At 58.2% G+C, this 230,686-nt stretch carries 194 protein-coding genes, 11 tRNA genes and 3 rRNA genes (2 of these 208 only partly in view); 127 read left to right on the forward strand and 81 right to left on the reverse strand.

Features of this window, described 5'->3' with window-relative positions; all coding sequences use genetic code 11:
- Positions 1-146, forward strand: the 3' end of a protein-coding gene (locus AR456_RS05230; protein ID WP_021820308.1) for an ATP phosphoribosyltransferase regulatory subunit. It extends 1,057 nt beyond the left edge of the window; only the last 146 of its 1,203 coding nucleotides appear in the window; its start codon lies off the left edge, out of view; the stop codon is at positions 144-146.
- A gap of 98 nt (positions 147-244) precedes the next feature.
- Positions 245-1,540 (forward strand): adenylosuccinate synthase, encoded by a 1,296-nt coding sequence (locus AR456_RS05235; RefSeq protein WP_021820309.1) that lies wholly within the window; start codon positions 245-247, stop codon positions 1,538-1,540.
- Between the two features lie 53 nt (positions 1,541-1,593).
- Here AR456_RS05235 and AR456_RS05240 read toward each other — a convergent pair whose 3' ends face one another.
- Positions 1,594-2,490, reverse strand: coding sequence for a LysR substrate-binding domain-containing protein (locus AR456_RS05240; RefSeq protein WP_021820310.1), 897 nt, complete (start codon positions 2,488-2,490; stop codon positions 1,594-1,596).
- Positions 2,491-3,102: 612 nt separating this feature from the next.
- Here AR456_RS05240 and AR456_RS05245 point away from each other — a divergent pair.
- From AR456_RS05245 to sixA, 4 genes are all read left to right on the forward strand, one after another.
- Complete coding sequence (locus tag AR456_RS05245) at positions 3,103-4,674, forward strand: Re/Si-specific NAD(P)(+) transhydrogenase subunit alpha (protein WP_021820311.1); 1,572 nt, start codon at positions 3,103-3,105, stop codon at positions 4,672-4,674.
- A gap of 16 nt (positions 4,675-4,690) precedes the next feature.
- Complete coding sequence (locus AR456_RS05250) at positions 4,691-6,133, forward strand: NAD(P)(+) transhydrogenase (Re/Si-specific) subunit beta (RefSeq protein WP_021820312.1); 1,443 nt, start codon at positions 4,691-4,693, stop codon at positions 6,131-6,133.
- A 137-nt stretch (positions 6,134-6,270) separates the two neighbouring features.
- Positions 6,271-7,329, forward strand: a complete 1,059-nt coding sequence (locus tag AR456_RS05255) for an NAD(P)H-dependent glycerol-3-phosphate dehydrogenase (RefSeq protein WP_021820313.1) — start codon at positions 6,271-6,273, stop codon at positions 7,327-7,329.
- Positions 7,330-7,363: 34 nt separating this feature from the next.
- Entirely contained in the window at positions 7,364-7,852 is a 489-nt protein-coding gene (gene sixA, locus AR456_RS05260) for a phosphohistidine phosphatase SixA (protein WP_021820314.1), read from the forward strand.
- Positions 7,853-8,116: 264 nt separating this feature from the next.
- Here sixA and AR456_RS05265 read toward each other — a convergent pair whose 3' ends face one another.
- Positions 8,117-9,073: an AEC family transporter gene (locus tag AR456_RS05265; protein WP_021820315.1), complete on the reverse strand. Its 957-nt coding sequence runs from the start codon at positions 9,071-9,073 to the stop codon at positions 8,117-8,119.
- Between the two features lie 234 nt (positions 9,074-9,307).
- Here AR456_RS05265 and kdgD point away from each other — a divergent pair, with 234 nt between their 5' ends.
- The 9 genes from kdgD to AR456_RS05310 all read left to right on the forward strand — a co-directional run bounded on the left by kdgD (position 9,308) and on the right by AR456_RS05310 (position 20,576).
- Positions 9,308-10,225: a 5-dehydro-4-deoxyglucarate dehydratase gene (gene kdgD, locus AR456_RS05270; protein WP_021820316.1), complete on the forward strand. Its 918-nt coding sequence runs from the start codon at positions 9,308-9,310 to the stop codon at positions 10,223-10,225.
- 130 nt (positions 10,226-10,355) lie between these two features.
- The gene (locus tag AR456_RS05275) at positions 10,356-11,408 is read left to right on the forward strand and encodes an ABC transporter substrate-binding protein (protein WP_021820317.1); all 1,053 of its coding nucleotides are present in this window, start codon (positions 10,356-10,358) and stop codon (positions 11,406-11,408) included.
- A gap of 132 nt (positions 11,409-11,540) precedes the next feature.
- Positions 11,541-11,984, forward strand: coding sequence for a tripartite tricarboxylate transporter TctB family protein (locus tag AR456_RS05280; protein WP_021820318.1), 444 nt, complete (start codon positions 11,541-11,543; stop codon positions 11,982-11,984).
- Positions 11,985-11,997: 13 nt separating this feature from the next.
- Positions 11,998-13,512 (forward strand): tripartite tricarboxylate transporter permease, encoded by a 1,515-nt coding sequence (locus AR456_RS05285; protein WP_021820319.1) that lies wholly within the window; start codon positions 11,998-12,000, stop codon positions 13,510-13,512.
- A 41-nt stretch (positions 13,513-13,553) separates the two neighbouring features.
- The gene (gene garD, locus AR456_RS05290) at positions 13,554-15,122 is read left to right on the forward strand and encodes a galactarate dehydratase (RefSeq protein ID WP_021820320.1); all 1,569 of its coding nucleotides are present in this window, start codon (positions 13,554-13,556) and stop codon (positions 15,120-15,122) included.
- 94 nt (positions 15,123-15,216) lie between these two features.
- Complete coding sequence (locus AR456_RS05295) at positions 15,217-16,542, forward strand: enolase C-terminal domain-like protein (RefSeq protein ID WP_031208551.1); 1,326 nt, start codon at positions 15,217-15,219, stop codon at positions 16,540-16,542.
- A gap of 104 nt (positions 16,543-16,646) precedes the next feature.
- Positions 16,647-18,224: an aldehyde dehydrogenase (NADP(+)) gene (locus AR456_RS05300; RefSeq protein ID WP_056933023.1), complete on the forward strand. Its 1,578-nt coding sequence runs from the start codon at positions 16,647-16,649 to the stop codon at positions 18,222-18,224.
- A gap of 123 nt (positions 18,225-18,347) precedes the next feature.
- Positions 18,348-19,376 (forward strand): SMP-30/gluconolactonase/LRE family protein, encoded by a 1,029-nt coding sequence (locus tag AR456_RS05305; RefSeq protein ID WP_021820323.1) that lies wholly within the window; start codon positions 18,348-18,350, stop codon positions 19,374-19,376.
- A 144-nt stretch (positions 19,377-19,520) separates the two neighbouring features.
- Positions 19,521-20,576 (forward strand): alpha/beta fold hydrolase, encoded by a 1,056-nt coding sequence (locus tag AR456_RS05310; RefSeq protein WP_021820324.1) that lies wholly within the window; start codon positions 19,521-19,523, stop codon positions 20,574-20,576.
- A 175-nt stretch (positions 20,577-20,751) separates the two neighbouring features.
- Here AR456_RS05310 and AR456_RS05315 read toward each other — a convergent pair whose 3' ends face one another.
- The gene (locus AR456_RS05315; protein WP_335337929.1) at positions 20,752-21,735 is read right to left on the reverse strand and encodes an AEC family transporter; all 984 of its coding nucleotides are present in this window, start codon (positions 21,733-21,735) and stop codon (positions 20,752-20,754) included.
- 702 nt (positions 21,736-22,437) lie between these two features.
- Here AR456_RS05315 and AR456_RS05320 point away from each other — a divergent pair.
- Genes AR456_RS05320 through AR456_RS05330 form a run of 3 tightly spaced genes read left to right on the forward strand, consistent with a single transcriptional unit; the run spans position 22,438 to position 25,233 of the window.
- Positions 22,438-23,247 carry an alpha/beta fold hydrolase gene (locus AR456_RS05320; RefSeq protein ID WP_021820327.1) on the forward strand — a complete coding sequence of 270 codons (810 nt, stop codon included), beginning with the start codon at positions 22,438-22,440 and terminating at the stop codon, positions 23,245-23,247.
- On the forward strand, positions 23,247-24,119 hold the full coding sequence (locus tag AR456_RS05325) for an alpha/beta fold hydrolase (protein ID WP_021820328.1): 873 nt from the start codon (positions 23,247-23,249) through the stop codon (positions 24,117-24,119). Before AR456_RS05320 ends, AR456_RS05325 begins: the two co-directional genes overlap by 1 nt.
- A 58-nt stretch (positions 24,120-24,177) precedes the next feature.
- The gene (locus AR456_RS05330; RefSeq protein WP_021820329.1) at positions 24,178-25,233 is read left to right on the forward strand and encodes a patatin-like phospholipase family protein; all 1,056 of its coding nucleotides are present in this window, start codon (positions 24,178-24,180) and stop codon (positions 25,231-25,233) included.
- A 19-nt stretch (positions 25,234-25,252) separates the two neighbouring features.
- Here AR456_RS05330 and AR456_RS05335 read toward each other — a convergent pair whose 3' ends face one another.
- On the reverse strand, positions 25,253-25,834 hold the full coding sequence (locus AR456_RS05335; protein WP_021820330.1) for a Smr/MutS family protein: 582 nt from the start codon (positions 25,832-25,834) through the stop codon (positions 25,253-25,255).
- A gap of 152 nt (positions 25,835-25,986) precedes the next feature.
- Between AR456_RS05335 and prmB the strand changes: the two genes are divergently transcribed.
- From prmB to phaC, 5 genes are all read left to right on the forward strand, one after another.
- On the forward strand, positions 25,987-26,943 hold the full coding sequence (gene prmB / locus AR456_RS05340; RefSeq protein ID WP_021820331.1) for a 50S ribosomal protein L3 N(5)-glutamine methyltransferase: 957 nt from the start codon (positions 25,987-25,989) through the stop codon (positions 26,941-26,943).
- Positions 26,944-26,976: 33 nt separating this feature from the next.
- Entirely contained in the window at positions 26,977-28,062 is a 1,086-nt protein-coding gene (aroC, locus tag AR456_RS05345; protein ID WP_021820332.1) for a chorismate synthase, read from the forward strand.
- 168 nt (positions 28,063-28,230) lie between these two features.
- Complete coding sequence (locus AR456_RS05350) at positions 28,231-28,668, forward strand: hypothetical protein (protein WP_021820333.1); 438 nt, start codon at positions 28,231-28,233, stop codon at positions 28,666-28,668.
- 303 nt (positions 28,669-28,971) lie between these two features.
- Positions 28,972-29,433, forward strand: a complete 462-nt coding sequence (locus tag AR456_RS05355) for a phasin family protein (RefSeq protein ID WP_021820334.1) — start codon at positions 28,972-28,974, stop codon at positions 29,431-29,433.
- A 181-nt stretch (positions 29,434-29,614) separates the two neighbouring features.
- Positions 29,615-31,435, forward strand: coding sequence for a class I poly(R)-hydroxyalkanoic acid synthase (phaC, locus tag AR456_RS05360; RefSeq protein WP_021820335.1), 1,821 nt, complete (start codon positions 29,615-29,617; stop codon positions 31,433-31,435).
- A gap of 137 nt (positions 31,436-31,572) precedes the next feature.
- Here the strand turns inward: phaC and lnt are convergent, their stop codons facing one another.
- The 5 genes from lnt to miaB form a co-directional block, all read right to left on the reverse strand.
- Positions 31,573-33,057, reverse strand: coding sequence for an apolipoprotein N-acyltransferase (lnt, locus tag AR456_RS05365; RefSeq protein WP_021820336.1), 1,485 nt, complete (start codon positions 33,055-33,057; stop codon positions 31,573-31,575).
- 120 nt (positions 33,058-33,177) lie between these two features.
- Complete coding sequence (locus AR456_RS05370; RefSeq protein ID WP_021820337.1) at positions 33,178-34,044, reverse strand: HlyC/CorC family transporter; 867 nt, start codon at positions 34,042-34,044, stop codon at positions 33,178-33,180.
- Positions 34,041-34,541 carry an rRNA maturation RNase YbeY gene (gene ybeY, locus AR456_RS05375; RefSeq protein ID WP_021820338.1) on the reverse strand — a complete coding sequence of 167 codons (501 nt, stop codon included), beginning with the start codon at positions 34,539-34,541 and terminating at the stop codon, positions 34,041-34,043. The genes AR456_RS05370 and ybeY overlap by 4 nt, the downstream gene beginning before the upstream one ends.
- Complete coding sequence (locus tag AR456_RS05380) at positions 34,538-35,623, reverse strand: PhoH family protein (RefSeq protein WP_021820339.1); 1,086 nt, start codon at positions 35,621-35,623, stop codon at positions 34,538-34,540. The genes ybeY and AR456_RS05380 overlap by 4 nt, the downstream gene beginning before the upstream one ends.
- An 86-nt stretch (positions 35,624-35,709) precedes the next feature.
- Positions 35,710-37,053 (reverse strand): tRNA (N6-isopentenyl adenosine(37)-C2)-methylthiotransferase MiaB, encoded by a 1,344-nt coding sequence (gene miaB, locus AR456_RS05385; RefSeq protein ID WP_021820340.1) that lies wholly within the window; start codon positions 37,051-37,053, stop codon positions 35,710-35,712.
- Positions 37,054-37,480: 427 nt separating this feature from the next.
- Here miaB and AR456_RS05390 point away from each other — a divergent pair, with 427 nt between their 5' ends.
- Positions 37,481-38,110: a TIGR04211 family SH3 domain-containing protein gene (locus AR456_RS05390; protein WP_021820341.1), complete on the forward strand. Its 630-nt coding sequence runs from the start codon at positions 37,481-37,483 to the stop codon at positions 38,108-38,110.
- 45 nt (positions 38,111-38,155) lie between these two features.
- On the forward strand, positions 38,156-38,797 hold the full coding sequence (gene tmpT / locus AR456_RS05395) for a thiopurine S-methyltransferase (protein WP_021820342.1): 642 nt from the start codon (positions 38,156-38,158) through the stop codon (positions 38,795-38,797).
- 120 nt (positions 38,798-38,917) lie between these two features.
- Here the strand turns inward: tmpT and AR456_RS05400 are convergent, their stop codons facing one another.
- The 5 genes from AR456_RS05400 to cysP form a co-directional block, all read right to left on the reverse strand.
- Positions 38,918-39,505 (reverse strand): YajG family lipoprotein, encoded by a 588-nt coding sequence (locus AR456_RS05400; protein WP_021820343.1) that lies wholly within the window; start codon positions 39,503-39,505, stop codon positions 38,918-38,920.
- Positions 39,506-39,727: 222 nt separating this feature from the next.
- The gene (locus tag AR456_RS05405; RefSeq protein ID WP_021820344.1) at positions 39,728-40,822 is read right to left on the reverse strand and encodes a sulfate/molybdate ABC transporter ATP-binding protein; all 1,095 of its coding nucleotides are present in this window, start codon (positions 40,820-40,822) and stop codon (positions 39,728-39,730) included.
- Positions 40,822-41,646: a sulfate ABC transporter permease subunit CysW gene (gene cysW / locus AR456_RS05410; RefSeq protein ID WP_021820345.1), complete on the reverse strand. Its 825-nt coding sequence runs from the start codon at positions 41,644-41,646 to the stop codon at positions 40,822-40,824. Before cysW ends, AR456_RS05405 begins: the two co-directional genes overlap by 1 nt.
- Positions 41,646-42,506, reverse strand: a complete 861-nt coding sequence (cysT, locus tag AR456_RS05415) for a sulfate ABC transporter permease subunit CysT (RefSeq protein WP_031208558.1) — start codon at positions 42,504-42,506, stop codon at positions 41,646-41,648. Before cysT ends, cysW begins: the two co-directional genes overlap by 1 nt.
- A 6-nt stretch (positions 42,507-42,512) precedes the next feature.
- On the reverse strand, positions 42,513-43,544 hold the full coding sequence (gene cysP / locus AR456_RS05420) for a thiosulfate ABC transporter substrate-binding protein CysP (protein ID WP_021820347.1): 1,032 nt from the start codon (positions 43,542-43,544) through the stop codon (positions 42,513-42,515).
- Positions 43,545-43,761: 217 nt separating this feature from the next.
- Here cysP and rpe point away from each other — a divergent pair, with 217 nt between their 5' ends.
- The 3 genes from rpe (at position 43,762) to AR456_RS05435 (ending at position 45,756) form a co-directional block, all read left to right on the forward strand.
- Positions 43,762-44,460 (forward strand): ribulose-phosphate 3-epimerase, encoded by a 699-nt coding sequence (gene rpe, locus AR456_RS05425; RefSeq protein ID WP_021820348.1) that lies wholly within the window; start codon positions 43,762-43,764, stop codon positions 44,458-44,460.
- A gap of 62 nt (positions 44,461-44,522) precedes the next feature.
- The gene (locus AR456_RS05430) at positions 44,523-44,834 is read left to right on the forward strand and encodes a GIY-YIG nuclease family protein (RefSeq protein ID WP_155829329.1); all 312 of its coding nucleotides are present in this window, start codon (positions 44,523-44,525) and stop codon (positions 44,832-44,834) included.
- 61 nt (positions 44,835-44,895) lie between these two features.
- Positions 44,896-45,756, forward strand: coding sequence for a mechanosensitive ion channel family protein (locus tag AR456_RS05435; RefSeq protein WP_021820350.1), 861 nt, complete (start codon positions 44,896-44,898; stop codon positions 45,754-45,756).
- A 98-nt stretch (positions 45,757-45,854) separates the two neighbouring features.
- Here the strand turns inward: AR456_RS05435 and AR456_RS05440 are convergent, their stop codons facing one another.
- Positions 45,855-47,153, reverse strand: a complete 1,299-nt coding sequence (locus tag AR456_RS05440) for an NAD(P)/FAD-dependent oxidoreductase (protein WP_021820351.1) — start codon at positions 47,151-47,153, stop codon at positions 45,855-45,857.
- 231 nt (positions 47,154-47,384) lie between these two features.
- On the opposite strand from AR456_RS05440, the gene AR456_RS05445 reads away from it, so the two are divergent.
- Positions 47,385-48,050, forward strand: a complete 666-nt coding sequence (locus tag AR456_RS05445; RefSeq protein WP_021820352.1) for a phosphoglycolate phosphatase — start codon at positions 47,385-47,387, stop codon at positions 48,048-48,050.
- A 255-nt stretch (positions 48,051-48,305) separates the two neighbouring features.
- Positions 48,306-49,796, forward strand: coding sequence for an anthranilate synthase component I (gene trpE, locus AR456_RS05450; protein ID WP_031208564.1), 1,491 nt, complete (start codon positions 48,306-48,308; stop codon positions 49,794-49,796).
- Between the two features lie 129 nt (positions 49,797-49,925).
- Here the strand turns inward: trpE and AR456_RS05455 are convergent, their stop codons facing one another.
- Positions 49,926-51,167 carry a glutamate carboxypeptidase gene (locus AR456_RS05455; protein WP_021820355.1) on the reverse strand — a complete coding sequence of 414 codons (1,242 nt, stop codon included), beginning with the start codon at positions 51,165-51,167 and terminating at the stop codon, positions 49,926-49,928.
- A 485-nt stretch (positions 51,168-51,652) separates the two neighbouring features.
- On the opposite strand from AR456_RS05455, the gene AR456_RS05460 reads away from it, so the two are divergent.
- The 3 genes from AR456_RS05460 (at position 51,653) to trpC (ending at position 54,604) form a co-directional block, all read left to right on the forward strand.
- Entirely contained in the window at positions 51,653-52,237 is a 585-nt protein-coding gene (locus AR456_RS05460; protein ID WP_031208566.1) for an anthranilate synthase component II, read from the forward strand.
- A gap of 27 nt (positions 52,238-52,264) precedes the next feature.
- The gene (gene trpD, locus AR456_RS05465) at positions 52,265-53,284 is read left to right on the forward strand and encodes an anthranilate phosphoribosyltransferase (protein WP_021820357.1); all 1,020 of its coding nucleotides are present in this window, start codon (positions 52,265-52,267) and stop codon (positions 53,282-53,284) included.
- Between the two features lie 522 nt (positions 53,285-53,806).
- On the forward strand, positions 53,807-54,604 hold the full coding sequence (gene trpC / locus AR456_RS05470) for an indole-3-glycerol phosphate synthase TrpC (protein ID WP_021820362.1): 798 nt from the start codon (positions 53,807-53,809) through the stop codon (positions 54,602-54,604).
- Positions 54,605-54,918: 314 nt separating this feature from the next.
- On the opposite strand, the gene AR456_RS05475 is transcribed toward trpC, so the two are convergent.
- Entirely contained in the window at positions 54,919-55,185 is a 267-nt protein-coding gene (locus tag AR456_RS05475) for a hypothetical protein (protein WP_021820363.1), read from the reverse strand.
- Between the two features lie 137 nt (positions 55,186-55,322).
- Here AR456_RS05475 and AR456_RS05480 point away from each other — a divergent pair, with 137 nt between their 5' ends.
- Positions 55,323-55,520 (forward strand): hypothetical protein, encoded by a 198-nt coding sequence (locus tag AR456_RS05480; RefSeq protein ID WP_155829331.1) that lies wholly within the window; start codon positions 55,323-55,325, stop codon positions 55,518-55,520.
- Complete coding sequence (locus AR456_RS05485) at positions 55,517-55,960, forward strand: DUF411 domain-containing protein (protein WP_021820365.1); 444 nt, start codon at positions 55,517-55,519, stop codon at positions 55,958-55,960. The genes AR456_RS05480 and AR456_RS05485 overlap by 4 nt, the downstream gene beginning before the upstream one ends.
- Positions 55,961-56,052: 92 nt before the next feature.
- Here the strand turns inward: AR456_RS05485 and ydiJ are convergent, their stop codons facing one another.
- Positions 56,053-59,196, reverse strand: a complete 3,144-nt coding sequence (ydiJ, locus tag AR456_RS05490; protein WP_021820366.1) for a D-2-hydroxyglutarate dehydrogenase YdiJ — start codon at positions 59,194-59,196, stop codon at positions 56,053-56,055.
- A gap of 268 nt (positions 59,197-59,464) precedes the next feature.
- Here ydiJ and serS point away from each other — a divergent pair, with 268 nt between their 5' ends.
- Positions 59,465-60,739, forward strand: a complete 1,275-nt coding sequence (gene serS / locus AR456_RS05495; RefSeq protein WP_021820367.1) for a serine--tRNA ligase — start codon at positions 59,465-59,467, stop codon at positions 60,737-60,739.
- A 152-nt stretch (positions 60,740-60,891) separates the two neighbouring features.
- Here serS and AR456_RS05500 read toward each other — a convergent pair whose 3' ends face one another.
- Entirely contained in the window at positions 60,892-61,704 is an 813-nt protein-coding gene (locus AR456_RS05500) for an SIMPL domain-containing protein (protein ID WP_021820368.1), read from the reverse strand.
- Between the two features lie 251 nt (positions 61,705-61,955).
- On the opposite strand from AR456_RS05500, the gene AR456_RS05505 reads away from it, so the two are divergent.
- Positions 61,956-63,068 (forward strand): AI-2E family transporter, encoded by a 1,113-nt coding sequence (locus tag AR456_RS05505; RefSeq protein ID WP_021820369.1) that lies wholly within the window; start codon positions 61,956-61,958, stop codon positions 63,066-63,068.
- Between the two features lie 131 nt (positions 63,069-63,199).
- Here AR456_RS05505 and trxA read toward each other — a convergent pair whose 3' ends face one another.
- Positions 63,200-63,523, reverse strand: a complete 324-nt coding sequence (trxA, locus tag AR456_RS05510) for a thioredoxin (protein ID WP_021820370.1) — start codon at positions 63,521-63,523, stop codon at positions 63,200-63,202.
- A 302-nt stretch (positions 63,524-63,825) separates the two neighbouring features.
- On the opposite strand from trxA, the gene cysB reads away from it, so the two are divergent.
- Complete coding sequence (gene cysB / locus AR456_RS05515; RefSeq protein WP_021820371.1) at positions 63,826-64,797, forward strand: HTH-type transcriptional regulator CysB; 972 nt, start codon at positions 63,826-63,828, stop codon at positions 64,795-64,797.
- 137 nt (positions 64,798-64,934) lie between these two features.
- Here the strand turns inward: cysB and AR456_RS05520 are convergent, their stop codons facing one another.
- Positions 64,935-65,555, reverse strand: a complete 621-nt coding sequence (locus tag AR456_RS05520; protein WP_021820372.1) for a phosphoadenosine phosphosulfate reductase domain-containing protein — start codon at positions 65,553-65,555, stop codon at positions 64,935-64,937.
- Positions 65,556-65,673: 118 nt separating this feature from the next.
- Complete coding sequence (gene pabB / locus AR456_RS05525; RefSeq protein ID WP_021820373.1) at positions 65,674-67,053, reverse strand: aminodeoxychorismate synthase component I; 1,380 nt, start codon at positions 67,051-67,053, stop codon at positions 65,674-65,676.
- A gap of 296 nt (positions 67,054-67,349) precedes the next feature.
- On the opposite strand from pabB, the gene AR456_RS05530 reads away from it, so the two are divergent.
- From AR456_RS05530 to rlmM, 15 genes are all read left to right on the forward strand, one after another.
- Entirely contained in the window at positions 67,350-68,093 is a 744-nt protein-coding gene (locus tag AR456_RS05530; RefSeq protein ID WP_021820374.1) for a GntR family transcriptional regulator, read from the forward strand.
- 45 nt (positions 68,094-68,138) lie between these two features.
- Positions 68,139-69,032: a methylisocitrate lyase gene (prpB, locus tag AR456_RS05535; RefSeq protein WP_021820375.1), complete on the forward strand. Its 894-nt coding sequence runs from the start codon at positions 68,139-68,141 to the stop codon at positions 69,030-69,032.
- Between the two features lie 61 nt (positions 69,033-69,093).
- Positions 69,094-70,221, forward strand: coding sequence for a bifunctional 2-methylcitrate synthase/citrate synthase (gene prpC / locus AR456_RS05540; protein WP_021820376.1), 1,128 nt, complete (start codon positions 69,094-69,096; stop codon positions 70,219-70,221).
- A 146-nt stretch (positions 70,222-70,367) separates the two neighbouring features.
- Positions 70,368-72,989, forward strand: a complete 2,622-nt coding sequence (gene acnD, locus AR456_RS05545; protein ID WP_021820377.1) for a Fe/S-dependent 2-methylisocitrate dehydratase AcnD — start codon at positions 70,368-70,370, stop codon at positions 72,987-72,989.
- A 1-nt stretch (position 72,990) separates the two neighbouring features.
- The gene (gene prpF / locus AR456_RS05550; RefSeq protein ID WP_021820378.1) at positions 72,991-74,190 is read left to right on the forward strand and encodes a 2-methylaconitate cis-trans isomerase PrpF; all 1,200 of its coding nucleotides are present in this window, start codon (positions 72,991-72,993) and stop codon (positions 74,188-74,190) included.
- Between the two features lie 60 nt (positions 74,191-74,250).
- On the forward strand, positions 74,251-75,732 hold the full coding sequence (locus AR456_RS05555) for a bifunctional 2-methylcitrate dehydratase/aconitate hydratase (RefSeq protein WP_021820379.1): 1,482 nt from the start codon (positions 74,251-74,253) through the stop codon (positions 75,730-75,732).
- 669 nt (positions 75,733-76,401) lie between these two features.
- A 16S ribosomal RNA gene (locus AR456_RS05560) occupies positions 76,402-77,941 on the forward strand.
- A 177-nt stretch (positions 77,942-78,118) separates the two neighbouring features.
- A tRNA-Ile gene (locus AR456_RS05565) sits at positions 78,119-78,195 on the forward strand.
- A gap of 89 nt (positions 78,196-78,284) precedes the next feature.
- A tRNA-Ala gene (locus AR456_RS05570) sits at positions 78,285-78,360 on the forward strand.
- 333 nt (positions 78,361-78,693) lie between these two features.
- Positions 78,694-81,594 (forward strand): 23S ribosomal RNA (locus AR456_RS05575).
- A gap of 93 nt (positions 81,595-81,687) precedes the next feature.
- Positions 81,688-81,803 (forward strand): 5S ribosomal RNA (gene rrf, locus AR456_RS05580).
- The 16S, 23S and 5S rRNA genes sit together here with 2 tRNA genes alongside, the layout of an rRNA operon.
- A 619-nt stretch (positions 81,804-82,422) precedes the next feature.
- Positions 82,423-83,988, forward strand: a complete 1,566-nt coding sequence (locus tag AR456_RS05585; RefSeq protein WP_031208571.1) for a BCCT family transporter — start codon at positions 82,423-82,425, stop codon at positions 83,986-83,988.
- Between the two features lie 118 nt (positions 83,989-84,106).
- Positions 84,107-84,646 (forward strand): YaeQ family protein, encoded by a 540-nt coding sequence (locus AR456_RS05590; protein ID WP_021820381.1) that lies wholly within the window; start codon positions 84,107-84,109, stop codon positions 84,644-84,646.
- Between the two features lie 32 nt (positions 84,647-84,678).
- On the forward strand, positions 84,679-85,125 hold the full coding sequence (locus tag AR456_RS05595) for a DUF2721 domain-containing protein (protein ID WP_021820382.1): 447 nt from the start codon (positions 84,679-84,681) through the stop codon (positions 85,123-85,125).
- Positions 85,112-86,173: a 23S rRNA (cytidine(2498)-2'-O)-methyltransferase RlmM gene (gene rlmM / locus AR456_RS05600; RefSeq protein ID WP_021820383.1), complete on the forward strand. Its 1,062-nt coding sequence runs from the start codon at positions 85,112-85,114 to the stop codon at positions 86,171-86,173. The genes AR456_RS05595 and rlmM overlap by 14 nt, the downstream gene beginning before the upstream one ends.
- A 78-nt stretch (positions 86,174-86,251) precedes the next feature.
- Here rlmM and AR456_RS05605 read toward each other — a convergent pair whose 3' ends face one another.
- Positions 86,252-86,539: an antibiotic biosynthesis monooxygenase family protein gene (locus AR456_RS05605; protein ID WP_031208574.1), complete on the reverse strand. Its 288-nt coding sequence runs from the start codon at positions 86,537-86,539 to the stop codon at positions 86,252-86,254.
- Between the two features lie 21 nt (positions 86,540-86,560).
- Between AR456_RS05605 and tusA the strand changes: the two genes are divergently transcribed.
- Positions 86,561-86,815, forward strand: coding sequence for a sulfurtransferase TusA (tusA, locus tag AR456_RS05610; RefSeq protein WP_031208575.1), 255 nt, complete (start codon positions 86,561-86,563; stop codon positions 86,813-86,815).
- 131 nt (positions 86,816-86,946) lie between these two features.
- On the opposite strand, the gene AR456_RS05615 is transcribed toward tusA, so the two are convergent.
- The 3 genes from AR456_RS05615 to AR456_RS05625 form a co-directional block, all read right to left on the reverse strand.
- A complete protein-coding gene (locus AR456_RS05615) occupies positions 86,947-87,657 on the reverse strand; it encodes a hypothetical protein (protein ID WP_021820386.1) in 711 nt (236 codons plus the stop codon).
- A 120-nt stretch (positions 87,658-87,777) separates the two neighbouring features.
- Entirely contained in the window at positions 87,778-88,776 is a 999-nt protein-coding gene (locus tag AR456_RS05620) for a DUF3080 family protein (RefSeq protein WP_031208577.1), read from the reverse strand.
- Entirely contained in the window at positions 88,773-90,218 is a 1,446-nt protein-coding gene (locus AR456_RS05625; protein WP_021820388.1) for an MATE family efflux transporter, read from the reverse strand. The genes AR456_RS05620 and AR456_RS05625 overlap by 4 nt, the downstream gene beginning before the upstream one ends.
- 279 nt (positions 90,219-90,497) lie before the next feature.
- On the opposite strand from AR456_RS05625, the gene AR456_RS05630 reads away from it, so the two are divergent.
- Positions 90,498-91,124: an elongation factor P hydroxylase gene (locus AR456_RS05630; RefSeq protein ID WP_236995544.1), complete on the forward strand. Its 627-nt coding sequence runs from the start codon at positions 90,498-90,500 to the stop codon at positions 91,122-91,124.
- A 73-nt stretch (positions 91,125-91,197) separates the two neighbouring features.
- Here the strand turns inward: AR456_RS05630 and AR456_RS05635 are convergent, their stop codons facing one another.
- Both AR456_RS05635 and AR456_RS05640 read right to left on the reverse strand, forming a co-directional pair.
- Positions 91,198-91,677, reverse strand: a complete 480-nt coding sequence (locus AR456_RS05635) for a hypothetical protein (protein ID WP_021820390.1) — start codon at positions 91,675-91,677, stop codon at positions 91,198-91,200.
- Between the two features lie 54 nt (positions 91,678-91,731).
- On the reverse strand, positions 91,732-92,613 hold the full coding sequence (locus AR456_RS05640; RefSeq protein WP_021820391.1) for a TatD family hydrolase: 882 nt from the start codon (positions 92,611-92,613) through the stop codon (positions 91,732-91,734).
- 215 nt (positions 92,614-92,828) lie between these two features.
- On the opposite strand from AR456_RS05640, the gene AR456_RS05645 reads away from it, so the two are divergent.
- The gene (locus AR456_RS05645; protein ID WP_021820392.1) at positions 92,829-94,766 is read left to right on the forward strand and encodes an ATP-binding cassette domain-containing protein; all 1,938 of its coding nucleotides are present in this window, start codon (positions 92,829-92,831) and stop codon (positions 94,764-94,766) included.
- A gap of 62 nt (positions 94,767-94,828) precedes the next feature.
- Here AR456_RS05645 and AR456_RS05650 read toward each other — a convergent pair whose 3' ends face one another.
- Complete coding sequence (locus AR456_RS05650) at positions 94,829-95,275, reverse strand: universal stress protein (protein ID WP_021820393.1); 447 nt, start codon at positions 95,273-95,275, stop codon at positions 94,829-94,831.
- A 109-nt stretch (positions 95,276-95,384) separates the two neighbouring features.
- Here AR456_RS05650 and AR456_RS05655 point away from each other — a divergent pair, with 109 nt between their 5' ends.
- Positions 95,385-95,909, forward strand: a complete 525-nt coding sequence (locus AR456_RS05655) for a hypothetical protein (protein WP_021820394.1) — start codon at positions 95,385-95,387, stop codon at positions 95,907-95,909.
- 57 nt (positions 95,910-95,966) lie between these two features.
- On the opposite strand, the gene slyA is transcribed toward AR456_RS05655, so the two are convergent.
- Together slyA and AR456_RS05665 are read right to left on the reverse strand one after the other, a co-directional pair.
- Positions 95,967-96,419 carry a transcriptional regulator SlyA gene (slyA, locus tag AR456_RS05660; protein ID WP_021820395.1) on the reverse strand — a complete coding sequence of 151 codons (453 nt, stop codon included), beginning with the start codon at positions 96,417-96,419 and terminating at the stop codon, positions 95,967-95,969.
- 189 nt (positions 96,420-96,608) lie between these two features.
- Positions 96,609-98,066 carry a DUF5924 family protein gene (locus AR456_RS05665; RefSeq protein WP_335337927.1) on the reverse strand — a complete coding sequence of 486 codons (1,458 nt, stop codon included), beginning with the start codon at positions 98,064-98,066 and terminating at the stop codon, positions 96,609-96,611.
- Positions 98,067-98,353: 287 nt separating this feature from the next.
- Here AR456_RS05665 and fadB point away from each other — a divergent pair, with 287 nt between their 5' ends.
- Together fadB and fadA are read left to right on the forward strand one after the other, a co-directional pair.
- Positions 98,354-100,507 carry a fatty acid oxidation complex subunit alpha FadB gene (gene fadB / locus AR456_RS05670; RefSeq protein ID WP_031208584.1) on the forward strand — a complete coding sequence of 718 codons (2,154 nt, stop codon included), beginning with the start codon at positions 98,354-98,356 and terminating at the stop codon, positions 100,505-100,507.
- Positions 100,508-100,530: 23 nt separating this feature from the next.
- The gene (gene fadA / locus AR456_RS05675; RefSeq protein WP_021820398.1) at positions 100,531-101,709 is read left to right on the forward strand and encodes an acetyl-CoA C-acyltransferase FadA; all 1,179 of its coding nucleotides are present in this window, start codon (positions 100,531-100,533) and stop codon (positions 101,707-101,709) included.
- Between the two features lie 127 nt (positions 101,710-101,836).
- Here fadA and AR456_RS05680 read toward each other — a convergent pair whose 3' ends face one another.
- A complete protein-coding gene (locus AR456_RS05680; protein WP_021820399.1) occupies positions 101,837-102,298 on the reverse strand; it encodes a flavodoxin family protein in 462 nt (153 codons plus the stop codon).
- 256 nt (positions 102,299-102,554) lie between these two features.
- On the opposite strand from AR456_RS05680, the gene AR456_RS05685 reads away from it, so the two are divergent.
- Positions 102,555-103,031 (forward strand): YbhB/YbcL family Raf kinase inhibitor-like protein, encoded by a 477-nt coding sequence (locus tag AR456_RS05685; RefSeq protein WP_021820400.1) that lies wholly within the window; start codon positions 102,555-102,557, stop codon positions 103,029-103,031.
- A gap of 122 nt (positions 103,032-103,153) precedes the next feature.
- Positions 103,154-103,492, forward strand: a complete 339-nt coding sequence (locus AR456_RS05690; protein WP_021820401.1) for a zinc ribbon domain-containing protein YjdM — start codon at positions 103,154-103,156, stop codon at positions 103,490-103,492.
- 71 nt (positions 103,493-103,563) lie between these two features.
- On the opposite strand, the gene AR456_RS05695 is transcribed toward AR456_RS05690, so the two are convergent.
- Complete coding sequence (locus AR456_RS05695) at positions 103,564-104,241, reverse strand: type 1 glutamine amidotransferase domain-containing protein (protein ID WP_021820402.1); 678 nt, start codon at positions 104,239-104,241, stop codon at positions 103,564-103,566.
- 99 nt (positions 104,242-104,340) lie between these two features.
- Here AR456_RS05695 and AR456_RS05700 point away from each other — a divergent pair, with 99 nt between their 5' ends.
- Both AR456_RS05700 and AR456_RS05705 read left to right on the forward strand, forming a co-directional pair.
- The gene (locus AR456_RS05700; RefSeq protein ID WP_021820403.1) at positions 104,341-105,261 is read left to right on the forward strand and encodes a LysR family transcriptional regulator; all 921 of its coding nucleotides are present in this window, start codon (positions 104,341-104,343) and stop codon (positions 105,259-105,261) included.
- Positions 105,262-105,457: 196 nt separating this feature from the next.
- Positions 105,458-106,066: a hypothetical protein gene (locus AR456_RS05705; RefSeq protein WP_021820404.1), complete on the forward strand. Its 609-nt coding sequence runs from the start codon at positions 105,458-105,460 to the stop codon at positions 106,064-106,066.
- 66 nt (positions 106,067-106,132) lie between these two features.
- Here AR456_RS05705 and AR456_RS05710 read toward each other — a convergent pair whose 3' ends face one another.
- Positions 106,133-106,744 (reverse strand): helix-turn-helix domain-containing protein, encoded by a 612-nt coding sequence (locus AR456_RS05710; protein ID WP_021820405.1) that lies wholly within the window; start codon positions 106,742-106,744, stop codon positions 106,133-106,135.
- A gap of 329 nt (positions 106,745-107,073) precedes the next feature.
- On the opposite strand from AR456_RS05710, the gene gltX reads away from it, so the two are divergent.
- The 3 genes from gltX to AR456_RS05725 all read left to right on the forward strand — a co-directional run bounded on the left by gltX (position 107,074) and on the right by AR456_RS05725 (position 108,934).
- Positions 107,074-108,555, forward strand: a complete 1,482-nt coding sequence (gene gltX / locus AR456_RS05715) for a glutamate--tRNA ligase (protein ID WP_021820406.1) — start codon at positions 107,074-107,076, stop codon at positions 108,553-108,555.
- Positions 108,556-108,763: 208 nt separating this feature from the next.
- Positions 108,764-108,839 (forward strand) — tRNA-Ala (locus AR456_RS05720).
- A gap of 19 nt (positions 108,840-108,858) precedes the next feature.
- A tRNA-Glu gene (locus tag AR456_RS05725) sits at positions 108,859-108,934 on the forward strand.
- A gap of 474 nt (positions 108,935-109,408) precedes the next feature.
- Here the strand turns inward: AR456_RS05725 and AR456_RS05730 are convergent.
- Positions 109,409-110,299: an NAD(P)-dependent oxidoreductase gene (locus AR456_RS05730; RefSeq protein ID WP_021820407.1), complete on the reverse strand. Its 891-nt coding sequence runs from the start codon at positions 110,297-110,299 to the stop codon at positions 109,409-109,411.
- A 170-nt stretch (positions 110,300-110,469) separates the two neighbouring features.
- Complete coding sequence (gene gltA / locus AR456_RS05735; RefSeq protein WP_021820408.1) at positions 110,470-111,756, reverse strand: citrate synthase; 1,287 nt, start codon at positions 111,754-111,756, stop codon at positions 110,470-110,472.
- 474 nt (positions 111,757-112,230) lie between these two features.
- Between gltA and sdhC the strand changes: the two genes are divergently transcribed.
- The 9 genes from sdhC (at position 112,231) to sucD (ending at position 123,973) form a co-directional block, all read left to right on the forward strand.
- Entirely contained in the window at positions 112,231-112,608 is a 378-nt protein-coding gene (sdhC, locus tag AR456_RS05740; RefSeq protein ID WP_031208588.1) for a succinate dehydrogenase, cytochrome b556 subunit, read from the forward strand.
- A complete protein-coding gene (gene sdhD / locus AR456_RS05745) occupies positions 112,602-112,949 on the forward strand; it encodes a succinate dehydrogenase, hydrophobic membrane anchor protein (RefSeq protein ID WP_021820410.1) in 348 nt (115 codons plus the stop codon). The genes sdhC and sdhD overlap by 7 nt, the downstream gene beginning before the upstream one ends.
- A 3-nt stretch (positions 112,950-112,952) precedes the next feature.
- On the forward strand, positions 112,953-114,725 hold the full coding sequence (gene sdhA, locus AR456_RS05750) for a succinate dehydrogenase flavoprotein subunit (protein WP_021820411.1): 1,773 nt from the start codon (positions 112,953-112,955) through the stop codon (positions 114,723-114,725).
- Positions 114,726-114,736: 11 nt separating this feature from the next.
- A complete protein-coding gene (locus tag AR456_RS05755) occupies positions 114,737-115,447 on the forward strand; it encodes a succinate dehydrogenase iron-sulfur subunit (protein ID WP_021820412.1) in 711 nt (236 codons plus the stop codon).
- 302 nt (positions 115,448-115,749) lie between these two features.
- Positions 115,750-118,584: a 2-oxoglutarate dehydrogenase E1 component gene (locus tag AR456_RS05760; protein WP_031208590.1), complete on the forward strand. Its 2,835-nt coding sequence runs from the start codon at positions 115,750-115,752 to the stop codon at positions 118,582-118,584.
- Positions 118,585-118,622: 38 nt separating this feature from the next.
- Positions 118,623-120,182 carry a 2-oxoglutarate dehydrogenase complex dihydrolipoyllysine-residue succinyltransferase gene (odhB, locus tag AR456_RS05765; RefSeq protein WP_021820414.1) on the forward strand — a complete coding sequence of 520 codons (1,560 nt, stop codon included), beginning with the start codon at positions 118,623-118,625 and terminating at the stop codon, positions 120,180-120,182.
- A 132-nt stretch (positions 120,183-120,314) separates the two neighbouring features.
- Positions 120,315-121,751 (forward strand): dihydrolipoyl dehydrogenase, encoded by a 1,437-nt coding sequence (gene lpdA / locus AR456_RS05770; protein ID WP_021820415.1) that lies wholly within the window; start codon positions 120,315-120,317, stop codon positions 121,749-121,751.
- A 183-nt stretch (positions 121,752-121,934) separates the two neighbouring features.
- Complete coding sequence (sucC, locus tag AR456_RS05775; protein WP_021820416.1) at positions 121,935-123,101, forward strand: ADP-forming succinate--CoA ligase subunit beta; 1,167 nt, start codon at positions 121,935-121,937, stop codon at positions 123,099-123,101.
- The gene (gene sucD, locus AR456_RS05780) at positions 123,101-123,973 is read left to right on the forward strand and encodes a succinate--CoA ligase subunit alpha (protein ID WP_021820417.1); all 873 of its coding nucleotides are present in this window, start codon (positions 123,101-123,103) and stop codon (positions 123,971-123,973) included. Before sucC ends, sucD begins: the two co-directional genes overlap by 1 nt.
- A gap of 196 nt (positions 123,974-124,169) precedes the next feature.
- Here sucD and AR456_RS05785 read toward each other — a convergent pair whose 3' ends face one another.
- The 3 genes from AR456_RS05785 to AR456_RS05795 all read right to left on the reverse strand — a co-directional run bounded on the left by AR456_RS05785 (position 124,170) and on the right by AR456_RS05795 (position 128,422).
- Complete coding sequence (locus AR456_RS05785) at positions 124,170-125,201, reverse strand: lysylphosphatidylglycerol synthase transmembrane domain-containing protein (RefSeq protein WP_021820418.1); 1,032 nt, start codon at positions 125,199-125,201, stop codon at positions 124,170-124,172.
- Between the two features lie 2 nt (positions 125,202-125,203).
- Positions 125,204-126,319, reverse strand: coding sequence for a glycosyltransferase family 4 protein (locus AR456_RS05790; RefSeq protein ID WP_031208592.1), 1,116 nt, complete (start codon positions 126,317-126,319; stop codon positions 125,204-125,206).
- 162 nt (positions 126,320-126,481) lie between these two features.
- Positions 126,482-128,422 carry an exoribonuclease II gene (locus AR456_RS05795; protein WP_021820420.1) on the reverse strand — a complete coding sequence of 647 codons (1,941 nt, stop codon included), beginning with the start codon at positions 128,420-128,422 and terminating at the stop codon, positions 126,482-126,484.
- Between the two features lie 237 nt (positions 128,423-128,659).
- Between AR456_RS05795 and AR456_RS05800 the strand changes: the two genes are divergently transcribed.
- From AR456_RS05800 to AR456_RS05860, 13 genes are all read left to right on the forward strand, one after another.
- Positions 128,660-129,394 carry a GntR family transcriptional regulator gene (locus AR456_RS05800; RefSeq protein ID WP_021820421.1) on the forward strand — a complete coding sequence of 245 codons (735 nt, stop codon included), beginning with the start codon at positions 128,660-128,662 and terminating at the stop codon, positions 129,392-129,394.
- 9 nt (positions 129,395-129,403) lie between these two features.
- Positions 129,404-130,555, forward strand: coding sequence for an N-acetylglucosamine-6-phosphate deacetylase (nagA, locus tag AR456_RS05805; RefSeq protein WP_021820422.1), 1,152 nt, complete (start codon positions 129,404-129,406; stop codon positions 130,553-130,555).
- Positions 130,539-131,558, forward strand: a complete 1,020-nt coding sequence (locus AR456_RS05810) for an SIS domain-containing protein (RefSeq protein ID WP_021820423.1) — start codon at positions 130,539-130,541, stop codon at positions 131,556-131,558. The genes nagA and AR456_RS05810 overlap by 17 nt, the downstream gene beginning before the upstream one ends.
- 63 nt (positions 131,559-131,621) lie before the next feature.
- Positions 131,622-134,174 carry a phosphoenolpyruvate--protein phosphotransferase gene (ptsP, locus tag AR456_RS05815; RefSeq protein WP_021820424.1) on the forward strand — a complete coding sequence of 851 codons (2,553 nt, stop codon included), beginning with the start codon at positions 131,622-131,624 and terminating at the stop codon, positions 134,172-134,174.
- Positions 134,171-135,910 carry an N-acetylglucosamine-specific PTS transporter subunit IIBC gene (nagE, locus tag AR456_RS05820; RefSeq protein ID WP_021820425.1) on the forward strand — a complete coding sequence of 580 codons (1,740 nt, stop codon included), beginning with the start codon at positions 134,171-134,173 and terminating at the stop codon, positions 135,908-135,910. The genes ptsP and nagE overlap by 4 nt, the downstream gene beginning before the upstream one ends.
- Before the next feature lie 108 nt (positions 135,911-136,018).
- A complete protein-coding gene (locus tag AR456_RS05825; RefSeq protein WP_021820426.1) occupies positions 136,019-136,822 on the forward strand; it encodes a Cof-type HAD-IIB family hydrolase in 804 nt (267 codons plus the stop codon).
- A 130-nt stretch (positions 136,823-136,952) separates the two neighbouring features.
- Complete coding sequence (locus tag AR456_RS05830; protein ID WP_031208597.1) at positions 136,953-137,681, forward strand: response regulator; 729 nt, start codon at positions 136,953-136,955, stop codon at positions 137,679-137,681.
- The gene (locus tag AR456_RS05835; protein ID WP_051995773.1) at positions 137,681-139,207 is read left to right on the forward strand and encodes an ATP-binding protein; all 1,527 of its coding nucleotides are present in this window, start codon (positions 137,681-137,683) and stop codon (positions 139,205-139,207) included. The genes AR456_RS05830 and AR456_RS05835 overlap by 1 nt, the downstream gene beginning before the upstream one ends.
- A gap of 136 nt (positions 139,208-139,343) precedes the next feature.
- A complete protein-coding gene (locus AR456_RS05840; RefSeq protein WP_021820429.1) occupies positions 139,344-140,534 on the forward strand; it encodes an AGE family epimerase/isomerase in 1,191 nt (396 codons plus the stop codon).
- 246 nt (positions 140,535-140,780) lie between these two features.
- Entirely contained in the window at positions 140,781-141,989 is a 1,209-nt protein-coding gene (locus tag AR456_RS05845) for an ABC transporter substrate-binding protein (RefSeq protein WP_236995568.1), read from the forward strand.
- Positions 141,990-142,145: 156 nt separating this feature from the next.
- Entirely contained in the window at positions 142,146-143,084 is a 939-nt protein-coding gene (locus AR456_RS05850) for a carbohydrate ABC transporter permease (protein ID WP_021820431.1), read from the forward strand.
- Positions 143,077-143,970 carry a carbohydrate ABC transporter permease gene (locus tag AR456_RS05855; protein WP_021820432.1) on the forward strand — a complete coding sequence of 298 codons (894 nt, stop codon included), beginning with the start codon at positions 143,077-143,079 and terminating at the stop codon, positions 143,968-143,970. The genes AR456_RS05850 and AR456_RS05855 overlap by 8 nt, the downstream gene beginning before the upstream one ends.
- Positions 143,971-144,047: 77 nt before the next feature.
- Positions 144,048-145,169 carry an ABC transporter ATP-binding protein gene (locus AR456_RS05860; protein ID WP_021820433.1) on the forward strand — a complete coding sequence of 374 codons (1,122 nt, stop codon included), beginning with the start codon at positions 144,048-144,050 and terminating at the stop codon, positions 145,167-145,169.
- A 76-nt stretch (positions 145,170-145,245) separates the two neighbouring features.
- Here AR456_RS05860 and AR456_RS05865 read toward each other — a convergent pair whose 3' ends face one another.
- The 5 genes from AR456_RS05865 to AR456_RS05885 all read right to left on the reverse strand — a co-directional run bounded on the left by AR456_RS05865 (position 145,246) and on the right by AR456_RS05885 (position 151,689).
- A complete protein-coding gene (locus AR456_RS05865) occupies positions 145,246-146,301 on the reverse strand; it encodes a YcjF family protein (RefSeq protein ID WP_031208600.1) in 1,056 nt (351 codons plus the stop codon).
- Positions 146,298-147,689, reverse strand: coding sequence for a YcjX family GTP-binding protein (locus AR456_RS05870; RefSeq protein WP_021820435.1), 1,392 nt, complete (start codon positions 147,687-147,689; stop codon positions 146,298-146,300). Before AR456_RS05870 ends, AR456_RS05865 begins: the two co-directional genes overlap by 4 nt.
- 20 nt (positions 147,690-147,709) lie before the next feature.
- Entirely contained in the window at positions 147,710-148,900 is a 1,191-nt protein-coding gene (locus tag AR456_RS05875) for an MFS transporter (protein ID WP_021820436.1), read from the reverse strand.
- Positions 148,901-148,921: 21 nt separating this feature from the next.
- Positions 148,922-149,932 (reverse strand): GlxA family transcriptional regulator, encoded by a 1,011-nt coding sequence (locus AR456_RS05880; RefSeq protein ID WP_031208601.1) that lies wholly within the window; start codon positions 149,930-149,932, stop codon positions 148,922-148,924.
- 158 nt (positions 149,933-150,090) lie between these two features.
- Entirely contained in the window at positions 150,091-151,689 is a 1,599-nt protein-coding gene (locus tag AR456_RS05885; RefSeq protein WP_021820438.1) for a solute:sodium symporter family transporter, read from the reverse strand.
- Between the two features lie 778 nt (positions 151,690-152,467).
- On the opposite strand from AR456_RS05885, the gene AR456_RS05890 reads away from it, so the two are divergent.
- On the forward strand, positions 152,468-153,022 hold the full coding sequence (locus AR456_RS05890; protein WP_021820440.1) for a DUF924 family protein: 555 nt from the start codon (positions 152,468-152,470) through the stop codon (positions 153,020-153,022).
- 86 nt (positions 153,023-153,108) lie between these two features.
- Complete coding sequence (locus tag AR456_RS05895) at positions 153,109-153,351, forward strand: GlsB/YeaQ/YmgE family stress response membrane protein (protein WP_021820441.1); 243 nt, start codon at positions 153,109-153,111, stop codon at positions 153,349-153,351.
- 128 nt (positions 153,352-153,479) lie between these two features.
- On the opposite strand, the gene gabT is transcribed toward AR456_RS05895, so the two are convergent.
- Together gabT and AR456_RS05905 are read right to left on the reverse strand one after the other, a co-directional pair.
- Positions 153,480-154,772, reverse strand: coding sequence for a 4-aminobutyrate--2-oxoglutarate transaminase (gene gabT, locus AR456_RS05900; protein WP_021820442.1), 1,293 nt, complete (start codon positions 154,770-154,772; stop codon positions 153,480-153,482).
- A gap of 72 nt (positions 154,773-154,844) precedes the next feature.
- Positions 154,845-156,290 carry an NAD-dependent succinate-semialdehyde dehydrogenase gene (locus tag AR456_RS05905; protein WP_021820443.1) on the reverse strand — a complete coding sequence of 482 codons (1,446 nt, stop codon included), beginning with the start codon at positions 156,288-156,290 and terminating at the stop codon, positions 154,845-154,847.
- 241 nt (positions 156,291-156,531) lie between these two features.
- Between AR456_RS05905 and AR456_RS05910 the strand changes: the two genes are divergently transcribed.
- Positions 156,532-158,988 (forward strand): DUF1266 domain-containing protein, encoded by a 2,457-nt coding sequence (locus tag AR456_RS05910; protein ID WP_021820444.1) that lies wholly within the window; start codon positions 156,532-156,534, stop codon positions 158,986-158,988.
- A gap of 257 nt (positions 158,989-159,245) precedes the next feature.
- Positions 159,246-159,860, forward strand: coding sequence for a C40 family peptidase (locus tag AR456_RS05915; RefSeq protein ID WP_021820445.1), 615 nt, complete (start codon positions 159,246-159,248; stop codon positions 159,858-159,860).
- Between the two features lie 103 nt (positions 159,861-159,963).
- Here AR456_RS05915 and AR456_RS05920 read toward each other — a convergent pair whose 3' ends face one another.
- Positions 159,964-160,851: a LysR family transcriptional regulator gene (locus tag AR456_RS05920; RefSeq protein WP_021820446.1), complete on the reverse strand. Its 888-nt coding sequence runs from the start codon at positions 160,849-160,851 to the stop codon at positions 159,964-159,966.
- A gap of 88 nt (positions 160,852-160,939) precedes the next feature.
- Here AR456_RS05920 and AR456_RS05925 point away from each other — a divergent pair, with 88 nt between their 5' ends.
- Positions 160,940-162,148, forward strand: coding sequence for an MFS transporter (locus AR456_RS05925; RefSeq protein ID WP_031208602.1), 1,209 nt, complete (start codon positions 160,940-160,942; stop codon positions 162,146-162,148).
- A 40-nt stretch (positions 162,149-162,188) separates the two neighbouring features.
- Here the strand turns inward: AR456_RS05925 and msrA are convergent, their stop codons facing one another.
- Positions 162,189-162,827 (reverse strand): peptide-methionine (S)-S-oxide reductase MsrA, encoded by a 639-nt coding sequence (gene msrA / locus AR456_RS05930; RefSeq protein WP_021820448.1) that lies wholly within the window; start codon positions 162,825-162,827, stop codon positions 162,189-162,191.
- Between the two features lie 251 nt (positions 162,828-163,078).
- Here msrA and AR456_RS05935 point away from each other — a divergent pair, with 251 nt between their 5' ends.
- Both AR456_RS05935 and AR456_RS05940 read left to right on the forward strand, forming a co-directional pair.
- Positions 163,079-165,241 (forward strand): FAD-dependent oxidoreductase, encoded by a 2,163-nt coding sequence (locus tag AR456_RS05935; RefSeq protein ID WP_031208603.1) that lies wholly within the window; start codon positions 163,079-163,081, stop codon positions 165,239-165,241.
- Positions 165,242-165,353: 112 nt separating this feature from the next.
- Positions 165,354-165,980 (forward strand): CDP-alcohol phosphatidyltransferase family protein, encoded by a 627-nt coding sequence (locus AR456_RS05940; protein WP_021820450.1) that lies wholly within the window; start codon positions 165,354-165,356, stop codon positions 165,978-165,980.
- A 244-nt stretch (positions 165,981-166,224) separates the two neighbouring features.
- Here the strand turns inward: AR456_RS05940 and slyD are convergent, their stop codons facing one another.
- Positions 166,225-166,707, reverse strand: a complete 483-nt coding sequence (gene slyD / locus AR456_RS05945; protein WP_021820451.1) for a peptidylprolyl isomerase — start codon at positions 166,705-166,707, stop codon at positions 166,225-166,227.
- A gap of 209 nt (positions 166,708-166,916) precedes the next feature.
- On the opposite strand from slyD, the gene AR456_RS05950 reads away from it, so the two are divergent.
- A complete protein-coding gene (locus tag AR456_RS05950; protein WP_236995545.1) occupies positions 166,917-167,201 on the forward strand; it encodes a hypothetical protein in 285 nt (94 codons plus the stop codon).
- Positions 167,202-167,350: 149 nt separating this feature from the next.
- On the opposite strand, the gene AR456_RS05955 is transcribed toward AR456_RS05950, so the two are convergent.
- From AR456_RS05955 to AR456_RS05995, 9 genes are all read right to left on the reverse strand, one after another.
- Positions 167,351-167,815 (reverse strand): outer membrane lipoprotein, encoded by a 465-nt coding sequence (locus AR456_RS05955; RefSeq protein ID WP_021820453.1) that lies wholly within the window; start codon positions 167,813-167,815, stop codon positions 167,351-167,353.
- Between the two features lie 238 nt (positions 167,816-168,053).
- Positions 168,054-169,649: an isocitrate lyase gene (locus AR456_RS05960; protein WP_021820454.1), complete on the reverse strand. Its 1,596-nt coding sequence runs from the start codon at positions 169,647-169,649 to the stop codon at positions 168,054-168,056.
- A gap of 385 nt (positions 169,650-170,034) precedes the next feature.
- Entirely contained in the window at positions 170,035-170,469 is a 435-nt protein-coding gene (locus AR456_RS05965; protein ID WP_021820455.1) for a GNAT family N-acetyltransferase, read from the reverse strand.
- Positions 170,462-171,694 (reverse strand): ribosomal protein uL16 3-hydroxylase, encoded by a 1,233-nt coding sequence (locus tag AR456_RS05970; protein ID WP_021820456.1) that lies wholly within the window; start codon positions 171,692-171,694, stop codon positions 170,462-170,464. The genes AR456_RS05965 and AR456_RS05970 overlap by 8 nt, the downstream gene beginning before the upstream one ends.
- 160 nt (positions 171,695-171,854) lie before the next feature.
- Positions 171,855-173,219, reverse strand: coding sequence for an adenylosuccinate lyase (purB, locus tag AR456_RS05975; protein WP_021820457.1), 1,365 nt, complete (start codon positions 173,217-173,219; stop codon positions 171,855-171,857).
- A 66-nt stretch (positions 173,220-173,285) separates the two neighbouring features.
- Positions 173,286-173,924 (reverse strand): high frequency lysogenization protein HflD, encoded by a 639-nt coding sequence (gene hflD, locus AR456_RS05980; RefSeq protein ID WP_021820458.1) that lies wholly within the window; start codon positions 173,922-173,924, stop codon positions 173,286-173,288.
- Positions 173,921-175,063 carry a tRNA 2-thiouridine(34) synthase MnmA gene (gene mnmA, locus AR456_RS05985; protein ID WP_257721119.1) on the reverse strand — a complete coding sequence of 381 codons (1,143 nt, stop codon included), beginning with the start codon at positions 175,061-175,063 and terminating at the stop codon, positions 173,921-173,923. Before mnmA ends, hflD begins: the two co-directional genes overlap by 4 nt.
- 97 nt (positions 175,064-175,160) lie before the next feature.
- The gene (locus AR456_RS05990) at positions 175,161-175,610 is read right to left on the reverse strand and encodes an NUDIX domain-containing protein (RefSeq protein ID WP_021820460.1); all 450 of its coding nucleotides are present in this window, start codon (positions 175,608-175,610) and stop codon (positions 175,161-175,163) included.
- The gene (locus tag AR456_RS05995; RefSeq protein ID WP_031208605.1) at positions 175,607-176,212 is read right to left on the reverse strand and encodes a pseudouridine synthase; all 606 of its coding nucleotides are present in this window, start codon (positions 176,210-176,212) and stop codon (positions 175,607-175,609) included. Before AR456_RS05995 ends, AR456_RS05990 begins: the two co-directional genes overlap by 4 nt.
- A gap of 241 nt (positions 176,213-176,453) precedes the next feature.
- Here AR456_RS05995 and icd point away from each other — a divergent pair, with 241 nt between their 5' ends.
- From icd to clpA, 3 genes are all read left to right on the forward strand, one after another.
- Complete coding sequence (icd, locus tag AR456_RS06000) at positions 176,454-177,710, forward strand: NADP-dependent isocitrate dehydrogenase (RefSeq protein WP_021820462.1); 1,257 nt, start codon at positions 176,454-176,456, stop codon at positions 177,708-177,710.
- Positions 177,711-177,949: 239 nt separating this feature from the next.
- A complete protein-coding gene (clpS, locus tag AR456_RS06005; protein ID WP_031208607.1) occupies positions 177,950-178,309 on the forward strand; it encodes an ATP-dependent Clp protease adapter ClpS in 360 nt (119 codons plus the stop codon).
- Positions 178,310-178,451: 142 nt separating this feature from the next.
- Positions 178,452-180,728, forward strand: a complete 2,277-nt coding sequence (gene clpA / locus AR456_RS06010) for an ATP-dependent Clp protease ATP-binding subunit ClpA (RefSeq protein WP_021820464.1) — start codon at positions 178,452-178,454, stop codon at positions 180,726-180,728.
- Positions 180,729-181,094: 366 nt separating this feature from the next.
- Here clpA and infA read toward each other — a convergent pair whose 3' ends face one another.
- The 3 genes from infA to aat form a co-directional block, all read right to left on the reverse strand.
- A complete protein-coding gene (infA, locus tag AR456_RS06015; RefSeq protein WP_013332816.1) occupies positions 181,095-181,313 on the reverse strand; it encodes a translation initiation factor IF-1 in 219 nt (72 codons plus the stop codon).
- A 279-nt stretch (positions 181,314-181,592) separates the two neighbouring features.
- Positions 181,593-182,333: an arginyltransferase gene (locus tag AR456_RS06020; RefSeq protein WP_021820466.1), complete on the reverse strand. Its 741-nt coding sequence runs from the start codon at positions 182,331-182,333 to the stop codon at positions 181,593-181,595.
- Between the two features lie 65 nt (positions 182,334-182,398).
- Entirely contained in the window at positions 182,399-183,124 is a 726-nt protein-coding gene (aat, locus tag AR456_RS06025) for a leucyl/phenylalanyl-tRNA--protein transferase (RefSeq protein ID WP_021820467.1), read from the reverse strand.
- A gap of 133 nt (positions 183,125-183,257) precedes the next feature.
- On the opposite strand from aat, the gene AR456_RS06030 reads away from it, so the two are divergent.
- Both AR456_RS06030 and lolA read left to right on the forward strand, forming a co-directional pair.
- The gene (locus tag AR456_RS06030) at positions 183,258-186,764 is read left to right on the forward strand and encodes a DNA translocase FtsK (RefSeq protein ID WP_021820468.1); all 3,507 of its coding nucleotides are present in this window, start codon (positions 183,258-183,260) and stop codon (positions 186,762-186,764) included.
- Between the two features lie 173 nt (positions 186,765-186,937).
- Entirely contained in the window at positions 186,938-187,588 is a 651-nt protein-coding gene (gene lolA / locus AR456_RS06035) for an outer membrane lipoprotein periplasmic chaperone LolA (RefSeq protein WP_021820469.1), read from the forward strand.
- 122 nt (positions 187,589-187,710) lie between these two features.
- Here the strand turns inward: lolA and AR456_RS06040 are convergent, their stop codons facing one another.
- The gene (locus AR456_RS06040) at positions 187,711-189,057 is read right to left on the reverse strand and encodes a replication-associated recombination protein A (protein WP_021820470.1); all 1,347 of its coding nucleotides are present in this window, start codon (positions 189,055-189,057) and stop codon (positions 187,711-187,713) included.
- Positions 189,058-189,277: 220 nt separating this feature from the next.
- Between AR456_RS06040 and AR456_RS06045 the strand changes: the two genes are divergently transcribed.
- The 4 genes from AR456_RS06045 (at position 189,278) to AR456_RS06060 (ending at position 197,199) form a co-directional block, all read left to right on the forward strand.
- Positions 189,278-189,832, forward strand: a complete 555-nt coding sequence (locus tag AR456_RS06045; RefSeq protein ID WP_031208613.1) for a hemerythrin domain-containing protein — start codon at positions 189,278-189,280, stop codon at positions 189,830-189,832.
- A gap of 386 nt (positions 189,833-190,218) precedes the next feature.
- The gene (gene murI, locus AR456_RS06050) at positions 190,219-191,001 is read left to right on the forward strand and encodes a glutamate racemase (RefSeq protein WP_021820472.1); all 783 of its coding nucleotides are present in this window, start codon (positions 190,219-190,221) and stop codon (positions 190,999-191,001) included.
- A 47-nt stretch (positions 191,002-191,048) separates the two neighbouring features.
- Complete coding sequence (gene trmA, locus AR456_RS06055; RefSeq protein WP_021820473.1) at positions 191,049-192,152, forward strand: tRNA (uridine(54)-C5)-methyltransferase TrmA; 1,104 nt, start codon at positions 191,049-191,051, stop codon at positions 192,150-192,152.
- A gap of 196 nt (positions 192,153-192,348) precedes the next feature.
- Positions 192,349-197,199: an NAD-glutamate dehydrogenase gene (locus AR456_RS06060; RefSeq protein ID WP_021820474.1), complete on the forward strand. Its 4,851-nt coding sequence runs from the start codon at positions 192,349-192,351 to the stop codon at positions 197,197-197,199.
- Positions 197,200-197,367: 168 nt separating this feature from the next.
- Here AR456_RS06060 and AR456_RS06065 read toward each other — a convergent pair whose 3' ends face one another.
- Entirely contained in the window at positions 197,368-197,739 is a 372-nt protein-coding gene (locus AR456_RS06065) for a hypothetical protein (RefSeq protein WP_021820475.1), read from the reverse strand.
- A 234-nt stretch (positions 197,740-197,973) separates the two neighbouring features.
- On the reverse strand, positions 197,974-199,326 hold the full coding sequence (gene mgtE / locus AR456_RS06070; RefSeq protein ID WP_021820476.1) for a magnesium transporter: 1,353 nt from the start codon (positions 199,324-199,326) through the stop codon (positions 197,974-197,976).
- A gap of 281 nt (positions 199,327-199,607) precedes the next feature.
- Here mgtE and AR456_RS06075 point away from each other — a divergent pair, with 281 nt between their 5' ends.
- A complete protein-coding gene (locus AR456_RS06075; protein WP_021820477.1) occupies positions 199,608-200,627 on the forward strand; it encodes a quinone-dependent dihydroorotate dehydrogenase in 1,020 nt (339 codons plus the stop codon).
- Between the two features lie 142 nt (positions 200,628-200,769).
- On the opposite strand, the gene rmf is transcribed toward AR456_RS06075, so the two are convergent.
- A complete protein-coding gene (rmf, locus tag AR456_RS06080) occupies positions 200,770-200,976 on the reverse strand; it encodes a ribosome modulation factor (RefSeq protein ID WP_021820478.1) in 207 nt (68 codons plus the stop codon).
- A gap of 349 nt (positions 200,977-201,325) precedes the next feature.
- On the opposite strand from rmf, the gene rlmKL reads away from it, so the two are divergent.
- Both rlmKL and AR456_RS06090 read left to right on the forward strand, forming a co-directional pair.
- Positions 201,326-203,617, forward strand: coding sequence for a bifunctional 23S rRNA (guanine(2069)-N(7))-methyltransferase RlmK/23S rRNA (guanine(2445)-N(2))-methyltransferase RlmL (rlmKL, locus tag AR456_RS06085; RefSeq protein WP_021820479.1), 2,292 nt, complete (start codon positions 201,326-201,328; stop codon positions 203,615-203,617).
- Positions 203,614-203,979: a glutaredoxin family protein gene (locus tag AR456_RS06090; protein ID WP_021820480.1), complete on the forward strand. Its 366-nt coding sequence runs from the start codon at positions 203,614-203,616 to the stop codon at positions 203,977-203,979. Before rlmKL ends, AR456_RS06090 begins: the two co-directional genes overlap by 4 nt.
- Positions 203,980-204,000: 21 nt before the next feature.
- Here the strand turns inward: AR456_RS06090 and ypfJ are convergent, their stop codons facing one another.
- Positions 204,001-204,894 (reverse strand): KPN_02809 family neutral zinc metallopeptidase, encoded by an 894-nt coding sequence (ypfJ, locus tag AR456_RS06095; RefSeq protein WP_021820481.1) that lies wholly within the window; start codon positions 204,892-204,894, stop codon positions 204,001-204,003.
- An 82-nt stretch (positions 204,895-204,976) separates the two neighbouring features.
- Positions 204,977-205,258: a hypothetical protein gene (locus AR456_RS06100; protein ID WP_021820482.1), complete on the reverse strand. Its 282-nt coding sequence runs from the start codon at positions 205,256-205,258 to the stop codon at positions 204,977-204,979.
- A 216-nt stretch (positions 205,259-205,474) separates the two neighbouring features.
- Between AR456_RS06100 and pdxB the strand changes: the two genes are divergently transcribed.
- Together pdxB and AR456_RS06110 are read left to right on the forward strand one after the other, a co-directional pair.
- Positions 205,475-206,638, forward strand: a complete 1,164-nt coding sequence (pdxB, locus tag AR456_RS06105) for a 4-phosphoerythronate dehydrogenase PdxB (RefSeq protein WP_021820483.1) — start codon at positions 205,475-205,477, stop codon at positions 206,636-206,638.
- Between the two features lie 33 nt (positions 206,639-206,671).
- Entirely contained in the window at positions 206,672-207,319 is a 648-nt protein-coding gene (locus AR456_RS06110; RefSeq protein ID WP_021820484.1) for a Vat family streptogramin A O-acetyltransferase, read from the forward strand.
- A gap of 51 nt (positions 207,320-207,370) precedes the next feature.
- Here AR456_RS06110 and AR456_RS06115 read toward each other — a convergent pair whose 3' ends face one another.
- The 5 genes from AR456_RS06115 to msrB form a co-directional block, all read right to left on the reverse strand.
- Positions 207,371-207,736, reverse strand: coding sequence for a RidA family protein (locus AR456_RS06115; RefSeq protein ID WP_021820485.1), 366 nt, complete (start codon positions 207,734-207,736; stop codon positions 207,371-207,373).
- A 210-nt stretch (positions 207,737-207,946) separates the two neighbouring features.
- Positions 207,947-208,846, reverse strand: coding sequence for a protease HtpX (gene htpX, locus AR456_RS06120; RefSeq protein WP_021820486.1), 900 nt, complete (start codon positions 208,844-208,846; stop codon positions 207,947-207,949).
- Between the two features lie 213 nt (positions 208,847-209,059).
- A complete protein-coding gene (locus AR456_RS06125; protein ID WP_021820487.1) occupies positions 209,060-210,289 on the reverse strand; it encodes a pyridoxal phosphate-dependent aminotransferase in 1,230 nt (409 codons plus the stop codon).
- Positions 210,290-210,422: 133 nt separating this feature from the next.
- Positions 210,423-211,442: a ribosome biogenesis GTPase YlqF gene (ylqF, locus tag AR456_RS06130; RefSeq protein ID WP_021820488.1), complete on the reverse strand. Its 1,020-nt coding sequence runs from the start codon at positions 211,440-211,442 to the stop codon at positions 210,423-210,425.
- 94 nt (positions 211,443-211,536) lie between these two features.
- Complete coding sequence (gene msrB / locus AR456_RS06135; RefSeq protein WP_021820489.1) at positions 211,537-211,935, reverse strand: peptide-methionine (R)-S-oxide reductase MsrB; 399 nt, start codon at positions 211,933-211,935, stop codon at positions 211,537-211,539.
- 314 nt (positions 211,936-212,249) lie between these two features.
- Here msrB and AR456_RS06140 point away from each other — a divergent pair.
- The 11 genes from AR456_RS06140 to AR456_RS06190 all read left to right on the forward strand — a co-directional run bounded on the left by AR456_RS06140 (position 212,250) and on the right by AR456_RS06190 (position 217,223).
- Positions 212,250-212,325, forward strand: a tRNA-Glu gene (locus tag AR456_RS06140).
- Positions 212,326-212,364: 39 nt separating this feature from the next.
- Positions 212,365-212,439, forward strand: a tRNA-Gly gene (locus AR456_RS06145).
- A 22-nt stretch (positions 212,440-212,461) separates the two neighbouring features.
- A tRNA-Glu gene (locus AR456_RS06150) sits at positions 212,462-212,537 on the forward strand.
- Between the two features lie 35 nt (positions 212,538-212,572).
- Positions 212,573-212,647 (forward strand) — tRNA-Gly (locus AR456_RS06155).
- 123 nt (positions 212,648-212,770) lie between these two features.
- Positions 212,771-212,846: transfer RNA gene (locus AR456_RS06160), tRNA-Glu, on the forward strand.
- Positions 212,847-212,913: 67 nt separating this feature from the next.
- Positions 212,914-212,988, forward strand: a tRNA-Gly gene (locus tag AR456_RS06165).
- 341 nt (positions 212,989-213,329) lie between these two features.
- Positions 213,330-214,292, forward strand: coding sequence for an ABC transporter ATP-binding protein (locus tag AR456_RS06170; protein ID WP_021820490.1), 963 nt, complete (start codon positions 213,330-213,332; stop codon positions 214,290-214,292).
- A complete protein-coding gene (locus AR456_RS06175) occupies positions 214,289-215,062 on the forward strand; it encodes an ABC transporter permease (protein WP_021820491.1) in 774 nt (257 codons plus the stop codon). The genes AR456_RS06170 and AR456_RS06175 overlap by 4 nt, the downstream gene beginning before the upstream one ends.
- 138 nt (positions 215,063-215,200) lie before the next feature.
- Positions 215,201-216,052: an NADPH-dependent 7-cyano-7-deazaguanine reductase QueF gene (gene queF, locus AR456_RS06180; protein ID WP_021820492.1), complete on the forward strand. Its 852-nt coding sequence runs from the start codon at positions 215,201-215,203 to the stop codon at positions 216,050-216,052.
- 87 nt (positions 216,053-216,139) lie between these two features.
- Positions 216,140-216,700, forward strand: a complete 561-nt coding sequence (locus tag AR456_RS06185; protein ID WP_021820493.1) for a nitroreductase family protein — start codon at positions 216,140-216,142, stop codon at positions 216,698-216,700.
- A 10-nt stretch (positions 216,701-216,710) separates the two neighbouring features.
- A complete protein-coding gene (locus AR456_RS06190) occupies positions 216,711-217,223 on the forward strand; it encodes a YiiD C-terminal domain-containing protein (RefSeq protein ID WP_021820494.1) in 513 nt (170 codons plus the stop codon).
- A 28-nt stretch (positions 217,224-217,251) separates the two neighbouring features.
- Here the strand turns inward: AR456_RS06190 and AR456_RS06195 are convergent, their stop codons facing one another.
- Positions 217,252-218,202, reverse strand: coding sequence for an AEC family transporter (locus AR456_RS06195; protein ID WP_031208619.1), 951 nt, complete (start codon positions 218,200-218,202; stop codon positions 217,252-217,254).
- Positions 218,203-218,328: 126 nt separating this feature from the next.
- Entirely contained in the window at positions 218,329-219,339 is a 1,011-nt protein-coding gene (locus tag AR456_RS06200; RefSeq protein WP_021820496.1) for an Ldh family oxidoreductase, read from the reverse strand.
- A 258-nt stretch (positions 219,340-219,597) separates the two neighbouring features.
- Between AR456_RS06200 and AR456_RS06205 the strand changes: the two genes are divergently transcribed.
- The 3 genes from AR456_RS06205 (at position 219,598) to AR456_RS21450 (ending at position 222,249) form a co-directional block, all read left to right on the forward strand.
- Positions 219,598-219,685: transfer RNA gene (locus tag AR456_RS06205), tRNA-Ser, on the forward strand.
- A 706-nt stretch (positions 219,686-220,391) separates the two neighbouring features.
- Complete coding sequence (locus AR456_RS06210; RefSeq protein WP_021820497.1) at positions 220,392-222,092, forward strand: sodium:solute symporter family protein; 1,701 nt, start codon at positions 220,392-220,394, stop codon at positions 222,090-222,092.
- Positions 222,093-222,120: 28 nt separating this feature from the next.
- Positions 222,121-222,249, forward strand: a complete 129-nt coding sequence (locus tag AR456_RS21450; protein WP_021820498.1) for a putative transporter small subunit — start codon at positions 222,121-222,123, stop codon at positions 222,247-222,249.
- 132 nt (positions 222,250-222,381) lie between these two features.
- Here the strand turns inward: AR456_RS21450 and AR456_RS06215 are convergent, their stop codons facing one another.
- On the reverse strand, positions 222,382-222,606 hold the full coding sequence (locus tag AR456_RS06215) for a DUF2200 family protein (protein WP_031208621.1): 225 nt from the start codon (positions 222,604-222,606) through the stop codon (positions 222,382-222,384).
- A gap of 194 nt (positions 222,607-222,800) precedes the next feature.
- Positions 222,801-224,390, reverse strand: a complete 1,590-nt coding sequence (locus AR456_RS06220; protein ID WP_021820500.1) for an ABC-F family ATPase — start codon at positions 224,388-224,390, stop codon at positions 222,801-222,803.
- A 224-nt stretch (positions 224,391-224,614) separates the two neighbouring features.
- On the opposite strand from AR456_RS06220, the gene AR456_RS06225 reads away from it, so the two are divergent.
- From AR456_RS06225 to AR456_RS06235, 3 genes are read left to right on the forward strand one after another with little or no spacing between them, the layout of a single operon-like run.
- A complete protein-coding gene (locus AR456_RS06225; protein WP_021820501.1) occupies positions 224,615-225,088 on the forward strand; it encodes a carboxymuconolactone decarboxylase family protein in 474 nt (157 codons plus the stop codon).
- The gene (locus tag AR456_RS06230) at positions 225,088-225,945 is read left to right on the forward strand and encodes a sigma-70 family RNA polymerase sigma factor (protein WP_021820502.1); all 858 of its coding nucleotides are present in this window, start codon (positions 225,088-225,090) and stop codon (positions 225,943-225,945) included. Before AR456_RS06225 ends, AR456_RS06230 begins: the two co-directional genes overlap by 1 nt.
- Positions 225,946-225,999: 54 nt before the next feature.
- Positions 226,000-226,479 carry a GNAT family N-acetyltransferase gene (locus AR456_RS06235; protein WP_021820503.1) on the forward strand — a complete coding sequence of 160 codons (480 nt, stop codon included), beginning with the start codon at positions 226,000-226,002 and terminating at the stop codon, positions 226,477-226,479.
- A gap of 93 nt (positions 226,480-226,572) precedes the next feature.
- Here AR456_RS06235 and AR456_RS06240 read toward each other — a convergent pair whose 3' ends face one another.
- The 5 genes in view from AR456_RS06240 to AR456_RS06260 are tightly spaced (at most 52 nt apart) and all read right to left on the reverse strand, a layout consistent with a single transcriptional unit that may run on beyond the window.
- Complete coding sequence (locus AR456_RS06240) at positions 226,573-227,301, reverse strand: FadR/GntR family transcriptional regulator (protein ID WP_021820504.1); 729 nt, start codon at positions 227,299-227,301, stop codon at positions 226,573-226,575.
- Positions 227,298-228,842, reverse strand: coding sequence for a tripartite tricarboxylate transporter permease (locus tag AR456_RS06245; RefSeq protein WP_021820505.1), 1,545 nt, complete (start codon positions 228,840-228,842; stop codon positions 227,298-227,300). The genes AR456_RS06240 and AR456_RS06245 overlap by 4 nt, the downstream gene beginning before the upstream one ends.
- Before the next feature lie 3 nt (positions 228,843-228,845).
- A complete protein-coding gene (locus AR456_RS06250; protein ID WP_021820506.1) occupies positions 228,846-229,322 on the reverse strand; it encodes a tripartite tricarboxylate transporter TctB family protein in 477 nt (158 codons plus the stop codon).
- A gap of 52 nt (positions 229,323-229,374) precedes the next feature.
- Positions 229,375-230,340 (reverse strand): Bug family tripartite tricarboxylate transporter substrate binding protein, encoded by a 966-nt coding sequence (locus AR456_RS06255; protein WP_021820507.1) that lies wholly within the window; start codon positions 230,338-230,340, stop codon positions 229,375-229,377.
- 46 nt (positions 230,341-230,386) lie between these two features.
- Positions 230,387-230,686, reverse strand: partial view of a dihydrodipicolinate synthase family protein gene (locus AR456_RS06260; RefSeq protein WP_021820508.1) — the 3' end only. 621 nt of this gene lie beyond the right edge of the window; only the last 300 of its 921 coding nucleotides appear in the window; its start codon lies off the right edge, out of view; its stop codon occupies positions 230,387-230,389.

Below are 230,686 nucleotides of genomic sequence, written 5' to 3' on the forward strand. Positions count from 1 at the left end.
CGTTGCGTAGCCAGGGTCGTCGAGTGGTACAAGCGCTTCCGGGGCAGCGCACTGGAGCGGTGCAACATCTTTGCCGTGAGCAGTTGGTGGCTGGTAGCGAGGGCTGGACAGTTGAAGCCATCGAGCCACTCACGCAGTCAACCTGACCGTTATCAGGTAGGTCATTACAGATTTTCGGGGCGCCGGGGCGCGGCGCACACACCTTGAGGTGCGCCACGGCGCAACACAGAGAGACGAGAAAGCAATGGGCAAGAACGTAGTCGTACTGGGCACCCAGTGGGGTGATGAAGGCAAGGGCAAGGTCGTTGACCTGTTGACGGAATCCGCTTCCGCAGTGGTGCGCTTCCAGGGCGGACACAATGCTGGCCATACGCTGGTAATCGATGGTGAGAAGACCGTTCTGCACCTGATCCCGTCTGGCATCCTGCGTGAGGACAAGACCTGTGTCATCGGTAATGGTGTCGTGCTGTCTCCGGAGGCTCTGCTCAAGGAGATTCACGAGCTCGAGGATAAAGGCGTGCCAGTGCGCAAGCGCTTGCGCCTGTCGCCGGCTTGTCCGCTGATTCTCGATTACCATGTGCGCCTCGACCAGGCACGTGAGAAGGCGCGTGGCGTGGCCAAGATCGGCACCACCGGACGTGGTATTGGTCCTGCCTACGAGGACAAGGTCGCGCGTCGTGGACTACGTCTTGGCGACATGCTGCATCGTGAGCGCTTCGCCTCCAAACTCGGCGAAGTGCTGGACTACCACAACTTCGTGTTGACCCAGTACCACGGTGAGCCGCCGGTAGACTTCCAGGCCGTGCTCGACAGCGCTATGCAGATGGCCGAGGAACTGCGGCCGATGGTCGCCGATACCGTGAGCCTGGTGCATGACCTGCGCAAGAACGGTGACAACATCCTGTTCGAGGGTGCCCAGGGGTCGTTGCTGGATATTGACCACGGTACCTATCCGTTCGTGACCAGTTCAAACACTACCGCCGGTGGCACCGCGACCGGCTCTGGTGTCGGGCCGTTGTATCTGGACTATGTGCTGGGCATCACCAAGGCCTACACCACTCGTGTGGGCTCAGGCCCGTTCCCCACTGAGTTGTTCGATGAGCATGGCCGTCACCTGGCCGAGCGTGGCCACGAGTTTGGCGCTACCACTGGCCGCGCACGTCGCTGTGGCTGGTTCGACGCTGTTGCGCTGCGCCATGCGGTGCAGATCAACTCGGTTTCCGGTATCTGTCTGACCAAACTCGACGTGCTCGATGGTCTGGAAAATATCCGCGTCTGTGTTGGGTATCGCAGCAAGGATGGAGAGGTGCTCGACAACCCAGTGGACTCCGAGGGCTATGAAGCCATCGAACCGCTCTATCAGGACCTGCCGGGTTGGACGGAATCGACGCTTGGCGTCAAGCGTGTCGAGGATCTTCCTGCCAATGCTCGTGCCTACATCAGCTTCCTCGAGGAGCAGGTTGGTACCTCCATCGATATCATATCCACCGGGCCGGACCGCAACGAGACCATCGTGTTGCGTAACCCCTTCGGTAATTGATCGATACACTCAGTAGCAACTGGAGGCCGGCCATTGTGCCGGCCTCTGTGTACTCAGCGATCCTGCTGTGCCTGGTGAGCGCTCTGTATCAGCCAACTCTTCACGACCACAACGGGCTGCGAGACTGGGCGTTGGTTGCTCTGAAGAAGGAGGTAGGGCATTGCCTTGAGCGTCGGTTCGGCCACAATCTTCAGCAGCCCGAGGCGTAATTCCTCCTCAACCAGCAGAAGGCTCAACATCGCCACTCCCTGACCGGCAATGGCCGCCTGAATGGCATGACTTTCCTCTGAGTAACGGATGCCAGCCGCTGCCTCCCGTGCCTTGTGCCCGTTGGCATCTAGCCAGGCGTTCCAGTTCAACTCCATGGCGGGAGGGAGGTGCCAGTCGAAATGAATCAATGGCCACTGCGATATGTCACGGTTGGTCGCTGCCTTGAGTGTCGGGCTGGCGACGGGGGCGAATTGGTTCTCCAGCAGCAACGTGGCTTCCATGCCTTCATATGGGCCGCTGCCATAGCGAATCGCCAGGTCGACGGTTCCGGAATGGAGGTCGACGGGAGTATTGGAAGCATGAACGTGTAGATCAATATCAGGATGCTGTGCCTGGAAGCTCGCCAACCGTGGCACCAGCCACTTCGTCGCGAATGCCGGTGTCGTGGACAGAGTGACTGAAACCTTGCGTGGTTTGCGTAGACGCTCAACGGCCACAGCGATGGTATCGAAACCGCGGTGTACCGCTGTGAAGAGCTCCTGTCCATCTGCCGTCAACTCAACCGCTCGTACCTTGCGGAGGAACATTGGGCGCTCGAGGTCTTCCTCCAGAACACGGATGCGGTGACTGATCGCTGTTGCGGTGACCGCCAATTCCTCTGCAGCCTTCTTGAAACTATTCAGGCGTGCGGCTGCTTCAAAGGCACGCAGTGCGGTTAGAGAGGGAAGCCGATAGCTCATGTTCAGGTGATCTCACATCATCCAATGGATGAGAATATAGCCTTCTACCTAGCCATTGATCCATGTTCTTTATTTGATGTAAGTGACCGCAATTCATTTATCGCTCCGACGGAATGCGCTGCGGATAGCAAGGTTTCGATACTGAGCGATGATTGGTAGAGCCTGTAGCTCATCTGCTTTCGCCATTATCCAAACCCTGCCTGGTAGATTGCGTCGATTGAGATATCCAGCCTTTACTCAGGGTGTGATCACGCCGCGTGCCGCTTGATGGCGAGATTCATTACCGAAATAGCATAACCTTAAGCCGTCCTGATTCGGTCTTCTCTTAATGGTTTCAGTCGCTTGCTGCAATGCTGCGCTGCGACAAAAACTCCCGATTACCTCTTGTGCAGACTACCCACAAGAGGTAACACTGGTAGGCTGACAATTGAGGGATTCGCTGTACGGTCCTGCGGTATCCATGACAACAGTGCAGACTACCTTTTCGCCTCGCAGCAGAGGGGGCGTTGAAGGTGGCTTTGCGCCTGATGTTCACGGAATGCTGTTTTCCGACAAGTAGTCCCCGCGACACGCATAACAAAGCAATAACGTTGGCCACATGGGAGATCCATCGTGAAGATAGGAGCACCAAGGGAAAGGTACGAAGGTGAGGCGCGTGTCGCGCTGACGCCGGAAAGTGCCGGACACATTCAGAAACTGGGGCATGAATGCCTGATCGAGAGCGGCGCCGGCGAAAAGGCTGGGTTCTCTGACGCTGCTTATGAGCAGGCGGGCGTGACAGTGGTGGCAGATGCGGCAGCATTGTTCGATCAGGCCGATATTGTCGTCAAGGTGCGTGAACCGGATAACGAGGAAGCCGATCGTCTGCGTGAAGGCCAGACACTGATCAGCTTCTTCTGGCCGGCCCAGAACGAAGAAATGCTCGAGCGCTGTCGTGCTCGTAGCGCCAATGTCATTGCCATGGACATGGTGCCGCGTATCTCGCGCGCCCAGAAGATGGACGCCCTGTCATCCACGGCCAACATCGCGGGTTATCGAGCGGTCATCGAGGCCGGCAACCAGTTCGGGCGTTTCTTTACCGGTCAGGTCACCGCTGCGGGCAAGGTTCCGCCGGCCAAGGTGCTGGTCATTGGTGCAGGCGTTGCGGGTCTGGCGGCCATTGGTACTGCGAGTAGCCTGGGCGCAGTGGTACGTGCATTCGATGTGCGTCCTGAAGTCTCTGAGCAGATCGAGTCGATGGGCGCCGAGTTCCTGTTCCTCGACTTTGAAGACAGCGCGGATGGTTCTGAATCTGGTGGCTACGCGTCGCCATCCAGCCCCGAATTCCGCGAGAAGCAACTGGAGCTGTTCCGTCAGCAGGCTCCGGATATCGATATCGTGATTACCACCGCACTGATTCCTGGACGCCCGGCTCCGAAGTTGTGGCTTGAGGATATGGTGGCGGCCATGAAGCCCGGCTCCGTGGTTATCGACCTGGCGGCTGAAAAGGGCGGCAACTGCGATGCGACCGTACCCAACGAGCGTATCGTGACTGATAATGGCGTGGTCGTCGTCGGCTACACCGACTTCCCGTCACGCATGGCCACCCAGTCGTCGCTGCTGTACTCCACCAATATCCGTCACATGTTGACTGATCTGACTCCGGAAAAGGATGGCCAGATCGTACACGACATGGAAGATGACGTGATTCGTGGTTCCACTGTGACGCATCAGGGCGAAATCACCTTCCCGCCCCCTCCGCCCAAGGTCAAGGCCATCGCTGCGGCGAAGCCCAAACCGAAGGAGAAAGAGCCGACACCGCAAGAGAAAAAGGCTGCCGAGCATGCTGCCTTCGTTGCCCAGACCAAAAGACAGGTCGGTATGCTGGCTATCGGTGGTGTGCTGATGCTGTTGCTGGGTCAGGTGGCTCCAGCATCCTTCATGCAGCACTTCATCGTCTTCGTACTGTCGTGCTTCGTTGGCTTCCAGGTGATCTGGAACGTCAGTCATTCACTGCATACTCCGCTGATGGCAGTTACCAATGCCATTTCGGGCATCATCATTCTCGGGGCTGTGCTCCAGGTGGGGTCCGGTAACTGGTTGGTTGCCTTGCTTGCAGGGATTTCAGTGTTGATTGCGTCGATCAACATCGTCGGTGGCTTCCTCGTCACGCGTCGCATGTTGGCCATGTTCCAGAAGTCGTGAACCGCGGAGATACGATATGTTGGGTCATCAATTCGTAACCGCCGCGGCGATCGCGGCGAGTGTGCTGTTTATCCTCTCGTTGGGGGGATTGAGTAATCAAGAGAAGGCCAAGCGGGCTGTATGGTATGGCATCGCCGGGATGGGGCTGGCGGTGTTCTTCACCATGCTCGGCCCGGGTATCGGCGGCTACTGGCTGATGGTGCCGCTGATGCTGATCGGTGCCGCCATCGGCGCCGTGGTGGCGAAAAAGGTCGAAATGACCGAAATGCCGCAGTTGGTGGCGGCACTGCACTCCTTTGTCGGTCTGGCGGCCGTGTTCGTAGGCTGGAATGCCGAAATGGAGCGCGCACGGGTAGTGGCCATGCGTGCGGCTGGCGAGTCCATGGATAGCCTGTCGGCCTTTGCCGCGACTTTGTCGCACAAGACGCCGGCCGAGCTGACCTTCCTGCAGGTCGAGGTGGTGCTGGGTGTGTTCATCGGTGCAGTAACCTTTACCGGCTCGGTGATTGCCTTCGGTAAGCTGGCCGGCAAGATGGACGGCAAGCCGAAGCAGTTCCCCGGTGGCCATCTGCTCAACGCCGGTGCCGCAGCACTGTCGCTGGTGCTGGCCATTGCCTATCTCAATGGCGCAGGTTTCTGGACACTGCTGCTGATCGCCATCCTCGCGTTCTTCATCGGTTGGCACCTGATCATGGGTATCGGCGGCGCCGATATGCCGGTGGTGGTGTCGATGCTCAACAGCTACTCGGGTTGGGCCGCGGCAGCCATCGGCTTCACGCTGTCCAATGATCTGTTGATCGTGACCGGTGCGCTGGTCGGCTCCTCGGGTGCCATTCTCTCGTACATCATGTGCAAGGCGATGAACCGCAAATTCGTCAATGTCATCCTCGGTGGTTTTGGTGGCACCAGTGGTCCGGCGGCGGAGATCGAAGGTGAGCAGGTGTCGATCGATGCGGGAGGCGTGTCGAGCGCGCTGAACGACGCCGATAGCGTGATCATCGTGCCCGGCTATGGCATGGCCGTTGCCCAGGCGCAGAATGCGGTCAGTGAGCTGGTGCGTAAGCTGCGTGGGGCGGGCAAGGAAGTGCGTTTCGGCATCCACCCGGTAGCGGGTCGCCTGCCTGGCCATATGAACGTGCTGTTGGCCGAAGCCAAGGTGCCTTACGACATCGTGCTGGAGATGGACGAGATCAATGATGACTTCGCTTCCACCGACGTGGTGATCGTGATCGGCTCCAATGACATCGTCAATCCGGCGGCCCAGGAAGATCCCAACAGCCCGATCGCCGGTATGCCGGTACTGCGGGTCTGGGAGGCCAAGCAGGTGTTTGTCTGCAAGCGCGGCCAGGGAACGGGCTACTCCGGTATCGAGAACCCGTTGTTCTTCAAGGACAACACTCGGATGTTCTACGGTGATGCCCGCCAGAGTATCGATTCGCTGTTGCCGCAGTTGGACTGATACAGTACCAGTAGCGTAACGTCACGCTATTGCTATTGTAGAAACAGCATTGTAGAAACGGCATTGCGGAAACGCCCCTTTCGAGGGGCGTTTTTCGTTACAATCGCTTCATTCTTCTGGGTCTTGATGGGGCAACCATGATCGACGAGCGCATGACAGTAGCGGTATTGGGCGGGGGCAGCTTCGGCACGGCACTGGCCAGCATTGCGGCTGACAATGGCTATGAGGTGCGTCAGTGGCTGCGTGATGCCACATTGGTGAAAAGCATCAATGTGGATCACCGTAACCCCCGTTACCTGCCTGATTACGATATCAATACCTCGGTGGTCGCCTCCACGGATCTGGAATGGGTGTTGGAGAGTGCCGGTCTGGTGTTGGTTGCAATTCCCTCGAAGGCCTTTGCTGAAGTTGTGCGTCAGGCGCGCCCCTGGCTCAAGCCGGAGCAGATCCTGGTCAGCACCACCAAGGGCATCCAGCAGGAAGGCTTCAAGCTGATGAGCCAGATTCTCGAGGAAGAGACAGGGATCAGCCATGTCGGGGTGTTGTCCGGACCCAACCTTGCCTCGGAGGTGGCGCAGAAACAGCTGACTGCCACGGTGATTGCCAGCCACGATGCGGTGACCCGCTCCCGAGTTCAGGCCGCTCTCGGCTGCGATTACTTTCGCGTCTATGCCAGCAACGATCGCTACGGTGTCGAACTGGGCGGTGCTCTCAAGAATATCTACGCGATTGCTGCCGGCATGGCGGCATCGCTGGGAATGGGTGAGAACACCCGCAGCATGTTGATGACACGTGCTCTGGCCGAGATGAGTCGCTTTGCCGTGGCTCAGGGCGCCAATCCGATGACCTTCCTTGGCCTTGCCGGGGTCGGCGATCTGATCGTGACCTGTTCCTCGCAGTTGTCGCGCAACTACCGCGTCGGTTATGCCCTGGGCAAGGGTCAGAGCCTGGATGAAGCGGTAGACGCTCTTGGCCAGGTGGCCGAAGGCGTCAACACCGTGCGCCTGGTGCGTGAGAAAGCTCACGAGGAAGGGGTCTACATGCCGCTGGCCGAAGGCCTGTTCCAGGTGCTGTTCCGTGGTGTGCCCGCACGCGATATGGCGAAACTGCTGATGCAGAGCGAGCAGAGCAGTGACGTGGAGTTCGTGCTGTCACGTGAGGACGTACAACAGGATCAGCGTCAGCAGGACTCCTGACCGCGACCCTGTCCCCAATCATGGAGAGGAACAGATGATGGCCGCACCCTTGCTGATCATGCGTCACGGCGAGGCGTTGTCGGGATTTCCCGATGAACAGCGCGTACTGAGTGAACGAGGACGTGAGGAAGCCACTGCCATGGGCAGATGGCTGGCTGAGAGGCCAGATAGCGTCAAGCTGCGGGTAATCGCCAGCCCCTATACTCGAGCGCAGCAGACCGCCGCACTGGTCGCTGAACAATTTGCCACCACGCCGGATATCGACACCCTGGAGATCATCACCCCGGACGACGACCCCGAAGCCGTGGTCGAGTGGTTATTGACTCAGGCGGATGACACCCCGATATTGCTGGTCAGCCACATGCCACTGGTCGCGGTACTGACCGGCCTGCTGGTGGAAGGACGCAGCGACACCGGCGTGGGGTTCGCCACCGCAGCGGTTGCTGAATTGACGGGAGATGTCTGGGCCAGTGGCTGTCTGAGTCTGCGCAGCCTGACCACACCGGCGCAAGCAAAGGAATAGAAGAGGGAAGGACGAAGAGAAAAGAGTGAAGAGAAATGAGCGATGAGCACTTGCCACCATTCCTTTCGCGGGCACACTATCTTCCTTCTTCCTTCTTCCTTCTTCCTTCTTCCTTCTTCCTTCTTCCTTCTTCCTTCTTCCTTCTTCCTTCTTCCTTCTTCCTTCTTCCTTCTTCCTTCTTCCTTCTTCCTTCTTCCTTCTTCCTTCTTCCTTCTTCCTTCTTCCTTCTTCCTTCTTCCTTCTTCCTTCTTCCTTCTTCGCCGCCTATATCACCCCCGAAACACGCAGGATAAACACTCCCACCGTCACGGTAATGCTGGCTATCAAGGTTGTCATGGCGATGATATTGGCGGTCAGCGTTTCGTCGCTGCCCATGGCCTTGGCCATCACGAAGGCAGCGGCGGCAGTCGGACTGGCGAAGAACAGAAACAGCACTCCCAACTCGCGGCCTTCGAAGCCTGCCCACCAGGCCAGTGCCGTGGTGCCCAGTGGGATCACTACCATCTTGGCCAGGCTGGCGCTGATCGCGGTGCGGTATCCCTTGCGTAAGGCGCGAGTGGACAGCGTGGCACCAATACAGATCAGCGCCAGCGGTAGAGTCAGCGAGGCGAAATAGTCACCGGTGGTGTTGGCCCAGTCAGGGAGTTGAACACCCAGCATTGCCAATGGAGTGGCGGCGACCACCGAGATGATCAGTGGATTATGCAGGATGTGGCGAATGATGCTGCGCCAGTCGACGGTACTGCCTTCTCCACGAGGTTGGTAGGCGGCGAGAGCTATGACCGACAACACGTTGTAGGAAAGAATCACCACTCCCAGCAATAAGCTGCCGGTCGAGATGCCTGCGTCACCATACATGCCGGCTGCCAGAGCGAGACCTACGATACCGCAGTTACCGCGAAAGGCCCCCTGAATATAGACGCCACGCAGCGGCCGTTTGACGCGCAGGATGGCCCAGCCCCAACTGGCAGCGAAACTGATCAGTGTTGCCAGCGTGAAGAATCCCAATAGCAGCGGGTTGAAGGTGTTGGCGAGGTCTGCGTTGAGCAGGCTCAGAAAGATCATCGTCGGCAGGGTGCCGCGGAATACCAATCGAGAGGCGGTGTTGACGAAGGTCTGATCGATCCAGCCCAGGCGTTTGAGGCCAATGCCAATAAAGACCATGGCAAACACCGGCAGGCTGACGTCGAGGGTGCCGAGAAAAATGTCGAGTAGTGACATGCCTATGCTTGAATGCCCCGCAGATTGCAGTGGGAGTGAATCTCGCCGAGGTGATGCCAGCAGTGTAACCGGCATTGGATCGCAGAATCGATGGTGTAGAACTTTAGTCTAACTATACCATGGTCGCTCTTGTCAGTCAGCGGTGAGGTGTCTAGTTTGTCATTTGTATGATGTATGACATGAAGGCTGTTTGAATGCCTCATGTCGCTCCCAAAGAGACAAGAGGACAATCAGGTGAGCTTCACACGCGACGATGTTAAAAAAGCTGTTGGTGATGGACTGCTGTCGTTTCCGGTTACCGACTTTGACGCTGAAGGCCGCTTTGATGCCGATAGCTACCGTGAGCGGTTGAAGTGGTTCATCAGCCATGAGATTTCTGCAGTCTTCGTGGCCGGCGGCACCGGAGAGTTCTTCAACCTCTCGATGGATGAGTTCCGTGAAGTCGTGCGTCTGGCGGTGAAGACCGTCGATGGCAAGCTGCCGGTGATCGCCAGCGCTGGCCTGAGTGTGGCCTCTGGTTCGGCCTTTGCGAAGATTGCCGAGGAAGAGGGCGCCGACGGTATCCTGTTGATGCCGCCGTACCTGACCGAGTGCCCGCAGCATGGATTGTTCGAGTACGCTCGCCAGATCTGCGATTCCACTTCGATCAGCGTCATCTATTACAACCGCGGCAACGGCATCATGAAGCCCGAGACCGTGCAGAAGCTGGCCGATGCCTGTCCGAACCTGATCGGCCTCAAGGACGGCAAGGGTGACCTCCAGGCGCTCAACCGCATCATTCGCACTGTCGGTAACCGCCTGACCTATGTTGGTGGTGTGCCGACCGCTGAAATCATGGCCGAGGCCTACCTGGCGATGGGAGTGAACACCTACTCCTCTGCGGTATTCAACTTTGTTCCTGACATGGCAGTGACTTTCTACAAGGCGCTGCGTAGTGGTGATAGCGATACCGTGCGTCGCATCTCTCGCGAGTTTTTCCTGCCTTTTGTCGATCTGCGTGACAACAAGTCAGGCTATGCAGTCAGCCTGATCAAGGCGGGTACCGCTTTGGTCGGCCGTCCTTCCGGAGGCGTTCGCGCACCGCTGGAAATGCCGAGCGATGCTGAAGTCGAGCAACTCAAGCAACTTGTAGAGCGCGCCAAGACGTTCTGATGTACCCGGTTCCTGCTGCGTCTGCCGAGGCAGGAGTATTGCAGGGAAACGGTAAAGCCACCCGGAAGCCGCTCTGGAACAACGTTGCACGCCACCGGCTTCACTACAACGAAACCAATGAGGTGACTTCATGAGCATGTCCAGACTGACACTTGGCATTGGTGCTGCGGCACTGATGACCGGTATGGCACTAGCCCCGGCCGTCATGGCGGCCGATGGCCCGCTGCGCGGCAACGTCCGTGTCGTGATTGGTTCCTCCTCCACCGGCGGGGATACCTATCAGAATGCCAGCATCGTCGTCGATGAGCTGGCCGAGAAGCTCGATCTCAACATGAAGGTCGATGCGGTCGGGGTCAGCGCGGCCTACAACGCTCTGAAGCGTGACCCGCGCGGCAACACGCTGATGATCTTCCACGATCAGTCCTATCTTGGCCATCTGTATGGTGTTCAGGGCTATGAAGATCCGTTCGAGAACTACATCATCGGGCCGACCATCGCCATCAACCCCGGTAATGCCTATCTGGTGCCCAAGGATTCTCCCTACCAGACTCTGGATGACATCATTGCCGCCGTTGGCGAGGGTGAGACAGTGCGTGTGGCCATCCAGCCCGGCGGTGTTTCCGAGATCGGCTATACCGCACTGAAGAATGCGATTCGTATTCTTCATCCGGGCATGGAAGAAAACCTCGTGGCGGTCAATACCGGCTCCCAGTCGGACAAGAACCAGCTGCTGTTTGATGACCAGGCCGATCTGATCAACGGTTCAGTACAGGCCAATGAGCAGTACACCCGCCTGCCGGAAGATGATCAGAAGGCAATGCGCTTTGTATGGCTGACCGCGCGCCACGACACTTTGACCCAGGCGCATGAAGAAGGCCTTGGCCAGACGGATCGTGAGGCTCTGCTGCAGTATGCCGAGCCCAATGTCGAGGTGACCATGGGTGAGGGGCAGAGCTTCGCTTTCGATAAGGAGTTCTTCTTCCTCTACAACAAGGACATGGACCCGGCTATCGTCGAGCAGATCGATGCCACGCTGGAGGAGATCTACGCCGACGGTGAGATTCAGGAAACCCAGAAGCGTTCGTTCTTCATTCCGGACTTCATGCCGTCCAGCGAAGCTCAGGAATATCTGAGCAACAAGGCGGAACGTTATGAAGGCATCATTCAGAGCCTTCAAGAGTAGGTGTTTGGCATCAGACACCGGCGCCCCTGTTCGCCGGTGTCTTGCCGCTGATTCATCACCTCGGCGGACAGTGGTCCGGCCATAACGATACCGATATTACTCATCCGAGAAAGAGCCTTCGCCGGAGGCACTATGGAAGCTCCATCCAATTCCCTGCTTGATGTTTCGATCGACTTCGAAACATCGCACCTGTTTTTCCCCCATATCATTCACTGGGTGCTGGCGGTCCTTTTCGTCCTGGTCCTCGTGTTTCGTGTGCTGCCTTTTCTTGCCGCAGTAAAAAGAGGGGAGAAAGCTCTGCCGATCCTCGGCGAATCCCGCGACAATTTTCGGCTTTTCGGCACTCTGGTACTGATTGTTGCCTATTTCTATCTGATGTCAGTGGTTGGGAATCTCTTTCCCTATACCGGTTACGGGTTTCTGATTACCTCAGTGGCTTTCCTGTTCCTGATGTCACTGATGTACATGCACACCAGAACGCGGCGCAAGGTGATAACGGCAGCAATCAATGCCGTAGTTGCACCGACGTTGGCGTGGGTGATCTTCGCCAAAGTCTTCTATATCACCTTGCCTTGAAGGAGGCATTCTCATGATGGATATTCTGTCGCAGTTGGATTTCTCCTTCTTCCTGCTGGCTTCGATAGGCACCCTGGTGGGCATCATTTTTGGTGCTATCCCGGGTATGACCGCGACCATGGCCGTTGCTGTGTGCTTGCCCCTGACCTATGCACTGGGTCTTGAACATGGACTGGCGTTATTGCTGGGCCTGTATGTCGGCGGCATCTCCGGCGGTATGGTGCCGGCCGTACTACTCAATATTCCCGGTACACCTTCATCGATCACCACCACCTTCGATGGCTACCCAATGGCCCAGAAGGGCGAGGGTGAACGGGCGCTGAGAGTCTGTGTCGTGGCCTCACTGGTCGGCGGATTGATCAGTGCTGCGGTGTTGTTCCTGTTTGCACCGTTGTTGGCGGAGTTCTCGATCAAGTTCTCCTATATCGAGAAGTTCCTGATCATTCTGCTGGCACTGACGGTTATCGCCTCGATGTCGAATAACATGCTGGTGGGCATCTTCAGCGGTGTGATTGGTGTCTGGTTGAGCCTGATCGGGACCTATAGCCTCTCCGATGGCGGTAACGGCAATACTCGTCTGATGTTTGATTTCATGGAGCCCTATCTGTTCGAGGGCTTCTCGCTGCTGCCGGTGTTGATCGGTATCTTCGGTATCTCGACCATCCTGCTCGAAGCCGAACAGGGGGTGACGAGCAACCTGGCGGGACAGAAGATCAAGATCGGCAAGGAAGGTGGCTTCCGGTTGTCGATCTTCAAGGGACGCCTGACCAATCTGATTCGTTCCTCATTCATCGGTACCTTTGTTGGCATGTTGCCAGGCGTGGGCGGCAGTGCGGCTTCGGTGCTGGCCTATACCCAGGAAAAGAACCTGTCACGCGATTCCAGTGAAATGGGCAAGGGGGCGCCTCAAGGGTTGATTGCCTCGGAGTCGGCCAACAATGCCTTGACCGGTGGTGCATTGATTCCGCTGCTGTCGTTGGGGATTCCCGGTGATTCCACCACGGCGGTATTGATTGGTGCCTTTACTCTGCAGGGCATTCAGGTCGGGCCGCTGTTCATTCCGGAAAACTCCGATACCTGGTACATCATGATGATCGCGCTGGTGGTGGCCAACTTCGTGATGTTCGCGCTGATGTTCTATGCCATCAAGTACATCGCCCGTGTGGTGCTGGTACCGAAGTACTTGCTGTATCCGCTGATCGTAATGATGTGTGTGGTCGGTGCCTATGCCATCAACTACGGGATCATGTTCGATGTCTGGACCCTGTTGATCTTCGGCGTATTTGGCTACCTGATCCAGAAGATCGGGCTGGAAGTGGCGCCCTTGATCATTGGCTTTATTCTCGGTAGCTCGGCGGAGGTCTATTTCGTCAAGAGCATCGAGTCCTTCGGCAGCCTGTCGATCTTCTTCACCAAGAGCCCGATTGCGGTGGTGCTGTGGGTGTTGATTGCCGCGTCGGTGACCTTCTCGATCGTCATGGGACTGAAGTCACGCAAGCGTCAGCAGGAAACAACCAGCAACGCCTGAACCGCTTTTCAGAACAGGCTTTCGAGGACCAGGACAATATCATGACCGTGAGCAGCAATCTGGCAAGGACCATCCGGGTTCACCCAAGCGACAATGTAGCCATTGTCGTGCAGCAGGGTGGCCTGGAGGTCGGAACGCAGATCGAGGGCGATGTGCAACTGGTGAACCGGGTTCCCCAGGGTCACAAGGTAGCGTTGGAGGATCTGGCGGAAGGTGAGCGGATCATTCGCTACGGGGAGGTGATCGGTACCGCAACGACGACCATCCCTCGTGGTGGGCATGTCAACGAGAACAACGTTCAGTTGCCAACGCCCCCGGCACTGTCCGAACTGCCGCTGGCGACGCGACCCGCGCCGGATATGCAGCCGTTGGAGGGTTACACCTTCGAGGGCTTCCGTAACCCCGATGGTAGTGTCGGCACCAAGAACGTGCTGGGCATCACCACCAGTGTGCAGTGCGTGGCCGGTACCGTGGATTACGTGGTTCAGCGCATCAAGCGCGAACTGTTGCCGCGCTTCGCCAATGTTGATGACGTGGTCGGACTCAACCACTCCTATGGCTGTGGTGTGGCGATTGGTGCACCGGCGGCGATAGTGCCGATTCGCACTCTGCGCAACATTGCCCTCAACCCCAACTTCGGCGGCGAGGTGATGGTCATCGGCCTGGGCTGCGAGAAGCTGCAGCCGTCGACGCTGGTCGAGGATCGCCCGGTGAAGATCTACGCCAACAGCGAAGATGCTGACCCGGAAGCCAACGTCCTGAGTCTGCAGGATGAATCCTTCACCGGCTTCGGCGACATGATCGATGGAATCATGGCCATGGCTGAGCGCCATCTGGAGCGCTTGAACCGCCGCCAGCGTCAGACCTGTCCGGTATCGGATCTGACAGTGGGCATGCAGTGCGGTGGCAGCGATGCCTTCTCAGGCGTGACCGCCAATCCAGCAGTGGGTTTTGCCACCGACTTGATTGTACGTGCCGGTGGCAGCGTGATGTTCTCCGAAGTGACCGAAGTGCGTGATGCCATCCATCTGCTGACGCCACGTGCCGTGACGCCCGAAGTCGGTCAGGCGCTGCTCGACCAGATGGCCTGGTACGACGATTATCTCGCTCAGGGGCAGGCGGATCGCAGCGCCAATCCTTCGCCCGGCAACAAGAAGGGCGGGTTGAGCAATGTGGTCGAGAAGGCACTGGGCTCGGTAATCAAGTCAGGGAATTCACCGATTTCTGATGTCATCGGGCCGGGGGAGCGTCTGCGTCGCAAGGGGCTGACTTTTGCCGCGACTCCGGCCAGTGACTTCATCTGCGGCACCCTGCAGTTGGCCGCAGGCATGAATCTGCAGGTCTTCACCACCGGTCGCGGCACGCCCTACAACCTACCGATGGCGCCGGTGATCAAGGTCTCGAGTAATTCGGCGTTGGGGCAGCGCTGGCATGATTTGATCGATCTCGATGCGGGACGTATCGCCACTGGCGAGGCGAGCATCGAGCAGGTTGGTTGGGAGCTGTTTGAGCTGATTCTGGATGTGGCAAGCGGACGTCAGCAGGTTGCCGCCGAGCGTCTGGGGATCTTCAACGATCTGGTACTGTTCAATCCGGCTCCGGTGACCTGAAACATCATTCATCTGTTGTGACTCTTCCGGGGCAGCTGTCGATCGGTCCATGGCTCCCCGCCAAATACAACTACTGGTTAATGAGGCGAATAGTATGTTTCCCAGAATTACTCGCATGAAGATCGTTCCGGTCGCCGGCGAAGACGGCTTTCTGCTGAATCTCAGTGGTGGACATGCGCCGTGGTTTATCCGCTGTGTACTGATCCTGGAAGATGAAAGCGGTAACCGCGGTGTTGGTGAAATCCCGTCCAGCGAAGGCATCATCAACGGACTGGAGCAGTGCCGTTCACTGGTGGAAGGCGCTCGGGTCAACGAGGTCAAGAAGGTGCTCAGTCAGGCACGTCAGGTGCTGTCCAGCAACGGTCCCGAAGAGCGTGGTCGTCAGACATTCGACCTGCGTGTCGCCGTCCACGTCGTCACTGCCATCGAGTCGGCGCTGTTTGACCTGTTCGGCCAGGCGCTGGGCATGCCGGTGGCGGACCTGCTGGGCCAGTACGGTCGTCAGCGTGATGAGGTCGAGGCGCTTGGCTACCTGTTCCTGCTCGGTGACCCGGACAAGACCGACCTGCCGTATCCGAAGGTGACCAACCCCGTAGATGCCTGGGACGAAGTACGTTACCAGAAGGCGATGACGCCGGACGCGGTTGCCAATCTGGCCAGAGCCGCCTATGAGCGTTACGGCTTCAGGGACTTCAAGCTCAAGGGTGGTGTGCTGCCGGGTGAAGAAGAAGCGGATTGCATCCGCGCGCTGCATGAGGCCTTCCCCGAGGCGCGCCTGACGCTGGACCCCAACGGTGCCTGGAAGCTGGACGAGGCGGTACGGGTACTCGAGCCGATCAAGGACCTGCTCAGCTACGCGGAAGACCCCTGTGGCCAGGAAGGCGGCTACTCGGGACGCGAGACCATGGCCGAGTTCAAGAAGCGTACCGGGCTGCCCACCGCCACCAACATGATCGCCACCGACTACAAGCAATTGCAGTTGGCGGTACAGCTCAATTCCGTGGATATCCCGCTGGCAGATTGCCACTTCTGGACCATGCAGGGCGCGGTCGCCGTAGGCGAGCTGTGCAATGAGTGGGGCATGACCTGGGGCTCGCACAGCAACAACCATTTCGATATCTCACTGGCGATGATGACTCACGTGGCTGCAGCATGCCCCGGTGAGATCACCGCTATCGATACTCACTGGATCTGGCAGGATGGCCAGCGAATCACTCGCGAGCCGTTCCAGATTCGCGACGGCAAACTCAAGGTGCCGAATGCGCCGGGCCTGGGGGTCGAGATTGATGACGAGAAGCTGATGGAAGCACATCAGAAGTATCGTGGTCTCGATGTCACGCAGCGTAATGACGCCATGGCAATGCAGTACCTGATCAAGGGCTGGGAGTTTGATCCCAAGCGCCCGGCACTGGTGCGTTGATCATGCCATCCGCGATTGTCACCAACCGCGACACCTCACTAAATCGCGAGACATCTCGAAACGAGTGAAACCTCTCGAAACTGCGAGACCAAGGGAGAATGACTGTGAATCTCGAAGGCAAGCAACTGATTGGCGCCGACGCCGTACTGGCAACCGGCCGCCCCATCCATGCCATCAACCCGGCCACCGGTGAGCAGATGGAGCCGGCGTACCCCGGTGGTTCCAACGCCGAGGTCGAGCGTGCCTGTGAGCTGGCGTGGCAGGCTTTCGATGTCTACCGCGAAACTGGCCTCGAACAGCGTGCGGTATTCCTCGAAAGCGTCGCCGATGAGATCGAGGCCATTGGTGACGATTTGATCGAGCGTGCCATGGCCGAATCCGGCCTGCCGCGTGCCCGTCTCGAAGGCGAGCGTGGCCGTACCTGTGGCCAGCTGCGTCTGTTCGCTCGCGTAGTGCGCGATGGCGAATGGCTCGACGTACGCATCGATCCGGCACTGCCGGAGCGTCAGCCGATGCCACGTGTCGACCTGCGTCAGCGTCATATCGGCCTCGGCCCGGTCGCCGTGTTCGGTGCCAGCAACTTCCCGCTGGCCTTCTCGGTTGCCGGTGGTGATACCGCCTCGGCGCTGGCTGCAGGTTGCCCGGTGGTGATCAAGGCGCATTCCGCTCATCCCGGTACCTCGGAGCTGGTCGGTCGCGCCGTACAGCGCGCGGTGCACAAGCATGAGCTGCCGGAAGGTGTGTTCTCACTGCTGTTCGGTTCCGGCCGTGAAGTCGGCCAGGCGCTGGTCGCTGATCCGCGCATCAAGGCAGTGGGCTTCACCGGCTCGCGTGCCGGTGGCACTGCATTGATGAAGACGGCCCAGAATCGCCCCGAGCCGATCCCGGTCTATGCCGAGATGAGTTCGATCAACCCGGTGTTCCTGTTGCCCGAGGCGCTCAAGGCACGTAGCGCGGCGTTGGGTGAAGCCTTTATCGGTTCACTGACCATGGGCGCAGGCCAGTTCTGCACCAATCCTGGCCTGGTGATCGCCATTGAAGGTCCGGAACTGGATGCCTTCGTGGCAGCGGCCGGTGAGACCGTCAAGGGCGCGGCGGCGCAGACCATGCTGACGCCGGGCATCTTCGAGGCCTATGAAAGCGGCGTCAGCGGTTTCAGCGCCAGCGACAAGGCCACTGAAGTGGCCCGTGGCCAGCGTGGCGAAGGCCCCAACCAGTGCCAGGCAGGCCTGTTCACGGCCCAGGCCGCTGACTTCCTCGCTGACGAGGCCCTGCAGGCCGAGATCTTCGGTTCCACCTCGCTGGTGGTGAAGTGCGCCGACCTCGACGAGGTCAAGCGCGTCGCCGAACATCTCGAAGGTCAGCTGACCGCCACGTTGCAGATGGACGATGCCGACGTTGATGTCGCTCGTCAACTGCTGCCGATCCTCGAGCGCCGTGCTGGACGCGTGATGGCCAATGGCTGGCCGACGGGTGTCGAGGTGTGCGATGCCATGGTTCATGGTGGCCCGTACCCGGCGACCTCGGATTCCCGTACCACGTCTGTCGGCACCGCCGCGATCCATCGCTTCCTGCGTCCGGTGTGCTACCAGAGCCTGCCCCAGGCGCTGCTGCCGGAAGCTCTGCGCGACGGCAACCCGGCCAGGGTCAGTCGCCTGGTGGATGGCAAACGCGAAGCTTGATCCATTACTTTCAGCCCGGGAAAAACTCCCGGGCTTTTTTTTCCAGTTGGATAAGAGGGCACAATGAAAATAACACGCCGAACTGTACTGTCTTATGGTGCTGCTGGAATTGCAGCAGCGGCTATGTCCAAATCCTTTGCGCAGTCATTTCCCTTCTCTCCCAATCAGCGCTATCCAGATCCAGCGGTATTGATTCTCGACCCCAGTTTCGCCAGGTATCGCATCTTTTCTGCAACGGTTGAGCAGTTGGGCACCGGCATGCGTTGGGCAGAAGGTCCCGCATATTCTCCACAGGATGGTGTGCTGTTGCTCTCCGATATTCCCAATAATCGCATCATGAAATATGCCGAGAATGATGATTCGTTCAGCGTCTTCCGTGACTCTGCCAACTTCGCCAATGGTAATGTCTTCGATAGTGAAGGTCGTTTGATCACTTGTGAGCACTCAGTGACACGGCGTGTGGTCCGTACCGAGAAGGATGGCAGTCAGACGGTCCTGGCGGATCAGTACCAGGGCAAGAAGCTCAATGCGCCTAATGATGTGGTCACCAGGTCAGATGGCAGTGTCTGGTTCACGGATCCGCTGTTCGGTATCAACGGGAATTATGAAGGTGAGCAGGCTGAGCCGGAGCAGGAAACCACCAATGTGTATCGCATTGATGCTGATGGCACTCTGAATGCGGTCATTACCGATCTGGTCAACCCCAATGGCCTGGCATTCTCACCCGATGAGAGCAAGCTTTATGTCGTGGAATGGAAGGGCACTCCCAACCGTAGTATATGGAGTTATGACGTTGCTGCTGATGGCACACCCTCCAACAAGGTCAAGTTGATCGATGCTTCCGACTTCAGTGGTCTGGACGGATTCAAGGTCGATATCGACGGCAATCTATGGTGTGGCTACGGTAGCAGTGGTGCACTCAATGAAGATCCTGAAGTGGTCGACGGTCGTAGAGTCTTCACCTTGAAGGGAAAACCTGAAGACCTGGATGGAGTGATGGTCTTCAACCCTCAGGGCACACCGATCGGTTTTATCCGTTTGCCCGAGCGTTGTGCCAACCTGACGTTTGGTGGTCCCCAGGGAAATAGACTGTATATGGCCGCCAGCCATTCACTGTATGCGCTTTATGTGAACACGCGGGGCGCAGCGTAATGCTTATGGCAGTGGGATTTTCATGTACATGAATTGCAATGATATGAGTATTAAATAAGCTGTATCTAATATTTTGGTTGGCCTTGAATGGGTCTGCTGAACATGGTCAATACATGTCTCGGAAAACTGAACAAGGAGCTACTCATGCAGCGGTCTGTTGCTCGAAACGCCTGGCGAAGCCTTACCCAGGGCTCTTTCATCGGAGTGCTGTGTGTCGGAGCCTCGTTGTTGAGTGTCGATGCTCTGGCACAATCGGGGGAGCCTGGGCCAACCTATGGCGCTGAACTGGAAGGCTTCGAGTATCCCTGGCCGGAACAACGTTTCACGTTGAGCTCGCAGGGGCAGGAGTTGCAGATGGCCTATCTGGACGTGGCTGCCGAGGATCCCAATGGACGCACCGTTGTGCTAATGCATGGCAAGAACTTCTGTGCTGCAACCTGGCAGGAGTCCATCGAGCGTCTGACCGATGCAGGATATCGCGTTGTTGCGCCGGACCAGATTGGGTTCTGCAAGTCTTCCAAGCCGCACCAGTACCAGTTCAGCTTCCAGCAATTGGCCACCAATACCCATGCGCTGCTGGAGCATCTCGATATCGACAATGCGACGATCATGGGGCATTCCATGGGTGGGATGTTGGCCAGTCGCTATGCACTGATGTATCCGCAGCAGACGGAGCAACTGGTGCTGGTCAATCCCATTGGTCTCGAAGACTGGCAGCAGAAAGGCGTCCCCTATCAGACCATTGACGAGGCGTTTGCCGCAGAGCAACACAAGACCGCTGAGGGAATTCGCAAGTATCAGCAATCCACCTATTACGTAGGCGATTGGCAGCCGGAGTACGACCGTTGGGTCGATATGCTGGCAGGCATGTACGCTGGAGAGGGTGGAAAACAGGTGGCCTGGAACCAGGCGCTGACCTCGGACATGGTGTTCACTCAACCCGTGGTGCATGAGTTCGGTGAACTGCAGGTTCCGACACTGCTGTTGATCGGCGAGCAGGACAACACTGCGATCGTCAAGTCGCTGGCATCACCGGAGGTTCAGGAAACGCTCGGGCACTATGATGTTCTGGGTGAGCAGGCCGCTGAACAGATTCCCGATGCGACCCTGGTGGAATTCCCCGAACTGGGACATTCCCCGCATATTCAGCAGCCCGAGGTGTTCCATGAAGCATTGCTGAAGGGCCTGCAGGAGCTCTGAGTGTTGGCTCCAGAGTCAGGAGTGATCTGATCCATTCAGAGCATCCCGCTGGTGCAGGGACGCACCAGGCATTTTCGATGCTTGCCCGCCTTCTGGCGGCTGCAAGCCATTGAAAATGTGAACCAGCCCATCACTTGTTGTGGGCTGGTGTCACTGAAGAATTCCACGGATGGAATTATCCAGAGGATCCCTGGATCAGTCCCACTGACTTCAATACCAACAACCCTGCACTGATGGTAAACAGGCTCATCAAGGTGCTGAGCATGATGATGCTGGCGGCAAGTCGTTCATTGCCGCCAGCTCCTCTGGCCATGACATAGGCCACGGCAGCGGTGGGGCTACCGAAAAACAGCATCATGATGCCAAGCTCGGCACCGCGATACCCCATACAGATGGCCGCCCCCACGCCGATAACCGGCATGATGATTACCTTCCAGATGCTGGCACTCAATGCCAGCGTGCTGCTCTCCCGAGCAGATGCCAGGCTCAGACTGCCGCCGATGCAGATCAAGGCCAGTGGCAGTGACAGCGAAGCGAAGTAGTTGCCTGAGGTCAATAACCAGCCCGGAAGCTGGATGTCCAGCCATGCCAGAGGCAGGGCCGCGACAATGCCGATAATCAATGGGTTGGTAGCGATATCGCGCACGATATCACGCGGTCGGGAGCTGGCTGTCGAGCTATACACCGAGAGCACGATGGCCGACAGTACCAGGTTCACGATAATGATACCGCCAGCCATGATACTGCCCAGCGACAGCCCCGTATCACCGTACATGCTGGCCGAGAGTGCCAGGCCGACAATCCCGCAGTTGCCGCGAAAGGCACCCTGGACGAAGACGCCACGCTCATCGTGTGGGCAGCGCCACAGTGCCCACAGCCAGATCAGACAGAAGATGGCTGCGGAAATGGTCAGATACCAGGCAGTCAGCCCGAGGCTGAGCAATGCGCCGGTGTCTGTCGCGGCAATGCTGAGAAACAGCAGGGTCGGCATGGTCGCTTTGAAGACCAGACTCGAGGCGGTATTGACGAACTGTTGATCTATCCAGCCGAGGCGCCGAAGAATGGCACCGAGAAACACCATGGCGAAGACTGGCAGGCTGACTTCGAGACTGGCGAAAAGGATGCTGAGATCGATGATGATATCCCCTTGCCGTTTCAGTAGAGAGGTGTTGCTGGGTTATCAATAATACTATGTATGATGAAATAGCGGAAATCGTAACAGGTTCACAGGATTTACATCTGCTGACTGCCTGGCGAAAGGGCGGCCGCAATCGCGCAGTGCGGCAACTGCAATGTTGGTGTACCGCGGTGCACATCCGAGCCTGACGCCTGCATCGAGGCTTGTGGCGCCAGGCGGAGTTGCGGATGGGCGTGAGAAGGTCTCGAAGGAAGGGTGCGTAGCCGCCCAGGCTAGCGGGCCAGCCAGAGACCGATGGCAATTGCGAAGGCTACTGTGGCGAAGAACAGAGTATTACGAAGGCGGGTATCGCGGGGCGGCTTGTGACTCACGACTGACTCCAGAAGATTAACGAATGAGTATGAAACAAAGGGTGTGAATGAATAGGGTTTGAACGAATAGGGTTTGAGCGAATAGGGTTTGAACAACAGAGGTTGAACGAACCGAAGTGGCAGCAGAGCAACGATGGGCCAGCACACTTGGCGCTACATGCTAATGCGGTTAGCCTGCTAGCGCGAGTGTCGCGTCTCGTGAGATCAGTATGTTGCCGAATCATCAGGCGAATCCTGCGAGACCGTATACTGGCTTTGGCCGCATAGGGACAGCTTGCGGCGATATTCGATCAGCCGGGTATAGATAACCGGATTTTGACAAACGGATTTTGACAATCAGGCTCTGACAACCATGACAAAAACATCCCTGCCGACCCTGTTGTTTGCGCATGCCAACGGCTTTCCCGGGCACAGTTACCACAGCCTGCTGGCCCCGCTGGCCAGCCAGTTCAATGTTCTTCCCGTCGATCGACTTGGACACCATCCGGATTTTCCGGTCGGCCACAACTGGCTGGCGCTGCGAGACGAACTGCTCAGAGACGTGGAAGCCCTGCCTGAGCCGGTGGTTGGGGTAGGGCACTCCATGGGCGGAGTACTGACTGCGATGGCAGCACGAGTGATGCCACACAAGTTTCATTCGGTGATCATGCTCGATCCGCCGCTGATGCTGGGGATGGATGCATTGATGCTGCGTGCCAGCAAGTTGCTGGGGATGGTCGATCGAGTGACACCAGCCGGCAAGACCAGCAAGCGCCGAACGCGCTGGGAGAGTCGTGAGGCGATGCGTGCACAGTTGCAGCGCAAGGGCTTGTTCCGGCGTTTTACCGCGGAAGCTCTGGACGACTATATCGCAGCCGGTTCGCGTGAGATGGATGATGGCAGTGTAGTACTCAGCTATGACCCGGAAATCGAGCTTGAGATATTCCGGCACTTGCCGCACCACCTGGACCGACTCCCCAAAGAGGTTCGTGTACCACTGGCGGTGATTGCCGGTGAGAGTTCGGACCTGCTGACGCCTCGCCGTTGCCGACGACTGCAGCGGCGCGGTATCCGACTTTCCATGGTGCCCGGTACTCATATGTTCCCGATGGAAGAGCCGGCAGCGACGCGTGAGGCGCTGGTGGCGATGATCAGTGAGCTGGCAGGTGGAGGAAAGCACTGATGAGGCAGCATGCTGCTCCTCGAGCACTGACGCTTGCTGGTGGCCGACTGGCGGCATTGGAATGGGGGCGAGCAGAGGCTCCTGCATGGTTGGCTCTGCATGGCTGGCTGGACAATGCGGCGAGCTTCTTGCGACTGGCGCCGAAGCTGGTGGAATCTCTGGATATTCGTATTCTGGCCATCGACTTCGCTGGCCATGGATTATCGGCACCGCTGCCGGGGCAGTATGACTACGCACTCTGGGATTACTGCCATGACGTGCTCGATATCATCGATGAGTTGGATATCGAACGGATCCCGCTGCTGGCGCATTCCATGGGCGCGGGAGTGGCGTCGCTGCTGGCTGCCGCTGTGCCGGAGCGCATTGAGCGGTTGGTATTGATCGATGGCCTGGGAGCATTGACGACACCGGCCGAAGACATGGCCCGCGAATTGGGCAGGTCTCTGCGAGCACACCGTCGACAGCGCTCTTCCGGGCCGCGTTATGCCACTGTTGAAGCGGCAGTAGCGGCGCGAGTTGCGGGGGGCGCGACGCCGGTCACGACTGCTGAGGTCAGCGAGATCGTGGCGCGTAACCTTCATGAACTGGCTGATGGAGGGGTTAGGCTGCGCACCGACTCGCGCCTCAAACGTCCCTCCCCGGTGAGGTTGACCCCTGAACAGGTGGTGGCAATGCTGGGAGCAATCGAATGCCCGGTGCTGCTGATCGAGGGGCGCGACGGCATCCTCGGCGAACGTGAAGCGGCGGTTCGTAATCGCGCTGCGATCAGAAACCTCGAGCGTCAGGTGCTGGAGGGTGGTCATCACCTTCATGCTTCACCGGCTCATGTCGAGAGTGTCCATGACACTATTGTCGACTCCTTGTCGTCATGAGGCCACACTGGATTCAAGGAAGGAGAGCCTGTCGGCAAGCCACTCGAGGAGGGATGCAATGAACGCCTTGAAGTCCGATTGCCCAAGAGGCCTCAGCGGCAAGCGTATCGCCTTGACGCTGGGAAGTGGCGGAGCGCGTGGCTATGCTCACATCGGAGTGATCCAGGAGTTGGTCGCCCGGGGCTATGAGATCACCACAATCTCCGGTTGCTCGATGGGGGCCTTGATCGGCGGAATCTATGCGGCCGGCAAGCTGGATGAATATCGAGAATGGGTCGAAAGTCTCGGCTCTTTTGCTGTGCTGCGGCTATTGCTGGATGTGAATTTCGGGCCGATGGGTGCCATGCAGGGGCGCAAGTTGATGAATAAGCTCGAGACGCTTATCGGTGATATCAACATTGAAGACCTGCCGATTCCCTTCACTGCGGTGGCGACCGACTTGATGCGTCAGCGAGAGGTGTGGTTTCAGAAAGGCTCGTTGCTCAAGGCCATTCGTGCATCCATCGCTATTCCCGGGGTTTTCACTCCCGTCGAAGATGGGCCGCGAGTATTGGTGGATGGTGGCCTCCTCAACCCCTTACCGATCATTTCCAATGTTTCGTCAGATGCTGATCTGATAATGGCGGTCAACGTCACCGCCAGCAGTTCCAGCCTGGTGACCCTTGAGGAATTGCTGCCCAGCGATGAGCCGGCCTGCAATGAAGGTAAAGACAATGAAGGTAAAGACGAAGATGAGTCTCGCGAGGCGAGTGGCGGAGATTCAGAGGAGCTTTCCTGGGTGGGGGACCTTCTGACCAGGCGCTGGCTGCGTTCCGCCGGCAGGGAAGCCAATCGTGATCTGGAACGAGAAGGTGGGACCCTGGAGTCTCGAGAATGGGGGCGGCTGGCGATGATTCTGACATCCTTCGATATTACTCAGGCGGCGCTGGCCCGCTATCGGGTAGCGGGCTGTCCCCCGGACATACTCATCGAGGTGCCCAAGTCAGTATGTGGCTCATTCGAGTTCCATCGAGCGCGTGAGCTGGTGCGCCTGGGACGTCATCTGACTTGTCAGTCGCTCGACCGCCTCGAGGCCTGTGGCGTGGTGACCGAACAGGAGCGCATCCGCAACTGACGCGTGGATGATCGCAACATCAGAGCCGGCCACGCTTGCGCAACAGGATGTAGACAGCTCCCGTACCGCCATCAGCGTCGGTGGCTGAGCAGAAGGCCAGTACATTGGGCCATTCACGCAGCCAGGCGTTGACGTGACTCTTGATCACAGGGTAATCCGCAGTAGCGCCCCAGGCCTTGCCGTGGACCACCAGCACACAACGTTGCCCACTGGACTGGGCATCGTTGAGAAAACTCTCCAATTGTTGACGAGCTTCTTCCAGGCGGTAGCCATGCAGGTCAAGCCCTGCCTCCCAGGCCATCTGGCCGCGCTTGAGTTGACTGCGGGTTCGCCAGGGCAGGTCAGGTAGCGCGAAGTCGAGATAGTCAGAGGGCAGGACCGGCTCGACACGGCCATCAGAGGTGCGTCCTGTGGATTCGCTTTCGCTGGCGCTGACCGCCGATGCACGGCGAGCGGCTACCGACTCGTCGCCCAGTGCATCGCGTCTGGTAGGCTTTCCGGTATCGGCACGGTTGGTCTTGATGCGTCGTACGCCGGCTTCCTTGATGGCCTGACGAAAGGCATGGATATCATCGTCGGACGGGGGCAGGCGGTGATTCATGGGCGGCTCGATAAATGACGGAAGACTTCTGGATGCGTGCAGTATACCTTGCCAGCCGTGGCAGTGAACCGCTGGCACAGATACAATCGCTGGTTGCAGCTCGCCCTCGGTGGCCGCTTTTTTCAACTCGATGCGACTGACAGGATGCACCCTTGGCTGACTCTGTTTCGACCCCCGGGGCTTCGACCCTTGTCCTTGACGATCATGCAATTGCTGATGATCTCGTAACCCTGCGCGACTGCCTGCGTTGGGCCACCAGTGAATTTCACCTCGCCGGCCTTACCTACAGCCACGGTACCGACTCGGCCTGGGATGAGGCTGTTGCCCTGGTACTCGGTGCCCTGCATCTGCCCTGGGACGTTGATCCCGGCGTTCAGGCGGCGCGTTTGCTGCCAATCGAGCGGCAGCGCATCGTGGCGCTGGTCCGCGCCCGTATCAGTAGCCGTCAGCCGTTACCCTATCTGCTGGGCGAGGCGTTCTTTGCCGGTTTGACCTTTGCCGTCGATGAGCGTGTGCTGATTCCGCGTTCACCGATTGCTGAACTGATCGAGGATGGCTTCAGTGCGTGGTTCCCTGAGGAACCTCCTGCCCGTATTCTCGATCTATGCACCGGCTCCGGGTGTATTGGCATTGCCACCGCGCATTATCTGCAGACTGCTGAAGTCGATTTGAGTGATATCAGTGAGGATGCATTGGCTGTAGCGCGTGCCAATATCACTCGCCATGACGTTGGCCGCAGGGTTCGCGCAGTGTCCAGTGATGTCTTCGCAGGGCTTGAGGGGCAGCGATATGATTTGATTGTATCGAACCCTCCTTATGTCGATGCGCGCGACCTGGCGACGATGCCTGCGGAGTTTCGCCATGAGCCTTCGCTGGCGTTGGGCGCAGGGAAGGATGGGCTGGATATCGTTCGACGTATCCTGCGTGAGGCCAGACAGCACCTCAGCGATCATGGAGTACTGGTCGTCGAGGTAGGTAACTCCGATCATCATCTCGAAGCGGCTTTCCCGGAAGTGCCCTTCATGTGGCTCGACTTCGAGCGCGGTGGTCAGGGAGTCTTCGCCTTGACCGCCGAGGAACTCGACGCCCACGCGGCGTCCTTCAGCTGATTCACGCCTTTACAGATTCATCGAGGAACGCCCATGTCAGGCAATACCTTCGGCAAGTTATTCACCGTGACCACTTTTGGCGAGAGCCACGGCGTCGCCCTTGGTGCGATTGTCGATGGCTGTCCGCCTGGTCTTGAATTGAGCGAGACTGATCTGCAGAAGGAACTGGATCGTCGTCGCCCCGGTTCTTCGCGGCACACCACTCAACGCCGTGAGCCCGATCAGGTTCGCATTCTGTCAGGCGTTTTCGAGGGTGTAACTACAGGGACACCCATTGGGCTGTTGATCGAAAATACCGATCAGCGCTCGAAGGACTACGGCAAGATCAAGGATCAATTTCGTCCCGCCCATGCCGACTACACCTACCATCACAAGTATGGTGTGCGCGACTATCGTGGTGGTGGGCGCTCCAGTGCTCGTGAGACAGCCATGCGTGTGGCGGCTGGAGCCATCGCGAAGAAGTTCCTCGCCAGCCACGGCATTCAGGTACGTGGCTACATGAGCCAACTGGGACCGATCGAGATTGAGCTGCGTGATTGGGAGGCCGTGGACAGCAACCCATTCTTCTGTCCAGACCCGCAACGCCTGCCAGAGCTCGAGGAGTATATGGACCAGCTGCGTCGTGACCAGGACTCGGTCGGCGCGAAGATCACTGTTATGGCAGAAGGCTTGCCGCCGGGCCTTGGCGAACCGATTTTCGATCGCCTTGATGCTGACCTGGCCCATGGCCTGATGAGCATCAACGCCGTCAAGGGCGTGGAAATTGGCGATGGTTTTGGCGTGGTGACCCAGCGTGGCAGCGAGCATCGCGACGAAATGACCCCTGAGGGGTTCCAGTCCAATCATGCCGGTGGCGTGCTGGGCGGTATTTCCAGCGGACAGACATTGATCGCTCACCTGGCACTGAAGCCGACCTCCAGCATCACCATCCCCGGGCGCTCGATCGATGTTGATGGCAACTCGGTCGAGGTAGTGACCAAAGGTCGCCACGACCCCTGTGTCGGTATCCGAGCCACGCCAATTGCTGAAGCGATGATGGCTCTGACACTGATGGATCACTATCTGCGTCATCGTGCACAGAACGCAGAGGTTGAGGTGGCAACACCGCGTCTACGCTGAAGTTGGATGAGCTACATGGGCACGTGGGTTACATGAAACGCATGCCTGCTACACTCATGATTAGCCCCTGAGCTTTTGAAGAAAACCTGAGCTCTAGAATAAGCTTGAACTCTTGAATCACCCCCTGAGTTTGCGATGGGAATCAGGGGGAATGCACATGAGGCCGCCATGAAGATCAATGTCGAGTTCGATCTGACCCCCGACGAGTTCCGTCAGGCGCTGGGACTGCCTAATATCGAGACGTTCCAGCAGGAGCTGCTCGAGCGCATCCAACGGCAGATGGAGTCCGGTGTCGAAGGCTATGATCCGATGAGCCTGATGCAGCCATTTCTTCAGCAACCGGCCTTGCAGCAGGGCTTGTCACAGGGCTTGTCACAAGGTCTGGCCAGTTTCGGCAACTATCAGAAGATGATGCTCGACATGCTGAGCCAGGCGGCGCAGAAGGCTCGTAATGATGGTAGCGACGGAGATGCCGACGAATCGTCTTCGGCTCGCGCAAGTAAACCTTCTTCCAGCAAGAGCTCAACCTCCTCGGGCACGACGTCCTCACGCAGTAGTGGAGCACGGGCCTCGGCGCGCTCGCGTTCGACGAAAAGCAAGTCCTGATACCCCGGTGGCGCCCGGCGCCACTGGCTTCGTTCTCATCCTGTTCCGGGAGGTGTTGCCGATTCGCGCAGACTTCGCGGCTGTCATGGCGCTGTCACCTGCTGTGTGCCAAACTGATCATTGCTGCGCTGCAACACATGTGTATTGGCACAAGATGTGAGACGTGTGGTAGCAACGTGGAATGATCTACAGCAGAAATGATCCAAAGCGGGAATGATCTGTAGCAAAGCGTGAATGATGCATCCCGGGGAATGAATGAGTAGTTGGAACGATCTCCGCTACGTCTTTCTGGAGGAAACGGTCATGCAAGACAAGGTATTCGAGAATTTCAGTGAACAGGCCCGTCAGTTCTTTGAGCCGATGCGCAAGCTCAATTCCATGATGCTGAATAACATGGAGAAGATGTCTCAGTACCAGATGGACTCGATGAAGCGTTACAGCCAGATGGGCACGGAGCGTATCCGCGATGCCTCGGAAATCCAGGACGCCGAGGGACTACGCGACTTCTCTACTCGTCAGGCAGAAATGCTCAACGAGTTGTCAGCGCAGATGCTCGAAGATGCACGTGCCATGAGTGAGATGAGCCTGGAGTTCAAGGCACAGCTCGAGGAGCTGTTCGCAGAGTCTGGTCAGGTGATGATGGATCAGGCCGAGAAGGCTCGTGATCAGGTGACGGACGCTGCTGACCAGGCGACTCAGCAGGCGAGCAAACCCAGTTCTTCCTCCCGAGCGTCCAGCACTTCTACGCGCAAGCGTTCTTCATGACGTCTGCCTGATAGACGCTTTCCCTCGTCAGGCAACGGATGGGACACCACGCGACAGGGATGTCGCTTGATATCACAACTGAATATCACAACAGTGACTTGTTCAACAACAATAGAGCGGGGCGCTGCTCTGGTCATCGGGTCGGCGCCTTCTGAGCAGCACAGGGTGAACGGAGATGCCAATGGCGGCAGGTGATCAGAGTACGGCTCAAACAATGAGTCAGGAGTGGACCGAGCAATTGTCGGTCATTGGCGCGCAATATCAGGCGTTGATGGAAGAGATGCTCGGCCGTATGGTGCCGAGTGATGCGGTAGAAGCTGTGCTTGAGGACGTGCGAAACAGCTTCCAGGCGGGGGCCGAATCCTTGATGCGTGACCCCCAGTTGTTGTGGGAAACGCAGTGGCAGTTGATGCAGGATCAGGCAGCGCTCTGGCAGCAGGCTGTGCACCATGCTGACGGCAAACCGAGTGAGACGCTGATCACTCCCCTGCCCGGTGATCGGCGCTTCAAGGATGAGGCCTGGAGCCAGGAGCCTGCCTACAATGCGCTGATGCAGCAGTACTTGTTGTTCTCGCGCAGTATCGAGGGGCTGGTTGCCAATCTCGATGGCCTGTCTCCCGAGCACAAACGTAATCTGACCTTCTACGCGCGTCAGTTGGTTAATGCCATGGCGCCGACCAATTTCGTTTCCACCAACCCTGAAGTCATGCGACGCACTTTCGAGACTCGAGGCCAGAATCTGGTCGATGGTCTGGCGCGACTGCGAGCGGACCTGGCCAACTCGGCCGAGGGGTTGAACGTCTCGATGACCGATCGCAGCGCCTTTGAAGTCGGTCGTAACATCGCCGTGACGCCGGGCTCGGTGGTCATGGAAAACGAATTGATCCAGTTGATCCAGTATGCGCCGAGCACCGAGAAGGCTTTCAAGACGCCGTTGTTGATCGTGCCACCCTGGATCAACAAGTACTACGTCCTCGACCTGCGTCCAGAGAACTCGCTGGTCAAGTGGCTGGTCGACCAGGGACATACCGTGTTCCTGATCTCATGGCGCAATCCGGGGCCGGAGCAGGGCGATCTCAGCTGGGCAGATTACATGCAACTGGGGCCGATTGCCGCGCTGGAAGGCATAGAACAGGCGACCGGTGAGAAGTCAGCCAACCTGTTGTCGTACTGCATCGGAGGCACTCTGACCGCATCGACAGTGGCCTATCTGACCAGCACTCGTCGGGGGCGCAAGGTCAAGTCGGTGACCTACATGGCGACGTTGCAGGACTTTCGCGAGCCAGGTGAAATCGGTGTGTTCCTCAGTGAACCGATCCTGCAGGGCATCGAGGCCAAGCTCGAGCGTGATGGTTATCTGGATGGCCGCGTCATGGCCTACTCCTTCAACCTGCTGCGCGAGAATGATCTGTTCTGGTCGTTCTACATCAACAACTACCTCAAGGGCGAAGAGCCCGCGGCATTCGATCTGCTGTACTGGAATACCGACGGTACCAACCTGCCGGCAGGCACCCATGGCTGGTATCTACGTCACCTCTACTGCGAGAACCGCCTGGTGCAGCCGGATGGTATCGAGCTGGATGGGGTCAAGATCGACCTACGCAAGATTTCCACGCCCAGTTACTTTGTCGCCACTCGCGAGGATCATATCGCCAAGTGGGAGAGCAGCTACTACGGTGCCTTGCTGCCCAAGGGGCCAGTGACCTTTGTGCTGGGTGGATCTGGCCACATTGCCGGTATCGTCAACCCACCGCACAAGAACAAGTACGGTTACTGGACCAACGATGAGCTGCCCGACAGCCACGAGCAATGGCTGGCCAGTTCGGAAGGGCACGAAGGTTCCTGGTGGCCTCATTGGCAGGAGTGGATGCTCAAGGGCGGCTATGTCGATCAGGACAAGATGGTCGAGGCACGTGAGCCGGGGAGCGGAGAGTTGGCCATGCTCGAACCGGCGCCAGGCCGCTACGTCAAGATGACGATTCCGGAAGTGCTGGGAGAATAGCTACGCGCTACGAGCTACGAACCGCTCGAGCTATAAGCGGTAAGTGATAGGCGGTAAGTAACCCCGAGAGCCAGGCCGCACACCTTGTGCGCCTGGCTCTTGTCGGTAAAACATGGGAGGGGTGGGCTGCTAGAGGCTTACCGCTCCTTCCTCCGCGTGAAGCCCGGTAGCAGCATCAGGGTGGCAAGCAGCCAGACTGGCCAGCTACCGGTGCGACTGAAGGGTGTCAGCCCCGTCATTGGCTGCACTTCGCCATCGAGGCGCAGACTCTCGAACTGAGGCAACTGGTCGAGAACCTTCCCCTGATCGTCAATGATTGCGGTGATGCCATTGCTGGTCGCGCGGATCACATAACGGCCATTTTCCAGCGCACGCAGGCGTGCCATTTCGAGATGCTGGTGCGGACCGATGGAGTCGCCGAACCAGCTATCGTTGGAGACCGTCAGCAGGATATCCGAATGGCGTGCCCGGCTGGCGACCAGGTCGGCATAGATGATCTCATAGCAGATGGCGTTGCCGATCTCGTGTCCCGCTGCCATCAGCGGTGCCTGGCTATCCTTGCCTGGCGTCATGGCTGGCGTCGGCAGGTCGAAGAAGGCAATCGCACCGCGCAGCAGGCTTTCCAGTGGCAGGTACTCGCCGAAGGGTACCAGGTGAGCCTTGCGGTAATGACCTTCGGCGTTACCCATACCGACGACGGCATTGTAGAAGCGACCTTCGGAGTCACGCTGGAGAATCCCGGTAATCAGGGCGGTGTCCGGCGATAGTGCTGCCTGAGCGCGGGCAAGAATCGGTTCGGCCTGATCCTCGAACATTGGTAGTGCGGCTTCCGGCCAGATCACGATGTCTGGCTGTGGCTCGGATGCCTGTCTCTGGTCAAGTTCGCCAGTCATGTTCAGGTAGGTGTTGACCGCCTGACGTTGGCCTTCCGGGGTCCACTTGATCAATTGCGGTAGGTTGCCCTGCAACAGGCTGACCCGCAACGGCTCACCATTGGCCGCTGTCCAGTGCTGGGGCAAGGCCATGGGCACCAGCCACAGCACGGCCAGCATGGGTAATGTCAGCCAGCGTCCTTCCGTCAGTTTGATCAGCAGTGCACCGCTCAGTGCTACCACCAGTGACAGCAGATAGACACCGCCGACTGGTGCCCAGGGAGCCAGCGGTGAGTCAACCTGTGTACTGCCCAGCAGCAACCAGGGAAAGCCGGTGAATAGCCAGGTGCGCAGCCATTCCATCAACACCCAAAGACCCGTAAAGGTCAGTACGCTCCAGCGTGCCCCGCAAAAACGCCGGTAAAGACCGAAGGGGACGGCCACGAACAATGACATGCTGGCGACAAAGAGGGCGGTCAGGAACACCGCCAATGGCATACTGGTGTAGCCGTAGTCGTGAATCGACACATATACCCAGGATGCCCCGGTGCCGAACAATCCAAGGCCATAGCACCAGCCACGCAGTAGTCCCTGACGGCCGGTCTGAAGGGGGAAGCCAGCGTACATCAAGGCTGCGGCGATCGGCGCCAGCCACCACCAACCGAAGGGGGCTGCGGCCAGGGTCGTCAGGCAGCCGGCAATTATTGCGGCGAGATAGCCGAGACGGCCGCTGAACATCTTTTCAAGCATGATATCGATCCTTGAATCAAACGAGGCACCGACCAACCTCAGCAGCGGCGAGTCAGTCGCTGTCGGTGTTGATCAGTGCCTCACTGGATAAGCATCACTGAGCGGTCGGAGCTCAGTGGGCTATTCGTCTTCCTCGTGTGCCTGCTGCTCGACTTCGAGCAGCCGAATACGGCGATTGTCGGCGTTGAGAACGGTGAAACGCCACTCACCAATGGTGGTGCTTTCGCCGCGTGCCGGAAGATGTCCGAAACGTTGCATGACCAGACCGCCAAGCGTATCGAATTCGTCATCGGGGTACTGAGTGGCGAAGCGCTCGTTGAAGTCCTCGATGGGTGTCAGCGCACGGACCGCATAGCGATGATCATCGAGCGCGCGGATATCTTCTTCCTCATCCGTATCATGTTCGTCCTCGATATCGCCAACGATCTCCTCGAGGATATCCTCGATGGTCACGATGCCCGCAGTACCGCCATATTCATCAACGACGATGGCCATATGGCTGTGGGTATCGCGGAATTCCTTGAGTAGGCTGTTGAGGCGCTTGGACTCGGGCACGAACATGGCAGGACGCAGCACTTCCTCAAGCTGAAACGGGTGCGCGATGTCGGTGTGCTGCAGCAGTGGCAACAGGTCCTTGGCCAACAGGATTCCCTTGACCTCGTCGAGGTTCTCGCCGATGACAGGATAGCGGGAGTGGCCCGTCTCGAGGATGATTGACAGATAGTCCTCGAGTGGTTGGTCGACTTCCAATGCTGTGACCTGGGAACGGGGGATCAGCACTTCGCGCACTTGCTGATCACTGATATTGAGGGCGCCTTCGATGATCGTCATGGCGTCCTGCTCGATCTTCAGCCGACTGGCGGCCTGGCGCAGAAAATCCCGTAGCTCCTCTCGTGAGCTGGGTTCATCACTGTCACTGGACAGGGCGCTGAAGATTTTATCGAACCAGGACTTATTGCCCGGGCTACTCGATCGGTCGTCGCTCATGCGTCGGCTCTCTCGTCCTCGCTATCGGAATTGTGTTCTATTGTTGCGTAGGGATCGGCAATGCCCAGGCTCGCCAGAATATCGCGCTCGAGGCTTTCCATGTGCTCGGCCTCGTCGTCTTCTATATGGTCGAGCCCGAGTAGATGCAAGGTGCCATGTACCACCATGTGGGCATAGTGGTCGGCAAGCGCCTTGGCCTGAGCACTGGCTTCATGAACCACTACCGGGTGGCAGATTATCAGGTCGCCGAGTAGCGGTAGCTCCAACCCTTCCGGGGCTTCGAAGGGGAACGACAGTACGTTGGTTGGTGAATCCTTGCCACGATAGTCGCGATTGAGCGACTGGCTCTCGTCGTTGTCGACGAAACGCACCGTCAGCTCGCTATCGCTGTACTCAGGGAATTTCTCGAGTACCGCATCAACCCAGCGCTCGAGCTTGTCCTGAGCGGGCAGGTCGAGTGCACTGCTGGCGACCTGACGATCCACCATGGCGCTCATGAGTCGGCGTCCTCGGCTCTGGGCGCACGGGGAGCCGCCTGGAGCTGTCGCCGCTCCTCCGCACGGGCCTCACGGCGGGCACGATCATCGGCTTCCTGCTGAGCCTCGAACAGATCATAGGCCTCGATGATGCGCTGGACCAGCGGGTGGCGCACCACATCCTTGGAGGAAAAGTGAGTCACGCCGATCCCGGGCGTATCCTTGAGTACGTCGAGCACCTGGATCAGGCCCGACGTCTGGCCACGTGGCAAGTCGACCTGGGTTACGTCGCCGGTGATGACGGCTGTCGAGCCAAAGCCGATCCGGGTCAGGAACATCTTCATTTGTTCGCGCGTGGTGTTCTGACTCTCATCAAGAATGATGAAAGCGTTGTTCAAGGTGCGCCCGCGCATGTAGGCGAGAGGCGCGATTTCGATGATCTGACGCTCGATCAGTTTGCCGACCTGCTCGAAACCAATCATCTCGTAAAGCGCATCGTACAGCGGGCGCAGGTAGGGATCGATCTTCTGCGCCAGGTCGCCAGGCAGGAACCCGAGCTTCTCACCGGCTTCGACCGCCGGGCGCACCAACAGGATGCGACGTACTTCCTGCTGATTGAGTGCTTCCACTGCGGCGGCGACGGCAAGATAGGTCTTGCCGGTACCCGCGGGCCCGATCCCGAAGTTGATATCGTGGTTGCGGACACTGTTGACGTAGCCCTGCTGGTTGAGACCGCGGGGCTTGATTACGGCGCGTGGGGTACGGATCAGGACTTCCCCACCTTCGCTGTCATCTCCGCTGTCTTCTTCCAGTTCCTCGATACCGGACTCCTGGAGAAACAAGTGAATGGTATCCGGTGTCAGCTCGGTAGCTTCGGCCTCGCGATAGAGGTGCTCGACCAGGTTTGCGGCAGCCTTTACACGGTTGGCCGGGCCTGCCAACTGGAACATGTTGCCACGATTGCGCAGCGTCACCTCGAGTCGTGACTCGATCAGTTTGAGGTGCTCATCGCGTTGACCGCAGAGATTGGCCAGACGGCGAGGCTCATTGGGTTCAAGGTTGAGCGTGATGATGCGATTGGCCTGGGAAGATGGCTGGCTCAAGTCAGAGAGATCCTGAGTTGATGAATGGTCGATGTCAGCTTACTGCCCCAGCGTAGGCCAGGGCAATTGTCAGTGCTGTTCAGTGCTCAGTAGCGCTTATCCGAAACCAGTTCGCCACGCAGTGAGTTGGGGAATGCCTCGACGATTTCGACATCAACGAAGTAGCCGATCAACTCGGTCGGATTGGCAGCTCGGAAGTTGACCACGCGGTTGTTCTCGGTGCGTCCAGACAACTGGCCCGGGTCCCGAGGTGAGAATCCACTAACCAGAATGCGCTGGGTGGAACCTACCATACGTCGACTGATCTGCATGGCCTGTTGATTGATGCGTTCCTGCAGAATCGCCAGGCGTTGCTTCTTGATCGGTTCCGGAGTGTCATCGTCGAGACTGGCTGCCGGAGTACCTGGGCGTGCCGAATAGACGAAGCTGAACGACATATCGAAGCCGATGCGATGGATCAGGTCCATGGTGTCTTCGAATTCTTCCTCGGTCTCACCGGGGAAGCCGATGATGAAGTCGGACGAGAAACTGATATCCGGGCGCAGGGCGCGGATGCGTTCCATCTTGTCGACGTATTCTTCGACGGTATGACCGCGCTTCATGGCACTGAGAATACGGTCGGAACCGGCCTGTACCGGCAGATGCAGGTGACTGACCAGCTCCGGTATCTCACCGTAGGCTTCAATCAGACTGTCGGTAAACTCCACCGGATGCGACGTGGTGAAACGGATGCGATCGATGCCATCCACTGCGGCGACGCAGGCAATCAGTTCGGCGAGGTCGATCTCGTCGCCATCATCATTGAGACCGCGATAGGCGTTGACGTTCTGGCCCAGTAGGTTGATCTCACGAACGCCCTGATCGGAGAGGTGGAACACCTCTTCCATGACGTCCTCGAACGGCCGTGAGACCTCTTCGCCACGGGTATAAGGCACTACGCAGAAGGTGCAGTATTTGGAACAACCTTCCATCACTGACACAAAAGCGGTGGCGCCATCAGAGCTCGGGCGCGGTAGATGGTCAAACTTCTCGATTTCAGGGAAGGTGACATCAACCACCGAAATCTGGTTGTCACGGCGGCTGTCGAGCATCGACGGAACCCGGTGAAGGGTCTGAGGGCCAAAGACCATATCGACGTGCGGGGCACGTTTACGAATGGCCTCGCCTTCCTGGCTGGCGACACAGCCCCCGACACCGATCACCAGATCGGGGTTGGCCGCCTTGAGTTTCTTCCAGCGTCCCAACTGGTGAAAGACCTTCTCCTGGGCTTTCTCTCGGATGGAACAGGTATTGAGCAGGATGACATCGGCTTCCTGCTCATTATCGGTCAGCTCCATCTGATGGGATTCACCGAGCAGATCCGCCATGCGGGCGGAGTCATACTCGTTCATCTGGCAGCCGTGTGTCTTGATGAAGAGTTTCTTCGACATGGGAATCAGTCGGGCTCCTGGCCCGGGAGCACCACAGGTGCGTTGTTTCAAGAGAATGAATGGCGTGCGGAACGGGAGACCTGTTCGGGCCTCTGTGCATGGCCAGGTATTATACGCACCGGAAGATTTTCAGGCCAGTTTACGCGCTACCCTGGTGATTGTGTTGTGGTAGGCTTTCGCGAGATGAAAGCGCAGTGGCCCTTCGCGATGGTTGGTCAGATAATGATCGATTCGTGTTGGCGCTAGACGCTTCGCTACTCTGGCGGCACTTTCCAGTGGTTTTCCCGACACTTGTCCACAGAAGCTGTGGAACAATCTCGGTGTCCTGCTGGTCTCATCGCCCGCTGATGTCAGGCAGGATGCCTGGCACGCGGTTGCCTCGCAATGGACAGTCGCCCCTTGAGCCCGGAACAGCCAGGAAGACGGCATGAATATGCACATGATCAAGACATTAACGTTGGGCCTCGCACTTTCCAGCATGGCCCTTCCTGCGGTGGCTCAGCAGAATGATGATGCTGAACGCTGGGTCACAGATGAACTGACGACTTACGTGCGTAGCGGACCTACCGATGGCTATCGCATCGTTGGCACCTTGACTGCAGGTCAGCCTGTGACGCTGGTGGAAACCTCGGGGAACTATTCTCGAGTTCGTAGTGATAGTGGTGATGTTGTCTGGGTCCCCAGCAATCAAATACAGGACTCTCCCAGTGCTCGTGACCAGTTGCCTGACCTGCGTAAGCGGGTTGAGGAATTGACCTCTGAACTCGATGGCATCAACGATAGCTGGCAGGATCGTACTGGAGCCATGAGCGATACACTCAAGGTTCGTGAGCAGCGTATCGCCGAGCTTGAGGCACGCAACCTGGAACTCGAGAATGCCAACGAGACCATCAGCGAGACCAACGGTGAACTCAATGCACGCCTTGAGACCCAGAAGGAAGATCTGCTGATGCGTTACTTCATGTACGGCGGTGGTGTAGCCGGTGTTGGGCTGGTAGTCGGCCTGATTGTGCCGCATCTGCCACGCAGAAGGCGCAAGCGCGATCGTTGGTTCTGATTTGAGTGCTGCGCTTCGGGGCAGATCATTTGAAGAGGACGCCGCATGCAGGAAGACTGGTTGAAGCGCTGGCAGGATGGGCGTATCGGTTTCCATCGCGATAGTGTGCATCCGTTGCTGGTGCAACACTGGTCTGGGCTGCAGGTACCAGAGGGCAACAAGGTGCTGGTGCCACTTTGTGGCAAGACGCTCGACATGCGTTGGCTGACGGAGCAGCATCACCCGGTATTGGGGATCGAGCTGTCTGAGCAAGCGATCGAGCAGTTTGTCGCTGAGGGCGACGGTGAGGTCACACGTTATCGTCAGGCAGGCTTTGGTGTGTCACGCCAGGGCAGTATCGAGCTGTGGTGTGGAGATTTTTTCCACTTCCATATCGAACAGGCTGCCGAGATAGAAGCCTTCTATGATCGTGCAGCCCTGATTGCTCTGCCTGAGGCCACGCGACAGCGCTATGCTTTTCATCTCGCTCAATTGATCCCTCCGGGTGGCAAGGGGTTGTTGATTACCCTGACCCGTAGGGATGCGGGAGGGCCGCCGTTCCATGTTGATGCTGATGAAGTTCAGCGATTGTTTGCCGCGAACTTCTCGATTACGCATCTCGAGGATGGTGAGTGCAACGCCGATGATGGCTTCAAGGAGAGCTGCTGGGCCCTGGAACGACGGGGGCCGAGCCCCGGCCATAACTGATCTTTCCGCCGTAACCGACAGGGCCCGCATAGTGCGGGCCCTGTCGTATGGACTGTACTGTGTGTATGGACTGTACTGTGTGTATGGACGGCAGCTGTGTGGCGGCATTGACCTCGAGCGTTAGCGGGCCAGCAGTTGTCCCAGTTCCGGGTCAGCGAAGGCGCGATCGAGACCGTCGGTCAGCAGATCCTGCACCATGCGAGTGTTGGTTGCCTTGTCGGGAGTCACTGCATAGGTCTGGGCCCGGCGTGAAGTATAGGTACCGGTGTAGGTTTCACCGTTATTGGTGGCAACCGCTTCCAGCACGCTTTCCAGATGAGCCTCGTCAACCAGCGGCCGGCTCTCGCCGCGTACATAGCTGAGCTTCTTCAGGGTGAGAGTCAGTGCTGGCCCATCGTTGGCAGGTGCTGCGGTGGGTGAAAAGCCCATGTCGCTGACTGCACGCTCGGCTTCGCTCTGCAGGCGCGGCACGATCTCATGGGCGGCGACACTGATGGTCGAAGTCGAGTTTGCGGAGCCGGTGCGAGTGCCCAGAGTCTCCGAATCACGGCCGTCGACCGCGATCACCGAGACCTGTTGTCCCTGACCTGAAACAGGCACATCGACGCTGCGTTGCGGCATCGGCTGAAGGTTCTGGGGACTGGAGCAGGCGCTCAACAACAGTGCGGCACTCAGTCCAGCAACGGCCAACAGAATACGACCCGTCATAGAGAACTCCTTGTTGATAACCAGTGCTGCCACTCTACTTTGGTGGCCCGGCTTTGGTGGCTCGGGAGCGCTGGTTGTATGCTGTTCAGGGATTGGCTCACTGGATGTGGGAGACGTCATGATCTCCTGGGACGTCATCCAGCCTCCGCCAGACAAGGCCGAATCATCCAATTCCTGTTGACGCCTGTCCAGCCATTCCATGTGCGGTGGCAAGCGTGGACTTCAGTTGTCCGCAAGACTTGGCTGCCGGGTGGCGCTGGTCTCGGGATAATGGTGCCAGCTCAATGCTCTGGCATAGATTCTGGAGCCTCGATGCAGTTTCAGTCTGCTGGCCTGCTCGTGACGCAAGCTGACCTGCCAGGGCTCGCTCATCCAGTCCGCGGAGAGTTCGACACGCACTTCTGCGCCTACCGGCACAACTGCGGTAACAGTAGCTGGCAGGTGCGAACGTTCATCTGCAGTTTCGGACAGGCCAATCTCGTGGGGCCGCATCAGGACTTCCTGCCGACCTGCAGGCAACTCGTCGATCTTGAGCTGAGCATCGCCGCAGGTCAGCACACCGTTGCTCACTTCACCTTCGAGTAGGTTGACGTCTCCAAGGAACTCAAAGACAAAGCGATTGGCAGGGGAGCGATACAGCGCTTCTGGGGTGTCGATCTGTTCAACATGACCGTCACTCATCACCACCACCCGATCGGAGAGTTCCAGGGCTTCTTCCTGGTCATGGGTCACGAACACACTGGTGAAGCCCAGTTCGTCGTGCAGGTGGCGTAGCCAGCGGCGCAGTTCCTGACGCACCTTGGCATCGAGAGCGCCGAAAGGCTCATCAAGCAGCAGTACTTCTGGCTTCAGTGCCAGAGCGCGGGCCAGCGAAACCCGCTGTTGCTGACCACCAGAGAGTTGCGCAGGATACCGCTTGGCAAGGTGAGAGAGTTGCACCATTTCCAGCAGTCGCAGCACTTGTGCACGAATCTGGCCGCTGGAAGGACGCTCACGCCGCGGCAGTACGCTGAGGCCGAAGGCAACATTATCGAACACCGTCATGTGTCGGAACAGCGCATAGTGCTGGAAGACAAAACCGATATGCCGGTCGCGGACATGCACGTTGGTGACATCACGTTCACCAAACAGGATTCGCGTGCGTGGGTCTGGGTCCGGTGTCTCGAGTCCTGCGATGATCCGCAACAGGGTGGTCTTGCCGGAGCCAGAGGGGCCGAGCAGACCAATCAACTCACCGTTGGCGATGTCCAATTGTGTCGGTGACAGTGCCTGTGAGCGTCCAAAATGTTTCTGTATATGCTCTAGCCGAATACTCATCAGTCAATCTCCCGAGGCGCGGCGCGCCACTCGAGCAGGGCCTTGGCGGCGAGGGTCAACAGGGCGATCAATGCCAATAGGGCGGCGCTGGCGAAGGCGCCAACGGTGTTGTAGTCCTGGTACAGCAGTTCGACGTGCAGGGGCAGCGTATTGGTTTGCCCGCGGATGGCACCAGAGACGACAGATACCGCACCGAACTCGCCGACGGCACGGGCGTTGGTCAGGATCACGCCATACAGCAATGCCCAACGAATATTGGGCAGGGTGACGCGGCGAAACAGGGTGAAGCCTCGTGCACCGAGTGTTACTGCGGCTTCTTCCTCACGCGAGCCCTGAGCCTGCATCAGTGGAATCAGTTCTCTGGCGACGAACGGGCAGGTGACGAAGATGGTCACCATTAGAATGCCCGGCCAGGCGAACATCAGTTGGATGTCATGAGTGTCGAGCCAACCGCCGACCCAACCGTTGCGGCCGTAGAGCAACAGGTATATCAGCCCCGCGACCACTGGTGAGATGGCGAAGGGAATATCGATCAGCGTCTGCAATAGTCGGCGGCCCGGAAACGAGAAGCGGGTGACCAGCCAGGCCAGCATGATGCCGAATACCAGATTGACGGGAATCGTCAGCACGGCGATGAATAATGTCAGGCCGATAGCGGCGAGGGTGAAGTGATCGGTAACGTTACTGACAAAGGTCGCGACGCCCTCGGCAAAGGCCTGAGCAAAGATGGCCAGCAACGGCAGCAGCAGAAACAGGCTGGCCAGGCTGATTGCTGCGGTAATCAGGGTAATGCGGACCCAGCGAGAGTCTCCAATGCGTTGCATCAGCCGTGACCTCCATGCAGTCGACGAATGAAGCGGCCTTGCCACATGTTGATGGCCAACAGCAGCAGCAGCGAACTGGCCAGCACCACTGAGGCGATCGCTGAAGCACCGACGTAGTCGTATTCCTGCAGCTTGACGAAGATCATCAACGAGGTGATCTCGGTCTCGTAGGGCTGGTTGCCGGCGATGAAGATGACGGCGCCGAACTCACCCAGTGAGCGCACGAAGGCTAGCCCGGTGCCTGTGACCAGTGCTGGCCACAGATGCGGAAGAATGACTCGGCGAAAGGCCACCGAGTCGCGTGCACCGAGGCTCATCGCCGCTTCATCTATCTCCGCCGGCAGGTCTTCCAGTACCGGCTGCACGGTGCGCACGACGAAGGGGATACTGGTGAAGGCCATGGCCAGCGCGATGCCGATCCAGGTGTAGGACACCTGCCACCCCAATGGCTCCAGCAGTTTGCCCATCCAACCATTGGCGGAATAGAGCGTGGCTAGAGTGATCCCGGCTACCGCTGTCGGTAGCGCGAAGGGCAGATCCATCAATGCGTCGAGCAGGCGCTTGCCGGGAAACTCGTAACGCACCAGCACCCAGGCCAGCAACAGTCCGAAGACGGCATTGACGAGAGACGCGACGGCAGCGCCACCCATGGTAGTCAAATAGCTGGCAACCACGCGCGGATCACTGATGATGTACCAGTACTGAGCGAGTGACAGACCTTTCAACTGGCCAATCAGGCCAGTCAGTGGCAGCAGAAGCACCAGCGAGACGAATGTCAGGCTGATGCCTAGAGACAGGCCAAAGCCCGGCAGCACACGGCGCCGGGCGGAAAATGATCCTGTAGGAGAGAGTGCTTTCATCGCCGATCAGTTAGCCTGGCGACGCTGGAGTTGGTCCAGTTCTCCGCCGCTTGCAAAGTGGGTTTCCATTGCTTGAGGCCAGCCACCGAAGACGTCTTCCACCTTGAACAACTCGGTGTCCGGGAAGCGGTCGGCAAACTCCTCAACCACCTTTTCGTCATGCACGCGATAATTGAAGCCCGCCAGGGTCCGTTGGGCTTCCTCACTGTAGAGGTAATCAAGGTAGGCGCGTGCGAGGTCGCTGTTGCCATTGCGCTCGGCGTTCTCTTCGACGACCGCCACCGGGAACTCGGCGAGAATACTTACCGGGGGCACTACGACATCGTATTCATCGCTGCCGTATTCCTCGCGGATATTGTTGACCTCGGATTCGAAGCTGATCAGTACGTCGCCAATGTCACGCTCGATGAAGCTGGTGGTTGCGCCACGGCCACCGGTGTCGAAGACCTTCACATTGCCGAGGAAGTTGCGCATGAAGTCGCGCACCTTGTCTTCATCACCATCGAACATGCGCTCGGCAGCTCCCCAGGCGGCCAGATAGGTGTAGCGGCCGTTGCCGGAGGTCTTGGGGTTGGGGAACACCAGTTCCACATCTTCGGCTGCCAGGTCGTCCCAGCTGTCGATGCCCCTGGGGTTACCCTTGCGTACCAGAAAGGCGGTAGTGGAATAGTAGGGCGAAGCATTGTTGGGCAGTTGGCTCTGCCAGTCCTCGGCGACCAGACCTGCATCGGCCAGCACCTGGACGTCGGTGACCTGGTTGTAGGTCACGACGTCAGCACGCAGCCCCTGGAGGATGGCACGTGCCTGTGCGGAGGATCCGCCATGCGATTGCTGGATGTTCAGGTTCTCGCCATGCTCGTCCTGCCACTGCTGCTGGAACTGCGGATTGATGGTGGCGAACAGTTCACGGGCTATGTCGTAGGACGAGTTCAGCAGTTCACTGTCCTCAGCCATTGCTGGTGCTGCGACGCCTGCGGCCATAGCGCTGGTCAGCGTCAAAGTGAGTGCAGAGCGACGCAGAAACAGGGGCAGAGACATGTGCTGACTCCTTGCTGGTGTTGTAGGGAAGGCGTTGTTGGAACGTTGGGAAAAGTATCGCTTGAACGCAGGCTATGGTTGATCGATAGGAATTACAATCCGTCTGGTTATTATATTTTGGAATATGTGTTGGCGTCCAGTGCTGTCGTTCACCCCCGACAACATGTTGCCATTAGCTGTTAGAATGCCGTTTTTGTGCCCTGCTGCGGACCTCATCATGACAGCGACTTCTGATTTTCTGATCGCCCCTTCGATTCTCTCCGCCGACTTCGCCCGCCTGGGTGAGGAAGTCGATAATGTGCTGGCGTCCGGCGCCGATATCGTGCACTTCGATGTAATGGACAATCACTTTGTGCCCAATCTGACCGTGGGGCCGATGGTCTGTGAAGCGCTGCGTAAGCACGGTGTGACCGCGCCTATTGATGTCCACCTGATGGTCAAGCCGGTGGATCGCCTGATTGGTGACTTCATCGATGCGGGGGCGACCTATATTACCTTCCATCCAGAAGGGTCGGAACATATCGACCGTTCTCTACAGCTCATTCGTGATGGTGGTTGCAAGGCCGGACTGGTCTTCAATCCCGCCACGCCGCTGTCATATCTCGACTACGTCATGGACAAGGTCGACATGGTCCTGCTGATGAGCGTCAATCCGGGCTTTGGTGGCCAGTCGTTCATTCCCTCGACGCTCGACAAGCTGCGCCAGACGCGCCAGCGTATCGATGCCAGCGGCCGCGATATTCGCCTCGAGGTTGATGGTGGCGTCAAGGTCGACAATATCGCCGAGATTGCCCGTGCCGGGGCGGACACTTTCGTGGCCGGTTCGGCGATCTTCAATGCCTGCCGTCAGCAAGACGCGCACGACTATGACACGGTGTTGGAGGCTTTCCGTCGTGAACTGGCCAGTCTGGCATAGTCCACTTATGCTCAATGGACTTCTATGCTCAAACGATTATGTGTGAAAAAGACGACTATAATGTGCCACTTTGGTACGTCTATGTTGTAGAGACGGCCGCTGGAGCGTTGTACACCGGCATCTCCACTGATGTGGTGCGTCGGCTCGAGGAGCATCGCAGTGGTCGTGGTGCCAAGGCACTCAGGGGACGAGGCCCGTTGACGTTGGTTCATCAGGTGCCCGTCGGCGACCGCAGTGAGGCGCTACGCGAGGAAGCACGCATCAAACGGTTGTCTGTTGCCGCCAAGCGGCGTTGGCTGACGCAATGTGGGGCCGTATTGGGCAGGTCCTCTTCGGAGGCGAGAAGTGAATCCGGTGGTGCAACACCCGGTTGATGTTCGAAGAACGAACCGCAAGTAACGATCCGCAAAAGGGAATCCTCAAGAGGAGTGGTGCATGGAGTTTCTGCAGAATCTGAATGTTGAAGCGCTGATCGAGTTTGCCTCGACCACCGGGCTTCAGTTCGCAATCAATCTGGTGGCAGCGGCGGCCATCTTCATTATCGGGCGCTGGGTGGTCAAGGCGGTGCACCGCATGACCATCAAGGGCATGGAACGCGCAAAGATGGAGCCGTTGCTGATCAAGTTCCTCGGCAACATCATCTATACGTTGTTGCTGCTGTTCGTGATCCTGGCGGCCATCAGCAAGATCGGTATCCAGACGGCATCGCTGATCGCCGTGATTGGTGCTGCGGGTCTTGCCATTGGTCTGGCACTGCAGGGCTCATTGGCCAACTTTGCGGCCGGGGTGATGGTCATCATCTTCCGCCCCTACCGCATTGGTGACTATGTCGAAGCGGGTGGCGTCAGCGGTACGGTAGAAGATGTCCAGATATTCACCTCTGAACTGACGACTCCGGACAACCGCAAGATCATCGTGCCCAATGGCCAGATGATGAGTGGAGCGATCACCAACTACTCTGCGCATGCCACTCGACGTGTCGATCTGGCGGTTGGTGTCGGTTATGACGACGACATCGATACGGTGCGTCGTGTGCTTGAAGCGGCGATCGCCGACGATTCGCGGGTGCTCGAGACTCCAGCACCGAATATTCGAATCAATGCCATGGGCGATTCATCGGTGGTCTGGATCGTGCGTCCGTGGGTCAAGGCGGTCGACTATTGGGACGTGTACTGGGAATTGACCGAAGACATCAAGCGTCGCTTTGACAGGGAAGGCATCAGTATTCCGTTCCCGCAGCGCGATGTGCATGTCTACCACCACGGTGAAGGGCAGCAGGACAAGCCATCACTGTAAGGCTTGCGTGGTGCACCGAATCGCGTGATATGGAAACCAGCAAGGCTGCCGAAATGGCAGCCTTGCTGGTTTATGGCTAGTGGATTGTGGGCCTTCCCTCAGTGCAGCTTCATACGTGGCTTGAGGAAACGATTGAGGCCATCGACCACCAGCATCATGCCGGTCTTCACGGTGCCGTGAATGGCGCGTTGGTGCATGCGATAGAGCGATGCGTAGAAGAACTTTGCCAGGTTGCCCTCGATGAACAGGCTGCGCGCCGAAGCTGCGCGCATCAGGCTGCCGATAGCGTCGAAATGAGCCAGTGAGATCAGTGAGCCGTGATCGCGGAACTTGAAGTCCTTCATCGGCTTGCCTTCGATGGTGGCACACAGGTTATGGTACAGAACATTGGCCTGTTGGTGTGCTGCCTGGGCGCGTGGAGGCACCACGGAGCCGTCTTCCTGAGGACAGCTGGCACAGTCACCGAAGGCGAATATCCGAGGATCGTCGAGGCTCTGCATGGTGGCGGAGACCTTGATGCGGTTGTTGCGTTCGACGCTGAGCCCCAGCTCGGCGAGAAATTCAGGTGCTTTGATGCCGGCTGCCCAGACCCCGAGGTCGATATCGATCCGGCTGTCATCGGATGTGTAGATGGCGCTGTCATCGACACGCGTCACCTTGGTGCCTACATGAACCTTGACCCCGAGCTTCTCGAGCTCCCGGTGTACCGCCTGACTGATACGGTCCGGCAACACCGGAAGTACCTTGGGAGCCGCTTCGATCAAATGGACCCTGAGTTGCTCACGGCCTAGCGAGGTGAAACCATAGCTCTTGAGCATGCGTGAGGCATCGTGCAGTTCGGCGGCAAGTTCTACGCCAGTGGCACCTGCACCAATGATGCCTACAGCGATAACCGGGCTCTCGCTGGTTTCACTGCCGCTGATGCGCAGAAAGGTGTTGAGCAGAGCCCTGCGAAAGCCTTCTGCCTGCCCCGGACTATCGAGAAAATGGCAATGATCTCTGACGCCTTCGGTACCGAAGTCATTACTGACACTGCCCACGGCCAACACCAGGTGGTCATAGTGAATCTGGCGCGCGGGCAGCACTTCGTCGCCGTCTTCATCGCTGATGGGAGCCAGAGTGATCTGCTGGTTTTCGCGGTCCACGTCACTCAGGGTGCCACGCTGGAAGCGATAGCCATGAGCGGCGGAGTGCCCCTGATAGGAAATCTCATCGAGCCCTGAATCGAGGACGCCGGTAGCAACTTCATGTAGTAGTGGCTTCCAGATATGGGTGGCATTTCGATCAACAAGAATCACATCGGCCTTGTCTTTTCTACCGAGCCGGTGGCCCAGGCGCGTGACCAGCTCCAGGCCGCCGGCGCCGCCGCCGACAACAACAATGGTGGGTTTGCTCATCAAGAGCTCCTTGAATTTGTGGAGTGGCCATCATATGCGCATAGAGGGCTTATGTGCCATGTGAAGAGCAGAGCGATTCAGCCTGTCCTATGCACAAGGTGTTTGAGAGCAGCAGCTGTTGGGCATGGCTGGATGTTCGGTAGAAGGGGCCGGCATGCAGAAGGCATTGACCATAGGGACATTTCTGGCATCCTGCTTGCTTGTGTGCCGAATCAGCCAGGAAATAAATGCATGCGTGACCTACTCGAGGACATAGGCCTGGTGGTCTTTGATCTGGATGGAACCCTGGTCGACTCGGTTCCAGACCTGACTGCTGCGGTCGATGCCGCTCTGCTGGAAGCTGCATTACCGATGGCCGGAGAAGACAAGGTGCGTCGTTGGGTCGGCAATGGTTCGCGTGTGTTGATCGAGCGAGCCTTGACGGATGCACTGGGAGAGGCGCCCGGTGAGGTCTTTGCAGACACGACTCACGAGCAGTTTCTGTCGTACTACGCTGAACATCCCTGTGTTCAGACTCGCCTATATCCAGGAGCCATCGAGGCCATCAAGGGTTTCTGGGTGCGTGGAATCCCCTTGTTCATTGTTACCAATAAACCCGAAGCGTTTGTCGGCCCGATTCTCGAAACGACCGGAATCAATGGCTATTTCGAGGGTTGGCTGGGGGGCGATAGTCTGCCACGGCGTAAACCAGACCCCATGCCTCTGCTGTATGCCTGCGAGCGCTTCGACGTCGCGCCGGCATGCTCCATGATGATTGGCGATTCGCGCCATGATGTGGCCGCGGGCAAGGCCGCTGGTTTTGTCACCGTAGCTGTTCCCTATGGCTACAATCATGGGGAGCCGGTATCCAGCAGCGAGCCGGATCTGTTGGTTGAATCGCTGGCACAACTCGTTTAGTGTCTTTCGGGAGACGCTATGGTTATGCCGTTACTTGATTGTTTTTTGCTATAGCGTGCACCCCTTCCCATTTACGCTGGATTCGCTGCAATGGACAGCTCGATGCCTCTACAAGGTTTCTCGATCAAGGTTCGTCCCAACCGCCTGCTTGTGCCCATGATGGTGGAGTGTGCCGGTATCTGGCGATGGTGAAGCTCATCCTCTGAGCCACTGTGAACACCATCGTTTTCTGCTATATCGAGGACTTCAGGCATGATGACTGCCGAGCGATTCAAGCAACTGGCTGACGCCGGTTACAACCGTATTCCGGTCACCCGTGAAGTACTGGCGGATCTGGATACCCCGCTGTCGACCTATCTGAAGCTGGCCGATGCGCCCTGGACTTTCCTGCTCGAGTCCGTGACTGGCGGAGAGAAGTGGGGGCGCTATTCGATCATTGGTCTGCCATGTCGCGAGCGTATCGAAGTGCGCGGGCATACTGTGACTCACTTACTCGATGGCCAGACCCAGCAAGTCGCCGAAGTTCCGGATCCTCTTGCGTGGATCGAGGAATTTCACGCGCGCTTCAAGGTGCCGCAGTTGGACGATCAACCGCGCTTTGATGGTGGTCTGGTGGGATATTTCGGTTATGACACCATTCGCTACATCGAGCCGCGGCTGGCGGGTGTTGAAAAGCCTGATCCGATCGGGGTGCCGGATATTCTGCTGATGGTCAGCGAAGAGCTGGTGGTTTTCGACAATCTGTATGGCCGCCTGACGCTATGGACCCATGCCGATCCGGCGGAAGCTGACGCCCTGCAGCGGTCTCAACAGCGCCTCGCGGATCTGGAAGATCGCCTGCGTAGTCCATTGACACTGTCGCGACGGCCTGTCGGGGAGCGGCCTGCCATCGAGGAAGGGCACTTCACCTCCGGGTTCTCGGAAGACGGCTTCAAGGCTGCGGTGGAGCGCATCAAGGACTATGTTCTTGCCGGCGACCTCATGCAGTGCGTACCGTCACAGCGGATGAGCATCGAGTTCGGTGCTGAGCCTCTGGATCTATATCGTGCTCTGCGTAGCCTCAATCCGTCGCCATACATGTTTTTCCTGCATCTGGACGATCACCATGTGGTGGGGTCCTCACCGGAAATTCTTACTCGCATGGAGGAGGGCGTGGTGACGGTGCGCCCTCTTGCCGGCACCCGCGTGCGAGGCAAGACAGAAGCCGAAGACAAGGCACTGGAGCAGGATCTGCTCAATGATCCCAAGGAAGTGGCCGAGCATCTGATGCTGATCGACCTCGGGCGCAATGATGTCGGGCGTATCAGCGAGGTGGGTTCTGTTGAGGTGACTGACCAGATGGTGGTCGAACGCTATTCGCATGTAATGCACATCGTCTCCAATGTCACGGGCCGGATGAAGCCGGGGCACACTGCGATGGATGCTCTACGCGCAACCTTCCCGGCGGGTACCTTGTCTGGCGCGCCCAAGATCCGGGCCATGGAGATCATCGACGAGCTGGAACCGGTCAAACGAGGCGTCTATTCCGGAGCCGTGGGTTATCTGTCCTGGCATGGCAATATGGATACCGCGATTGCCATTCGCACTGCGGTGATCAAGGATGGGCAATTGCATGTGCAGTGCGGTGCCGGCGTGGTTGCGGATTCCGTACCTGAACTGGAATGGCAGGAAACCCTGAACAAGGGCCGTGCGCTGTTCCGTGCCGTGGCCATGGCCGAGCGTGGCCTCGATGGCTCCAGAGACTGAGTGAGTCGTCGTATCAGGAGTTGCCCAAATAGCTATGCCGGACACAACAATGCCGCCTCAAGGGCGGCATTGTTGTGTCCGGCATCTGTCGATGGACGAATGCAGGCTCCTGTGGGGCAGAGCCTATGCTCAGTCTTCGGCGTTGGACAGTTCCATGATCATGCGTGTGGTTAGATAGAGGCGTGGCAGTATGCTATCGACCAGTATGAACTCCTCGTCACTGTGGTAGCGTCCGCCGACCAGACCGAGTGACTCCAGCACGGCAGGAGTCTCTGCGTCCTCGTGATAGGCGTAGGCTGCGTCGGTACCTCCGCCTATCTCTACCGCCTGTAGTTCACGGTCGAGTTCCTGATAGATCTGCTGCGCCTGCTCCGCGAGAGCTTCGGTCTGAGGGTTGGAGGGCAGGGGTGGGCGGCCCTTGTCGAGACGGAATTCGACTTCAGTATCATCAATCAACTGGTTGGCGGTGATCTCACGAGCTTCATTCAGCACGCGTTCGTATTCGCTGCTGTCGAAGTAGCGCATATCACCCTCAGCCTGGGCATGTTCGGGAATGATATTGCGCTTGCTGCCACCTTCGATAATCGTCCAGTTGAGAGTGGTTTCCTTGTCAGGGTCGCCGAGCTCTCCCAACTGAAGCAGTTGATGGGAGAGCTCCATCACGGCATTGCGTCCCTGTTCGGGGGCGCCTCCGGCGTGGGAAGCTCGACCAGTTACCTCAAGGAAAGCGTAGTTGATACCTTTGGTGACGACAGTTACGGCATCGGAGGCCCCGTCACTGAAGGTAGGTTCAAACACCAGCACTCCGTCCTGTTCGGCGGACAGTTGCTGGATCAGGTCGCGAGACCCGAGCGAGCCTTTTTCTTCATCGGGGTTGAGGACCACGGTCAGCTGACCATAGTCGTCGAAGCCGAGCGTCTTCAGTGCCTCTAGACTGTGCAGGATCACTGCCACGCCACCCTTGGCATCACCTACTCCGGGACCATAGGCGCGCCCATCCTCTATGCGGAAGGGGCGATCCTCGGCCGTTTCCTCGCCGAACACGGTATCGTAGTGGATCATCAACATGATGTTGCGCTCACCATTGCCCTGAAGTCGGCCGACCAGAGTGTTGCCGCCGTAGACCTCGGCGGGGTGAGCTTCCACCTTGGCGCCTAATGCTTCGAGGTGCTCTGTGAGAACTGCCTCGACCTCGCTCAGGCCAGCGACGAAGCCGGTGCCTGAGTCAATATTCACCAGTGTTTCCAGGGTTTGTAGCAACGGCTGTTGCTGTTGCTCGACAGCGTCGTACACATCCTGCTGTGGAGCGGCATGTGCGGTAGCGGTAAACATGCCATATGCCAATCCCATGGCCAGCATCGAGCATTTCATCAGAGGATCCTTATGTTCTTTGTCCATTTATTGTCAGTCTATTCGTTGCCAGTCTATTCGTTGTCAGTCTATTCGTTGTCAGACTACTGAAGATAAGCAGAGGGTAGGGGGAAACGCAATTACCTGCTGCCGGCCGACAGGTTGCTGAGTCTTGTGCTTCTTGATCAACGAGCCTGCCAGTAGCGTTGGTTATATCGGTGGTATCTGTAGGCTGGAATGAAGCAGGTTGCTGTATGCAATTGACAGGGCCGGCCGCCACACGGCACTATGCATCTCATGAACATTCAACTGACACATATTCCGGCGCAGTGGTGGCGCTCCTGACCAAGGGGCGGCTTTTGTGTGTCTGGAACATGCCGCCTGCGGGCGGCATTTTTGTGCCTGAACGTCTCCCCCGCATGGCTGGCATGGGTACATCGATCAACCCGGACAACTATCCGGGTAATGATTTGAATTAATATATTAATATACAGGGGGTTATGATCATGGCAGTGCTTATGCTCGACAACTACGATAGCTTCACCTACAACATCGTCCAGTATCTGGGTGAGCTGGGTGTCGAAGTTGTCACCCACCGCAATGATGCCATCACCATTGAGCAGATCGAGGCGCTGGCGCCGAGTCATATCGTCATTTCACCTGGTCCCTGTACGCCCAATGAAGCTGGGATTGCCATGGAGGTGGTTCGGCATTTCGCCGGTAAGCTACCGCTGCTCGGTGTCTGCCTCGGCCATCAGGCAATCGGCCAGGTATTCGGCGGCAAGGTTGTACGGGCACCTCAAGTCATGCATGGCAAGACCTCCGATATTCGCCACTCCAACCAGGGCGTGTTCAAGGGCCTTGACGATCCGCTGTCGGTGACCCGCTATCATTCGCTGGTGGTCGATCGTGATAGCCTTCCTGACTGCCTGGAAGTGACTGCCTGGACCGATGAAAGCGATGTGACTCCGGGGTTGATCATGGGAATGCGCCACAAGGAGTTGGATATCGAGGGAGTTCAGTTCCACCCGGAATCCATTCTGTCACGTCAGGGACATGAAATGCTGGCTGCCTTTATCCAGCGACGCTGAACCGAACGCCGACCAGGAGATAATAAAATGCAGATATCAGCAGCGATCGGCGCGGTGATGCGCCGCGAAAATCTCAGTTTCGACCAGGCTCATGCGGTCATGCGGACTATCATGACCGGAGAAGCGACCGATGCACAGGTTGCTGCCTTCCTGATGGGGATGGCAATGAAAGGTGAGGTTGCCGATGAGATCGGTGGTTGTGCCAAGGTCATGCGAGAGTTGATGACCCCGGTCACCCTTGATTGCGAGAACGTGGTGGATATCGTGGGTACGGGTGGCGATGGCGCGAACCTGTTCAATGTCTCCACAGCATCCAGCTTCGTCGCCGCAGCCGGCGGCGCCCACGTTGCCAAACACGGCAACCGGGGGGTGTCTTCGTCATCGGGTAGTGCCGACCTGTTCCAGGTCGCAGGAATCGGCCTGGACCTGAATGCCGAGCAGGTAGCGCGCTGCATCAATGATGTGGGAGTCGGCTTCATGTTCGCACCCAATCATCATCCGGCCATGCGCCATGCAATCGGGCCGCGCCGCGAGATGGGGGTGCGTACCCTGTTCAATATTCTTGGCCCACTGACCAACCCGGCTGGCGCCCCCAATCAACTGTTGGGAGTGTATGCTCCCGAACTGCTGCCCTTGATGGTAGAGGTGCTTCGACAGTTGGGTAGTCAGCATGTGTTGGTGGCGCACGCTGAAGATGGACTCGACGAGATTTCATTGGCTGCGCCAACACAGATTGCCGAGCTCAAGGATGGCGAGATTCACCGTTATACGTTGACGCCCGAGGATGTGGGGATTGAGCGTCAGTCTCTGGACTCGCTGAAGGTCAGAACTGCTGAAGACAGTCTGCGTCTGGTACAGCAGGCGCTGGTCGGTGAAGGGCCAGCAGCGGACATCGTGGCACTGAATGCCGGAGCGGCGCTGTATGCTGCGGATGTTGCAACGAGTCTCAAGGAAGGTGTGATGATGGCGCAAGACGCTCAGGCGTCGAAGCTTCCGCTGGAGAAGATGAAAGAGCTGGCCAATTTTACCCGAGTCTTTGCTCAATAAAGGAATATGACGATGACCAGTGCGCCGACCACTCTGCCCCGCATTCTGGCACGCAAGGACGAAAAAGAGCTGGCCAATTTTACCCGAGTCTTTGCTCAATAAAGGAATATGACGATGACCAGTACGCCGACCACTCTGCCCCGCATTCTGGCACGCAAGGACGAAAAAGAGCTGGCCAATTTTACCCGAGTCTTTGCTCAATAAAGGAATATGACGATGACCGGTGCGCCTATCATTATGCCCCGCATTCTGGCACGCAAGGACGAAAAAGAGCTGGCCAATTTTCCCCGAGTCTATGCTCAATAAAGGAATATGACGATGAACAGTGCGTCGACCATTCTGCCTCGTATTCTGGCATGCAAGGACGAAAAAGAGCTGGCCAATTTTGCCCGAGCCTCTGCTCAATAAAGGAATATAACGATGACCAGTACGCCGACCATTCTTCCTCGTATTCTGGCATGCAAGGACGAAAAAGAGCTGGCCAATTTTTCCCGAGTCTTTGCTCAATAAAGGTATATAACGATGACCAGTACGCCGACCATTCTGACCCGCATTCTGGCACGCAAGGACGAAGAGGTGGCCAGTCGCCAGCAACAGATCAGCGAACAGCAGTTGTTGGCGCGGGCCGCCGAGCAGAGTACTCCGCGTGGCTTCGTCGCTGCACTGGAACACTGTATCGATGAAGGGGATCCGGCGGTGATTGCCGAGATCAAGAAGGCATCACCATCCAAGGGACTGATTCGCGAGGATTTCCAGCCCGCCGAGATTGCCTCTCAGTATCAGCAGGGAGGCGCTGCCTGCCTGTCGGTGCTGACTGATGCAGATTTCTTTCAGGGGCATGAGGATTTTCTGATTCAGGCACGCGATGCCTGCAATCTGCCTGTGATCCGCAAGGACTTCATCGTCGATGGCTATCAGGTCAGTGAAGCGCGAGCCATTGGAGCTGACTGTATTCTGCTGATCGTGGCGGCACTCGAGGATCAGCAAATGAAGGATCTCCACCAGCAGGCCACCCAACTAGGCATGGATGTTCTGGTGGAAGTCCATGATGCGCTCGAGCTGGAGCGTGCTCTGGCGCTGGATCTGAGCCTGATCGGCATCAACAATCGTGACCTGCACACCTTCAATACGCGGTTGGAGACCACGCTGGAGTTGTTGCCGCGGGTCCCGGCTGGAGTCACGGTGATTACCGAATCAGGAATCAATACTCGCGACGATGTATTGCGGATGCGTGAGCACGATGTGCATGGTTTCCTCGTTGGTGAGGCCTTCATGCGTCAGGATGATCCCGGCGAAGGACTACGCAGTCTGTTCTTCTAGGGGGCCTGGGACCATCATCGTATCTCGCCTGTGCGTATCTCTCCTTTGCGTATCTCTCCTTTGCGTATCTCTCCTTTGAAAGTACCGGAGGCACGATCAGCCTGTGCCTCCGGACTGCGTTAGTCCCGCGTATCGACAGTCGGCACAAACACCCCCTTTCTTCCTCCTTACGCCACAACCCTGGTGCTGCACATGGCTTGCGGAGGGATGGGAAACCGGTATTGTGTGAAGTGGTAACGCCTGCCGCGGCAAGGTTTGCCGCCAACATACTGTCTATGGGGATACCACGTGATCGCCAGTTGGAACCACAGACTTCACAAGACAACAGTGAGTCGCCGTCTGGTGGCCGTGCTGTTGATCGTGTTGCTGTCGTTGCCAGGCCTGGTGGTAAATGCGTCGATGCATCCCTGTGTCGTCGACTGCGCGGTTGCCGAGTCCAATGCATTGGATGCCAGCGTGTCCGATGCCAACATGCCCCATGGCAGCGCATCCGGGTGCGCGAACTGCGTGACGTTACCGGTTACGTTACCGAGTTTTGCCGCTGCCCCCGAGCCCATGGCCAGTGCGCCTTTACTGGTCATGGTGGAGTATCTCCCTGCGCCTCCCAGGCGACCTCCCAGATCCTGACGCTTCGACAGACTTGCGGGTGAGAGGCCATTTGCCTGTCGCCGGTTACAGCTGAAAGCTACTCATTTCCGAATATTACGTCAGGAGTTACATGATGATGTTGACTGAATGCCTTGTCTGGATGTCCTCCGTAGGCTGGTTTGGTTGGTTGATGCCACTCAGCATGCTGTTGCTGGTCGGTCTGCTGGTCGCCGCACTGGTCAAGTTTCTGTTCTTCAACAGAGGCAACGTCGATACGGTAAACACCGCCATGGTTCAAGAAAACACAATCCCGGAGGATCGCCCATGAACCGCTATACCTATCCGCTGATGTTGTCCGCCACCCTGATGCTGGGCTCGGCCACGGCCCTCGCCGAAATGCCGGAAGAGGCCACACTCTACAAGCACCCCCAGTGCGGATGCTGCGATGAATACGCCAGCTTCCTCGAGGAAGAGACCGGTGTTGATGTTACCATCGTGGAAACGGTCGACCTGGAGCCGATCAAGGCGGATGCCGGGGTGCCCCATGGTCTGGGGGCCTGCCACACCATCGAGATGGGCAATTACGTGATTGAAGGCCATGTGCCATTGATGGCACTGCAGAAGCTGTTCGAGGAGCGGCCCGATGTTGATGGTGTTGGCCTCGCGGGGATGCCGGTAGGGACGCCTGGCATGCCAGGTGAGCAGCAGGCACCTTACGAGGTCTACACCTTCACCGATGGTAAAGGCACGCCTTTCATGACGCTCTAGGAGGCAACTGTCACCAGACTCCGGGTCGCTGCTGTATCGGGCCGGAGTCTGGCTGCTGATCCTGCTTGACGAGGCGTTCTGGCGTTGCCGACTCAGCTTGCTCGGCGCAGGGCGTCGAGCAGTGCTTGAAGGGGGTGAGGGAGTTGGCTGTCGGACAGACGCTTTGCCTGGCTGCGGCAGGAATAGCCTGTCGCCAGCAGCCGTCCCGACCCCCGGTGTTCATCGACCACCGGCTGCCAGGACTGGGCATAGATCTGCTTCGAGGTTGCCAGGTTGCGCGCTTCATGGCCATAGGTACCAGACATGCCACAGCAGCCGCTGGGTAGCGCCTCCAGTTGCAGGCCGAAGCGCTCGAACAGTTGTTGCCATGCTTTGGGGCTGCCGGGAGCCTGGGTCTTCTCGGTGCAGTGGCTCATCAATGAGAACGGCGCTTCGTCGCTGACATCAAGACCTGCGGGAACGATTCGCGGACCGAGAGACAGTAACCACTCCTGCAGCATCGAGACCTCCGGCACTTGCTCCTTGCCCAGCGTCTTGACGTATTCCTGACGGTAGATGAGCGTCATTGCAGGGTCGATCCCTACCAGCGGCACATCACTGTCGGCCAGCGCCTTCAGGTGTTCTGCCTGACGGCTAGCGGTACGCTCGAAGGCGCCGAGGAAGCCCTGCACGTTGAGAGGCTTGCCGTTGGGTCTGTAGGGTGTGACGAACACGCGAATGTCCAGCCGCGATAGCAACTCTACGATATCGGCGACCAGCTGTGCCTCGAAGTGGCTGGTGAAGGCATCCTGTACCAGCACTACGCTGTTGGCTTTCTGGCGTTGGGTCAGCCTGCTCAGTGCCACTGGCGTGGCCTCGGCCACTCCCCAGGCCTTGAGCAGCTTCTTGAGGCGTGCTCGAGAAAGGCGCGGACTGTCGACCATGCCCAGTCCATTGGCCATCAGGCGATCGATGAGACGGTTGTCGAGAGCGGCGTTATACAGCGGTGCCGCAGGCGCCAGCCAGGGAAGTAGAAATTCCAGCCCGCCGATCAGGTAGTCACGCAGCGGACGCAGGTAGCGGCCGTGGTAGATCTCGAGAAATTGGGAACGAAAGGTCGGCACGTTGACCTTGATGGGACACTGGCCCGCGCAGGACTTGCACGCCAGACAGCCGGCCATGGCGTCATAGACCTGGTGAGAGAAGTCGTCCTTGCCACGCATGCTGTTCATTGTTCGAGCGGGTAGATGGCGCAGGAACCCACCGAGCCCTTCGCTTTTCTTGCGTCGTGATTCCTCGACCACATCGATACCGGCCTGCCCCTGCAGTCGTAGCCACTCCCGCATCAGGCTGGCACGGCCCTTGGGTGAATGAATGCGGTCACGAGTGGCCTTCCACGACGGACACATGGCGTCGTTGGGGTCGTAGTTGTAACAGGCGCCGTTACCGTTGCAGTAGACCGCATCGCTGTGGACCTGCCACACCCGCTCGTCGATCTGGCGATCAAAGTCACCACGCATGGGCACTGCATCGATTGCCAGCAGGCCCGGGTCATCGCTGATCGCTGCGCTGGTATCGTTACCTTCGCCTTCGCGGTCAGCTCCCGCGGCATCGGGCGAAAGAATGAGTGGTGTGGCAATCTTGCCCGGATTGAGCTGGTTGTGTGGGTCGAATGCGCCCTTGAGTCGTTGCAGGCTGGGGTAGAGTTCTCCGAAGAAGCGCGGTGCGTACTCCGAGCGCACTCCCTTGCCATGCTCCCCCCACAGCAAGCCATGGTACTTCTGGGTCAGGGCGACCACAGCATCGGAAATTTCCCGGATCATGCGTTGTTGTGCCGGGTCCTTCATGTCCAGTGCTGGACGTACGTGAAGCACTCCGGCATCGACATGCCCGAACATGCCGTATTCCAGTTCATGGCCATCAAGCAGGGCGCGGAACTCGGCAATGAAGTCGGCGAGGTGTTCAGGGGGGACCGCCGTATCCTCGACGAAGGGTAGGGGGCGCTTCTCACCCTGGACATTCCCCAGCAGACCGACCGAGCGCTTGCGCATGGCATAGACCCGAGAGATCGCCGCACGGCCTTCTGCGAGGGTATAGCCGAGACGCGGAACACTAGCGTCCTGTTCGAGGTGACGACAGAAATCAGCGACTCGCTCGGCCAGGCGCTCAGGGTCATCATCGTTGAATTCAACCAGGTTTATCCCCGCAATGGCCGGCGCACTTTCGTCTCCTGTAGGGAAGAACTCGGCCACACTGTCCCAGACGAAATCCTCCATCGCCAGGTTGAGCACACGGTCATCGACGGTCTCGATGGAGGTGGGACGAGCGTCGCCACCCATCAGCGCCCTGGCATCGCGCAGAGCGTCCATGAAACTTGTATAGCGTACGTTGACCAGTGTCGAGTGCTTCGGGATCGGCAGTACATTGAGCACTGCCTCGTTGGTCAGGGCGAGTGAGCCTTCGGCACCGCACAGTACGCTGTTGAGATTGAAACGGCCGTCTTCCTCGCGCAGGTGGGCGAGGTCATAGCCGGTCAGGCAGCGGTTGAGCGGGGGGAAAATATCATCAATAAGCTGGCGCTGAGTATCGATAATCTCTCGGGCCATGCGATAGGCACGGCCGGAAGCCGAATCTTCAGTGCAGCGGCGCTCGAGTTCGTCCTCACCGATAGCCTGAGTGACCAGTCGTTCGCCCCCAATCAGAATGCTGTCGAGTTCCAATACATGGTGGCGGGTCTTGCCATATTCGCAGCTGCCCTGACCACTGGCGTCGGTGGCAATCATCCCGCCGAGGGTGGCACGGTTGGAGGTCGACAACTCAGGGGCAAAGAACAAGCCATGGGGCTTGAGGGCGGCGTTGAGCTGATCCTTGACCACGCCGGCCTGAACGCGCACACGGCGATTCTCGACATCGATCTCGAGGATCTGGTTCATGTGCCTCGAGACATCGACCACAATGCCATCGGTCAGCGATTGGCCATTGGTGCCGGTGCCGCCACCACGTGCCGTCAGGCGGATGCCATGAAAGCGTTGTTCACTGGCGAGGCGTGCCATCCGCTCCAGATCCTCCGCGTGGCGGGGGAACACCGCCGCCTGAGGCAGGCGTTGGTAGAGCGAGTTGTCAGTCGCCAACACGGTACGGTTGGCGTAATCCGGGGCGATCTCGCCCTCGAATCCTGTCGTCCTCAGGGCCTCGAGAAAGCCGATGTAGTTTTGATCCAGCTGGGGCGCGGTAGCGTTGGGCAGTGGTGCAATCATGGTCTCGGTCGATAAGCATTATCGGTCAAGGGCCGATAACTTTTTTCCTTTGGTGAAGGCACTGTACCCGAGTGCATGATGCGGCGCATCCAGCCTGGCGCCGATTTCCATCATATATGCGCCATGGATGTCACCTGACGATGGATGTCGCCAGGCGTCAGCGAGGAGTTGTCTGCGTTGCAGGAGGTGCTACTCGAGGCGCTTTTGCCTACAATGGGCCTCTGATCATTTTCCCTTGAATACTCAACAGGCGACGGACACAGATTCCATGCTCGATCCGAAACTGCTGCGCAGCGACCTTGACGCGGTCGCGCAACGATTGGCCACCCGCGGTTATGTTCTCGATACTGAACGGTTGTCCGCTCTGGAGTCCCGCCGCCGCGAGTTGCAGGTTGAGGCGGAACGCCTGCAGAACGAGCGTAATACCCGCTCAAAGGCAATTGGCAAGGCCAAGGCCAGCGGCGAGGATATTCAGCCGTTGCTCGACGAAGTCAGTGATCTCGGCGATCGTCTGAGTGCCGCCACGGCTGCGCTCAATGAAGTGCAGACGGAGAGCGATGACATCGCCGCAGGTATCCCCAATCTGCCGCATGAAAGCGTGCCGGAGGGGGCGGACGAGGATCACAACGTCGAAGTGGCCCGTTGGGGTGAGCCGCGCAGCTTTGACTTCGAGGTGCGTGACCATGTCGATATCGGAGCGAAGAAGGGCGACCTCGACTTCGACCTGGCCAGCAAACTGACGGGTGCGCGCTTCGCGGTGATGCGTGGCCCTGTGGCGCGTCTGCATCGAGCACTGACCCAGTTCATGCTCGATAAGCAGACTCTGGAGCACGGCTACGAGGAATGCTATGTGCCCTACATGGTCAACCGCGAGTCGCTGTTCGGTACCGGACAGCTACCCAAGTTTGGAGAGGATCTATTCCGCCTCGATGACGAGCGCGGTTTTCATCTTATCCCGACGGCCGAGGTGCCGCTGACCAACCTGCTGCGCGACGAGATTGTCGATGGCAAGGCGCTGCCGTTGAAGCTGACCGCACATACTCCCTGTTTTCGCAGTGAGGCCGGCTCTCATGGGCGTGATACACGCGGCATGATCCGCCAGCATCAGTTCGACAAGGTCGAGATGGTGCAATTGGTCGAAGCGGAGCGCAGCTACGATGCGCTCGAGGAAATGCGCGGCCATGCCGAAGCGATCCTGCAGGCACTCGAGCTGCCGTATCGTGTGGTGACGTTGTGCACCGGCGATATGGGCTTCTCTGCGGCCAAGACCTACGACCTGGAGGTCTGGCTGCCGAGTCAGGAAACCTATCGCGAGATTTCCTCGGTGTCCAACTGTGAGGACTTCCAGGCGCGTCGCCTGCGCGCTCGTTACCGCGCGGCGGGAGAGAAGAAACCGCAGTTGCTGCATACCCTGAATGGTTCTGGCCTGGCGGTGGGACGCTGCCTGATCGCGGTGATGGAAAACCATCAGAACGAGGATGGCTCGATCACCGTGCCCGAAGTGCTGCGTCCTTATATGGGCGGCGTCGAACGCATCAACTGATCCAGCAGCGACGTCACTCCAGGGACAGGTCGAGTGCTGAATGGCATCAACGCTTGCATATGGAAGCCCCCGACAGTGCAAACTGTCGGGGGCTTCTGCATCCAGCTACCGGGCTTTTGTGGGCGGTATTCTGGCGTAATTAAATCGACGGATCATTCACCGTCATCGGCAGTCGGCGCTTCGATTTCCCAGCGTACATTGACGCCAGCATCGATGGTGATGTTACCGGGCCGATACTCGGCACCGCCACTGCTGTCTGCCACTTCGGCACGCATGGCCATCATGCGCGGCTGATAGCCTTGATCGGCGACCTCGTTGATGCTGATGACATCGCCCAATTCAACACCGAGGCTGCCGGCCATCAGTTCGGCCTTGGCACGCGCACGTTCCAGGGCACGGGTCAGGGCCTGGTCATCGGCAGCTGACTGGTCTTCCAGGCCATAGGTGATGCCATCCAGAGAGTTCACGCCGGCCTTGGTCAAGGCATCAAGGATGGTGGGGACTGAAGACAGGTCAGAGATGGACAGGCTGATCGGGCGCTCCAGGCGTGTGCGTACCATGGGCACCGGTGCTTCGTCGTTACCTTGCGGACGGTGCAGGACTTCCTGCTGGACATGCAGCGAACCGGCATTGATGTTATCGCTGGACAGACCAGCGGCCTCCAACGCCTCTACCAGTTTGGCCGCACGATCTTCCAGACGTCCACGTGTCTCGGCCAGCTCGTCGCCCTGGTGTCCTTGATCAGATTCCTGAGGGGTGGCGGGTGTCAGTTCCCATAGGCGAGCACTGAGGACGGCTTCGTCGGGCGCGACATCCACTTCGGCAGTGGCCTGAACATCGATGAAGCGTGAAGATTCTCGAGGCTCGGCCATGGCCTGGCTACTGATCAGGGCAGCGCCCAGCGCAGCTACCAATGCCAGGTGATTGAAAGGGCGCGTCGTGTAGTGTGCGAGAGAGCGGGTCATGAGAACCTCCTTGTGATATGCGCGATTGACAGGGTAGTCGATGCCGACCCTGCTTAGCTGGGACGCCCGGAGAGCAACGTGGTTCCAGTGCTGACGGATATTGCATACTCTTTGCATGCTTCAGGACTGATTTTCTGGGGCCACGGGCGGCGATTATCTCTCGATACAGAGGGGGTGGGTGACTTCCTTCCTTTGTGCTGAAACGATAGTCGCGGCATGATGGCATCCTTCTGACACAAGATGATCTGACCATGGACGAGCAAGTTTCGGAAGATGAAAAGGCGCTTCCTCTCAACCTGACACTGACGCTGGCAGCGTTGGTGATCATCATTGCCGGCATGCGTGCGGGGGCGGGGTTGCTGGTTCCTGTAATACTGTCGCTGTTCATTGCGGTGGTGTGTACGGCGCCGGTGCAATGGCTTCACCGGCGAGGCCTCGGGATTCGACTGTCAGTGTGGCTGACGTTGATCGTGATTGGTGGCTTCATCGGGTTGTTGGGGCTATTGCTGGTCAACAGTGTGGGGACTTTTGTCGATGCGCTGCCGGGCATCGAGGACAAGCTTTACCAGTACTATCTGCGCATCCTCGATAGTCTGGCCAGCATGGGGCTGGCTATCGATACTCAACGCCTGGCGGAGTTGGTCAACACCGAACAGGTAGGTGGTTGGATTCCCGGTCTGCTGGGGCAGTTGGGTAATCTGATGATGCAGAGTGTCGTCGTTGGGCTGATGGTGCTGTTCCTGATGTTCGAGACCCTCAATTTTCGTGACAAGCTGTCGCGTGCTCTCGCCAATCCTGCCCCGAGCCTTGCTCGCTTCGGTGAGTTCAGTCAGACCCTCAAGCGCTATCTGGCCGTCAAGACTGTGATCAGCCTGATTACCGGGGTGCTGGTGTGGATCGCCTGTATGATACTGGGGGTCGACTTCCCGCTATTGTGGGCAGTGTTGGCCTTCGCACTGAACTATATTCCCAATATCGGCTCAGCGATTGCCGCGGTCCCCCCGGTGCTCCTCGTACTGGTATCACCGGATGGCGGTGTGGCGCAGGCACTGCTGCTCAGCCTGGTTTACCTGGTGATCAACTTCGTGATGGGCAACTTGATCGAGCCACGAGTCATGGGGCGAGCACTGGGGCTCTCGACCTTTGTCGCGTTTCTGTCGCTGGTAGTGTGGGGATGGATTCTGGGCGTGGTCGGGATGCTGTTATCGGTAGTGCTGACCATGACGCTCAAGATTGCGCTGGACAGCCATCCTCAGACACGCTGGATGGCCCACCTGCTGGGGCCTGCTCGTGGCGGAGCGGTGGAGGATGCGAGTCGGCCGCTGTGGGAGAGGGCGAGGCGGAGTATTTCGCGTAAGGATTAGATCCTCGAATGATCACGTCCAGAAACGGTGATCAAGTCCAGAAACGGTGTTCAAGTCCAGAAACGACAACGCCCCGCAAAAAGCGGGGCGTTGTCGAATATGTCTACCGAGATGCGTTACCGCGGTATGGCTCAGGCGTTCTGTTCGATGAACTGAGTCAACTGAGACTTGGATTGAGCTCCGACCAGGGATGCGACCTTGGTGCCGGATTTGAACAACATCACCGTGGGTACACCGCGGACACCTTGCTCTGCGGCGATCTCGGGAGCATCGTCAACATTGATACTGACTACCTTCAGTGACCCGTCACGCTCCCCGGCGACCTCGTCGACCACCGGAGCCATTACCTTGCACGGTCCGCACCAGGGCGCCCAGAACTTCAGCAGAACAGGAGACTCGGATTTGAGAACTTCCTGCTCGAAGTTGGCGTTGGTGACATCGACGTTATTGGCCATGTGAATCTCCGTTATACGTTGCGCTTCATCGAGCGTTTTGGGGACACAATCTGTCATGTCCGGTGGGACGATGTTATCCGTCGGCCCGATGGCTGGCAAATATTGCATCAATAGCTTTTGTCATTCGTTGCACTGACAGCTACATTTTTATTCTATATGCTATAAAGTAATCAGTGGAAAGTTTTTTATGGCACTTTTTCATTGGGACCTGTCATCGAGGCTTGCCGGTGAGGCACACCCTTTGAAGATTATGCCATTGCTGCGCGGGCCTGCCGCGCCTGCTCGAGGAGTGAGAGTCGGTCATGAAATTACAGCAGTTGCGCTACATCTGGGAGGTTTCACGGCACAACCTGAATGTGTCGGCAACCGCTCAGAGTCTGTTTACCTCTCAGCCCGGTATTTCGAAGCAGATTCGTCTGCTTGAAGACGAGTTGGGGGTCGAGATTTTCGCGCGCAGCGGCAAGCATCTCACTCGTGTCACCCCTGCCGGGGAGGCGATTATCGAGTTGGCCGGCCAGGTGCTGCGGCTGACTGCCAACATCAAGGATGTTGCGCAGGAGCATAGTGATGAGCGTCGCGGCAGTCTGTCAATTGCGACGACTCACACTCAAGCACGCTATTGCCTGCCTCCGGTGATTCACTCCTTTACTCAGCACTATCCCGAAGTCGCTCTGCATATGCAGCAGGGGACTCCACGGCAGATTGCCCAGATGGTCAGCGAGGGACAGGCGGATTTTGCCATTGCCACTGAGTCACTCGAACTGTTCAACGATCTGGTGTTGCTGCCTTGCTATCGCTGGAACCGTTGTGTGCTGGTACCACGAGACCATCCATTGGCTCAATCCTCCAGGCTGACTCTGGATGAGCTGGCTCGCCATCCGTTGGTGACCTATGTCTTCGGCTTCACCGGACGCTCCCAGCTTGATGATGCCTTCCGCGCCTGCGGCCTGTCGCCGAATGTGGTGCTGACTGCAGCCGATGCCGATGTGATCAAGACTTATGTGCGTCTTGGTATGGGAGTAGGCATCGTCGCTCATATGGCAGTCGATGAAGCTCTGGATCATGACCTGGTGGCACTGGATGCCAGCCACCTGTTCGAGAGCTCGACGACCAAGATCGGTATCCGTCGCGGTACCTTCATGCGCGGCTACATGTACGATTTCCTGCAGGGCTTTGCCGCGCATCTGGATCGTGATCTGGTGGATGCCGCGCTGGCCGCAGGACCTCGCCATGAGCACTCGCTGTTCGAGGGCATTGAGCTGCCGGTACGCTAGGGGTGATCTGATCAACTCAGAGCATCTCTGGTACAAGACCCTCCGTAGAATCCTCAGTACAGAACCAGAGAGGCCCTTCCATGATCGGAAGGGCCTCTCTGGTTCTGGCTTGCTGATCTGGCGATCAGCCGCCTGAATCAGTGCTGCAGGTGGAGACCACACTCACGCTTGGCCTCGACCTTGGTCGGGTCGAAGTAGTCGAATTCGTTGGGAAGGTCGTGGGTCTGCAGATACTGATAGAGATCCCGTGCAGTCCAATTGAGCAGCGGAGCGATCTTGAGCAGGCCGTCGGCATTGCGTGACACTGGCGCCATAAGTGCCCGTTCCGGTGTGTCTTCAGCGCGCAAGGCGGTGAACCAGACATCCGGGGCCAACTCGCGCAGCGCGCGATTGAAGGGCTCCAGCTTGACCTCTTCGGTAAAGGCCGCGTGACGGGGATCGTCGATATTCGGGGCGAGTCCTTCCACCGCCTCCCGATGCGCTCGCGTACGCTTCGGCAGATAGGTGATCAGGTTCAGATCGAGGCGCTTGACCAATGCATCTGCAAAGCGATAGGTCGCGTCGGTGTTGTAGCCGTGATCCATCCATACGATAGGAATATCCGGCCGTTGGGAGGCCACCATATGCAGGATGACCGCTTCGAACGGGCGAAAGTTGGTGGTGCAGATGGGCTGGCTGCCCTGTTCGAGTGACCAGCGAATCAAGGCCGCGGGATCGCTACCGAGGTCGCGGTTGATGATGTCGAGTTGCTGTTCCATCAGGAAGCTCCAGAATGATGCCATTCGAGAATGGAGTTACCCTACCAGAGCCGTGACGGGCTTCCCCAATACCGATTTAGCGGTCATTTATTCCTGTTGGTTTTAACAGCTCCTTTTCTTATGCTTCGTCATGCGGCTGTGACGGTGCCGACAAGGCCGCCATGAGATGGCCGATCTTGGCCAGGGTTTCGGCATACTCTTCTTCGCCATCGGAGTCAGCAACCAGGCCTCCACCACCCCAGATATGCAATTGCCCCGCATCGGCCACCAGACTACGGATGGCGATCGAGGTGTCCATATGGCCGCGCACATCGAGATAGCCAAGGCTACCGCAATAGGCACTGCGCTGGTCGGGCTCCAGTTCATCGATGATCTGCATGGCGCGGACCTTGGGAGCTCCGGTGATCGAGCCACCAGGGAAGGCGGCCTCCAGTAGTTGCAGTGGAGTGGTGGTTGGACTCAGTTCTCCACGGATGACACTGACCAGGTGGTGGACATTGGCGTAGCTCTCCAGGCCACACAGCTGCGGCACCTGAACGCTGCCCGGCCGACAGACACGCCCCAGGTCGTTGCGCAACAGATCAACAATCATCACGTTCTCGGCACGGTCCTTGAGACTGGCGGTCAGTTCGGCGGCGAGCTCGGCATCCTGCTGCGGCGTCGTGCCGCGTGGTCGTGTGCCCTTGATGGGGCGTGTTTCGACCCGAGAATTGCGACACTCGATAAAGCGCTCCGGCGACAGCGAGAGAATGGCTTGCTGCTGCTGATCTTGCTGCCAGGCCATGTAACCGGCAAAGGGCGTCGGCGTGGCCTGCCGCAATTGCAGATAGGCCTGCCACAGGTCGCCCTGGAAGTTGGCACTGAAGCGTTGGGCGAGGTTGATCTGATAACAGTCACCGGCGCGAATATAACGCTGCACGCTGGCAAAGCGTTGCTGATACTGCTCGGCGCTCAGGTTGGCACTGAAGTCAGAGGTTAGATGGAAGGTGGTGGCTGGCGGTTGAACCTTCAGCCATTGCTGCACTTGATGGCGGCGTTCAGCGGTCGCGACCAGCCAGCTCTGCTGGAGTTGGTGGTCCTGTATCAGGGCCCAGTCGTAGAGTCCGACCCGCGCGAGGGGCAGGGAGACGACTCGGTGGGATTGCTGGCCGACGGGTTCGAGATGACGGCCGAGGTCATAACTCCAATAACCGATCAGTCCTCCAAGGAAGGGCAGTTCGCTGTGGGGAACGCTATAGGCAAGACCTTCGAGCAGGCGCTGCTGCGCAGCAAAGGCGTTGCCATCAACCCTATGCCCTCGGGAGTCGAACGAATGGCCGTGCTGGTCGACTGTCAGAGCTTCCAGCGGATCACTGGCCATGATATCGAACCGCCCACCCGGTGCGCGGGGGCGGCCACTATCCAGCAGCACCGCGCCCGGGCGCAGCCGCAGAGCCTGGAAATAGCTCAGCGGGTCGTCATGGTAGGGCACGGTAACGATATCGAGCACTGGGTTCATGCTGAGCCTCTGCGGTTTGCGGCGCATCATTCTAGGCAAAGCATCGGAAAATGTCTGCGCCGACACAGAGGCATATTACCCACTTTCTACCAACGGGCTCAGGCGGAAGGGTAGTTTACGAATGGGGCGCCATATGGGGCTCTCGTTGGCGTTGCTCGGAAGATTGTCGACACTTGTGCCTTTTTGGCATTCATTGTCTACAACCAATGATGTAGACGATGGCTGACATACGGCCATTGACCCGTGTATCGTGCTGTCATACATTTCTTTCACGCAATCATTGTCGACAATGCCTCATGGATACTCCTGATTCCGATACTACATCCATCCCTGAAGTCCGTACGCTTGCGGAGCGGGTTTTTCACCAACTGCAGGATGCCATTGTGCGCGGTGAACTACCGCCTGGCAGCAAGATTACCGAGCCGGGTCTGTCGAAGGCTTACGGGATCTCGCGTGGCCCGCTGCGTGAAGCCATGCGACGCCTGGAAGCGCATCGCTTGATCGAGCGCGTGCCGCATGTCGGTGCGCGGGTCGTCAAGTTGTCGATGAAGGAATTGATGGAGCTGTTTGATGTGCGTGAGGCGCTCGAGAGCATGGCCGCACGTATTGCAGCAGAGCATATGACGGCGGCTGAGATTGCCGGTCTGCGTGAGGTTCTCGCGATGCACGAGCAACAGTCCGACCTGGCTCGCGGTGAAGCCTACTATCAGCGCGAGGGTGATCTCGATTTTCACTATCGCATCGTGCAGGGCAGCCACAACCGCATGTTGATGGCGTTGTTGTGTGACGACCTCTATTACCTGGTACGTATGTACCGAACGCAGTTCAGTGCTAGTGGTAGTCGTCCTCAGCGCGCTTTCGTCGAGCACCATCGTATTGTTGATGCCATCGAGGCCGGAGATGCCGAACTGGCCGAGTTGCTGATGCGTCGCCACGTCGCTGCGTCCAGAGAGAATGTGTTGGCGCGTTATGCCGCCTCTCTGGAAGGTGATGATCAACCCAGTGTGGTCAGTCGGCCGTTGGTGGCGCCTGGCCACTGAATTTTATCCAGACCTGTTCACTACAACTGTTTGTTGGAGACCCCAATGCCCCAGATGACGCCAGGTGCGCGATTCCGTTCCGCCCTCGAGGCCAACCGACCACTGCCGATTGTTGGAACCATCAATGCTTATACGGCCATGTTGGCCGAGCGTGTTGGTCACCAGGCGATCTATCTCTCCGGGGGTGGGGTGGCCAATGCCTCTTTCGGTCTTCCTGACCTGGGCATCACCACCATGAACGATGTAGTCGAAGATGCTCACCGAATCTGTGGTGCCAGTGATCTACCGCTACTGGTGGACATCGATACCGGTTGGGGCGGGGCCTTCAATATTGCTCGCACGGTCAAGGAAATGCAGCGTGCCGGAGTTGCGGCCGTGCATCTCGAGGATCAGGTGGCACAGAAGCGCTGTGGACACCGTCCCAACAAGGCCATCGTCTCTCAGCAGGAGATGGTGGATCGAGTCAAGGCGGCCGCAGATGCTCGCATCGACCCGGACTTCTATCTGATTGCGCGTACTGATGCTTTCCAGAAGGAAGGCCTGGATGCCGCGATCGAGCGGGCCAACGCCTGTATCGAAGCTGGCGCTGATGCCATCTTTGCCGAAGCTGTGCACACCCTCGATGACTATCGCGCCTTCTGCGAGCGGGTTCGGGCGCCGATTCTGGCCAACATCACCGAGTTTGGCGCAACGCCACTATTCAGCCAGCAGGAACTCACGGAAGTGGGGTGCCGCATGGTGCTCTATCCGTTGTCGGCTTTCCGCGCCATGAATGCTGCGGCGCTCAAGGTATACCAGAGCATCCAGGATAATGGTCATCAGCGCGATGTGGTCGATACGATGCAGACCCGCGAAGAACTGTATGACGTACTCGGCTATCACGATTTCGAGCGCAAACTGGACGCGTTGTTCGCCGAGAACGGCGGTCAACAGGACTGAGCTACGAGCTATACGATGTTTGTATCAAGACTTACACAATAAAGAAGACAGGAGTCACGCCATGGTAGATAAAACCCTTGGAGGCGCAGGCCTGCGTGGTCAAAGTGCCGGTTCCACCGCACTGTGTACGGTGGGCCAGAGCGGGTCAGGACTGACCTATCGCGGTTATGACATCGAGGAGCTGGCGGAAAAGGCCCGTTTCGAGGAAGTGGCCTATCTGCTGCTGAAAGGCAAACTGCCCAACCAGGCGGAGCTGGATGCCTATATCACCAGGCTCAAGAGCCTGCGCGGGCTGCCTCAGGCGCTGCGCACGGTGCTCGAGCAGATTCCGGCCGACGCTCACCCGATGGATGTCATGCGTACCGGGGCTTCGATGCTGGGTAACCTCGAGACCGAAGACAGTTTCGAGCAGCAGCAGGATGCATCGGATCGCCTGCTGGCAGTGCTGCCGTCGATCATCTGTTACTGGTATCGCTTCAGCCATGATGGCGTGCGTATCGACACCGAGACGGATGATGAATCCATCGGTGGCCACTTCCTGCATATGTTGCGTGACGAGCCGGCTTCGGAGCTGCATGCACGGGTCATGAACGTATCGCTGATCCTGTACGCCGAGCATGAGTTCAATGCTTCGACCTTTACTGCACGGGTCTGTGCTTCGACGTTGTCGGATATGCATTCCTGCGTGACTGGTGCCATTGGCTCCCTTCGAGGACCGCTTCACGGTGGGGCCAATGAGGCGGCCATGGCGATGATCCAGGACTGGCAGAGTGCCGAAGAAGCCGAGCGCGAGACGCTGGGCATGCTGGAGCGCAAGGAAAAGATCATGGGCTTCGGGCACGCCATCTATCGTGAGTCCGACCCACGCAACGCGATCATCAAGCAGTGGTCGAAGAAGCTCTCCGAGGATGTCGGTGACACTCGCCTGTATGACGTCTCCGAGCGTGTCGAGGCGGTGATGTGGCGGGAGAAGAAACTGTTCTGTAACGCCGATTTCTTCCATGCCAGCGCCTATCATTTCATGGATATTCCGACCAAGCTGTTCACCCCGATCTTTGTCTGCTCGCGGGTGACAGGCTGGTGCGCGCATGTCTTCGAGCAGCGCGAGAACAATCGCATCATCCGCCCGAGCGCCGATTACACCGGCCCCGAGCACAGCGAGTGGGTGCCGATCGAGCAGCGCCGCTAGACCTCAGGCCCGGAACGACGCCGCAGGCGTCGGTTTCGGGCCATCCAGTCCCCGGCCACTCTCCGCACCGTCGACCATAATGCCAATGCCGCATCGCCATGAATGAACTCATGAGCGTGTGGCGACCGACTCCGTGACCCGCCGACATGAATACTGACTATCGCAAGCCCTTGCCCGCTACAGGGCTCGACTATTTCGACACCCGTGAGGCAGTCAATGCCATCGCTCCGGGCGCCTATGAACGTTTACCTTATGTCTCGCGCATACTTGGCGAGCAGCTGGTGCGTCGCTGTGATCCCGAGTTGCTCACCGATGCACTTACGCAGCTGATCGAGCGCAAGCGCGACCTGGACTTTCCCTGGTATCCCGCCCGCGTGGTGTGCCACGACATCCTTGGCCAGACCGCGTTGGTGGACCTCGCTGGTCTGCGTGATGCGATTGCCGAGAAGGGCGGTGATCCGGCCAAGGTCAACCCGGTGGTGCCGACGCAACTGATCGTCGACCACTCGCTGGCGGTGGAGCACGCCGGTTTTGATCCCGATGCCTTCGACAAGAACCGCGCCATCGAGGATCGCCGCAACGAGGATCGCTTCCACTTCATCGACTGGACTCGCACCGCGTTCAAGAATGTCGATGTGATTCCTGCCGGCAACGGCATCATGCACCAGATCAATCTGGAGAAGATGTCGCCGGTGATTCATGCTCGCTCGGATGAGAGTGGCAGGAAGGTAGCGTTCCCGGATACTTGTGTCGGCACCGATAGCCACACGCCGCATATAGATGCACTGGGTGTCATAGCAGTAGGTGTTGGTGGTCTGGAAGCCGAGAGTGTGATGCTGGGACGCGCCTCGATGATGCGCTTGCCGGATATCGTCGGTGTTGAACTGACCGGGCGACGCCAACCGGGGATCACCGCTACCGATATCGTGCTGGCGTTGACCGAGTTCCTGCGTCAGCAGAAGGTCGTTGGCGCCTGGCTGGAGTTCTTCGGAGAGGGGGCGTCGAGCCTGACCATCGGTGACCGGGCGACGATTTCCAACATGACGCCGGAGTATGGTGCGACGGCAGCGATGTTCTACATCGACGAACAGACCATCGACTACCTCAAGCTGACCGGGCGTGAGCCCGAGCAGGTCGCGCTGGTCGAGCACTATGCCCGACACACCGGCTTGTGGGCCGATAGCCTCGAGGCCGCAGAATACGAGCGGGTACTGACCTTTGACTTGTCATCTGTAGAGCGAACTCTCGCCGGCCCGTCCAATCCCCACCGTCGACTGCCGACGTCGGCGCTCGCCGAGCGTGGCATCGCCGTGAACCTCGATCGGGCGCTGGAGGAAGAGAAGGCCGGACGGATGCCGGATGGCGCGGTGATCATCGCCGCGATCACCAGTTGTACCAATACCTCCAATCCACGCAATGTCGTGGCTGCTGGCCTGGTGGCGAAGAAGGCCAATGAATTGGGACTGGTGCGCAAGCCGTGGGTGAAATCATCCTTCGCCCCCGGCTCCAGAGTGGCGCGTCTGTATCTGGAAGAGGCCGGACTGCTGCCGGAGCTGGAGAAGCTGGGGTTCGGCATCGTCGCCTACGCCTGCACCACCTGCAATGGCATGTCGGGTGCGCTGGAGCCGAAGATTCAGCAGGAGATCATCGAGCGTGATCTGTATACCACGGCGGTGCTGTCCGGTAATCGCAACTTCGATGGTCGTATTCATCCTTATGCCAAGCAGGCCTTCCTCGCTTCTCCGCCGCTGGTCGTGGCCTACGCCATCGCCGGAACGGTAAGGTTTGATATCGAGCAGGATGCCCTGGGCTACGATGCGGATGGCAATGCCGTCACGCTCAAGGACCTATGGCCGTCGGATGCGGAGATCGATGCCATTGTCGGCGAGCACGTCAAGCCCGAGCAGTTCAAGCAGGTCTACATCCCGATGTTCGACCTCGGCGCGGTCGAGGAGGCCGAGAGCCCTCTCTACGACTGGCGTCCCACCAGCACCTATATTCGCCGCCCGCCCTACTGGGAAGGCACCATGGCCGCAGAGCGTGCGCTCAAGGGCATGCGTCCACTGGCGATCCTGCCTGACAACATCACCACCGATCACCTGTCGCCGTCCAATGCCATCATGGCGGACAGCGCGGCGGGTGAATATCTGGCGAAGATGGGCTTGCCGGAAGAGGACTTCAATTCCTATGCCACACACCGTGGCGATCACCTGACCGCGCAGCGTGCGACCCTTGCCAACCCCAAGCTGTTCAATGAAATGGTCCGGGATGAGGACGGCAAGGTCGTGCAGGGATCACTGGCACGTGTCGAGCCGGAAGGCAAGGTGACGCGCATGTGGGAAGCAATCGAGACCTATATGCAGCGTGGTCAGCCATTGATCGTCATCGCCGGTGCCGATTATGGCCAGGGCTCGTCGCGGGATTGGGCGGCCAAGGGCGTGGCACTGGCCGGGGTCGAAGCCATCGTCGCGGAGGGCTTCGAGCGCATTCACCGTACCAATCTGGTCGGGATGGGTGTGATGCCGCTGCAGTTCGAGGAAGGCACCACGCGCCACAGCCTCAAGCTGGATGGCACTGAAACCTATGATGTTGAAGGCCAGCCTGCGCCAGGGGCTTCACTGGTATTGGTGATCCAGCGTGCCAACGGCGACAGCGAGCGCGTTCCGGTGATCTGTCGCCTCGATACCTTCGAGGAAGTGTCCATCTATTCTGCGGGCGGCGTGTTGCAGCGCTTCGCCGAGGATTTCCTTGAGTCGGAGGTCGCCTGATATGACAGCCCCCTTTGCCCCGCAGTTACGGATTCCCGCCATCTACATGCGCGGCGGTACCAGCAAGGGCGTCTTCCTGCGCGTACAGGACCTGCCCGAGGCGGCGCGCGTTCCTGGAGAGGCAAGAGATGCCCTGTTGATGCGCATCGTCGGTAGCCCCGACCCTTATGCCAAGCATACCGATGGCATGGGCGGCGCCACCTCCAGCACCAGCAAGGTGGTATTGCTCTGCGAGAGCGAGTCGCCGGAACATGATGTCGATTATCTGTTCGGTCAGGTGTCGATCGACTCTCCGTTTGTCGACTGGAGTGGCAACTGCGGCAACCTGTCGTCCGCCGTAGGGCCTTGCGCCATCGAAATGGGCATTGTTCCTGCCGAGCGCATTCCCGCTGATGGTGATGCCGAAGTACGTATCTGGCAGGCCAATATCGGCAAGACCATCGTCGCGCGGGTGCCGATGGCAAATGGCCAGGTGCAGGAGAGTGGTGACTTCGAGCTCGACGGCGTGACCTTTCCGGCGGCCGAAGTGGGGCTGTCGTTCATGGATCCCGCGGCAGGCGAGGGCAGCATGTTCCCCACCGGCAATGTAGTGGATGAGCTGGAAGTGCCTGAGCAGGTGGCGGCATCTGGACGCATTCGCGCCACCTTGATCAACGCCGGTATCCCGACGATTTTTGTCGATGCCGGTGATCTGGGCTATAGCGGAACCGAGCTGCAGGACGACATCAATGGTGATCCGACAGCGCTGGCGAGGCTCGAGACCTTGCGTGCCCATGGCGCCTTGCACATGGGTTTGATCAAGCACCTCGACGAGGCGGTCACGCGTCAGCACACACCGAAAGTGGCGTTCGTGGCGCCCGCGCGTGGCTACACGGCCTCCAGCGGCAAGCAGATTGCCGCCGATGAGGTCGATCTGCTGGTGCGCGCGATGTCCATGGGCAAGTTGCATCACGCCATGATGGGCACTGCCGCCGTAGCGATCGGCGTGGCGGCCGCTGTGCCGGGTACCCTGGTCAATCTTGCCGCGGGTGGTGGTGCCCGGAACTCCGTAGTGTTTGGCCATCCATCGGGAACACTGCGTGTTGGCGCCCGTGTGGAGGAGGTCGAAGGCAGTTGGGTCGCGACTGAGGCAACCATGAGCCGCAGTGCGCGAATACTGATGGAGGGCAAGGTCAGAGTGCCCGCTGAAGTGACTGCGTGAGGACTGTGACGCCGCCCTATCGGGCGGCGTCGTTCGTTCTGCACCCAGGGGGAGGTCAGCATGAGTACTGTCGAAAGCAACATCCGTCCCGAGTACGACGAGGAGCTGCAGCGGATCGCGGATTATGTGTTGGAGGTGGAGCTGAAAAGTGACGAAGCCTTCGATACGGCACGCCATTGTCTGATGGACAGTCTGGGATGCGGATTACTGGCGCTACGCTTTCCCGAATGTCTCAAGCATCTTGGTCCGATTGTCGAAGGTACCCAGGTGCCGCATGGCGCACGAGTTCCCGGTACGACGTTTCGGCTGGACCCGGTCAAGGCGGCCTGGGATATCGGTGCCTGCATTCGCTGGCTGGACTACAACGATACCTGGCTGGCAGCGGAGTGGGGTCATCCCTCGGATAACCTCGGCAGCATTCTCGCGGTTGCGGATCATCTCTCCCAGCAGCGGCTGGCACGTGGCGAGACACCTTTGGCCATGCGTGATGTGCTTGATGCGATGATTCGCGCCCATGAGATTCAAGGAGTGCTGGCGCTGGATAATGCATTCAACCGAGTGGGGCTGGACCACGTTGTACTGGTCAAGGTGGCTTCCACGGCGGTTGTGGCCAGATTGGTGGGAGCGGATAGAGAACAGACATTGTCGGCATTGTCTCATGCCTGGGTTGATGGGCAGAGCCTGCGTACCTATCGCCATGCGCCCAATGCCGGGTCACGCAAGAGCTGGGCGGCGGGCGATGCTACTTCGCGGGCAGTGCGGCTGGTAGATATCGCCATGCGTGGGGAAATGGGTATTCCTGGCGTGCTTAGTGCACCTCAGTGGGGCTTCTATGATGTCAGCTTCAGCCACACCAATAGGGAGTTGGCGCTCAAGCCGGATGACCAGCGGAGGTTCAGCCTTCAGAGAGAGTTCGGCAGCTATGTAATGGAGAATGTGCTGTTCAAGCTGTCATTCCCCGCCGAGTTCCATGCGCAGACCGCCTGTGAAGCTGCGGTATCGTTGCATCCCGAGGTCAAGGATCGGTTGGAGGATATCGAACGTATCGAGCTGACGACTCATGAATCGGCGATACGCATCATTTCCAAGCAGGGCGAACTGGCCAATCCTGCCGATCGAGATCATTGCCTGCAGTACATGACGGCGGTTCCTCTCGTCTTCGGTGAGTTGAGGGCCGAGCACTATGAAGATGACTTCCACCACGCCCACCCGGTCATCGATCAACTACGCGACAGGATGGTGGTGACCGAGGATACCGGCTATAGCCGTGACTACCTCGACCCTGAGAAGCGCTCGATCGCCAATGCCATACAAGTGTTCTTCTCCGATGGCAGCTCCACCGACAAGGTGGCGGTGGAGTATCCCATCGGACATCGTCGGCGTCGCAAGGAAGGCATGCCGGTGCTGATCGACAAGTTTGCACGCCACCTTGCCACGCGGTTTCCCCGTCGCCGCTGTGAGGAAATCATGGCGCTTTGTCAGGACCGTGAACGTTTTGAAGCCATGTCGGTGGATCGGTTTATGGAGTTGTGGGTGGTGTAGCTGCAAGAGGGAAGAGGGAAGAGGGAAGAGGGAAGAGGGAAGAGGGAAGAGGGAAGAGGGAAGAGGGAAGAGGTGGCGTTCGCGGCTTTTGGAAGTTTCTGAAACTTTTTTACAGAAGCCTCTTGCAGACCTCGGTGCAAATCCGTAAAGTACGCATCCGCTGCTGGCGACGAGCAAACGTCGCAAGCGGTGAAGATGGGTAGAAGTAGCTGATTTGAAAAGACTTTTTGAAAATCGCTGCTTGACATTCTCACCGGATTCGGTAGAATGCGCCTCCATCGAATCGGGGTCACTCAGTCACATCGAGCGATCACGGATCGCACCTCGGGTTCGAGGCCTGGTTGTCCAGTGGGCATCAGGATCGAACGGAAAAAAGAGGTTGACGAAATCCACCGGTTCTGTAGAATACGCCTTCCTCGCAGGGCACTTCGCTTCGGTCTTCAAGGTCAGCGAAGTAAGTCGCAAGACAGCGAGACGCTCCACTCTTCGAGAGTTCGGAGCCGCTCTTTAAAAAATTGATCAGGTAATTCATGTGGGCGCTTGCCGATGAGTCAGTGATGTAGTCACTGAAATATCAAGGCAAGCGACTCGTCAAAGGTCTTAGGATCTTTTTGAGAACGTTTGAACCTTGAGCCAGGTTTGGTGCAGCCAATGCACTATCAGATTTTTCAACTGAAGAGTTTGATCATGGCTCAGATTGAACGCTGGCGGCAGGCCTAACACATGCAAGTCGAGCGGAAACGATGGAAGCTTGCTTCCAGGCGTCGAGCGGCGGACGGGTGAGTAATGCATAGGAATCTGCCCGATAGTGGGGGATAACCTGGGGAAACTCAGGCTAATACCGCATACGTCCTACGGGAGAAAGCAGGGGATCTTCGGACCTTGCGCTATCGGATGAGCCTATGTCGGATTAGCTTGTTGGTGGGGTAATGGCCTACCAAGGCGACGATCCGTAGCTGGTCTGAGAGGATGATCAGCCACATCGGGACTGAGACACGGCCCGAACTCCTACGGGAGGCAGCAGTGGGGAATATTGGACAATGGGCGAAAGCCTGATCCAGCCATGCCGCGTGTGTGAAGAAGGCTTTCGGGTTGTAAAGCACTTTCAGTGAGGAAGAACGCCTCTGGATTAATACTCTGGAGGAAAGACATCACTCACAGAAGAAGCACCGGCTAACTCCGTGCCAGCAGCCGCGGTAATACGGAGGGTGCGAGCGTTAATCGGAATTACTGGGCGTAAAGCGCGCGTAGGTGGCTTGATAAGCCGGTTGTGAAAGCCCCGGGCTCAACCTGGGAACGGCATCCGGAACTGTCAGGCTAGAGTGCAGGAGAGGAAGGTAGAATTCCCGGTGTAGCGGTGAAATGCGTAGAGATCGGGAGGAATACCAGTGGCGAAGGCGGCCTTCTGGACTGACACTGACACTGAGGTGCGAAAGCGTGGGTAGCAAACAGGATTAGATACCCTGGTAGTCCACGCCGTAAACGATGTCGACTAGCCGTTGGGCTCCTTGAGAGCTTTGTGGCGCAGTTAACGCGATAAGTCGACCGCCTGGGGAGTACGGCCGCAAGGTTAAAACTCAAATGAATTGACGGGGGCCCGCACAAGCGGTGGAGCATGTGGTTTAATTCGATGCAACGCGAAGAACCTTACCTACCCTTGACATCGAGAGAACTTTCCAGAGATGGATTGGTGCCTTCGGGAACTCTCAGACAGGTGCTGCATGGCTGTCGTCAGCTCGTGTTGTGAAATGTTGGGTTAAGTCCCGTAACGAGCGCAACCCTTGTCCCTATTTGCCAGCGATTCGGTCGGGAACTCTAGGGAGACTGCCGGTGACAAACCGGAGGAAGGTGGGGACGACGTCAAGTCATCATGGCCCTTACGGGTAGGGCTACACACGTGCTACAATGGCCGGTACAAAGGGTTGCGAAGCCGCGAGGTGGAGCTAATCCCGAAAAGCCGGTCTCAGTCCGGATCGGAGTCTGCAACTCGACTCCGTGAAGTCGGAATCGCTAGTAATCGTGAATCAGAATGTCACGGTGAATACGTTCCCGGGCCTTGTACACACCGCCCGTCACACCATGGGAGTGGACTGCACCAGAAGTGGTTAGCTTAACCTTCGGGGGAGCGATCACCACGGTGTGGTTCATGACTGGGGTGAAGTCGTAACAAGGTAGCCGTAGGGGAACCTGCGGCTGGATCACCTCCTTAATCGACAAGTCGCTGACTGTCGGTAAGTGCTCACAATGAATTACCTGATCAAGATAGAGCAATGATTGTTTGGGTCTGTAGCTCGGTTGGTTGGAGCGTGCCCCCTGACCTTGTATGGAAAGGAGGGTAAGGTCGGCAAGCCGACACGAAAGCAGGCTTGGTGATCATCAAGGTGCCGGGTCTGTAGCTCAGTTGGTTAGAGCGCACCCCTGATAAGGGTGAGGTCGGCAGTTCAAATCTGCCCAGACCCACCAAATTTGCGCAATACGGTGTTGCTTGATTGCTCGTGTAGGTAACTACACTTCGCAATAAGGCGCCTTGTCTTGCCCAGATTGCTTATAGAGGGGCCATAGCTCAGCTGGGAGAGCGCCTGCCTTGCACGCAGGAGGTCAGCGGTTCGATCCCGCTTGGCTCCACCAAAATCTTCCTGATCGCCGTGTTGAAGCTTCACTCGTTTATGAAAATAAACGTCGTGAATCTTCGTCGTGCGACAGAAAGATTTACCTGATCAAGCTTCGTAGCGTAAGTCTCCGTTGTGCGCAGCACGATTACCTGATCAACAGTCATTGTAGTGAATTCTAAGTCGTGTGCTTTGTGTAAAGCCTACCACTTAGAGTTTCGGCTCTATTGCTCTTTAACAATGTAGATCATGCTGACAAGTCCCTTTTCTTCGGAAAAGGGCAAGTGATACGTCTCAAGCGTATCCGGCAATTGTCGTGCATCATCGATTGACAGACCCCTTGGGGTTATATGGTCAAGCGATGAAGCGCATACGGTGGATGCCTAGGCAGTCAGAGGCGATGAAAGACGTGGAAGCCTGCGATAAGGTTCGGCGAGGTGGCAAACAACCTGTGACCCGGACATTTCTGAATGGGGAAACCCACCCAACACAAGTTGGGTATCCCACACTGAATACATAGGTGTTGGGAGGCGAACCGGGGGAACTGAAACATCTAAGTACCCCGAGGAAAAGAAATCAACCGAGATTCCCCCAGTAGCGGCGAGCGACCGGGGACCAGCCCTTAAGCAACACGACCGGTAGGTGAACAGACTGGGAAGTCTGGCCATAGTGGGTGATAGCCCCGTAACCGAAACCCGAGTGTTGTGAAATCGAGTAGGTCGAGGCACGTGAAACCTTGACTGAACATGGGGGGACCATCCTCCAAGGCTAAATACTCCTGACTGACCGATAGTGAACCAGTACCGTGAGGGAAAGGCGAAAAGAACCCCGGAGAGGGGAGTGAAATAGATCCTGAAACCGTATGCGTACAAGCAGTGGGAGCAGACTCGTTCTGTGACCGCGTACCTTTTGTATAATGGGTCAGCGACTTATTTTCAGTGGCGAGCTTAACCGTATAGGGGAGGCGTAGGGAAACCGAGTCTTAACTGGGCGACCAGTCGCTGGAAATAGACCCGAAACCGGGCGATCTATCCATGAGCAGGTTGAAGGTTGAGTAACATCAACTGGAGGACCGAACCAGGATCTGTTGAAAAAGATTTGGATGACTTGTGGATCGGAGTGAAAGGCTAATCAAGCCCGGAGATAGCTGGTTCTCCTCGAAAGCTATTTAGGTAGCGCCTCACGTATCACCGCCGGGGGTAGAGCACTGTTTCGGCTAGGGGGTCATCCCGACTTACCAACCCGAGGCAAACTCCGAATACCGGTGAGTGCAAGCGTGGGAGACACACAGCGGGTGCTAACGTCCGTTGTGAAAAGGGAAACAACCCAGACCGTCAGCTAAGGCCCCGAAATCCTGGTTAAGTGGGAAACGATGTGGGAAGGCTTAGACAGCTAGGAGGTTGGCTTAGAAGCAGCCATCCTTTAAAGAAAGCGTAATAGCTCACTAGTCGAGTCGGCCTGCGCGGAAGATGTAACGGGGCTCAAACCAGGTGCCGAAGCTACGGGTTCGCCGAATGGCGAGCGGTAGAGGAGCGTCGTGTAAGCCGATGAAGGTGGATTGAGAAGTCTGCTGGAGGTATCACGAGTGCGAATGCTGACATGAGTAACGACAAGGGGAGTGAAAAACTCCCCCGCCGGAAGACCAAGGGTTTCTGTTCGACGCTAATCGGAGCAGAGTGAGTCGGCCCCTAAGGCGAGGCCGAAAGGCGTAGTCGATGGGAAACGGGTCAATATTCCCGTACCTCACAGTATTGCGATGGGGGGACGAAGAAGGCTAGGTGAGCCAGGCGTTGGTTGTCCTGGTGAAAGCTTGTAGGCCAGTGATTCAGGTAAATCCGGATCACTCTCTTCATGGAGAAGGCCGAGAAGCGAGACGAACTGACTACGGTCAGGAAGTCATCGATGCCACGCTTCCAGGAAAAGCCTCTAAGCTTCAGATACTGTGGGACCGTACCCCAAACCGACACAGGTGGTCAGGTAGAGAATACCAAGGCGCTTGAGAGAACTCGGGTGAAGGAACTAGGCAAAATGGTGCCGTAACTTCGGGAGAAGGCACGCCGCATCAGGGTGAAGGAACTTGCTTCCGGAGCCCGAAGCGGTCGAAGATACCAGGTGGCTGCAACTGTTTATTAAAAACACAGCACTCTGCAAACGCGCAAGCGGACGTATAGGGTGTGACGCCTGCCCGGTGCCGGAAGGTTAAGTGATGGTGTTAGGTTCGCCGAAGCTCCTGATCGAAGCCCCGGTAAACGGCGGCCGTAACTATAACGGTCCTAAGGTAGCGAAATTCCTTGTCGGGTAAGTTCCGACCTGCACGAATGGCGTAATGATGGCCACGCTGTCTCCACCCGAGACTCAGTGAAATTGAAATCGCAGTGAAGATGCTGTGTACCCGCGGCTAGACGGAAAGACCCCGTGAACCTTTACTACAGCTTCACACTGGACGCTGATGTTGCCTGTGTAGGATAGCTGGGAGGCTTTGAAACCCTGTCGCTAGATGGGGTGGAGCCAACCTTGAAATACCAGCCTGGCATCATTGGCGTTCTAACTCAGGACCGTTATCCGGTTCGAGGACCGTGTGTGGTGGGTAGTTTGACTGGGGCGGTCTCCTCCCAAAGAGTAACGGAGGAGCACGAAGGTACCCTCAGCACGGTTGGAAATCGTGCATTGAGTGCAAGAGCATAAGGGTGCTTGACTGCGAGACAGACACGTCGAGCAGGTACGAAAGTAGGTTCTAGTGATCCGGTGGTTCTGTATGGAAGGGCCATCGCTCAACGGATAAAAGGTACTCCGGGGATAACAGGCTGATACCGCCCAAGAGTTCACATCGACGGCGGTGTTTGGCACCTCGATGTCGGCTCATCACATCCTGGGGCTGAAGTCGGTCCCAAGGGTATGGCTGTTCGCCATTTAAAGTGGTACGCGAGCTGGGTTTAGAACGTCGTGAGACAGTTCGGTCCCTATCTGCCGTGGGCGTTGGAGATTTGAGAAGTGCTGCTCCTAGTACGAGAGGACCGGAGTGGACGTACCTCTGGTGTTCCGGTTGTCACGCCAGTGGCATCGCCGGGTAGCTATGTACGGACGGGATAACCGCTGAAAGCATCTAAGCGGGAAGCCCCCTTCAAGATGAGATCTCCCTGAGGCCTTGAGCCTCCTGAAGGACCCAGCAAGACCAGCTGGTTGATAGGCCGGGTGTGGAAGCGCTGCAAGGCGTTGAGCTAACCGGTACTAATGGTCCGTGAGGCTTGACCATATAACACCCAAGTGGTTTTGGTCGATGACGCACGACAGGACATTGACGGATACGACGAGACGTATCAGATCGGCATGATCTACACCCTTTTCGCCTGACGACCATAGCGAGTGTGAACCACCTGATCCCTTGCCGAACTCAGTAGTGAAACCGCTCAGCGCCGATGGTAGTGTGGGGTCTCCCCATGTGAGAGTAGGTCATCGTCAGGCATTTATTCAGAAAAAGTCCCTCGGATGCGATGCATCCGGGGGATTTTTTTGCCTGACGATGGCCTGGCATTACCATGTGAGAGTAGGGTTCGCACCGCCAGGGCAAGATATATCTTGCCAGGTGCGAACGGGTACGGGATGTACAGCTGCGAAGCGGCGTCCCGTACACCGGCTCAAGCCCGCGACAGCGGGTGCAGAGGCGTCAGGCATTTATTCAGAGCTCTCTCGAAGTTCAGCCGGTCATCGAGAGATGATCGGGGCTTTTCGCATCATGGGAAGGCCTCGCTTTTTATAGTGAGAGGGAAGTCTCAAGACGAAAGAAGGAAGAGTTGTCCTTCGGACATCAAAACCCCCAAACCTGTTCGAGTGGTGGGTTTCTCGGTGCCAGTATCTTCACACTCTATTCGTCTCTTCCTTGACACTCGCCCTTCAGGCGACGCCGTATACCTCTTCCTTCTTCCTTCTTCCTTCTTCCTTCTTCCTTCTTCCGACTTATAACTTACGGCTTATAGCTGATGTATTCCCTCTTGTAGTTCCCCCCTTTTCCATTCCTCTAGAAACAGGAGCTTCCGGTTATCCGGTGCGTTATCTAGCGTGCCTTGTTGCCGTACATCTTGATATGACTGATTCCAATCCTGCTGTTGCTGATGGTACTGGTTCGTCAGCCCATCGTCTGGGCGACCCTATCGTGCTGACGCTCAGCATCGGTTTTATTGTCGCGTTCATAGCCCTTTCGCTGTATGACATCGACATGGTGGCTGGCGGTATCGCCACGGGCTTTGCCTGGACGGCGAAGACAATGGGCAGCTACTTTCAGCTGCTGCTGCTGTTGACCTTCTTCATCGCCATTGGCGTTGCCGTCAGTCCCAGCGCTTTAGCGCGTATCGGTAAGCTCGATACCCCCGAGCTCAGTACCTTCAAGTGGTTGTCGATGATCATGTGTACGCTGCTGGCGGGTGGTGGAGTGTTCTTTGCCGCCGGAGAGCCGGTGTATCACTTCATCGTGACGCCACCGGCTTTTTCTACCGAGCCGGGGACTCCTGAAGCTGTTGCCGGGGCGCTGGCCCAGTCCTTCATGCACTGGGGCTTCCTCGGGTGGGCGGTGCTGGGAACGCTGGCCGCTGTTGCGTTAGCGCATGCGCATTACGACAAGGGATTACCGCTGCAGCCGCGTACATTGCTGACGCCGGTGTTGGGCGAGCGTCTGATGAAAGGGCCTCTGGGCGGTGTCGTCGATGCGCTGTGTGTGATTGCCGTCGTGGCGGGAACCGTGGGGCCGATTGGCTTTCTGGCCACTCAGGTGAGTTTTGGCTTGCATCGCGTGTTTGGTGTCGCTGATGGCTACACCACACAGCTGGCGGTGTTGGTCATGTTGGGGCTGATCTATGTCACTTCCGCGGTAAGCGGGATTCATCGCGGTATTCAGCTCTTGAGCCGCTTCAATGTGCTGCTGGCGTTGGCGATTGCGGCAGTCATCCTTGTGTTTGGGCCGACACTGTTCCTGACCAATGCTTTTTTCCAGGGTTTTGGCACCTATCTAGGCTCTTTCTTCGAGATGGCCACCATGACGTCGCAGACCGCTCCTGACTGGTGGATGCAGTGGTGGACGGTGTTCTTCTTCGCCTGGTTCATCGGCTATGGCCCTCTGATGGCGATCTTCGTTGCGCGTATTTCTCGTGGCCGTACCATCCGCCAGGTCATTGTCGCGGTTGCCGTCATGGCTCCGGTGGCGACGGCCATCTGGTTCACATTGCTGGGCGGTTCGGGCATCTATCACCAACTGAGCGGTACCTTTGATCTCAGCCAGGCACTGAACAATTTCCAGTTTGATGTCGCGACATTGACCGTTGCAGAATCTCTGCCCGGTGGATCGGTCATGGTATTGGCGATCCTGCTGCTGACGACTATTTTCGTTGCGACCACCGGTGACTCGATGAGTTATGCGATCTCTGTGGTCGGTAGCGGTCATGATGATCCAAGCCCAGTGATCAGGGCATTCTGGGGAGTCGCCATGGCCTTGATGGCAGGTATTCTGCTCTATATGGGGGCTGGTCAGATCAGTGCTCTTCAGCAGTTCATCGTCATCACTGCGATTCCGGTTTCGTTGGTGATGTTGCCGACACTCTGGACCGGACCACGGGCAGCAAGAGCAATGGCGCGTGAACAGGGACTGGTTGAGGACTGAACCAGTTTTGGGGCAGACGCCCTGAGTTGATGTTCCTGTTGGTGATTTGTGACTGACCAATACATGGCCGCGAATCCAAGGTAGACTGCGGCCCTTGATGCACCTTGGAAATCTGCCCATGGCTCTGCAAGCCACTCCCTACAAGATCGAATTGAATCTTTCCGATATGGATCGCAACGTCTATGAGACGTTGCGCTTTACTGTTGCGCGCCACCCATCGGAAACCGAAGAGCGTCTGGCTGTCCGCTTGATTGCCTATGCGCTGTTTCATCATGAACATCTGGCCTTTGGTCGAGGGTTGTCGGATGTTGATGAACCAGCATTGTGGGAAAAAAGTCTGGATGGCAGAGTCGTGCACTGGATTGAAGTCGGGCAGCCGGCCAGCGAGCGAATGACCTGGTGTTCGAGGCGTTGCGAGCGTTTCAGCCTGGTGGCTTACGGTAACCTGAGGGTCTGGCAGGACAAGGAGTTGGCCCCGGTCAGGACCCTGAAGAATATCAATGTGGTCGCGGTTGCGCCGGAAGCCCTCGAAGAACTGGCCCGTGATATGCCTCGTTCCTTGAGTTGGGCGGTGATGATCAGTGATGGCGAGATGTTCATTTCTGACGAGCGCGGGCAGCACGAAGTGCCTCTGGAATGGCTGGTTGGTGAGCGATAACGGACATTCAGACCAATGAAGTGGAGCGCTATATGGTGAGTGTTACTACTCCTGCATTGTTGTTTCCAGCCATCTCGCTATTGCTGCTGGCCTATACCAATCGCTTCCTGACGCTGGCATCGCTGATTCGCAAGTTGGCGGAAGCCGAGTCCAGCTTGAGTAAAGAAGCGCGGCTGCGCCAGATCATGCTGCTGCGTCGGCGTATATCGCTGACCAAGCGCATGCAGGTGGCGGGGGTCTTCAGCTTCCTGTTGTGTACCGTGTCGATGTTTGCCCTGTTCATTTCGCTCAATTGGGTAGGCCTGGTGTTGTTTGGTATCAGCCTGGTGTCATTGTCGATTTCACTGGTTTTCTCTCTGTGGGAAGTGTTGATCTCGACCAATGCACTCAATGTTCAATTGCAGGACCTTGAAGGGTATGCGCGAGGCCAGCAGCGCTCGAAACGCCTTGCTGTAGAGGACCATCATGCAGCCGAATGAATTGTTGATGTTATGTCGTCCGGGCTTTGAGCCGGATCTGACGGCAGAGTTGCAGGATCGTATCGAGGCGCTGGGCGAGGTTGCCCACGTCGAGCCTTGGGTAAGCGAGGGGTTGGTACGGGTGATTCTCGACAGTGATCGACCCGCCAATGAACTGCATCGACAGCTTGGACTCAAGGATCTGGTGTTTGCACGCCAGACCCTCGTGGCCCTTCCGCCATTGCAATTGTCACGTGAAGATCGTCTGTCGCCGATCATCGATCAGGTAAAGGTCAGCGGCTGGAGCTTCGAGGAAATCTGGCAGGAAACACCGGATACCAACGAAGCCAAGGCGCTGTCGGGCTTGATGAAGGCGCTGGAGCGTCCGTTGGCCAGTCACCTGAAGAAGCGCGGGGCGCTGCGCCGCAAGGCCGGTGGTCGACGCCTGCACCTGGTATGGCGTGATGGCGATCAGGTCCAGTTAGGGATGAGCTTTCCGGGCAATCGCAGCGAGTTTCCGGGCGGTATCCGCCGCTTGCGTTTCCCGCCTGGCGCGCCGAGTCGCTCGACACTCAAGCTCGAGGAAGCCTGGCATGAGTTTGTTCCCCGTGATCAGTGGCAGGAACGCATTGCCGAAGGCATGCAGGCTGCGGACCTTGGCGCGGCTCCCGGCGGCTGGACCTGGCAGCTCGTCCATCAGGGGATGAACGTCTATGCCATCGATAATGGTCCCATGGACAGCACGTTGATGTCCTCTGGAATGGTTGAGCATCTGCGTGAGGATGGCTTTGTCTGGGAGCCACCGACTCGGCTCGATTGGCTGGTCTGCGATATCGTCGACAAACCAGCGCGAGTGGTGTCGATGGTCGAACGTTGGCTGGTACAACGTTGGTGTCGTGAGGCGGTATTCAACCTCAAGTTGCCGATGAAGAAACGCTGGGAGGAGGTCGCCTGGTGTCTCGATGGCCTGAGCGAGCGACTCACTGACGCGGGAGTGAGGGCGGAGATACGTTGTCGTCACCTCTACCATGACCGGGAAGAAGTGACGGTCCATGTACGGCTTGACTAAAGCGTTCGCTTGACTGAGAACGTGCCGCTGTCCGGTGAGGTTTTTTACTTTCCGAGCCGTAGTGCCTGACCCTGATGATCAGTAGGCCGGTTCGTAGATGGTGACCTTTTCCTCTTCTGTCAGCAGTGGCTGAACGCGTTGCATGGCGTGCAATCGCGCGTCACTGTTGTACCATTCCTTCCAGGCGCGCAGATCGCGCCATTTGGTAATCATCAGGCGACGATCCGAGTGATGCTGCTCAACAAGACTTTCTCCGCCGAAGAAGCCATTGGCCCCCAATGATTGGCGCATGGCTTCTCGAGCAGCCTGCTCGTACTCTTCTTCCAGACCAGGCATGATGCGTCGCTCGATGATGATTTTTATCATTGCTTCAACTCCGAGGTACTGATGGTGGATTCTGCCGATACGCTGCCTGCCAGCGACAGGGAACTGGATACGTCCGGACTGTTCTGTCCTGAACCGATCATGCTGATGCATAACGCGGTTCGCGATATGACATCCGGTCAGGTTTTGATGGTAGTTGCCACTGACCCGGCGACGACGCGTGATGTTCCCAAGTTCTGCCAGTTTCTTGGCCACGAACTGTTGAATCACCAGTCTGAAGCGGATGGCACCCACCTGTATTTTATTCGCCTTGGTTGATAGGGCTGGATCGATGGACCCATCCGACGAAGAGTGGCGAGGCGCTGGAAGCCCCGCCACTCTTTGCCACTTCCACACTTCAGTATGGCCTGGCATGCCTTGCGCGTGACAGCTCTGTCGCTGTGAAGGGATCAACTCGTTTCAGGGGATGAATCAGGCATTACCATCATCGCCAGAGCTTCCAGTGTGGCCGCGTCCTCATTGCGTATGAGGTTGGCGATCTGACGCTGGAAGAAATACACCACACGATGACGGCTATGACCGGGGTAGAGACAAGGATCAGTGGCCACGACAGGTACTGACTGGATCTGCTCTTCATCGGCCAGCAGTGCCTCGATGTTGCCATCACTGTAGAGGCGCCAACCGAAGATCTGCTTGAGCTGCCAGGGGGACTGTTCTTCATCCAGGCACAGGGCATGCGTACCCTGGTGCTCGGGAAGTGTCTGGATCAGTGTGGTCTCTGCGGTATCTTCGTACTCGAAGTAGGCCGCTGCGTGATGCAACTCCATTTCCTTGTGCTCGGGAGGCCCGTCCAGCAGCTCTTCGGTTTCCGGATCGCGGTAACCAACAAAATGTCCGTAATCCGGGTCATTGAGTTGCTCGCAAGGAGTCAGCGACTCCATCCACGGAACCAGACCGACGATATCGCCATTCTCGCGTAGTCCCCAGGCCAGAATCGGCATGCCGTATAGAGTGTCTGGATCGGATGCCAGGCAATAGACCATCTCCAGCGAGTCCAGCTCCGGCGACAGCCGCACGAACCGGCGACGCGCCTGCTGGCGTTGGCGCATGGACTCAAGATCAATGACTCTGGCGGAGCGGGGTGACAGTGGGATTCCCATGATGTCCCTCCAGCGGCTGCGTGTGTACGGCTCACCTCTCGACCAGCTGGTCGAGTGTCGCGCTCGGCGTCACTACCTTCATCAATAGCACAGACTGATGATGCAACGTAAGCCCCGGTGTCAGTTGCAGCGTTGGTGAAAAGTGTGGAGCAGCCGCTTGTGATGTTGGTAGGCCCGCTGGAAATGAGGTAGGGGAGCCTCAGGAGCTTCAATCGAGAGCCATGTACGACGATATTGCTGAAGCGCGGTAGAGGCCGCAATATGGGCGTCCAGCAGTTCATCCATGGTGGTGAACCAGCGCAGTGACTGGCGCTCCAGATCATCGAGCCACCTGGGTGGGACAGGCAGCGTGGCGCTCGATTGTGTTGAACAGTCTGTGGTGGTTTCCAGTGCTTGAGAGAGCAAAGCACTGCCTTCATCTAGGCGTGTTGTTGCCAGCATGAGAGTGCGCATCAGTTGTGCACTCAGGGGGCGTGCTCGGAGCTGTTTCAGATGCTGCTCAAGTTGCGCCGAGTCGGGCTGCCATTGGTGGTCGAACTGGTGGGTGACAGCGTTGAGTAGATAGCGCAGGGCTGGCAATTGTATGGTGACTGCCGAGAAGTCGCTGGGGTCAAGGGGCGAACTGGCTCGAGAGAAACTACCTGTCCACTCCTCGGAGCCCACCAGCGTGTTGTAGCTGACGATCGGCAGTTCGTGGGTCTTGAGTGCGGTGAGCCGTTGCAGGCGCTGCAGGTCTTCTTCGGCGAGATCGTTGCTGAGGTCGCTGGTCAGACAGCTGTCCAGTTGCCGCCATAGGGTCAGTTCGTAGATCCAGCGCTGACTGGGTGGTGCGACTCGGCCAAGCTGGTTGTTGCGTTGGGCAATCAGGTTGATGATGCCGCAGCGGCGCAGGGCATAGATGTTCAGCATGCCTTCGCGAACATCTGCAGTTTCCTGCAACAACGCGCGGGGCTGTGGGAAGTCGCCGATATTTCCCGGTTGGCGGGGCTTGGGGGCCGGCTGGTTCAGAGCTTTACCAAGTGTCTCCTGCCAGCCAGCGAGCTCGCTGGCCGACTCGCTGTCACTGCAAGCAGTAAGCCAGCCGGCCAACAACAGCACGAGGTAAGCCCGTCGTCTCATGCCTCGCTTTGATGCATCTTGACGATCATGCGTCGGCTGCGGCGGCGCAGGCGTTCACCGAGCAGTACAGCGGCCACTGTCAAACCTGCTACCAGGCCGATCCAGTAGCCGTGTACGCCCATCGGTGCCAACCAGGAGCCGAGGCCATAGTCACCGAGTAGATGACCGCCACCCAGGCCCACCAGCCAATAGGCGAGCAGGGTGATCAGCATGATCACTCGGGTGTCCTTGTAACCGCGCAGCGCACCAGCCATGGCGACCTGCAGAGAATCGGATACCTGGTAGAGCATTGCCAGACCGATCAGACTGAGAGTCAGTGCCTGCACCTCGAGGTTGTGGGTATAGAGCGCGATCACCGAACTGGCGGTAAACCACAGTACGACGCTGTTCAGCACAGCGACGCCAAAGGCGATCAGAATGCCGTTCCAGGCCACCAGTCGGGCGAGGTGGGCGTCACCACGGCCAAGGGTATTTCCGACGCGTACGGTGAGTGCCATGCCCAGCGACAATGGCAGCATGAACAGCAGCGAGGTGTAGTTCAGTGCCACCTGGTGTGCGGAAACCACGATCTCGCCCAGGCTGGCGATAAACAGCGCGATGACGGTAAATAACGTGACCTCGACAAAGATAGCCACACCGATCGGTACCCCGACAAACAGTAGCTCACGGATCACCGCCATGTCCGGGAGACTTGGTGATTGCCATAGTTCTATATCGCCGTAGGCCCGGCTGCGTTGGGTATAGAGCATCATGGCTAGACTCATGACCCACATCGCCAGTGCGGTGGCAATACCACAACCCCAGGCGCCCAGCGCCGGGATGTCTGCGATCAAGGCTGGGGTAGCTGAGCCGAACAGTGTCACCACGGCTTCGCCGCCATTGATCAGTAGGTAGTTGCTGGGAATGTTGACGGCTAATCCGATCAGGCTGATCCACAGCGCCGGTCGAGTATGGTTGACCCCATCCGAGAAGGCCCGAAGGCTGAGGAATATCGCCACGCCGGGCATGCCAAAGGCAACCGCGCCCACATAGGCCTGGGCTTGCTGAGCGACTGCTTCCGGAACCTCCATCCAACGGAATACAGGGGCAACGCAGAACCATAGCAGGATGGCTGAGATTACTCCCATGACGACCCCGATCCACAGTGCCTGGTGAACATTGGGACGAATCTGTTGACGACGGTTACCGCCCAGCAGATGCGCCACGATCGGCGTCAGACCCATCAATGTTCCGGTCATGAACAGCATCAATGGCATCCATAGGCTGGCTCCTACGGATACCGCAGCAAGGTCGGTCGCGCTATGGCGTCCGGTCATCATGATATCGACGACACTCATGCCTGCCTGGGCCAATTGCGCGCCGCAGATGGGAAGGGCCAGGCGGATCAGCGGCCCGCTTTCGCGGCGGCTGGTGGACAGAAGGTCCGTGGGTAGAACACGCACTGCGATATGCTCCATGCAGAGTCGGACGGGCGTCTTGCCCGCAGGAAGTAACCTCAATCGGTCGTGCTGAAAAAGGCTGATTGAAGTGTATCAATGTTGCACAAGTTTGGCGCAGCCAGATGCGCCAGTGGAGTGCACTTCATTTCGGTACTGACGGCCCCTGGGTCCCGGACCCTGGCCAGGCATCATGATCTGGTCGGCTGGTGTACACTGTGGCGGCTGTTTGCGAGCGAACGGACAGCCCCGCTTTTTTCGATGCAACGACTGATGCAACAAATCATGCCCATGTCATATCCTGATCCGGAAAGCACTCCCCAGAGCACCGAATACCAGTTGCAGGACATCATTGCCCTGTTTGACGGACTCTTTGCCGAGACCTTCAACACCCGCCTGGTACGCGGTGGTGATGAGCCATTGTATGTACCGGCCGGTAACGGTTGTGACTGGCACCAGGTGATCTTCGCCCGTGGCTTCTATACCAGTGCGTTGCATGAGATCAGCCACTGGTGCATCGCCGGTGAGCGGCGCCGCTTACTGGAGGATTATGGGTACTGGTATATTCCGGATGGCCGCGATGCAGAGCAGCAGCATGCTTTCGAGAAGGTTGAGATCGCGCCACAGGCCCTGGAACTGTTGTTCAGCAGGGCCTGTGGGATTCGCTTCAACGTCAGTGTAGATAACCTCGGCGAGGTGGACGTCGACCGTGAAGTCTTTGAAGCTCGGGTCGCAGAGCGCGCAATGCGCTATCTGAGTGATGGACTACCGTTGCGGGCTGCGGCTCTTGAGCTGACGTTGCGAGCCTTTTACCAGCAACGGCTGTCATTGAGTGACGCGCTGACGATAGGGCGTGGGCATCTTGTGGTGGGGATGCCGATGGCGAGCCGGGAAGTGCCCCAGCCCGCTTGAGGAAGGTATCTGCTGCATTCGGTATTTGCCGAAGCGCGTACCTGCTGAAGGTGAGTAGCTGTTGAAGTCCGAATCAGTCTGAATTCGTCAGGCGTTGATGCAGATGCAGCATGACTTCGACTTCCTGTTCCGGCCGCATTGGCTCGAGTCCCAGCTCACCGAAGGTTTCATTGCGCGCACGCGACCACTCACCGGACATCAGGTCGGGATACAAGGTATCTGCTGGCGCCAGCTCGACAAAGGGATCGAGGCCATAGGTATCGAACAGTCTGGAAAGGGCCGCTTCGTCGTCAAAGACTCCTGCGGTGTGCATGGTCGCGTTGAAGTGATCGTTCTCCAGTTCACGAATCACGTCCAGCGGACTGACGCCCATGCTGGCCAGTTCTTCAAGGCTATAGTCACCTAGTGAGATGGTTTCATCATCCAGCCAGTTATCATCTGGCTGGATCAGCGTTTGCTTGATGGTGCCGTCTGGCAGACTCCAGGCAATGGAGAGTGGAAGGCCACCGTCTTCGCCGGTTTCCACGGCAATGAAAGCTGGAATGTCGTCCATGTCAGGACTCCCTGGGGAAATGGTTATTCGTGGCTGCGCGGGCGGTGAGCGACATCAATCCGAACCTCCCCCGGGCTGGGACCTGTCAGTGTCGAGAGCAAAGAATTCGCGTGCTGTAGCGCTACTGCTGGCGGCGAGCTGAGCTTCGCTTTCATCGCGCCAGTGAGCGATCTCGCGAACAATCCACGGTAACAATGCTGGCTCATGGCGACGTCCCTTGAGCTTGGCCGGAAGATTGCGTGGTAGCAAATACGGGCAATCGGTCTCGACCATCAATCGGTTGCCCGGAATGTCAGCTACCAACTCTCGCAGGTGGTGGCCTCGACGTTCGTCGCAGATCCAACCAGTCAGGCCGATATGCAGGTCGAGATCCAGATAGCGGTGCAACGTCTCGCGGTCTGCGGTGAAGCAGTGCACGACGACCTGACGGACATCGTCCCGCCAGGCGCGCAGGATGCTGCTCATACGCGCTCCGGCATCACGCTCGTGAACGAACAGCGGTAGCCCATTGTCGGCGGCCAGTGCCAGTTGAGCTTCGAAAGCATGTTCCTGCTGCTGTGGAGTGGAAAAGTTGCGGTTGAAATCGAGTCCGCACTCGCCAACTGCTACCACCAGTGGGTCTCGATACAATTCAGCCATGGCCGCTGCCACTTGCGGTGTCCAGCCGCTGGCATCGTGAGGATGCACTCCCGCGGTGGCGTAGAGGCCATCATGCTGACGGCTCAACGCCACCGCCTGGCGTGCATGCTCTATATCGGTGCCAGTGATAATCAGGGTTTCCACGCCAGCGTCTCGAGCTCGGGTAAGTGTCGGCTCGAGATCCTGAGTAAAGCTCTCATGGGTCAGGTTGGCACCGATATCGACGAGAGGCGCTGGCGAAGTGAATCGCAAAGCCTCGGGCAGCAGCTCGGTGGGCGAAGGTACGGCGTTGGACAATCTGAGCTCCCGGGTGTGGCTGGAACGGATCAATGCTGTGTGTATGGCTAGCGTGGTGTTTCGTGGTGACATCTTGCGAAACACCACAGCAGGTTCGGATTGTACTGTTTGGCGCGGGTGCAGGCCATTGGAAGTGAAAGGCGAAACTCTGATTGGCAGTGCCTGACCGCCCCTGCCTTGAGGTACACTGCGTGCAATTGCAAAGGAGATATTGAGTGACTCTGCTACGACTCGAGCAGCTGCAACTGGCCTATGGCCACCATATCCTGCTTGACCATGCCGAGCTGAGCCTTGAGAGGGGTGAGCGGCTGGCACTGGTGGGCCGCAACGGTACGGGTAAATCGACGCTATTGCGTCTGGTTTCTGGCGAAAACCTGCCCGATGGCGGCAACATCTGGCGTGCGCCGGGGCTCAAGATCGGTGTCCTCGAGCAGGAATTGCCCGATGCGACTGATACCACCATCTTTGAAATGGTGGCTCAGGGGCTGCCGGAAGCCGGTGAACTACTCTCTGAGTACCATCGACTGGTGCAGTCCAGTGACCCGGATATGAACCGCATGGCCACGCTACAGACGCGCCTCGAAGCCATCGACGGCTGGTCTTTCCATCAGCGCATCGATGTGGTGCTGACTCGCCTCGGGCTGCCAGCGGAGACGGAAATGTCTTCGCTATCCGGCGGCTGGCGGCGGCGTGTGGCATTGGCCCGTGCACTGGTGGCCGATCCCGATCTGCTGCTGCTCGATGAGCCGACCAACCACCTTGACCTCGATACCATCGCCTGGCTGGAGGAACAGTTGTTGGCGTTTACCGGGGCGGTGCTGTTCATCACCCACGACCGTGCCTTCCTGTCGCGGTTGGCCACCGGCATTCTCGAACTGGATCGCGGTCGTCTCGGACGCTATCCCGGCGACTACGCCACCTATCAGGCCCAGAAGCAGCACGAGCTTGAAGTGGAAGCGCGCGAGAACGCTGAGTTCGACAAGAAGCTGGCCCAGGAAGAAGTCTGGATTCGTCAGGGCATCAAGGCGCGGCGCACTCGCAACGAGGGGCGTGTACGGGCGTTGGAACAGCTACGGCAGGAGCGTAGCCAGCGTCGTGAGCGTCAAGGCAAGGCATCGTTGTCGGTAGACAGTGGCGAACGCAGCGGCAAGCGCGTAGTCGAGCTGTCTCATGTGACCCAGCACTTCGAGGATGCCACCGTTATTCGCGATCTGAACATCGAGGTTCAGCGTGGTGATCGGATCGGCTTTATCGGTCGCAATGGGGCGGGCAAGACCACCTTGCTCAAGATCCTGCTTGGCGAGCTGGCGCCCAGTGAGGGCGAAGTGCGCATGGGTACCAAGCTGCAGGTGGCCTATTTCGACCAATTGCGTGCAGGGCTAGAGCCGGAAAAGACCGTCTACGACAACGTGGCCCAGGGCAGTGACCGTATCACTGTCGGGGGGCGCGACCGTCATGTGATGAGTTATCTGCAGGACTTCCTGTTCTCACCGGAGCGCGTGCGTCAGCCGGTCAAGGCCCTGTCGGGTGGTGAGTCGAATCGATTGCTGCTGGCGAAGTTGTTTACTCAGCCCGCCAATGTGCTGGTACTGGATGAGCCGACCAACGACCTCGACGTCGAGACCCTGGAGCTACTCGAGGAGCTGTTGCTGGACTTCGATGGAACCTTGTTGCTGGTTTCCCACGACCGGGCCTTCATGGACAACGTCGTTACCAGCGTGCTGGCCTTCGAGGGCCAGGGCTGCGTACGCGAGTATGTTGGTGGTTATACGGACTGGGTGCGCCAGGGGGGCAAGTTGCCGCCGGCTCCCTGGGAAGGAGCTGCGCGTCAGGGGGTAGAACCCACTGCTGAAGCGCTGCCTCCCGAGCAGGACAAGGGCACTTCGGTTCAGGGCAGGTCGGTTGCCAGGGCGAAACCAGTCAAACTGTCCTACAAGTTGCAGCGTGAGCTTGATGCGCTACCTGCCGAGATCGAGCGGCTTGAGAATGAAATCACAGTGCTGGAAGCGGAGGTCGGCGATCCAGCCTTCTATCAGCAGGATTCCGGCGCAGTGAACGAGCGTCTGGGCGTCCTGCAGTCCGCTCAGGACTCGCTCGACAAGACAATGGAGCGCTGGATGGAGCTGGAAGCGATGGTCGCCGGGGAAGAATGAGAAGGGCGCTCGGCAGCCTCGTACGTGAGGCTGCCGAGCACTCGGCGCGATTCCGACGGCAGTTACTCTTCGCTGTCCATACCCACACGCACGGCGAGTACATCGCACTGAGCACCATGCAGCACGCCTGTCGACGTTGAGCCCAGCAGCAGAGCAAAGCCATGACGACCATGGGAGCCGACCACGATCAGGTCGACATCATTCTCGTCGGCAAAGCGATGAATCTCGGTGTCCGGCATGCCGACGACAACGTGCTGATTTTCCCGCGACATATTGTTGTCGGCGATTTCAGCGAGCCTTTGCTTGGCATGTTCATCGAGTTGGTCCTGAATACTGGTCAGGTCCATGGGAATATCTCCGCCATAGGCGAAGCCCAATGGCTCCAGTGTATGGATGATCGACAGCTTGGCATGGTTGCGGTCGGCAATCTGTAGTGCTCGCTCAAGGATTCGGTGCGAATCCTTGGTCAGGTCTACGGCAACCAGCACATGACGGTATTCGTTGCTCATGGGGAGACGCCTCCAGCGGCGATCGATGTCGGAATTGATGTCTCCCACTCTAGGACGCTCGCGTGATCAAGACAACGCTGAACATGAACATTTTGGCTGAGGAAACCGCATGTTGTGGCTAATGATCCTGGTAGTGGTTGGGTTGGTGTTTGCTCCAGCCATGTGGTTGCGGCCCAGCGTACGTGATCGTAGGCTCGCTCGGCTTCGCTCGGCGGCGGCGGGAATGGACGTCAGTGTCAGGCTCGAGGACGGGCCTCTTCACGGTAACCGGGACAAGATGGCAGCCTATCGTTGGCTCTATCCGGGCCTGCGCCCCGGGCCGGGTTTTCTGCTGGTCCGTGATACTCACGCCAGCCATTCCCTGAAGTCTTACGTCCAGGGCTGGCGCTGGCGCGTGGAGCCGTTACGACCGTTAACGCCACAGGCCAGTGCCTTGTTTTCACGCTTGTTGAGTCAGTTGCCGGAAGATGCGGTGGTGGTGCAGTCGAACGACAAGTCATTGACAGTGTGGTGGGACGAGTCTCTGGAAGCCGAGGCTTTCGCACAATTGGCTGCGCCAGCCACGGCGTTGCGAGATGTGTTGCAGGGCAATCCAGACCGGGTGATGGGAGGCGTACCGAACACGCCCCCCTGAGCGGAGAACGCCGGGGAGGAACTGCCACCGATGTAGCATTGAACCGATGTTGCATTGTCAGTCGCAGTCGGTGTCGGGCTCCGCATTCAGCAGTGATTGACCGTTGGCTTCGATGCGTGTCAGCAGCTCGTTGAGCTTCTGTTGGTCATTGTCATCGATGCCAGCAAGCATATCCTGGCGCGCTTCGCTGACCACTGTTTCGATCTGCTCCAGCAGTGGTGCAGCCTTGGGCGTCAGGTGTATGCGCTTGGTACGACGATCCTGGTCACATGGGCAACGCTCGACCAGACCCTGTTCACAGAGTTGGTCAAGTGTCCGCACCAGCGAAGGGGCCTCGACGCCAATCGCCCGGGCGAGGTCGCACTGCGGTTGTCCATCCGGCATATGTGACAGATGGTAGAGAGTAACCCAACGGGTCTGAGTCAGCCCCAGAGGAGCCAGGCGCTGGTCCAGCACAGCACGCCAGATACGTGGTGCGCGGGCCAGCTGCAAACCAATGTTCTCGTTCATGACCGTCCATCATTGAAAGGCAACAGATCGATAATTGTCCGAACGCTTTGCGTGTAATGCAAGCTATTGCGAATCATGGGTGCTTGCAGAACGGGTTTGGGCCTCTTTTTCCATGCGTCTATCGGCTATGCGTCTACAGGATGTTGTGAGGCTTCTCGAGGAATATTGTCTCCCGCTGCAGTCTCCGTTTCAGCTTCCGGCAGGCGTCGTCTCCTCAACCTCGACAGGCGCCGCCTCCTCATCCTCGGCAGGCGCCGTCTCCTCATCCTCGGCAGGCGCCGTCTCCTCATCCTCGGCAGGCGCCGTCTCCTCATCCTCGGCAGGCGCCGTCTCCTCATCCTCGGCAGGCGCCGTCTCCTCATCCTCGGCAGGCGCCGTCTCCTCATCCTCGGCAGGCGCCGTCTCCTCATCGTCGTCTTGACGTTGCTCAACAGCTTGAGTGGCCTGCTCGACGACTTCCTCCACCTGCTCAATGATATCTTCAGATAGCGGCCTGGTTGAATCGCCCTGCTCGGGGCGAGCTGTCAGCCAGCGTAGACGCAAGCCAGGCAGTCCCATCTGTGGTGAAATGTTGCCATTGGCCAGAGTGGCGAGAGATTCGTCATCGCTGACCCGGAAGCGAATCACACCGATGCTTTGCCCTCCGGCCGTCATCACATCGATGCGCCAGCGGCCGGCACTGTCCTCGGGAAAGTTCTGCTTGCGGGTCCAGGCACGATATCCCTCACCGCGACCACCTTGTATCTCGAGAGGAATACGGTCCACCAATTTTCCATCATGGCGCCATTCGTGGACGACTTCCTCGCGTAACCCGCGCGGGGCATGAATGGCGGTATAGGCATAGAGCCCATGATTGGCCACGGCTGCCGGAGTCAGCGTAAGGCTCCCCTGAGGAGTGCGCTGAGCGGCATCAAATTGCGGAGACAGCGCGCTGCCAGACAGCCATAAAGTCGCGGGTGGTACCCAGATACGCCCCAGCCAGGCAGCGCTAGCCAGTACGGGCAGTATGGCCATCAACGCCAGCCAGCGACGACGAGTCATAGGGCGAAGCAGGTGCAGCAGGCTGGGCAGGCTGACGATCACCATCGCCAGTGAGGCAAGCAGAAGGCTCTGACCTGTCGAAAGGTGCAGCACCAGCGGCAGGGTAACCAATACCAGCAGGAAGACGCACTGAGCGTGAAAAATCAGGTAGAGCGCGCGCCGTTGATCAGCGAGACGATAGTAGAGCGGGTCAAGTATCGACAGCACTGCCAGCACGACCATCGCCACTGTGAACACCGCCTGGCCACTGGTCCATACTGTGGTGGCAAGCAGAAATGGCAGCGTGAAGAATAGTGTTTCCTGGTGAACCATCTGTGCGATGAATGTTGTCACACCACGAGGCAATGTTGGATACCCACGATTGGCCATCATTCGACCGATCAGGCTCTCTGAAAGCAGCAGCAACCAGGTCAAGAGCATACCGACAGCCAACAATACCCCCAGCCACTGCTGACGCTGGACGAGGAAGAAGCTGGCGATACCGGCGATGAAGGCGATAGGGGGCCAGACCCAGTGCCAGGGCCGTAGACGCGCTACCCAGCGCTCGACAAGGCGCTGGATTCGGGTCGGTCCATGGAAAGAGGATGAGACTGGCATGTCGGACATGGGGTGGACCCTTGAGAAAAGGCGGCCACAATGACAGTGGCGCACCGAGCGAATGGCGGCTGAATGTTCGATGATCGAGGCCGTGTGGGTCAATCCTGCGTCGGGAGATGGTTACAGTATGGCCAATCGGCGGGAGAAGGTCTGTGGCTGGTACCCGCGTTACCGGGTGTGGCTACAAAGTAGGGCTTGACGCGATCCCGGCTTTGGACCAAGCTGCTGAACAAATCAAACGGCCGTATGAATTCGGGATCAACAACCACAGCGAAGACCTGAGCGGAGATTCGTGGATGATCTATCAAGGCAATGCCATTACGGTGGCGCGCAATGGCGATGATATCGCCATACTGACCTTTGACCTCAAGGACGGGTCAGTGAACAAGCTATCTGCGGCGGTGGTCGCGGAGTTGGGCGAAGCGCTTGAGGCAGTGCGTTCTGAAAGTGGTCTCAAGGGTTTGATGCTCAAGAGCGCCAAGGAAGCCTTCATTGTCGGTGCCGATATCACCGAGTTTCATGGCATGTTCGAAGCGGGAGAGGCAGAGATCACCGCCATGCTCGAACGTGTACACGGGATATTCAATGGTCTCGAGGACATGCCGTTCCCGACCGTCACTGCAATCAATGGTCTGGCACTGGGCGGTGGTTGCGAAGTTGTGCTGTGTACCGACTTCCGAGTGATGAGCGAAACCGCGAAGATTGGTTTGCCTGAAACCAGGCTGGGCATCCTGCCGGGTTGGGGTGGTTGTGTACGCCTGCCGCGCTTGATCGGTGCGGATAACGCCATCGAATGGATTGCCGGTGGTACGGAAAACCGTGCCGATGCCTGTCTCAAGGTTGGTGCTGTGGATGCCGTGGTGCCGGGCGATCAACTGGAAGCTGCGGCACTGGATATTCTGGCGCGTGCCAACGCAGGCGAGTTTGATATTGAAGCACGGCGTCGCGAGAAGACCAGCCCCCTGAAGCTCAACGCTATCGAGCAGATGATGGCTTTCGAGACCGCCAAGGGCTATGTCGCCGGCAAGGCGGGGCCGCACTACCCAGCACCGATTGAGTCGATCAAGGTTATCCAGAAGGGCGCCGGTGAAGGTCGCGAGCGCGCCCAGGCCATAGAGTCGAAGAGTTTCGCCAAGCTGACGCAGACTGAGGTCTGCTACAACCTGGTCGGCCTGTTCCTCAACGACCAGGTGGTCAAGAAGGCGGGGTCGCAGTACGCCGGGCAGGCTCAGCCAGTGAAGCAGACTGCGGTGCTTGGCGCTGGCATCATGGGGGGCGGTATTGCCTACCAGAGCGCGTCCAAGGGTACGCCAATCCTGATGAAGGACATCAAGGAAGAGGCGATCGAGTTGGGCCTCAAGGAAGCTCGCAAGCTGTTCGGCAAGCAGCTCGAGCGTGGCAAGCTGACTTCCGATGGTATGGCGCAGAAGCTCTCCAATATTCGTCCGACACTATCTTATGGCGACTTCGGTAATGTTGACCTGGTCGTCGAGGCGGTCGTTGAGAATCCGAAGGTCAAGGATGCCGTGCTGACCGAGGTCGAATCTCAGGTCTCGGACACCACCATCCTCGCTTCCAACACCTCGACCATCTCGATCAATCGGCTGGCCGAGAACCTCAAGCGCCCTGAGAATTTCTGCGGCATGCACTTCTTCAATCCGGTGCACCGCATGCCGCTGGTTGAAGTCATCCGCGGAGAAAAGACCAGTGATGCCGCTGTGGCGGCGACGGTGGCCTATGCCCGCGCCATGGGCAAGACACCGATCGTAGTCAACGATTGTCCGGGCTTCCTCGTCAACCGTGTGTTGTTCCCGTATTTCGGTGGCTTCAGCATGCTGGTAGAGCAGGGTGCTGATTTTCAGCGTGTCGACAAGGTCATGGAGAAGTTTGGTTGGCCGATGGGGCCGGCATATCTACTCGATGTCGTCGGTATGGATACGGCCGTGCATGCCAATGAGGTCATGGCAGAAGGCTTCCCTGATCGCATGGCGCGTGAAGAGAAAACCGCTATCCAGGTAATGTTCGAGAATGATCGTCTTGGCCAGAAGAACGCCAAAGGCTTCTATGGCTATGAAGAAGATCGCAAGGGCAAGCCGAAGAAGGTGGTCGATGAGCAGGCGTTGGAGCTGGTCAAGTCGGTGACCACTGCCAGTCGTGAGTTCAGCGATGAGGACATTATCGCGCGGATGATGGTACCGCTGTGCATGGAAACCGTGCGCTGTCTGGAGGATGGTATCGTCGGCAGCCCGGCCGAGGCAGATATGGCATTGATCTATGGCATTGGTTTCCCGCCGTTCCGCGGTGGTGCGCTGCGTTACATCGATGCTATGGGCCTGGCGGAGTTCGTTGCCGTCGCAGAGGGTCTGGCCGATGAGCTCGGCCCGCTGTATGCGCCGACCGAAAAACTGCGCCAGATGGCCAACAATGGCGACACCTTCTACGCCAAGTGACCCCACGACACAGGAGAATATCCATGAGTTTGAATCCGAGAGATATCGTGGTGGTCGACGGCGTTCGTACTGCCATGGCCCGCGCGAAGAATGGTGCCTTCCGTCACGTGCGTGCCGAGAATCTGTCCGCCGAGGTGATGAACGCTCTGTTTGCGCGTAACCCCAACCTCGATCCGGCGGCCGTCGATGATGTGATCTGGGGCTGCGTCAACCAGACGCTCGAACAGTCGATGAACATCGCCCGAAATGCCCAGATCATGACCGGCATGCCACGTTCGGTGCCGGCGCAGACCGTCAATCGTCTGTGTGGCTCGTCGATGAGCGCGCTGCATATCGCCGCCGCTAATATCAAGGCGGGAATGGGCGATTTCTATGTAATTGGTGGTGTCGAGCACATGGAGCATGTGCCCATGACCCACGGCGTCGACGTCAATCCCGCTGCCAGCAAGTATGCTGCCAAGGCGGCGATGATGATGGGGTTGACGGCCGAACTGCTCGGCAAGTTGCACGGTATCAACCGTGAGGATCAGGACGCCTTTGGCGTGCGCTCTCATCAACGAGCCTGGCAAGCACTGCAGTCCGGTGGTTTCGACAATGAAATCATCGGTGTCGAGGGCCACGATAGTGAAGGGCGTCGTATTCTGGTCAAGCAGGATGAGGTGATTCGTCCCGAAACCACCCTGGAGTCGCTGGGTGGGCTCAAGCCGGTGTTTGATCCACGCAGCGGCACGGTGACGGCGGGCACCTCCTCGGCGCTGTCGGTAGGCGCCAGTGCCATGGCGGTCATGAGCTACGAGCAAGCTCAGGCGCTGGGCCTTGAACCGCTGGCGCGAGTGCTGTCCACGGGAGTTTCCGGGTGTGACGCCTCGATCATGGGTTATGGCCCGGTGCCGGCATCGCAGAAGGCGCTCAAGGCCGCTGGCCTGACCATCACTGACATCGATACTGTCGAATTGAATGAAGCTTTTGCGGCTCAGGCTCTGCCGGTACTCAAGGAGCTCGGTCTGCGTGACAGTATGGAAGACAAGGTCAACCTGCATGGCGGTGCGATCGCCCTTGGGCATCCGCTGGGTTGCTCTGGTGCACGTATCTGCACCACCTTGCTGAATGTCATGAAGCAGCAGGATACCCGCCTGGGTCTTGCCACCATGTGTATCGGCATGGGCCAGGGCGTTGCCACGGTGTTTGAACGCCTCAACTGATGCCTTGCGGAAAAGCACGATGAAGAAGAAGGGTCATGGCGATAGGCAGCCATGGCCCTTTTTCATGTCTATCGACTTCATGTCCATCGTTGTCATCATGAGCAGTGGTAACACGGCACGTTCATCTTTACAGGATGCCGCTGTCGAGTCCTGCTGCCATGGCCATGCCCAACTCTTCGACCTGTTGCTCAAAGGCATCCTGCCACTTTCCTCGCAGAATCAGTGGTTCCTGCACCCAACGCCAGCGTAATCCCTTGACGATGCTCTCCACCGCGCGTTGAGTGCCGGTTCCGTCGTGCCCGGCGCGGATATACAGCGCACAGGGCAGGCCCTGAGTCTCTTCAAGTACCGGGTAGTAGCTACGGTCGAAGAAGTCTTTCAAGGCACCGCTCATGTAACCGAGGTTTTCTGTGGTGCCGAGCACAATGGCATCAGCCTCGCGCACTTGCTGAGGACCACAGTCGAGAGGGGCGTGGCAATTGACTTCTACAGCTTCGATGCCTGGATGTTCGGCACCGCGACACACAGCCTCACGCAGCCGCAGGGTGTTGGGAGAGGGGGCGTGGGCGACAATCAGTAGACGTTTCATGGGTCACTCAGCGATCGGGACCTGTAGCGATCATCATGCCAGAGATAAGGGACGTTGGCTCGGCGGCAGGAGGTTAGTCAGCTAGTCAGGGTAGCAATAGCCAAGTATCTGGCTCGGCATTTGGTGAGTTTGGGGCTAACGTGTCAGAGTCATGCAAGAGAGTCATGCAGGTCTGCCGTTTATACTGAACCCAGCATGTTTTCGTCGGTTCGTCCGGCACGGCAGGATAATCTGGTTCCGCAAGAGGTGAAATGACATGGTATTCGCGCTATCGACGCTATCGGTTTCCAGTAGTGCCTTCGACGCGGACGGCGAGATCCCGAAGCGCAACAGTATGGAAGCAGAGGATCTTTCCCCGGCCTTGGCATGGCACGGTGTGCCTGAGGGCACTCGTGGCATAGCAATCATCTGTCATGATCCGGATGCACCGCTGGTGAAGGCTGGCGGATACGGTTTCGTACATTGGGTGCTTTATAACCTGCCAGCCACGATCACATCGCTGGACGAAGGCTCGGATCTAGGTACGAAGGGAGTCAATGACGCAGGAAAGCTGGGATACTGTGGCCCCTTGCCGCCACAAGGTCATGGTCTGCACCGTTACTACTTCTGGGTGCTGGCGCTGGATACCGAAACCGACTTCCCCGAAGGGCTGACCATGGCTGAGCTGCTGGATAAGGTGGAGCCCAACCTGCTGGGGATGAATCGCTTGCTGGGGACCTATCAGCGGGCATGACCCTATGCAGGCCTCGCGAGCACTGGGAAGGAGGTGTGACGCCCGAGCCGGGCGTTGGCCGACTGGCAATTCTGCGGTCTGCGGGGTAGTCTGCCGGTTCTGTCTTGCGAGGTTATTTTGCCATGAGTGAACTGCCCCCCTGTCCCGGCTGCCAGTCCCCGTTCACCTACCATGACGGTATGCAGCTGGTGTGCCCTGAATGTGGCCACGAGTGGGTTGCCGGAGAGTCTGAACAGGCGGATGAGGAAGCACAGATCCGTGATGCCAACGGTAATCTGCTGGTAGACGGTGATACCGTCACCGTGATCAAGGACCTCAAGGTCAAGGGGTCGTCGTCGGTGGTCAAGGTTGGCACCAAGGTCAAGAATATTCGTCTGGTGGATGGCGACCATGATATCGACTGCAAGGTTGATGGCATTGGCCCAATGAAACTCAAGTCAATGTACGTCAAGAAGGCTTGAGCTCACCTATGCGCCATTGACGAAGATGAACGCCTCCGATTGGAGGCGTTCGTCGTTTCATGGACGGCGGATCAGCGAACCAGTTTGAGCAGGGCTTGTGCAGTGGCCTCGGACGATGCCGGATTTTGCCCCGTGACCAACAGATCATCGTTGACCACATAGCTTGCCCAGTCGCTGTCCCGAGAGAACTCAGCGCCATTGGCCTTGAGCATGTCCTCGACAAGGAAAGGGACGATCTCCGTCAGGCCCACTGCCTGCTCCTCACTGTTGGTAAAGCCTGTTGCACGGCGTCCGGCGACGAGTGGTTTTCCGTCTGGTGTGCGTACGTGGCGCAGCACGCCGGGAGCGTGGCAGACTGCTGCTATCGGCTTTTGCTGGTGGTGAAACGTTTCGATCAGGCCGATGGAGGCTGGGTCTTCGGCGAGATCCCACAACGGACCATGGCCACCGGGATAGAACAGCGCATCGAAGTCATCTGCACGTTGCTCGGCCAGCACCAGAGTATTGGCAAGCGCTTGCTGTGCGTCACTGTCTTGATGAAAGCGTTCTGTTGCCGGAGTCTGCGCATCATCAGCATTACTGATCGGGTCGATCGGCGGCTGTCCGCCGTCAGGTGAGGCCAGAGTAACCTCTGCTCCGGCATCCTTGAACGCGTAGTAGGGGGCAGCAAATTCTTCCAGCCAGAAGCCGGTTGGCTTTCCGGTGTTGCCCAGTTGGTCGTGAGAAGTCAGTACCATCAGAATCTTCATTGTCAGCGGCTCCGCGTTGAGAGTGTCGTGATGGGCATTATCATGAGACAACAGCTATGATTCGATAATTCGAAACTTTTTATATCTGGTATTCAAATCATGAATATCACAGGCAAGGACTTGAATCTGCTGTGGGTCTTCCAGGTTCTCTATGAAGAGCGCAGTGTCTCACGCGCCGCCGAGCGGATGTCGCTCAGCCAGCCTGCGTTGAGTCATCGCCTTGGTAAGTTGCGTAATGAGTTCGATGATCCATTGTTCGTGCGTGCGCCACGTGGCTTGACCCCCACTCCGCGCGCGCACCAGTTGGCGCTGCCGGTGAGTCGCATGCTGGTCCAGCTGGATGCCTTCTATGAAGAGATGGAGGGTCAGAATTTCCTGCAGCGTGACGAACGCCTGCACATTTACGCCACGGATTATCTCGAGCAACGACTGTTGCCCAGCCTGCTTCCACAACTGCGTCGCGGAGCACCCAATCTCACTCTGGTGACTCATAACACCGGGGGGACATTGCCGCGCGAGGCGCTGGAGAAGGGCACCTGTGATCTGGCGATCGCCGGCTTCTTTTCCGATCTGCCGGAGACCTTTCGTCAACAGCGGCTGTTGTCTGAACCGTTTGTAGTGCTGGCTGCGAAGGACAATGCACGGATTGCCAGCTCGGGAGCACTGGATCTCGATACCTACCTGGCCTGCGAGCATCTTCTGACAACTCTTACGGGAGACCTCAATGGCATCGTGGACCGTGCTCTGGATCAACTGGGCACCCAGCGCAGAGTAATAGCTGGGGTCTCGAGCTTTCTCGCACCGACACGCATCGTCCCCAACAGCGATTATCTGCTGACTTGCCTGAAGTCGGTTGCTGAACAGGCGGTTTATCTTGATGCGTCGTTATGTATTCACTCATTGCCGCTGACACTACCCAGTGTGGACCTGATGCAGATATGGCATGAGCGCACGGACGGCGATCGCTTGCGGCGTTGGGTGCGTGAGCAGATACATGCGGTAGCATGTCAGATTGAATAACTTCGTTGCTGATGCGCCTTTTGGTGGTGTCGAGGTGATGGTGATGTCAAATTGATGGTGGTGTCGAGTTGAGGGTGATGAAGCCTGGACCGGGTTTGTGTCTTGTACCGACGCCGAGTCGATAATGATGAGATATCTGGACTGAGCTCATTGACCACAAAATGTCTGATGAGTCGTTGCTGAAGGGAGAGGCTGGATGCGCATGATGGGCTATATCGTTCTGGGACTGCTGCTGGTGTTGGCAGGCTGCGATAACAGCGCGGACGATCAGGAAAATGCGCCAGATCCGGCCACGCAGGTCGATACACCCGTGTCAGACAATACGGTGGCAACAGCAGAGACCGAAGCCGAGGACGAACTGGCCGGTATCGAGCCAATGGTGGAACCCGTAGAAGTGACGCTGGAGGCAGTGTTGCTGGCAGATCGACGAATGCAGGTTGTTGGGCGTACCAATCTGCCGGATGGCACTCGTGTGCAAATGGTCGTCGTGCGGGAGGCCAGTGGCGTGCGCTGGCAGGAGCGCACGGTGGTGAATGGTGGTCGGGTTGAGGCAGGCCCTTTTGGCCCGGGTAGCGGCCTTCCCGATGGCCACTATCTGTTGCGCTTGAGATCAACGCCCGTGGAGTTGCAACCCTCTGACGTGCAGCGACGACTGGGAGATCGGGGCGAGCATCTTACGGGGCGATTGATCACACAATCCGAACATGGATTAGGGCAACTGGTATCCGCGGTTCAGCGTGTACTGGTCGGCCAGCAGGTGAGAAGGACCACCGATAGAGTGACGGTCGAGGAACTGAGTCAGTAATCGCGGGCCAGTCCGCATCCTGTCAGCAAGGATCCAAGGCGCTTGCCGGAGCGGAGGGGGAATGGACTAGCGAGTGCTGCGTGATATATCGCTCAGCGGTTCATGGCGCCATAGAGCCACTATCTTGGCTGCCAGACGTAAGCCACTGTGGTAGGGAGTTACATCATTCTGCCCTTGACGCTGGAACGTCAACTGGCCAGTGGCATCCTGAGCGACACGACGAATCATTAGCCTCTCACCTTCGGTGACGAGATAAAGACCTGGCTGTCGAAATATCTCGGTTGGTGCTGCGGCGACCAGATCAAAGGCGTGTAGAAAGTCAAAGCTTTCATCCGGTGCTGGCGTCAACAGATGACAGTCCCCGTCCCAGCGCTGACCCGGAATCAATTCAAGTGGCAGATCAACACCCTTGTGGGCTGCTTCGTTCCACGGCAATGGAAGTCGTGAGCGCAGGTACAGAGGAGAAGGGCGGTTGGGTTCGCCTTCCAGCAGGTGGGCCAGGGGGCAGTTCAAGGCTTGGGAAAGAGCCACCAACCGCTCGTGGCCAATCTGCTTGATGGTCCCGGATTCCCAATAGGAAATGGTGACGTCGGACACGCCAACGTGGCGTGCCAATGCGGCCTTGTTGAGGCCAGCAGCGATTCGAAGAGACTTGATGCGCGGGCCCAGCGCGTCCATGAAACTATCCTGTTCGGGAACTTGAAGAATTTAGAATACTCATGGATTGGCGCCATTAGTTCAATCTGTAATCCCGATGAATTTACCCTGGATGTGCCAGTCAGGGGTTGCTCGCAGGCCCTGAGGCCGCACCGTTGCTGGGTTTTACGCTACAGCACAGCGTAAGGGGAAATCTACGATTCCTGAAGCAGTTTGGGGGTGAGGCCAGAAACTTCCTGCTTGATGAAGGTAGAAGAGGACCCGGGGACGGCTGCCAGTTGCTGGCAAGGCGCGTATAATGCGCCAACGCTGCCGGAATGGCTCCAAACCCCATCAGGATGCAGGAAGATATGACTGTTCGTACGCGAATTGCCCCTTCGCCGACTGGAGATCCTCACGTAGGAACTGCCTACATCGCGCTTTTCAATCTCTGCTTTGCTCGTCAGCACGGTGGTGAATTCATTCTGCGTATCGAGGATACCGACCAGCTCCGTTCGACTCCCGAGTCGGAACAGATGATTCTCGACTCATTGCGCTGGCTGGGTATCGAGTGGAGTGAAGGTCCCGACGTCGGTGGTCCTCATGGTCCCTATCGCCAGAGTGAGCGTCGCGACATCTATGCCGAGCACGCTCAGCGCCTGATCGATGCGGGACATGCCTTCAAGTGCTACCGCACCAGTGAAGAGCTCGACGAGCTGCGCGAGGCACGCAAGGCCGCTGGGCAGCATCTGGCGCTCAAGCCGGCAGATCTGGCGCTTGACGCGAACGAACAGGCGCATCGCGAACGTGAGGGTATGCCTTTTGTCGTACGCATGCAGGTGCCGGAAAGCGGCAGCTGTGTGGTCGAGGATATGCTGCGTGGCACGATCGAGGTCGACTGGGCCCAGGTAGATGCTCAGATACTGCTCAAGTCTGATGGTATGCCGACCTATCATCTGGCCAACGTGGTCGATGATCACCTGATGGGGATCACCCATGTGCTACGTGGCGAGGAGTGGATCAACTCGGCACCCAAGCACCAGTTGCTCTACGAGTATTTCGGTTGGGATATGCCAGCGCTGTGCCACATGCCGTTGCTGCGCAATCCGGACAAGTCGAAGCTGTCCAAACGCAAGAATCCGACGTCGATCAATTATTATCGTCGCATGGGGTTCCTGCCCCAGGCGGTGTTGAACTATCTCGGCCGCATGGGCTGGTCGATGCCTGACGAGCGCGAGAAATTCTCGCTCGATGAAATGGTCGCCAACTTTGATATCCAGCGTGTATCGCTGGGCGGCCCGGTGTTTGACCTGGAAAAGCTGACCTGGCTCAACGGTGTCTATCTGCGTGAAGACCTGGATGATCAGGCTTTCCTCAAGGCCTTGATGGGGTGGGCTTTCAATCCGTCATACGTCGGCCAGATCCTACCGCAGGTGCGGACCCGTGTAGACACCCTGTCGGATGTGGCTCCTCTGGCAGGACACTTCTTCTCCGGTCTTCCGGATATCGACGCGTCAAGCTTCGCCAGCGTGAAGCTCGAGCATGAGGAACTGCTGCGCCTGCTGCAATTCCTGGTCTGGCGATTGGAAGTTGTGCCCAGTTGGAACAAGGAAGCATTGCTCGCCGAGGTCAAGACACTGTGTGAGTACTTTGATCTCAAGATGAAGGGCTTTCTCGCTCCCGTGTTCATTGCGGTTACCGGTTCGGCGTCGAGTACCTCCGTAATGGATGCCATGGCGATTCTGGGCTCCGATATGACCCGGGCTCGCCTGCGTCATGCCATTAATGTATTGGGTGGGGTATCGAAGAAGCAGGCCAAGCGTTTCGAGAAGGAATATCGCGAACTGCCTTGACGATAAGCGATAAGCACGTTGTGCGCGGGCAACGTGCTGTCAGTGGACTCCCGGACTTTTATCGGTTGGTCGTGGGTGGCTCCGGACAGCTCGTCGCTCGCGTCTTGAAGATCGCGACTTGTGGTCCACATGGATGCGGAAGTTGCGCAGTAGAGTCTTGACCTCCTTGGGGATTGTCAGTAAGATGCGTCCCGTCTTCACGAGATACGGGGCCTTAGCTCAGCTGGGAGAGCGCGACACTGGCAGTGTCGAGGTCAGCGGTTCGATCCCGCTAGGCTCCACCACCTTCTCGTTCAGAACTGCGTCCCATTCGTCTAGTGGTCCAGGACACCGCCCTTTCACGGCGGGAACAGGGGTTCGAACCCCCTATGGGACGCCACCTTTCCTCTCTGATGTTTCTTCTGTGTCATCACGCTTCTCAGCGGCTGTGATGTGAGGAATCCATTGCATTTTCGGAATGCATCCTCGCTATGTGGATAAGTCCATTCTTTTTTTGTTAGTGATTGTCATTTATCGAAAGAAAGCGGCCGGATAGGCCCTTATCGCTTGACAGTCCGCAGTAATTGTCCACTCCCTTGCATGGTTTGTGCTTCTTTAAAGCAGCAATCCTTTTTGCCCCTCCCATCTGCGCATTCTTTTAATTTATTCTTTGTTTTCAATGGGTTGTAATAGATTAAAAAATGACCAATCTAAGGCGCGCCCCGTGTTCATGGCGATTCGAGGGCGGTTTCGATAGGTTGTGAACAGGGTTATCCACAGAAAGTGTGGAAAACGCGGAAGAGAGGCCAAAAGATGCTGGTCGAGGCCGACGCCAAGTGGTTTATGCACAGCGTCGGCCTGCCAGGAAGGGAGGTTATGAATCCTTGTTCCGACGTAGGCGCTTGAGCAGGGAAGAGGTATCCCAGCGTCCGCCGTCCATGCTCTGGACATCGGCATAGAATTGATCGACCAGTGCCGTCACCGGCAATTGCGCCTGTAGCTTGCGTGCCTGCTCGAGGCAGATGGCCAGGTCCTTGCGCATCCAGTCGACGGCAAAGCCGTGCTGGTAGTGATCGTCGATCATGCTGGCGTGGCGATTTTCCATCTGCCAGGAGCCTGCCGCTCCCTTGCTGATCACATCGATCACACGTTTTTGATCAAGGCCCGCCTGTTCTGCGAAATGCAGCCCTTCCGACAGCCCCTGAACCAGTCCGGCGATGCAGATCTGATTGACCATCTTGGTCAGTTGTCCGCTGCCAGCAGGGCCCATCAAGGTAACCGCACGACCGTAATGCTCGAGAATCGCTCGTGTAGCATTGAAATCCGTTTCCGCGCCACCACACATGATGGTCAGGGCGCCATTCTCGGCCCCTTGCTGGCCGCCAGAAACCGGCGCATCGACAAATCCGATGCCGCGTTCAAGGCAGGCTTGATTCAGCTCCTCGGCCAGTGTCGAAGACGCAGTAGTGTGGTCGATCAGAACACTACCCTCGGTCAAGGTGGAAAGTACACCGTTCTCGCCGATTGATACCTCACGCACATCGTCGTCGTTACCCACGCACATCATTACCAGCTCGGCACCTTCGGCAGCAGCAGCGGGGGTGGGGTGATGGCTGCCGCCATATTCATCACTCCAGGCTTGGGCCTTGGCTGCTGTGCGGTTGTAGACCCGGACCTCGAGGCCGGCTCTCGCCAGGTGTCCTGCCATGGGATAGCCCATGACTCCGAGGCCGATAAAGGCAACTGTGGATATCCTGCGGCTCATTGTGTGCTCCCTGGGGTGATGAAATAGGCGGATTGGGTAAGTGGTGGGGTGAGTCAGTCAGTAGTAATGGATACGAGGTGGACCCGTCCAGCACAACCTATATGGGGCCTGAAACGCCAGAAGCCGCCCGGGCGGGCGGCTTCTGGCGTATATAGCGACGGCAATCCCGATTATTCTGCGGGATAATCGCGCTGAGTGTGGCCAATGTACATCTGGCGCGGCCGGCCGATCTTGTAGCTTTCACTGATCATCTCATTCCAGTGAGAAATCCAGCCAATAGTGCGAGACACCGCAAAAATCACGGTGAACATGTTGGTAGGAATGCCCATGGCCTTGAGAATGATGCCGGAGTAGAAATCGACGTTCGGGTACAACTTACGCTCGATGAAGTACTCGTCTTCCAGTGCGATCTGCTCAAGACGCTTGGCGATCTTGAGCTGCGGATCATCACCAAGGCCGAGCTCTGCCAATACTTCGTCGCAGGTTTCCTTCATCACCTTGGCGCGCGGATCGAAGTTACGATAGACGCGGTGCCCGAAGCCCATCAGCTTGAAGGGGTCATCCTTGTCCTTGGCCCTATCGATGAAGCGCTGGATGTTATCCTCGGAGTCGTCACCGATCTCGTCGAGCATATTGAGAACGGCTTCATTGGCGCCACCGTGTGCCGGTCCCCAGAGTGCGGCGATACCTGAGCTGATGCAGGCGAAGGGGTTGGCGCCGGTGGAGCCAGCCAGACGTACCGTGGAGGTCGATGCGTTCTGCTCGTGGTCAGCATGGAGCATGAAGATGCGATCCATGGCCTTGGCGTAGACCGGATTGATCTCGTATGGCTCGCAGGGATTGCTGAACATCATGTAGAGGAAGTTCTCTGCGTAGTTCAGGTCGTTGCGCGGATAATTGAACGGCTGGCCGATGTTGTACTTGTGCGACATCGCGGCGATGGTCGGCATCTTGGCGATCAAGCGGATGGCGCTGATCTCGCGATCTTCCTGCTTGGTGATATCAAGATGATCGTGATAGAAGGCCGCTAGACCACCGACGACACCGCATAGAATCGACATCGGGTGTGCGTCGCGGCGGAAGCCCTTGAAGAAGTTGGCAAGCTGCTCATGCACCATGGTGTGCGTGCGTACGCGTGCTTCGAAGTCCTTGTACTGGGCTTCGGTGGGCAACTCGCCGAACAGCAGCATGTAGCTCATTTCGACAAAGTTGGAATGTTCGGCCAGTTGCTCGATCGGGTAGCCGCGATGCAGTAGAACACCTTTGCCGCCATCGATATAAGTGATGGCTGACTCGCATGAGGACGTCGCCATGAAGCCAGGGTCAAATGTGAAAAGGCCTTCGGCACCCAATCCGCGCACATCGATTACATCAGGCCCTGCGGTGCCAGAGTAAACCGGAAGTTCTATCGGCTTCTCCAGGCCATCCACCGTCAGGGTCGCTTTTCTGTCAGCCATGTCAGGCCTCCTTATGTGTTCGATATGGAGCGATAAGTTGTCTTTTCTCACTAACATGCCGGCGAAATGGGTCCCGCTCGGCCAAAAAGGTTTGCCCACTATAGAAGCGTTCCAGATATTGTCAATTCTCCGATCGACGCCTCTTGGTTGTACGCCATTCCCTTGCTTGTATAGGGCTTGTAGAGAATATGATGCTTTGCACCATATCATGAATTATGGCAGTGCAGCATCATGACGGATTTGGGGGCTTTATGCCGATTCGTCACCAAATTTCCTGGAAGCGACTGAGAACCACTCCGCATACGCCATTTGTCATGGCTTTGGCATGTCCCTATAATTCAGCCCGCGACTGGCAGGAACAGGAAGCCGTGTCCAACTTATCTGGTTGGCGCGCAAGCCCTTCCCGAAACCACCGCCCGCTCGGGCCTCAGGCCCGCATGTCGTAGAGTGGGCCAAGAGAGTGTGTAGAGAGCCGTGAATAGCAAACGACCCGTAAACCTGGATCTATCCACGATCCATTTCCCCCTTCCCGCCTTGACGTCGATTACGCACCGCATCACCGGCGTCATTCTCTTCGTTGGCCTGATCTTTGGCTTCTGGGCCCTGGATGCCTCACTGTCATCTCCTGAGGGGTTTGAAGCAGTGCGCAATGCGCTGGCCCACAACTTCCTTGCCAAGTTGATTGCCTGGGGCCTGTTGTCCGCCCTGGCGTTCCACTTTGTGGCTGGCTGCAAGCACTTCATCATGGACGCCAACATCGGCGTATCGCTGGAAGGTGGCGTGAAGAAGGCGCAGATCACCATCGTGGCAAGCGTCGTACTGATCATTCTGGCGGGAGTCTGGGTATGGTAACCAATATCACGAGTTTCAGCCGCAGCGGTCTGTCCGACTGGATCATCCAGCGTGCCAGCGCCCTGGTCATGGCAGTCTATACGGTTTTCCTCGTGGCATATCTGCTGCTGCATCCGCAGCTCGACTATGCGACCTGGAGCGGACTCTTCCAGCAGACCTGGATGCGCATCTTCTCTCTTCTGGCGTTTGTGTCCCTCGCGGCACATGCCTGGATCGGCCTGTGGACGGTAACTACCGATTACATCAAGCCAACGGCGATTCGCGTCGCTGCCCAGTTCATCATCATCGTTGCCATCTTCGTGTTCCTTGTCTGGGGCATCCAAGTGCTGTGGGGAGCCTGATATATGTCTAATATGCGTACTTTGACCTACGACGCCATCATCATCGGTGGTGGCGGCGCTGGTATGCGTGCTGCCCTGGAACTGGCCAAGTCAGGCAAGAAGACAGCAGTGCTGTCCAAGGTCTTTCCGACTCGTTCCCATACCGTTTCCGCTCAGGGCGGTATCACCTGTGCCATTGGTTCATCCGATCCCAACGACGACTGGCGCTGGCACATGTATGACACCGTCAAGGGCGGCGACTACATCGCTGATCAGGACGCTGCTGAATATATGTGTTCGGAAGGTCCGAAGGCGGTGTTCGAACTCGAGCACATGGGTCTGCCGTTCTCGCGCTTCGACAACGGCCGTATCTATCAGCGCCCGTTCGGTGGTCAGTCGAAGAACTTCGGTGAAGGTGGCCAGGCGGCGCGTACCTGTGCCGCAGCGGACCGTACCGGTCACGCGCTACTGCACACTCTGTATCAGAACAACCTGAAGAACAACACCACCTTCCTCAATGAGTGGTACGCCGTCGACCTGGTCAAGAATGCCAACGGCGACGTGGTTGGTTGCATCGCCATGGATATCGAGACGGGCGAAGTGGTACACGTCAAGTCCAAGGCAACAGTGCTGGCTACCGGCGGTTCCGGCCGTATCTACGCGTCCACGACCAATGCCCTGATCAACACCGGTGACGGTATCGGCATGGGCCTGCGTGCTGGTGTGCCGATGCAGGACATGGAAATGTGGCAGTTCCACCCGACTGGTATCTATGGTGCCGGTGTACTGGTGACCGAAGGTTGCCGGGGTGAGGGTGGTTACCTGATCAACAAGGATGGCGAACGTTTCATGGAGCGCTATGCGCCCAACGCCAAGGACCTTGCTGGTCGTGATGTGGTAGCACGCTCGATGGTCATGGAAATCCTCGAAGGCCGTGGTTGTGGTGAGAACGGCGATCACGTTCTCCTCAAGCTCGATCATCTCGGTGAAGAAGTGCTGGGCAAGCGTCTCCCGGGTATCGTCGAACTGGCCAAGACCTTTGCTCACGTGGATCCGGCCCGCGAGCCGATTCCGGTGGTGCCGACCTGTCACTACATGATGGGTGGCATTGCCACCAACATTCATGGTCAGGCCATTGCTCCGGATGCCGATGGCAACGACAGGATCGTCAATGGCCTGTATGCCTGTGGCGAAGCTGCCTGCGTCTCGGTCCATGGGGCCAACCGTCTGGGCGGCAATTCATTGCTCGACCTGGTGGTCTTTGGTCGCGCGGCGGGTATGTTCATCGAGAGTGCGCTCAACGAGGGTATCGAGTACCTCGACGCCACCGAATCCGATATCGATTCGGCGATGAAGCGTATCAATCGCTGGAACGAGTCTGAGGGCGGTGAAAGTGTGCCCGAACTGAAGCGTGAGCTGCAGAGCATCATGCAGAATTCCTTTGGCGTGTTCCGTGAAGAGAAGAACATGGTCGAGGGTGTGCAGAAGCTGGCCGAGCTGCGTGAGCGTGTCGCTAACGCCCACCTTTCAGACAAGTCCGCGGCCTTCAACACCGCGCGTATTGAAGCGCTGGAGCTCGACAACCTGATGGAAGTGGCAGAAGCCACAGCGATTGCAGCTCTGGAGCGTAAGGAAAGCCGTGGTGCTCACTCGCGCTACGACTACCCGGATCGTGATGACGTCAACTGGCTCAAGCACTCCATGTACTTCCCGAGTGAAAAGCGCATCGGCAAGCGTGATGTCAACTTCGCGCCCAAGACCATGGATAAGTTCGAGCCAAAAGTCCGCACATACTAAGGGGGAGTCACATGTCCAAGCTTCAGGTATCCCTGTATCGCTACAATCCCGAGACTGACTCCGCTCCTTATATGGAGGAGTTCGAAGTCGATACTCAGGGTCGCGACATCATGGTGTTGAACCTGCTCGAAATGCTCAAGGAGCAGGATGCCACCGTTGCCTATCGTCGCAGCTGCCGTGAAGGCGTTTGCGGTTCTGACGGCATGAACATGAACGGCAAGAACGGCCTGGCCTGTATCACGCCGCTGTCGCATGTGGTCAAGAACAACAAGCTGGTACTGCGTCCGCTGCCCGGTCTGCCTGTCATCCGTGATCTCGTGGTTGATATGGCGCTGTTCTACAAGCAGTACGAGCGCATTCAGCCGTATCTGCAGAACGACACGCCAGAGCCGGCTATTGAACGCCTGCAGTCTCCAGAGGAGCGTGACAAGCTCGATGGGCTCTATGAGTGTATTCTCTGCGCCTGCTGCTCGACCTCCTGTCCGTCTTTCTGGTGGAACCCGGACAAGTTTGTCGGTCCGGCGGGTTTGCTGCAGTCTTACCGTTTCCTGGCGGACTCGCGAGACACCGCAACACGTGAGCGTCTCTCCGATCTCGAGGATCCGTTCTCGGTATTCCGCTGCCGCGGAATCATGAATTGTGTCGCGGTTTGCCCGAAAGGGCTTAACCCGACACGGGCGATCGGCAAGATTCGTGAGATGTTGCTGGCGAATGCCACTTAAATAGCAGCGCCGGGCTTGTTATCATGTGTCCGGCTCAAGGGCGCGACGTAACGTCGCGCACTTGAATCTGGCTATGTTTCAAGAGCCGGTGCACAGTGCACCGGCTTTTGAGCATGGAGCAGGTCCATACATGGCTAGCGTTAGCACGTTAGCGGCACAACGACAGGGCGCTCGACAAGAGTCAGTGCCACGGGTAGACGAAGGATCGGGCGCGTTGCCAATGCACTCGTATTCCCGCGCCGCACCCAAGGCAAGACAAGTGTCGAGCCCATACCACCCCATCAGTGCAGGGTGACCGAGAGATGCAACAAGGCATAATGGAGTTGATGTGGCGCTCATCTCACGTAACCGGCAGCAATGTCCATTACGTAGAAGCGCTCTACGAGCAGTACCTCGACGACCCCGCCGCCGTTCCTGATGAATGGCGCGAGTATTTTGACCAGCTACCCAGCCCCGAAGGCACAGCTTCTCAGGATTCCCCCCTCACGCCGATTCGTGAACAGTTCTACCAGCTTGGCAAGCAGCGTCGTACCGCTGTTACCGCAGCAGCTGGTGACAGCGAAGACAATCGCAAGCAGGTAAAGGTTCTCCAGCTGATCAACGCCTACCGCTTTCGCGGTCATCAGAAGGCGAACATTGATCCGCTCGGCCTGCGTGATGCGAAACCGGTGCCCGATCTCGACTTGACGTTCCATCAATTGTCGAAGTCCGATCTGGACACCAATTTCCAGACCGGTTCCTTTTTTCTCGGCGAGGACGAAGCTCCGCTGCGGGTGATCGTCGATGCCCTTGAGCAGACTTACTGCCGTTCCATCGGCTGTGAGTTCATGCACATCGTCGATACCGAGGAAAAGCGTTGGCTGCAGCAGCGTTTCGAGGCAGTCCGCTCGAATCCGCCCTTTACCGAGGACATGCGCAAGCACGTTCTGGAGCGCGTGACCGCTGCCGAAGGTCTGGAAGCTTACCTGGCATCCCGCTATCCGGGGACCAAGAGGTTTGGTCTCGAAGGCGGCGAGTCCTTCATTCCGATGATGGACGAGCTGATTCAGCGGGCCGGCAGCTATGGCACCAAGGAAGTGGTCATCGGCATGGCCCACCGTGGTCGCCTCAACGTGCTGGTCAATATCCTCGGCAAGAACCCGTCTGAGCTGATTGATGAGTTTGACGGCAAGAAGATCATCGAGCGTGGCTCCGGTGACGTCAAATATCATCAGGGTTTCAGCTCCAACGTGATGACGCCGGGCGGCGAAGTGCATCTGGCCATGTCATTCAACCCGTCTCACCTCGAGATCGTGGCGCCGGTGGTGGAGGGCTCAGTTCGTGCTCGCCAGGACCGCCGTAACGATGAGGAAGGCGGAAAGGTACTGCCGATCAACGTACATGGTGATGCCGCCTTTGCCGGTCAGGGCGTGGTCATGGAGACATTCCAGATGTCCCAGACCCGTGCTTACAAGACCGGTGGCACGGTACATATTGTCATCAACAACCAGGTCGGTTTCACCACATCGCACCCGCTGGATGCGCGCTCTACTGAGTACTGCACGGATATCGCCAAGATGGTTCAGGCGCCGATCCTGCACGTCAATGGCGATGATCCGGATGCTGTATTGCATGTCACTCAGGTGGCGCTTGACTATCGTCAGCAGTTCAAGAAAGACGTCGTCATCGACCTGGTCTGCTATCGTCGTCGCGGCCATAACGAGGCTGATGAGCCGTCTGGTACCCAGCCGTTGATGTACCGCAAGATCAAGGATCATCCGTCCTCGCGTTCGCTGTATGCCCAGCGACTGATCAAGGATGGCGTGATCACCGAGGACGCGGACAAGGCGTTGGTCGAGAAGTATCGTGACGATCTGATGGCCGGTAACCACGTGGCCAACGCGCTGGTGCAGGAACCCAACACCTCTCTGTTCGTCGACTGGAAGCCCTACCTCGGACATGAGTGGAGCGGCCACGCCGATACCAGCTTCGACATGAAGCGTCTGCAGCAGCTTGCGGCGAAGATGTGTGAGATTCCGGACGGTGTCAGCGTGCAGCGTCAGGTCGCCAAGATCTACGAGGACCGCCGCAAGATGCAGGGCGGTGGCCTGGGCCTCAACTGGGGCTTTGCCGAGACTCTGGCCTATGCCACGCTGATCGATCAGGGGCATCCTATTCGCCTGACCGGTCAGGATATCGGCCGCGGTACCTTCTCACATCGCCACGCCGTCATTCACAACCAGAAGGATGGCTCTGTACATGTGCCGCTTCAGCACATGGCCGACGGTCAACCCGCCTTCACCATTCATGACTCCTTCCTTTCGGAAGAGGCTGTGCTGGCGTTCGAATACGGCTACTCGACCACCATGCCCAATGCACTGGTGATCTGGGAAGCCCAGTTCGGTGACTTCTTCAATGGCGCCCAGGTGGTGGTCGACCAGTTCATCTCCTCCGGCGAGACCAAGTGGGGACGCCTGTGTGGCCTGACCATGCTGCTGCCGCACGGCTTTGAAGGGCAGGGGCCGGAACACTCCTCCGCGCGTCTCGAGCGTTTCCTGCAGCTGTGCGCCGAGTTCAACATGCAGGTGTGCGTACCGACCACTCCGGCGCAGATCTTCCATCTGTTGCGCCGTCAGGTGATCCGTCCGCTGCGCAAGCCGCTGGTGGTGATGTCGCCCAAGAGCCTGTTGCGCCACAAGGAAGCGGTGTCCAGCCTCGAGGACCTGGCGAAGGGCAGCTTCAACATGGTGCTGCCGGACCAGGGCAAGCGTGATGCCAGTAAGGTTGAACGCGTCATCATGTGCTCCGGCAAGGTCTATTACGACCTCGCCAACTGGCGTGAAGAAAACCTGCGTGACGACGTGGCTATTGTTCGCGTTGAGCAACTCTACCCCTTCCCCAAGGAAGAGCTGTTCGAGTCCATCAAGGACTACAGCAACGCCACGGATATCGTGTGGTGCCAGGAAGAGCCGCTCAATCAGGGCGCCTGGTACTCCATGCAGCACAATTTGCGTAGCGTGGCGGACCTACTCAAGGATGGTTTGGGCGGCAAACTGAAGTTTGCAGGTCGTCCAGCATCCGCGGCACCTGCCGCAGGGTATATGTCCGTTCATACCGAACAGCAGCGTCAGCTGGTGGAAGACGCCTTCAACCTCTAAGGCGCCCGTCAGGACGAGAGAATAGATAAGGATACGACATGGCTACCGAGATCAAGGCACCAACCTTTCCGGAATCCGTTGCTGAAGGCACCGTGGCTGCATGGCACAAGAAGCCGGGTGACAGCGTCGAGCGTGATGAGCTGATTGTTGAGATCGAGACTGATAAGGTCGTGCTCGAAGTAGTGGCGTCCGAGGCTGGCACCCTGGCGGAAGCGCTGGTGGAAGAAGGCGACACCGTGGAGTCCGAGCAGGTGCTGGGCCGTATCGGTGAAGGTGGCGCTGCGAAGGACAAGTCTGACGACGAGCCTGCCACTGCTGAAGACAAGAAAGATGTTGCCCAGAGCGACAGCAAGAAGGAAGCTACCTCGGATGGTGGTGGCGAGAAGGTCGATGTCAAGGCACCTACCTTCCCTGAGTCCATTCAGGAAGGCACTGTTGCTACCTGGCACAAGCAGGTCGGTGAAGCCGTCAAGCGTGATGAGGTACTGGTTGACATCGAGACTGACAAGGTTGTGCTCGAGGTTGTTGCTCCGGCGGATGGCGCTCTGGTCGAGATCAAAGTGGAAGAGGGTTCGCAGGTTGAGTCCGAAGCGCGGCTGGCTGTCTTTCAGGCGGGTGCTGGCGGTGCGGCAGATACTGCCGACCAGGTTGCACCCAAGGCCAGTGCCGATGATGGTGACAGTGACGAGCAGGTCGGTGACAAGATTGTCGCTCCGGCCGCTCGCAAGCTGATCGCCGAGCACAATCTCGACGTGTCTGCCATCAAGGGCACCGGCAAGGACGGTCGCGTGCTCAAGGAAGACGTGCTCAAGGCCGTCAAGGACGGCAGTGCGAAGAAAGGCGCTGCTGCGTCGGCTGCCAAACCCAGTGCAGCTGCGGCTCCGGCCGTCGAGGGCGAGCGCCCCGAGAAGCGTGTGCCGATGAGTCGCCTGCGCCAGACCATCGCCAAGCGCCTGGTTCAGGCCCAGCAGACGGCTGCCATGCTGACCACGTACAACGAGGTCGACATGGGCGCCATCATGGAGCTGCGTGGCCAGTACAAGGACAACTTCCTCAAGGCGCATGACGTCAAGCTCGGCTTCATGGGCTTCTTCGTCAAGGCCGCCTCCGAAGCACTCAAGCGCTTCCCTGATGTCAACGCGTCCATCGACGGCACTGATATCGTCTACCACGGCTACCAGGATATCGGTGTTGCCGTGTCCACCGAGCGTGGGCTGGTGGTGCCAGTGCTTCGCGATACCGATAGCATGAAGATTGCTGATGTCGAGAAGGGCATTGTCGATTTCGGCAAGCGTGCTCGTGACGGCAAGCTCGGTATCGACGAGATGCAGGGCGGAACCTTCACCATCACCAACGGCGGCATCTTCGGTTCACTGATGTCCACGCCGATCCTGAATCCGCCGCAGACCGCGATCCTTGGTATGCACAAGATCCAGGAACGTCCCATGGCGGTGAACGGCAAGGTCGAGATCCGTCCAATGATGTACCTGGCGCTGTCATACGATCACCGCATGATCGATGGCAAGGATGCGGTGCAATTCCTGGTCACCCTCAAGGAACTGCTCGAAGATCCGGCGCGTCTGTTGTTGGAAATTTGACCGTTGGAAATTTGACCGTTGGAAATTTGAGCGTTGGAAATTTGAGCGTTGGGAGTTTGACGTTTTCGTCGCACCGGCACAGACAGGGATTATCTGCAGACTGTCTGCAACAGTGAAAGAACAGGAGCCAACATGGCCGACAAGTTTGATGTGATCGTCATTGGCGCGGGCCCCGGTGGCTACGTGGCCGCCATTCGCGCAGCTCAGATGGGGCTGAAGACGGCTTGTGTCGAGAAGTGGATCGGCAAGGATGGCAAGGTCGCACACGGTGGTACTTGCCTGAATGTAGGCTGTATCCCGTCCAAGGCGTTGCTTGAAGCGTCTCACAAGTTCGTCGAAGCCAAGCATGACTTCGATGATATGGGTATCCAGGCCAGTGATGTCCAGATGGACGTCAAGAAGATGGTTGCCCGCAAGGACAAGATCGTCAAGAACTTGACCGGCGGTATCTCTGGCCTGTTCAAGGCCAATGGCGTCACAGCCATCGAAGGTACCGGCAAGGTGGTGGCGAAGGATCAGGTTGAAGTCACAGACCTCGATGGCAAGGCCTCTACCTACCAGGCGTCCAATATCGTGATTGCCGCTGGTTCCGTACCTGTTGAGATTCCGCCGACGCCGATGACTGACGACCTGATCGTCGACTCCACTGGTGCGCTGGAATTCCAGGAAGCGCCCAAGCGTTTGGGTGTGATCGGCGCCGGCGTCATCGGCCTGGAGCTGGGCAGCGTCTGGAACCGTCTGGGCAGTGAAGTTACCGTGCTTGAGGCACTCGACAGCTTCCTGCCGATGGTCGATACCGCCATCGCCAAGGAGACTCAGAAACTGCTCAAGAAGCAGGGTCTGGACATCAAGCTCAATGCTCGCGTGACCGGTTCCGAGGTCAAGGGCAAGGAAGTTGTCGTCAAGTATGAGGACAGCGAAGGCGAGCAGACTGTCACCTTCGACAAGCTGATCGTCTGTGTTGGCCGTCGCCCCTACACCAAGGGCGTGGTCGCTGACGGCCTGGGCGTTGAGCTGGATCAGCGTGGCTTCATTCACGTCGATGACCAGTGCCGTACCAGCGTGCCGGGCGTCTATGCAATCGGTGACTGCGTACGTGGACCAATGCTGGCGCACAAGGCTTCCGAAGAAGGCGTCATGGTTGCCGACATCATTGCCGGCCACAAGGCACAGATGAACTACGATGCTATTCCCAGCGTCATCTACACCTACCCTGAAGTGGCATGGGTCGGTATGACCGAGCAGGACGCCAAGGCGGCCGGCATCAAGGTCAAGACCGGTAGCTTCCCGTTTGCTGCCAGTGGTCGCGCCATGGCCAACAACGCCACTGAAGGCCAGGCCAAGGTTATCGCCGATGCGGAAACTGATCGTGTGCTGGGTATGCACATTGTCGGCCAGCATGCCGGTGAGATGATCGCTCAGGGTGTGATCGCCATGGAGTTTGGCTCCAGCGCCGAGGATCTGGCGTTGACCTGCTATGCGCACCCGACCATGTCAGAAGCTGTTCATGAAGCCGCCCTGGCGGTGGATGGACACGCTATTCACATGGCCAACCGCAAAAAGCGCTAGTCGTACAACTAGCGTCATCGTTGGCGTCGCGAGCCCGCTTTCGTTGCGGGCTCGTCGGTTTTCCTTCGGTGTCGCATCGCCTCCGGCCATGTACCGGAGGTGGTCGGTGGCGACCACTGGCCCATTTCTACGAAATTGAGCCTGGTCGCTGTTCGAGTCACATGCAACCAATGGCATGAATCGATGAACCTTCACGAGTATCAAGGCAAACAGCTGTTTGCCGATTATGGTCTGCCTGTTTCCAAGGGCTTTGCAGTTGACACCCCGGAAGAAGCTGCAGAGGCCTGCAGGAAAATTGGCGGTGACATGTGGGTGGTCAAGGCCCAGGTTCACGCAGGCGGCCGCGGCAAGGCCGGCGGCGTCAAGCTGATCAAGAGCGCGGAAGAAGCCAAGGCGTTTGCCGAGCAGTGGCTGGGCAAGAACCTGGTGACATTCCAGACAGATGAGAACGGTCAGCCGGTCTCGCGTATTCTGGTTGAGAACTGCACTGATATTGCCAACGAGCTTTATCTCGGCGCTGTTGTCGATCGCGGCACCCGTCGTGTGGTCTTCATGGCTTCCACGGAAGGTGGTGTCGAGATCGAGAAGGTCGCTGAGGAAACTCCCGAGAAGATTCTGAAGGCTGAGATCGATCCGCTGGTTGGTGCACAGCCGTATCAGGCTCGTGAACTGGCCTTTGCCCTGGGACTGAAGGGCGACCAGGTCAAGCAGTTCACCAAGATCTTCCTGGGCCTGTCGCGCATGTTCCATGACAAGGACCTGGCGCTGCTCGAGATCAACCCGCTGGTGATCACCGACGAAGGCAATCTGCACTGCCTCGACGCCAAGATCAACCTGGACGGTAACGCACTCTATCGTCACCCGGATCTGGTGGAGATGCGCGATCCGTCACAGGAAGACGAGCGTGAAGCCGAAGCGGCCAAGTGGGAGCTCAACTACGTTGCGCTCGACGGCAACATCGGCTGCATGGTCAATGGCGCAGGTCTGGCCATGGGCACCATGGACATCGTCAACCTGCACGGTGGCAAGCCGGCCAACTTCCTCGATGTTGGTGGCGGTGCGACCAAGGAACGTGTTGCGGAGGCTTTCAAGCTGATTCTCTCCGACGACAACGTCAAGGCCGTGCTGGTCAACATCTTCGGCGGTATCGTACGTTGCGACATGATCGCCGAGGGCATTATCGGTGCCGTTGAGCAGGTCGGTGTCAACGTACCTGTCGTGGTGCGCCTGGAAGGCACCAACGCCGAACTGGGCGCCGAGAAGCTGGCCTCCAGTGGACTGAACATCATCGCTGCCAAGAGCCTCACCGATGCGGCTCAGCAGGTCGTCAAGGCAGCGGAGGGCAAGTAATGAGTATCCTGATCGACAAGAACACCAAGGTCATCTGCCAGGGCTTCACTGGCGGCCAGGGGACCTTCCACTCCGAACAGGCCATCGCCTACGGTACTCAGATGGTCGGCGGTGTGACCCCGGGCAAGGGCGGCCAGCAGCACCTTGGCCTGCCGGTGTTCAACACCGTCAAGGAAGCCGTTGAGAAGACCGGCGCTGAAGCCAGTGTGATCTACGTTCCTGCGCCGTTCTGCAAGGATTCCATCCTCGAAGCGGCCAATGCCGGCATCAAGCTGATCGTGTGCATCACCGAAGGCATCCCGACTCTCGACATGCTCGACGTCAAGGTCAAGTGTGACGAGCTGGGCGTTCGCCTGATCGGCCCGAACTGCCCCGGTGTCATCACTCCCGGTGAGAGCAAGATCGGCATCATGCCTGGCCATATCCACAAGCCTGGCAAGGTCGGTATCGTCTCGCGTTCCGGCACCCTGACCTATGAAGCGGTCAAGCAGACCACTGACCACGGCTTTGGTCAGTCCACCTGTGTGGGTATCGGTGGCGACCCGATTCCGGGCTCCAACTTCATCGACATCCTCGAGATGTTCGAGAAGGACCCGGCCACTGAAGCCATCGTCATGATCGGTGAAATTGGTGGTACTGCTGAAGAAGAAGCAGCAGCCTTCATCAAGGACAACGTCAGCAAGCCGGTCGTTTCCTACATCGCGGGTGTTACTGCTCCTCCTGGCAAGCGTATGGGCCACGCTGGCGCGATCATTGCCGGCGGCAAGGGTACTGCCGACGAGAAGTTTGCTGCTCTGGAAGCTGCAGGCGTCAAGACCGTGCGTTCGCTGGCCGAAATCGGCGATGCACTCAAGGAAGCCACTGGCTGGTAAGTTTCTGCCACGCATTCCTGTACAAAGGGCCACCTTCGGGTGGCCTTTTTGCGTTGTTGGGGGTAGCGGCGAGCTACGAGTTTCAAGAAGTAAGAAGTAAGAAGTGAGAAGTAAGTCACTCCGGACCCTGGGCCTTTGTATGTGAGTGGCGAAGTGGCACTGTACAGCTCGCAGCTTCCAGCTTACGGCATACGGCTTACGGCTTATGGTTGACGGCCGATCCTTTGCGGGATGAGAGCAATCTGGATACTGATAGCGCAAACACTGGCGCTCCCGCGACCAGATACAGGTGGTAGCTGACCAGGCGCCATATCACTATCGCGGCGGCGGCTTGTTCGCGATCGATGATCGGCAGCAGCAGGGCGCCGACACTGACTTCTGCGGCACCGGCACCACCCGGCAGGATGCTCAGTTGACTGGCGGCCATTGCCAGCATTTGTACAAGGAATGTCCAGGCCCAGTCTGCATGGCCGCTCACACCGAGTACTGCGAGATACAACAGGCTGTAGCGCAACAGCCAGTGTATGCAGCACAGCAGGAAGATGGCGATCAGGATATGGCGTGGCAGACGCAGGGTGACGACCAGTGCATGCCGGCAGCGCAGCAGGCGGCGTACGACCCAGCGCCGTCGACGTGGGCCAGGCCAGTGCAGCCAGGGTCTGCGTCGTAGCAGGTGTGGCAAGAAGGCAATGATCAACGCCAGGGCGAGGATTGCCATTACCAGCCCCGGTAACGCGATCTCGATCAGCGCCTGATGTGGCCATTGGCTAGTGCCCCCCAGAGCGACGCCAAGCAGTAGGGTCAGCATCAAGGTAAAGAACAGCATGTCGCAACCCTGATCGACGAGGAAGATCGCCGAGGCACGCGATGGTGAGTAGCCGCGCCGTGCCAGCAGCCATAACAGGGTGGCTGCGCCGCCAGTGCCGCCTGGCGTAGCGCATAGAGCGAACTTGGCCGACATCTCGATCGATAGGGCTCCGCCTTGCCCGAGGTGTCCGGCGCGTCCCGCCAGCATCAGGCGTAGACGCGCGGCATTGAGGTTCCAGCACAACACAGCAATCACCGCCATCAGCAGCAGCAAAGAGGGCGGGAAAGCCATGGCCATTGTCATGGTGCCGCGACCGCCAAACCACCATGGCAGAAGCAGCGTAATGCCGATGGCCAGCAGTAACAGCAGACCATGAAAGGGGTGCCAGCGCAGCGGTGTGGCAAGGCGTTCAGCCATCATTTTCAACCATAGCGCCGGCGTGTTTCATTGCCCGGATCGATGAGGTCTTCATAGTGATGGAGGAGTTGTTCCATGACGTTGTCCCAGTCGAAATGGCGCTCGACATGACGACGGGCATGACGACCACTGGCCGTGATGTCGTTGGCGAACAGTGCTTCGGTGGCATCGGCCATGGCCCCAGGGTCGAGAGGCTGGCACAGGATGCCACCACCCAGCGGCACATTCTCGGCGAGAGCGCCGGCACGCGCTCCAATCACGGGAATTCCACTGGCCATGGCCTCCTGAGCGATCAGGCCAAAGGTCTCTCGGGTTCCGGCATGGAGCATGGCATCGCTGCTGGCGAGAGCTCGAGCAACCTCATGGGTGCCGCAGCAGTGATCGATCACCGTGACATTGGCTGGCACACTGCGGGGCATGCCGGGCCCCATCAACAGCAGGTGATAGGGTTTTCCGAGTCGTGCCATGGTGGCCAGCAGAATGTCGATGTTCTTCTCCCGCGAGAAGCGACCCACGAAGATCAGCAGGCGGGTCTGCTGATTCAGTCCCAGACGGTCACGCAAGGTCGGATCACGCCTGTCGGGGTGAAAGGCATTGAGATCCACGCCCAGCGGTTGTACACGGACCCGCGGCAAACCCCAGCAGAGCAGACGGTCGGCCATTGCCTGGCTGGGCGCCATAATGCTGTCGAAACGACAGTAGAGGTCGACAACATAGCGCTCCAGGTGACGCTGGACCAGCGGGCCGAAACGATCGCCCATCAGCCGCGGCAGGTCTGAGTGGTAGAAGCCGACGACCGGCACACCGAGGCGTTGGCCGGCATCCAGAGCGGCCCAGGCAGTCACATAGGGGTCGCCTGCTTCGATGAGATCCGGGCATAGCTCCAGCAATGCATTACGCCAGCGTCGACGACTCAGTGGAAAGCGGTAGCCCTGGCCGAGAGGCAATTTGAGTGAGGGCAGGGTGTGATGATCGCCGAGACTATCTCGTTCGGCGCCAGGAACCAGCAGACTGGTACGTAGTTCCGGATAGCGAGAGAACACGCGATGTTTGGCCTGCAGATAAGTGCGCACTCCGCCACTGGCCGGAGCGTGGAACATGGTGACGTCGGCGATATGCAAGGTTCCCTCCCATGTGTCTAGACCCGTGGTAATCATCCACTGAGCACTCCGCGTTCAGCCTAAGCGGGAATTACGACAGTTCTGAGACACTGGTGGGGGAAAACGAAGAACGGCGGCCATGGGCCGCCGTTTGAGGCTTGCAGATAAGTCGACGTGGTGGGATCAGTCCGCTGGACGTGCTACCAGCGAGCGAGTTTCTTCACGTGCTTCTGTCAGGGCGACACGCACTGCATCACCCAGCTTGTAGCGTTCCTCACCTTCGATCTGGATACGTCCTTCCTTGTCATCGACGACAACCTTGTCACGGTCGCTGTGCATCAGCGGAGCCGGGACGAAGGCGGTGGCACCGTTGGCAGTCAGGCGTACTCGCATGCCGCCACGATTGATGGCGATGATCTCGGCATCGAAGACATCGCCGGTCCCGGCGGCCGGGGATAGGTAGCGTACGTAGAGCCAGTCCTTGACGTCGCGCTCGGCCATGCGGTTGAGGCGGCGGCGCTCGGTGAGCTGCTCGGTGAGTTGCTGGCTGGCCTCGGGCGGTGCTTGCTCGCCCTTGAGGACTCGCTTGATCAAGCGATGGTTGACCATGTCACCGTACTTGCGAATCGGGGAGGTCCAGGTGGCGTAGGCGGGTAGCCCCAGGCCAAAGTGCGGGCCTGGCTGAGCCGACATGCTGGTGAAGCCCTGGAATTTGCGCAGTCGCGCATCCAGCCAGGCGTCATCACGGCTTTCCAGAGCGCGTTTGAGCTCCTTGTAGCGGTTCAGGTCGGTGAGTGCCTCGCGCTCGACCTCGATCTGTTGGCTGGCAAGGAAGTTCTGTGCAGCCTCGGCTTTCTCGTCGTCAAAGGCGCGGTGCACATTGAAGATGCCGTGCCCGACATGTTGAGCCAGCAGGTCGGCGCAGCAGGCGTTGGCGACGATCATCGATTCTTCGATCATGCGATTGGCGATGCGTCGTTCCTCGATGAGGATGGCCTTGATGTTGCCGGCATCATCCAGATCAAAGGCATAGTCGGGACGGTCCTTGAACACCAGAGCGTGTTCTGCACGCCAGCCACTGCGTGCCAGAGTCAGATCGCGCAGCGCCTTGAGTTGAGCCGCGACGCTCTCATCGGGTGCCCAGTCGCCCTTGTCTTCCAGCCAATCGGATACCCGGTCATACACCAGGCGTGCGTGAGAGCACATGGTGGCGGCGAAGAAGCGGTAATCGCCGAGACTGCCATCGGCATTGACATCCAATTGGCAGGCCAGCACTGGACGTTGCTGGTTCTCGTGCAGCGAGCAGAGATCATCAGCCAACTGCTCGGGCAGCATGGTGACGTTCTGTCCCGGCAGGTACACGGTGAAGGCACGGGTACGGGCCTCGAGGTCGGCAGCATGACCTTCCTCTACATAGGCAGTGGGGTCGGCAATGGCCACGCTCAGCGTCCAACCACCTTGCTCGCGAGTGGTAATGCTCAAGGCATCGTCCATGTCGCGGGTTTTTTCGCCGTCGATGGTGAAGAAGGGCACCGCGGTCAGATCTTCACGAACCAGGCCTTCCTCGTGCAGAGGCCAGTCGGTGCCGGCATCCGGGCAATCCTGTTCGAGGGCGTGGCGGGCCAGAGTGACTCGCCATGGCACTGCAGGGTTGTCGACCTTCGCCACAAGCTCATCGATCTGGGTAAAGAAGGCGCGGTCATCGGGCTTGAGCGGGTGACGCACCAGGCGTGCCACGACCCAATCGCCTTCGCTGAATTCCTGGCCTTCCAAGCTGCGCTTGATGCGGGCCTTGAGGACATTGCGCACCGAAGGGTGATCCGGAATCACCGCCAATTTGCCATCGCGGTTCTGTACGCGAGCAATGAAGCGTTGCATGCCGGTTTCGATGAGCGTATCGGGTTCCACCGACTTGCGCTCGCCGTCCTCATGCAGGATGGCCTCGACCCGGTCACCGTGAAGCACCAGCTTCATGGCGGGAGGGGGAACGAAGTACGACTCACCGTCGTCGGTTTCGAGAAAACCAAAGCCCTTTTCCGTGGCTTTGATGACACCCGTGACACGAGGTGTGTTGTCACGAATCTGTTGCTTGAGCTGAGTCAGCAAGGCGTTGTTCTGGAGCATGGTCAAGATCGAGTGGCGAGAGGTAGGGAAGCCACTATACGGATAGAAAGGGCGTGGGCCAAACCCTCTGCACGTGACTGCGGAAAATCAAGATGTTGGCACCGACGCCCGTGCATCGGCCCTACCTCCAGAGGTCAGGGCACTGCGTGTTGCGACTAATGTGGTATTAAAGTGGTATTTAATTGGTATTTAAGTGGGTCTATAGTGTGTCTATTCAACGCTGCCTGAGAAGACCTCATGGATCCGCGATTCGAACGATTGAAGCCCAATGCATCGTTGGCGACACCGTTGTACCGCCAGTTGGCTAATCAACTGGAACTGGCGATTCGCTCCGGCGAGTGGAGTGCCGGGGAGGCGCTGCCTTCGGAGCGCAGCCTTGCCGAGGCGCTGTCGATATCACGTATCACCGCGCGCAATGCCATCGACCAGCTGGCCGAGAGCGGTCTGATTCGTCGTGACCGCGGTTCCGGTACTTTTATTCGGCCCAGCGTCAATCAATCACTGACGCGGTTGGTCAGCTTCAGTGAAATGTTGACCCGACGAGGTTTTACACCACGTTCTGAATGGCTGCTGCGTGGACTGGATACCCCGACGGGAGAGGAAAGCCTGCGTCTGGGGCTGTCGGCGAATGCCCAGGTCGCGCGACTCAAACGACTGCGGTTGGCCGACGAGGTGGTAATGGCGGTGGAAGAAAGCTGTCTGCCGATCAGCATGGTGCCAGAGCCGCAGAACGTGGAGACCTCGCTCTATCAATGGCTCGAAGCGGCTGGTCGACCCATCGTGCGTGCCCTGCAGCATGTCACGGCAATCAATGCTGACCAGAGCCTTGCTCAACTGGCTGGTGTCGCTGACCGACAGGCGTTACTCAAGGTGACCCGGATCGGCTACCTGGCGGATGACACCCCGGCAGAGCTGACGGTGACCTACTGTCGCACCGACTACTACGACTTCACCGTTGAACTGGCCCGATAGGAGATTTGCATGGCCATGTCCTCAACCATCCTGCACGGCAATATCCTGACTCCCGATGGCTGGTATCTGGGGGATCTGCGTGTTGAGAAGGGACGTATCGCTGAAATCACCGGCGAGCCGGTAGACCCGACCAGCAACGAGTTACCGCGTCTGGTACCCGGCTTCATTGACCTGCACGTGCATGGCGGTGGTGGAGCCGACGCCATGGAAGGGTATGACGCTGTGGCAACCCTGGCGAGAACTCATGTGCGCTTCGGCACCACCAGTCTGCTGGCGACCACCATGACTGCCGAGGAGTCTCAGGTACGTGAAGTGCTCGCCGAGATCGCCCGCTATATCGATCACCAGCCGACTCTTGTCGCGCAGGGCCTGGCCACGCGGGTGTTGGGTGTGCATCTGGAAGGCCCCTACATCAATCCCGGTAAGCTCGGCGCTCAGCCGGCACATGCTCAGGTAGCGACCATCGAAAAACTCGATGCTCTGCTTGAGATCGTGGCGATGCCGTTGATCACCCTCGCCCCGGAAGTGGCTGGGCATCAACAGGTGATTCGTCATCTGGCCGACAGGGGCGTTCGCGTTCAGATCGGCCACACCCTGGGAAGTTATGAGGATGGGGTGGCGGCCCTGGAGCACGGTGCCTGCGGCTTCGCGCATCTGTTCAATGCCATGAGCGGTCTTCATCACCGCAAGCCGGGCATGGTCGGTGCTGCGCTGGCCCATGCCGAGTACGCCGAGCTGATCCCTGATCTGCTGCATGTTCATCCGGGAGCCATTCGTGCCGCATTGCGCTCGATTCCGAAGTTGTATGCGGTTACCGATTCGACTGCCGCCGCCGGCATGCCGGATGGCGACTACAAGCTGGGGGAGCAGAACGTGACCAAGTGTCTAGGCGGTGTACGTCTTGCCGATGGCACCCTGGCGGGGAGCACGCTGACCATGGATCAGGCGCTGCGCAACCTGGTGCGAATCGGACTCACGCTGGAGGAGGCTTCGCACCGTCTATCGCGGTATCCCGCGGAATTCCTTGGCCGTGACGACATTGGTCGTCTGGCCTGTGGTGCCAGGGCTGACGTCGTCACCCTTGATGTCGAACTCAATCTCACGGCGGTGCATGTGGATGGCTGCCAGGTATCAGGAGAATCCCATGTCGCTCATGCTTGAAGAAGCGATCAATGCACCGGAACGTCTGCGTGGTCAACTGGCGCGCAATCAGTCGATGCTGGGTGAGTTGGGGGCCCGTCTACGTGCTGAGGATCCTTCCGCCGTGATGACGGTGGCACGTGGCAGCTCCGACCATGCAGCCAGTTATTTCGCCTATCTGTGTATGCAGACACGCGGTATCCCGGTGGCCTCACTACCGCCTTCATTATCGACATTGTCCCAGGCTCCCTGGCGTTTGCAGGGCCAGTTGGCAGTAGCGATCTCCCAGTCTGGCCAGAGTCCTGATCTAGTCGCCAGCCAGAAGGCGCTCGGGCAAGGCGGAGCCACCACCATCGCCATGGTCAACACTCCCGAGTCGCCGTTGGGCAAGTCCAGCGATATCGAGGTCCCATTGTATGCGGGTGAGGAACGGAGCGTCGCTGCGACCAAGAGCTATCTGGCGACACTGTCCGCTGCCGCGCAGTTGGTGGCCCATTGGAACGAGAGCTCGCTGCTGGTGAGCGCGCTTTCCGAACTGCCTGACCGGCTGGTCGAAGCCGGTGCTCAGGATTGGGGAATTGCCGTTGATGCACTCAAGGACTGTGAGCGACTGATGGTCATCGGCCGTGGTGCTGGTCTGGGCATTGCTCAGGAAGCTGCGCTCAAGTTCAAGGAGACCTGCTCCATTCAGGCGGAACCCTTCAGTGGTGCAGAAGTGCGTCATGGCCCCATGGCCCTGATCGAACCGGGCTATCCGGTATTGGTGTTTGCGCCGCCCGGAGCAGAGCAGGCTGGCTTGCTGGAATTGGCCGAGTGGCTGGAAGGCGTAGGCGCCAGGGTGTTGCTGGCAGCGGATGCCAGCGTTGCCAGGCGCCATCTGACGCTGACGGATGCCGGTCATGAGGCCCTGCAGCCGTTGTCGGTCATCCAGAGCTTCTACCCGATGGTGGCGCATCTCGCCGCAGCTCGTGGCATCAATCCCGACCAGCCGCGTCACCTGCGCAAGGTCACGTGCACGCTCTAGGCATGTAGCGGGCCGTAGCTGGATGTCGGCCCGAAATGATTACAATTAGATAGGGAGACGAGCATGTCATCTTCCAATGTCATATTGGCCTCTCCGCTCAAGGGCATTGTCGTGCCGCTGGCGGAAGTGCCGGACCCGGTGTTTGCCGAAGGCGCTCTGGGCAGTGGCATCGCCCTGGATCCACTGGCCAGCTCATTGCATGCGCCGATCAGTGGCGAAGTCATTCAATGTGCCAGAACGCATCATGCTTATACGCTGCGCAGCGCAGAAGGCATCGAGGTGTTGGTGCATCTTGGTCTGGATACCGTGGCTCTGGAAGGGCGTGGTATCTACCCTTGTGTCGAACAGGGCCAGCAGGTGGCAGTGGGGGATCTGCTGTGTGAGTTCGACATGGATCAGCTTGCCTGCAGCGCGACCTCGTTGGTCACGCCTTTGATCCTTCTCGATACCGGCGCCTGGCGTGTGGACGACCACACAGCGGAGGCCGGAAAGCTGTTGGAGGTGGGAGCGCCTTTGCTGACCCTGTCCCCACGGATGGCCGAGTCATCGGTAGCGGGTGTGGAAAACGCTGCCAGCATCCGCGTTGAACAGGAATTGACGGTGGCGTTGGAGGTTGGACTGCATGCTCGCCCTGCCGCGAGGTTGCGCAATATCGGTCGCGATTACCACGTTGAGTTATTGGTGCGTAGCGATGAGCATACCGCCAATGGCAACAGCGTCAGCGGTCTGATGAATCTTGGCCTGATTTGCGGCAGCCGGGCGCTGGTCATTGCCGAAGGCGAGCAGGCGCAAGCCGCATTGGCGGCGGCGGTGGCATTGCTGACTACGCCGGAAGGGCATGCAGCACCGAGCCATGTCGAAGAGCAGGCCCCGCAACAGCCACTCGATGGCAATCGCCTCGGCGGGTTGATGGCAAGTCCTGGTCTGGTTAGTGGTCGGTTGGTGAGGCTCGAGCTGGGCTTACCGAAGGTGCCCTTGACCGGCGAGGGGAGTGAGGTCGAAAAGCCACGTCTGCTCACCGCGTTGCGGATCGTTGGACAACAACTCGAGGACGCGCGCATCCAGGCGGAGAGTACCGGCCAGCAGGCCGAAGCCGAGGTCTTCGAAGCCCATCAAGCCTGGCTGGAAGACCCCGACCTGGTGGCGTCAGCGATGACCCGGCTGCAGGAAGGTTTGAGCCCGGGGCAGGCATGGCGTGAAGCACTTGACGCCGAAGTCGAACGTCTCAAGGCCACTGGCAATGCGATCCTGATCGGACGCATTGCCGATCTGCGCGATCTACAGCGTCGAGTCATGGCCGAATTCAGTGATATCCCCGACCAGGGATTCGGCGAGCTGGCGCCGGATGCGATTGTCGCGACGAGCGATCTGACGCCATCCGGCTTCGTCTCGCTGTGTGACCAGCACCCCGCCGGACTCTGCCTGGCCGCAGGGGGCAGCACATCGCACGTTGCCATTCTGGCCCGAGCACGGGGTATTCCCTGTCTGGTGGCGATGGGCGATGCGTTACTCGAACTCGACGACGAGGTCGTGGTGCTCAATGCCGATCAGGGCCAGCTCGAGATGGCGCCAGACGCGGCACGTCTTGAACAAGTTACCCATCTGCTGGAAGTCCGTCGCAGGCAGGCCGACGCCGAACGTGCCGAATCCCACCTTGAAGTGTTCACGCGCGATAGTTGCTTTGTCGAAGTGGCGGCCAATGTCGGTTCCAGCGAGGAAGCGCAACTAGCGGCCGATAGCGGCGCTGATGCAGTTGGACTGCTGCGTAGCGAGTTCCTGTTCCTCGGCCGTGACAGCGCGCCCGGCGAAGAGGAACAACGTCGCGAATACCAGGCCAGTGTCGATGCTCTGGGAGCAAAGCCGGTGGTGATTCGCACTCTGGATATCGGTGCCGACAAACAATTGCCGTATCTGCAGCTGCCACCATCCCCCAACCCGGCTCTCGGTGTACGTGGCATGCGCCTGTGGCAGGTCGAACCGGAGCTGCTCGACAGCCAACTGCGTGCGCTGCTGGGTGTGCGTCCGCTGCGCTATCTACGGGTGATGGTGCCGATGATCAGTGACGCCTCGGAACTTGAATGGGTGCGTAAGCGTATGGAGGCCCTCGCCGCCGAAATGCACCTGACGGAGCTGCCGCTGCTGGGGGCGATGATTGAAGTGCCGAGTGCGGCACTGTGCGCCGCCAGCATGGCCAATGTCGCCGACTTCCTGTCAATTGGTACCAATGATCTGACCCAGTATGGCCTGGCCATGGACCGTGAGGACCCGCTGCTGGCCAGTCAGGCGGATGTACTGCACCCCGGCGTGCTACGCCTGATTCAGGCCACCCTCAATGGTGCCGCTGGGCGCTGCCCGGTCGCGGTGTGTGGTGCTGCTGCCGGTGACGATCTGGTCGGACCGCTGCTGGTCGCGATGGGCGTCAACGAGCTGTCGGTGGAGCCCTCACGAGTAGCTGCCGTAAAAGCGCGAATCCGGCGTCTGGATACCAGTGTCATCGCCCGTGAAATCGATACATTGCTGGCTATGCCCGATGCCGCCAGTGTGCGTCAGGCATTGGCACCACTGGTTGAGTCAGCGCTGGTCGCTGAAGTTGGACTCGAGAGGATTCCGTCATGAATACGACCGTTGGATCTCGCATCATGGCAGCGCTCCAGCTTCTGGGGCGGTCATTGATGCTGCCGATTGCCGTTTTGCCGGTCGCTGGCTTGTTGCTGCGTCTGGGGCAACCGGATCTACTGGATATTGCCTTCATCGCCAGTGCGGGTGATGCCATCTTCGCCAACCTGCCATTGATCTTCGCCATCGGCCTTGCCGTAGGTTTCGCCGACGACAGTAATGGAGCAGCAGGACTCGCCGGAGTGATTGGTTATCTGGTGCTCGATGCGGTGCTCAAGAGCCTCAATCCGGATATCAACATGGGAGTGTTGGCCGGCATCATCATGGGGATCGTGGCTGGCCTGCTCTACAACCGTTTCAAGGCGATCAAACTGCCGGACTATCTGGCGTTCTTCGGCGGACGGCGTTTTGTGCCGATTGCCACCGGGCTGGCGGGTGTGGCGCTGGGTTTTGTGTTTGGCTGGGGCTGGCCACCGATCCAGCATGGCATCGACACGCTGGGCCACTGGCTGATCGATGCCGGTGCGATCGGCAAGTTCGTCTATGGGGCGCTCAACCGCCTGTTGATCGTGACCGGTCTGCACCATGTGCTCAATAGCTTCGTGTGGTTCGTGTTCGGCAGCTTCGGAGAGGCGACGGGTGATCTCAACCGTTTCTTTGCTGGAGACCCTTCTGCTGGGGGCTTCATGGCAGGGTTCTTCCCGGTGATGATGTTCGGCCTGCCGGCGGCGGCGCTGGCTATGTATCACACGGCGGCGAGGGATCGTCGTGCCCAGGTAGGCGGTCTGTTGATGTCTCTGGCATTGACGGCATTCCTGACCGGCGTGACGGAGCCTATTGAATTCACCTTCATGTTCCTGGCTCCGGCACTCTACGCTTTCCATGCGCTGATGACCGGTATCAGCATGGCCCTGTTGCAACTGCTTGATGTCAAACTGGGCTTTACCTTCTCGGCCGGAGCGTTCGACTATGCATTGTCCTATGGTCTGTCATCCAACGGTTGGTTGCTGATCCCGGTGGGGCTGGCGATGGGGCTGATCTACTACCTGGTATTCCGTTGGGCTATCGTCCACTTCAATCTGCCGACACCGGGGCGCGAGCCGGAGACCGACGAGGTGCTGGTGCCGGCAGCGGACCTCGGAGAGCGTGGGCCAGCCTTCGTCAAGGCGCTGGGTGGCGCTGCCAACCTCACCGCAGTGGGCGCCTGCACCACGCGTCTGCGGCTGGTGCTCGAGTCCGCAGACAGCATTGACGAAGGCGCGCTCAAGTCGCTGGGATCGCGCGGCATCATGCGCCTGGGTGGGGGTGGTGTGCAGGTGATCCTTGGCCCAATCGCAGACTCTGTGGCGGATGAGATTCGCGCAGCCGTGGCTGCTGCTGGTAAAGCTGCCCCTGTTGTTGATGGAGTCAGCAACACGGTAGGAGAGCCTGATATGGAAGGATCCTCTCGCCGGGTGCCAACCTCGGTACGCAAACTGGATGACGCGGAAATTGCCGTCTGGCAGCGGGCCTTCGGCGGTGATGGGAATCTTCGTTCCCTGCAGCCTCAAGCTGTGACCCGTCTGCGTATCGAAGTTGTCGATGATGAGCGCATCGATACTGCGGCACTGGCGCAGCTTGGCTGTCAGGGTGTGCTGCGTGTCGCTGAGGGCACCTGGCATCTGGTGGTCGGCAAGGATGCCGAAGGGCTGGCTGGAGGTCTTCTACATGCTGGGCTGGCGTCTGGTAGCCACTGAAGTGTACTTCATCAGCGAGACGATAACGGCACGCCTTCGGGCGTGCCGTTATCGTTGAGAAACGGTAACATCGATCCACGATTGAACGATTCAGCCAGCGGAGAAGCCATGGCCCCCCACCTTATTGTTTCCGACCTTGATGGCACATTGCTGGGCGCAGACCATGACCTTGCCGAGTTGACCATCGCCACTTTGCGAGAGCTGGCAGCCCAGGGGCATCAGGTTGCACTGGCTTCCGGACGGCACCACATCGATATGCAACCATTTCGTGACCGGCTTGAGATCGATGCCCACATCATCAGCAGCAATGGCGCCTGGACGTTGGGCCCACAGGGCCAGCGGGTGCGTTCTTTCTACCTGCGTGAGGAACTGGCTCAGGCTTTGATTCGCCTACCACGCGCCGCCGATGTGCGTCTAAACCTCTATCGTGACGATGCCTGGTTGATCGATCAGGCGGCCCCCGCTCTGCTGGGTTTACATGATGCCACGGGGTTCGAGTATCGCATCGAGGCTGCAGATGAAATGCACCCGCAAGGCATCGGCAAGGCACTGTACATCGGTGAGCCGCATTACCTCGCCGAGATCGAAACGGCGGCACGCGAGTTGGCGGCAGACCAACTGCACATCACCTATTCGATGATCAACTCGCTGGAAATCATGGCCGCTGGTGTCAACAAGGGCAGTGCCGTTCAGGCATTGTTGGATGATCTCCAGATACCGGCCAGTCGCTGTCTGGCCTTTGGCGACAACCTCAATGATCTGGAAATGCTGGCGTTGGCAGGGGAGGCGCATGTGATGGGTAATGCTCACCCACAATTGAGCGGGTTGCTTTCCGGTGCCCAGGTGATTGGCCACCATGCCGAGACTGCCGTGGCATTGCATCTGCGCGAGCGCTTTGGTCTCGACGCCTGACGCCTGTCGCGAGGCACTCCGGATACGTTGAGAATTCCTGCCTGAAACAGGCCTTATGCCCTGCGCTGCCACCATAGTGCAATCGTCACGCTCAACTGAAATAGCTAATGTGGCAGCCCACGAGCGATAGATGACAACAATGGAAGCCCCTCTCCTGATCGTGGTGGATGATGACCCGGAAATTCGCGAGTTGCTGGCGGATTACCTTGGGCGTCATGGCTACCATGCCTTGACGGCGGAAGATGGCACGGCGCTGTATCGCCTGCTCGAGCAGCACACTCCTGCGTTGGTGATTCTGGATCTGATGCTGCCCGGCGAGGATGGTTTTGCGCTCTGTCAGAACCTGCGCCGCAATGGTGACACGCCGGTGATAATGCTTACCGCCAGTGATGACCATACCGACCGAATCCTTGGCCTGGAATTCGGCGCTGATGACTATCTGTGTAAACCATTCGACCCACGAGAGCTGCTGGCGCGCATCAAGGCCGTCCTACGCCGTTGCCTGCCACGAGCGACAGGCCAGTCGCCCGAGCGGGCACGCGTGGTCGCCTTTGGTGACTGGAAACTCGATCGAGTGACACGCGAGTTGATTGCTGGCAGCGGCAGCCGTCTGGCACTTGGTGGTGCCGATTTCCAACTATTGCAGGTGTTTCTCGAGCGCCCGGAACAAGTGTTGTCACGCGATGATCTCTATCTATTGACCCGCGGGCGTCCGGCCCCGCCACTGGATCGCTCCATGGACGTTCATGTCTGTCGCCTGCGCCAGCGCCTGGGGGAGGACGCTCAACATTCTCAGCTGATTCGCACCGTGCGTGGCGAGGGCTATGTGCTGGCAGCCCGTGTCGATGTGGTGACTTGATGTCGAGTCTCTCGCTGCGACGTTACTGGCGTCGGTCGCGGCGACGATGGGCATGCGTATTACCGCACTCCCTGCGTGGACGATTCCTGCTGATCATGGTGGTAGGAGTAATGGGCGCCCAGTTGGCCAGCTACGCCTGGTGGAGCGCTCAGGAGCGCAGCGATCAGCGGCTGCGCCTTGACGAAGTCTCCAGCACTCTGGCCTACAGTGTGGCTTCTACGGTGCGTTTCTTTCGCTCGCTTCCTCATTCCTATCGTCACGTCGCCCTGGATCAATTGCGCGATATGGGCGGGACACGCTTCTTCGTCAGCGTCAACGATCATCGACTGCCGGTGCAGGACATCGGCGATGGCCCGGAAAAGGCGTTGGTGGTGCAGAAACTGCGCAATGTCCTGCGACGTGAGCTTGGCATTGATGCTGTGGAAGTGGAGTTCTCACGCCCCGATACGCTGCGCCTGCTCAGTGCGGAAGTGTTGTTGACAGAGATGCCACCGCGCTGGGGGCAACATACCTTGCTGACGGCCTCCGCTGACCAACCGATTCTGGTAGTGCAACTGCCGCTCGGCCAGCAGCAGTGGCTGTATGTCGCGACCCTGATGCCGATGCCCGATGCCTTTCATCGTCCACATTGGCTATCCGCGGACCGACTGTTTGTGCTGCTGGTGGTGCTGGGGACCGTGATCGGCCTGTCGGCGCTGGGAATTCGCAGTGCAACGCGGACGCTCGATCGCATGGCGCGCGCCGCGCAGCGCCTGGGAGATGACCTCGATGCACCACCGCTCAGCGAGAGAGGGCCACGAGAGGTGGCTACAGCGGCAGTGGCCTTCAATCGTATGCAAGGACGCTTGCAGCATCAGGTTGATGAAAGGGCGCGAATGTTCTCGGCGATCTCCCATGACCTCAAGACACCGATCACACGGATGCGACTGCGGGCCGAGATGCTTGATGACTCGGTACAGCGGGAGCGTTTCTCGGCATCGTTGGATGAACTCGACTGTCTTGTGCGTGGTGCGTTGGATTCGGTGCGAGGCCTCGACATGCACGAAACGGCAGAGTTGATGTCGATGAATGAGATGCTGTCGCGGCTGTCTGGCGAGATGGACATCCTCGGCGGCAAGGTACTGATTCAGGGGCATGCCAAGCCGTTGATGATCAAGCCGTTGGCATTCAAGCGAGCACTCGCCAACCTGCTGGAGAACGCCGTGTTCTATGGCCAGCTGGCAGAAGTCACTATCTCCGACAGCACACATCAGTTGGAGCTGAGTATCGTCGACCACGGTCCAGGTATCCCCGATGACCGGATTGAACAGGTCTTTGACCCCTTTGTCAGGCTTGAGCCATCGCGCAGCCGACATACCGGAGGCAGTGGTCTGGGATTGGGGATCGCCCGACATATCATGCAGGCCCATGGTGGCCGAATCGTACTGCGTAATCGCCTCGACGCAGGGCTCGAAGTCCTCGTTCAACTGCCACGACCCGGGCCCTTTGCCGACAGTAATCGAGAGACAACCCGGCTTGAGAGATAACCTGGATGTGGTCGATATCATCAGGTCTCGTTGTAATACTTGGTAAGAGAACGCCGCACAGGCATGCAGTACCCTGATGTGGTGAGAGAGGACCAGCAATGGCGGTCCTGCAGTGTCATCGAATTGAGGTAGGTTGATGAATTGTTTCGATCCCGAGTTTCTTCAGCGTCATGTGCAGCGCACCATGCGTTTCTATCACCCGCGGGCCATCGACCCGAGCGGGGGGTTCTTCCATTACTTTCGTGATGATGGTCAGGTCTACAACGCCAGTCATCGCCACCTCGTGTCCAGCGCGCGCTTCGTGGTGACCTATGCGCGTTATGCTCGCTATCACTGCACATCCCCTGATGCGGCAGCGGAGTATCTACGCTGGGCGCGGCATGGGCTCGCTTATCTGGAGCAGGCGCACTACCAGACGCGTTATCAGGGCTATGCGTGGACGTTGAACGATGGCGCTGTCGAGGATCAGACCCACCACTGCTATGGGTTGGCCTTTGTCCTGCTGGCCTACGCCGAGGCCCACCTGGCCGGGGTCGAGGAAGCGCGGGACGGTATTGCCCGGACACACGCGATGTTACAGCGCCGCTTCTGGGAGCCTCAGTGGCAGCGCTTTGCTGATGAAGCCGATTGCTGCTGGCAGCTATCGGATTACCGTGGCCAGAACGCCAATATGCATGCCTGCGAAGCGTTGATCTCGGCCTATGATGCCACCGGCGAGACGCATTACCTGGATCAGGCGTTGAGCATTGGCCGGAGTCTGTTGAAAGCCAATCGCGAAAATCTTCATGGTTGGATCTGGGAGCACTACAACGTCAATTGGCAGCGTGACCTCGACTACAACCGTGACGACCCGCAGCACCTGTTCCGCCCCTGGGGTTACCAGGTGGGGCATCAGACCGAGTGGGCCAAACTGCTGGTGTTGCTCGCCGAGCGCGGTGGTGACTCAAGCCTGATCGAAGCTGCCGAGCGCTTGTTTGTCTCTGCTGTCAGCGCGGGTTGGGATAACGAGCATGGTGGGCTGGTCTATGGCCTCGATCTCGAGGGGCGGGTCTGTGACGGTGACAAGTATTTCTGGGTACAGGCGGAGAGCTTTGCGGCGGCAGCCATGCTTGCCGAACACACCGGAAAGGCGCTGTATTGGCGCTGGTACCGCCGGCTGTGGGACTTCAGCTGGCAGCATATGATCGACCATCGTCACGGCGCCTGGTTTCGCATCCTCAGCGCGGACAACCGCCACTACTCTGATCAGAAGAGCCCCGCCGGCAAGGTCGACTATCACACCATGGGCGCCTGCCAGGATGTGATGCGTATCCTGAATAATTGTTGAGCCACGAGCTGGCTCGTGGTCAACCGATCGCCAATATTACAACGCTGTAAGACACAGGAAATACTACTCAGTATTAGGTAACCCTCGCTGACCGATGAATGGCGTAGGCTTTGTCTGACCAATACCTGACATGATCAATAACAATGAAACAGGAGTCATGACATGACTACACGTTTGCGCTCGATTCACTCACGCTCCATCCGTTCCTTGCGCCGCCCGTTGGCGGTGCTGGTGGCGGCTGCCGGCATGTCGATGTCAACCGCCCAGGCCGGAGAGGTAGAGGTGTTGCACTGGTGGACTTCAGGCGGTGAAGCTCAGGCGGTGGGCACGCTGCGTGACCTGCTCGAGAGTGAAGGTCACAGTTGGAAGGATTTTGCGGTTGCCGGTGGGGCTGGCGATAGTGCAATGACGGTGCTCAAGTCGCGTGCCATGTCCGGAAATCCGCCGTCCGCGGCACAGATCAACGGACCGGAAATCCAGGAGTGGGGTGAATTGGGTCTGCTTGGCAATCTTGATGATGTTGCGGCCGAAGAGAACTGGGATGAGCTGCTGTCTCCGGTAGTGGCCGATATGATGCGCCATGACGGTCATTATGTGGCGGTGCCAGTCAATGTGCACCGGGTCAACTGGATGTGGGCTAACCCAGCGGTGCTCGAGGATGCCGGTGTCGAGATTCCGACCAGTTGGGACGAGTTGTTCGCGGCAGGTGATGCCCTGCGTGAGGCTGGGTATGTCCCGCTCGCTCATGGCGGCCAGCCCTGGCAGGACGCTACCGTATTCGAAACCGTTGCGCTGAGTCTAGGCGGAGCGGACTTCTATCGTCAGGCCTTCGTTGAGCTTGATCAGGATACGCTCGAGAGCGACACCATGATCGAAGCGCTGGAGACCTTCAAGCGTCTGCGTGAGTTGATGGATGAGGGCATGCCGGGACGCGACTGGAATCTGGCGACCCGAATGGTCATCGATGGCCAGGCAGCGATGCAGATCATGGGCGATTGGGCCAAGGGTGAGTTCACCGCGGCAGATATGCAGGCCGGCAGTGACTACCTGTGTGCACCTGTACCGGGCACTGCTGACGATTTCATCTTCAATATCGATAGCTTCGCCATGTTCCAGTTGGAAGATGAGGAATCTACTGCTGCGCAGAAGACGCTGGCACGCCTGATTCTGCAACCCGAATTTCAGAAGACATTCAACCAATTGAAGGGCTCGATTCCGGCTCGCACCGATCTGGACATGAGTGGCTTCGATAGTTGCGCGCAGCGTTCTCTGGATGACTTCAAGGCGGCCAGTGAAGGCAATACCCTGGTGCCGAGTGTTGCTCACCGCATGGCGATGCGCAGCGACGTGCAAGGTGCCTTCTTTGACATCATCACCAATTACTTCAATGACGAGTCGATGACCGCCGAACAGGCGGCGCAGAGATTGTCTCAGGCAGCCAGCCTGGCACTGTGAGTTGACGCCGTAAAAGGAAGGCGGCACCCCGGCCATCAGGCTGTCGGTTGGTGCCGTACTTGCGATGGAATTCCGGCTTCAATGATCGCTTCTTCGATGACATCAAGATGGCTTGCGCGTCCAGATAACTGGACGTGTTGGCCGAGGTAATCCGTGATGGCTTTTACAACCGGTTCTGCAGCAGGAGCGCGATCGGCGCCTCCGCGGCAGCCGCGCAGTTCATCGGCACGTCTTCAGGCGTGGTTGCCGAAACTGGTGCTGGCACCGTCTGTCGCCGTATCGTTGTTCTTTGTATACGGCTTCATGATCTGGACGTTTGTCCTGTCGTTGACCAACTCGCGAATGCTCCCCAGCTACAACTTTGTTGGCTTTGGTCAGTATGCGCGGCTGATGGCCAACGAGCGTTGGTGGGTCGCAGCATCGAATCTCGCCGTGTTTGGTGGGCTTTTTGTCATGTTGTGTCTGGTGATTGGTGCGGGGTTGGCGATCCTGCTCGATCAGCGTATCCGTCAGGAGGGCGCCCTGCGTACGCTGTATCTCTATCCGATGGCACTGTCTTTCATCGTGACCGGCGTGGTGTGGAAGTGGCTGCTGAATCCCGGGCTGGGAATTCAGGCCATGGTTCGGGGCTGGGGCTTCGAAAGCTTCAACTTCGACTGGCTGGTGCGTCCGGAGATGGCAGTCTACACCCTGGTCATTGCCGCTGTATGGCAGGCGTCGGGGTTTGTCATGGCGCTGTTCCTGGCCGGATTACGCGGCATTGATGACGAGATCATCAAGGCCGCTCAGCTTGATGGTGCAAGCCTGCCGCGTATTTATGCGCGTGTCATCCTGCCCTGTCTGCGTCCGGTGGTCTTCAGTGCGGTGATGATCCTGTCGCATATCGCGATCAAGAGCTTTGATCTGGTGGTGGCACTCACCGGCGGTGGGCCAGGTTACTCCTCAGACCTTCCTGCGACCTTCATGTATGCGCATGCCTTTACGCGCGCCCAGATCGGGCTGGGTTCTGCCAGTGCCATGCTGATGCTGGGTGGGGTGCTGGCGATTCTGGTGCCTTACCTGTATAGCGAGTTACGGAGTAAACGCCATGAATAGTCGTACGCCTGATGGCGTCATTCGGCGCAGAACGCCGGGGGCAAGAGTCCTGCGTGCTGTGTTGTACGCGATTCTGATTGCCGCCGCGCTGGCTTATCTGCTGCCGTTGGTGGTGATGGTCATGACCTCGATCAAGCCGCTCACTGAGATCACGCCGGGCAACCTGCTGTCGCTGCCACAGGCGCCAACACTGGAGCCGTGGCTCAAGGCCTGGGGCGGAGCCTGTACCGGAATGCGCTGTGATGGCGTCGGTGGGTACTTCTGGAACTCGATTGCCATTGTGGTACCGGCGGTCGCGATTTCTACTCTGATCGGTGCTCTCAACGGCTACGCCTTGACCAAGTGGAAGTTCAAGGGCTCTGAGTTGGTTTTCGCACTGATGCTGTTCGGTTGTTTCATACCCTTTCAGGTGGTGCTGTTACCAATGGCCCAGACGTTGGGCTGGCTGGGACTGGCGAGTTCTCGCTCTGGCCTGATACTGGTGCATGTGGTTTTCGGTATCGCGTTTACCACACTGTTCTTCCGCAATTTCTATGTCGCTATCCCCGATGAGCTGGTGTCTGCGGCCAAGCTCGATGGTGCCGGTTTCCTGCGTATCTTCTGGCGCATTCTGCTGCCGGTGTCGGCGCCGATCATCGTGGTGTCGATCATCTGGCAGTTCACCCAGATATGGAACGATTTCCTGTTCGGGGTGGCCTTTTCCGGGCATGACACTCAGCCGGTCACGGTGGCCCTGAATAATCTGGTCAACACCTCGACCGGGGCCAAGGAATACAACGTCGATATGGCCGCTGCCATGATTGCGGCGTTACCGACACTGGTGGTGTATGTGCTGGCCGGAAAGTACTTCGTGCGCGGCCTGACGGCTGGTGCGGTCAAGGGCTGATTGGCGCAAGGCGCTATCTAGACAGACCATAACAAGACCTATCTAGACAGACCATAACAAGACAAGAGAACTCACACATGTCCGCTCTGGAAATCCAACATCTGTGCAAGGACTTCGCGGCAACCCAGGTGCTCAAGGACGTCAGTCTGGCGATTGACTCCGGGGAATTCCTGATCCTGGTAGGGCCGTCAGGCTGTGGCAAGTCGACCCTGATGAATGCCATTGCCGGCCTCGAGCCGGTGACTTCAGGAAGCATACTTATCGGTGGTGAGGAGGTGACCTGGCAAACGCCATCCGAACGTGACATCGCCATGGTCTTCCAGTCCTACGCGCTGTATCCGAGCATGACGGTGCGCGGCAATATCGCCTTCGGGCTGGAAATGCGCAAGGTCCCCAAGGCCGAACGCGAGGCTGCTGTGGAGCGTGTGGCCGATCTGCTGCAGATTTCTCATCTGTTGGATCGCAAGCCTTCGCAATTATCCGGTGGCCAGCGCCAGCGTGTGGCGATGGGAAGGGCGCTGGCACGTGAACCACAGATCTATCTGTTCGATGAGCCGTTGTCGAATCTCGATGCCAAATTGCGTGTCGAGATGCGCACCGAAATCAAGAAGTTGCATCAACGACTTGGCACCACCATTGTCTATGTCACGCATGACCAGATCGAGGCCATGACCCTGGCGGATCGCATCGCAGTGATGCGTGATGGACAGATCCAGCAGTTGGGCACGCCCAACGAGATCTACAATGACCCAGTCAATGTGTTCGTGGCGGGGTTCATGGGCTCACCATCGATGAATTTCATCACCGCTCAGCTGGAGGAGGGGGATCGGGCCTGGCAACTGCGTATCGCTGCATCAGAAGGCGGCGAGCTACTGTTGCCCTGGCCGGAGGAGCGTGCCAACCAGACCTTGGCGGATCAGTGTGGACAGAAGGTGCTGCTGGGCTTGCGTCCGGAACATTTCGCCGAAGCTGGTGATCAGCGTACTGGTCACCAGCAAGCGGTACAGGTGGATACACAGGTTAGTGTGGTAGAGCCCACTGGTGCTGATGTGCTGATCAATATCCTGCTCGGCGAGAATGAAGTGACTGCGCGCGTGGGGCCGGACTGCAAGGCGCAACCGGGAGAGCGGTTGATGTTGAGCATCGACATGCGGCGCGCGGTGCTGTTTGATCAGCAGAGCGGCCAGCGCCTCGCCTGAGGGAGAGAAGACCTCTGTCACAGGCAGCCGAGATGTGCGGTATTCGCTGCGACTGCCCGTGATGCTTGGCTTCAATTCAGGAGCGCTCGCCTCCCGAGGGTTCCATGCGCCGTAGCTGCTGCCAGACTTCCTTGCGCAGATCGGTAAGGCGCGGGCGGTCTTCGCTGGCAAAGGCCAGCGGTCGTACCAGACGCTGCGTGCGCAGGCCGAGACGTGCACCAAGCAGGCCCACCCCCAGTCCCTGGGCGGCGCGGGTCGACAGGCGGCCAGCCAGATCCAATGACAGCATCTGCATGCTGGCATCGGCAGCCAGTTCGGTAGCACCGGCAAATGCCATCTGGTAGAGCACGCTGCGTAACAGGCGAACTCGTGCACCATACCCCAGTTCGAGGCCATACAGCCGACATAGGCGATCAATCATCGCCAGATGCCGCCAGGCGACGAGTGCCATATCGACCAGGGTCATCGGGCTGACTGCCACCATCACAGCCGTCTCGCCACTCATGCGAGAGATCAATCGGCGCGCCTCACGATCACGTGGCGCCAGTAGATGGTGTTCGACCAGCGAGCTGATGTCCTGGCCGTCGTGGTGCGCCTCGCGGGCTGCCTCGAAGGCCTGCCAATGCGGGTCATCATCGGCCATGGCCAGCTGTTGCTTGAGGCGTTGCACCAGACTGCTGGCTGCATGTGGCGAGAGCTGTGGTAACTCAGACAGTTGTTCACGCAACTGATCGTGGTTCTTCAGACGACGCAGGCGGAATAGCTCGCGAGTCAGGGACGTGGCACCGAGCGTGATGACACCCAGTCCCAGAACCTGCCAGCCGGTAGCCAGCCAGTCGCCACCGACCAGCGTAGCCGGCAGGCCGGTGACCAATTCTGCGGTTCCGAGGCCGAGTGCGCCACCAAGTACCGCCAACAGTCCCCAGCGGCGTTTGCGCGGGCGAGACAACACCTTTTCCAGCGGCGCATGAGTACTGTCCTGCTCCGGCTCTTGACTGACCAGCGCACGGCTTTCCAGCTCGGCGTCGAAACGTAGACCGGGACGAGGGTCGGCGGCGTCGGGTGGGACTTCTTTAAAGTTTTCGTCCTCGAAATGCATGGCGGGACGAGGATCCCGAGAATTCGATGTCATTCGAGCTTGTCTCCAAGCAACCATTCGAGCGCAGCATCCATACGAATATGGGGCAGGGCGCCGGGTGCTGAGGGTTGCGGACGAAAGGCGATGAAGTTGAAGCCCTGGCGCTCCCAGAAGTCTGCCGAAGGAATACGTGTAGGGACTTCGCCCGGGAAGGTCAACAAGGGTTCGCCGTCCATGCTGGTACCTTTCAGCGCCGAAGTGATGCGGCCCTGATGTTTGACCTCACGGGCTTCGGTAGCACGGATTGATGCCAGCGACATGGCCTTGACGGGAATATTGGCGTACTTGAGGTTCTTCAATGGCTCAGCAAGTAACGCCTCGAGCAGTCCTACCAGGCGCACGTGCTGTTCCGGCGTGACGTGATCGGCCTTGGTTGCAGCGATGGCGAGGCGGTCGATACGCGGCGTGAACAGGCGCGAGAACAGGCTGCGTTGTCCATAGTTGAAGCTCTGCATCAGCCGCGCCAGGGCTTGTGAAAGATCCTCGAAGCGCTCAGGGCCAGCAGTCAGGGCGCCGAGTACGTCGACCAGCACGATCTGACGATCGAAACGTCGAAAGTGTTCGCGATAGAAAGGGCGTACCACATGCTCTTGATAGTAGCGGAAGCGTCGAGCGAGGCTTGCGTAGATACTTGACTCCGGCAGCGCTGCCAGGCGCTCCTGACTCCAGTTCGCCAGACCTGGCAGGGGGAAGAACTGCAGCACTGGAGCATCTCTCAGGTCACCGGGAAGCAGGAAGCGACCGGGCTGAAGATTGGAAAAGCCTGCCTCGCGCGCCTGTCGTAACCCCGAAGCATACAGTTCACTGATCTCGGCGAGCCGTGCTTCGTCGGCGTCAGCGTCGGGAGCCAATTGGGTTGCCTCACGTTCCCAGGTGGCGAGCATCGCGCGCCGAGTAGGACCCGCCTCGTCAAACTGGGTCTGGCTCCAACTGAGGTAATCATGTTCGAGCAGCGGCAGATCGAGTAGCCACTCACCGGGATAATCGAACAGGTCAAGCGTCAACTCGACGGTTTCCGGGCGCAGCCATGCCTGGCGAGAAGGGCGATAACGGATCTTCAGGCGCAACTCGCTGATGCCGCGAGTCGGCTCTGGCCAGCAGGGTGGATCCTGTTCCAGCGAGGCGCGTGCCTGGTCAAAGGGAAAGCGCGGCACACCCAAATCCTGCTGAGCGACACGCTGGGCGCCGAGCAGACGTCCCTTGCGGCTGGCGCTGAGGAGATCGAGGCGCGCTTCGAGGCCGGCATGCCGTAGCTGGTCGACCAGCGAGGTCAGAAAGGCCGTCTTTCCTGCACGCGATAAACCAGTGACCGCCAGGCGTAGCTGGCGGTCACGTCCGCGTTCGATCAGGTCCATCAGATCACGGGTCAGGTCCTGGGGCATGCATGGTTCCCTTCGCTCAATTAGTCTCCAATCTGGGGGCGTTGGGGCGTAAACACAAGACGTTGAGCGATGATAACAGCGATCGGCAATAGCGGAAGCGGCAGCATCCACAGGTTGAGCCCCTGCCAGCCGGCGATCGATACCAACGGTCCAGAAGTGAGTGCTGTGATGGCGACAGTGGAGAACACCAGAAATTCGTTGGTAGCCTGCACCGAGGCTTTCTCCTCGGGGCGATAGCACTCGGTAAGCAGGCCGGTGGCGGGAAGGAAAGTAAAGTTCCAGCCCAGACCGAGTAGAACGAGGGCGATGTTGTAGCCGATCAGGTCGGGCATGAAGATGGCGACCACGGCACTGGCCATCAACAGCAGACAACCCAGGACGATCATGGTTTCGGCGCCCAATCGGGAGGTCAACCGGCCGGTAATGAATGAGGGCGCGAACATCGCCACGACGTGCCATTGAATGGTCATCGAAACATGGTCGAACGAGTGCCCGGAGTGGGCCATGGCCAACGGTGTCGCCGTCATCGACAGTGTCATCACGCCATAGCCGATTAGACCGCTGACGATGGCCAGTATCAGGCGCGGTTGACGCAACAGTTGACGAAGGGGACGTGACTGCCCGGACATCTGGCTGGCGACCGGACCCGGCAGACGGGTGAAGTGCACTATCACCAGCGCGGTGGCGTAGAGGGCAGCGAGGCCGATGAAGCTGCCGACGAACTCGGTGGAGGCGAGTGTATGGCTGTGGCGCGCAAGCCAGGGGCCAAGGAAGGCCGCCAGCACACCGCCACCCATCACCAGCCCAATGGCACGGTCACGGGCTTCGGCAGGAGCAGCCTCTACTGCGGCGAAGCGATACAGCTGGCCGAACCCGATACCGATGCCGATGGCAAAGGTGGCGACGCAGAACAGGATGAAGCTGTCACGCTGGAGCGCGACAATGGCCACCAGAGTACCACCTAGCCCTAATATATTACCCAGCGTGAAGCCCTTGCGCCGTCCGAGTCTGGCCATCAATAGCGAGGCGGGGATCGTAGCGCTCATCAGTCCCAGCCATTGGACGGCAACCGGAAGCGTCGCCAACCAGTCGGATGGCGCGAGTCCCGCGCCGATCAGCGGCGAGACGGCAATCAGCAGGATATTGCCGGTGACCAGCAGCGCCTGGCACAACGACAGCAGCGTTACCGGTAATGGAAGTGAGCGGAACATGGCAGTCCTCGTTGTGGGGTGTCAGGGAGATGGAACAGGGGTGGATCTGCTGGAGAAGCGCGCGCGGTAGATGGAGGGCGACACACCATACTGGCGTTGAAAGAGGCGACGAAACTGCTCGCTGCCGCCCAGTCGCCAGCGTGCCGCCAGGCGCTCCAGTGAAGGCTCTCCGGTGATCAGCTCTTTACGCGCCGCTTCAAGGCGCAGGCGGGTCAGGTATTCACCGGGTGACGTTCCCAATTGTCGCTGGAACAGTCGCGACAGATGGCGCGGTGTCACCGCCAGCCGTTCGGCCATGGAGGTGATGTCGTGCTCCCCCCCGGGAGTGGCATGCAGAACGTTGATCAGTGGCCGTAGACGCGGCCCGGCACGTTGCTGGCTGAGTAGAGCCTCACTGAATTGTGACTGGCCGCCCGGGCGATGCAGGAACATGACAAGCTCCCGCGCGACGCGTCCGGCCAACTCATGACCATGATCGGCCTCGACCAGTGATAGCGCCAGGTCGATGCCTGCGGTCACTCCAGCACTGGTATAGCGTCCGCGATCCTCGACATGGATCGCATCGGCAACAACCTCGACGTCAGGATAGCGCCTGGCCAGCTCCTCGCAGTGGCGCCAGTGCGTCGTGGCACGGTGGCCATCGATCAGTCCTGCTTCGGCGAGCAGGAAAGCACCGCTGCAGATTGCCCCAAGGCGTCTGACGCTATCGGCCATGTGGCGGAGCCCGTCGATATGGTAACGGTGGCGGCACTGCTCGAAGACACCACTACCGCCGGCGACCAATAGGGTATCGGGAGCCCCGATGAGTTCCAGACCCTGCCAATCGAGGTTGGCCTGCAGCGCCAACCCCCCATTGGTGGTGACCTGCCTGGCTCCGCGAGCGACCAGAGTCAGATCATACAGTCGAGTATCTGCAAGCGTATTGGCGCTGGCGAAGACCTGCCAGGGGCCTGTGACGTCGAGTACCTGGCAGTCCGCATAGGCGACCAGCGCTATATGGCGGGGCTTCGGCTGATGTGGGGATGGTTGCATGGTCATGGTGACCCCGAAGAACTTGTCGTGTTCGGAGTGTGCGTCAGTCTTTCCATGTCCTCAATGTCAAATATCCCACCGATAAGGACATTGCATGCGGATAAACGACGACGCCCCGCATTGAGCGGGGCGCCGGGTCCTGGGCAGGCAATCGACGGTCAGCCACCGGCGAAGGCGATGTACATGGCGATGACCAGCACCACCAGAGCAATACCGGCGGGAACGGCACCCTTCCAGGGCGTCAGGTCGACGGCACCCACGTCCTGCTGTATCCAGGACTCGGCACGCGGACGCAGTGCACCGATTACCAGCATCATGATCACCAGCAGCGCAAACACCAGCGCCACGAAGTGGAACTCATTCATGATGGTGGGAAGTTTGTTGAACGGCGGAATGAAGTAGCCGGCGAAGATCAGCAGGCAGCCGCCAACCAGCGCGATCTTGGCTGCCATCGGCGGTACACGACGAGTCAGCAGGCCGACCAGCACCACGGCGAGAATCGGGATGAAATAGATGGCATTCATCTTCTGCAGGTAGCCGAACAGACTTTCCTGGCCGGCCAGCAGTGGGGCAATGATCATCGCCGAGACCGCCATGATCCAACCGAAGACCTTGCTCGCGTTGACCACCTGCTCATCGGTCGCGTCTTTCTTCAGCACAGCCTTGTACAGGCCGAGACTGAATAGAGTGGTGGTGGAGTTCAGCGCCGAGTTGAAGGACGACAGGATCGCACCAACCATGACGGCGGCAAAGAAGCCGGTCAGCGGCGCAGGCAGAACATTGAACACCAGATGACCGTAGGCTTCGTCGGCCTTGACGCCCTGGTCGGCATACAGGTGATAGGCAATGATACCGGGCAGCACCAGATAGAGCGGTCCCAACAGCTTGAAGAAGCCGGTCAACAGCACACCTTTCTGGCCTTCGGCAAGGTTCTTGGCAGCGAAGGTACGCTGGATGATCTGTTGATTGGTCGTCCAGTAGAACAGGTTGATCAGGAACACACCGGTAAACAGGGTGAAGAAGGGCACCTGCTGGTCCGAGCCACCGATGGAGTTCAGCTTGTCAGGGTTGGTTTCCTTGAGGATCTCCCAGCCTGCCATGATGCCAGTGTTGTCACTGACGGCCTGCAGGCCGAAATAGACAATCACGAAGCCACCGGCCAGCAGGCCAACACCATTGAGAGTATCGGAGACGGCAACGGTACGCAGGCCACCAAACAGAGCGTAGATGGAACCGATAATGCCGACAATCCACACCGTCAGCCACAACAGTGTTGTGCTGGATTCGATACCGGTCAGGGACTGCAGATCAAGCATTCCCTGCAGGCCAATAGCGCCGGAATAGAGAATGATCGGCAGCAGAATCACCGCGTAGGCAATCAGGAAGATCACGTTACAGATCAACTGAGTGCCCTTGTCGAAGCGAATCTCCAGTAATTGGGGAACTGTGGCGATGCCGCTCTTGAGAAAGCGCGGCAGGAAGAACAGGCCGAGCGCCACCAGGGCGATAACCGCGACGACTTCCCAGGCCATGACGCTGAGGCCATCGCTGAAGGCCGACCCGTTGAGACCGACCATCTGCTCGGTGGAGAGGTTGGTCATCAACAGGGAGCCGGCAATCAGCGGAAAGGTCAAGCTGCGCCCAGCGAGAAAGAAACCGTTGGTGCTGGCATGATCGTCGCGGCGCGTGATGCGCCAGGTAATGAATGCGACCAGTCCAGTAAAGAACAGGAAGGACGCAAAGGTCAGTAGAGGCATGGGGTAACTTCCTTGCGGTCTGGGATGCTGTGCCTTGTGAGACGCAGACAGTCTACTGTAGTCAATTCCAGTGTGATGTCTCGCAAGAACATTGTGCCTCAGAGCCATCAGGTGTCGTTGGGGTGAGACGTTCCACCTTCCATATCGATCATCCTGGTCTGGGGGCAACACAGCACCGCTGGTGCTTGATATCTTCCCCGGGACGCGCTGAAACCATGCTCAGATGCGAAACACCACACCAGCTATCGGGAGTCACGTTCAAGCTGGTGGTCTATCCTTCTGCTCTTCAGCGTAGATCCTGTGACTGTCGAGAAACCGGGGGAGTTTTCCCAGTCAATGATCGACAATGTGTAGCCAATGGGAGTAGTTAGGGAAACCTACGGACAAGCTTCCTATAGATGGCTACTTAATGGATTAAGAAGAGCGACAAAAACGTTGCTTAACTACAACCGGCGTAGTCTAGCCACTTTGACTGCGACAGCTATTCGCCTTTTGTCTTATACGATGGCCGGGCTGTCAGCTCCGTGGCTTCTGAGCAAGGACAACAATGGGGAAACGCGTCGCCGTCGCGGTAGGGCACTGGACCGAAGGGAAGGGGCTGAAACCGAGTGCTGAAAACGCACAGCGGGCGAAGTTCCAATGGTTGCAGTGACGGTTGTGTTGCCGTGATGATGTGGCTGGAAACAGCCTACCCTGATGCCAGCGAGCACGAGTACGTTGAACCTCGTCACTCGGAAAAAGACAGCAGCCCACCAGGCAATGCCAACGGAGAACAGCGATGCCAAAGCCGACACCAAGGCCCGAAGAGGTTATTGATTTCTGGTTTCAGACCTTGAGCGCTCGTCAGTGGTTTACCAGAGACGAAGCGCTGGACAAACAGATACATACAACCTTCGGCAGGACGCTTGAAGCGGCCGCTGCCGGTGAGCTTTGGCAATGGCGTACCTCGGCACGAGGTCGGTTGGCGGAGATTGTGGTGCTTGACCAGTTCTCGCGCAATATTCATCGAGGCTCGGCGCAAGCTTTTGCCAATGATGGCCAGGCTCTGGCACTGGCTCAGGAGGCGGTGGGGCACAAGTCTGATCGCTGTCTGGATGTGGCATGGCGGGCATTCCTGTACATGCCGTTCATGCATAGCGAGTCGCTGGTGGTTCATGATGAAGCGCTGCGCCTGTTTGATCAGCCGGGTCTGGAAGATAACCTGCGTTTCGAGCATCGACACCGCGAAATCCTGGTGCGCTTTGGTCGCTACCCTCATCGCAATGAGGTGTTGGGGCGTGAGTCCACTGCCGAGGAAATCGAGTTTCTGTCTCAGCCGGGCTCGTCGTTCTAGCTCGCTTGGGTGTTGCAGCTTTCTCGGTAAGCAGTGCAGTCTCTATAATTCAGCAATCGCTTCAGGATGAATAAAGGGAGACAGGTATGGGCTTCATTGCATGGTTGATCATCGGTGGCGTGGCGGGCTGGATTGCCGGCAACATCATGCGTGGCGGTGGGTTCGGCTTGCTCGGCAATATTGCCGTTGGCATTGTCGGTTCACTGCTGGGTGGTTTGTTGTTCAGCCTGTTGGGGCTGTCCGCCGGTAACTTCATCGGCTCGCTGGTCACGGCGGTGGTCGGCTCGGTGTTGTTGTTGTGGGGCGTGGCGAAGTTCCGCAGTCGCTGAGCAGCAAGGCGCTCCGGGCTTGCTGTGAGCTGTAGCGTGACACTGGAGACGCTCGTAGCTCATGACATGAAAAAGCCACCGGCGAGGCCGGTGGCATAAGGTCACATGCTGGTGATCGATGAAACTCCTCAGGCAGTCGCGGAGGCCTTGCTACCGACCATTGCCTCGAGGCTGTTTTCGATGATGGCCATGCCTTCCTCGAGGATCTCGTCCTCGATGGTGACCGGCATCAGGAAACGGATGGTGTTGCCGAACATACCGCAGGACAACAGGATCAGACCCTGTTCGCGGGCACGTTTGCAAAGCTCTCCCGCCAGCTCCGGCGCCGGTTCACCCTGCTCATTATTGAGTTCGAAGGCGGCCATGGAGCCAAGGTTGCGCGGGTAGACCACGGCATCGAAGCGTTGCTCCCACTTGGCGAAGCGTGCGGCCAGCTTGTCACCCAGCGCCTGGCTCCGGGCCAGAATGTTTTCCTCTTCGAACACTTCCAGTACGGCCAGGGTGGCAGCACAGGACACCGGGCTGCCGGCGTAGGTGCCACCCAGCGAATTGGCGCCGGAAGCATCCATGTGCTTGTCAGTACCGACTATCGCGGAGATTGGCATGCCGGCCGCCATGCTCTTGGCCATGGTCATCAGGTCCGGCTCGACGCCGCTGTGTTCGATGGCAAACAGCTTGCCGGTACGTCCAAAGCCGCTTTGTACCTCGTCGACGATCATCATGATGCCGTGCTCGTCGCAGATCTCGCGGATCTTGCGCAGGAAGCTGGCAGGTGCAGCATAGAAGCCACCTTCGCCGAGCACGGGCTCAAGGACGATAGCCGCAGTATCACGCGGGTTGGCGTCAGTCTTGAGCACCATCTTCAGACGGCGGATGGATTCTTCCTCGCTGATGCCGTGTTCGGGAACCGGGTAGCCCGCGCGGAACACGCAGCCGGGCATGGTGCCAAAATCGCTGGCATAGGGAGCGACCTTGCCGTTCATGGCCATGGTCATGAAGGTACGGCCATGGTAGCCGCCGTCGAAACAGATCACGTTGTTGCGGCCAGTAGCGGCACGGGCGATCTTGACGGCATTTTCCAGTGCTTCGGCACCGGAGTTGACCAGCATCACCTTGGCATCACCGCGTACCGGCACGACCTGTGCCAGTTTCTCGGCAACCTTCACATAGCCTTCATAGGGCATCACCGTCTGGCAGGTGTGCATGACCTTGTCGAGCTGGTCCTTGACGGCCTGCACTACTTTTGGGTGACGGTGACCAATATTGAGAACGCCGATACCACCAGCAAAGTCGATGAAGCGCTTGCCGTCGGCATCCCAGATCAGAGAGTTCTCCGCGCGATCAGCAAAGGCAGTGGCTGGGCTGGCTGCGCCTTTGGCGACGTAGCGTTCCTTGAGTTCGTTGAGCTGTGCATTGTTCATGACTGGTCTCCACTGGAGGGTGACTGATTAGCGTAGTTGCTGTTGTCGCTACCCGCATCGTGATACAGAGGCTTACAGCCCGCCGACGCAGGCGTACTTCAGTTCGGTGTATTCATCCATACCGTGGCTGGAGCCTTCGCGTCCCAGCCCTGACTCCTTGACGCCACCAAAGGGCGCGAGTTCCGTGGAAAGAATACCTTCGTTGACCGCTACCATGCCGTACTCCAGCGCTTCCATCGTGTGCCAGATGCGGCGATAGTCGCGGGCATAGAAATAGGCGGCCAGACCGAACTCGGTATCGTTGGCCATGGCGATGGCTTCGTCGTCGCTGTGGAAGCGGAACACCGGTGCCAGAGGGCCGAAGGTTTCTTCACGGGCGACACGCATTTCCGGGGTAACGTCACGCAATACGGTCGGCTCGAAGAAGGTGCCACCGAGTTGATGAGGTTTGCCACCACACACAATCTGGGCGCCCTTGTCGACCGCGTCGGCGATGTGCGTCTTCACCTTGTCGACCGCTGCGGCGTTGATCAGTGGCCCCTGCAGGACGCCCGGCTCGAGTCCGTTGCCGACCTTGAGTTCTGCGACTCGGCGCGCCAGTTTCTCGACAAAGGCATCATAGACACCATCCTGGACCAGCAGGCGGTTGGTGCATACACAGGTCTGACCGGAGTTGCGGTACTTGGAAGCCACTGCCCCTTCAACGGCCGCATCGAGGTCTGCATCATCGAATACGATAAAGGGAGCATTGCCGCCCAGTTCCATCGAGGCCTTCTTGACGGTGTCTGCACACTGCGCCAGCAGGATCTTGCCGACACCGGTGGAGCCGGTGAACGACACCTTGCGCACTCGTGCGTCGCCAGTCAGTACCGGGCCGACTTCGCGCGGTGAGCTGGAAGTGACGACATTGATCACACCTGCGGGAATGCCGACTTCCTCGGCCAGGCGAGCCAGTGCCAGGGCCGTCAGAGGCGTTGCTTCGGCAGGTTTGATTACAACGGTGCAGCCTGCGGCGAGAGCAGGGGCGCACTTGCGAGTGATCATTGCCAGCGGGAAGTTCCAGGGAGTGATGGCAGCAACGACTCCGACTGGCTCGCGGAACACGAGGATACGCTTGTCGGCGCCATGCCCTGGCAAAGTCTCGCCTGCCATACGCTTGGCTTCTTCGGCGTAGTACTCAACGAATGCCGCTCCGTAGGCGACCTCACCGATGGCTTCAGCCAGTGGCTTACCCTGCTCGCGGGTCATCAACTCGGCGAGAGCCTGCTGGTTGGCCATGATGGCGTTGAACCAGGCCCGCAGGAGAGCAGAGCGCTCCTTGGCCGTCTTGCGCTTCCAGGGGTGCCAGGCAGCATCGGCGGCGGCGACGGCATCGCGTACCTGATCGGCACTGAGTTCTGGGACATGGGCGAGGGTTTCGCCGTTGGCGGGGTCGGTAACGGCAAAGCTACGCTCGGCGCTACACCACTGGCCGCCGATGAATGCCTTGTCGATGATCAGATCCTGATAGCTGGGCATGTAGCGCTCCGAAGCAGGGGTGTGTTGTGTCATGTTTGACGAGTGTGCATTATTTGAAACAGTGCGCCAAGAGGCCGTGACGAATTTTTCCTTCTCGACTTCGTAATGAAGCAAATTATGGTTGTGGTTGTTTCGAGGCATCGGCGTGGAGGTTGCTTTCAGGTAAACTGTGTCGCCGAATTCCTGCGCCGCCGAATCTCGGCGTCGGTGGTGCCGAAAGACCCTATTGGCGAGGTGAGCCTTGGTTGACGTTGTTGATGCCTGGTGGGCCCAGCAGTTGGTGCTGTGTGACTGGGCTTTCATGCCTGATCCCCTGATGTTGTCTGAAGAGGCAGCACGCGAGCGTCTGGCTGCGCTGGGCGTGGCGGATCGTGGTGAATTGGCCTGGCGCCTTGTCGAGCAGCGGGCAGAGGTGGATGTATCTGCTGCCCATCTGTTGGCTGGTCTGGAGCTATCCGCTCTGGCCGGAGCCGCAGGCTGGCTGAGTCATGATCAGGCTCGGTGCTGGGGGCATTCTCATTGTCGGACAATTCATGAGCGCTATGCCGATCTCGATGACTGGCTCCAGGCGCTGTGCGCTGCGCGTAGCCAGGATGGTTGGGTGGTTGGCGATGGCGGGTTGCTCGAGTCCTGCCAGGCGTTGTCGAAGATCGAGGCGGATAACGAAGGCGTCACCTGGGACATGCTGGTTACCGCTCTAGCGGCAGCTCCGGCTGCGGCCATCTGGCCAGATGCCCCTGATCAGCGTGTCTGGCGACTACGTGCTGGCTTCGCTCCTGTGCTGGCGACTCCTCCGAGTGAGCTTGATTGGCAGGATGTAACGGGTTGGCTGGGCGAGATGTGGCAAATTCACGGTCATGACGATCTGGTACGCGCCATTTTCTGGCTGTGTGGCCAGGGTGATCGACAGGGTTGGGATATAGATGCCGCAAGACTGATGTCAGTCAGCGCCGAGGAAAGACTCGCCTGGAGTGAAGGGTTGGGGCCTCAAGAGCGTGGCTACGGTCGCTTGTTGTGCCAATACGTAGAGCAGGGGGAGCCGCTGGAATGGGCCGCCTGGGACTGGTTGCGAGCCATTGACCTTGCCTGGGCTGGACTCTGTGCTGGCTGGCTGGATGAACAGGAAAGCCGTCTGCTGGCAACACATGCTGGTGACCTGGTGTTGCGTCGCTACAGTGACTGGAGTGCTCTGGCCCGTTCCTGGCAGAGAGGGCGGAGTTTGTTCGAGGGGCTGGATCGCTTGCCGATACTGGCTCAGGACTGGAAATTGCTGATGACGTCGCCGATCAGTCCGTGGCGGATGCCCTTGCATGATGTGTTGGATGCGGAAAGCCTTGAGACGTCGCGGCAACATATCCGGCAATGGCGGGGGGATGCGCGCCATTGGGTATTGGCTCTGGCTGCTGTGCGTGAGCCTGAACTGGCGACGCGCCAGGGAGTCACGCCAGAGGTTCCCGAAAGCCGAGCTCTGGAAGCACGCAAGTATCTTGTCGACAGCCTTGAGTTGCATGCCGATGAGGGCGCCCGATCATTGGTTCGTTATTGGCTGCCGGCGCAGGCGCACCATCTCAATCAGTTGGCGGCAGACGCTTCGCATCGCTCGTTACCGGCTGCCAATACGCCCTTCGGTAGTGTGTCGCCCAACGATATCTCGGCGCGGGATTCTCTGGCGACTGCAACACGGCATTCGGCCACCATTCACATGGCCGAGAAGTATGCATTCTACTTGCTGATGTCTATGGACAGTGGTCAGTTTGATGACGCAGAACTGCTGAAGATGGCGGTCAGTCTCAAGGATGTTCTGTGCCGATTCTACTCATCTCCCAAGCGTCTTCTGGAGGCCTGGGCCTGCTGGGATGCCTTGCTTCCGGAGCCGGACCAGCCGGCATTGACTCAGGAAATTCGCTGGCACCTTGATGATCCAGGCAGTCTTTTCCACTGGTTGGATTGGACCAGTGAGACGTGGCAGGAGCCGGGAGAACGGCCGTGCCTGACGCATTTCACTGCACTATCGCTGGTTGGTCCGCTCAACAGTGCGGCGTGGAACATGCCGCACGTGGAAAGCGAGCGTGAGTCAGCCTCCATTCTTGACTGGATCGACAGTCACTATGGGCTACATAGTGCTGTGGAACTTATCGACTTCGTCAACTTTCTGCTCGAGGCAGGGGACCGTCAGGAATACCAGATCAATTACGCACCTTACACGCTGAATGAAGCACGTCTGAGTTCGGAAATCGCCACTCTGGAGTCGGACGAATGCAATGAAGAAGAGCGTAACCATCTGGCTCGCCTGACACGAGTGCGAGACAACGTCGAAGGCTGTAATGACACAGATCTTTGTGCCTGGGATCTTGCTCAGGCAGTCGATCTGGCAATTGCCGGCCGGCAACTTGGCTGGTTGTCGGTAGATGACTTTCGGTCGTTGCTGGAAAGAGCGCACAACCTTGCATCACATCATTATGCCGGTTGGCAGGATTATGCTCAGGGTCTTTACGCTGGATTCTCCTTTTTCATGGGCGAAACCGATGAGCGGGACGCGTTCCTGGCGAGTTTCCGCCAGGCACTGGTGAGTTGGTTGACTGCGGCTCCACCTCTCGCCGGGAGCTGGGCGAGTCTTGATTTCCCCGGCGCGCGTCCTCGTCATTGGGCGCCTTTGCATATCGATACACTACCCGGGGATGGTCGTACGCTGCATTGAGCAAAAGACTATGGTAGAAATTGCCAAAAAATGTGATACAGGCTATCGTCAAATCGTTTGATATTGGCTAGTATCTCTTGACAAGTTCAGAAGGCTTTCCGTAAAGAGAAAGCCCATTACGCCAATTTAGTGAGTCTACGGGGCGCTATGGCAGTGATGCTCGATTTTTTCGCGTCACTACCACAGCGGCTCTCAGGCCTCCATCGAGACTGAGTCTCGAGGTTTGGTTTGGCTCAGGGAACGAGGGTTACTTTCGAATGAGTGTCGTAACGACATATGGTGCTGCTGCGGTACTTCTTCTTCTAGCAGGGGCTCTGACCGGTTGTGCATCCAATAGCCAAAAGGATGTGGCGGACAACGACTACTATTCACGTAGCATGCCGACGCTAGCTGACCGGGTGTCTTCTGCTCAGTCACTGGCTGCACAGGACAGCTATCTGACCAATCCTGCCGGGGCCATTCGTGAGGCCTTGATGGATGAACATGACCGTTGGGCGGGAACACCTTATCGTCTGGGTGGCACCTCTTTCAGTGGTATTGATTGTTCAGCGCTGGTACAGAATGTCTTCAGTGAGGCGTTCCAGGTTGAGCTGCCTCGCACTACCGGTAGCCAGGTGAATACTGGGGTTGCTATTTCGCGCTTCGAGCTTGAGCCCGGTGACCTGGTCTTCTTCCGTCCTCCCGGCAACCGTCATGTTGGTATCTATGTCGGAGATGGACGCTTCCTGCACGCATCATCCTCGCGTGGAGTAATGATCTCCAAGCTCAATAATCGATACTGGTCGCGTTATTATTGGCAGGCTCGCCGCCCGATGGAGCCGACTGAGCTGTCACTGCGCCAGCTAGCTTATGGCAGCAGCTACGGCGGATAAGCTTCTTCCGAATTTGATGCGCAGATATCCCCCGAATGGCCGGACTCAAGGAGTCCGGCCATTCGCGCTTCATACCCTACCCGTTCCTTGTATCGACTGGTTTCTATAGGGCGTCGCTGTGCGCAATGGCGTAATCAATAAAAGCGCGTTCTGCACGGGATAAGTAGCCGCCACGTTGCCAGGCCAACGAAAGCGTCAGCCAGGTGGGTGGTGAAAAGGACACGGCTCGAAGGTCTGGTTCGTCGATAACCCGTCGCAGAAACGTTGTGATACCGAAGCCCTGTCGCACAATAGCTTTGGTCAGAGGAATCAGGTTGGATTGGAAGGCGACATCGGGCTGCATGTTCAAGCGTTCCGCCATGTGGTCAATAAACTCACGATGAAAATAGCCGTCCTGGAACAGCACCAGAGGTTCCGCGAAGAAATCCTCCGGGCGAATACTGTCGAATTCAGCGAAGCGATGCTCGCGAGGCATGCAGACGACCATTTCTTCCGTCAGGAGTGGATGGCACTCCATCTCCGGACTGACTCGATCATCGACGATGATGCCCAGATCCAGCTGTCGTTGTGCAATCAGCCCCTGTAGGCGGCGAGCGCCTGCCTCTATGACGGTAAGTCTGATGCCGGGGTGGCTGGACTTGAAGCCCATCAGCAGAGGCGGCAAGTAATAGGAGCCGAGCATGGATGGGATGCCGATGCGCACTTCACCCTTGACCAGGCCTTTCAGCTCGCTCATTGCCAGTTGTGTGGCATCCGCCTGTGCCAGCAGGCGTCGGGCGTGGTCGAGCAGTACTTCTCCTTCAGGTGTCAGTGAGATTCGGCGATCCTGACGATGGAACAGCAGTGTGTCGAGGCGTCGTTCCAGTCCGGCGATGGTCTGGCTGACCGCTGATTGCGCGGTGTGCTGGGCACGTGCCGCTGCGCTGAAACTGCCGTGTTCGACAACTGCGACGAAGACTTTCAGGGCGCGTAGATCGAAAGCGTGGGTCATAAGTAAACATGATGGAATGCATCATTTCCTTCTGCTGGCACGATGGAAGTGAAACATGGATCATGCCGTTATCCAATCGGAGATTGTCATGATTCAAGCTCGAACCGCCGCCTGGTGGCGCGCGACCCTGGCCCTTTGTCTTGGCTCCATGCTGGTATTCATCAACCTGTATGCGCCGCAACCGCTGTTGCCGGAGTTGCGTGCCGGGTATCAGGTCTCGACCTTGATGATTGGTCTGGTGATGTCGCTGGCGACACTGACGTTGGCGGTTTCATTGTTGGTCTATGGGCCATTGTCGGATGCCATTGGTCGTGGAGGCATCATGCGTCTGTCGTTGCTGGGGGCCGCAGGCGTCACGCTACTACTGGCATGGGCTCCGGACATCAATAGTCTACTGGTGCTGCGTGCGTTGCAGGGGTTGGCATTGGGTGGGCTACCGGCGGTCGCGATTGCCTGGATGGGGGACGAGTTTCATCCCGCAGCGATTGCCCCGGCAGTGGGGCTGTATATTGCTGCCAACACGCTCGGCGGGATTGGTGGACGAATGTTGGGCGGCTCCATCGGTGACTGGTGGAGTCCTGAGGTGGCTTTTCTGAGCATCGGTGGTATTACGCTGATGGGGGTGGCAATCTTCTGGCGATTGTTGCCGCAGGCTGACTCCTTTCGTCCGCAACCATTTCAGTTAACGCAAGCAGCAGGGAGCTTGCTCGGCCACTTGCGCAATCCACTGCTGCTGGGCGCCTATCTGATTGGTGGTCTCAACTTTCTGGTATTCATCAATCAGTACAGCTACATGACGTTTCGCCTGGCCGAAGCTCCCTTCGAGCTGGATGCTCACTGGCTGGGATTGCTGTTTCTTACCTACCTGGGGGGAACCCTGGGCTCTTCGATCTCCGCCCGTGTGGCGGCACGGCTATCGGCTACCGGTAATATGCTTACCGGTATTCTGATCATGATGTGCGGCACCGCTATTACGCTGGCCCCGGTTCTGCCGTTGATCGTGGTCGGCCTGACCATCAGTGCCTTTGGCTTCTTCCTCTGTCATGCCACAGCTTCGGGGTGGGTGGGGCGTCAGGCGGTTCATGCGCGTGGCAGTGCCTCGGCACTGTATCTGGTGTTCTATTACCTCGGGGCAAGCCTTGGGCCACTATGGATGGAGCCATTCTGGCTATGGCGCCACTGGGCGGGAATCGCGCTGTCCTCGTGGTTGGTGCTGATCTTTACTCTTGGTCTGGCTATCTGGTTGAGGCATCGTCAGGCTCGAGCTTTGCAGCCGGTGCTTGACGCGAGCCCCTGAGTCCGGAGCACCGGCGTGATGTCGGTGCCCCGGAGGTGCATCAGGAGTGTGACTGATCTGGAATCACGCTGGGTGAGGCTTCGTCTCCCCAGATTTCCTCGAGTCGATCAGGGCGACCGCAACCATTCTTGTACAGGCGATAGCGCACGGGATTCTTCTGGTAGTAGTCCTGGTGGTATTGCTCTGCAGGATAGAAAGTAGCCGATGCATTGATTTCGGTAACAATGGGATTGTCGAAGAGCTCGGCAATTGCTTCCTTGCTGGCCTCGGCGCTCTCTCGCTGGCCATCATCGATAGGGAAGAGTGCGCTGCGATAGGCATCACCGGAGTCGCAGAACTGACGGTTTTCCACGAACGGGTCGATGTTGCGCCAGAATACGTAGAGCAGGTCGTCGTAGTTTACGACATCGGTATCATATTCCACCTCCACGGCTTCGGCGTGATGCGTGCCTCCTGCGCTTACTTCCTTGTACGTGGGATTATCGGTGTCACCACCGATATAACCTGACGTAGTCTCGAGCACGCCATCAATCTTGTCGAAAGCTTCTTCCATGCACCAGAAGCAACCGCCGGCAAAGACGGCCTTTTGTGTATCGGCCATGGCCAGGCTGCTGGTGAGGGAAAGGCCTCCGGCCAGAGCGAGTATCAGGCTGGAGCTGGCAAGTTTGAATGCTGGCATAGTGAATGACTCCATTGCAGACAAGTGGTCGGGAAAAACTGGCGATGACCTTTTGTCGTTACAGTCTTGCACAACTTACATACGGGATACTGTCGAATTCTTCTGTGTAGGCGATGGTGTGGTGTAAAGAAAGTACCTCATTTGTCGACAGTGTATGAGTAGACTGATGCAATGCTGACGATCAAGGATGAAGTTGCTCTTGTTGTCATGCGTTGCCATTGATTTATCTGGTGCCGAACGAGGAGGCGCAGTTGAAGAACACAAGGAAATGGTTACTGGTCGGCATACTGGTCGCCCTGGTTGTTGCCTTCTTTCTCAGTGGCGCCAATGACGCCTTTACGCTCGAGTCGATCAAGGCACAGCAGGCGCAGTTCCAACTCTGGTGGCAGGAGTCTCCGTGGACTGTCGCCGGTGGTTTTCTGCTGATCTATGTGGTCATGGCTGCCCTGTCATTACCGGGAGCTGCGCTGCTGACGTTACTCGCAGGCGCCTTGTTCGGGTTCTGGACCGGGCTGGTACTGGTTTCCTTTGCCAGCACCATCGGGGCTACTCTGGCCACGATTCTGGCCCGGACGCTGTTGCGTGATAGCCTGGAGAAGAGATTCTCCCAGCAACTCAAGCGCATCAATGCTGGAGTTAAGCGTGAGGGAGCCTTCTACCTGTTTACGCTGCGCTTGATTCCGATCTTTCCATTCTTTGTCATCAACCTGGTGATGGGGCTGACGCGTATGCGTCTGCGGACCTTCTATTGGGTTAGCCAGCTTGGCATGCTGCCAGGCACTGCCGTATTCGTGAATGCGGGACGGGAACTGGGCGGTTTATCTTCGTTGTCGGGCATCCTGTCACCGGGATTGCTGGTGTCTTTTGTGCTGATCGGGGTTTTCCCCTGGCTGGCTCGTGCTCTGGTAGGGCTGCTCAAGCGTCGTCGGCTGGCACGTCAGTATGATCGTCCGGCAACGTTCGATCGCGATATTGTCGTGATCGGCGCTGGCTCAGCAGGTCTCGTGGCCAGCTATATCGCCGCCGCAGTGCGGGCCAGGGTAACGCTGGTGGAGCGTGGGAGGATGGGCGGCGACTGCCTGAATACCGGTTGTGTCCCATCCAAGGCGCTGATTCGTGCGGCGAAGTCCGTCAAGGAAATACAACAGGCGTCGCGCTTCGGCGTTGAGGCTGGTGAACCGAGAGTCGATTTCGCGCGGGTCATGGGCCATGTGCAAACGGCTATCCGTGACGTAGAGCCGCACGATAGCCCCGAGCGTTATCGTAGTCTGGGAGTCGATGTGGTCGAGGGTGAAGCGCGCCTGATGAGTCCGTGGCGAGTACGCATCGGTGACCAGGAACTGACGACGCGCCATGTAATCATTGCCAGCGGGGCACGTCCACGTGTTCCCGACCTGCCGGGTATCAACGATATCGCTGTGCTGACATCGGATAATCTCTGGCAGTTGGACGCTCTACCCAGGCGCCTCGTGGTACTGGGGGGTGGGCCAATCGGCTGTGAGTTGGGACAGAGCTTTGCGCGATTGGGAAGTACTGTCAGCCTGGTCGAGATGGGCAGTCAGTTGCTGCCCCGTGAGGACTCCGATGTTGCTGAGTGGGTGCTGAAGGGGCTTGGTGACGATGGTGTGCAGGTACAGCTGTCGACGCGGGCACTGCGTGTCGTTGCCGGTGGTGGTAGTGACGGTCATCTGCTCGAAGTAGAGGTCGTTGAGGATGGTGAAGCGCGCATGATGTCCATCGAGTTCGACGAGCTGTTGGTGGCCATTGGGCGGCAAGCCAATGTGGAAGGGCTGGGTCTCGAGGAATTGGGCGTCGGCACACGCGACAACGGCACGCTGGATGTCGATGGTGCTCTGCAATCGGTGTTGCCGAATGTCTGGGCCTGTGGCGATGTGGTGGGTCCCTTCCAGTTGACCCATGCCAGTGCGCACCAGGCATGGCACGCAACGGTCAACGCGCTGTTCGGTGAGTTCAAGCGTTTCTCGGTCAATTACCGAGCATTGCCGGCAGTGACCTTCAGTGATCCGGAAGTTGCCCGTGTTGGTCTCAATGAGACGGAGGCCCTGCAGCAAGGGGTCACCTATGAGGTGACTCGGTATGAGTTGTCTGAGTTGGATAGGGCAATAGCCGACGGCAATGCCCACGGAGTGATCAAGGTTCTGACCGTACCAGGCAAGGACCGTATTCTCGGAGCCACTATCGTTGGTACTGGGGCGGGCGAGATGTTGGCAGAGTTCACCTTGGCCATGACGCGTGGCATCGGACTCAACAAGCTGCTCGGTACCATCCATCCCTATCCGACGTACTCCGAGTCGGTCAAGGCAACTGCCGGAGTCTGGAAGAATGCCCATAAGCCGGAAAGGCTGCTGGGGTATCTCGCGCGCTACTTCGCGTGGCGGCGAGGTGGGAATTGATGGAAGAGTGGGTTGGATGGCCTGTGGTTTCCGCACGGGAATCTGCAGCCTCGTTCGGTCTGAGGACCGGGCGAGGTGGTTGGTGGACAAGACAGCGAGGGGGGGAGACCTGATGCTTGATCGCTGGGCCATGCCCTTGACTCAGAAGCCGTTGCAACGGGTTGCCCGTGTTCTTGATCAGTATGGTGCGACCCCTGATCAGGTGACGCTGATCTCTTTTCTTGTCGGTATTCTGGCATTGCCGCTGCTGGCCATGGAGGTGTATGGCTGGGCGCTGCTGGTGATTGTGCTGAACCGAGTGGGGGATGGCCTGGACGGGGCGTTGGCGCGCTTGTCTGGCCGGACCAGTGACGCGGGTGGGTTTCTCGATATCGGGCTGGATTTCGTATTCTATGCCGCAGTGGTGTTGGGGTTTGCTCTCGCTGATACCGAGAGTAATGCGCTGCCGGCGGCTGTATTGCTGTTTTCATTCATTGGCACCGGCACGTCTTTTCTGGCCTTTGCGATCATGGCGGCGCGATACGATCTGCAGCGCCCGCATTTCCAGCGCAAGGCGTTCTATTACCTGAATGGGCTGACAGAAGGTACCGAGACCGTGTTGGCGCTGATTGCCTTCTGCCTGTGGCCACAGCACTTTGGCTGGTTGGCCTACGCCTTTGCAGCCGCTTGTCTGGTGACCACGGCCACCCGTATCTGGGGAGGTTATTACACGCTCAGGGGAGTGATCGGTACTTCTTGAGGCAATGCTGGAAACAGCTCTGGAAACAATTCCTGAGAAATAATTTCCAGTAAACAATGCTGGAAAACAACAACCCCTGATGCAAGCCAATGCATCAGGGGTTGTGAGTAAGGTGCTCTGGGCATGTGCAGTAGGTGTTGGAAACACACCAACCGTGCCTTGGCACTTACTTGCAGCTTGTCACGTGCTTACGGTTTGTCACGTGCGATCAGGCACTTATGACATCCCGGGCACTTATGACATATTAGTGCTCGTGACCTTCCGGGCCATGCACGTGACCGTGTTCGATCTCTTCCTGGCTCGCTTCGCGAACTTCAGTGACTTCGACGTCGAAGTTGAGGTTCTGTCCGGCCAGCGGATGGTTGCCATCCACAGTGACGGTGTCGCCTTCAACCTTGGTCACGGTGACCATCAAAGGTCCACCTTGAGTCTGAGCCTGGAACTGCATGCCTGATTCGATGCTCTCGACACCCTGGAAGGCATCGCGCGGCACTTCCTGAACCAGTTGCTCCTGAACTTCACCATAGCCCTCGGCCGGTGAGACGTTGGCAGTCAGCTTGTCGCCAGTTGTCTTGCCTTCCAGCTCCTTCTCCAGACCGGGGATGATGTTGCCGGCGCCGTGGAGGTAGGTCAGCGGCTCGCGGCCTTCAGAGCTGTCCAGCACTTCACCTGCATCGTTGGTCAGGGTGTAGTGGAACGCGACAACGGAATTCTGCGCAATCTGCATTGGTGAACCTTTGGTGAGTGCGTGTAAATAACCATGGTAACGCGTCAGGGAAGGCACTGTCATGGGATGGGACAAATTTCAGTTTGAGATGTCAAAGCCTGAGCGAGATTCAACCTCAGCGTTGTGGCAGTTGCGTGCCATTGGCGGTGGGGCTACCCTCTGACAGGCTTCCCATTCAAAGCCTTCTTTACGTCACTTCAGTGGAGTCCATGATGCTGTTATCCGTGATCTGGTTGATTGCCTTTGCCGTGATCCTTGCCTTGCTGATCAAGAACTGGGATTCGTCGGTCAATGCGGCTCTGGATCGTCTACTCCCGGCCGTGCTGCGTAGTGATGATGACCGGTGGGTGTGGTGCCCAGCGATTGCTGTACTGGTCGCTACCACGATTGTATCGCCGATTGACATGCTGATGACGCTGCTGGTTATCGGGCTGTTGCTGCTGATCGGTATCAAGCTGGGCTGCTGGGTAATGGGTAAGGTGAAGTTTCACTGATCCTGGAGCCTGCAGGGCGGCATTGACGATTCGGCACTTGTGAAATGCTGGACTGAAACACACGACCCCGCAGCCTTGGCTGCGGGGTCGTGTGTTTCAGGTATCGGAGAATGGATCAGTAGATCGGGGATCAGTAAATAGGGCAATGATCAGTAAGGAGCAACGCTGAGACGCGACCCGCTGCCGATCAGACGCACACGCTGGCCCACCTGGAAGGCTTGATCGGCTTTCTGCACCACAACAACGGTCTGGCCACTGTCCTTGCGGATCTCCATTTCCCAGGCGGCCGTACGGTTGGCGGCCTGTTCAGCCTTGCTGCCGGCCACGGCGCCACCGATAGCGCCCACTGCGGTAGCGATATCCTTGCCGGAGCCACCGCCGACCTGGTGACCGAGCAAGCCACCGAGAACCGCGCCGCCACCGGAACCGAGAATGCCGGAGGACTCGCCTTGGATCTGTACCTGGCGCAGTGCTGAGATGGTGCCGAGCTCAACGCTTTGTGCGGTCTGAGCGCCCTGGCCAGAATAGACGTTGCCCGAGTACTGTGAGGTGTTGGCACAGCCCGCCAGAGTCAGGACACTGAGCGCCAGTACGGGAAGAATGCGGGTCGTCATGAGAATATCTCCTTGCGTGACATGCAGCGTCGCTAGTTTGTGAACGCTGTTCGAAAATGCTTCATTGCGGATTTCGACACGTTTTTTCCAGGTCGGTTCCCTATCGGGGGGTAGTTTGGCACCGCAATGTCTGCCGTACCAGAGGCTCTGGTGTGATTAATCGCTGGAGCATGTCCCGGGACAATAAAAAGGGAGGCGCGATGGCCTCCCTCGAATGCGCTGCAGTTGTGGCTGGTTATCAGCCGAACTGATTCATGGTGTTGTCCTTGCCACCAGCCTTGAGCGCTGCGTCGCCGTGGAAGAATTCCTTGTGGTCATCACCGATGTTGGAACCGGCCATGTCCTGGTGCTTGACGGTGGCGATGCCTTCGCGAATCTCGCGACGCTGAACACCCGCCACATAGGCCAGCATGCCTTCGTCGCCGAAGTAGCCCTTGGCCAGATTGTCGGTCGACAGGGCCGCCGTGTGATAGGTCGGCAGCGTGATCAGGTGGTGGAAGATGCCAGCCTCACGGGATGAGTCGCGCTGGAAGTTACGTGTCCACTCGTCAGCCAGTTGGCCCAGTTCGGTCTCGTCGTAGCGTGCGTTCATCAGGTCCGCACGCTCGTACTGGGAAACGTCCTTGCCTTCGGCCTGCCAGGCATCAAATACCTGTTGGCGGAAGTTCAGCGTCCAGTTGAAGGACGGAGAGTTGTTGTAGACCAGTTTGGCATTGGGTACCGCTTCACGGATACGGTTGACCATGCTGGCAATCTGGCCGACGTGGGGCTTCTCGGTCTCGATCCACAACAGGTCGGCACCGTTCTGCAGGCTGGTGATGCAGTCGAGTATTACGCGGTCTTCACCGGTGCCTTGTTTGAACTGATAGAGGCCAGATGCCAGGCGCTTGACCTTGACCAGCTTGCCGTTCTGCTTGATCACCACATCGCCGTTGTTGATGTCTTCGGCAGAGCTGATTTCATCGCCATCGAGGAAACTGTTGTACTGGTCGCCCAGGTCGCCAGGTTCTTGAGTCACCGCGATCTTCTGAGTCAGGCCAGCACCGAGGGAGTCGGTGCGTGCCACGATCACGCCGTCGTCAACACCGAGTTCGAGGAAGGCGTAGCGAACGGCATTGATCTTGGCGATGAAGTCTTCATGGGGCACGGTGACCTTGCCATCCTGGTGACCGCACTGTTTCTCGTCGGACACCTGGTTCTCGAGCTGGATACAGCAGGCACCAGCCTCGATCATCTTCTTCGCCAGCAGGTAGGTTGCCTCGGCGTTGCCGAAACCGGCATCGATATCGGCAATGATCGGCACTACATGGGTCTCGTGGTTATCGATCTGCGCGGTGATGTCCTTGATCTTGCTGTCGTCGCCGGCCGCCTTCGCTTCATCGAGCGCACGGAACAGATGGTTGAGTTCCCAGGTGTCGGCCTGGCGCAGGAAGGTGTACAGCTCCTCGATCAGCGCCGGAACACTGGTCTTTTCGTGCATCGACTGATCGGGCAGTGGACCGAATTCACTGCGCAGTGCCGCGACCATCCAGCCGGACAGGTACAGGTAGCGACGCCTGGTGGAGCCAAAGTGCTTCTTGATCGAAATCAGCTTCTGCTGACCGATAAAGCCATGCCAGCAGCCCAGTGACTGGGTGTAGTTGGCGGTGTCTGCGTCGTAGGCAGCCATGTCCTCGCGCATGATAGCGGCGGTGTAGCGGGCGATATCCAGGCCGGTGTGGAAGCGGTTCTGGACGCGCATGCGGGCTGCGCTGGCAGCGTCGATGTTGTCCCACTGGCCGCGCTGGGCTTCACGCAGTTGTGTCAGTGCCTTGAGTTCTTCATTGAAGGTCATGGTCGGGCCGTCCTGTATCACATGATTGCTCAACGCGGTTCGCGAATCGGGCCGCTGGCCGCCGTAATCTCGCGGGGTGAGGCGAATGCTTGGGCAATGCCGCTATGCTGCACCTGCGAAAGTATAGTCAGGTTTCGATGTATGAGCCGTCGACTTTTCATGACGGGAACGAAACCCGGGTGATACGGAAAATCTTCACTACAGATGAACTGTCTGGGGCTTCATCAAGTGCTTTTCCGTAACCACCTTGAGCACCACTATGGCCCATGATTGCGGGGTTTAGCCATTGACACTTGGGGGTATGGGGGGTTGTAGTATAACTACAGGAAGTGCCATGGGTGGCAGGTTCCTGTAGTCATATTTCCTGCGCGGGAAGAAACGGAACTCAGTCTTGATTGTCGAGTTGAAGAGTCATGTTGCGATGCGGAATCCCGGCGTCGAGGAACTCCTCTCCCCATGCGTGGAAGCCTAATTGTTCATAGAAGGCAAGGGCATGGGTCTGTGCCGCCAGTTCCACTTCTGTGTGACCGAGTTGCTGTGCCGCATTGATAGTGGCGCGCATCAGTGCCGCGCCGACGCCAAGGCCCCGGGCTTCAGCGTGTACGGCCACGCGGCCGATATGGCCATCGGGCAGCAGACGTGCGGTTCCCAGTGCCCGGTCGCCTTGCCAGGCCAGCAAGTGCAGACACTCCGGGTCCCGGCCATCCCACTCTTCCTCTTCAGGGACGGCCTGTTCGATGACAAACACTTGATAGCGAATGGCTCCAGCGACCTCGCCGAGCTGATCCCAGCTGCCGCTCTCGACACGCAGGTCAGTCATCGTAGTCGTCCTCTTCATCCGGCCATACCAGGCTGCCTGCATCGAAAAGCTGTGTGATGACCCCGGCCGCACCAGGCAATTCCAGCAACTCGGCATCGATGGCGTCGAGGCTGGCCAGGGCGCGAGCCAGGCGAATGTCGCAGAGAACTCCGTCACCGTCCACGAAGAGGGTGGCACGATCACTGGACACGGCCCGCCACGCCAGTCGTGAACCCGGTGCGCGCTCGAGAGACTCGCCGTTCTGTAGTGCAGTAACAAGCTCGTCCACATCGGTGGGTGTCTCACTGGGAGCCAGTTGATCCACATATTTGGGCTGTGTCATGACACGCCCGAACCACTGGGCCATTTGATCGGGGTCGTCGAGGGTATCGAGGATCAAGGTGCGCATGCGCTCCAGGGCCGCATCATCCAGCTCTGAAGCATCTCGGGGAGGGGGCATGCCAGCATCGCTGTAGCGTAGTGATGACGGCATCTGCTCGCCGAGGTAGTCGGCAAAGGAGGTGATCGCCTCATCCGCTGATGGCGCTCGGAAACCCACCGAGATGGTCATGCAGTCGTCACTCTGGCTGACCCCATTGTGTGACCAACCGGGGGGTAGATAGAGCATATCGCCGGGTTCCAGCACCCAGTCATGTGCCGCGCTGACCTCGAAGGTCTCGAGAATGCGCAGGTCTATGCCCTGGATGATCGGGGCATTGTCGGCAACCTTGCCGCCCAGTTGCCAGTGGCGTTCGCCGCTGGCTTGAAGCAGGAATACGTCGTACTGGTCGACGTGCGGCCCGACGCTGCCACCTGGTGGCGCATAGCTGATCATGATGTCATCGAGTCGCCAGCGCGGCAGGAAGCTGAAGTGTTCGAGCAGAGCCGCGACCTCCGGGACATAGTGGTCGACGGCCTGCACCAGCAGTGTCCAGTCCTGTTCGGGGAGGCGGGCGAAGGTTGTTTCGTCGAAGGGGCCGTGGCTGATCTGCCAGGCGCCATTCTCGCCATGTTCTTCCACCAACCGCGCCTCGATGTTGTCCTCACAGGCGAGGCCAGCCAACTCGTCCGGCGAGAGCGGGCTTTCGAAGTCGGGAAAAGCGCCACGGATCAGTAGCGGTTTACGCTGCCAGACATCACGCAGGAAATCCTCGGCGGAGAGGCCGCCAAGCAAGGTCAGTGGCGTTGTGGCAGACGAGGTGGAAGTAGATGGGCTTGCATCTGGCGATGAGCTTGGGTCGGACATTGGGTGACTTCCATGGATGGCTCGGGTTGCAGAGTCAGCATAGCCGTTTCCTCGCCCCTGAAGGGCAGACCCCACCCTCATGAAGGAGGATGGGGTCTGGGAGGATGCCTTTGGCTTTGGCTTTGGCATCGGCCGTGCTGGTCGGGGCTGGAGGTCCGCGTTACAGGCGTGAGGCCTGGTCGACGGCGTTGCCGATATAATTGGCCGGCGTCAGTTCCTTGAGTTCGGCCTTGACTGCTTCGGGCAGTTCGAGGCTATCGATGAAGGCGGCGAAGCCAGCCTGATCGATACGCTTGCCGCGGGTCAGCTCCTTGAGCTTCTCGTACGGTTTCTCGATACCGTAACGGCGCATGACCGTCTGAATCGGCTCAGCCAGCACTTCCCAGCTGTTGTCGAGGTCTTCGGCGAGGCGAGCCGGGTTGGCCTCGAGTTTGCTGATGCCCTTGAGCGATGCCTGGTAGGCAATCAGGCCGTAGGCCAGGCCCACCCCCAGGTTGCGCAGTACGGTGGAGTCAGTCAGGTCGCGCTGCCAACGCGAGATCGGCAGCTTCTGAGCCAGGTGGCCGAGAATGGCGTTGGCCAGACCGAGGTTGCCCTCGGAGTTTTCGAAGTCGATGGGGTTGACCTTGTGCGGCATGGTCGAGGAGCCGATCTCACCCGCAACAGTTCTCTGCTTGAAGTAGCCCAGTGAGATGTAGCCCCATACGTCGCGATCGAAGTCGATCAGGATGGTGTTGAAGCGGCACATGGCATCGAACAGCTCGGCGATGTAATCGTGGGGTTCGATCTGAGTCGTGTAGGGGTTGAAGGTCAGCCCCAGCTCTTCAACAAAAGTGCGCGCGTTGGCTTCCCAGTCGATTTGCGGATAGGTCGTCAGGTGAGCGTTGTAATTGCCCACCGCACCGTTGATCTTGCCCAGCACTTCGACGCTTTCGATCTGCTTGAGCTGGCGGCGAAGACGATAGGCGCTGTTGGCCATCTCCTTGCCCAGAGTCGTCGGGCTGGCAGTCTGGCCATGGGTGCGAGACAGCATCGGTTGTGCGGCATGCTCATGGGCGAGGCGTGCCACTTCGTCGGCGACCTGGTGCATGGTCGGCAGCAGGCTGGCGAGGCCATCCTTGAGCATTACACCATAGGACAGGTTGTTGATGTCTTCACTGGTGCAGGCGAAGTGCACGAACTCGCTGACCGCGTGGAGTTCGGCATTCTCGGCAATGGCTTCCTTGATGAAGTATTCGACTGCCTTGACGTCATGGTTGGTAGTGCGCTCGATATCCTTGACACGCTGGGCATCTGCTTCACTGAACTCGCTCAACAGCTGGTCGAGAAATGCATTGGCTTCAGCGGACAGCGCTGGAACCTCGGCAATTTCGGGATGAGCCGCAAGGCGTTGTAGCCAGCGCACCTCGACGATGACGCGGGCACGAATCAGACCGAATTCACTGAAGTGCTCGCGAAGGGATTCCGCCTTGCTGCCATAACGGCCATCGACGGGCGAGAGTGCGGTAAGAGCTGAGAGTTGCATGATATTGGTCCGGCTACAGGTTCTGGAGGTCAGTGAGGAAGTTCAGTTGGCGCGATGAACAGGCTGTCAGAGTTCATCAAGGGCGCGCTTCAGAGCATTGCGCTGGAACATCAGTTTCCAACGCCGGCCACCTTGCTGATGCCAAAGCAGGCCAAAGCGAATACCCGACAGCAGGCAGGTGCGTACGCGCTCAGGCATCATGCGCGACTGCAACAGTGACGGATCACCCTGGACGATGATGCGATTCTTGAGCGTCGAAAGCGTTTTCTGGTAGGCCTCACCCAGGCTGGCGACCACATTCTCGTGAGTGTTGCCGAAATGTTCGGCCTGGGCCTGGATGCGCTGCAGGTGCGCACCGAGCTCATCCATCATCGTCGGCTGAGCGCGCAGGCGGCTTGTCAGCATCAGTAGACTGAAGCCATAGCGCATCACCACTGGGTTGGCCTGACGCTTGCCTACGACGCCTCCAAGGGTATCGAGGCCCAGGCGCAGGTTGTTGGGGTGGCCGCCGTAGATGGACTCAAAATCAGGTGGGTTGGTGTCGAGGGTGGCGTTGATCTGAGTTTCCCAGGCGCGACTGTCCACCTGGCCGGTGCGTGCCAACTCATCCACCAGGTATGCCGCCTGGAAGACACCGGCGAGGGCAATGGCCTGGCGTGCAGCCGATGACTGCGGGGCTCTATGAATGGGAACTGAATCGTTCATGCTGCCCGCTCCTGTGCGTTCCAGGTGGATCGAATGACGCCACCGCCAAGGCAGATATCATTATCGTAGAGCACCAGCGACTGCCCCGGTGTGACCGCGCGCTGTGGGTCATCAAAGAGCACTTCGACACCACCATCGTCGCAAGTACGAATGGTGCAGGGCACGTCACTCTGGCGGTAGCGCGTCTTTGCTGTGAATCGGCCTTCGGTGGCGGGAGGCTCACCAGCTATCCAATCCATGGCTTCCGTGGCCAGACTATCGCTATAGAGTAACGGATGGTGCTTGCCCTGGACGGCAATCAGTACATTGCGTTCGAGATCCTTGCCAGCAACATACCAGGGTTCCTCGGGGTATCTGGCCAGCCCGCCAATGCCCAGCCCCTGGCGCTGGCCAAGGGTGTAGTACATCAGGCCCATATGCTCACCGATGACGTCGCCATCGGGAGTCTGAATGGTACCCGGTTGTGCGGGGAGGTACTGACGCAGGAAATCCGAGAATCGGCGTTCACCGATAAAACAGATACCTGTCGAGTCCTTCTTGCGTGCTGTCGCCAACCCATGACGCTCGGCAATGGCACGAACCTCGGGTTTCTCGATCTCGCCGACCGGGAACAGGGTGCGGGCGATAGCCGCTTCCGGGACTGCGTGCAGAAAGTAGCTCTGATCCTTGTTGTGATCGAGCCCCTTGAGCAGGCGCGGGCGACCATCGCGCACCTGTTGGCGGACATAGTGACCGGTGGCGATCATCTCGGCACCGAGCATCTCGGCATAGTCGAGGAACACCTTGAACTTGATTTCGCGGTTACACAGGATATCCGGGTTCGGTGTACGGCCCGCCTTGTATTCCGCCAGAAAGTGCTCGAACACGTTGTCCCAGTATTCGGCGGCGAAGTTGGCCGTATGCAGCTTGATACCCAGACGATCACACACAGCCTGAGCATCCGCCAGGTCGTCTTTGGCGGTGCAGTATTCGGTGCCGTCGTCCTCATCCCAGTTCTTCATGAACAGGCCTTCCACCTGGTAGCCCTGTTCAAGTAGGCGAAGTGCGGATACGGAGGAATCGACGCCGCCGGACATGCCGACGATGACCTTGCCGGTAGGCACTGACATGGCAACTCTCGGACGTAGGTGGTGGCAAATGGGCGGGAATTATACATGAGCTACGAGCTACGAGCTACGAGCTACGAGCTACGAGCTACGAGCTACGAGCTGGCCGTATGCATTGAGCGTGTGCCGCTTATCGTTCGTGCAGGACTTCCATGGGATAGAACTTGTTGGCCATGGCGTCGCGAATTCGCTTGAGTACCAGCGGGCTACGCAGGCGTCCATCGCGATCGAGGGCTTCGATTTCCTCGAGCGTCAGCCAGTGTATGGCGAGAATGCCGCGGTCAAGGTCATGGCCGAGATGGGCCAATGCCATGCCAAAGAAGGCGTGGCTATGGAAGGTCTTGCCGTCCGATGACTCATATACGTACATGCCCAGATAATCGGTGATGCCGACTCGCCAGGCGGTTTCTTCGGCAACCTCGCGTAGAGCGCCATCGCGGATGCGCTCGCCCGGCTCGAGATGACCAGCGGGCTGGTTGAACAGCGTGTGTGGTGCGCCACGATCCTCTTCCACCAACAGGAAGCGCCCGGCACGTTCCACCACAGTTGCCACGGTCACATAGGGGGTCCAGCGCGTCATTGACGTCTCCTCGAACGGGCACTCTGAGGGCCCTTTCCTTGTATTGGTCTCTGCACGGGAGCGTGCAGCGTCTGGCATTGCCACTGGCCGGGGCCGATTCCATCGAGGCGCCAACTACCGATGGCCACCCTTACGAGGCGCAGTGTCGGGTGCCCGATATGCGCTGTCATGCGTCGTACCTGACGATTACGGCCTTCACTGATGGTCAGCTCCAACCAGCAGGTGTCCGGGTGGCGCTTGTCGCAGAGTGGTGGCTGACGTTCTGCCAGACCGCTTCTTTCAATACGCCGTACCCTGGCCGGTAGTGTCAGCCCATCCTTGAGCGTGATGCCTTTGCGCAGGGCCTGCAAGGCCGCTTCATCTGGCTGTCCTTCCACCTGAACTCGATACGTCTTGGGTTGCTTGTGGCGAGGGTGGCTGATGCGATGAATCAGCTCTCCGTCATCACTGAGAACCAGTAGTCCTTCGGAATCGTAGTCGAGGCGACCGGCAGGATATATCCCGGGGACATCAATGATGTCAGCCAGGGTGGCTCGGCCCTCTGCATCCGTGAACTGTGACAGCATGCGGTAGGGTTTGTGCAGTAGATATATTCGACTCATGTGGTTTGGAATGCTGTTCAGGGGTGATGGAAGTGCTGGGTTAACCGTCTTTATTGGGGTAATTATATGGTGAAAAAGGAATTTTATCCTCTGATAGCGCCAGTGATATCGAAGCTGGCCGGCGCCTCGATCTTGCCGGGGACGGGCGAAAGCGGAAGATTGTCGACAAACTCTACTCGGGCCCTGGGGGGAGTGCTATACTCCGCCCTCCACTGACACAGACCAGACAGGGGAGTTCTCCATGGGTTACCAGAAGATTGTCGTTCCTGAGAGCGGCGAAAAGATTACTGCCAACGCCGACAACACCCTGAATGTACCGAATAATCCGATCATCCCGTTCATCGAGGGTGATGGTATCGGTATCGACGTGACTCCGGCGATGAAGATTGCCATTGATGCTGCGGTTCAGAAGGCCTACAACGGCGAGCGCAAGATCCACTGGATGGAAGTCTACGCTGGTGAAAAGGCCACTCAGGTTTATGACGCTGACACCTGGCTGCCGGAAGAGACCCTCGAAGCGGTCAAGGACTACATCGTTTCCATCAAGGGGCCGCTGACGACTCCGGTGGGTGGCGGCATTCGCTCACTCAACGTTGCTCTGCGTCAGAAGCTCGACCTCTATGTCTGTCAGCGCCCGGTGCGTTGGTTCGAAGGCGTGCCGAGCCCGGTCAAGAAGCCTGGCGACGTGGATATGGTCATCTTCCGCGAGAACTCCGAGGATATCTATGCCGGTATCGAGTGGAAGGCTGGTACCCCGGAAGCCGACAAGGTCATCAAGTTCCTGCGTGAGGAAATGGGTGTAACCAACATCCGCTTCCCGGAAAACTGCGGTATCGGCGTCAAGCCGGTTTCCGTTGAGGGCACCAGGCGCCTGGTCCGTCAGGCCCTGCAGTATTGCGTCGACAACGACCGCGAGTCGCTGACGCTGGTGCACAAGGGCAACATCATGAAGTTCACCGAAGGTTCCTTCAAGGACTGGGGCTACGAGCTGGCGAAGGAAGAGTTCGGCGCCGAGCTGCTCGATGGCGGTCCGTGGATGACCTTCAAGAACCCGAAGAATGGCAAGGACATCGTGGTCAAGGATGTCATCGCCGACGCCATGCTGCAGCAGATCCTGCTGCGTCCGGCTGAATATGACGTCATCGCTACGCTGAACCTCAACGGCGACTACCTGTCCGACGCTCTGGCGGCAGAAGTGGGTGGTATCGGTATCGCACCGGGCGCCAACCTGTCTGACACTGTTGCCATGTTCGAGGCTACCCACGGTACGGCTCCGAAGTACGCCGGTCAGGACAAGGTCAACCCGGGCTCGCTGATTCTCTCTGCCGAGATGATGCTGCGCCACATGGGTTGGGTCGAGGCCGCTGACCTGGTGATCAAGGGTACCGAGAAGGCGATCAGCAAGGGTGAGGTCACCTATGACTTCCACCGTCTGATGAACGACGCCAAGTTGCTCAAGTGCTCCGAGTTTGGCCAGGCCATCGCTGACAACATGTAAGCGATTGCTTGTACTGCTCGAGGCCCTCACCCGATATCGGGTGAGGGCCTTTTTGCGTGAAAAAGACCAGAAATCGCCCGATAATAGAGTCAGGAATCTGAACCCCGTCGCGCGAGCAGCGTCAAATAGGTGGCAGGAGTAGTGTCGAAGGTACGAATGGTCTGCCCCTTCTCGCTATCATGTCGCGTGGCGTCGAAGACAATGTGAGGCTTATGATCAAGGTAAGTGATGGCGACCTGATGTGGATTCAGGCGTCGGTGGCAGGGGGGATGACTCGGCCACCTCAACCCATCGAGGAGGATGACGGCGACCTTGCTACGCAAACGGCAGATCCTGAACTGGCCAGACCGCCGATGTACAAGGTGGTGTTGCATAATGACGACTTCACCCCAATGGAGTTTGTTGTCAACGTCCTGCAGACTTTCTTCAACCTCGATGGTGAGACGGCTGTGCAGGTGATGTTGACGGTGCACAGTCACGGCAAGGCGACCTGTGGCATCTTTACCCGCGATATCGCGGAGACCAAGAGTCATCAGGTCAACGATTATGCAAGAGAGTGTCAGCACCCGCTGCTGTGCGATATCGAAGCGGCAGATTGAGATGGCGGCATGTGCATAGGTGTGTGCTGTGCGAGTGATCGTTGATAGATAACTTGCAACGATCGCATTTGTGCCCGATGTTGATGATGCCGGACCACGAAAGATCCGATGCAATGCCCTGGGCGGCGAGAAGGGGACTGCCATGCTGAGCAAAGAACTTGAACTGACCCTTAACACGGCCTTCACGGTGGCGCGCTCCAAGCGTCACGAGTTCATGACGGTGGAGCATCTGCTGCTGGCGTTGCTGGATAATGCCTCTGCCTCTGATGTGTTACGTGCCTGTGGGGCCAACCTTGATAAGCTGCGGTCCGACCTGCAGGATTTCATCAATTCCACCACGCCGCTGATTCCCGAGGACCAGACCGAACGCGAAACGCAACCCACGCTGGGCTTCCAGCGCGTGCTGCAGCGTGCCGTGTTCCATGTCCAGTCGTCCGGCAAGAGCGAAGTCACTGGCGCCAACGTGTTGGTTGCCATCTTCTCCGAGCAGGAGAGTCAGGCGGTCTATTTCCTCAAGCAACAGAACGTTGCTCGAGTCGATGCTGTCAATTACATCGCTCATGGCATCTCCAAGGTGTCTGGCCACGGTCAGGGGCCGGCCTCGGCACCTCATGAGTCCGAAGAGGGCGACGAAGTGAGTAGCGAATCAGGCGGTAACCCGCTGACAGGTTTCGCTACCAACCTCAATGAGCAGGCTCGGATGGGTAAGATCGATCCGCTGATCGGTCGTGATCATGAGCTCGAGCGGGTAGTGCAGATTCTTGCCCGTCGTCGCAAGAACAACCCGCTGTTGGTGGGTGAGGCTGGCGTCGGCAAGACAGCAATTGCTGAAGGGCTGGCCAAGCGTATCGTCGAGGAAGATGTGCCCGATGTGATCAGCGACGCCGTTGTCTATTCGCTGGACATGGGAGCATTGCTGGCTGGCACCAAGTATCGCGGCGATTTCGAGAAGCGACTCAAGAGTCTGCTGGCCGAATTGCGCAAGCTACCCAATGCGGTGTTGTTCATCGATGAGATTCATACGGTGATCGGTGCCGGCGCCGCCTCTGGTGGCGTCATGGATGCCTCGAACCTGCTCAAGCCGTTGTTGTCTTCCGGCGAGCTGCGTTGCATCGGCTCTACGACTTTCCAGGAATTTCGTGGCATCTTCGAGAAGGACAGGGCGCTGGCACGTCGTTTCCAGAAGGTGGATGTCATGGCGCCTTCCGTCGAAGACTCGATACGTATCCTCAAGGGTCTGCGTTCGCGCTTCGAAGAGCATCATCAGCTCAAGTACACCGACGCAGCGCTGGATACTGCAGCTCGTCTGGCCGATCGTTACATCAATGATCGCTACCTGCCTGACAAGGCCATCGACGTGATCGATGAAGCGGGGGCGCATCAGCGTCTGCTGCCGCCGGAAATGCGTGTCGATGTGATTGATGTGGATCAGGTCGAGGCCGTAGTGGCATCGATTGCTCGTATTCCGCCGAAGAGCGTGTCCAGTTCGGATCGCAAGCTGCTGGCGAACCTCGAGCGAGACCTCAAGATGCTGGTATTTGGTCAGGATGAGGCTATCGATGGTTTGGGTGCGGCGATCAAATTGTCGCGGGCGGGCCTGAAGGCTCCAGACAAGCCAGTAGGTAGCTTCCTGTTTGCGGGTCCGACTGGTGTCGGCAAGACAGAGGTGGCTCGTCAGCTGGCGCGGATCATGGGTGTGGAGCTGGTGCGCTTCGACATGTCCGAGTACATGGAGCGGCATACCGTATCACGCCTGATTGGTGCACCTCCGGGCTATGTCGGATATGACCAGGGCGGTCTGTTGACAGAAGCGATCACCAAACAGCCGCACTGTGTGCTGTTGATGGATGAAATCGAGAAGGCGCACCCCGAGGTCTTCAACCTTCTGCTGCAGGTCATGGATCATGGTCGCTTGACCGACAATAATGGCCGCGAGGCGGATTTCCGTCACGTCATCTTGATCATGACCTCGAATGCCGGGGTGGAGCAGGCGACTCGTCGTTCCATTGGTTTCCAGCATCAGGATCATTCTACCGATGCGATGGAAGTCATTCGCAAGACGTTCTCGCCAGAGTTCCGCAATCGTCTGGATGGTATTATCCAGTTCCACTCCCTGCCTACGTCAGTCGTGCGCAGCGTGGTCGACAAGTTCCTGGTCGAGCTCCAGGCGCAGCTTGACGAGAAGCGAGTGCAGCTTGAGGTTGATGATGATGCCCGTGATTTGCTGGCGACCATGGGTTACGACCCGGATATGGGCGCGCGCCCGATGGCACGTCTGATTCAGGAGAAACTCAAGAAGCCGTTGGCTGAGATGATCCTGTTCGGCGACCTGGCAGAGAATGGCGGTGTGGTACACGTTAGTCTGGAAGACGGCGAGCTCAACCTGTCCACCGATGTCGAGATGGCCGATGCACCTTGAACCGAGATAGCCCTTGAACATGGTGATGATGGCCCGATACCAGGCTTGTTGCCGACGACACGAAGCCCCGCTTGCGGGGCTTCGTTATGTCTGGGGTTTGCGATTCGGTCAGAAGATGCAGTCGATGGCGAAATACGGCGCCATCATGGACATGCTGTGCATGCCATCAACATGTTCAATGCACACGCGGTTTTCACAGTATGCACGGAGCAGGCCGCATTCGCTGTGGAGCAGCATAAGACATCACTGCCCTGCATGATTGGGCAGCAGGGCAAAGTGTTGAGGCAGGGGGCAGGTCACCGGGCTGGAGGGGGCGCCGTGAGGGCTGGTCCGGTGACAGGCGTCGGCGGCTGTGCTGCCGATAGATCAGCGCGAGCGGTAGACGATGCGCCCCTTGGACAGGTCATAGGGAGTCAGCTCGACCTTGACCTTGTCGCCCGTCAGGATGCGGATGTAGTTCTTGCGCATCTTGCCGGAGATGTGAGCGGTCACGACGTGGCCGTTTTCCAGCTCAACACGGAACATGGTATTGGGAAGAGTGTCGACGACAACGCCTTCCATTTCGATATGGTCTTCACGTGCCATATAGGCGATTCCTCGTTGCTCAAGTCTAGACAGTTACGACAAGCCACGGTGGGAATGACCGCCCCTGTCGTCAGGATAGCGCGATATTTTGCCGTATGCTGGGCCAGATGGCAAAGAATCAAGCCAGAAAAGCGACGAGACTTGCGCGGTAAGCGAGTTTAGCCACGAGCCGTTCGAGCGGTAAGCTGTCAGTTATAAGCTATAGATAACCCTGAACTCCGGCGTTGATCTGCTCGTGACCCGCAGCTGGAACCTCGCGGCTTCTGGTTTGGCTGCTCGCTAGCATGAGCCAATCATCCTGCGCCATTGCCGGCCATCAAGCCGTTCGAGTGGTCTGAACGCGCGCTTGTAGCTCATCTTGCGGCATTCTTCGATCCAGTAACCGAGGTACACATGGGGTAGGCCCAGGTTGGCGGCGCGCTGTACCAGGGTCAATACCGCCTGGGTGCCGAGCGAGCGGTTGTCGAAGTGGCTGCCTGGAGCGAAGAAGGTATAGATTGCTGAAAGACCGTGCTGTAACTCATCGAAAGCAGAAACTGCCACCAGCTCGCCGTGAAGGCGAAACTCCATCAGTCGTGCCCATGGCTGATCGAGACTGAGGAAGGTGCGGTACTGTTCATGGCTGGGAGGAAACATGTCGCCATCGTGGTGGCGCGTACAGATGTACCTGGCATAGAGATCGTAATGCTCGGAGCTGAACTGGGCCGGGAAGACATTGACTTCCAGGTCGGCATTGCGGCGTATCAGGCGACGCTGGGTGCGGTTTGGCGCAAAGTCCGCGACCGGAATACGCACCGAAATACAGGCGTTGCAGCCATCACAATGCGGCCGGTACAGATGCTGACCGCTACGCCGGAACCCAAGTAGCGTCAGGGCGTCATAGACGCTCTGGCCGGGAGATTCCTTGGGATCGAGGAAGAGAGTGGTGGCTTCCTTTCCCGGGAGGTAGCTACAGGAGTGCGGCACCGTCAAGAAGAAACGCAGATCGCTTACCGGCTGCCGCGGTGTATTACTGCTCAAGGCTGCCGTCTCCCTGTCGTCGGACATGCTGAATGGTGTCGATACCGGTTTCGTTGGCGCCGGATTCACGTGGCCCAGGCCACTTTCCCTGTAGACTCGAAGGACCACTCGGGAGTCAGGATTTCACGATCCGGGCGACCATTGAACCACTTCTCAAGATAGCTGATGAAAGCGGTTCGGGCGATACCTCGAGCACCCAGGCTGGCCAGGTGGGGCGTATGCATCTGACAGTCGATCAGTTTGCCGCCGGACGACGCCATGCCTCGGGCGAGATGTACTAGAGCAACCTTCGAGGAATCCGCAATATGTGAGAACATTGACTCGCCAAAGAATACTGGACCGAGAGCAATACCATAGAGGCCTCCTACCAGAGAGCCTTCATGCCAGACTTCGACGGAATGAGCGATACCTTCACTGTGCAAGTGGCAGTATGCTTCACGCATTTCATCGGTAATCCAGGTGCCAGGGCTGCCCTTGCGTGATTCGGCGCATGATTGAATGACGTCCGCAAAGGCCTGGTCGACGGTCACCTGGAAGCCGGCATTGCGAATTCTCTTGGCCAGGCTGCGCCGCACGTGCAACTCGTCCGGAAAGAGTACCATCCTCGGTTGAGGGCTCCACCACAGGATCGGTTGATCATCGCTGTACCAGGGAAATATCCCGCGGCGATAGGCAGCCACCAGCCATTCGGGGGTCAGGTCGCCACCTGCAGCCAGTAGGCCGTCAGGGTCGTCGAGAGCCTCGGATACCGCAGGGAATTGAATGGGAAATGCGGGGAGCCATGGAAGCATCAACTTTCCTTGCCGTTCCAGAATGTTATAACTGCTGTGGATTTTGACCACAGCCTTGGCTGTGCACAAGTTGAAAGGGCTCGGGCCTATAACCCAGGCGGTTGGCTCGGTATCATAGCCCGCAATGAGTAGGATGGAAGACGCCCTCGAGGCGCAAGGGGAAGGCTGTTTGAGTGCCAACAAGAAATCCGCAACATCGCGGGCCAAGGCAGCCGCCGCTCGGGAGACGGCTCGCAAGGTCGGGCTGCGTCTTCACGGCTCTGCCAGGGAAGGTGTGATCATTGTACTGCTGGCCGCCTGTGTATTCCTGTTACTGGCGCTGTTCAGCTTTACTCGAGAAGATCCGGGTTGGTCATACAGCGGACCAGAAACCGAAGTGGCTAACTGGATGGGCTCTGCCGGAGCCTGGATCTCCGATGTGTTGTACTCCCTGTTTGGTGCCAGCGCTCTGTGGTGGCCAGGTATGCTTGGTTTTGCGGCCTGGTGGTTGATCCGCTCGCGCCAGGTGCGTTTTGACTGGGATACCACCTCGTTTGCTGTACGTTGCGGTGGCATGGTTCTGCTGTTACTGGGCACAACGACATTGGGGGCGCTGTATTTCGATAGCGCTGATACATCGATACAGGATTCCGCTGGAGGAATCCTTGGGCTTGGGCTGGTCGCTGCACTGAAGCCGGCGTTCAATACCGGTGGCACGGGGCTGTTGGCGATTGCTGGAATTCTGTGCGGTATACCGTTGTTGACGGGGCTGTCCTGGCTGAGTGTGCTGGATGAAGTAGGTCATCGTGTTCTGCAGGCTGTTGGCCATGTGCGTAGCCGTTTCTCGCCCAGCTCCAGTGACAGCAAGGATGAAGCGCAACAGAATGGCAAGACACGCACCAGCGCTCCGGACCTGGGCAAGGCCTCATCTGCGAATACCTCAGGCAAGGCCAGCGGCAGCGGTGTGCAAGAGTCCGAGAGCGGTGTGCAGGAGCCTGAGGAAGCATCTCCTCGCTGGTGGCAACGTCTTGTTCCGAGCATGCGCCGCAAATCGGTGGACGATGAACCTGCATCCGATTCGGCGCGTCGAGAGCCTGGTATGGGACTCGAGAATCGCGACGATATCCCGTGGCATGTTCCCGAAGAGACGCCCTCGGCAAAACAGGCTGGCGCTGCCTATACCGAGCGGTTGGAGCGCACAACCCGCGAATCGCGCGAACCGACGCTGGGAAGTGCCTTCACACAGAAGCCTCAGCCCAGTGGCGCACCGACGGCTTCTGCTGCTGGTGAGCGCTCGCCGACCATCTCATTGCGTGCTGAGCGCAATGAGCCGGATACTCTGACGTCACAGCGTTCATCTGCCCCGCCCCAGACAGCAGCATCTCACTCCAGCGAGTCGGAGCAGAAGAAGCCTGAGACTCCGGTCCTGCGCCTGGAGCCACAACCTGTGCGTGGGCCAGCTGCTGCTGAGCCGCCGTCCAGCAGTGCGCCAACCGCGGATGTGCCGCCTGCACCACCGACACCTGAGGCTGGCCACGGCTCGACGTCGACTACGCCTGCACACCCGCCTCAGGCGGAAAGCGTAGCGGCCTCACCGACAACTACTCCGCCGGTGACGGCTGGTTCTGTGGCTTTGCCGACCAGTGATCATGATGCCTCGACGCGCTCAGACACTGATGGTCAGCCTGCTGCGGGTGTGTCGCCACCATCTCCAGAAGACAGTCTGCAGTCGGATGGGGTGGATGCGACTCCCTTCGCCGTTGAGCCGTCTCATAACGAGCGTCGTGCAGAGGAAATCCCCGAGCCGGTATTACCTGATGATGGTGGTGCACTGGCAGCCGGTGTCGGAGCGGGGGCTTCATTGTTGGCAGGCGCTCATGAGGCTCCGCGCCCGGTTGCAGGGAGCGGAGCAGGGCAGTCCACATCCTCACCGCAACCGACATCTCAGCAGAGTTCACCGTCAGCACATCACTCTCCTCTGCAGGGCGCTCAATCGGTGCCTGTACCGGGGCAGCAGACTGGCACCCCGCCGCAGGAAGGACGAGTGGCGACTGCCGAACAGGGCCGTGAAGCTGCGGATAGCGGTGGTCCAACCTTGTGGACGGTGGAGCATTTGCAGAGTCAGCGTCCAGGGTTTGACGATCTTCCTGAGCCGGATGGTGAATTGCCCAGCTTGCGCTTGCTGACACCGCCGGAACCGCACCAGCCCAACTATACCGAGCAGCAGCTTGCCGATATGGCCGAGCTGCTGGAGATGCGTCTGCGCGAGTATGGCGTCAAGGCTGAAGTGGTTGATACCTGGCCGGGACCGGTGATCACACGCTTCGAGATCAAGCCCGCTGCCGGGGTGAAGGTTTCGAAGATCAGCAATCTGGCCAAGGATCTCGCACGTTCGTTGATGGTCAAGAGCGTACGAGTGGTCGAGGTGATTCCGGGGCGTCCTACTGTCGGTATCGAGATTCCCAACCCCAATCGCGCCATGATTCGCCTGCGCGAAGTTATCGACTCTGACCGCTATCAGCACGAAGCCTCGGGATTGACGATGGCGCTCGGGCAGGACATCGGCGGAGCCCCGGTTGTCGCCAACCTCGGCAAGATGCCGCACGTGTTGGTCGCCGGTACCACCGGTTCGGGTAAGTCGGTGGGTGTCAATGCGATGCTGATTTCCATGTTGCTCAAGGCCACGCCTGCTGAGCTTCGCCTGATCATGGTTGACCCCAAGATGCTCGAGCTGTCGGTCTACGATGGCATACCTCATCTGCTGGCACCGGTGGTTACCGATATGAAGGAAGCCGCCAACGCCCTGCGTTGGTGTGTTGCCGAGATGGAACGTCGTTACAAGCTGATGGCCGCAATGGGCGTACGTAACATTGCTGGCTTCAACAGCAAGTTGGATGAGGCCGAGCGAGCCGGTGCTCAGGTGGCCGACCCGCTGTGGGAACCCCAGCCCTGGGAAATGCACCAGACGCCGCCGGTACTCGAGAAGCTGCCGTATATCGTGGTGGTGATCGACGAATTTGCCGATATGTTCATGATTGTCGGCAAGAAGGTCGAGGAACTGATTGCACGACTGGCGCAAAAGGCGCGAGCTGCTGGTATTCACCTGGTGCTCGCCACTCAGCGTCCCTCGGTGGATGTGGTAACAGGCTTGATCAAGGCCAACATTCCCACGCGGATGGCCTTCCAGGTGTCTTCACGGATCGATTCGCGCACCATCCTCGACCAGGGCGGTGCTGAAAACCTGCTGGGCCACGGCGACATGTTGTACCTGCCTGCTGGTTCCGGCCAGCCGACGCGAGTGCATGGTGCCTTTGTCGATGATGATGAAGTGCATCGGGTGGTGGAAGACTGGAAGCGTCGTGGCGAACCTCAGTTCGTTGAGGAAATTCTGTCTGGGGGTGTTTCGGCGGATGCGCTGACCGGCCTTGAGGCCGAGGGAAGCGATGATGGCGATGCTGAGCAGGATGCCTTGTATGACGAAGCGGTAGCTTTCGTGACGGAAACCCGTCGTGCGTCGATTTCTGCCGTACAGCGTCGCTTCAAGATTGGCTATAACCGTGCTGCACGCCTGGTTGAATCGATGGAAGCGGCTGGTGTGGTCTCGTCAATGGGCAGCAACGGTGGTCGTGAAGTGCTGGCACCGCCGCCGGTAGGGGGCTGACCTCGACCTTTCTGCTGGACAATAAGCGTCTCTTTTTCGCGACACTTGTTGTCCAGCATGCAATCACCATGCAACCCGCACCAGATAGCTGTGGTGAGCGCAACTTGTTCGCCACACTGAAGTCTTACGGAATTGAAGACTTACGGAAACACTGAATCTCACGGAGAGATGACATGCGATTGAGCCGTACACTGACCAGTAGCATTGCCGTGCTGGGGGCTGCCTTGCTGATTCCCGCCACAGCCCTGGCCGACGGAGCAGAGCGCCTCAGCCGCATGCTCAGCCCGCTGCAGACGTATTCTGCCGATTTCGAGCAGCAGATACTGGATGGTAGCGGTCAGCGCCTGCAGGAAGCTCAGGGCCATATGTGGTTGTCGCGCCCCGGTAAGTTTCGCTGGGAGGTCGAGGCACCTTATGAGCAGATCGTGGTGTCTGATGGCGACGAAGTGACGTTATATGATCCAGACCTGCAGCAGGCCACCGTACAGCCACTGGATCAGCGAGTGACCCACACTCCGGCCCTGCTGCTGTCAGGCAGTTCCAGTGATCTGACCGAGAACTATGACGTATCCAGCTCTCAGCAGGGGACGGCCGAAACCTTTACACTGGTGCCCAAGTCGCCGGATACGCTGTTCGAGGAGCTTCGGCTGACTTTCTACAGTGAGCAGCTGGGCTTCCTGCAGATGACCGACAGCACCGGGCAGCGTACTGCCATTTCTTTCGACAACGTTGAGCAGAATGGCAACGTCGACAACTCCCATTTCAGTATCGATCTACCTGCGGATACCGACGTGATCCGCGATGGTGCTCAAGCAGCCCAGTAAACGCTTGAGGCCTACGCAGTACATGACAACGCCCCTGGTCAAGGCCGGGGGCGTTGTCGTTTGTGGGTGGGGACAATGGCTGGGGTGGCCGCAAGCAGTCGGTGCTTGCTCCGGTCGGATGGTTATTGGTCGCTCGAGGTGTCGTCGGCTTCAGCATCGAGCTGGGAGCGCCATGCCATCATGCGTGCAAAGCGTTCCTCCTGGCCAAAGGCGGTTGGTGTGTAGAAGTTCTGGGCCGGTATGTCTTCCGGCCAACAGTCGTGGGCCTGGCCGGCTGGATAGCCATTGGGTTCGTTGTGAGCATAACGGTAGCCTTCACCGTGGCCCAGTGACTCCATCAGGCGGGTCGGGGCGTTGCGAAGGTACTGAGGCACTTCCAGACTCGGCTGGCTGGCAACGAACTGCTGAGCCTTTTTCCAGGCCTGGTCGATGGCATTGCTCTTGGGAGCTATCGCGAGATGGATAGCGGCATGAGCGATGGCGCGCTGGCCTTCGTAGTCTCCCAGACGCAGGTAGGCATCCCAGGCGGCCATTACCAGCGGCAGGGCCCGTGGATCGGTGTTACCCACGTCCTCCGAGGCGATTGCTGCCAGGCGTCGGACCACATCCAGCGGATCGCCTCCCCCCTGCATGAAACGGGCGATGTAGAGTAGGGCGGCATCCTGACGAGAGGATCGTATCGATTTGTGGATGGCCGACAGTAGATCGTAGTAGTGGTCACCTTGCTTATCGAAGGCGCTGGCAGTATGACCGATGACATCCTGTAGCGCGCTGGTGTCGAGAAACTCACCATTGTCAGTGGGCTGAGTGAAGTCGCAGGCTGTCTCGAGCAGACCAAGGGCGCGCCGAGCATCACCAGCAGCGGCACGGGCGAGGATCGGCAATACATCCTCGGCGAGCTGTATACGGCGTTGTCCCAGACCGTGCTCCGGGTCATCGAGGGCACGCTGCATGATGTCGACCAGATCTTCTTCGCTCAACCCCTTGAGAACGTGTACCCTGGCGCGCGAAAGTAGCGCGGAGTTGACCTCGAAGGAGGGATTCTCGGTGGTTGCGCCGATCAAGGTCAGCAGCCCCGACTCTACATGCGGCAGCAGTGCATCCTGTTGGCTCTTGTTGAGGCGGTGGATCTCGTCGAGAAACAGCACGGTTCGCTGGTTCTGGCCTTGAGCCACACGAGCGCGTTCGACCACCTCGCGAATATCCTTGACTCCGGCCATCACCGCAGACAGGTGCTCCAGCCGAGCCTGGCAGGCATCGGCGAGGATCTCTGCCAGAGTGGTCTTGCCGACACCAGGCGGTCCCCACAGGATCAGCGAGCGGACCTCGCCAGCTTCTACCATGCGTTGCAGTGGCTTTCCTGGCCCAACCAGCGCCTGCTGACCGACATAGTCAACCAATTGCCGAGGTCGCATACGCCATGCAAGGGGAGCTGTGTCCTGCTGCTGGGCTTGTTCGAACATGTCCATTCTGGTGTGCTCCCCATGGTGTGTGGGCTACAGCCGTTAAGCCTTTGGTTGTAAGTGATAGATTACTTTCTATGCCTATAAAATCGACAGGCAGAAATCTCCATTAGCGACTAGGTTGATACATTCCGGCGTTAACGTCGGAAACTGAACCTGAGAAGGCCAGTCAAAGCTAAAGGGTGTCTTCAGCCCGCGCTGACCACAGGAGGTTTCTGCCATGCCCATGCTGAAACAGTTGCGTCAGGATCATGCCAACATGGCGCGCATACTGCACGTTCTGCAACTCAAGCAGAAGGCCCTCGCCGAAGGGGAACGACCCAATTTCCAATTGGTACGGGAGGTGGTGGACTATATCCTCGACTACATGGCTGGCTTCACACTGCCTCTGGAAGAGATCTGCACCGAACGTCTCAAGGAGATGGCGCCGCATAGCGAGACGGTGACAGAGCGCCTTTCGGGCCAGTATCGCCAGTTGAAAGCTCGGCTCAACCGGTTGTCACGGGATATCGATGCGATTCTCATGGATGTGGCCGTTCCCATGGATCAATTCTCCGACGATCTACGGAATTATCTCGAGAGTCACCGAAATTATCTTCGAGAAGAGCGAGAAGAGTTGTTTCCGCTGATTTCCGAGTATTTCTCGGACGAAGACCTCGTGCGTCTTTCTCATGCTCTGCCGGCCAATGCTACGGCGGAGTTGGAACGTCTGCAGGGTGCCTATCCCGAGCTATATGCGGAACTACGTGACAACACCAACTCTGATCCTCTTCCTGCCTGATCCTCTTCCTGATGATACTCGTGGATGAGGGGTGTTGGAGGATATGTCGGGGTGTATGTCATCACTGGAGCTGATGGTGTCGGGCCTGATGGATGGACCGGGCCCGAGGATGGTGCGTACCGACGCCTGTGGGCGTCGGTACGGATGTGAGCTTGACAGGATGTGAGCTTGACAGGATGTGAGCTGGACTGGATGTGGGTTAGAATGGCGCCCAATATCCTGGTGGCGTCATTCATGTCTGTGCAGCTTTCCTTGCTTACCCTTCGTTCGTCCGGAGCCGAGTGTTCCGGTGTTTGCCTATCCGGTGCGGAGAGTTCCGGGTCGAGGTTGCTTGCGCCTCAGCCTCTGCCTCTCGCCTTGATATGGCAAATGGCGGAGGGCTGCTAGTGGCTGGGCCGATCCTGGTATTTGACTCAGGGGTTGGTGGGCTTTCCGTGGTCTCGGCCTTGCGTCGGCGCTTGCCGGAAGCCGCGCTGGGCTATTGCTGTGATAACGCCATGCTGCCCTACGGTACTCGTGCCGATGGATGGTTGGTGGAACGCATCATGGCGGTGTGCTCCGCAGCGGTGGCTGAGGTTGAGGCAGATACCCTGGTCATCGCCTGCAATACGGCGAGTACCCTGGCGCTGGATGAGCTGCGTGCTCGACTCGATATCCCGGTGGTCGGTACCGTGCCGGCGATCAAGCCCGCGGCTCAACTCAGCCGGACCGGGCATCTTGCCCTGCTGGCCACCAGTGCCACGGTGGCACGACCCTATACCCAGCGCCTGATCAACAGCTATGCACCGCACTGTCGCGTTACCCGCCTCGCTGCGGATGCATTGGTTCGTCAGGCGGAGTGCTGGGTGCGTGGTGAAGCACTCGACGAGCGCGCACTGCGTGAGGCGCTGGCCCCGTTGGCCGAAGATCCGGAGATCGACACTGTGGTACTCGGCTGTACGCATTTTCCGTTGCTGCGTGACGCTCTGGTGGCTACGGCGCCGGGGGACTACAACTGGGTGGATTCGGGTGAGGCGATTGCCCGTCGTACGGCCCAGGTCGCTCGTCAGCCCGCGCCACGCAGTCTTCCGGATCAGGCCATGGTGACCGCTCTGGATGAGGGCTTGACCCGAGGCCTCTCCGCCTACCGCTTTGCTTGTCCCCATCTGCTGGATCCCACTACCGACTGACTCGCTGGGGCACTGAACTCCCGCCATTCGTTTTCACAGGAGCCGCTGTGGCCATTCCCGTTGTTGAAGTTGAACGCTACCAGGAACTGCTTGCTACCAAGAGCGAACGCCTGCGCCGTCAGTTTGCTCGCTTCTCACCGCCGGAGCTGGAAGTCTTTCCATCACCACCTGCCCATTACCGTCAGCGTTGCGAGTTTCGTATCTGGCATGAAGGCGATGATCTCTACTACGCGATGTTCGAGGATGACCCCAACGATCCGACGAAGAAGCGCCCGCGGCGCATGGATCAATATGATGTCGCCAGTGAGCGCATCAATGAATTGATGCCTGCGCTGCTCGATGCCATTCGCGACCAGCCGGTTTTGCGACGTAAGCTGTTCCAGGTCGAGTTCCTTACCAGCCTCAAGGGCGAGGCGCTGATCACGCTGATCTACCACCGCCCTCTAGAAGAGGATTGGGAGCAGCTGGCGCGAGAACTGGAGCAGCAACTCGACGTCATGATTATCGGGCGTTCACGCAAGCAGCGCATTGTGCTGACGCGTGATCATGTCTGGGAGCAGCTCGAGGTCGATGGGCGTCAGTTCCATTATCAGCAGGTCGAGAACAGTTTCACGCAACCCAATGCGCGTATCTGTATGTCGATGCTGAGCTGGGCGCGAGAAGTCACGGCCGGTAGTGAAGACCGCGACCTGGTGGAGCTGTATTGCGGCAACGGAAACTTCACCATCGCGATGGCCGAGAACTTCCGGAGAGTGCTGGCCACTGAGATTTCACGCACTTCGGTTGCCAGCGCGCGCATCAATCTAGAGCGTAATGAGGTTGATAATGCCTTTGTCAGTAGAATGTCCGCTGAGGACTTCTCGTCTGCGCTGAAAAGGGACAAAGGTGGGCGCAGAGTGGACGAGATGGGGCTGGACGACTATGACTTCTCTACAGTTCTGGTCGATCCGCCCAGGGCAGGCCTGGATGATGCCAGTTGTGCACAGATCAGTGTCTACGACCGCATCCTGTATATTTCCTGCAATCCTGATAGCCTGGCGGAGAACCTCGATCAGTTGACAACAAGCCATCGTATCGTGCGTTTTGGCCTGTTCGACCAGTTTCCCTTCACCCATCATTGTGAGTGTGGAGTATTGCTGGAACGTCGTTGAATTGAGGTGGGCCATGGCTTCGGCGGATTCCAGCGACATTGTCAAGCCTCGATGCCGGGATGACATACAGCATGATAAGGCTGGCATGTCAGTGGGTGGAGCCGCGGGATTGGCGTAAGCTGAGCCATTGCGATCATGGGGACGCACCCCAACACCAAGGTCATGAACAAAATGACTACCGCCAGCAGAGGTCAGGATGCTACACGTCGCACAGGATGACAGTCGCGAGGATCTTCTCAACCAACTCGAGGAGCGTCTACAGGGGCGCCTCGAACAGGATAGAGCGGATCAGGTTATTGATTTTACCCGCTTGTTCTATTCCTCAGTGCCGTTCGAGGATCTGGCTGAACGGCGCCAGGACGACCTCTACGGTGCCACGCTGTCGGTATGGCACTTCCTTCAGCAGTTCGATGCGGATGCGCCCAAGGTCCGAGTGATGAACCCGGACTTCGAGGAGCATGGATGGCAGTCGACGCACACCTTCGTTGCCGTCCTGCATCGCGACATGCCGTTCCTCGTCAACTCCGTGCGTATGGAGCTCAATCGACGTGGCATGACCGTGCATGCCATCCACAACTCGGTGTTGGCTGTGGAGCGTGATGCCCAGCATCGTGTTACGCGCGTGGCCTCACCACGAGATGCCGATGCTCCCGAGGCTCGTGAGTCTCTGATTGCCATCGAAGTGGATCGTCATTCCGATCCGGAGGAACTCACCGCCATCGAGGACAGCATTCAGGAAGTGCTGCGCGAGATACGTACCGCAGTCGGCGACTTCCATGACATGCGCCAGAAGGTTAGTGATTCCATTGATGAGCTCAAGGCCTCATGTCCGGCCAACATCAATGCAGAGGATCACCAGGAAGCCATCGCGTTCCTCGAGTGGATGCTTCAGGAGAACTTTACCTTCCTTGGTTACGACGAGTTCACCATAGAAGGCAGTGGTACCAGGCAGAAACTCGTAACGGTCCAGGGCAGTGAGCTTGGCCTGTTGAGCCTCGAAGACAATGAATATCGCCAGCGCATTCGTACCGATGAGGGCCTCGAGGACGGTCGCTATGTGCTGGTGCCGCAACTGCTGTCGTTTGCCAAGAGCGCACGTCATGCGCGGGTCTATCGTCCTGCCTATCCGGACTACATCACCGTCGACCGCTACGATGAGGCGGGTAATGTCATCGGTGAGCGTCGCTTCCTCGGCCTGTTTACTGCCAGCGTCTACAACGACTCGCCGCGTCATGTGCCGCTGTTGCGTCGCAAGCTCAAGGCAGTAATGGAGATTGCCGGCTTCAATCCCAAGGGGCACAACGGCAAGCAGCTGATCCAGATTCTTGACGTCTATCCCCGCGACGATCTGTTCCAGATTCATACCGAGGAGCTGGCAAGGACTGCTGTCGGCATTCTCGATATTCGCGAACGCCGTCGGGTGCGCCTGTTTGTCCGCGAGGATCGTTGCGGCAAGTTCTATTCCTGTCTGGTATTCGTACCGCGCGACGTGTTCTCCACCGAGTTGCGAATCCGGATTCAGGAGCTGCTCTGCGAGGAGTTCGACGCCAGCTTCGGTGACTTCAATACTCACCTTTCGGAATCGGTACTGGCGCGCATTCAGTTCATTCTGCGCTTCAACGGCGACAAGCCGGTCGAGTATGACATCAAGGCGCTGGAAACCAAGCTCGCTCGCCTTGCACGCAACTGGCGCGATGATCTTCTCAACGCGGCAATCGAGGGCTTTGGCGAAGAGCATGCCAACCTGGTACTACGTGACTTCCGCGATGCCTTCCCGGCCAGCTATCGCGAGGACTTCAGCGCGCGTACCGCAGTCTATGACCTGCAGCACATCGGTGAGCTGGATAGTGGCAGTTCATTGTCGTTGTCGCTCTATCGTCTCGTCGAGGAAGAGGGAAGTGGCGTCAACCTCAAGCTGTTCCACAAGGACACCGGCATTCCTCTGTCGGATGTTCTGCCGATGATGGAAAACCTCGGCCTGCGCGTACTGGGCGAGCGCCCGTATTGCGTTGAAGCGGAGGAGCGAAATTACTGGATTCATGATTTCGACCTCGAGCACCATACGGCGACCGAGGTCAATCTGCAGGAGATGCGCGAGACCTTTATTGATGCCTTCCAACGCATCTGGGCTGGAGAGGCTGATAACGATCGCTTCAACCGCCTGGTTATCGGTGCCAATCTCGGCTGGCGTGAAGTCGCGATGTTGCGCGCTTATGCCCGCTACCTGAAGCAGATTCGCTTCGGCATCTCTCAGGAGTTCATCGCCAATGCGCTGGTGGCCTATCCGCATATCACCCGTGAGTTGGTGACACTTTTCGAGCTGCGCTTTGATCCAGAGGAGCGCCCGGCTGACAGTGAGATCGATGCTTGTGTCGAGCGTATTCACGGCATGCTGGATGATGTTGCCAGCCTCAATGATGATCGTCTGTTGCGCCGTTATGTCGAGCTGATTCAGGCAACGTTGCGTACCAACTATTACCAGCGTGCCGAGGACGGTAGCTATAAGGACTATCTGTCCATCAAGTTGCAACCGTCGAAGGTAACCGGCATACCCAAGCCGCGCCCGATGTTCGAGATATTCGTCTGCTCGCCACGCCTCGAGGGGGTTCATCTACGCGGTGGCAAGGTTGCACGTGGCGGACTGCGCTGGTCGGATCGTCTCGAGGATTTCCGCACCGAAGTGCTGGGCCTGGTCAAGGCGCAGCAGGTCAAGAACTCGGTGATCGTGCCGGTTGGCGCCAAGGGTGGTTTTGTCTGCAAGCGCATGCCGGATGGCGCGGATCGCGAAACGACACAGAAGGAAGGTATCGCCTGTTACCAGATATTCATTCGGGCACTGCTTGATGTCACCGATAATCTGGTCGGTGGTGAGGTGGTGCCGCCGAAGAACGTGGTACGTCACGACGAGAATGATCCCTACCTGGTGGTTGCTGCCGACAAGGGCACTGCGACCTTCTCCGATATTGCCAATGCCATTTCCGTTGAGTATGGCCATTGGTTGGGGGATGCGTTTGCTTCCGGTGGTGCCAACGGCTACGACCACAAGAAGATGGGTATCACTGCCAAGGGGGCATGGGAATCGGTCAAGCGCCATTTCCGTGGGCTAGGCATCAACACCCAGACAGACGAGTTCACCGTGGTGGGGATCGGGGACATGGCCGGCGATGTATTCGGTAACGGCATGCTGCTGTCCGAGACCATTCGTCTGGTGGGGGCCTTCAACCATCTGCATATCTTCGTTGACCCGGATCCAGTCGATGCGGCAGCCAACTTCGCTGAACGCAAGCGACTGTTCGACATGCCACGCTCCAGTTGGGAAGACTACAATCGCGAGCTGATGTCGGAAGGTGGTGGCATCTTCTCGCGTGCCGCCAAGTCGGTCAGCATTTCGCCGCAGATGAAGCAGCGCTTCGCTATCAGCGAGGATCACCTCGCACCCAACGACCTGATTCAGGCGATGCTGCGTTCCGAGGTCGATCTGATCTGGAACGGTGGTATCGGTACCTACGTCAAGAGCAGTGAAGAGACCGACACCGACGTGGGGGACAAGGCCAACGATGCGTTGCGTATCAATGGTCGCGATCTGAACTGCCGTGTGGTGGGTGAGGGCGGTAACCTCGGCCTGACCCAGCGTGGTCGAATGGAGGCTGCGGCGAAGGGTATCCGCGTCAATACCGACTTCATCGACAACGCTGGCGGAGTGAACTGCTCCGACCATGAGGTCAACATCAAGATCCTCATCGACGAAGTTGTTGCCAATGGTGATATGACCGACAAGCAGCGCAATCTGCTGCTGGCAGAAATGACCGAGGAAGTCGGCGATCTGGTGCTGCTCGACAACTACCGTCAGACCCAGGCTCTGGACCTGTCCGAACTGCTGTCGCATCAGGGCATCGGGCCCTACCGTCGCTTCATCAGCGAGTTGGAAGCTGCGGGGCAGATCGACCGTGAACTGGAGTTCCTGCCTAGTGACGAGGAGTTGCAGGAGCGTGCCGCCAACGATCAGGGCATGACGTTACCTGAACTGTCGGTGTTGGTCAGCTACGCCAAGAGCACGCTCAAGGGCGACCTGATCGCCTCCGAGGTGCCGGATGATCCGCTGGTCATGCAGCATGTCGAGCGGGTCTTCCCCAGCGTGCTGATCGATCGCTACCATGATCAGGTATACAACCATCGCTTGAAGCGCGAGATCGTTGCCACCCAGTTGGCCAACGACCTGGTAGACCATATGGGCATCGTCTTCGTCCGTCGCTTGATTGATTCGACGGGTATGGGGCGTGCTGATATTGCGCATGCTTATGTGATCGCTCGCGACTGCTTCCAACTGCCGCGGCTGTGGGATCAGATCGAGGCACTGGACAACAAGGTAGCGACCGGCGTCCAGTATTCAATGATGCTTGATCTGATGCGCATGATCCGCCGAGCAACACGCTGGTTCCTGCGTCATCGCACTACGATGGGGAGCGCTACTGACTGCATTGATTACTTTGCACCGCGTATCGCCCAACTGCAGGAGAAGATTGGCAGTCGCCTGCGTGGAGAGGATCTGGAGACCTGGGAAACGCGTCGTCGTGAGTTGACCGATGCCGGTGTCCCGGAGGCTCTGGCCAATACTGTTGCCGCCGCCGGTAGCCTGTATGCTGCCCTGGGGATTATCCAGACTGCGCGTCAGGTCAACGAGAAGCCACAGCGTGTAGCCGAGGTCTATTATGAAATCGGCGCTCGTCTGGAACTTCCGTGGATGGTTCAGCAGGTTAATGCCTTACCTGTCAAGGACAGCTGGCAAGCCCAGGCGCGTGAAACCTACCGTGATGATATCGAGCGTCAGCAGATGGCGGTGACCGCCAGTATTCTGCAGATGGAAGGTGGTTCACGTGATATTTCTGCGCGGGTGGATCAGTGGCTGGAGTACCATGTCGTCATGCATCAGCGTTGGTGCAAGCTGCTGGAGCAGGTCGGCAGTGGTGGCAATCAAGGGGGATTCCCGCTGTTTGCTGTCGCGGTACGTGAGTTGGTTGACCTTGCCGAGAGTAATCGTGAATCGTAAGGTCTGGAAACGAACGCCGTAGTTTTATTGCAGTAGTTTTACTGCAATAGTTTCACTGCAGTGAATGGTTTGACCGCGATAAATAGTTTGACCGCAATGATCAGGGGGCCTCTTGGCCCCCTTTTTCATGTACCCGGTTTTGCTGCTGCGCCTATCAACGGCAACTGATCAGCGGCAACTGATGGTCCAGATCGCCTTGTAGCTGTCACCATCGTCGTTTAGCACATTGAGGTCGGTATCGGCAGTGACTGTACCACCCTGGACCATGGCTTCCGCGCTGGCGCGCTTTTCTTCACTGGAATTGGGATCGAGAACCTGCTGGTCCTGGATCACGAACTGATCGCGGCTTTGAGCCTCACATTGTTCGAGGGCGCGCTCCTTGGCCATGTCGAGGGCTTCCTGGCGGCTGTCACCGAGGCCAGTCACGACGTAATCAGTGGCGCTCATTTCCAGGGATGCGCTGTTGCTGCTGCAGCCAGCAAGTGCCAGACCGGCAGTTGCACCAAGAGTAAACAGTAGTGTGCGTGGGGACATATTCATGAAGCATCTCCTTCACTTCGCAAGTGAAACTTCTCGGCACTGGCTCCGAGGGCATGGAGACATGCTAAGCGAACGTCAGAATCGCACAAGAGTGGACGATTCCCGACGATAGTGTCGCTTGATGCAGACGAAATGAGTGCCGTGGCGCCGTCCTGGGAATCCGAGGGCGCAGCATTCGGGGACATGAAAAAGGCGGCCTGTGGGGCCGCCATGAGGAAATAAGCAAGGATGTGCCTATAGAAGAAATATGGTCGCCAACCCCAGAAATGACATGAAACCTACCACATCGGTTACTGTGGTCAGAATTACCGACCCTGATAGGGCCGGATCGATGTTCATGCGTTTCAGAACCAGCGGTATCACGATGCCGCACAGACCTGCAGCCAGCATATTGATGATCAGGGCGGCACCGATGATCATGCCTATGGGCAGGCTCTTGAACCAGAGCATGGCAATGGCGGCCACGACCACGGCCCAGGCCAGGCCATTGAGTACGGCAATCCCGACTTCCTTGCGCAGCAGCCAACTGCTGTTGGTACGACTGATCTGCCCCAGCGCGAGGCCGCGGATGGTCAAGGTCAGCGTCTGGCTACCGGCGATTCCGCCCATGCTGGCGACAATCGGCATCAGCACGGCCAGAGCGACGATCTTCGACAGTACATCCTCGAACTGACCGATGACCCAGGCGGCAAGAAAGGCAGTGAGCAGGTTGATGCCCAGCCAGACTCCACGTCGCTTGGCGCTTGGCAGCACTGGAGCAAACAGGTCCTCTTCCTCATCGAGACCGGCCATGTTCATCAATGCCTGCTCGGAGTCATCACGGATAACGTCGACGATATCGTCGATGACAATACGCCCGAGCAGCATGCCGTCATTGTCCACCACTGGCGCAGAAGTCAGGTCATGAGTCTGGAACAGCGTCGCCACGTCTCGTGACTTCATATCCATCTGGATAACGTCGACATCGGCATCCATCAACTCTACAACACTGGTTTCCTGATCGTTGGAAACCAGACGTGCAAGAGGCAGGACACCCATGAACATGCCGTTGCGGTCGACCACCATCAGGCTGTCGGTATTGTCGGGGATCGATTCCTTCCAGCGCAGAAAGCGTTGTACTGTCTCGAGGGTGACGTCGGCGCGCACACCGATGGAGTCGGTGCGCATGAGGCGACCGGCGCTGTCTTCCTCGAACGCAAGGGTTTCCTGAAGGCGCGTACGCTGCAGTTCATCCATGGAGAGCAGCATGTCTTCGGCAACCTGCTTCGGCAGGTCCTCGAACAGCTCTGCGAGGTCAGCCGTGTCCAGGCTGGCCGTCGCGGCAACGATCTCTTCGGGATCCATGTCCTTGAGCAGGGTGCTACGCACTTCGTCATGCACATGCAGCAGGACTTCACCGTCGTCCTCGGCAGGTACCTGCTCCCATAGCTTGATCCGTTCACCCAGCGGTAACGACTCAAGCAGCAGGGCAACTTCGGCGGGCTCGAGATCCTCAAGAATCTCGCTGACCTCGCTGTTGAGGTCTTCATCCAGGGCCTTGTGGATACGTGACAGCTGGCTCTCGAATGTTTCAGTAATTTCCGTCATACCCACGTCCTCCCGGCGTTGGTTCCCCCGAAGATCCTGCTTCGTGGGGAGTATCCCTGGTAGTGATTTTCCTAGTAGATCATAAACAGCAAGGAAGAATAGACATATGGCTCAGCAGTGCATCAGAAAGCTCACTCAAGCAGGTCGAGATACCCGATCTGGCATAGTGGTGCGCTGATACTGCTCATCGCCTGCCGGTTCTCCCTGGACACATTCATTTCATGGTTTGCCTGCGGCTACGGTATACTCGCGGCCGATTTTTCCCTGCTGCCGGAGATACCATGTACGATCTTGCCCGTTCGCTGTTGTTTCGGTTGGATGCCGAGGTTGCCCATGGTCTCTCCCTGGCCTCTCTGGATTGGATAGAGCGCCTGCGTCTGACTAGTCTACTGGTCGGTAAACCCATCGATAACCCCGTAGAAGTGATGGGGTTGAGCTTTCCCAACCGCATTGGTCTGGCCGCGGGGCTCGACAAGAATGCGGACCATCTCGATGCTTTGGGCGCGTTGGGTTTCGGTTTTGTCGAAGTTGGCACCGTGACGCCACGCGCTCAAGCCGGTAACCCAAGGCCACGGCTATTTCGCGTGCCGGAGCGTGGTGCCATCATCAACCGCATGGGATTCAACAACCTCGGTGTGGACCACCTGGTCGAGCAGGTCAAGGCCAGTCGTTACCGTGGTGTCATCGGCATCAATATCGGCAAGAACCTGACCACGGCTGTCGAGAATGCCGTGGATGACTATCTCTATTGTCTCGAGCGGGTTCATGCGCATGCCCACTATGTGACCGTGAATATTTCCTCACCGAATACCCCGGGGCTGCGTAATCTCCAGTTTGGGGATCACCTGGATGAGCTGCTTGGTAGGTTGCGAGAGGCCGGTAGTCGTCTGGATCAGCGTGCTGGCCGCCGGGTGCCTCTTGCCGTCAAGATCGCTCCAGACATGGACGCCGAGGAAGTCGGGCTGGTGGCGGAATCCCTTCAGAGCAATGGGATTGATGCGGTGATCGCCACCAACACTACCATTTCGCGGGATGCCGTAGCTGGCCTTGAGAATGCCGAGGAGCAGGGCGGGTTGTCTGGATGTCCGGTGCTGGAGCCATCCAACCGGGTCATAGCATTATTGCGCAAGGCCTTGCCGCAAATGCCGATCATTGGTGTTGGCGGTGTCGACAGCGGCCAGACTGCGGTATCCAAGCAGGAGTCAGGGGCTGATCTGGTGCAGCTGTATTCCGGCTTCATTTATCGCGGGCCAGCGCTGGTGGCGGAATGTGCCGAGGCGCTGCGGGCAGCAAAACGCTGACGGTAAGCAGGTAGATGTCATTGACTGGAATTGGCAGTAAAAAGCCCATGGCATGGTAGCCACGGGCTCGTTCGGGACCATCGGGTGATGGTTGTGACGCCTGTTGATAACCAATGTTCAAGTGTCGCGTCACGTCCGGGGGTTAGATCACCATGGGGTTCTTGTGGATTCCGGAGACTCCGGTCAATCCTGACCATTGATCCCCACGACCTTCACGCCAACCGCTCATCCAGTATTCGCGTAGATTGATGTCCTGGCTGGGGCATTCGTCTCGAGAGCGGCCTGAGACACCTGCCTTGTAACCATGTACATATGCACGCTGGAAGCGATCACGTTTCTGTCGTTTCATGGGTCTACCTCGTGAAGAAGGTACCAGATATGCCGACTCGCTATTCCATGTTGCCCTATCCTGCATTGATACAGGTCTGTATCTCTATATCAGTGAATGCAGGTTCAGGCTTGTTGGAAGGCGAGCCTGTGATGCCCAAGTCTTCCCTGTGCAGGCTCTCACGAGCAGCACCTGCATGAAGCCTTGATGACAGTGACGCATGCGTTGAATTTCGTAGCTACCGTTCTATTGATAGCCCAGGCTGAGACCGTTTGTCGACCTCAGTTTTGTAACAACCTGTTCACATGCACGTCACCCTGGCATGGCGCCTTGCTCTGGCTACCATTAATGAATTAATTAGGAAAATCAGATGCATGACAAGCTGGACATTCTAGTCACCTGTCCGCGAGGCATCGAGATGCTGCTCGCCGATGAGCTTGGCGAGCTGGGACTGGAGCCTGGCAAGACCACGGTGGCGGGCGTCAATGCCGAGGCCGACCTGACAGCGGCCTATCGTGCCTGCCTGTGGTCGCGCCTGGCCAATCGGGTCATCCTCTGCGTGGCCAGGGTCGAGGGTATCGAGACGCCAGCTCAGTTGCATGATGCGGCCGCCGCAATTGACTGGAAGCAACATCTGCCTTCCACCGCGACCATGGCCGTCGACTTTCATGGCCGGTCGGAAGAAATCCGTCACACTCGCTTCGGTGCTCAGACGGTCAAGGACGGCGTGGTGGATCGTTTGCTGGCCGATGGTGCGTCCAGGCCCAATATCGATACCCGTGAGCCGGATCTACGCCTCTATGCTCATCTGCATCGTGGCCGCTTGATCCTGGGTATCGATCTTTCCGGTGAGAGCCTGCATCGTCGCGGCTATCGTCGCGATACCGGGCATGCTCCGCTCAAGGAAAACCTCGCCGCGGCGTTGCTGGTGCGCGCCGGTTGGCCCGAGATGGCGCGACGCAACGCACCATTGGTCGATCCGATGTGTGGCTCCGGCACACTGTTGATCGAAGCGGGGTTGATGGCGGCAGATATTGCCCCGAACCTCAGTCGCGAGCGTTTCGGGCTGCATGGCTGGGCGCAGCACGATATCGCGTGCTGGGCGGAGTTGAAGCGTGAAGCTCTGGCGCGCGCCAGTATCGGGCGCAAGCGTTGCCAGTCGCTGCTGTTCGGTTTTGATCAGAGCCCGCCAGCGTTGACGGCTGCCAACTCTAATGCCATGCGTGCCGGTATTCCGGCGCTGATGACATTCCAGGGCGGCAGTGTCGCCAGATTGTCGCGTCCTCGCGTCCTCAACCCGCAGGAACCCGGGTTGGTGATTACCAACCCGCCATACGGCGAACGTATCGGTGAACTGCCGGAACTGGTGCGTCTCTACGGTGATCTTGGCCTGCGCCTCAAGGCCGAGTTCCAGGGCTGGCGCCTGGCGATGTTCACCGGTAATCCTGACCTTGGCCACCGCCTCGGCATGCGAGCGCACAAGCAGTATGCGCTCAAGAATGGCCCGCTCGATGCACGCTTGTTGTTGATGGACATCGGCGCTGTGACGCGCGACGCTGGAGCAACCGAGAAACCGCAGGCTGGAGAAGGCCGTGATGCCGGGGCGCCGGAAAGAGCATCGGAACATGTGAGCGAAGCAAAGCACGCTGGTAACGCCGAGCAGGTGGGTGAGACAGAGCAGCAGATGCGTGCACCGCGTTCGTCCGGGGCACAGATGTTCGCCAACCGGCTCGAGAAGAATGCGCGCAAGTTGCGCAAGTGGCTCAAGCGCAGCGGAGAGAGCTGTTATCGGTTGTATGACGCCGATATGCCGGAGTATGCGCTGGCCATCGATGTCTACGGTGACCATGTGCATGTTCAGGAATATGCCGCCCCCAGGTCGATCGACGCAGCTCAGGCTCAGAAGCGCCTGTTTGACGCATTGGAAGTGATTCCTGAGGTACTCGAGGTCGATCCTTCCAGGGTGGTCATCAAGCGTCGTCAACGTCAGCAGGGCAAGTCCCAGTACCAGAAGCACGGTGCCAGTGGTCAGCGTTTCGAGATTCGGGAAGGCCGTGCGCGTCTGTGGGTCAATCTGCACGATTATCTGGATACCGGACTGTTCCTCGATCACCGTCCGGTCAGGCGGATGCTGGCCGAGATGGCGCCGGGTAAGCGCTTCCTCAACCTGTTCTGCTATACCGCCAGTGCCACGGTACATGCAGCTCTCGGCACGGCAGAGCAGGGCGGCGCCAGCGACAGTGTCAGTGTCGATATGTCGAACACCTACCTGGATTGGGCACGTGACAACTTTGAACTCAATCGCCTGGACCCATCACGCCATCGAGTGGTGCGTGACGACTGCCTGCGTTGGCTGGAGACGGCCGGAAGCGAGTTCGATCTGATCTTCATGGATCCGCCAACCTTCTCCAATTCGAAGAAGATGGACGATACCCTCGACATCCAGCGTGACCATCCGCGACTCGTGCGTCTGGCGATGCGGCGTCTGGCGACCGATGGCACCCTGGTATTTTCCAACAACCAGCGTCGCTTCCAGATCGATGCTGGTCTGGCCGAGGAGTTCGAGATCAAGGACATCTCGAAGCAGACCTTCGACCCGGACTTCAATCGTCGCCCGGACTTGCATCACTGCTTCCTCGTTCGTCATCGGAGCGGTGCGTGATCGTACTACGCATCTACACCACACTGGGTTGCCATCTGTGTGAGCAGATGGAGGCCCTGGTGGCACGCTTGTCGAAGGCTGATCTGCGCTTCGAGCATATCGAGATCGTCGATGACGAGGCCCTGTTGGCGCGCTATGGCACTCGTATCCCGGTGTTGATCGATGTGCGGGGCGTGGAAGTACTGGAAGGCAACGTAAGCGTCGCCGAGGTGGCGTGCTGGCTGCGTCAGCAGGGCTGGTTGGATGATCAGGCGCTGGCGGAGTTGGAGAGCTTCACCAGCGCGGATGAGGTCGATTCTGACTCCCCGACGTTTACAGGCCGGGGAGCCGGGGGCAGGAGGACGTTGGGACCAGGCTCCTGATGATGGGCTGACTCGAGGCTCTCAGAGGCTGCTGAAAGTATCGCAAGCGCCCAGAGAGCCGTTTTCGAAGCCGCGGCGGAACCACTGCATGCGCTGGGCAGAGGTGCCATGGGTAAAGCTGTCAGGCACCACTGCCTGACCGGCTTCGCGCTGCAGCGTATCGTCGCCGATGGCTGAGGCTGCCACCATGGCTTCCTCAAGATCGCCGGACTCGAGCATCTGGCGTTCGACGTTGGCAGCGTGTCCCCACATACCGGCAAAGCAGTCGGCTTGCAGCTCCTGACGTACAGAGAGTTCGTTGACTTCAGCCTCAGAGCGACCGCTACTCAGCTCATGCACACGTTGGCTGATGCCCAGCAGGTTCTGCACATGGTGGCCGACTTCGTGAGCGATCACGTAGGCTTGAGCAAAGTCGCCTGGTGCACCGTGGCGTTGTTGCAGTTGCTGAAAGAACGACAGGTCGAGGTACAGCTGTTGATCGGCAGGACAGTAGAAAGGTCCCGCTGCCGAGCTTGCCGTGCCACAGGCCGACTGCACCATGCCGGAAAACAGCACCAGTGTGGGTTCCTGATAGGTCTGGCCGAGCGATTCAAACGTTGCCTGCCAGGTATCCTCGGTATCGGCCAGTACCACCGACACGAAATCGACCATCTCCTGTTGTTCGGCGTTCAATGAGTCACGTTGAATGGTTCCCCCTTGCTGGCCCAATGACAGCAGGTCGATGCCCATCATGCGCGCGCCAATAAACGCGACTACACCAACGACAAGTACGATCCTGCCCAACTTGCTGCGTAACAACATGGGCAGAAAACGCAGCAGGAGCATGATGGCTCCGCCTCCGGCACTGGCGGCTTGAGGTTGTTGTCCTCGCCGGTCTTCAACATTCTGACTTCGTCGTCTTCCCTGCCAACGCATGGCGTTCTCCCTGGTTCGAATCAAATCCGGGAGATAAAGCCAGAGGCGATATCCCCAAGGACATTATACTCCGCTATGGGGGCTACAGGCCGTCCAATAGCGATAGTTGGCCCATGGCCTCCTGTCCTTCGGGGCTATGGTCATCGGCTTCCAGTACCTTGTGAAATCCACGGGAATTCTGGATGGTGGATTCATCTTCCAACCACATCAGGGCCTGCTCATGATCATCAGCGAGACGGTGTTTGAGGCCCCCGAATTGAGTGCCAATCTGCCCCCAGGCACGGCTGAAGATCCAGTCGCCGAACATGTCCTGGTGGATATGCACGAGGACATAGTCATGTTCGGTTTCCCAGCGAACGATCACGGCGGCTCCTGATCTACAGTCTGATTATGGCGTTGGTGGAGTTATGATGGCGCTATTGTAAGCTGTTGAGCCGTTTCGGCAAATCGCCCGCAGGCCTATCTACGGTAATACGGCGAAAGGCCATGTCGGTTGCGATCAGCGATGAATATAGAAAAAACCATGTACAGGGACAAAACCGCGTACATGAAAACGCCATGACGATAGCCAGGGAGTTGCATGAAGATTCTCGTTGACGCCAATGTTCCGGCTTGTGATGCCTGTTTCGCTCCGCTTGGTGAAGTGCAGCGTCAGCCAGGCCGTGAGATCGATGCCGATGCGCTTGTCGATATCGATGCACTGGTCATCCGCTCGATAACTCAGCTTGATGCCTCGACCATTGACGAGGCGAAACGTCAGGGGTCACCACTTTCCTTTGTCGGCACCTGCACCATCGGTACCGATCATGTCGATCAGGCGGCGCTCGCAGCGCATGGTATTCGTTTTGCCAGTGCACCGGGTTGCAACGCCGAGCCGGTGGTCGACTATGTGCTCTCATCGCTGTTGCTCGCTATGGAGAGACGCGGGGAGCGTCTCTCCACAAAGCGTGTCGGCGTTGTTGGTGCCGGAAACGTCGGGGGGCGCCTGGCCGCACGGCTCGAGTCCATGGGTATTGCCGTATGGTGTTGCGACCCCCCGCGCCTTGAGCAGCAGCCTGAGCTGCCTTTCCGCGCGCTGGACGAGCTGATTGCCGAATGTGATGTGTTGTGCCTGCATACGCCTTTGGTACGTGATGGCCTGCACGCCACGCATCACCTGCTCGATGAGCGGCGCGTTCAGGCGCTTCGCCCCGCTACAGTGCTGATCAACGCCGGACGTGGTGATTGTATCGATGGTCAGGCGCTCAAGCGCCGTCTGGTCGAGAAGGGCGATATCAATGTGCTACTGGATGTCTGGGAGAACGAACCTGGTATCGATACGCAGCTGGCGGCGATGATCGATCTGGCCACGCCACATATCGCCGGGCATAGCCTGGAAGGCAAGCTGCGCGGAACTCATCAGATCTATCAACAGCTGGTTGACCACCTGGGGCGCGAAGCATTGGTGACCATGGCAGACCTGACACCGCCAGCAGCTCTCCAACGCGTGGAGTTGGATGCCGGATTGACGCCGGAGGAGGCAATGCGACTCTGCATGCGAGCGGTCTACGATCCGCGTCGCGATCATGATCGTTTGGTGGGAGCCTTGCGTGGCGAGCATTCGGCTCAGGGCTTCGATGCCTGCCGTGCCAACTACCCGCTGCGCCGTGAATTCGCCACATTGACCGTGGCGCTGAGTCCGGCAGCCTCCGAGCTGGCGTGCGGGTTGTCCGGTGCTGGATTTGCTGTCGTCAACAACACATGAGCGCCGTTCGGTGGCGGAGATAAGGAGCTGTCAATGCAAGGACCGAACCCTGATGACCGAGAGCCGATGAAGGGGTTTCCGCAGGTGGGGTTTCTGAAGAACTTCATTACCCGCGACAACATCCTCGTAGGCGATTACACCTACTACGACGATCCGGAAGGACCGGAGTGCTTCGAGAACAATGTGCTCTATCATTTCTCGTTCCTGGGAGATCGGCTGATCATTGGCAGGTTCTGCGCCATCGCCAGGGACGTACAGTTCATCATGAACGGCGCCAATCACAAGGTGTCCGGACTCTCCACCTATCCCTTCCAGATATTTGCTCAGGGGTGGGAAAAGGTCATGCCAGGCGATGGTGACCTCCCTTACAAGGGCGATACCGAGATCGGCAACGATGTGTGGATCGGCCTGGAAGCGACCATCATGCCCGGTATCAAGGTCGGAAGTGGCGCGATCATCGCCAGCCAATCGGTGGTGACCAGCGATGTGCCACCCTATAGCGTAGTGGGTGGCAATCCGGCACGAATCATTCGCTATCGCTTCGATGAGACGACCATTACCGCATTGTTGGATATCGCTTGGTGGGATTGGAGTGCCGAGCGTATCACTCAACATCTTGATGTGATCGTTGGTGCTGATATCGAGGTGTTGCGTGCGGTAGCTGAGCACGAACAGGACTAGAAGCAGGCTGGACCGAGCCACTGCTCGGCCCGCCATCGTGGACTGCAAGCATCAGGACTGGAAGCGCTCTCCAGCGGCGGCGACAAAGGCCATTTCCACCAGCAATTGTGGGTTGGCCAGCTCGGCCTTGACGCATGCTCTACTGGGCGCAGAACCATCCGGGAACCACTCATCCCAGACCTCATTGAGCGCATCGAAATTGGCGAAGTCAGTGACGTAAATGGTCACCGACAGGATTCGACTTCTGTCACTGTCCACCGTAGCCAGACTCTGTTCGGCCTGGTCGAAGATCTGTGCGACCTGGCCCTTGATATCGGCACTGGTGTCGGATTCAGCCACTTCGACGAAGTGGGCAATGCCATTGAATACCGTGGCATCGGACCAGCGTTTGGTCGGGTTGATTCTATGGATGTTCATGGGGGATTCCGTTTCAGGACCAGGGGGAAGAGCAGTTCGGAGTGTTATAGGCTGTAAGTTCCAAGAGGGAAGAGGGAAGAGGAAAGAGGGAAGTAACCCCCGCCCCCCGGCCCGGCTTCCTGCGAGCGCCAATGCAGCGCTTGTCAGCTCTCGGCTCGCAGCCTGATACTCGTTGCTGGTGTGCCCCCGCGCTGGGCGGGGGCATGAGCCTCATTCGCGGTAGGCAGCTTCTTTCAGCGCGCGAATACGGTCGTCCAGTGGCGGATGGCTGGCGAAGAGCTTCTCCATCAATTTGCGTGACTTGCCAGTAGTGATGGCAAACGCCGTCAGGGTATCTGGCATCTGATCGGGTAGTTGGGTCTCTGCCTTGAGACGGGCGAGAGCATTGATCATGGCACCCGAGCCAGCCAGTTTGGCTCCAGCCGCATCGGCTCTGTACTCACGGAAGCGCGAGAACCAGGCGACAACGACCGAGGCAGCGATGCCGAATACGATCTCGGCGACAATGACGACCGCGAAGTAGCCCATGAAGCCGAGGCCCTGGTTGTCGTCACGGCGCAGGAACGCATCCAGCAACTGAGCCACAACGCGGGCGAAGAACATCACAAAGGTGTTCAGCACACCCTGTACCAGCGCCAGAGTCACCATGTCGCCATTGGCGACGTGGCCGATTTCGTGGGCCAGTACGGCTTTCACCTCTTCCGGCTGCATGCGGTTGAGCAGGCCGGCAGAGACGGCCACCAGGGCGTCATCCTTGTTCCAGCCAGTAGCAAAAGCGTTGGATTGCTGTGCCGGGAAGATACCGACTTCCGGGGTCTTGATATTGGCGGCTTTTGCCAACTCGGCAACAGTATCTACCAACCACTGCTCGCTGGCGTTGGAGGGGGACTCGATGATCACCGTGCCGGTGGAGCGTTTGGCCATCCACTTGGACAGAAACAGTGAGATCATGGAGCCTGCCATGCCGAAGACAAAGCAGAAGATCAGCAGCGCATTGAAGTTGATTCCCTGGGCATTCAGGTAGGGCTCAACGCCCAGCAATCGCAGGGTAATACTGGCGACCAACACGACTGCCAGGTTGGTGCCCAGAAAGAGCAGTATTCTCATCATGGCCGGATATCTCCGTAGCAGGGAATCAATATGTACTGCTGAAACAAGAGGCAGCACATTGGCAAGACTGATGCTTAGATAGGTGTTTCCGCGTCAGGTTTCAAGCTCCTGCGCAGGTATTTCAGTGCCGGGAAGAGATCGCTGGTGGCCACTCACCCACTCGCCTGGGCTGATGGGTAAGTGGCTGCTCACAAGTGTCCGCGGTAACTCGTGTTACTGGCGGTAGCTGGACAGAAAACGGGCAAAGCGGTCCAGTGCATCACCGAGCTGGTCCACCCAGGGCAGGGTGACGATACGCACGTGGTCAGGGTCCGGCCAATTGAAGGCCGTGCCCTGCACCAGCAGGATTTTCTCCTGCAGTAACAGGTCCAACACCAGCTGTTGGTCATCCTTGATGTTGTAGACCTTGGGATCGAGACGCGGGAAGGCATAGAGCGCGCCTTTGGGGGCGACACAACTGACGCCTGGAATAGCGTTGAGCTTGTCCATGGTGATGTTGCGCTGTGCCAGCAACCGACCTCCGGGCAGGATCAGGTCATTGATCGACTGGTAGCCGCCAAGCGCCGTCTGAATGGCATGCTGGGCAGGAACATTGGCGCATAGGCGCATCGAGGCCAGCATCGTCAGCCCCTGGATGAAGTCCTGACTGCGCTTCATGGCCACGGTGCCTGACAGCGTCATCCAGCCACTGCGGAACCCCGCGCAGCGATAGCTCTTTGACAGCCCGTTCATGGTTACCACCAGTTGCTCATCGCTGGCGAGAGAGCCGGTCGCGACGTGTACGGCGTCGTCGTAGAGGATCTTGTCGTAGATCTCGTCAGAGAACACCACCAGGTTGTGTTCGCGTGCGATATCCAGTAGCTCTCGCAACACTTCCGGTGGGTAGACCGCACCAGTGGGGTTGTTGGGGTTGATGATGACGATGGCGCGGGTGTGACTGGTTACCTTGGCACGGATATCTGCCATATCCGGCGCCCAGTCGGCCTGCTCATCACAGATGTAGTGTACGCCTCGGCCGCCGGACAGATTGACCGCAGCGGTCCAAAGCGGGTAATCCGGGGCCGGGATCAACACCTCGTCGCCGTCGTTGAGCAGCGCCTGCATGGCCATCACAATCAGCTCGGATACGCCATTGCCGATATAGATATCTTCGATGCCAACGCCGGGAATCGCCTTGCGCTGACACTCCTGCATGATCGCCTTGCGCGCTGAATACAGTCCCTTGGAATCACAGTAACCCTGCGCCGTCGGCAGGTTACGCATCACATCCTGAAGAATTTCTTCCGGTGCCTCGAAGCCGAAGGGCGCGGGGTTACCGATGTTCAGCTTCAGGATGCGCTGGCCTTCATCCTCGAGGCGCTTGGCATGCTCAAGGACAGGGCCGCGAATGTCGTAGCAGACGTTATCGAGCTTGTGGGACTTGCGAAGCGTAGGCGTATCCATGGCGCAGGGGTCTCGCTGAATCCGTGGAAGGGTGCGGCCAGGCCTGCACCCTGGGTGTATCCAGTGCCACCGTGGCGGCACAGGCATAAGAGTCGAACGACGACTGCAGTTGTTCAGCCGTCTCTAGTTTGAATCAATTGCCGCTGTTAGATGCTGAGGCATCCGAGTCGGCCGCGTTGTTGGGGCCTTTATCGGTATCTTCGTTGGCACCGTCCTCGATACCGTCTTCGATACCTTCCTCGACAACCGGAATATCCGCGGGTGTTTCGAGAGTCAGGCGGCCCAGTTTGCCATCGCGCAGCTCATGCAACAGCACCTCGGAGCCACGATGCAGATCGATCTCTCCGCCGGCACGTAGTCCGCCGCGCTTTGCGGCGATCTCGCCGAGGATGGCATGGCCATCGAAACCGGCCAGCGCCATCAGGTCTGGACGTTCGCCACCATCGGCTTCGACGCTATCCGCCTGTGGGTGAGCTTCGTAGAGTGGTAGTGTCTTGAGCTTATACCGTGCTTTCAGCGCATCTGGATAGCGCCTGGCCAGTTCTGCGGCAGTAATCAAGGCGACATCGACGTAATCAATCGCCGTATCACGGATCGCGCCACTGGCTGCCAGTCGATAGGCGCTGGCCTGATTCTCGATCTTCGGCCACAGAACCCCCGGCGTGTCGGTAAGGGCGACGCGCCCCTGGATACGCACCTTCTGCTGGCGCTTGGTGACAGCGGGCTCATTGCCGGTCTTGGCGATGGTCCGGCCAGCGAGGCCATTGATCAACGTCGATTTACCGACATTGGGAATGCCCATGACCATGACGCGGACATCACGGTCGGCACGCACCTGGCCGGCCAGCTCATGACAGAGCTTGGGGATGCGCTTGAGCTCACGGGTATTGGTAGTCGTCACTGCCAACGCACGAGTGTCGGGCTGTGCGTCGAAGTAAGCTGCCCACTCGCGAGTGCGCTCAGGATCGGCAAGGTCGGCACGCGACAGGATCTTGAGCACCGGTTTGTGGCGCGTAAGCTGTGCCAGCATCGGGTTGGCGCTGGAATAGGGCAAACGGGCATCGAGCACTTCGATCACAACATCGATTTCCGGCAGTGCTTCAAGAATCTGGCGCCGCGCCTTGTTCATGTGTCCCGGAAACCAACCGAGCATGATGCCTTTCTCCTACTGACAAACGGCCGACCATCTTATCAGATGACCGGCCGTGTGCGCGGTGGTTTCGGTATTCAAGCCACTTCCGACGTGGCTATTCGCCTTCGTGAAAGTTCAAGGCCACTGAGTTGATACAGAAGCGGTTGCCTGTGGTAGGTGGGCCATCGGGGAATACATGACCAAGATGAGCATTGCAGCGTCCACAGGTGACCTCGACTCGGCGCATGCCATGGCTGGTGTCGAAGTGCTCCTCCACGCTTTCCGATGATAGCGGGCGGTCAAAGCTGGGCCAGCCACAGCCGGCATCGAACTTGTGTTCATTCTCGAACAGTGGGGCATTGCAGCATACGCAATGATAGATGCCGTGAACGTCGGTGACTTGATAGTCGCCACTGAAAGGGCGCTCAGTACCCTTTTCACGCGTTACCTCGTATTGCTCTGGAGTGAGCTGTTCACGCCATTCGGCATCGGGTTTCTCGATCTTCTTGCGCATGGACCTTCTCCTGGCAACTGACGTTGGCATTCCACACCCTTCAAACTACGACGTTTGATCAAATTTGACCAATAAGCACTATGTCCAGGATGGTGGCGTCCAATCTATCGTCGAGAATGTGGTATTCAGTCTGTGTTAGCCCGCTCGTACTAATCTGTGCTGATGGCCCTACTGAAATAGGGAGGGTTGCGGGGTGTGAAGGGGAGCCAGACAGGAAATCGAGTCGCCCGGAAAATTTCAGTCATTCCTTGGGCTTGACACTTATGAGGGGGCTCAGTAACATACGCGCCACCTCGACGAGCCGAGTCGTATGCGTCCCATTCGTCTAGTGGTCCAGGACACCGCCCTTTCACGGCGGGAACAGGGGTTCGAACCCCCTATGGGACGCCATCTCGACTCATCAAGGTGCTGTATCGGAAAGTTGGATATGCGGGAATAGCTCAGTGGTAGAGCACAACCTTGCCAAGGTTGGGGTCGCGAGTTCGAATCTCGTTTCCCGCTCCATATCTGCTGCGGTGGATCATGCGTCCCATTCGTCTAGTGGTCCAGGACACCGCCCTTTCACGGCGGGAACAGGGGTTCGAACCCCCTATGGGACGCCACTTCTGATACAAATTGTTGCGCTGCGAATGCGTTTGCGGGAATAGCTCAGTGGTAGAGCACAACCTTGCCAAGGTTGGGGTCGCGAGTTCGAATCTCGTTTCCCGCTCCATATCTGCTTCGGTGGATAAAGAGTCGGCCAATGTGACGGTCGCGAGCTGGTACGCCAGCCCGGTGGTACGCCACCCGGTCGAATCACGTTATCCCGCTCCATATCTGCTTCAGTAGATCATGCGTCCCATTCGTCTAGTGGTCCAGGACACCGCCCTTTCACGGCGGGAACAGGGGTTCGAACCCCCTATGGGACGCCACTTCGCATCGTCGACACGCCACACAGGAAGCTCTGTTTCTATCTGATTCAGCTTCTGTCTGTATAAAGCGGGAATAGCTCAGTGGTAGAGCACAACCTTGCCAAGGTTGGGGTCGCGAGTTCGAATCTCGTTTCCCGCTCCAGTTTTCGTTCCATCCTTCCGCAGTAATAGTCCTTGGGGTCGCGATCTGGTGCGCCAGCCCGGTGGTGCGCCACCCGGTCGAATCTCATTTCCCGCTCCAGTATCGACCTATCAATTGTATACCTGGCTCGTCGACGTGACCTGAGCATGCCCCCGCGCCGACTGGCGATTCTTGCGCTGCTTGTGTGTGGGCTGTCGAGTGCGAGCGCAACAACTCCATCCTTTACTTGAAGTCGCAATGCTTCGCCCTCATATCCTAAGCCTTCTATCTTTCTGTCGATACTGATCGCGTCACCAGGCGTGATGGGTGACGACACCTCTGACATTCTCCAGGATTTGCTCATGGCCGAACCGGCGCTGTCCATCCGTGGCCTGACCAAGGTCTACGGCAATGGCTTTCAGGCTCTCAAGGGCATCGATCTCGATGTTCAACAGGGCGATTTCTATGCACTGCTCGGGCCCAATGGGGCCGGCAAGTCCACCACTCTGGGTGTGGTTTGTTCTCTGGTACAGAAGACCGCGGGCAAGGTGAAGATCTTCGGCATCGATATCGATGAGGACTTCGCCCGTGCCAAGTACCACCTTGGAGTGGTGCCACAGGAGTTCAACTTCAACCAGTTCGAGAATGTGCTCGATATCGTGCTGGCGCAGGCGGGCTATTACGGCATGCCGCGTAGTGAGGCACTGCCACGTGCTGAAAGCCTGTTGCGTGATCTCAGTCTGTGGGACAAGCGTAATGGCAGTGCACGCATGCTTTCCGGTGGTATGAAGCGTCGTCTGATGATTGCTCGAGCGCTGATGCATCGCCCCAAACTGCTGATTCTCGACGAGCCGACTGCGGGTGTGGATATCGAGTTGCGTCGCAGCATGTGGGACTACATGCGTCGCATCAATCGTGATGAAGGCACCACCATTATCCTTACCACGCACTATCTCGAGGAGGCCGAGAGCCTCTGTCGGCATATCGGCATCATCAATCTGGGTGAGATCGTGCGTGATACCAGTGTACGTGAGCTGCTGGCTGAGCTGGATACCGAGACGTTCCTGCTCGATCTGGCAGAACCTCTGAGCCATGTGCCGAAGATCGATGGGTTCGAGGTCAAGCGAGTCGACGACACTCAGCTGTCGGTAATGGTACATCGCGGGCAACGGCTCAATGATGTGTTCGATGTACTGGGACGTGAAGGTGTGCAGGTGGTGTCAATGCGCAACCGCGCCAACCGCCTGGAGGAGATGTTCGTGTCGATGGTCGAGAAGGGCAATGCCCAACAGGCACAGGCCGATAACAGGGAGCTGCGTGGATGAACCCTAGTCAGATAGCGATTGCCCTGTGGACCCTGGTGGTCAAGGAGATCAAACGATTCACGCGGATCTGGCCGCAGACGCTGTTGCCACCTTCGATCACCATGACGATGTATTTCATCATCTTCGGTAATCTGATCGGCTCGCGGATCGGGGAGATGGATGGCTACAGTTATATGGACTTCATTGTTCCGGGCCTGATCATGATGTCGGTGATCACCAATAGCTACTCCAATGTTGCCTCGTCGTTCTTCTCCAACAAGTTCCAGCGCAGTATTGAAGAGATGATGGTCTCGCCGATGCCCAACTGGGTGATTCTGGCTGGCTTTGTGCTTGGTGGTATGGCGCGTGGTCTGGGTGTCGGCGTCATTGTCACTGGAGTGTCGCTGTTCTTCACTCGCATCGACGTCGCGCACCCACTGTTGACGTTGGTCGTGGTAGTGCTGACGGCAGCGTTGTTTGCCCTCGGCGGGTTCATCAACGCATTGCTCGGCAAGAAGTTTGATGACATCTCGATTGTCCCGACCTTTGTGCTGACGCCGCTCACATACCTGGGTGGAGTGTTCTACTCCATCTCGCTGCTGCCGGCGTTCTGGCAGGGTGCCTCGATGCTCAACCCGATCCTGTATATGGTCAATGTGTTCCGCTACGGTTTCCTGGGGGTATCCGATATACCCGTCGGCTGGGCGCTGACGGCGATCATGGGCTTTATCGTTGCGCTGTTCGCGGTAGCATTGTGGATGCTCGAGAATGGCAAGGGTATTCGTAGCTGAGCCGTATCGTAGATGGTCCTTGAGCCAGTAGATGGTCCTTGAGCCAGTAGATGGTCCTTGAGCTGGTAGATGGTCCTTGAGCTGGTAGATGGTCCTTGAACAGGTAGACGGCTGTAAAGTTGGCCGAGGAATGATGATATGAGTGAGTTATCCACACCCGGTCAGCGGCCGGAGACTCTGGAGCATGCGCCGCTGGGGCGTGAGTCGAATTATCCTGAGCACTATGATCCGAGCCTGCTGTTTCCGATTGCACGTGCTGCCAACCGCGCACCTCTGGGCATCGAGGAGAGCCGGTTGCCGTTCGTTGGTGAAGATGAATGGCATGCCTTCGAGCTTTCCTGGTTGAACCGCAAGGGCAAGCCGATCGTCGCCGTGGCGCGCTTTCGCTTGCCTGCCGAGTCACCGAACCTGATCGAGTCGAAGTCATGGAAGCTGTATCTCAACAGCTTCAATCAGACGCATTTCGACGATCATGCAGCAGTGGCCCAGACACTGACCGCAGACCTGTCCAAGGCGGCGGGGGCTGAGGTCAAGGTCGAGCTGTTGGCGGTCGATGATGCTGAGCTGATGCCGCGCCCGCTGCCTGGCGAATGTATCGATGATCTGGACATCGACGTCCGTAGCTATACGCCCAGCAGTGACCATCTTGCCGTCGGCGACGAGGTTGTTGAGGAGACCTTGACCTCGCACTTGCTCAAGTCCAACTGCCCGGTGACTGGTCAGCCGGATTGGGGCAGTGTGATGATTCGCTACCGTGGCCCGCGGCTCGATCGCGAGGGCCTGTTGCGTTATATCATCGGCTATCGTCAGCATCAGGACTTCCATGAGCATTGTGTGGAGCACATCTTTACCGATTTGATGCAGCGGGCCAGACCGGAGCGACTGCTGGTCATGGCGCGCTACGTGCGTCGCGGTGGGCTCGACATCAGCCCCTGGCGCGCAACTCCGGGTGAGGAGCCGCCGCTGCCGTTGCGCCTGGCACGACAGTAGTTGAGCGCTTTGATAGGGTGCTGTCATGGGGCGTATAGCCGGTAGAGCGCCCTGACTGTAATCGAGTTGCCGAGGATGGAGACAACAATGGATGCCATAACGCTACTGCATGAACGCAGTTCCATGGGCAAGCTGACCGGCCCTGCGCCTGATCAGGAGCAGCTCGAGACGCTATACAAGGCAGCCCTTCGCGCGCCGGATCACAAGGAACTGCGCCCCTGGCGCTTTATCGAGTTTGTCGGTGAAGGGTTGGATCGCCTTGGCGAGCTGTTCGCCGAGGCAGAGTTCCGTGAGGATCCGAGTGCCAGTGATGACACCCTGAATGCCGCGCGCCTCAAGCCCAGGCGCGCGCCGATGGTGATTGGTGTGGTAGCCAAGGTAACGCCTGATATCCCGGGCGTACCGAAGGTCGAACAGGTGATTTCGGCAGGCTGTGCGGCTCATGGCATCCTGCTGGCGGCACATGCGCTTGGCCTTGGTGCCATGTGGCGCAGCGGAAAGTACGCCTTCGACGATACCGTGCGCAAGGGGCTGCGGTTGGCGGAAGATGATGAGTTGGTTGCCTTCATCTACCTGGGGCAACTTGCAGGGCGCCACAAACCGCTTGTCGAGCACGATATCGAGACTTTTGTCGAACGCTGGGATTGAAGGCCTGGGCATGAGTGGATACAGGCGTGACATTGGCGAGGCTCACCCTCGTCTTCCCTTGTCGGAGAGCGGTGGCGAGGATGCTCCGGATGTGTTTCTCGACTGGCTGGCGGAGGCTATCCCCATGGTCAGGTCATTGGGCATCCAGCAGATGCAGCGCGATGGCGATCAACTCATCTGGCAGCTGGCGTTGACGCCCAACCTCAATGACAAGGGCACTGGCTTTGGCGGTGCTCTTACCGCCCAGACCACATTGCTCGGCTGGTGTTGGACCACACTCTGGCTACGCCGGCGTGGCATATTGCGTGATGTGGTCGTCGCTACTGCCACTCAGCGGTTTCGCGCTCCGGTCACAGACGACTATCGGATGATCTGCATGCCGGCAGAGGCCAATGCCAGCGAGCGGCTCGCCGAGCAGCTCGATCAGAAAGGCCGTGGGCGTATCTCCCTGGTTCAGCAGCTATGGTGCGGAGACACCCTATGTCTCGAGGCAAGTGGTGATTATGTCGTGCTGGCGCAGTGATCAAAAGCAAGGTCGCAATGGCCCGGGACTAGGGCATCAGCAGCCCGAAGTAGCTCATTAGAGCAATCACACAGGTGATGGTCACGAAAGACGCCAGTGAGGCGATGAACAATGCACCGGCTCCAATATTGCCCATCGAGTACCGTTGGCAGATCAGCGGAAAGATGCTGATCATTGGAACACTGGCGAACAGCAGCGCCCCGGCAAGAGCATCGGGTGATCCCGGCATGATCAGTGAGAAGGTGATCAGCATCGCCAGCGGATGAAGAACCAGCTTGCCGAATACGATCAGGCTGGCACTGCTCACCAGTCCTCTGACCTGAAGCCCATACAGCGCACCTCCAACCGCGAATAGCGCTGTCGGGGCTGTGGCATTGGCCAGCATATCGATGACCTGACTCAGCGGCCCAGGCAGTTGAATCTCCAGTATGGCGAGAGCCACCCCGATGCAGAGAGCCAGCAACAGTGGGTTTCTGATCAGACGACGACCAACGGTGAGAAACGTAGCAATACGATTTCCACGCTGATGCTGCCCCAGTTCGGCAATGATCAGCGCAGCAGGCAGTATCAACAGGTTTTCGATGATCATGTTCTGTGCCAGAAACGTCGCGGCAGACGGGCCAAGTACCATTGAGGCAATCGGGTAGCCGCTGAAGGCGCTGTTGGATGCGGATATGCCGAGCGCATACATCGCGCCGGTGGATAATGGCCTACCGGATACTCTGCATGTCCAGTAGAGCACCAGGGTGAACAGCACGATCGAGGCCAGCCCGTAAGCCAGCAGATAATAGGGGTCGATTGTCTCGCCAAGCGGGTTTTCCGTGAGGGCGCGAATGATCAGTGCCGGCAGAGCAAAGTACATCACCAACTGGCCGATGCCCTGCAGCTGTTCACGACTGATCAGGCGGACATGAGCGGCGGTATACCCCAATCCCATCAACAGGAGAATGGGGGCCATGATACTTAGCGTGTGCAGCAAGTGAATCTCCCGTGGCGTATCCCAGGGCCCGGCGCGCGGGTAAGCGCGCCGAACAGTTTGAAACGCCACGCGGCGCCGTTATTTGCCAGCGAAGGCACTTTTTCAGATGGTCACAGCTTCAGACAGTCACAGCAGCGCCTGGAGCTCCTGATGTAGTGCTTCCGGAATTGTCACGCCGTTCTCCAGGCTTCGCGCTCTGGCCGCATAGCGACGCTGAGAGGGAAGGCGAGCGCCCTGGGCAATGATTTCCTCGAATAGCGTTTCGGCATGCAGTAGATGCTGCGCGGCCTGTTCGCCGAGTAGAACCTCGGGAGCAATGGCAATCAGCAACTCACCATGGAAGGGCTTGCCATCGCCTTCGGCGGTCGCGGCCTGGGTTTCATGTCCCAGCAGGTCGCCGATCAAAGGACCGGCCAGCAATTCAATCATGGTCGACAGTGCCGAACCCTTGTAGCCCCCGAACGTCAACATGGCTCCTGACAACGCCTCTTCAGGGCTAGTGGTTGGATTGCCGTCGACGTCGACTGCCCAGTGGTCAGGTATCTCGTCTCCAGCACGACGGTGTAGCTCGATTTCTCCTCGAGCCACGACACTGGTCGCGAAGTCGAAGGTGTAAGGCGTCTTGCCCGGCCGAGGCCACGAGAAGGCGATGGGGTTGGTACCAAACAGTGGCTTGCTGCCACCGGCGGGAGCGACAAAGGCATGGCTGGGGGTCATGGCGATGCCGACCAGGCCCTGTGCAGAGAGCGCTTCAACTTCCGGCCAGAGTGCAGAAAAGTGAAAGCTGTTGTTGATGCCGAGTAGGGCGATGCCCATGGTTTTTGCCTTATCGACCAGCAGCGGAAGTCCGTGCTCCAGCGATAGCAGCGAGCATCCCTGGTGGGCATTGACCCTGACGACGGCAGGGGCCTGATCGATGATTTCCGGTTCCGCGCTCAGGTCGATGGCACCTAACCGGGCGGTTTCGACACAGTTGAGTATTCGATACAGACCATGGGAATGGCACTCATCGCGTTGTGCAGCCACTACGCTGCGCGTAATGGCTGCGGCATGGGCGTCGCTGTAGCCATAATGAGTCAGGATATCGAGACTGAGTTGTTCAGCCTCTGCCAGTGTCAGAGTAACGGTCGCGGACATGTTTTTCCTTTAATGCCTGGTGGCTGAGAAGGAAGAGTTGTTAACGAGCTCAACATTAGCGCTATAAGGTAAAGCTTCCCCTTCGCACCTGCCATGCCACTTCTGTCGATGACTGAGTACGTGGTGAGGATGGAAGGGTCCAGGTCGGTGCAGGAAGGAGAAATTGTCTTGCAATCTAGAACTTAAGTGGGTAGAGTATGCGCCGTCCTGAACGAAACGCAGCGCATCGCGCCTCCGATTCTTTCTGGATGACAATGCGGAGGGGTGTCCGAGTGGTCGAAGGAGCACGCCTGGAAAGTGTGTAAGTCGAAAGGCTTCGAGGGTTCGAATCCCTCCCCCTCCGCCACAGAATATTGCAAAGGCCGCTGATTTTGTCAGCGGCCTTTTTGTTTATGGATTTCCCGCCTCCACTCCATGGCTTCCATAATGCTGCTATAGCTGGCCCTGGTTGCTGTTCATGGGAGTCATCTCCGTCCCCATCCTTGATGCTATGCTCCGCTGAGAGAGTGGTGGTGAGCTGCGGGCCATGACCGACGGGAGCCGGTTTGACAGCTGTTCTTGTTCTCTTGAGATTCGCTGGAGAAGTCGGCGTGATTGGCGCCAATTGGACATCTTGCCGGCAACGTATTAGGGTACTGGCCTCGGGTCGTACCGCTATACCACATTGACCCGGCATCATCCCGCAACGGGATGTATTGGTCTCACTACCACGATGATGATGTGATCACCGGCACTTTACGACTGCCAGGCGACGTCGTGATCGATAGAGAGGAAATCCATGTCGCCCCATTATGCTGACCAGGGCCGCTGCATGCCGCGCCGCCCACCGCCGTTCTTCTGACGTCGACTCAACGACGTTTCCCGCCTCTGCTGCCCTGACGGCCGACAGTGCGCTTTGTGTTCTTCCGGAGCTCAGCTTTTCAGGCTGCCTGGAGACACCTCGTCGTGCGTGTTTTTCGTGCCCTCACGGCACCTCTTCTCTGCGTCCTGCGCACGCTGGTAAGTAGCGGCGTTTGTGGCGTGCTTCCGTTCCACCCACCTAGAGGTTGCTCTTGAACAACGCATCACTCCATCAATTCTCGACTCTGACGGTCATCCTGCTGATGCTCGCCTTCTATGGCGGCACCTATCTGCTGACACTCGGTATTCGCAAGAAGAAAGAGGATGCCGATGCCTTTATGGTCTCCAATCATCGCGTTGGCTTCGGTATCGGTGCTGCCAGTATGACTGCCACCTGGATCTGGGCGGCGTCCTTCTACGCCGCCGCGACGTCGGGGTACACCTACGGAGTCTCAGGTCCCATTCACTATGGGCTGTGGGGCGCACTGATGATTCTATTCATCTATCCCTTTGGTCGGCGCTTCCGCAAGCTTGCCCCCAATGCTCACACCCTGGGTGAGCTGATCCATGCTCGCCACGGCTCTTCCAGCCAATTGATTCTGGCACTGTCCAATCTGCTGGGCAGCATCATCAGCCTGATGGTCAACTTCACGGCTGCTGGGGCGTTGGTCTCGGTTCTCTCGCCACTTTCCTTCCAGGCCGGAGTGATCATTGCCGGAGTTGGCGTGTTGCTTTATACCCTTTGGTCGGGCTTTCGTGCATCGGTACTTACCGACTTCGCCCAGCTGGTGGCCCTGATGGCTATTGCCGTGGTGATCATTCCTGCGGTGTTCTTCGCAATGGGCGGGCCGAGCGAACTGGTTGCCGGGCTTGGCAATCTAACTGTTGAACAGGCCAACTTCCTTTCCGTTGATGCGATTCTCAATCAGGGCGCGCCTTTCTTTGTTGCTGTGCTGGCCTATGCCATTGGTAACCAGACCATTTCCCAGCGCCTGTTTGCGGTCAAGGAAGAGCACATCAAGCCGACCTTCCTCACCGCGACCATCGGTTACGGCGCGATCGTTATCGGCTTGGGAATGATTGGACTGATGGCACTGACACTGGGCATCGAACCGTTGAACGGTGACATGAACAACCTGATCCCACAGATGGTATCGGGCTATCTGCCGCCACTGTTCATCGCGCTATTCTTTATCCTGGTGATAGGTTCGCTGTCCTCGACTGCCGATTCCGATCTCTCGGCGCTGTCGGCGATCATGATGGCTGACGTTTACGGCAAGAACATTGCTCGTGGCAAGGCGAACCCTGAACGCATGCTATTGGTAGGGCGATTGACCATGATCGTCGCCACTGCGATCGGCATTGTCTTCGCCAGCTTCTCGTTGGATATTCTGGTGATGCTGGTCTTTGTCGGTGCGCTGTGGGGGGCGATCGTATTTCCGGTAATTGCCAGCTGTTTCTGGAACCGCGTCACCAACGCCGCTTTCACCACTTCCGTGCTCGTCGCCATGCTGGTGTTCTGTATGACTCGCTTTGAGTGGGTGCCTCTCTCAGGAGTCACGGGATTGCTCTTCGAGATTCTGGCCTCCATTGGCGGTGGGGTCATTATCGGTCTCATGGTTTTCGGCTTTCTTGGCCGTGTAGCCGGCTTCACCGCTGGAGGGTTGGCACTGTTGGCGATGCTGGTCTTTGCTACAGGCTTCCTGAGGGACTATACCGTGCTGCTGGCGTCGCTGACTGCCTATGGCACCAGCACCCTGGTGTGTGTAGTGATGAGCCTTGCCAGTCGTGAGCGTTTCGATTTCGACACTATTCGTGAGCGGGTCGGGGACTACGACGAACATCTCACCGATGAGGATGCGGTCGAAGCAACCAGCGAGCCTGTGCCGGTATCACTCGCAACTCAGCGCTGATTCACATTTCATATAACGGAGTTTGACCATGACTGCCATCTTTGCCGCCTACGTACTGATCTGGCCGGCCCTGACCCTGGGTGTGCTGGTATTGATCTGCCGTGCTGTATGGCGTGATCGGCGCGAGGCCCGTCGCGAGCGCAAGTCGCTCGTCTGAGCTCATGCGTATCCTCGGTCCGGTCGTGAATCCGATGCTGATGTCAGCTAGGCGATCACAATCTGGCTGAGTAAGGCGCCCTCACCGAGGCGAAGGCCTCGGTGAGGGCTTCGGTTGTTCCGAATACCGCCATCAACTTCCGGTTCTCAGGATCTTCTCCATCGCCTTGCCCCTGGCGAGTTCATCGATCAGCTTGTCCAGGTAGCGAATTTCCCGCATGGTGGGTTCCTCGATGTCTTCCACACGGACGCCGCAGACCACTCTTTTAATCAGTGAGCGCGATGGATTCATACGCGGCGCTTGCTTGAAGAAATCCTCGAAGCTTGTGTCTTTTTTTGCCTGCTGGCCACTCAGAATTCCGACAGCTGTCCAAACTCAGAGAGGTTCCGGCAACGGCATGTCAGGTTTCCGGCGCCGAGGCGACGGCGTTCAGCGTCGAGCATGCGAGGAACCGGGATGGGAAGAACTGCAACCGGGGCTGGTGACACATGCAGGGCAACGAGTGTTGTCCTGCATGCTTGAAGGAAAGAAGTCCTTGAACGAAAGAAGGCTCAGCCGAGCACGCCCTGACTGCGCAGGTAGTCATCATAGCTGCCGCTGAAATCGACGATGCCATCGTCTTTCATCTCGATGATGCGCGTGGCCAGCGAGCCGACAAACTCTCGATCGTGACTAACGAAAATCAGGGTGCCGGCATAGTTGTCCAGTGCCAGGTTAAGTGCTTCGATGGACTCCATGTCCAGGTGGTTGGTGGGCTCATCCATAACCAACACATTGGGGTTCTGCAGTGAGAGCTTGCCGAACAGCATGCGCCCTTGCTCGCCACCTGAAATCACTTTGACGGACTTGCCGATATCGTCGTTGGAGAACAACATCCGGCCGAGGGCACCACGTACTGTCTGCTCGCCGGCGGTCGTCCATTGCTGCATCCATTCGAACAGCGTCTCACCACCTTCGAAGTCCGCCGCGTGGTCTTGAGCGAAATAACCGACTTCAGCAGCATCGGTCCATTTCACCTCGCCGGCATCAGTCGGCATGGTGCCGACCAGGCAGTTGAGCAAGGTAGTCTTGCCGATGCCGTTGGGCCCTATGATGGCGACACGTTCTCCCGCTTCGATTCTCAGATCAAAACGTTCGAACAGTACATTGTCATCCCAGGACTTGGAGAGCTCTTCTGCCGACAGCGCCTGGCGATGAATCTTCTTGTTCTGCTCGAAGCGAATGAAAGGACTGATGCGCGATGAGGGCTTGACCTCTTCGAGCTGGATCTTGTCGATCTTGCGCTGGCGAGAGGTCGCTTGCTTGGCCTTGGAGGCGTTGGCCGAGAAACGACTGACGAATTGCTTGAGCTCGGCAATTTCGGCCTTCTTCTTGGCGTTCTCACCTTGCAGACGTTCGCGCGCCTGAGTGGCAGCTGTCATGTACTCATCGTAATTGCCTGGAAACAGCTGCAGCTCGCCGTAGTCCAGGTCCGCCATGTGGGTACAGACGCTGTTCAGGAAGTGGCGGTCGTGAGAGATGATGATCATGGTCGACGAGCGTGCCTTGAGGATGTCCTCCAGCCAACGAATCGTATTGATATCGAGATGGTTGGTCGGCTCATCAAGCAGCAACACGTCGGGGTCGCTGAACAGGGCCTGGGCCAGCAGCACCCGGAGCTTCCAGCCCGGAGCGACCACGCTCATCGGCTGATCATGCTGTTCGAGGGGAATGCCCAGGCCCAGCAGCAACTCACCGGCACGGGCCTCTGCGGTATAGCCATCGAGTTCGGCAAAGCGCACTTCGAGATCGGCCACCGCCATGCCATCTTCTTCGCTCATCTCGGCCTGCGAATAGATGCGTTCGCGCTCGGCCGCGACGGTCCACAGCTCTTCGTTACCCATGATCACGGTGTCGATGACACGCTCGTTCTCGAAGGCGAACTGATCCTGGCGTAACTTACCCAGTCGTGTGGTGGAGTCTTTCATCACCTGACCGCTGGTAGGCTCCAGGTCGCCGCCGAGAATCTTGATCAGGGTCGACTTGCCACAGCCGTTGGCCCCGATCAGGCCGTAGCGACGACCCTGGCCGAATTTGACAGAAACGTTTTCGAACAGCGGTTTGGGGCCAAACTGCATGGTGATGTTGGCGGTAGAGAGCACGGCGGAGAATCTCGCGGGAGGAACATGAATGAGAGACTTGGGCCGACACTACAAGCGTCTTCGACCAAAGTGGAGCGCACATTGTACGCGCCAGGCCATGGCGCTATCCACCCGAGCTCCCGTTCTATTCGAAGCCTGGGTCTATAGCCGCTCATGACGGCGTGATGTCACACCGGCGGCTTCTCACTCGTCCTGGTATCGAAACCCACAGAAGGAGACGAACCATGACCGCCAGACTTGATCCCTTTGCCGCTGCCCCCTCGCTGATGAAGGACTGGCAACGTGCGTCGCTCGCCATCAATGAGAGTATGGACCCGACTCTTGTCGGGCTGGTCGAGATCCGTGCCTCTCAGATCAATGGCTGCGCCAACTGTCTCAACATGCATACTGTATTTGCGCGTGAGAATGGAGAAACCGAGCAGCGCATCAACCTGCTTTGTGCATGGCGTGAGGCCCCCTGCTATACGGATCGCGAGCGTGCCGCTCTCGGCTGGGCAGAGGTGATGACCAGGCTCTCGGAGGGGCATGATCGGGATGCTGCTTATCGGGGCCTGGAGGATCACTTTACCGAGGAGGAACAGGTGAAGCTCACCTTGATACTCAGTGTCATCAATGGCTGGAACCGTATCGCCACAGGCTTCGGCATCTGGCTTGAACCGGCGGCAGTGAAAGCGACTACTACCAGAGCGGTTAGCTGATGACAAGTGCCGGACATGAGGATGCCGCTGTCGGTTTCGATGCCTTGCGCCCAGTACTGATGCGCGTTGCCTACCGTATGCTTGGCTCCGTTGCCGACGCGGAGGATATTCTTCAGGAGGCCTTCATCCGCTGGATGAAGGTCGACCGCGGAGAAGTGCTTGAGCCCGCGGCATTTCTGCGCCGTACAGTGACTCGACTTTGCCTTGATCAGCTCAAATCAGCGCGGCATCAGCGCGAAGCCTATCCTGGCCCCTGGTTGCCCGAGCCGGTAATGGAAGAGGAGGAGGAAGAAGACGTCACTTTGCCGCTGATGCTGGCATTGGAACGTCTGTCGCCGCTCGAGAGGGCGGCCTTCCTGTTGCACGATGTGTTCGGGCTGGCGTTCGAGGAAGTTGCGATAACCATCCAGCGTGATGCCGCTGCCTGTCGTCAGCTTGCTGCCCGTGCTCGCACTCATGTGCGTGACTCGAGACCTCGTTACCAGGTGAGCAGAAGCCGGGGCCTTGAGCTTGCCCAGGCATTCTTCGTTGCGTCGCGTAACGGCGATATGCAAGCCCTTGGCACAATGCTGGCTGCTGATATCAGCGTGCATGCCGATGGTGGGGGCAAGCGTGCCGCCGCCAGCAGACCCATTCTCGGATTTGCAGCAGTGATGAAGTTCCACGAAGGCCTTGCGGTCAAGCTCCAGGAGCATGGTTCAACACTGGTGCGGACTGGGTTCATCAATGGTCTGCCCGGATTCATCTCGCTGGAGGCCGATGGTGAGTTTCAGACGACGGCGTTCGATATCGAGGATGGCCGGATTGCTGCGATCTATGTGGTAAGGAACCCTGACAAGTTGAGGCACCTGCACTAGATTTGATCAGCACGCAGGAATTGCACTGCGTGACGGACATGATCAAGTGATGAGATGAACATAAGAACGGCAGACCAGAATGAACTCAACCCGTTGGCCCAACTGTGGTACCAGAGTTGGCGGGATGCCCATGCCGAGATCCTGCCGCAAGCGCTGGTTGGATATCGAACGCTGGAAAGCTTCAGAGCCAGGCTTCAGTCGGTACTGTCTGGTGTTCGGGTAGCGGGTCCGCTCGGCGCACCGCTTGGCCTGTGCATCATCAAGGAGGGCGGGATTGACCAGCTATTTGTCGCCGAAAAGGCTCGAGGCACCGGGGTGGCTGCCGCATTGTTGTCCGATGCAGAAGCCAACCTCGGAAACCTCGGGGTGCAGGTGGCCTGGCTGGTCTGCGCGATAGGCAACGAAAGAGCAGCGGGGTTCTATGCGAAGAATGGCTGGCAGCGCACCGGCAACGTGGTCATCCAGTTACCGGTTGCTGGCGGAGCCTTTCCTCTCGAAGTCTGGCGCTACGAAAAGCCACTGCATGCGACATGATCGAGTGGGGACTGGGTTGCTTACTGATGTCACGACACGGTTCGTGTGTCCATGAGTTACCGTGCCCCGACTTTCCGGCAAGGGCCACTCGCTTCATGTATCGCTGAGGTTATCCGTGACGCGTTTTCGGACCCGGTTGATGTGATGGCGCATGGCCAGTCTGGCGCCATCGCTGTCTCTCTGCTCGATAGCGTCCAGAATCATGCGATGCTCGCCAATGACCCGGTCGATACGTTCCTGGCTGGCGCTTTTTGTAATGCTCAAGGCCATGGTCATTGCCTTCTCGATATCGATGTGAATGGACTCGAGAATACTCGGAAACATATCGTTCCCTGTAGCTTCTGCAATCACCATATGGAAGGTGAAGTCTGCCTCACTAGCGATACGGCCTTGCGAGAAGTCTTCTTCCATCCCCTTGAGTGCCTCGCGTAACTGGATCAGTTGTCCTTCATTACGTCGTTCCGCAGCCAGCGCACTGGACTCACATTCCAGCGCGATTCGGACCTCGTAGCTCTTGAGAAGTAGAGAGACATCCGAGGCATCGGCGTATTGAATAAGGCCCGCAGGAGGAATGCGTTGCACGAAGCTGCCTGAGCCCTGACGAGAAATAATGATGCCATCGGCCTGGAGGCGCATCAGCGCTTCTCTAACGACAGGGCGAGAAACCGAGTAGTGCTGGCATATGCGGTGTTCCGAGGGCAATTTCTCACCTTTCTTGAACTGACCATCTATGATGGCCTGCATAAGTTTTCCGTAAAGCTTATCGGCCAGTTTCTCTCTTCGGGGAGGTGTCCCGAGAATGCTGTTCTTATCAAGGCTCATTTGGCAATCCCGCTAGTGCTGCTGTGGTCTCTATTATATTGAACTGGGCGCTTTATGGCGAGGAAGTAGACAAAAATCACCGTTAGAACAATGAAGAAAAGACTGTCCATATTGGTGAGAAAAATTGTCGGATCCCCATGGGAAAGTGCCAGTGATCTTCTAAGAAATTCCTCCAGATTCGGTGCAAGAATGAACCCCAGTAATAGGGTGACGACTGGATAGTCATGCTTGCGCAGATAATAGGCCAGAACGCCCAGCGCGAGGGTCAAGCCCATTTGGTACACCGAGTAGGTGGCAACATAGCTGCCAACTACAGCAAGCAGGGCGATTGCGCCGTATAGCATATCCTTGCGTATCGAGACGATGCGAATGAAGTAAGGCCCGATGAGAAATAACGTGAGCGGAATAAGTACAATGGCGCTGAACAACAGCGAAGCCAGCATTGGAGCGATAAGCCCGGCCTGATCGGCGAGGAGCTGGGGGCCGGGCTGGATGCCATTGATGATCAATACCCCGAGAACAATCGCGGTAATGGGATCACCAGGAATACCGAAGGTCAGCATCGGAACCAGAGCTCCGCCACAGACGGCATTGTTGGCACTCTCGGCAGCGGCGATGCCTTGAGGATTACCTTTCCCAAAGCGCTCGGGTTGGCGAGATGTACGTACGGCTTCGGCATAGGCAAGGAAGCTGCCCATGGAACCACCTGCTCCCGGCAAGGTGCCGACCAGATAACCGATCAATGATGACTTGAGGTAGCACCAGATCCCGATTTCACGAATTGACGACAATGGCGGGATGAAGTCGCGACGGCGGATCGCGGGAGCCTGAAGAACTTCGCGCCGCAGACGGTTGTGTTCGCTAACGGCTCTTGCCTGGATCAGTAGTTCACTGATGGCAAAAGTGCCGATAATGACCGGCATCAGATCAATGCCTGCGGTCAGCGCCTCTGTACCGAAGGTGAAACGTGCCATTGGCACCATGCTGTCGAGCCCGATCGTTGCCAGCATCAGTCCAAGGCAGGCTGCCATCGCGGCTTTGACAATGCGGCCTCGCTGGGCAATGACAATCACGATCAGGGCAAAGGCGATCAGCGAGAACTTGCCGGCTGTCTGTACCAGCAGTGATGCCTGAGCGACAAAGGGAGCGAGCACGATCAGCAGTATTGCTCCGATACCGCCGCCGATCATCGAGGCCAGTGACGCATGTCCCAGTGCTTGGGCTCCCTGGCCGCGTTGCTGCATCGGGTATCCCTCCAGAGCGGTCATCATCGAGGATGGGGCTCCCGGGATATTGATGGTTGTTGCGGTGATACTTCCCCCGCACATCCCCGCCATGTAGATACTCGCGCAGGCCATCAATGCCGTGGTGATATCGAGGCTATATGTCAGAGGCAGCAATAATGCCAGGGCCAGCGTGGCCGTCAGTCCTGGAATCGCAGCAAAGATCGTCCCTATCAGAAACCCTGATACGACATATATCAGAGTGATGGGATTGAAGAGCTCTGAAAAACTACTGAAAACGAGAAACGTGAATTCCATATGTCACCCCAGAATGCCTGGTAGGCGGATGCGGAAGATGTATTCAAAAACCACAAGGCCCATGGTGGTTATAATGATGCTTCCTATTGCTGTGATGAGTGGCTTCTTGAGGCTGGAAAATATTGAAATGATGAAGAATAGGTAGATCAAGGATGATATGAAATATCCGGCATAGCTGAACATTGCGATGTATGCAATGGTGGCTATAACGACGAACGCTGGCCTTGCGGTTGTCGCTCTTTTCTTGTCTTCAGTTTTTCTGGTGCTGGTATCGAATGAGCGAATGGTTCTATAGAGGAGAGTTATTGACAGCAGAAGGGCAACTGCTCCAAGCACCGTCGGAAAGAATAAAGGACTGGGAAGCCCTTCGCTTATCGGCGCCCCAAGCTGCAGTGAATATATCAGGTATCCGACAGAAGTCGCGAATAACACTGATGGAAAGGCAACTTCAGATAGCTTGTTGATCTTGTACTGGCTCATGATGACCACCCAGATGGAAAGGCCTCCCTGGGAGGAGGCCAGACTGCATGATTTAGAGTTCCAACTCGTCCATTAGTGCGAACACCTGCTCTTGACGAGCGAGCATCCAATCACCGACTTCGTCAGACCCAAGCCAGCTTGGAGTTACACCAATATTCGATACCCATTGCTGGAATTCATCGCTTTCGAATGCTTCCTGGTAGGCGCTTTCCAGCGTCTGAATAGTGTCTTCGGGAGTGTTGGCTGGTGCGACCAGAACGATGAAGCTACCGGATTCCAGATCGATGCCACCTTCACTGATCGGTGGGACATCCGGATAGGTCGGATTCTGTTCGGAGGAAAGCTCCACCAGACCTTGCACGTCACCGGACTCGATCAGTCCGGCAAAGTCGCCAAGGCTAGCGATGGCGGCATCGATCTCACCGGACAGCAAGGCCTCTGATTCGGCGGCCGCGGCGCCCGGGTAGGTAATGATGTTGAAGTCGGCTCCGGTCATGTTCTCCAAACGGCGCGCGGCGAGATATGGCCCCGACCCCTCTGGCATGACTCCGATGCGAACGGTACCCGGCTTGGCCTTGGCGGTCTCAATGAGTTCATCGAGGCTCTCGATACCGGACTGTTTGGATGCAACGATTGCATCAGCCTCCTGGGTGATGCGTGCAATGGGCGTCATCTTGTCGAGAGAGTAGCCCGGTACCAATTCGGAGCGAGGTACGGTAATCACGCTGTCGTAAGTCAGTACACTGAGTGTGTGGCCATCAGGACGGGAGCGCATCAATTGAGTCAGTCCCGTGGCGCTGACCGCACCGCTGATGTTTTCTGCGTAGATGGAAACCGGCAGGCTTTGTTCGGCGATATTGCTGATCTTGCGCGAGATACCATCAGTGCCACCGCCGGCGGCCCAAGGCACGATCAAGCGGATGTCGCGTTGAGGGAAGTCTGCCGCGATGGCTGATGATGCCAGCAAGGAAGCGCCGATGAAGCAAGCCATCCGGTTGATGAGTTTGTGAGTTGGCATGCACGAATCTCCATGTTGTTGCTGTTGTTGGAAGTCGAGAAGCGAATTACGCCGGGGTGGATGCCCAGCCCTTGAGAATATTGTTCAGGCTCTGAGCCTGGGAGGCGTGGAGCCGATCCACTCCAGGAGGACGAACGGGACCAACGTCGCTTCCCTGTAGACGCATGGCTTCCTTGACGACAGTCACATTGGTGCCGTTCTGTTCCAGAGTGCGCATTTCTTCAAACTCAGCGATCAGGTCGATCAGTTGCCGAGCTTCTTCCCATCGCTGTGATTCGAGCGCACGGTGAAATTGCATGGTGAGGCCGGCATTGACGTTGACCAGCCCCGAGGTGAACCCTCTGGC

It is taken from the genome of Halomonas huangheensis (assembly GCF_001431725.1).
Lineage (GTDB): Bacteria > Pseudomonadota > Gammaproteobacteria > Pseudomonadales > Halomonadaceae > Halomonas > Halomonas huangheensis.

What these genes read in the sequence shown, in the direction of transcription:
- pabB (WP_021820373.1), bottom strand. Translation starts at nt 67,053, where the DNA reads ATGAACCCAGTGCTCGATATCGTTACCGTGCCCTACCATGACGACCCG.
- AR456_RS05795 (WP_021820420.1), bottom strand. Translation starts at nt 128,422, where the DNA reads ATGCTCCAGAACAACGCCTTGCTGACTCAGCTCAAGCAACAGATTCGT.
- AR456_RS05335 (WP_021820330.1), bottom strand. Translation starts at nt 25,834, where the DNA reads ATGAATCACCGCCTGCCCCCGTCCGACGATGATATCCATGCCTTTCGT.
- AR456_RS06200 (WP_021820496.1), bottom strand. Translation starts at nt 219,339, where the DNA reads ATGTCCGCGACCGTTACTCTGACACTGGCAGAGGCTGAACAACTCAGT.
- nagE (WP_021820425.1), top strand. Translation starts at nt 134,171, where the DNA reads ATGAATACGACCGTTGGATCTCGCATCATGGCAGCGCTCCAGCTTCTG.
- clpS (WP_031208607.1), top strand. Translation starts at nt 177,950, where the DNA reads ATGTGGATTCAGGCGTCGGTGGCAGGGGGGATGACTCGGCCACCTCAA.
- AR456_RS21450 (WP_021820498.1), top strand. Translation starts at nt 222,121, where the DNA reads ATGACTGCCATCTTTGCCGCCTACGTACTGATCTGGCCGGCCCTGACC.
- AR456_RS05400 (WP_021820343.1), bottom strand. Translation starts at nt 39,505, where the DNA reads ATGACGGGTCGTATTCTGTTGGCCGTTGCTGGACTGAGTGCCGCACTG.
- AR456_RS05520 (WP_021820372.1), bottom strand. Translation starts at nt 65,555, where the DNA reads ATGGAACAGCAACTCGACATCATCAACCGCGACCTCGGTAGCGATCCC.
- AR456_RS05705 (WP_021820404.1), top strand. Translation starts at nt 105,458, where the DNA reads ATGCGCATGATGGGCTATATCGTTCTGGGACTGCTGCTGGTGTTGGCA.
- pdxB (WP_021820483.1), top strand. Translation starts at nt 205,475, where the DNA reads ATGAAGATTCTCGTTGACGCCAATGTTCCGGCTTGTGATGCCTGTTTC.
- rlmM (WP_021820383.1), top strand. Translation starts at nt 85,112, where the DNA reads ATGCAGCCGAATGAATTGTTGATGTTATGTCGTCCGGGCTTTGAGCCG.
- serS (WP_021820367.1), top strand. Translation starts at nt 59,465, where the DNA reads ATGCTCGATCCGAAACTGCTGCGCAGCGACCTTGACGCGGTCGCGCAA.
- AR456_RS06060 (WP_021820474.1), top strand. Translation starts at nt 192,349, where the DNA reads ATGCTACACGTCGCACAGGATGACAGTCGCGAGGATCTTCTCAACCAA.
- rlmKL (WP_021820479.1), top strand. Translation starts at nt 201,326, where the DNA reads ATGCATGACAAGCTGGACATTCTAGTCACCTGTCCGCGAGGCATCGAG.
- AR456_RS06240 (WP_021820504.1), bottom strand. Translation starts at nt 227,301, where the DNA reads ATGAGCCTTGATAAGAACAGCATTCTCGGGACACCTCCCCGAAGAGAG.
- AR456_RS05925 (WP_031208602.1), top strand. Translation starts at nt 160,940, where the DNA reads ATGATTCAAGCTCGAACCGCCGCCTGGTGGCGCGCGACCCTGGCCCTT.
- fadB (WP_031208584.1), top strand. Translation starts at nt 98,354, where the DNA reads ATGATCTATCAAGGCAATGCCATTACGGTGGCGCGCAATGGCGATGAT.
- sdhD (WP_021820410.1), top strand. Translation starts at nt 112,602, where the DNA reads ATGGTAACCAATATCACGAGTTTCAGCCGCAGCGGTCTGTCCGACTGG.
- AR456_RS06075 (WP_021820477.1), top strand. Translation starts at nt 199,608, where the DNA reads ATGTACGATCTTGCCCGTTCGCTGTTGTTTCGGTTGGATGCCGAGGTT.
- AR456_RS05870 (WP_021820435.1), bottom strand. Translation starts at nt 147,689, where the DNA reads ATGCCCCAGGACCTGACCCGTGATCTGATGGACCTGATCGAACGCGGA.
- msrA (WP_021820448.1), bottom strand. Translation starts at nt 162,827, where the DNA reads ATGCCAGCATTCAAACTTGCCAGCTCCAGCCTGATACTCGCTCTGGCC.
- AR456_RS05755 (WP_021820412.1), top strand. Translation starts at nt 114,737, where the DNA reads ATGTCCAAGCTTCAGGTATCCCTGTATCGCTACAATCCCGAGACTGAC.
- clpA (WP_021820464.1), top strand. Translation starts at nt 178,452, where the DNA reads ATGCTGAGCAAAGAACTTGAACTGACCCTTAACACGGCCTTCACGGTG.
- AR456_RS05665 (WP_335337927.1), bottom strand. Translation starts at nt 98,066, where the DNA reads ATGTCCGACATGCCAGTCTCATCCTCTTTCCATGGACCGACCCGAATC.
- AR456_RS05865 (WP_031208600.1), bottom strand. Translation starts at nt 146,301, where the DNA reads ATGACATCGAATTCTCGGGATCCTCGTCCCGCCATGCATTTCGAGGAC.
- AR456_RS05275 (WP_021820317.1), top strand. Translation starts at nt 10,356, where the DNA reads ATGAGCATGTCCAGACTGACACTTGGCATTGGTGCTGCGGCACTGATG.
- nagA (WP_021820422.1), top strand. Translation starts at nt 129,404, where the DNA reads ATGGCCATGTCCTCAACCATCCTGCACGGCAATATCCTGACTCCCGAT.
- AR456_RS05285 (WP_021820319.1), top strand. Translation starts at nt 11,998, where the DNA reads ATGATGGATATTCTGTCGCAGTTGGATTTCTCCTTCTTCCTGCTGGCT.
- aroC (WP_021820332.1), top strand. Translation starts at nt 26,977, where the DNA reads ATGTCAGGCAATACCTTCGGCAAGTTATTCACCGTGACCACTTTTGGC.
- cysB (WP_021820371.1), top strand. Translation starts at nt 63,826, where the DNA reads ATGAAATTACAGCAGTTGCGCTACATCTGGGAGGTTTCACGGCACAAC.
- phaC (WP_021820335.1), top strand. Translation starts at nt 29,615, where the DNA reads ATGGCGGCAGGTGATCAGAGTACGGCTCAAACAATGAGTCAGGAGTGG.
- odhB (WP_021820414.1), top strand. Translation starts at nt 118,623, where the DNA reads ATGGCTACCGAGATCAAGGCACCAACCTTTCCGGAATCCGTTGCTGAA.
- AR456_RS05635 (WP_021820390.1), bottom strand. Translation starts at nt 91,677, where the DNA reads ATGGACGACATTCCAGCTTTCATTGCCGTGGAAACCGGCGAAGACGGT.
- AR456_RS05965 (WP_021820455.1), bottom strand. Translation starts at nt 170,469, where the DNA reads ATGACTGACCTGCGTGTCGAGAGCGGCAGCTGGGATCAGCTCGGCGAG.
- AR456_RS05840 (WP_021820429.1), top strand. Translation starts at nt 139,344, where the DNA reads ATGAATTGTTTCGATCCCGAGTTTCTTCAGCGTCATGTGCAGCGCACC.
- AR456_RS05455 (WP_021820355.1), bottom strand. Translation starts at nt 51,167, where the DNA reads ATGAAATGCTCGATGCTGGCCATGGGATTGGCATATGGCATGTTTACC.
- AR456_RS05250 (WP_021820312.1), top strand. Translation starts at nt 4,691, where the DNA reads ATGTTGGGTCATCAATTCGTAACCGCCGCGGCGATCGCGGCGAGTGTG.
- AR456_RS05850 (WP_021820431.1), top strand. Translation starts at nt 142,146, where the DNA reads ATGGCTTTTACAACCGGTTCTGCAGCAGGAGCGCGATCGGCGCCTCCG.
- AR456_RS05480 (WP_155829331.1), top strand. Translation starts at nt 55,323, where the DNA reads ATGATGATGTTGACTGAATGCCTTGTCTGGATGTCCTCCGTAGGCTGG.
- lpdA (WP_021820415.1), top strand. Translation starts at nt 120,315, where the DNA reads ATGGCCGACAAGTTTGATGTGATCGTCATTGGCGCGGGCCCCGGTGGC.
- sixA (WP_021820314.1), top strand. Translation starts at nt 7,364, where the DNA reads ATGATGGCCGCACCCTTGCTGATCATGCGTCACGGCGAGGCGTTGTCG.
- AR456_RS06030 (WP_021820468.1), top strand. Translation starts at nt 183,258, where the DNA reads ATGGAAGACGCCCTCGAGGCGCAAGGGGAAGGCTGTTTGAGTGCCAAC.
- AR456_RS05590 (WP_021820381.1), top strand. Translation starts at nt 84,107, where the DNA reads ATGGCTCTGCAAGCCACTCCCTACAAGATCGAATTGAATCTTTCCGAT.
- AR456_RS05710 (WP_021820405.1), bottom strand. Translation starts at nt 106,744, where the DNA reads ATGGACGCGCTGGGCCCGCGCATCAAGTCTCTTCGAATCGCTGCTGGC.
- cysW (WP_021820345.1), bottom strand. Translation starts at nt 41,646, where the DNA reads ATGCAACGCATTGGAGACTCTCGCTGGGTCCGCATTACCCTGATTACC.
- AR456_RS05330 (WP_021820329.1), top strand. Translation starts at nt 24,178, where the DNA reads ATGAACGCCTTGAAGTCCGATTGCCCAAGAGGCCTCAGCGGCAAGCGT.
- msrB (WP_021820489.1), bottom strand. Translation starts at nt 211,935, where the DNA reads ATGCGCAAGAAGATCGAGAAACCCGATGCCGAATGGCGTGAACAGCTC.
- AR456_RS05350 (WP_021820333.1), top strand. Translation starts at nt 28,231, where the DNA reads ATGAAGATCAATGTCGAGTTCGATCTGACCCCCGACGAGTTCCGTCAG.
- AR456_RS06115 (WP_021820485.1), bottom strand. Translation starts at nt 207,736, where the DNA reads ATGAACATCCATAGAATCAACCCGACCAAACGCTGGTCCGATGCCACG.
- AR456_RS06065 (WP_021820475.1), bottom strand. Translation starts at nt 197,739, where the DNA reads ATGAATATGTCCCCACGCACACTACTGTTTACTCTTGGTGCAACTGCC.
- AR456_RS05295 (WP_031208551.1), top strand. Translation starts at nt 15,217, where the DNA reads ATGTTTCCCAGAATTACTCGCATGAAGATCGTTCCGGTCGCCGGCGAA.
- AR456_RS05310 (WP_021820324.1), top strand. Translation starts at nt 19,521, where the DNA reads ATGCAGCGGTCTGTTGCTCGAAACGCCTGGCGAAGCCTTACCCAGGGC.
- AR456_RS05875 (WP_021820436.1), bottom strand. Translation starts at nt 148,900, where the DNA reads ATGTTCCGCTCACTTCCATTACCGGTAACGCTGCTGTCGTTGTGCCAG.
- AR456_RS05810 (WP_021820423.1), top strand. Translation starts at nt 130,539, where the DNA reads ATGTCGCTCATGCTTGAAGAAGCGATCAATGCACCGGAACGTCTGCGT.
- AR456_RS05585 (WP_031208571.1), top strand. Translation starts at nt 82,423, where the DNA reads ATGACTGATTCCAATCCTGCTGTTGCTGATGGTACTGGTTCGTCAGCC.
- AR456_RS05320 (WP_021820327.1), top strand. Translation starts at nt 22,438, where the DNA reads ATGACAAAAACATCCCTGCCGACCCTGTTGTTTGCGCATGCCAACGGC.
- AR456_RS06185 (WP_021820493.1), top strand. Translation starts at nt 216,140, where the DNA reads ATGGATGCCATAACGCTACTGCATGAACGCAGTTCCATGGGCAAGCTG.
- AR456_RS05405 (WP_021820344.1), bottom strand. Translation starts at nt 40,822, where the DNA reads ATGAGTATTCGGCTAGAGCATATACAGAAACATTTTGGACGCTCACAG.
- AR456_RS06225 (WP_021820501.1), top strand. Translation starts at nt 224,615, where the DNA reads ATGACCGCCAGACTTGATCCCTTTGCCGCTGCCCCCTCGCTGATGAAG.
- AR456_RS05305 (WP_021820323.1), top strand. Translation starts at nt 18,348, where the DNA reads ATGTCCAAATCCTTTGCGCAGTCATTTCCCTTCTCTCCCAATCAGCGC.
- AR456_RS05460 (WP_031208566.1), top strand. Translation starts at nt 51,653, where the DNA reads ATGGCAGTGCTTATGCTCGACAACTACGATAGCTTCACCTACAACATC.
- AR456_RS05445 (WP_021820352.1), top strand. Translation starts at nt 47,385, where the DNA reads ATGCGTGACCTACTCGAGGACATAGGCCTGGTGGTCTTTGATCTGGAT.
- rpe (WP_021820348.1), top strand. Translation starts at nt 43,762, where the DNA reads ATGACAGCGACTTCTGATTTTCTGATCGCCCCTTCGATTCTCTCCGCC.
- AR456_RS05915 (WP_021820445.1), top strand. Translation starts at nt 159,246, where the DNA reads ATGAGTGTCGTAACGACATATGGTGCTGCTGCGGTACTTCTTCTTCTA.
- mgtE (WP_021820476.1), bottom strand. Translation starts at nt 199,326, where the DNA reads ATGACGGAAATTACTGAAACATTCGAGAGCCAGCTGTCACGTATCCAC.
- infA (WP_013332816.1), bottom strand. Translation starts at nt 181,313, where the DNA reads ATGGCACGTGAAGACCATATCGAAATGGAAGGCGTTGTCGTCGACACT.
- AR456_RS05995 (WP_031208605.1), bottom strand. Translation starts at nt 176,212, where the DNA reads ATGAGTCGAATATATCTACTGCACAAACCCTACCGCATGCTGTCACAG.
- AR456_RS05265 (WP_021820315.1), bottom strand. Translation starts at nt 9,073, where the DNA reads ATGTCACTACTCGACATTTTTCTCGGCACCCTCGACGTCAGCCTGCCG.
- AR456_RS05680 (WP_021820399.1), bottom strand. Translation starts at nt 102,298, where the DNA reads ATGAAACGTCTACTGATTGTCGCCCACGCCCCCTCTCCCAACACCCTG.
- AR456_RS05785 (WP_021820418.1), bottom strand. Translation starts at nt 125,201, where the DNA reads ATGATGGCTGAACGCCTTGCCACACCGCTGCGCTGGCACCCCTTTCAT.
- hflD (WP_021820458.1), bottom strand. Translation starts at nt 173,924, where the DNA reads ATGAACGATTCAGTTCCCATTCATAGAGCCCCGCAGTCATCGGCTGCA.
- AR456_RS05235 (WP_021820309.1), top strand. Translation starts at nt 245, where the DNA reads ATGGGCAAGAACGTAGTCGTACTGGGCACCCAGTGGGGTGATGAAGGC.
- AR456_RS05555 (WP_021820379.1), top strand. Translation starts at nt 74,251, where the DNA reads ATGAGTACTGTCGAAAGCAACATCCGTCCCGAGTACGACGAGGAGCTG.
- garD (WP_021820320.1), top strand. Translation starts at nt 13,554, where the DNA reads ATGACCGTGAGCAGCAATCTGGCAAGGACCATCCGGGTTCACCCAAGC.
- AR456_RS05855 (WP_021820432.1), top strand. Translation starts at nt 143,077, where the DNA reads ATGAATAGTCGTACGCCTGATGGCGTCATTCGGCGCAGAACGCCGGGG.
- trpE (WP_031208564.1), top strand. Translation starts at nt 48,306, where the DNA reads ATGACTGCCGAGCGATTCAAGCAACTGGCTGACGCCGGTTACAACCGT.
- tmpT (WP_021820342.1), top strand. Translation starts at nt 38,156, where the DNA reads ATGCAGGAAGACTGGTTGAAGCGCTGGCAGGATGGGCGTATCGGTTTC.
- AR456_RS05530 (WP_021820374.1), top strand. Translation starts at nt 67,350, where the DNA reads ATGGATACTCCTGATTCCGATACTACATCCATCCCTGAAGTCCGTACG.
- AR456_RS05690 (WP_021820401.1), top strand. Translation starts at nt 103,154, where the DNA reads ATGAGTGAACTGCCCCCCTGTCCCGGCTGCCAGTCCCCGTTCACCTAC.
- AR456_RS05620 (WP_031208577.1), bottom strand. Translation starts at nt 88,776, where the DNA reads ATGAGACGACGGGCTTACCTCGTGCTGTTGTTGGCCGGCTGGCTTACT.
- prpC (WP_021820376.1), top strand. Translation starts at nt 69,094, where the DNA reads ATGGTAGATAAAACCCTTGGAGGCGCAGGCCTGCGTGGTCAAAGTGCC.
- aat (WP_021820467.1), bottom strand. Translation starts at nt 183,124, where the DNA reads ATGCTTCCATGGCTCCCCGCATTTCCCATTCAATTCCCTGCGGTATCC.
- AR456_RS05920 (WP_021820446.1), bottom strand. Translation starts at nt 160,851, where the DNA reads ATGACCCACGCTTTCGATCTACGCGCCCTGAAAGTCTTCGTCGCAGTT.
- AR456_RS05955 (WP_021820453.1), bottom strand. Translation starts at nt 167,815, where the DNA reads ATGACGACCCGCATTCTTCCCGTACTGGCGCTCAGTGTCCTGACTCTG.
- AR456_RS06250 (WP_021820506.1), bottom strand. Translation starts at nt 229,322, where the DNA reads ATGAGCCAGTACAAGATCAACAAGCTATCTGAAGTTGCCTTTCCATCA.
- AR456_RS05505 (WP_021820369.1), top strand. Translation starts at nt 61,956, where the DNA reads ATGGACGAGCAAGTTTCGGAAGATGAAAAGGCGCTTCCTCTCAACCTG.
- AR456_RS06245 (WP_021820505.1), bottom strand. Translation starts at nt 228,842, where the DNA reads ATGGAATTCACGTTTCTCGTTTTCAGTAGTTTTTCAGAGCTCTTCAAT.
- miaB (WP_021820340.1), bottom strand. Translation starts at nt 37,053, where the DNA reads ATGTCGAAGAAACTCTTCATCAAGACACACGGCTGCCAGATGAACGAG.
- AR456_RS06190 (WP_021820494.1), top strand. Translation starts at nt 216,711, where the DNA reads ATGAGTGGATACAGGCGTGACATTGGCGAGGCTCACCCTCGTCTTCCC.
- AR456_RS05890 (WP_021820440.1), top strand. Translation starts at nt 152,468, where the DNA reads ATGCCAAAGCCGACACCAAGGCCCGAAGAGGTTATTGATTTCTGGTTT.
- gabT (WP_021820442.1), bottom strand. Translation starts at nt 154,772, where the DNA reads ATGAACAATGCACAGCTCAACGAACTCAAGGAACGCTACGTCGCCAAA.
- ypfJ (WP_021820481.1), bottom strand. Translation starts at nt 204,894, where the DNA reads ATGCGTTGGCAGGGAAGACGACGAAGTCAGAATGTTGAAGACCGGCGA.
- gltA (WP_021820408.1), bottom strand. Translation starts at nt 111,756, where the DNA reads ATGGCTGACAGAAAAGCGACCCTGACGGTGGATGGCCTGGAGAAGCCG.
- cysT (WP_031208558.1), bottom strand. Translation starts at nt 42,506, where the DNA reads ATGAAAGCACTCTCTCCTACAGGATCATTTTCCGCCCGGCGCCGTGTG.
- htpX (WP_021820486.1), bottom strand. Translation starts at nt 208,846, where the DNA reads ATGATGAGAATACTGCTCTTTCTGGGCACCAACCTGGCAGTCGTGTTG.
- AR456_RS05700 (WP_021820403.1), top strand. Translation starts at nt 104,341, where the DNA reads ATGAATATCACAGGCAAGGACTTGAATCTGCTGTGGGTCTTCCAGGTT.
- gltX (WP_021820406.1), top strand. Translation starts at nt 107,074, where the DNA reads ATGACTGTTCGTACGCGAATTGCCCCTTCGCCGACTGGAGATCCTCAC.
- ydiJ (WP_021820366.1), bottom strand. Translation starts at nt 59,196, where the DNA reads ATGATTGCACCACTGCCCAACGCTACCGCGCCCCAGCTGGATCAAAAC.
- AR456_RS05240 (WP_021820310.1), bottom strand. Translation starts at nt 2,490, where the DNA reads ATGAGCTATCGGCTTCCCTCTCTAACCGCACTGCGTGCCTTTGAAGCA.
- sdhA (WP_021820411.1), top strand. Translation starts at nt 112,953, where the DNA reads ATGTCTAATATGCGTACTTTGACCTACGACGCCATCATCATCGGTGGT.
- AR456_RS05500 (WP_021820368.1), bottom strand. Translation starts at nt 61,704, where the DNA reads ATGACCCGCTCTCTCGCACACTACACGACGCGCCCTTTCAATCACCTG.
- prpB (WP_021820375.1), top strand. Translation starts at nt 68,139, where the DNA reads ATGCCCCAGATGACGCCAGGTGCGCGATTCCGTTCCGCCCTCGAGGCC.
- AR456_RS05615 (WP_021820386.1), bottom strand. Translation starts at nt 87,657, where the DNA reads ATGGGAATCCCACTGTCACCCCGCTCCGCCAGAGTCATTGATCTTGAG.
- icd (WP_021820462.1), top strand. Translation starts at nt 176,454, where the DNA reads ATGGGTTACCAGAAGATTGTCGTTCCTGAGAGCGGCGAAAAGATTACT.
- rmf (WP_021820478.1), bottom strand. Translation starts at nt 200,976, where the DNA reads ATGAAACGACAGAAACGTGATCGCTTCCAGCGTGCATATGTACATGGT.
- AR456_RS05255 (WP_021820313.1), top strand. Translation starts at nt 6,271, where the DNA reads ATGATCGACGAGCGCATGACAGTAGCGGTATTGGGCGGGGGCAGCTTC.
- queF (WP_021820492.1), top strand. Translation starts at nt 215,201, where the DNA reads ATGAGTGAGTTATCCACACCCGGTCAGCGGCCGGAGACTCTGGAGCAT.
- AR456_RS05475 (WP_021820363.1), bottom strand. Translation starts at nt 55,185, where the DNA reads ATGACCAGTAAAGGCGCACTGGCCATGGGCTCGGGGGCAGCGGCAAAA.
- trpC (WP_021820362.1), top strand. Translation starts at nt 53,807, where the DNA reads ATGACCAGTACGCCGACCATTCTGACCCGCATTCTGGCACGCAAGGAC.
- AR456_RS05885 (WP_021820438.1), bottom strand. Translation starts at nt 151,689, where the DNA reads ATGCCTCTACTGACCTTTGCGTCCTTCCTGTTCTTTACTGGACTGGTC.
- AR456_RS05370 (WP_021820337.1), bottom strand. Translation starts at nt 34,044, where the DNA reads ATGAGCGACGACCGATCGAGTAGCCCGGGCAATAAGTCCTGGTTCGAT.
- AR456_RS06110 (WP_021820484.1), top strand. Translation starts at nt 206,672, where the DNA reads ATGCAAGGACCGAACCCTGATGACCGAGAGCCGATGAAGGGGTTTCCG.
- fadA (WP_021820398.1), top strand. Translation starts at nt 100,531, where the DNA reads ATGAGTTTGAATCCGAGAGATATCGTGGTGGTCGACGGCGTTCGTACT.
- AR456_RS05760 (WP_031208590.1), top strand. Translation starts at nt 115,750, where the DNA reads ATGCAACAAGGCATAATGGAGTTGATGTGGCGCTCATCTCACGTAACC.
- AR456_RS05630 (WP_236995544.1), top strand. Translation starts at nt 90,498, where the DNA reads ATGCCCATGTCATATCCTGATCCGGAAAGCACTCCCCAGAGCACCGAA.
- AR456_RS05950 (WP_236995545.1), top strand. Translation starts at nt 166,917, where the DNA reads ATGATGCTGTTATCCGTGATCTGGTTGATTGCCTTTGCCGTGATCCTT.
- AR456_RS06175 (WP_021820491.1), top strand. Translation starts at nt 214,289, where the DNA reads ATGAACCCTAGTCAGATAGCGATTGCCCTGTGGACCCTGGTGGTCAAG.
- AR456_RS06040 (WP_021820470.1), bottom strand. Translation starts at nt 189,057, where the DNA reads ATGGACATGTTCGAACAAGCCCAGCAGCAGGACACAGCTCCCCTTGCA.
- AR456_RS05485 (WP_021820365.1), top strand. Translation starts at nt 55,517, where the DNA reads ATGAACCGCTATACCTATCCGCTGATGTTGTCCGCCACCCTGATGCTG.
- AR456_RS05730 (WP_021820407.1), bottom strand. Translation starts at nt 110,299, where the DNA reads ATGAGCCGCAGGATATCCACAGTTGCCTTTATCGGCCTCGGAGTCATG.
- slyA (WP_021820395.1), bottom strand. Translation starts at nt 96,419, where the DNA reads ATGAACGAGAACATTGGTTTGCAGCTGGCCCGCGCACCACGTATCTGG.
- AR456_RS05595 (WP_021820382.1), top strand. Translation starts at nt 84,679, where the DNA reads ATGGTGAGTGTTACTACTCCTGCATTGTTGTTTCCAGCCATCTCGCTA.
- AR456_RS06125 (WP_021820487.1), bottom strand. Translation starts at nt 210,289, where the DNA reads ATGGATACGCCTACGCTTCGCAAGTCCCACAAGCTCGATAACGTCTGC.
- prpF (WP_021820378.1), top strand. Translation starts at nt 72,991, where the DNA reads ATGACAGCCCCCTTTGCCCCGCAGTTACGGATTCCCGCCATCTACATG.
- slyD (WP_021820451.1), bottom strand. Translation starts at nt 166,707, where the DNA reads ATGCAGATTGCGCAGAATTCCGTTGTCGCGTTCCACTACACCCTGACC.
- AR456_RS05685 (WP_021820400.1), top strand. Translation starts at nt 102,555, where the DNA reads ATGGTATTCGCGCTATCGACGCTATCGGTTTCCAGTAGTGCCTTCGAC.
- AR456_RS05695 (WP_021820402.1), bottom strand. Translation starts at nt 104,241, where the DNA reads ATGAAGATTCTGATGGTACTGACTTCTCACGACCAACTGGGCAACACC.
- AR456_RS05655 (WP_021820394.1), top strand. Translation starts at nt 95,385, where the DNA reads ATGTTGTGGCTAATGATCCTGGTAGTGGTTGGGTTGGTGTTTGCTCCA.
- lnt (WP_021820336.1), bottom strand. Translation starts at nt 33,057, where the DNA reads ATGCTTGAAAAGATGTTCAGCGGCCGTCTCGGCTATCTCGCCGCAATA.
- AR456_RS05325 (WP_021820328.1), top strand. Translation starts at nt 23,247, where the DNA reads ATGAGGCAGCATGCTGCTCCTCGAGCACTGACGCTTGCTGGTGGCCGA.
- AR456_RS05880 (WP_031208601.1), bottom strand. Translation starts at nt 149,932, where the DNA reads ATGCAACCATCCCCACATCAGCCGAAGCCCCGCCATATAGCGCTGGTC.
- AR456_RS05650 (WP_021820393.1), bottom strand. Translation starts at nt 95,275, where the DNA reads ATGAGCAACGAATACCGTCATGTGCTGGTTGCCGTAGACCTGACCAAG.
- AR456_RS05355 (WP_021820334.1), top strand. Translation starts at nt 28,972, where the DNA reads ATGCAAGACAAGGTATTCGAGAATTTCAGTGAACAGGCCCGTCAGTTC.
- ptsP (WP_021820424.1), top strand. Translation starts at nt 131,622, where the DNA reads ATGTCATCTTCCAATGTCATATTGGCCTCTCCGCTCAAGGGCATTGTC.
- AR456_RS06235 (WP_021820503.1), top strand. Translation starts at nt 226,000, where the DNA reads ATGAACATAAGAACGGCAGACCAGAATGAACTCAACCCGTTGGCCCAA.
- trxA (WP_021820370.1), bottom strand. Translation starts at nt 63,523, where the DNA reads ATGGCCAATAACGTCGATGTCACCAACGCCAACTTCGAGCAGGAAGTT.
- lolA (WP_021820469.1), top strand. Translation starts at nt 186,938, where the DNA reads ATGCGATTGAGCCGTACACTGACCAGTAGCATTGCCGTGCTGGGGGCT.
- AR456_RS05970 (WP_021820456.1), bottom strand. Translation starts at nt 171,694, where the DNA reads ATGTCCGACCCAAGCTCATCGCCAGATGCAAGCCCATCTACTTCCACC.
- AR456_RS06170 (WP_021820490.1), top strand. Translation starts at nt 213,330, where the DNA reads ATGGCCGAACCGGCGCTGTCCATCCGTGGCCTGACCAAGGTCTACGGC.
- AR456_RS05905 (WP_021820443.1), bottom strand. Translation starts at nt 156,290, where the DNA reads ATGCCCAGCTATCAGGATCTGATCATCGACAAGGCATTCATCGGCGGC.
- AR456_RS05280 (WP_021820318.1), top strand. Translation starts at nt 11,541, where the DNA reads ATGGAAGCTCCATCCAATTCCCTGCTTGATGTTTCGATCGACTTCGAA.
- AR456_RS05835 (WP_051995773.1), top strand. Translation starts at nt 137,681, where the DNA reads ATGTCGAGTCTCTCGCTGCGACGTTACTGGCGTCGGTCGCGGCGACGA.
- AR456_RS05895 (WP_021820441.1), top strand. Translation starts at nt 153,109, where the DNA reads ATGGGCTTCATTGCATGGTTGATCATCGGTGGCGTGGCGGGCTGGATT.
- AR456_RS05990 (WP_021820460.1), bottom strand. Translation starts at nt 175,610, where the DNA reads ATGACGCGCTGGACCCCCTATGTGACCGTGGCAACTGTGGTGGAACGT.
- AR456_RS06255 (WP_021820507.1), bottom strand. Translation starts at nt 230,340, where the DNA reads ATGCCAACTCACAAACTCATCAACCGGATGGCTTGCTTCATCGGCGCT.
- AR456_RS05800 (WP_021820421.1), top strand. Translation starts at nt 128,660, where the DNA reads ATGGATCCGCGATTCGAACGATTGAAGCCCAATGCATCGTTGGCGACA.
- acnD (WP_021820377.1), top strand. Translation starts at nt 70,368, where the DNA reads ATGAATACTGACTATCGCAAGCCCTTGCCCGCTACAGGGCTCGACTAT.
- sucC (WP_021820416.1), top strand. Translation starts at nt 121,935, where the DNA reads ATGAACCTTCACGAGTATCAAGGCAAACAGCTGTTTGCCGATTATGGT.
- AR456_RS05605 (WP_031208574.1), bottom strand. Translation starts at nt 86,539, where the DNA reads ATGATAAAAATCATCATCGAGCGACGCATCATGCCTGGTCTGGAAGAA.
- cysP (WP_021820347.1), bottom strand. Translation starts at nt 43,544, where the DNA reads ATGTCTCTGCCCCTGTTTCTGCGTCGCTCTGCACTCACTTTGACGCTG.
- AR456_RS05825 (WP_021820426.1), top strand. Translation starts at nt 136,019, where the DNA reads ATGGCCCCCCACCTTATTGTTTCCGACCTTGATGGCACATTGCTGGGC.
- AR456_RS05390 (WP_021820341.1), top strand. Translation starts at nt 37,481, where the DNA reads ATGAATATGCACATGATCAAGACATTAACGTTGGGCCTCGCACTTTCC.
- AR456_RS06230 (WP_021820502.1), top strand. Translation starts at nt 225,088, where the DNA reads ATGACAAGTGCCGGACATGAGGATGCCGCTGTCGGTTTCGATGCCTTG.
- ylqF (WP_021820488.1), bottom strand. Translation starts at nt 211,442, where the DNA reads ATGCTCGGTTGGTTTCCGGGACACATGAACAAGGCGCGGCGCCAGATT.
- AR456_RS05940 (WP_021820450.1), top strand. Translation starts at nt 165,354, where the DNA reads ATGCTTGATCGCTGGGCCATGCCCTTGACTCAGAAGCCGTTGCAACGG.
- AR456_RS06045 (WP_031208613.1), top strand. Translation starts at nt 189,278, where the DNA reads ATGCTGAAACAGTTGCGTCAGGATCATGCCAACATGGCGCGCATACTG.
- trpD (WP_021820357.1), top strand. Translation starts at nt 52,265, where the DNA reads ATGCAGATATCAGCAGCGATCGGCGCGGTGATGCGCCGCGAAAATCTC.
- AR456_RS05960 (WP_021820454.1), bottom strand. Translation starts at nt 169,649, where the DNA reads ATGACCTTCAATGAAGAACTCAAGGCACTGACACAACTGCGTGAAGCC.
- AR456_RS05830 (WP_031208597.1), top strand. Translation starts at nt 136,953, where the DNA reads ATGACAACAATGGAAGCCCCTCTCCTGATCGTGGTGGATGATGACCCG.
- tusA (WP_031208575.1), top strand. Translation starts at nt 86,561, where the DNA reads ATGGTGGATTCTGCCGATACGCTGCCTGCCAGCGACAGGGAACTGGAT.
- AR456_RS05435 (WP_021820350.1), top strand. Translation starts at nt 44,896, where the DNA reads ATGGAGTTTCTGCAGAATCTGAATGTTGAAGCGCTGATCGAGTTTGCC.
- AR456_RS05845 (WP_236995568.1), top strand. Translation starts at nt 140,781, where the DNA reads ATGTCGATGTCAACCGCCCAGGCCGGAGAGGTAGAGGTGTTGCACTGG.
- sucD (WP_021820417.1), top strand. Translation starts at nt 123,101, where the DNA reads ATGAGTATCCTGATCGACAAGAACACCAAGGTCATCTGCCAGGGCTTC.
- ybeY (WP_021820338.1), bottom strand. Translation starts at nt 34,541, where the DNA reads ATGAGCGCCATGGTGGATCGTCAGGTCGCCAGCAGTGCACTCGACCTG.
- purB (WP_021820457.1), bottom strand. Translation starts at nt 173,219, where the DNA reads ATGCAACTCTCAGCTCTTACCGCACTCTCGCCCGTCGATGGCCGTTAT.
- AR456_RS05860 (WP_021820433.1), top strand. Translation starts at nt 144,048, where the DNA reads ATGTCCGCTCTGGAAATCCAACATCTGTGCAAGGACTTCGCGGCAACC.
- AR456_RS05440 (WP_021820351.1), bottom strand. Translation starts at nt 47,153, where the DNA reads ATGAGCAAACCCACCATTGTTGTTGTCGGCGGCGGCGCCGGCGGCCTG.